This is a genomic window from Prevotella heparinolytica, assembly GCF_002998535.1.
GTDB classification, from domain to species: Bacteria; Bacteroidota; Bacteroidia; order Bacteroidales; family Bacteroidaceae; genus Bacteroides; species Bacteroides heparinolyticus.
The window spans coordinates 1,885,686-2,116,371 of the sequence record NZ_CP027234.1 but is presented as its reverse complement, the minus strand read 5'-3'; the positions used below and the strand labels follow the sequence as shown (position 1 = coordinate 2,116,371).

Here is a 230,686-nt window from a genome sequence, read left to right as displayed (position 1 = left end):
GTAGGTCTTTTCCTGCAAAAGTCCTACAATAGTTCTACAATAATGCACGCATCTCTCCCACTATCTGATATGCCGACCTATCCGATGGAGCATCCGAAAGGAAGTCCGGCGTTTTGCATGATGCTTTGATATTCTTTTCTTTTTACAAATGAATCAAGGCTTCGGCACGGCCGTTTTCTCCGACACCGAGTAAGACACCGTTCCTCGGTGTCGAAGGCATGGTTCCTCGGTGGGGAACGACCCGTTCCTCGGTGCCGAAGAAATACCCCACCCGAAACATCTTCTCGGCGGGGTGCGGTAATCGGTAAGGCTCTTTGATTAAATATTGACATGTGCGGCGTGTGAACAAGCATTCGAGCGCCGTGGGCGAAGTGCCGGAAATAAAAGGGGACGGGCTTCGCAAGTTGGGCATGTGCAGGCAAATCAGCGGGAAGAAGGGGAGTGATGGCGCATCGGCGAGAACAGCCGAAAGCCGGGAAGCCTCTTATTTGAACATCGGCTGTGCAAACCATCGCTTGAACATCCATGTCACCGCTACATAAATTCCGAAAGCGGAGATAAATCCGACGATGGAGTCAATCAGATAATGTGCTTGAATATACACCGTAGCCCCACAGAGTAGCAGGTAGAAAGGCAACAGGCAGGTAAACAGGCGTCTGCTTCCGCGCCAAGCCATAATCATCAGGATGGTAGACATCCCCACATGCGAGCTGGGAAAAGCCGCCGTAGGGCGTTCGCCCACTTGCTGGGACTCCTCGACCAGATTATAGAAGAAGCCGTGCTCATAACCGGGACCCGGAAGAAGTTCCTGATGATGGTGGAAGTAGTTGCCAATAGAGGGGAAGATACCTTGAGCCACATTGCTGTTGCCAATGGCAGGAAAGTAGAACTGCGGGCCGGCAACGGGTACGAATATATAAATAAGGTAATAGATGAAGAAAGCGGTTACCACTACGAACGAAACTTTCTCGAACAAGTCGTACCGGTAGAAGAAATACCACATTATCACCACCAATATCATCGGATAATAGAAAAAGTAGCCCATGTTGAATGGCTCACTTACCCACATTTGCGGCAAATAAGCACTGAACCATACGGCAGGTTGTCCGCCGAACAGCCATTGCTCGGTCGAAGCAAACACATGGTCAAGGTTGGGAAAGATGCGATTGAACTCGAATGTGTCGGGATACCAATAGGATAGCAGTGACATCTGGATGGCTATGCGCACGAAAGCCGAGAATTTGCAAGGCGCCAATCTGTAGAGATACATCAGCAGGAACGTCATGGCTGCAATGACGGTACGGTCGATGAGCATTCTGCCCGGATGATCCATTTCCTGAAAAAGAAACAGTATCAGAATAGAAGTCAACAGGTTGTATACCAGTGTTATCTTCTCGACTGCAAACAACCCTTTACGGGTTTCTACCTTTTTAAATAAGTCTAAAGCCATCCTTTTTCTTTATACCAGGCGATTGTCTCTTTCACTCCCCGTTCCAAGTCATATTCGGGATTATATCCCAGTTCTTCGATGGCGGGAGTGATGTCGCACTGCCAGTTGCGTTGTTTCATTATTCTATACTTGTCCGGATTGAGCGTGCTGGTGGTTTTTCGTCGCTTTGCCCAGAAATCGGCCAGCAAAGATACTAACTTTAACACAATTAACGGACACCTGAAGCGAATAACAAACGGGTTACCCAATTCTTTCCGTATTAAGTCCGAAAAAACGCGGCTTCGGTATACCTTTCCGTCGGTCAGGAAATACCCCCGGCGCACCACCTTCTTTTCTATGCCGAGAAAGACGGCCTGCACAATATCCTTGACATATACGAACGTCAAATCCTGCCGATGGAAACCTACAGAGAAGTCCATGTGCTGTTTGATGGATTTGGCCATGAGGAAGTAATCTTTCTCTCGCGGACCGTAAACGCCCGTAGGACGATAAATGACGTAAGGGAATCCCGGGATGCTCTGCAAATAAAGCTCTGCTTTCAGTTTGCTGAACCCGTAGTCTGTATTGGGGCAAGGAGTGTCGTGCTCTGAAATGGGGTCGTATGTCTGTTCGCGAACAGGGCCGAATACGCTCAGCGTACTGACGAAGATAAACTGTTTGGGTATCATGTTCAGTTCCCTCAACATATCTACGAAATATTTGGTTTGCAGATAGTTTACGTGGTCGAACTCATTATTGTTAGCGCATTTGGTGACACCGGCACAATGAACGATGTAGTCGAACTTGTTGTAAGTTCCTTTATGCCCCGACAGTTGGGCGCGAAGTTCGTTGGGGTGTGCAAAATCCAGTTCGAGGATATGTATCTTGCGGTCGTGCAGATATTCGCGGCTGCTGGATGAGCGTATGCCCGCCCACACACCGAACTTGCGTCTCAACGCTTCTTCCACGATGAAACTGCCGATAAACCCACTTGCTCCGGTTACTAAGATGCTTTCCATACTACTTCTTTGGTTCAACGTGTATATTTATCAATGTACCTTTGTCAAACAGCTCCTTCAGCTTGTTCTCCACTTTAGTTGCTGTTTTATGAGCTTCCTCCAGCGAAATTTGTCCGTCCATGCGCACATGCACTTCAATGGCACAATAGCTGCCGATACGTCGCGTGCGAAGGTGATGAGGCGAGGTCACGCCGGGGAAAGAAAGGATGGTCTCCAATATCTTCTCCTCCACTTCGGAGGGCAATGACTTCTCCAGTAGTTCGTCCACGCAAGGAATGAGTAATCCTACCGCCACTTTCATGATGAAAAAGCTTACAATCACTGCTGCGGCAGGGTCGAGTATCCGCCATTGGTCGCCCAAGAGGATGGCTCCCCCAATACCCAAAGCCGTGCCTATGGACGAAAACGCATCGCTCCGGTGATGCCATGCATTGGCTATGACGGCTTGCGAATTCAGCTTTCGTCCTTTGAATGCGGTATATTGATAAAGTATTTCCTTGAATATGATAGAGGCTATGGCGCCCATCAGCGCTATCCTGCCCGGTTCCTGCAAGATTCCACCTTGAAAGAAACGGTAGATGGACGAGGCTCCGTTCCAAAAAATGCCGAAACCCACGAATACGAGGAAAATACCGATAATGGCTGTTGCCAATGTTTCATACTTGCCATGGCCGTAATCGTGTCCTTCGTCTTCGGGCTTTGCGGATAGGCGTACAAAGAGTATTACGATAATGTCCGTGATAAAATCAGACAGCGAATGGACGGCATCTGCCAGCATGGCAGCACTATGGCCTGCAATGCCGGCAAAGAACTTAAAGACAAGCAGCAGAAAGTTCACGATACTCCCCACTATCGTCACCCGGTAGATTTCTCTTTCGCGCATTGTACTTTCGGTGTCTAAAGTCTGCATTTCCATTTTTCCCATAGGTAAATTATTGCAAAGATAGAATATTATTTATTTAAGAACTTCCGTTCGGGCATTATTTTCAGCATGATACCAAGTTTTTGAAGCATTTTGAACTGTCGAAAACAAAAATTTGTTTACTTTGCAAAAGAACCGGATGCTGAATGTAGGGAACACTTCCCTATTTATACATCCATTAAAAAAATAATTATGGCTAAGCAAAAAGACAAAAAAGCCGGCAAACGAATGAAAAAGAAAGAACTCGCCAAAGTTCTGCTGGACTTCTTTCACTACAAACAAGACGAAGTTTTATCCCTGAAATATATTTTTGACCAACTGCGCCTCACCACACATCCCCTGAAGATGCTGTGCATGGACATCTTGTCCGAACTGGTGATGGACGACTACATCAGCGAAACAGAGAAACATAAATACAAGCTGAACACCCACGGCGTGGAGATGACAGGCGTCTTCCAACGCAAGAGCAACGGTAAGAACTCCTTCTTGCCCGAAGATGGCGGAGACCCGATCTTCATTGCCGAACGAAATTCGGCACATGCCATGAACAACGACAAGGTACGCATAGCTTTCTATGCCAAACGTCGAGGGCGGATAGCCGAAGGAGAAGTGGTGGAGATATTGGAGCGTGCCAACGATACGTTTGTGGGCACACTGGAAGTTGCCAAGTCGTATGCTTTCCTTGTGACGGAAAACCGTACGCTTGCCAACGACATTTTCATTCCCAAAGAGAAACTGAAAGGTGGAAAGACGGGCGACAAAGCCATCGTGAAGGTGGTGGAATGGCCGGACAAGGCTAAGAACCCCATCGGGCAGGTAATTGACATTTTGGGAAAAGCCGGAGACAATACCACCGAGATGCATGCCATTCTGGCGGAATTCGGCTTGCCGTATGTCTACCCTGCTGCTGTAGAGAAAGCCGCCGACAAGATACCCGCCGAAATCTCTGCCGAAGAAATAGCCAAGCGTGAAGATTTCCGCCAAGTGACTACTTTCACCATCGACCCTAAAGATGCCAAAGACTTCGACGATGCCCTTTCCATCCGCCAACTGAAGGAGGGACTTTGGGAAGTAGGCGTACACATCGCCGACGTGACCCACTACGTAAAAGAGGGAGGCATCATCGACAAGGAGGCTGAGAAACGAGCTACCTCCGTCTATCTCGTAGACCGTACCATCCCGATGCTGCCCGAACGGTTGTGCAACTTCATCTGCTCTCTCCGTCCCGACGAAGAGAAACTGGCCTATTCCGTCATCTTCGAAATGACGGAAAAGGGAGAAGTGAAAAACTCGCGAGTGGTACATACCGTCATCAAAAGCGACCGCCGCTTCACCTACGAGGAGGCGCAGGAGATTATCGAAACCGGAAAAGGCGACTTCAAGGAAGAAATCCTCCAATTGGATAAGTTGGCCAAGATTCTGCGCGACAACCGCTTCAAGGCCGGTGCCATCAACTTCGACCGTTATGAGGTGAAGTTCGAGATAGACGAAAAAGGCAAGCCGGTAAGCGTTTACTTCAAGGTGGCTAAAGATGCCAACAAACTGGTGGAGGAATTCATGTTGCTTGCCAATCGCACCGTGGCCGAGAAGATAGGACGCGTGCCCAAAAGCAAAAAGGCAAAAGTGTTCCCCTACCGCATACACGACCTGCCCGATCCCGAAAAACTGGATAATCTGGCTCAGTTCATCGCCCGCTTTGGCTACAAGCTGCGCACGGCAGGCACGAAAACCGACATCTCCAAATCCATCAACCACCTGTTGGACGACATTCAGGGCAAGAAAGAGGAGAACTTGATTGAAACCGTGTCCATTCGTGCCATGCAGAAGGCACGCTACTCCATACACAATGTGGGGCATTACGGTCTGGCATTCGACTATTATACACACTTCACCTCGCCCATCCGCCGCTTCCCCGACATGATGGTGCACCGCTTGCTGACTAAGTACCTCGATATGGGTGGTCGCAGCGTGTCCGAGCAGAAATATGAGGATCTTTGCGAGCACAGCAGCAACATGGAGCAGATAGCTGCCAATGCCGAGCGTGCTTCGGTGAAGTACAAGCAGGTGGAATTCATGTCAGAGCGTCTGGGTCAAGTTTACGATGGTGTCATCTCCGGAGTGACGGAGTGGGGCTTGTACGTGGAACTGAATGAGAATAAGTGCGAAGGGATGATTCCTATCCGCGACCTCGACGACGACTACTACGAGTTCGACGAGAAGAACTACTGCTTGCGCGGACGCCGCAAGAATCGCACGTACAGCTTGGGCGATGCCATCAGCATCAAAGTGGCACGTGCCAATCTGGAAAAGAAACAACTGGATTTTGCACTGATGGAATAAAACGATGAAGACAATCGCTATCACAGACCCCGTACAAATAAAAGAAGTAATAGATAAATGTCCTTATTGCATGGTGGCTATCACCGATGTAGAGGGCAATCCGTATGTGATTCCCATGAACTTCGCCTATCGGAACGGAGTGATATACCTTCATTCCGGCCCTGAAGGGGGCAAAATGGAGATGTTGGCAAAGCGCCCTCAAGTCTGCGTCACCTTCTGCGAGGGGCACGAGCTGGTGTACATGCACCGGCAGGTGGCATGCAGTTACAGCATGAAGTCGCGCAGTGTGATGTGCCGCGGAAAGGTGCGCTTCATAGAAGACATGGGGCAGAAGCGTGAGATTCTGGACTTTTTCATGAGCCGATATACCGACAATCCTTGCACTTATTCCGAACCCGCCGTTCGCCATGTCAAGATATGGGAGGTGGCGGTGGAAGAGATGACGTGCAAAGCCTTCGGATTGCGCGTCAGCGAAACCTGATGTTGCTCCATATCCGAAAGAAATGGGCGGAACTTCTTTGCACATGTTATTGCCATGTTCTACATTATGTAAGTTAAGTGCTTGGTTGGAACTATCTTTTTAGACAAGGTCTGAAGATGTGCCTGTTGTTGAGCGTTGTATGGCCGGCCTTTGCCTTTACGAATGAGACACTCGTTCAAAAAGTCAAACACCTTGATGAATCATGCTTGTAAACGATGAGATACATATATTGAAGCAGTTGCAAACGGGTGACGAACAAGCCTTTAAGTACTTGTTTGATACCTATTTCGTTCCGTTGTGCCGCTTTATGAAGCTGTATCTCAAAGACGAAGCAGAGATAGAAGAGATTGCCATGGATATCTTTATGCACGTTTGGACGAACCGGGAAGAGTTTCAAATCAAGCTTTCCTTCAAAGCCTATCTTTTTCAGGCAGCCCGAAACCGATGCCTGAATGTGCTGCGCGACAGCAAGCGGACCTGTCCCATAGACGGGCTTGGCGAAACGTTGAGCGACAACTGCTTCATTGACGAGAACATAGAGTTGGAAGAGCTGCATCGCCTGATAGAGGAGGCCGTCTGCGCCTTGCCCGACAGATGCAGGGAGGTGTTCCGCCAAAGCCGTCAGGAGAACCTTACGAACAAAGAGATAGCCGAACGAACGCAAACCTCGGTAAAGACCGTGGAAGCGCAGATTACAAAAGCATTGAAATATATCCGCAAGTATCTGGACGGGAAATACTCTTATCTGTTCTGAAACCGCATGCTCAGCACTCCTTTCCTTTTCCCAAAAGCAATCCGTATGTGTGCAGGAAAAGCATCGGTTTGCCCTGCTGTTCCCTTAAAGTTAGACAAAGAAATATAAAAGCCGGGTAGCATCGTTATGCAATGTGATGAAAAAATCTATTTTTGTGATTGAAGATGTCAGAGAGTTACTGCCTATGTACAGAAACCTGTTTAGCCTGCTAACGCTGGGCGTATTGTTGACTGCCTGTAGCCGTACTGCCCCCCACATTGTTGTGGTATGCGAAGAGAACAATGTGGGAAATTGCATTGTGAAGTGGGAAATGTATCCTTTCGCCAAAGGTAAAGTAAAGGTATATGCTTCTACCAATCCCGATCTCATTCCTGAGGAGGTGCCCATTGCCATGGCCGACGTTACCGACCAGAAACTCACCATCATCACCACTGACCCCGTTCGACGTTATTACTACACCCTTGTATTCGACAACCGATACAGGGTGAAAGTCGCCACCCGTAACATCAACATTCCCGGTATACAGAATTTCCGCGACTTGGGAGGTTATCCCTCTTATTCCACCAAAAAGTCCGTGCGTTGGGGCATGCTCTATCGTTCGGCCGAGATAGACAGCTTGGAGGACAGCTCGATTGGCGAACTGAAGAATCTTGGTATAAAGACCATCATCGACCTGCGTTCCCTTATCGAAGTGAACAGTCGAACGGACTTGCGGAAAGACTTTGACGTGGTGCACCTCCCTATTGGTATCGGTGAGATAGAGAATCTCCTGAAAGAGGCGAATGAGCAGAAGATAAAAAGCGATACCGCCTGCCGCATAGCGGAGCGGATGGAACGTGACTTGGTGGGCAAGCTCGACAAGGAATACCGGCAGATTTTCGACATTCTGCTGGATAAAGGAAGTTATCCCGTAGTGATACATTGCTCTTCGGGCAAGGGAAGTACAGGCATTGTCTCTGCACTGCTATTGGCCGCTCTCGGCGTGGACGAAGAGACCATCATGGAGGACTATCGTTTCAGTAACGACTACTTCAACAATCCTCCGGTTTCGGAATATACCTATCGCCTGCCCATGCGTTCGCGAGAAGTCTTTGCAACCCGAAAATACAGTGACGATGGACTCTTGGTTGCCATCAAAAAGGAGGTGGAAAGAAGATACGGAGACGTGGACACTTACCTGCAAAAGGGCATCGGCCTGACCAAAGACGAAATCAAGCGTCTGCGAAGCATGTTGCTGGTGGACGGCGGGCGATGAGAGAAAAGGCGCAAGGAGGTTGCACCGCAATGCCCGCCGGCCAATAAAACGCTCCTTGAAAGAAAGAACTACCGCCTCAGAAGATGGCTTGCAGTCCTAAACGAAGGCGCGTTACGCTGGCATCCAATAAGAAATTCCCATTGTCCATATAAGGAGCCTTTCTTGCATTCTGTTCGCTATATCCGATGAACAGATAACGCCCCACCATTTTTATATGACGGCTCAGCGAAAGGCTTGCGCCTAAAGCAAGACCAATCTCGCTATAACTGGCTTGCCCACCCTCCACTTCTCTTTGGGCAATGTTTGCCTGCGCCTCGGCAAAGAGTTTGCACCGTGCCATAGGCAGGTAATTATAGCGCACAAACGGAGTGTAAACGGTATAGCCGTAACGACGCGTTTCAAAGCCTACCCGCATGCCGGCCAAGAAACGTTTGTTAAACTGATAACCGACGCTTGGAGAGATTACGGCGAACTTCTCATTATAAAGATTGGAATAACCTGCGTCCACTTCCGCGAAAAATCCTTTTTCAACATCTTGCTGCGCGTTTGCGGCACAAGACAGGGCACACATCATAAACAAAGAGATGATTTTAGCTTTCATACAAGATTCATTTTAAGATTGGCCGATACAACAAGATTTAATAGGCAGGCCGCAGATTGATAATATCAGATCTCCCATGAGCAAAGTTCAAATCTCCTTTTTTGATCATCATGTATCCATAAATTATTATCGGAAAAGCAGCCATCATGCTTATTCCATCCCCAATTCATGACTAAGGTAACCGGCGGCGGCTGTTGGATATTATCCGGACACAAAAGTAATATATGTATTTTTTATGCCAAAACGTTTCCGTCTCTTTTTGAATAGTATGGCGGAAGTATATTGGGGGACGCTGTTTATCCTGCTGAGAAAGCGTTCTCTTACAACCGTTTCGCCATTCGGGAAGATGAATCTGTTTCGCATTGATTTTCAGTAGGGTTGAATGCCGATTGACAGATACAACTCTCTGTCCTGTCAGACACAAGTTCTTGTCGCGACAGGCACAAGTGTTTGAGCCGACAGACACAAGCCCCTGTCGGCTCAAAGGCCTGCGTCCTGCAAAAACAATAACTTTTCTTCATAATCGCATAATAATCAGCCGGCAATAATCGAATATCCATTGGAAAGCACTATCTTTGCAGCCGAAATTTAAGATATACGAAAAAATTAATGAAGACATTTGAAGAGCTCGGTGTGTCGGCGGAGATACGCCGTGCCATTGAAGAGATGGGATATGCGTGTCCCATGCCGGTACAAGAGGAAGTGATTCCTTACCTTTTAGGAGAAAACAATGACGTAGTGGCGCTGGCACAAACCGGAACAGGAAAGACTGCCGCATTCGGCCTGCCGCTTATACAGAAGATTGACGTAAACCAACAGATTCCCCAATCCCTCATCCTTTGCCCCACCCGTGAGCTTTGCCTCCAGATAGCGGGCGACCTGAACGATTACTCCAAATACATCGACGGCCTGCGCGTATTGCCTGTATACGGCGGTTCGTCCATCGAGAGCCAGATACGCGCCCTGAAACGGGGAGTACACATCATCGTTGCCACACCGGGACGACTGCTCGACCTGATGGAGCGCAAAACCGTATCCCTCGCCACTATCCGGAACGTAGTGATGGACGAGGCCGACGAGATGCTGAACATGGGTTTCACCGACAGCATCAACGCCATTCTGGCCGACGTGCCCCAAGAGCGCAACACATTGCTGTTCTCTGCCACCATGAGTCCGGAGATAGCACGCATCTCGAAGAACTACCTGCATAACGCCAAGGAAATCACCATCGGACGTAAGAATGAGGGTACGAGCAACGTGAAGCACGTGGTTTTCTGCGTCCATGCCAAAGACAAATACGCCGCACTGAAGCGCATCGTCGATTATTACCCGCAGATATACGGCATCATCTTCTGCCGCACCCGCAAGGAGACGCAGGAGATTGCCGACAAACTGATGCAGGAGGGCTACAATGCCGACTCCCTGCACGGCGAACTGAGCCAGGCGCAGAGAGACGCCGTGATGCAGAAGTTCCGCATCCGCAACCTGCAACTGCTGGTTGCCACCGATGTGGCTGCCCGTGGTCTGGATGTGGACGACCTGACCCATGTCATCAACTATGGGCTGCCGGATGACACCGAGAGCTACACCCACCGCAGCGGTCGCACCGGACGTGCCGGAAAGACAGGAACCTCCATCGCCATCATCAACTTGCGCGAAAAGGGGAAGATGCGCGCCATAGAGCACATCATCGCCAAGAAGTTCGAACAGGGAGAAATGCCCACTGCCGACCAAATATGCGAAAAGCAGTTGCTGAAGGTAATCGACGATTTGGAAAAGGTGAAAGTGAACGAAGAAGAAATAGAGGCTTTCATGCCCGACGTCTATCGCAAGCTGGACTGGCTGAGCAAGGAAGACCTGATAAAGCGGATGGTTTCGCATGAGTTCAACAAGTTTCTCGATTACTATCGCGACCGCGAAGATATCGCAGCGGCCACTGGCAATGAACGGGGTGCGAAAGGCGGAGAACGCGGTGCACGCGGCGAGCGTCGCGGGGGAAATGGCGGCAACCGTCAGCTCGAAGCAGGCTACAAACGCCTGTTTATCAATTTAGGCAAGATGGACAACTTCTTTCCCGGCGAACTCATCGGCCTGCTGAACAAGAATACTCGCGGACGCATCGAGCTGGGTCGCATCGACCTGATGCAGAAGTTTTCTTTCTTCGAGGTAGAAGAAAAAGAGGCCGCCGGCGTGGTGAAAGCCTTGAACCGTGCCAACTGGAACGGACGCAAGGTGTCGGTCGAGATTGCCGGCGAAGAGAACGGCAACGACGCTCCGAGAAGCGGCAGGCACAAAAACGACGGCGAAAACGGAAGCCGTGGCAAGAAAGAGCGAGGCGGGAAAAAGGAATATGCCGACAAGAAGCAGGGGCATAAGGACGGCAGGCAGGGCGATGCCCCGGCAGTCCGCCGCAAAGAGAAGAACGAAAACGCCGCATCCGCCAAGAAGAACAAGCCCAGCCGCGAAGAACGGGGCTACACCAAAGCCCGTGGCAAGAAGGACGACTGGAAGCAGTTCTTCCAAGGCTACGATGACTTCAAAGACCCCGAACCCGATTTCAGCGAGGAGGGATGGGCCAAACGGAGCAAGAAGAAGAAATGAGCTTTGCACAGACATTGTGAAGAGGTTGTGTCAAGAACAAAGGCGTTCTTTGACACAACCTTTTTTTATTGAGCCGTTTTCGTAACCTTAACCTCCTTTCCCACCTCGAAGACGGCTTCCCGGGTAGGGTCGGATACCCGCACGTCGGGTGCATCCGTGCCGTTGCGTTTCAGCATAATCACGCAAGGCTTTTCGGCTTTAATCGCATAATCACCGCAATCCAACTCTCCGGGAGCGAAGAATATGGCCTGTGTGATGCCCGATTTCACGTGGGTCACTGCCTGCAATTCCGCCGTGTGGCTTTCTATCCGTACGGCATTGGTGTCATAAGCCTTCAGCGATGCCGGAGATGCTATGCCCGGCAGCAGTATGTAGGCATACCGGCCCTGCTGCGGATTGCTTCCGTGCGACATCCATAGGTTGAATACGGGCAATGTTTCGGTCTCGCCCGACTGGTTGAAGTTGATTCTCGACCACTTGCCCGATTGGTTGCCGTGCTTCAAATGCACGGTCGTGCTGTCGGGGAAGTAGTAGCCCACCTTGTTGTGCCATATCCATCCTTGATAAGAGGTGTTTACGGGGCTGCCGGCAGCAATTTTGGAGAGTTGCCCGTTGGCGAGGGCATATACATCGCCCACGAGATGACACTGGTTGACGGAAGTGTTCACCTCGTGCCCGGCACCTCCGGTAATGCCGGAACCGAGGCATACAATTTCATTGTCGAACATAAACCATCCTTTGTTGGCCCGTGTGTCGTAATCGTTCATGGCATAGGCCATGACGCCGTACATGCCGTCGGACACGCCACCCACAAAGTCGGCCACCCCCTTCACGCCCCATTCGTTGCGGTTTTCCGTTTCGCCTGTCGGGGCGGTTGTTCCCGGAATCTTGTCCCACTCCCACACGCCGAAGATGTTGAGGTATTCATCTCCCGTTATGCGGATATTGGTGGCTCCTTCGCTGAGGTAAGTGCCCAGAAGGTTTTCACCGTTACCCCTTTCCGAACGGCAGGTGCGGGTGGAAACCGCACGCACCGAGAAGTCGTAACGCTTGCGGTTGTGCAACATGTAGTCCGAAAGCTCATAGAGCTTGTTGCGGTTGTTGCGTCCGTAGGAGGCTTCTTTGGCTGCAAAGCGGCGGGCGGCAGCGTCATACTCTTCCGCATGGGCAGGATCCAGTTGCTTCATCTTCTTGAACAAGTCGGCATAGTCGCCGAAGTCGAGTATGTTCTTTCGGCTTACGCTTCGTCCGCATACGCTGAAATCCATGTAGCGCGAGCGGAACACATTCAGGTAAGTGCCACGCACGAACTCGGAGAAGAGGCGTGTCTGCGTTTCGCTCATCGCATAGCGTGTGCCGGCAAAGAGCGGGGCAACGAGGGCGATGTTGTTGACGAACACCGTGCCGTAGCCCCCGATATAGAGCTGATTGCCATGCTGCTGGTAGGAAAGGTCTTCGCGGATGCCTTCGAAGCGGGTGATGCACACCGGTTGGAAGAACTCGCCTACGTTGGTTCTTACGATGCTGTCGTTCTTCAACACACAGCCGCGAATCATGTGGTGCATGGCGATGTCTTGCTTGTTGGCTCCGGTCCATTTGCGCGGGTCGCTTTTCGCCATCATCTCCATCAGCCCCTGTATGATGGCAGGCGACATCTTTACCGGTGCAGCTTCGTGCAAAGCGAGGATGTCGGCCATCATCTTCGGCACGGAGATGTCGTTATACCACCAGTTATAGGAAGTAGGCTTGTACTCGTCCCACGTCAGCAACGCCCGGTTGATGGCACGGTAGAGCACTTGGTTGCCATACAGGTCGGATTCGGGGCAGGTATATGCCGTGAGCATGCGCCGCACCCGATTCAAGTGTTCCTGCGGCTCCCAATTGGTACGGAAGAAGCACTTATAGTCTATCTGCGGCCACTTGCCGTCGGGCGTCATCAGTTTCATCAGGCTGGTGGCGTTCTTGTTCAAAGTTTCTACCGGAGTGCTTTCGTACAGTCTTTGGCGGACGCGCTGCAACACCAGCTCGTAGTCGTCTTTCGGCTGCGTCGGTTTGTAGGCGGCTTTCTTCCCTTTATCGGGGTCGAAGTGGTTGACGTAGGGATGGTGGGCGAGCTTCACCTTGCCGGTGACGGTCAGTGTGACAGGCTCTTTCAGGTTGGTGAACACTTCGGTGGGGATGCTGATGGCTTCGGCTTTCCGTCCTTCGGGATGGTAGGTGATGCGGATAACGCCTTTCTCGCCGGGCTTGCAGGGCTTGTCTTTCCATTTGGCCGAGGTGCATCCGCAACCCGTTATCACTTGCTTGATGACGAGCGGCTCGCTGCCTGTGTTGACAAAACGGAAGTCGTGGTAAACATCGCCTTCCTGCTCGTCTATCCGGCCGAAATCGTGTTCGGTTTCGGCGAAGGTCATCTCCTGCGCGCGGGCATTCGCCGCAAGGAAGAAGAGAAGGACGGCGGCAGTGGCGACGCTGAAGCTGTTCATAGGGCAAATAAAGGTTCTTTTCATACTGTCTTGGTGTGTTCTTGGTTTTCGGGCGTAAAGTTAGTGGTGCGGGCCGGAACAGACGTATCAAATAGTACGGATTATAAGTAATTTTGTTTCAAACGCCGATTACGGCCAATCGAAAGGGAGTGTTTCTTGATTGACCGGAGTTCGACAACAAGAGGAGAAGTTTGCGAGATGCCTTCCGAAAGTTGCTGACTCACGCATGAAAACATCTGCTTCTAATAGAAGTGTTCTTCATCGCAAGCGCTGCGTTGTATATCTTGCGCCTTGCGATGTGTATCTTAGCGTTTGCGATATACAACGCAGCGCTTGCGATAGAGTTTTCTCCCTAATCTCTTCCTACTTTAGATAAGGGCGGGACGGATTTTATTCGCAGGCGACAGGATTTTCTTGTACGGACGAAGGCCATCCCCCAAGCCTTGTGTCGAATACGGGCTAATCAGATGGACATTGTTTGCCGCATCTTTATATGTTTCCGGTCGGGCGGAGGGGAGGTTGTATCTCCGGCGTTTCATGAATACATGCGGTGAAAACCTTACTTCTCGCATCCTTTGGTGCTGAACGCCACGAGCATCCACACCAGCTTTTCCTGTTCTTTCAGATAGCCGGTCATCAGGTCGGCCGTTACGTCATCGCCGGCTTCGCCTGCCAGTTCAATCAGTTTACGCTCTTCGCCAATCAGATAGCGGTAAGTCTCGAGGATATGGTCTACGGCCTCGCAACTGCAAGAGATGCCCGAAACTTCCTTTATCTTTGCCGTCTTCAGGTATTCGCTGAACTTGTTTTCGGGCGTACTTCCGAGCATCAGCAGGCGCTCGGCTATTTCGTCCACCTTCTCGGCCGTGTCGTCATACATCTCTTCGAATTTCTCGTGCAACACGAAGAAACCATGCCCCTTGATGTTCCAGTGCATGCCGCGCAGATTGGTGTAGTGCACCTGAAAATCTGCCAATAACTGATTCAATGCCGATACCACACCGGCCACTTTCGTCTCATTCAAATGTAAGTAATCCAACGTTTTCATAATTCGTTTATTTTAGAAGTTGATACTATGTTTCGTTTGTTTTTTTGATGCAAAGATAAAGGCCGAACCGATACTTGTCAAACAGATAATTTCTATCTTTGCATAGACCGTTTCTATATAACACACAAAAAAGCCCTGTTCATCATGACTTTACAACAACTGGAATACATCCTTGCCGTCGACCGCTTCCGCCACTTTGCCAAAGCGGCCGAGCATTGCCGCGTCACTCAGCCCACGCTGAGCGCCATGATACAGAAACTGGAAGAAGAATTGGATACCAGAATCTTCGACCGCAGCCGGCAGCCCGTATGTCCCACTCCCGTGGGCATCCACATCATCCGGCAGGCGCAACACATCCTGACGCAGACGGGACGTATCAGGCATATCATAGAAGAAGAGAAACATTCCCTTACGGGCGTTTTCAAGTTGGGCATACTTCCCACCATTGCCCCTTACCTCTTGCCCCGGTTCTTTCCGCAACTGATGAAGAAATACCCCCAACTGGACATAAGGGTGGTAGAGATGCAAACAGACGTCCTCAAGAGGGCGTTGCAAACCGGAGAAATAGATGCGGGCATCGTTGCAAGTCTGGCAGGGATGGAAGAATTCGGGCAGACATCCCTGTTCTATGAAGAGTTTTTTGCATACGTCGCACGCCAAGAACCCTTGTTCGACCGCAAGATTGTTCGCACCTCCGACCTGACCGGCGAACAGCTCTGGCTCCTCGATGAGGGGCACTGCTTCCGCGACCAGCTGGTGCGCTTCTGCCAACTGAAAGCCGCCCGTGCCAGTCAGTTGACTTATCGCTTGGGCAGTATGGAGACTTTCATGCGCATGGTGGAGAACGGCAAGGGGGTGACTTTCATACCTGAGCTGTCGGTGCTGCAATTGAATGAAAGCCAAAAAGAACTGGTACGTCCTTTTGCCATCCCCTGTCCCACGCGGCAGATTGTGATGTTGACCGACCGGAACTTCATTCGACACACGTTGTTGGAAACGCTGGTGCGTGAGATACAGAGTTCCGTCCCTCCCCAAATGCTTGCTCTGAAGGCCACTCAGGTTGCTGTATAGATTCTGTCTATCGACCCATAAATTCTTTCAATCGGTTTTTTTGTTCTTCCGGCGGAAAATGCTATATTTTTGCAAACAGAAACAAAAAACGAGATTATAACATTTACTAAAACAAAAAGAATTATGGAACCGATTATCAACTCTCAACTTCCTGAATTCAAGGTTCAGGCTTTCCAGAACGGAACTTTCAAAACAGTATCAAGCGAAGACGTAAAAGGCAAGTGGGCCATTTTCTTCTTCTATCCGGCAGACTTTACCTTCGTGTGCCCCACCGAATTGGTAGACATCGCCGAGAAATACGAGCAATTCCGGGCAATGGGCGTGGAGGTGTACTCAGTGAGCACAGACTCGCACTTCGTACACAAAGCATGGCACGACGCTTCCGAAAGCATACGCAAAATCAAGTACCCGATGCTGGCAGACCCTACGGGCGTACTGAGCCGTGCATTCGGTGTGATGATTGAAGAAGACGGCATGGCCTATCGCGGCACGTTCCTCGTGAACCCCGAAGGCAAAATCAAGATTGCCGAAATACAAGACAACAGCATCGGACGTAATGCCGACGAGTTGTTGCGTAAGGTAGAAGCCGCGCAATTCGTTGCCACACACGACGGTGAGGTATGCCCCGCCAAGTGGAAGAAAGGCGGCGAAACGCTGAAACCCAGCATCGACCTTGTCGGTAAGATTTAAGCCGCAGATAAAGAATACCGTCGGCTTCATCGGGAAGAGCAGATGGAGGCTCGCCGATGAGGCCGACAACTCTTCTGTACGGCACGTTCCATCGCAAGACGGTACATGCGGTTTCTCCACTTCACTTAACAATTTCCCCCTCGTATAATTATGTTAGATACAACTATTTTAGAGCAAGTGCGGAGCGTATTCCGGCATTTGCAAGCCCGTTACGTCTTTCACGCCAGCCACTCGCCGAAGCACGAGAAGAGCCGGGAGCTAATCGACTTTCTGAATGATGTGGCCGGCTGTTCCGACAAACTTTCCTGCCGATTGACCGAAGTCGACAAGCCCGTGCTTGAGTTTTCTCTTATGAAAGAGGAAGCGGAAACGGGCATCAGGTTTCGCGGCATACCGGGCGGGCATGAATTCACCTCACTCCTGCTGGCTGTGCTGAATGCCGACGGGAAAGGCAAAAATCTGCCGGATGAGACCATCGTCCGCCGCATCAAGGCCTTGAAAGGCCCCATCGACCTGAAAACTTACGTATCGCTGACGTGCACCAACTGTCCCGATGTGGTGCAGGCGCTCAACGTCATTGCTTTGCTGAATCCGGATGTGACGCACGAGATGGTGGACGGAGATGCTTATCAAGAGGAAGTGAATGCATTGAAGATACAGGCCGTGCCATCGGTTTATGCCAATGGAAAGCCGTTGCACGTGGGACGCGGCTCGTTAGGCCAATTGTTGCAAAAGTTGGAAGAAGCCTTCGGAAGCCTGCCGCAAGCCGATGCAATCCCTGTCGAAAGGACATTCGATGTGCTCGTTCTCGGTGGAGGTCCTGCCGGGGCCTCGGCAGCCATCTATTCTGCCCGCAAGGGGCTGCGTGTGGCGGTCGTTGCCGGACGGATAGGCGGACAGGTGAAAGAGACCGTGGGCATCGAAAACCTGATTTCCGTGCCGCAAACCACGGGCGCGCAACTGGCCGATGCACTCAGAAACCACATCGGACACTATCCGATAGAACTGTTTGAAGACCGGCAGATAGAGAAGGCAGAGCTGCAAGGCAAGACGAAGCGCATCTCCGTGACGGGAGGCGAAACATTCATTGCTCCCGCAGTAATCATTGCCACGGGTGCCGGATGGCGCAAGCTGAATGTAGAGGGCGAGGCCGAATACATCGGTCGTGGCGTGGCTTTCTGTCCGCACTGCGACGGCCCGTTCTATCAGGGAAAGCACGTGGCCGTGATTGGCGGAGGCAACTCCGGCATAGAAGCCGCCATCGACTTGGCAGGTATCTGCCGGAAGGTTACCGTATTCGAGTTTGCCGATACGCTGAAGGCCGACCAAGTGCTTCAGGCAAAAGCCCGAAGCCTGCCGAACGTGGAAATCTTCACCTCCTCGCAGACCACGAAAGTGGTGGGTAATGGCGAAAAGGTGACAGCCATCCGCGTTAAAGACCGCCTTACGGGCGAGGAACGCGACTTTCCTCTGGATGGCATCTTCGTGCAGATAGGCCTCTCGGCCAATAGCCTCCCCTTTCGTGATGCGTTGGAGACCACTCCCATCGGAGAAATCAAGATAGACGCCTTTTGCCGTACCTCGCTTCCGGGTGTTTATGCAGCCGGCGATGTGTCGAGTGTGCCCTACAAGCAAATTGTCATTGCCATGGGCGAAGGAGCCAAAGCGGCACTTTCGGCGTTCGACGACCGCATCCGGGGGCTCTGCTGATAAGAGCTTATTCTTTATTTACCGTTACCCGCCAACAATGCTTCCGGCAGTTTCTGCTTGTGTCGTTCGCGGGTTTCAGGTTTTCCTACAAAAGCGGCATTCATGCTTTCTTTTTGGCGGATGATGGATGTAAATTCTATCATAAGCCCAAGGTTACTTGGTGTAAATCTATCTGCAGGATATTATCCAGGACTGGGGGATTTATTATACACTTTACAAGGCCATGTGAAACGTCGCACTGATAAGCATATCCGTTCTCTTTAAGAGTTTTGGTCTCGGTATAGTAATTGGCCTGTGTCGCAGTATAAGCGGCACAGAAAAACTGTAGGAAAGAAAAAATCGTTGTTTCATAATCAGTTTCCCTATACAAGATAAATCCGTGAGGATACTATTCGTTAAAGCTATGTCTCCAATATCTCATCAAATGATTCAATCTTTTTCCGTCTTTGGTGGGGGTAAACCATATTTGTTGCTTTAGCTCCACTTCTATCTTGCGGTAGACAGAGAGTGGAATTGTGGCAAAAGGGCTAACTGTACTCAGATGAAACTCTACTTCAATAACCTTACCTGTTTCCGGACTTATATACATACATATTCCTACACTTCTGTTTTTCATCCTCAACTTTTGATCGGCAGTAAACGCATTGTTTACAATAGAAAGGCTTTTCGGCCTTGTCCAAGTTTCCTCTACCACATCGTCAAAATCAAATCCGAATCCCGGCACTTCTTTAGTATCTTTAAAGATTTGGTCTACATAAGTCAGTTTGTTCTCTTTATTGTAGAGACGTACATCATTGCCCGGTAATACATCGCACTGATAAGTATATCCGTTCTCTTTAAAAGTTTTGGTCTCGGTATAGTAATTGGTCTGTGCCGCTGTATAAACGGCATAGAAGATTAGCAAAAAAGAAATAATCGTTGTTTTCATAATCTGTTTCCTCATACAAGACCAAATCTGTAACGATACTATTCATTAAAACTATGCATCCAAAACCTCATCAAAAAATTCAACTTTTTCCCGTCTTTAGTGGGGGTAAACCATATTTGCTGCTTTAGCTCCACTTCTATCTTACGATAAACGGAAAGTGGGATGGTGGCAAAAGGACTAGCTGTACTAAAATTAAACTCTACTTCAATAACCTTACCTGTTTCCGGACTTATATACATACATATTCCTACACTTCTGTTTTTCATCCTCAACTTTTGATCGGCAGTAAACGCATTGTTTACAATAGAAAGACTTTTCGGCCTTGTCCAAGTTTCCTCTACCACGTCGTCAAAATCAAATCCGAATCCAGGCACTTCTTTAGTATCCTTAAAGATTTGGTCTACATAAGTCAGTTTATTCTCCCTGTTGTAGAGATGTACATCATTACCCGGTAATACATCGCACTGATAAGTATATCCGTTCTCTTTAAAAGTTTTGGTCTCGGTATAGTAATTGGTCTGTGCCGCTGTATAAACGGCATAGAAAATTAGCAAAAAAGAAATAATCGTTGTTTTCATAATCAGCATCCTTTAGATAATGTTCTTAGATTCTTAAAAGTTTCACTTCCCGCTTTATTCTCATTAAAAGAGACTTTGGAGTAATCTTTTATTTTTTGAATGGTGTTTTTCGCTGTATGTACTCGTATAAATAAGGTTTCATCTGTTTCTCCCGGCTGCAAATTTCCTTTTTTATCAATAGATATTCCTAATTGAACAATAGCCCTTCCTACCCTTGTCTTCGTATATTGCTTCTCCCACTTACTTCCCGGATATTCCTTTAACTTCCTCACATATTGATACTGTGCATATCTCGCTTCAATCTCCTTGTTCAGCAGTGAAGCTTTATACGAGTTCTCCGTTTCCTGATAAGATTGAAAGGCATGCATCATTTCGTGAAACAGCTGGTTACTCTCCATATCGGTGGTGAGTTTGATGCCTGCCGTATTTCCATCGAAGTTAAAACTTGAACCTTCTTTGGGGGCGACGAACTGAATACTCAGGGTTTTTCCACCTAATGCCTGCTTTAATCCGTTGTAAAGATTACTACCCACACAGTCTTTTTCTATTTTCTCTATCATCTTTTCCAGAGTTTTCCAGTTTGTTTCGGTCATTCTGCTATTTCTGAAAATGGAAGATGCTTTAGGAGCTGCTGTAGATGCGGAAGAGCTGTTGCTTCCACCGCCTCCCTCATACCCCGTTTCTGCACCGCCTCCCGTATTAATACAAGAGCCCTCACCACCACCACTTTCATCTTCCACCTCGTCTATTATTTCAATCCAGATACGTTTATATTTGCAAGTTATTCCCTTAAAACCTTCTGCCCCATCATATCCTGCGTACGCCGCTTTGCAATCATAATAATGATCTGCCCACACTCGTGTTTCGGCAGGCGGGTCTTTAAAGATTAAGCCCGAAGCATTGTCTGCCCCAAAGACGTCGTAACTCTTAAGATCAAATACTCCGACCTGATCGGTACCGGCCATCCCCTTTGTATCGCGACTGATGGGAGCATAGTGTAAGATGCCATTTTCCAAATAAAAGAACCAGATGGTTTCGATAGATCTGTCGCAACGCTCGTGGAGCAACGGCACGAAATAGCACACTTGATTGTCTTCTTCGAGTACGTCTGCGTAGTCCCATAAAGGCTTGCCATACACTTCACGGAATTTCCCCATAAAGGGAGTTTCCTGTTCTACTGCCCATAAGGCCTTGGCTATCGGCTTTAAACGTTCGTCGGAACATCGGAAAAGTTCCGGTGGTTCAGGCTCTTGGTAACTATACTCCTTGATACAAGCCGTTATTGACAAGGCCAATAGCACATACAATAAAAGTTGTTTTCTCATACTATTAAAGATTAAAGTTTATATTTGTGTGTAGAAACGGTAAATGAATCTATCACTCGTATAGAGTAAGTCTGTTGAATCGACTTTTTTACGCTACCAATTTAATAATCTTTTCTTTAATTCTTTTGTGTTTAGATTTAGAATAAAAAGGATTTCAATTTGGTTTTATTAACAGAAAGGGGTGTTGTTCTCCTAATGTAGGAGAATAACCATATTTATTTTAATCAGTTGCAAGAGAGTTTCGTCAGCGAGTTATCTTCAACTCTTTAATCAGATGTTCTGCTTTGCCCTGCTTCTCTATCATGAAGAGGATGTAGCGCACGTCCACGCCGATGGTTCGCTGTGTCTTGGGCTCGTAAATGAGGTCGCTGCTCATGGCCTCCCAGTTGCCGTCGAAGGCCAGTCCTAAGAGTTCGCCCCGGGCATTGAACATGGGGCTTCCGGAGTTTCCGCCCGTGATGTCGTTGTCCGATATGAAGCACACTTTCATTTCGCCTTTTTCGTCGGCATAACGGCCGAAGTGGGCCGACGAGAGCAGGGAGAGGACTTCGGGCTGCACGGCGAAATCCGGGTCGCCGGCGTGTGCACGTACTTTCTCCTGAATGCCTTTGGCGGTTGTGCAGTAGTCGTATTCCACCCCGTCCGAGGGGGCATAGCCGCGCACGGTGCCGAGGCTGAGGCGCATGGTGGCGTTGGCGTCGGGATAGAAGTTGCGCGCGGCATACATCCGCCGCACGGCGGCATTGAACAGGCGTTCGCTTCGCTCTATTTCAGCGGAGGGTTGCTGCGTCTGCATGTTCATTTCGAAGACTTTCGCGATTAAGTCCATGCTTAGGACAACGGCCGGGTCTTGGAAGAGCATATAGGTGGTGTCGCACTCCACGAAGCGTTTCAGTCCGCGGGGAGTGGTTAGCTGCGAGCGGGCATAAAGCGTGTCGACGTAGGCCTGCTCACTGCCTCCGTATTCGGCGGAAATGGTGCGGTAGACTTCGGGCAGATAGATGGAGTCCACCTGCGAGCGGTATTCTTTCAGCAGGGCCGTAAAGACTTCCTTGTCGATGTTCAAATCCAGACGGGCATACTTTTCGACAATGGCCCTCATGTTTGCCGTTACGTTTTTCTCTTCTCCCTCGAAGTCGAAATTGAGTATGGACAAGGCCAGCTGCATCAGTTCGGGTCCGTTCAGGAAGGTTTCGGAAAAATAGGCCATGGCGCGTATGGTTTCGCGGCGAGCCTTGTAGTTCAGTTCCAAGTCGGAGAGCAGGTGCAGCAGCTTCTCCTTCTCGTGGGGTGTTTGTCGTATCCAGTCGCGCAGCTCTTTTTCCAACATACGTTTTTTGTCCAGCACCCGGAGTTTCTGGATAGCACGGTTCACCCCGATGCTGTTCTTCCAGTAATTGGAACTCTCGTCGTACTTGGCTGCATACTTTATGCGGATGGTGTCGCTGCGGTCCATCTCGCGTTTCCAGATGCCCTGTTTGATGCCGCGGATGTCTATCCGTGCTTGGTTGAGGGTGTTCATCATCTCTTCGATTCCGAACGATGAGAGGTAGCGTTCGGTGCTGCCCGGATAGCCCATCGTCATGCAGAAAGAGCCCTCTCGGTAGCCTTTGAGCGAGATGGGCGCCACGTAGGGGGGATGATAGGGCACATTGTCGGGCGAATAGTCGGCCGGTCGGTTGTCTTTGTCGGCATAGATGCGGAATACGCAGAAGTCGCCCGTGTGCCGGGGCCATACCCAGTTATCCGTATCCCAGCCGAACTTACCGACCGACGAGGGCGGGGCAAATACCAGCCGGACGTCATTATAGTCGCGATAGACCGATAGCCAGAACTCATTGCCGCCATAATAGGCATCTACAACGCCCGTCAAGGTAGAATCTTTGCTGGACACTTCTTCGCCGATGGACAGCATGACGGAGTCTACCGCCACGGTGCGCTCGGTTTCGCTCATTGCCGGATGCACGGCAGCAAGCACCCGCTTCGTCACGTCTTCCTGCCTCAGCAGAAAGCGCACGTAGAGTTCGGGGTTGGGCAACTCTTCGCTGAGGCTACGGGCCACAAAGCCATTCTTCAAGTAATCGTGCTCTACGGACGAGTGCTGCTGCACGCTGCCGAAGCCGCAATGGTGGTTGGTGAACACCAATCCGTCTGCCGACACCACGACTCCCGAGCAGAATCCGCCGAAACTGATTACGGCATCTTTCAATGAAGGGCGTTTGGGGCTATACAACCGGTCGGCTGAGAGTTGCAGGCCAAGTTCCTTCATGGCCCGTCGCGTCTGCTTGTTCAGATGGCCCGGCATCCACATGCCCTCGTCCGCTTGCGCCTTGGGGCAGAGCAGGCAGAACAGGCAACAGGCAAGTATGGTGGCTGTTTTCAGTTTCATCCTCGGTTCAACGTATGCCTTGTTTTCATTCTGCAATCAGCCTCAACCGTTTGGCTTTGGTACGTGCCTTGAGCCATTCGGTGATTTTCTCTTTCTCGCGTGCATCGGGCTTTTTGCCGAATCTCAGCACAGCCAGCGTCACGGTGTCGGTGCGTGCCGAATCTACCACCGCCTCGATGGCATGAGAGATTGAAACGCTTTTCACTGTGGGATAGAGCACTTTCAGTTCGGGTATAATCGTCTGCCCCATCTCGTCGAAAGCTTTATATCGCTCCAGACTATTCTCTAAAGAAACAATGCGCTGCTTCTGCTCTATCAGGCGCTCTTCGCTGTTTTTATAGAAATCTTCCATCACCATGGCACGGATGGAGGAGATATCCACTGCGTCGTTGTTCATGCCCTGAAGTACGGTCAGCGTGGTGTTGCCCAGCTTATAGTCCGCCATCTTGCTGCGGGCAATGGCAATGGAGGCTTCGGGCACTTCTTTCCCAATCAGCACCACGCGTATTTCGCGTCCCTTGCCGCCGTGCTGAATTTTCCTATCCAGCACCTGTGTGTTCTCGAAAGAGAGCTGCTCGTTGATGAAGCGATTGGCTGCCCCCTCGAAGAAGGTCTCCTGAACGATGCCTACCGTCAGATAAACGGCCGGACACATGGTGAGCACGGCAATCAGCACGATGTACTTGCGCACTTTCTTCTCACGGTTCTTGTCGACGAACTCCTTGCGCTGGAAGTGCATCACGCGCACGCCCAAAAAGGTGGCCAGACTGATGAATACCGAATTGATGAAGTAGAGGTAGAATGCTCCAAAGAAATAAATCAGATTTCCCGTGGCCAGTCCGTAACCCGCAGTGCAAAGCGGCGGCATCAAAGCCGTGGCGATGGCCACACCGGGAATTACGTTTCCTTTCTCTTTGGTAGACAGTGCCGTGACGCCTGCCAGACCGCCCAACAAGGCGATGAATACGTCGTAAATAGTGGGCGAAGTGCGGGCCAACAGCTCCGACTGTCCTTCGGCCACGGGACTAATGAGAAAGAAGACCGTAGCGGTGGTGACGCTGAACAGGGTTGTTATCAGGAAACTCTTGAACGAGCGCTTCATCAGTTCGAAATCGTTCAGACCTACCGAGAGCCCCACCCCCATGATAGGCCCCATCAAGGGAGAGATAAGCATGGCACCGATAATCACGGCGGTTGAATTGACATTCAAGCCCAGAGACGCCATGAAGATGGCAAATATCAAAATCCAAAGATTGGCTCCTTTGAATTCCACCCCTTTGCGAATGGACTCCACAGTGGCAAGTTCGTTGTCCTTGTCTTTACGCAAATCAAGATATTCTTTCAAGAATTTCTTTACGGCAAATGTTTTTCTGTCAGTTGGTTTCATAACGTTTTTATAATTTACGATTTACAAATGATTTATCTCTTCACCAAACGGTTTATCAGTGGAATTTGGCTGAGGGGCATGTCGCGTTTGATGATGTAGGCCATAAAGAGCAGCAACAAGACGGTGCGGTAGGTCAGGCGCAGGTAGAGGTTGTCTATCGGGACGTACTCCGCAGCCACATAAAGCACGGCGGCCAACAGCACGTAGCAGCCTATCGACTTCAAATCGTAACGGATGGGATACTTCTTCTGCCCCACAAGGTAAGACAGAAGCATGGCCGTGCCATAGCTGCAGAAACCTGCCCAAGCGCAGGCCATGTAGCTGTAACGGGGTATCAGCAGTACGTTCATCGTTATCAGTATGGCGCAACCTATCAGCGAGAAGTAAGCGCCCCAGCGCGTCTCGTCGATCAGCTTATACCAGAAGGAAAGGTTGAAGTAGATGCCCATGAAGATTTCCGCCGCCATGACGATGGGCACCACGCGGAGTCCCTCCCAATAGTCGCGCCCGATGATGAACTTCAGGATATCCAAATAGAACATCACGGCCAGAAAGGCCAGCAGGGTGAAGATGATGAAGAACTTCATGGCGGCGGCATACATCTCTTTATTCCCCTTCTCGCGGCTCTTGCCGAAGACAAACGGCTCGTAGGCAAAGCGGAAAGCCTGGGTAAACATGGCCATCACCATCGCTATCTTGCTGGCGGCTCCGTAGATGCCGAGCTGCACGACGGCTTCTGCCTTGTCCGGATAGATAAAGGGGAAGATGATTTTATCCGCCACCTGATTCAGTATGCCCGCAATGCCCAGCACCAGCAGGGGGAGGCTGTAGTTCAGCATCCGACGGAGTAACTGCTTGTCGATGACGTAGGTAAACCCGCGCAGTTCGGGTATGAGGCAGAGCATCACCACCGACGTGCATATCAGGTTGAAGAGGAAAGCATAGCCCACGTCAGTGCCTTCCATCCATACGTAGTAGGTAAGGTTCAGCGCTATGTTCAGGAAGATGAACAGGAGTTTGAGCGAAGCAAACTTTATCGGCCGTTTCTTGTAGCGCAGGTAGGCGAAGGGGATGCTCTGGATGGCATCCATGCCCACCACAATCATCATCATGCCCACATACCACGGGTGCTCCTCGTAGCCGAGCAGGGCGGCAATGGGGTTGAGGAACAACAGCCCCAGCACAAGGAACGTAAGCGAGCCGATGCCCACGCTGAGCTGCGTGGTGGAGTAGACTCGTGCGGGGTCGTCCTCTCCTTTGTTGGCGAAGCGGAAGAAGCCCGTCTCCATGCCGCACGTCAGGAGCACCAGCAGCAATGCCACCCAGGCATAAATGTTAGTCACCACACCATATCCTCCCGACTGTGCCGACAGGGCTATGGTATATACGGGAACCAGCAGGTAGTTCAAAAAACGGCCTAAAATGCTGCTTGCCCCATAAATGGCAGTTTCTTTTGCCAAAGACTTCAATCCGTTCACGTCAGTTAATGTTTAGCGTACTTGATGAATAATAAAGCTATCTTCTCCCACCCCTAATCGCTAAACAACGTTGTCTGGCTGTTATAAAGGTTGCGGCCCAAGTGCTTGTAGGCCAGTTCGGTGACTTCGCGTCCGCGTGGAGTGCGCTTCAGAAATCCTTCTTTTATCAAGAACGGCTCGTACACCTCTTCGATGGTTCCCGCATCTTCGCCCAAGGCGGTGGCAATGGTGGTAAGGCCTACCGGCCCGCCTTTGAATTTGTCGATAATGGTGCAGAGTATCTTGTTGTCGATCTCATCCAACCCGTACTTGTCGATGTTCAGCGCTTCCAGCGAGAACTGTGCAATTTCCGTGTCGATGCTGCCCGAACCTTTCACCTGCGCAAAGTCGCGCACACGGCGAAGCAACGCATTGGCGATACGCGGCGTGCCCCGGCTGCGCGAAGCTATCTCCGCCGCCGCCCTTGTGGAGCAGGGCACGTCGAGGATGCCTGCCGAACGGCGGATGATGCCGCCCAGCACGTCGTCGTCATAATACTCCAGATGCAGGTTGATGCCGAAGCGCGCACGCAGGGGAGCCGTGAGCAACCCGCTGCGAGTAGTGGCGCCCACCAGCGTAAAGGGGTTCAAGTCTATCTGTATGCTACGTGCCGACGGGCCTTTGTCTATCATGATGTCGATGCGGTAATCCTCCATGGCAGAGTAGAGATACTCCTCCACCACGGGAGAGAGGCGGTGAATTTCGTCGATGAACAGGACATCGTTCGGTTCTAAAGAAGTCAGTATGCCGGCAAGGTCGCCCGGTTTGTCGAGCACCGGGCCGGAGGTAATCTTAAAGCCCACGCCCAGCTCGTTGGCAATGATGTTGCTCAGTGTGGTCTTTCCCAGTCCGGGAGGGCCGTGCAGCAGCACATGGTCCAGAGCCTCGCCCCTAAGGCGTGCTGCCTTTACAAAGATGCGCAGGTTGTCCACCACCTTATCCTGCCCGCTGAAATCCTCGAAGTTCAGGGGGCGCAGGGCGTTCTCGAAATCGCGCTCCTTTCCCGTCAGTTGCTGGTTGCGTATGTCAAATTCTTCTTGTTCCATCTATATGCTTTTGTTCCTTTTGCCGCCTTGCCCGAAAGCTTTTCTGCTTTTCGGCGCGCAGGCATTCGCTCCGTGCGAGCAAAGATAACCAAAACCGACGAACCTTGCAGTTTTTATATTGAAAAAAAAGAGATACCCACCCCAAGTGCCGCAAGCGAAGATGTCGGCCGATGATTCGACCTTCCTTTCCTCCTTTGTTGTAGCATCCTGTTTATCAAGATATTTATAATTCATTTGTCAGATACTTGTGTTCAAGCTGACAGGCACTTGTGTCTGATGTGATAAACACTTGTGTCTGACACGACAAACGCAAGTGTCTGTCGGAAAGCCTTCAAAAGACGGGAAAAAGCCCTTGCTTCCTTTCGGTCGTTACGGGTGAAGAACCGTTCTACGGCAAGGCGTTTACGCCTTTTTCAGGTACTCGTAGCCGAACCTGCACCGCAAGCACTCTTTCCTGTCGCAATACTCCTTCCGAAGCTGGAGCAAGGCCTGCGAATCGGCTGCGGTGGAAACAGGCAATCCCGCCTCTGCCCACAACCGGATGATGCGGTTATCCTCGGCCGTCAGCGATTCGAGAAAACGGGTGGCGCGGTCGCACAGCGAATCGTCGGCCTTGTGCAGCCCGTAGGCATAAAGAAAGGGGACGACGGTGTTTATCAGAATCAGCTTCAGGGCATTCGCCCCCACGGATTTCGTTCGGCGGGGCGACGGCCTGCCGAAGATGAAATGCTCCTCCCAATAAGCCGATGTGGGGGAGGTGAAAAGCCTCTTCACCTCATCCGCGCTGTCCGCCTCCATGACACGGGAAAAAAGTCCCTGTTCGCGGTGATACAAACCGGCCAACTGCGCCAGCCTGACGTGGGGGAAGTTGCCGGGACGCAGGCGCAGGAAGTGCCATCGGTGGGCATCCATCGGCGCAGGCAGTCCGAACTTGTGTTGCAGATAACGGAACTCATCCCGGAGTTTCAGGTAATACTCATCCGCTTCGGGAGGCACTTCCTCCAACAGGCCGGCCTGCCCGAAGAAAAAAGCCTCTACTTGGAAAAGATTGTCGCGATGCTTGTCCACGGCACGAAACGGAAGGTTGCCTGCCCAACACTCGAAAGCGTCGCCGTTCAGTCCGAAGCCGAAGTTGCGGGCAAGGGTGATGAAAAAGGCGTCTTCCCAATGGCCGGTGTTACGCTCCAACCTTTGGTAGATGGCGTGTGCCTTCTGTTCAAGACGCTCCACTTGCAGGGCCGACAGCCAAGCGTGAACGGTGAGCTTGGGGAGGGCGGGCAGTATGGAATGGCAGGGAGGAAAATACTCGGTGCGGCGCAGCTCCTCGTAGCGCTGCCTGACGATGTCGGGGCAAGGAAGCACAAGCTGCTGAACCGGCTCGCCGTTTGCCCGGCATACCTCGCAGTCGCACTTGCCCACCACGTGCAGGATGACGGTGTCGTAAGCCTTGTCGTGCTGGTGTCCGTGGCGCAGCCAGTCCGAAGCCTGTGTATGCACCTCTACGTTGCCCACCCAAAGCGTACCGTCTATTTTCAGTTTGGCATTGAAGAAGTCAGGGCCTGCATTCGTGTTCGGCAAACCGGCATCTATCACTTCCACCGGCAGTCCGGAGGTGGTCCGAAGCGAAGACAGAGGAAAGATTTTATGCTTCCAGACGTAGTGCAGTAATTGTTCCATTGTTAACAAGACGTTAATGTTGGGCGCAAATGTAAGAAAAAGATTATCTTTGCGACCTATACTTGGCTGATAAACTGAATGAATAATAAAATAAGGAGAATGAAAATCGCACTAATCGGTTACGGAAAAATGGGCAGGGAGATTGAGCGGATTGCCCTCGACCGCGGACACGAAATCGTCTGCATCATCGATGTGGACAATCAGGAAGACTTCGATTCGGCTGCTTTCAAGAGCGCCGATGTCGCCATAGAATTCACCAACCCCATGGTGGCATACACCAACTACATGAAGACCTTCAAGGCGGGCGTAAAGCTCGTTTCGGGCAGCACGGGCTGGATGGCCGAACATGGCGAAGAGGTGAAACGCCTTTGCACCGAGAGCGGCAAAACACTGTTCTGGTCGTCAAACTTCAGCTTGGGGGTGGCCGTCTTCTCGGCCGTGAACAAGTATCTGGCAAAGATCATGAACCGCTTCCCCGCCTACGACGTGACCATGAGCGAGACGCACCACATCCATAAACTGGACGCCCCCAGCGGCACGGCCATCACCCTTGCCGAGGGCATCATCGAGAACCTCGACCGCAAGGACAAATGGGTGAAAGGAACTTTCCGTGCTCCGGACGGAACCGTTTCGGGCACCAGCCAATGTGACGCCCACGAGCTGCCCGTCAGCTCCATCCGCGAGGGCGAAGTGCCGGGCATACACACCATCCGCTACGACTCCGAGGCCGACAGCATCACCATCACCCACGATGCCAAAAACCGCAAAGGCTTTGCGCTGGGCGCCGTACTTGCCGCCGAGTACACGGCGGAACACCACGGCTATCTCGGAATGAGCGACTTGTTCCCTTTCCTGAAAAATCAATAGAATCATCGGACATCATCAATCAAACAACCATATACAATGAGAAAAGCAACACGTGCCCAATGGATTAAATTCGCTATCGCAGCCCTGCTCTATCTGCTCTTCCTCGTCTGGGTAAGAAGCTGGTGGGGACTGATTGTACTGCCTTTCATTTTCGACGTCTATATCAGCAAGAAGATATCGTGGGGATGGTGGAAGAAGGTCAGGAATCCGGCTGTGCGCAGCGTGATGAGCTGGGTAGATGCCATCGTATTTGCCTTGGTGGCCGTCTACTTCGTAAATATTTATGTGTTTCAAAACTACCAGATACCTTCTTCTTCGTTAGAGAAGTCGCTGTTAGTGGGCGATTTCCTCTACGTCAGCAAGATGAGCTATGGGCCGCGCGTGCCCAACACACCGCTCTCCATGCCGTTGGCGCAGCATACGCTGCCCATACTGAACTGCAAGTCGTACATCGAATGGCCGCAATGGAAGTACAAACGCGTGTCGGGATTCGGCCGGGTGCAGCGCAACGACATCGTGGTGTTCAACTTCCCCGCCGGCGACACCGTGGCAACCAACTTCCAGCAGACCGACTTTTACAGCCTTGCCTATGAGGAGGGCAAGCGCATCTATCCCAACAAAGTAAATATGGACAGCCTGACGCAAGACCGCCAACGCACCGTTTACGAGTTGTACTACAACGCCGGACGCAACCTCATCCGTTCCAATCCGCAGATGTACGGCGACATCGTGGTGCGTCCCGTAGACCGCCGCGAGAACTACGTGAAACGTTGCATCGGCTTGCCGGGCGACACGCTGCAAATCAAAGACGGACAAGTGTATATCAACGGGACACCCGCCGTGAATCCGCAGGAGATGCAGTTCAACTACTTTGTGCAGACCACCGGCCCTTACATTCCGGAAGAGATGTTCATCGAACTGGGCATCAGCAAGGACGACCGGATGCTGATGAGCAGCGACCTCAATTGGGAGGAAGGATTGCTCGATATGGGGCTTGACCGCCGCGACGCGCAAGGCCGACTGACGCCGGTCTATCACCTGCCGCTCACCCGGAAGATGTATGACACGCTGTCGGGGAACAAAAAACTGGTCAGCCGCATCGTGAAAGAGCCCGATTTATATTCCGGACAGATGTATCCGTTGAACCTCCACACCGGCTGGACACGCGACGACTACGGTCCGGTATGGATTCCCGCCAATGGAGCCACCGTCCGCCTCACCGACGACAACCTGCCCCTCTACGAGCGCTGCATCACCGCCTACGAAGGCAATCGGCTGGAATTGAAGCCTGACGGTATCTACATCAATGGCCGGAAGACAGACACCTATACCTTTAAGATGGATTACTACTGGATGATGGGCGACAACCGCCACAACTCCGCCGACTCGCGCTACTGGGGCTTCGTGCCCGAAGACCACGTGGTGGGCAAGCCTATCGTGGTTTGGCTCTCGCTCGATAAAGACCGTGGTTGGCTCGACGGCAAGATTCGCTGGAACCGCATATTCAAGTGGGTAGACAACATCAAATAACCGTATCCGAAGTAAGGCCATGAAGAAAGCAGGAAGGGCAGCCTTGACAATCGTCGGAGTGATACTCGCCGTAGTGTTGCTTCGGGGTTGTGTTGCCACGTCCTGCCTCATCCCCTCTTCGGGCATGGAGAACTCGCTCTATCGCGGCGAACGCATCCTCGTGAACAAATGGAGCTATGGTCTGCGCCTGCCTTTCATGGGTTTGTGGGGCTATCATCGTTGGGCAGAAAGACCCGTACAGAAAGAGGATATCGTGGTGTTCAATAATCCGGCCGGCACTTCCACAATGCCCATAGAGCGGCGGCAGGTATTCATCGGCCGTTGCATCGGTATGCCGGGCGACACCTTGCTGATAGATTCGCTCTTCTCCGTGGTTCCTTCCGAGAAGAAAGCCCCTGATCAGAAATTTCTTTATTCCTATCCCAAAGAAAAAGAATATCAGTTAGACTCGCTGCTCCGGTTGCTTTCCATCTCCTCCGACAAACTGATGGGGCAAGATTCGGTGAAAAGCATACGCAGCTTCAGCCGCTACGAATACTACCTGCTGGAGCAGGCCATGAACGGAAAGTGCTGGATAGAACCTATGCTCAGGGAAGATTCCATCGAGGCATTGAAGCCCTTGATTGTCCCCCGCAAGGGGCAGGCCGTGCGTGTCTATCCGTGGAACATGACTTTGCTCTGCAACACCTTGCTCCTGCACGAGAAGAAGCACGCCCGGATAAAGAACGATACCCTCTACGTGGATGGCAAGCCCGCATTGCACTGTTACTTTACCAAAGATTACTACTGGATGAGTGCCAACAACTCCATCAACCTTTCAGATTCCCGCCTTTTCGGCTTTGTTCCCAAAGACCACATCATCGGTAAGGCCGCCTTCGTCTGGTTCTCCAAAGAAGAGGGGACGGGACTTTTCCACGGATACCAGTGGGAGAGGATGTGGAAGAGGGTGAGGTGAGCGGTTAGCGTTGAGTGGTTTTATGGGGTTGTGCCGGGGGCAAAAACAAGCGGGCATGTTTTGTACTGATTGCGGTTTGCACTATCTTTGTGCCCTCAAACTGTTTTGAAACGTCGGAATGAAGAGAATAGCAAAGAGGGAGAAGCGGGTTTTCAACGATTTTACCTTGCCCAACGGACTGCGCATCATTCACGAGCGCACAGCCTCTCAGGTGGCCTACTGCGGGTTTGCCGTAGATGCCGGCACGCGCGACGAGCTTGAACACGAGCAAGGCATGGCGCATTTTGTGGAACATCTCATTTTTAAGGGTACGCGCAAACGCAAAGCGTGGCACATACTGAACCGCATGGAGAATGTGGGCGGCGACCTCAATGCTTATACCAATAAGGAGGAGACAGTGATCTATTCCGCTTTCCTCACCGAGCACTTCAACCGTGCCACCGAGCTGCTCACCGATATCGTGTTTCATTCCACCTTTCCGCAGCGCGAAATAGAGAAAGAGACCGAGGTCATCATCGATGAGATAGAGTCTTACAAAGACAACCCTTCCGAACTTATCTTCGACGATTTCGAGGATATGATATTTCGTGGTCATCCGTTGGGGCGGAATATTCTGGGTACTCCCGAAAGCCTGAAGCAATTCCGTAGTGAAGATGCTGCCGCATTCACTGCGCGGCTCTACTGCCCTGCCAACATGGTTTTCTTTGTGTCGGCCGATGTGGACTTCAAGAAAGTGCTGAGCCGCATGCAATTCTTGACACAGGATATTCCGGCCTTCAAGTTCGAACACCTCCGCACCCCGCCGCCTCTCTACGTACCCGAACGGCTTGTGCTCCGTAAAGACACCCATCAGGCACACGTCATGATTGGTGCTCGTGGCTATGATGCTTATGACGACAAGCGCACGGCGCTCTATCTGCTCAACAATATGCTGGGCGGCCCCGGCATGAACAGCCGGCTGAACGTCTCCCTGCGCGAGCGTAGCGGACTGGTCTATAACGTCGAGTCGAACCTGACTTCGTATACCGATACGGGTGTTTTCTGCATCTACTTCGGGTGCGACCCCCAAGACCTGAACCGTTGCATCCGGCTGGTTCATAAGGAGCTGAAGCGCATGCGCGACACCAAGCTTACCTCTTCTCAGCTTGCCGCCGCCCGCAAACAGTTGATGGGGCAAATCGGCGTAGCCTCGGACAACAACGAGAACAATGCGTTGGGCATGGGAAAAACTTTTCTGCACTACAACAAGTACGAAACGCCCGAAGAGGTGTTCAACCGTATTGAACGGCTCACACCGGAAATCCTGCTGGAAGTGGTCAACGAAATGTTTGCCGAGGAGTATCTCTCCACGCTTATCTATCGTTGAGGCTTTTTTAGCTCTTGTTTATTCTTGTTTGGTTTGCCTTCGGTTTGCTTTTTCTTTGTGTAGGATTCGTGCCGAGCTATTACCGGCTTCATACTTCTTCCGTATGTTCTTCTTATCTATATGCGTGCTTGCTACGGAGCAGGTATGTTTTGTCCTTCCGCAAGCATGTACTTCTTATTCCGTCTTGGTTTCCGCAGGGCGTATGCTGAATTCGCATCCGCAATACTGCTGGTTGTAGAAATCGTATTCTTTCAGCAATTGGTTACGTCGGTCTTGCAGTCCGCCTTTCCGCCAATTCTGTTCCCAGAATACGGTGCCGGGATAGCGGGCGGCGGCTCGGCGTCCTGCCTCGAAGATTTGCTCCAGACTTTTCCACCGGGAGGAGGCAAGGGTGGTGGTAAACACGGAAAAGCCGTGTTCCGAAGCATAGCGTGCCGTCTCCGTCAGCCGCAGGGTGAAGCACTTCAGGCAACGGCCACCACGCTCCGGCTCATTCTCCAGTCCTTGCATGGTGTGCAGCCAGTGCGCATGGTCATAGTCGGCATCGATGAAGTCGAGGTTCAGGGACGTGACGAAACGTATTGCCTCGTTTTTCCTTATCTCATACTCCTCCTGCGGATAGATATTGGGATTGCAGTAGAACACGGTGGGGCGGATGCCGTTCTCCAGCATGCACTCGATGATGGCCGACGAGCAAGGTGCGCAACACGAGTGCAGCAGCATCCGTGTGTCTCCGTTGGGCGTTTCAATGTGTGGCATATCTCTCTTCAAATAAGGCTTCAGCGGTTCGTTATGTATAGAAAACCGGAATCATATACTTATGGTTGTTTTCTTTTGTCATTGGCAAATGTACTGATTTTATTTAGAGAATGTCAAGAACGAGCACACCGAATTTGTCGGAAAACTCTATCTGTTTGATATCTGCCGATGAGACATTCTCTCGATGGATAATCTGTTTCTTCATCATTACGGGCAGATATTGCCTGATATGTTGCAGAAGATTTCTGCGGAGTTGCTCGGTTTTTTGTTGCAATGCTTCGTAGAAATGAATCGGGCGCGGGATGATATAAGTCAGTACTATGACTTCGATAGCATTCAGCTTGGAAGAAGATTTGTCGAAATAAAATAGTGCGGCATCTTCAATGCCATATACGTCGGGAGCGAATTCAATCATGTTCAGATAAATTTCCAATATATCCTGTTTGCCGGTGCCGTAGTGATTTTCCATCAGCAATGTCAATATGGCTTCTTCTGTTTTTCTGGTAAAAGTGCGTTCGCCGTTGAGCAAGGCATTTTTTATGAGTTGCATGCTTATGGTACTTCCTCCTCGTTTCAGTGCTTTCTGATCGATGGCCGATTTGAGTGTCATTCCCGTCAGTGTCGGACTGATTCCTCTGTGTAAATTGAAAGACGGGTCTTCGGTACAGATTACCGTCTGCCGAATTATTTCCGGAATCTCTTCCAACTTTTTATAATTCTTCGCGAGATGATTGCGCTTGCTTAATTCATCGGTTAAGTACATTTTTGAAAGCGCGTAATTTTCCGGATGTATCTTTAATGTGTCATACTGAAAAGTTGAGTTAAATTTGGGATATGGAGATGTATGACCATACTTGTAACAGCAAAGAAACGTTATGAGAGTGTCGGAATATACGGTATTCATGAATCGGGATATGATGTGGCCATCGAACAATTGTTTATACCGGTCTATGGATAGAAGAGATGTTTTTATAAAGAGTTCGCCTTCATCGGCATTTCCTGTATGCTTGAGTGAGAGATGGATTGCCTGATTCAAGGTCACGTCTATCGAGGTGCTCTTTCGCCGCTTCTCATATGATATATTCCCCTTTAAATCGGGAAGGTGGAAATCCTTATTCGATAAATATCCCGGCATGACGGTGATATTCTCACTCGTCATATCTATGGCAATCCTTTTCCGGAATAACTCTTTTATTCTGATCTTGAGCAGTAAGTTCTCTATCAGTATCCTTTCGCCACAAGCATCTATATCCGTATTTTTTAAGGATAAGCCTTTTTTGAAAGAGAAATCTTCGATGTAGATATCTATTCCTCTTCGATGTGCGTATCTCGACAAACGCTCTAAAAGAAAAAATTTCAGTGGGTTCATGGCATCATGTTTTGCGTTTTATAAAGTTGTCCTTTTGATATTCTGCTATGCAGTTCCGTATTGAATCCGCTATTCATTCCTCTTGGATGTGACAGATGAAACAATACATTTCTCGTCCTGTAAATCTTCAATCCATGATTCATGAATCGGATGTACCGGTCATAATCATCATCGCCCCAGCCATAGTAGGCTTCGTTCTCTCCTCCTATCTCGATGAACTTCTGCCTGTTCATCATCACGGCCCCGCCCGTCATGACCCGTTCTGACAGCCTTTCCATTTTCCCGATGTTTTGCATCAGCACTTCCTCATCTTGTTTTTTCAGATACAAGGCGCGAAGGATATTCGAAGTGTCCAGACAGACCCCGTTGTAGGGCAAGGCCATATCCGCGTTTTGCTTTCGCAACTGGTCGAGACATTGGCCTATGGCTTCGCTCCCGGCTATGGTGTCGGCATCCCATATCGCCACGAATGGGGTGTCTGCGTGCGTCATCATCCTGTTGAAATGCCATGTCTTATACAGAATCGGGTCGTCATCTTCTATAAACTCATAATCGATGCAGGTATTCAATGCGGATTGTAATATTCCGTTGCAATAGCAATCCGCTTCTCGCAGACAGATTCGGGTGTTCAGACTTCTTTGCAAGTGTTGGATGACAGCTGTTACATTCTCCAATCTTGCGATAGAATCAGTCCTGATGAGAATCATTATTGTCAGGTCGGTTGCTTCTTTTCTCATGACGGTATGTTGTTTTCTTTTTGTCTTTCCATAAATTCATAGGCCGAGGCCACTCCGCATATCCCGCTGTATAGCCCTAAGTGCGAACGAAGATAGGCTTTGTTCTCTGCCAGTAACTGCCATTCGGGAGAGTTATCTATCAGTGTCATTATCCTCTTTTTGTATTCATCTATTTTATCCGCATATCCGTTGATTTGTCTGAGCAGGAAATAGAGACTGCTTGCTCCATTGTTTATGTAAATGCTTTTGCATCCCATCTCTTTTGTCAGAATATGGTCTACGTCGATGCTGTCGAGTAAGATGGAAGCATGTTTTTTCCATTCCTGCGGGCATGCTCCATGCGAAGCCAATGCATTCATTCCGCATAGCAGATACAATCGGTTGGCTTGTATTCTTGGAATGGTAGAAAGAATGACGGGAGCCAATTCTCCCATCATCCTTTCAATGCGTTGCCTGCAGAGAGTTTGTGAAAATAAATAATCCATAATAAAGAGAGTTTGCGGCAACGCATAATCCAATGAATAGTGTAAAGGCTCGCTGATGCTTTGCGCATCGATGCGTGCATACATGCCATTCATGGTTTGGGTGATAAGACTTTTAAAGAGGTATTCGGCATCGCTGCCTTTCTCTTGCTCTTTCCATCTGGCAGTCAGGTAATACAACAGGTGAATCAGTGCGGTGAGATTATATTCTTTACTGTGTCGTTCGTATGCTAATTGTCTGAATACACTGTTGTCTATCTCTTGCAGCGCAACATTTACATCTCCGTTCAAGTAACCTTCCCGGATGAGGTGGCCGATTGCCATTCCTACCCCGCAAAGACCTCTCTCCATCGAGATATCGCCTTTCATTTCAGGCAGTTCTTTGCATACGGCTTGCAGCCATTCGTGTGCTTTCTCTGTTTCTCCGGTGTGAAAGAGATAGAGGCATATCCCCATCTTGCCGGTGAATAGCCCCGTGGGGATAGCGGTTGTGGGGTCTGATAACGAATTGGTGATGAAATACTTATTCATGAGGTTCTCATAATAAAAGTTTGTTTAATTGATTAGGGGTATTTCGACTCCATTGTTGGAGGTTATTTTGATGATACGTTCTATATAATACAGGAAGAGATCATTTGTGATTCTCCCGGATATATTTTTTTTATTCTTCACTACATCGGATAGGTAGTCGACGTTTTCGTAATAAAAAGCAATAAAATCTTCTTTCTCATGGAGTTTGGTCAAAGCATAATAATACATTTGAATAGCCCTTACATATAACCAGCTTTTTAAAATATCATCATTAGTAAAAGACGCGTTTCGTGAGAATGACAATATGTTTTTTGATAAAGCGATAAGTGAACTACTCTTTTTATAAATAGTTTCTGCTCCATGCATAATTGATCCGTTTCTTTGCCTGTAATAGTAGAAAGGGAAGTCCATAATTTTGATTTTCTCGGCTTGACATACAGTCTGTATAGTCCAAAGTTCGTCTTCATACATTTCCTTTTGGAAGCGGATGTTGTTTCTTTTTAGGAATTCATGCTTATACATATAGCAATAGACCATCGGGATAAAGGAATTGGCATTTGATAAGTTTATATAGCATTCTTTTCCTTGCATCACTTTCCCAAATAACGATGGTGGAGTTTTATATCTTTGTCTTATATCTTTGGAATGGTAATAGAATAGAGCATTTCCCATGACCATATCCAAATCATTGTCTGCTAATTCTTTATACATGATGTCTAAAGAGTTCTCGATAATCCAATCATCGCTGTCTATAAATGTGATGCATTTACCTTTGGCAATGTTTAACCCTAAATTTCTTGCATTTCCCGGGCCACAATTCTTTGTTTGCAACAATACTATTCTTCTATCTTTCAAGGCTAAATCGTTTGCAATTTGATACGAATTATTTTCAGAACCATCGTCAATGACGATAATCTCCACATTCAAGTTTTGGGATGCAATTGAGGAGATACATTCATTTATAAACTTTCCTGTATTATACATTGGTATAATGACTGATATATCTATGTGCATAGCTTTTATGATGTTTGGATTTAGAAACTGTTTTTGAATTTATCCGAGCTATTTCCTAAGGATTATTTTTGCGGATTTTTCTCCTTTCTCATGAGTAGCATAGCGGGCTATGTGACGAATGTGAAAGGAGAAAAAGACTAAAAATAATAACGAAAATAAGATTATCTTTCTTTTATGCCAAAGAAAGAGGTATGGCCTTGGTATGATAAATTTTAACCGTATGTCTGCGATTATGATATGTGCTTAGAATTTTTGAATGAATTTATCCCATAAATCCGGAGAGCCTGCTTGATTATGAGTTTTTTCGTATAGTTTTTTACGTGAAGAATTGATAGCCTGCTTGGAGCGTGCGGTCAGATTGGCGATACTTATTGGAGGGATTTCCATCTTCAGCAGCATGCAGATACGTATCTCATGTGTGCTGATATTCGGGTAGAACTGCTCTAATCGCTCTGTAAAATTGTTATAGGTTCCGTTAATGGATTTAGTCAGTTCTTCCCAATCCTCCGGAGTTATTTTTTTCTTATCAGAGATGTTTTCAGAATGAGGCATTTCTGCCACATGATAGAAGTCTTTATATATTTGTGATGCTTTGAATGTCTGTTCTGAAAGAACCCGTATCTTTTGCTTGGTCTCTATTTGTCTGTTAGTAAGTTCCAATAGCTCTTTTTCTGTCTCTTGCAGCATCTTCTCCATCTCATTCTTTTGGTTTTCGATGTTTCGCTGTTTTTCTTTAATTAATTCTATACGTTTTTCATTGGCTATAATGTACTCTTGGCTATTTTGATATTGTTCTTCAACAATGTCTTCCAGTTTCTCTTTCTGCCGCATGGCAAGTATGGCTTTTTGCTTTCTTTGCAACAAGTAGATGATGCAGGCAGATAAAACGAGAGTTAAAATGCAGATGATTCCTGTCGATAGCAATACAATCCGGTTTTCCTGTTTTTGGATAACATCGCTAAGGTGATAGTTTTCTTTTTCGTGAATCTGATAGTTGTACTGCCAGCTGTTTCTTTCGTTCTCAGTAGTAATTTTTGCTATTAGCAGGCTATCTGCATAAAGCAAAGATTTATGCAGATACTCCAATGCTTCGGCCCGGTTTCCTTGCTTATCGGCTATTTGACTCATCATCTTGTAGCCTTTCTTTTGGTCGTTGTAGTAGGCATCCTTGTTATGATACTGATTACTGATAGAAAGCATTCTTTTGCAATAGTGCTGTGCAGAGTCTAATCGTCCTGTTTCGTAAAACAAGCGAGTACAAGTGGAGAAGTAGGCCGGTAAATAATTTATAGAGATATCATGAACAGCTTGCAGTGCGTCATAGGCTTTCTTATATTCTTCTTCTTGAAAATAACACATTCCCCATTCAATATTAATGCTATTATATAAATCCGTATCGCAGATCTTCTGTGCCATATCACTTGCTTTCTTGTAGTAAAGTGACATGCTGTCTATATTTTCTCCCTGATAACCTCTGGCAATAAGAAGCAATCCGTTGGTCATAAGAGTGCTGTCGGCTGTCAGTTCCGCATACCGGTAAGCTTTTCTGAAAGGTTTAACAGACTCGGCATATGTATCAGGATTAAGTTTATATATCAATCCGATATAGCGATGTATTTTATAGAGAATGCGATAGTTTGTGCTTCCTTTAAATGCATCCAACGCTTTCTGTAGATAGATTTGTGCTCGTGGCGAATCTCCTATGATATAGTAAATCATTCCTGCATAATAATATATTTCCGGCAAACGCTCTTGATCTTTCTTCTTTTCATAATAGTTCAGCAAAGGTTTGATGAGATTGTCAGAAGTAAAAATGGAATGAGTATTCTCTTTCGCCTTTATGGTCAGTATCCTATAGTACATCTGTGTGGATTCGGGTTCATTGCCAATACTTCTTTCTAATTGTGCCAACAAGGATAGGGCACTGTCAGGACGGGTATCCATCAACGAATCCGCCATTTGCATGAGACGCGGACAGGGTTTACTGACGCAAGAGCAAACGGTAGAGAGGAATGCTATCATAAATAGTTGTATAATGACTTTCATAGAAGCATTTCATTAATTATATCTGCAAATGTATAAATTATCAGGTTTATGATTCATGATGATGGATTAAAAAGTCAGAAGTTTTTTGTACAGATATTATATTGAGATAAACAATTGACATAAAGTTTTACACATTTATATCCTCCAAAGATTTCTCCCAATTCATCTTCATCCAGAAGATTCGTATTGTCACTCATTCCTGTTTTGAGTAACAGAATTTCTTCGTCTTTCAGTTTTTCTATTTCCATATTATTCTAACTTTTCTGTTTCTAATTAGCCCTTTGTAATACTTTCTGATTTCCGCTTTTACTCTTGAAGTTTGTCTTTACGGTGTTGAAGGTATAGCGCACTGTCAAACTTACACCACGAGTGTCATATCTGTTACGCCTCCAGTATTCGGTATCGGCATAGTTATTGGTCCATGAGGGGGTTACGCTTCTGGCAAATAAGTCTTCACCTTCAAGGGATATGTATAATTTATTCTTGCAGAAACGCCCTGAAACTCCGACATTGGTATTCAAAGAATACCCGTATTTATGTGTGCCGTTTCTATTCGGAGAGTTATAGTACGTATTGGCAAACGCTTCGAAATGTTTAAAGAAGCGATAACTGACATATCCTCCGATGTTTGTATAAACGTCGCGGAAAAAAGTCTGTTTCTCCAAATAGGGGTAGGTTATGTAACTGCATGTCAGGTATCCATAAGCCGAGATATTGAATTGCCCTGATGAAGTGGAGTATTCCAAGCCGAAATCCCATTCCTGTGCGTGACTGATGTTTTGAGGCTTGTTTACCAACACATTGCTTTTCTCTATATCGTGTGCGTATACCGAAATGGTGGGATTTGTGATGTAATTGTAAGAAGCCTGAAGAGTAAGATCTTTCAGGTTGGCAGTGAGTGCAAGGGTGTTCCTAAACGCCGGCTTTAGCAGCGGATTCCCTGTCCAATAGTGCAAAGAGTCTTCATAATTGACAATGGGTGTCAGATCTTTGAATGACGGTCTGCCGATGCTTCTGCGATAACTGAAACTGTAACTGATATCTTCTTTAGGCTTGTAAGTGATACGGGCATTAGGGAAGAGATTAGAATAGGTTTTTCTTACATCTGTAATTTCCCCGTTTTCTAAAGCCTTTGTATCGGTATAGTCATATTCATAGCGCAAGCCCAAAGACAGACTGAATTTACCCCATGTACGCGTAAATGTTGTATAAGCAGCGAGCCATTGATTCTTTCGGTTCATGTTTTGGGGCATTTCGTTGATGGCTGCTTTCGAATTGTTTTTTGTATAACCGGCTTCTGCTCCTATGCTCTCTCTATCTTTCTTTCCTAATCTGAACGAATAGTCACCGTTGAAAGTATAGATTTTATAGTCGGTAGTTGCATCTGTATAGGTCGAGTACAGTTTGCCCGTATTTAAATTCAGTTCTCGTATGTCGTTATTCTCGTTGTTTTTTCTGAAAGCATAATCAGCAATCAGTGTCAATATGGAATGTTCGTTACGAGTCCATGTATAGTTGGCAGAGGCGCTATGTAATCTTCGCTTGGTATATTGATCTAAGTCTTTTTTCTTTGATGTTATTTTGCCATTGTTGTCAAGAGTTATGTCATGGAAATTATATCCACTCACGTTACTGTAGGTTCCTGAATATTGGACACCTAAAGTCGCTTTGGGAGAAAGGGCAAAATTCAATCCACCAAACAAGGTATAGTTATTTAACGTTCTGCCATAGCCGCCTATTGAACTATTCTTGAAAATATCATTTTCGGCATGCTGAATTGTTGTAAGATATTCATCATACGAAAGGCTTTTGGAATGCTGGCAGTTCAATGAAAAATTGCCGGATACGATTCCGCTTTTTCCCGAAAGTGTGATGCGAGGATTTTCTGCATATCGCCTTCTTAGGGTGAATACATTACTTACTGTCGCTCCTAAATAATCTTTCAATTGTTTTTTCAAGTAAATCTTCACCACGGCATTTGTTCCGTTCTTATAGCGTGCATCGGGCTCTTTGATAATCTCTATTTTATTGACGTCGGTCGATGATAGAGCCTCTAATTCCGATTGGTTTGTTACCCTGCGGTCGTTGACGTAGATCAAAGGGGTTCCTGCACCGGCAACAGATATGTTGCTATGGTTGGTGACAATGATCCCCGGTGTCCATCTTAACATATCGACGAGATTTCCGGCATCTCCGATGTGTGTTCCTTGAATATTTCGGATGGTATAGTTTGACCCATCGTGCTTTATCTCGCTTTTTGGGGCTTTTATCACGACTTCCTGCAGCTGTATGGACGTCTTATACAAAAAGATTCTGCCCAAATCGTTAGATGCAGGTAACAATGTCTTTTGCAGCCGATATGTCTCATAACCATCAGAACTTACGGATAGCACTACTTCTCCAATGGAATCAAGAGGCATCTCGAAGCGGGATTCATAGAAAGAGCCCGTCGTCACTTTAGTGGAATTGACATATTCTATCTTTACTTGATAGATGATGTCTTCGTTGTCGGCGGCAACGATATTTCCTGTAACCTTATTCTGAGCAGTAGCTTGTAAGGTCATACTTAAAAGAGCTATTAAAAAAAAGATTCGCATATTTTCATGTTTTTTGGGTTCTACTTTTTCCGGTGAAGAACAATTTTCCCTAAATTGATATCCGTAGCATATAACATCTCTACTTTTGCACTATAAGACTTGTGCCCCTTTGAGGAAATAATTATTTTTACATTTCCTTTTAATGCAGGTAGTGTAAAGTTCGGTTGTGAGAAAGTGGCTTTCATGCGGACGGTCCTTGTACGTAGCTTCACTATATAATTGATGATACTATCATTACCCTCTGAAATGACTCTTCCGGTGACTATGCCTGAGGCAAAAAGTGAACAAGACATAAAAAGGCAAAAAGGGATTAATAGTTTTTTCTTCATGATTTTCTCTCCTCTTCTTTTAATACATTTTCAAGGATAGTAGCAAATTCTTTTTTTATGGAAGGACATATAGACTCTCTCTTTCCAAAAGCTTTTAGTTCCCTTTCGTTAGGACAGCCTCCTCCGCATATAGGAAGAATGGAACATTTTTGGCATTCAGGGTCTTCAAAGGGTTCGTATTTTAAAGCATATTTTGCGAGTTTTGAGACAGAGATTGAAAAAGAGTTAATATTTCCAATGCTTTTTGCTTTATTCCCAATAAACTCTAAGCATTTATATATGCTTCCATCTGGCCCAATAACGATATGGCTCTGAACTCTTAATGGACATGGTAGACATAATTGGGGAATAGAAAGTTGATTATGTTCAACTTTGGTATAGAAGTTTAAGTATTCTTCTTCTGTGATGCACTTTTCGCACCCTTCAAAGTTTGTTATATTTCTAATATAATTACTACTAATTTTTAAAGTTCCATTGTTAAGATACTCTTGAAATTTTTCATGTAGAAATTCCATGAGTTCTTTACATGAGACGAGATTTTCTTTATCAACATTTATTTTTAGGAAAAGTGTGATAGATGTATTTTTAAGAATTTTTTCTATGTTTGAGAGGATTAAAGTATATGTTCCTTGTTGATTTTTCCTGAAGAAACGTTTTTTATCATGATTCTCCTGTTCCCCATCAAGAGTTATTTGTATTTGTTGAATATTTAGTTGGTTCAATAGTTTTATTTTATCATCTGTAAAAAGTGTTCCATTGGTTATAATGGATGTTGTAAAAGAAACATTATTTGATATCAATAGATCATTTAGCTTTACAATCTTATCATAACATAATAAAGGTTCTCCCCCAAGCCATGTTAGTTCTATTGTTCTCTCTTTTTTCGATATAATGTATTTTGCTATTGCATTAAGCGTTATGTCGTCCATATATTCTTTATGCTTATTACCTTCTTCGAAGCAATAAGGACAACAAAGGTTACAATCTGTTGTTGGGGCTATTGTTATATCTAAACTTTTTTTTGAAAATATTTGATTGTAATAAATGTATTTATAGGAAAGGACTTCATTTTCATTGTCCTCAACTAAAAAACCTTTTTGTATAAGAATGTCTTTCGCATCGTCAATTTTCTTTTTGCTTAGTTTTAGTAATGCTCCACTCAGTGAATTATATAAAATCAGATATTCCCCTTTATCTATGGTAGTATTGAATATAGAATAACGCATAATATATATGATTAGATTATGTTATAGAATCACTAAGAGAGTAAAGAAACTCTCTTAGTGAATAAAAAAGTTTAGGGATACTTAGATAGTAAATCCTTCGCTACATTCCATTTTAAATTTTTTAGGACAGTTAATAGTATATCCTCCAAAAATTTCCCCCAACTCATCTTCATTCAGAAGATTCGCATTGTCACTCATGCCTGTTCTAAGCAATTGGATTTCATCGGTCTGAAGACTTTCTTTTAAATCTTTCATGATTTTCAGATTAAAAAATTAATAAATAAATTAATGTTCTCGTTAGTTTATGTTGACGTCTCGATAAACTCATTTTCCTGTCATCTGCTTCAATGGATTGATAAACTTTGAAATCAATGGATGCATGGCTACAATCACTTCAATGCTGGCAGTCATTTCGGCGATAGGCTTGATGGGCTTGCCGTAATTGGTAGTCGTTCCGCAAACGTCGATGTCTATCGGATATGCGTCGCCTTGCAGATGGGTGCCGATTCCGCAGACAGTTCCGGTTAAATGTCCGAACTCTGTTTCCGGATAGCAGTCCGGTTTTATAATCACTTTTTGTCCTATTTCTATCTTTCCAAACCCTTTGCTTGGTATCAGTGCCGTTACTTTAAACTTGTTATCGGCATAATACATAGTGGCGGTTGCCGGTACCTTGTCTTGATAGGTGATGAAGAAACTTATGACAAGCAGGGCGGCGAATGTCATGAAAATGACGGTATTGCCCCGACGGATAATCCAAGGAGGAATTTTACCTACTATTTCATTGGTTTCGGCACTGTGGTATGTGTTTCTTATTATCGGCATGGTCTTAACCTCCTAATTCAAGCTGATTTTTTATTAATTCAAAGTATGCGCCTTTCCGTGCTATCAGTTCCTCGTGTTTGCCTTGCTCTACAATGTTGCCTTTATCCAACACGACAATATTGTCGGCATTGCGCACCGTGCTCAGCCGATGGGCTACAATAACTACCGTCTTATTGCGGAAGAATGCGTGGAGCTGCTCCATGATGAATCGTTCGTTGTTGGCATCGAGTGAGTTGGTGGCTTCGTCGAAGAAGATGTAACCGGCGTCTTTATAGATGGCGCGGGCTATCAGGATGCGCTGTTTCTGTCCGGTGCTCAAGCCGTGCCCCTCTGCACCGATCTTGGTGTTATATCCCATAGGTAAAGATTCGATGAAAGTATCTATGTTGGCACGTCGGGCTGCACTTTTTATCTGTTTCATGTCAGGATTTTCATCTGATATGCTGATGTTGTTGGCAATGGTGTCGAAGAAGATGAAGCCGTCTTGCATCACTACGCCACAATTTCTTCGCCATTCGCGTATGCTGTGGTTGGCTAATGGCTTTCCGCCTAATGAAATATTGCCTTCGCACGGCTCATAGAATCCGAGGAGCATTTTCAGAAGCGTGGTCTTGCCGCTTCCGCTGGCTCCTACGACGGCCGTCACTTGTTTGGCGGGAATTTGCAGCGTGAGATTATTGATGACTTTTGGTGATCGCGGACCGTCATATTGGTAAGAGACATTGCACAAGTCGATGTCTGCATGGCATGGTATCTCTTGTATTTTAGAGTCAAGCATGTTTTCTTCGTTCTCTTTTTCATGGATTTCACTCATGCGTTCCATACTGATTCGTGCATCCTGCAAGGACTGCATGAAGGTGATGAATTGCTGTAGCGGAGCGTTGAGTTGCCCGATGATGTATTGTAGCGCAACCATTGCTCCCAAGGTCATGTGCCCGTTTATCACGGCTTCGGCGGCAAGAAAAGAAATGACGATGTTTTTTGTCTGGTCGATAAGCGTTCCGCCTATATCTTGCGTTTGCCCGAGGCTGAGACTACGGCTACTGATCCGAAACAGCTTGGCCTGAATGTGTTCCCACTCCCAGCGTTTGCGGCGTTCGCAGTTGTTGAGCTTGATGTCTTGCATCCCGTTGACCAATTGGATGAGGTTGCTTTGATTGTTCGATGCTTCCTGAAACTGCATGTAGTCAAGTTTACGCCGGCGTTTCATGAAAACCAGAATCCAGCATATATAGGCCATGCTGCCAACGACGAACACTGTCAGGATGACAGCATCGAAGGCCGACATGATGATGGCATAAATGAAAAAAGTAACTGCCGCCATCGTGGTGCTGATTAATGAACCGGTAAGAAATGATTGGATGCGGCTGTAGTCGCGGATGCGTTGCAAGATGTCTCCCACGTTCTTGCTGTCGAAGAAAGCGATGGGAAGTTGCATCAGCTTGTTCAAGAAATCGGCAATCAGGGATATGCTTATGCGGGTGGTGATGTGCAGCATCAGCCAACTGCGTATCATATTGTTTGCCATCTGCCCGATTACGAGAAACAACTGGGCGATGAGAATCATTACGATGAAACCGATATTGCCCGTCCCGATGCCCGTGTCTACGACAGATTGCGTGAGAAACGGGAAAATCATGCTGATGATACTTGCCGTGAGCATGGCAAATATCACTTGAATGACAAAACTCTTGTAAGGACGCAGGTAACTGATTAGGTTCTTGAATCGTATCCGTTTTTCCGTATCCCCCTCTTCTTGATAGAATTCCGGTTTGGGGGCAAGCAGCAAGGCTATACCTCGTTTTTTGTTCTCGGAACCTTGTTCGGTTATCTGCAACCATGATTGGAGAAACTGACCGGCTGGATATTCCAATAATCCTTTTGCCGGATCGGAAACAAAGACTTTTTGTTTGCCTTGTTTCTTTTTAATGCGATACACAACGATGAAGTGAGACTGGTTCCAATGCACGATGCACGGCAGCATGGCATCGTTTTGCAGTTGCTCCCAAGTGAGTTTTGTGCCGATGGTTCGGTAGCCGATGGTTTCGGCGGCATCGCTGATTCCTCGCAGCGAAACGCCATTGCGTGTGATGTGGCACAGTTCGCGCATGGTTTGCTGTGAGAAGTAGCGTCCGTAGTACTTCGAAATGATTTGCAGGCAGGCAGCGCCGCAATCCATTCCGTCGAGCTGTATGTAACTGGGGAACTTCATGCAGGCAAAAATAGGAGCGTACCCTTTTTCGGCAAAAGAAAGAAGTACGATATGAGTACGATTCGGGGGGGAGGAGGAGCGGTTACTGTACGATAGCTGTACGATGGAGACTTAGAAATTCTGAATGAAGCGATCCCACAGGTCGGGCGTACCGTCTTGACTATGTGTCTTTTTGTATAGCTTTCTGCGCGAAGACGTGATGGCCTGTTTGGAGTGGGCGGTGATGTCGGCAATGCTTGTGGGCGGGATTGCCATTTTCAGTAAGATGCAGATGCGCATCTCGTGTTCGCTGATGGCGGGGTAGAGGTCTTGCAATCGTGCGGTAAATCCGTTGTAGGTTTTATTGATGGCTTCCGTCAACTCTTCCCAATCTTTGGAGCTGATTTTTTTCTTTCCGGAGATTGTTTCCGAACCGGGCATTCCCGCCACATGATAGAAGTCCTTGTATATCTGTGATTCTTTGAATGTCTGTTCCGAGATGGCCTGTATCTTTTGTTTGGTTTCCGCCCGTCTGTTGGTGAGTTCGAGCAATTCCTGTTCTGCTTTTTGCAGGGTTTTCTGCATTTCGTCTTTTTGAGACTCGGTGTCTTGCAGCTTTCGCTTTATTTCTATGATGCGCTCTTCATTGGCCGAGATGAAGAGTTTGCTGCTTTGGTACTGCTCTGTGGCTATGCTTTTCAGTTTCTCCCTCTGCCGTTCGGCCTGCATTGTTTTTTGCTTCTTCCGCAGCAGGTAGATGATGAGGGCGGACAGGATGAAGAGCGACATAAAACCGATGCTCGCCGAGAGAATGATGATTCGGGCTTCTTGCTGTTTGGTGATGTCCTCCAAACGCCGGTTCTCCTTTTCGCGGAATTGGTAGTTGTATCGGGCGTTCAATTGCCGGAGGTCGTTAACCCTCCTTGCTTCTTGCAGGCTGTCGTCATACATCAGGCAGTGCCTCATGTATTCCAATGCTTTTGCCGGGTTTCCCTGCTTGGCTGTTATTGTGCTCAGCAGGCTGTAGGCCTTTTGGCGGTTGATGTAGTATGCGTCTATGTTGGCATAGGTGTTGCCGGTCGAGAGTACTTTTTCGGCATAGTATCGTGCGGAATCCGGTCTGCCCGTTTCATTAAAGACATTGGCACGGGCGAGATAGTAAACGGACGGAAGCATTAGCGGATTATGCGAGGCTTGTAGGGCGTCGCAGGCTTTTTGATATGCTCGTTCCTGAAAATAGCATTGTCCCAATTCGATATAGACGATGGAACGTAAATTATCATTGTGCATCTGCCGAGCCATGTCGATTGTCTTTTGATAGTAGAACGATAGGCTGTCGATATTTACGTTCTGAAACCCTCTGGCTATATCACGCAGTGCGTTGGCCATGAGGAGGCTGTCGCCGCTTAGCACGGCGTGCCGGCAGGCGTTTTTGAAAGGGGCTATGGATTCGGCGGGCCTTCTTAGGTTGTGGTGGTAGGTCATTGCAAGCTGCCGATGGATTTTATACAGCAGGCGGTGGTCGGCATCTTTTTCGGAAGCTTTCAAGGCTTTTTGCAAGTAGTCCTGCGCTTGAGGCGTATCTCCCAACTCGCGGTAGGTTTTGCCTGCATAGTAGTATACTTCGGGCAGCTGTTTCTTGTCTTTTCGCTTTTCATAGTATTCCAGCAGTGGTTTGACAAGACTGTCCGAGAGGAAGTATTCTTTTCGATCTTCATTTGCTCTGATGGATAATAGCCGATGGTACATGCGAGTGGCTTCGGGCTCTTTCGAGATGCTTTCTTGCAGGACGTCCAACAACGTGGAGGCACTGTCGGGGTATGTGTCGGCTAAAGATTCGGCCGTTTGCATAAGTCGGGGATACGGCTTGCTTTCGCACGAGTGGATTATAATCGGCAATATGGCTGCGAATAACAGTTTTGCGAGCTTCATACAATGATAAGTTAGTCGGCTTGCAAATATAGATAAAAAAGATTGTTTATATCAATCATATCGATGAAAGTTTGTGCTTTTGCCGTATCCTCCCCGGTGTCATTAAGGATTGTGTTACTTTCCTTCGACAGAATGTAGGAGAAAGGGTAAGTGGGTTCTTACACTTTCAGTTTTATTCTGCTTTTCACTAACAGCCCGGTCAGCCATATGATGATGAACGAGAAGAGCAACGATTTGAGCAATCCCGGCACACCGCTTCCCAATACATCGGGATAGCGCAGATGCAATAATTGCCAGAGGGCGTACCATACGTAGGGCAGGATGTAGCAGGTCAAGGTGGCCGTACCTGCGGGTTTAATGATGTCGAACCAATGGGTTTTGCCCTTCACGTCCGTCAGCCAATAGCAGAAGCCGAATAGCGGGAACAGCAGGGCGAGGCAGTAGAACAACCACGTGGGGGTGGCCTGTATCTTGGAGATAATCCAATAGGAATGCGACACGAGGGCAAGGATAAGCATGCCCGCACCGAGGGCGCAAAGCATGCCGATGAATCTGCCCGGACGTTGTGTGTCGGCGTGGCGTTGCATCAGCAGGGAAGTCAGCAAGCCCGACATTCCGAAGGCATGCAGCGTCCAGTCGCCGGGAACGAAGGGGAGCAGGATAATACGGCTGCCGTACTCTTCGGGTATCAGGCCCGAATGGCCGGCTACGGCAAGCAATGTCACCGCGAACCATGCGAGGGCATTCCTTTGGAGGTGCTCGCGGGTGAACAGATAGATGCCCGCACATACGGCATACGTCCACCCGATGAGTCCGAGAATGCCCCACCAACCTGTTTGGAACGGCTTTCCATGGATATCCTTATAGAGCACGAGGAAAGCGAGCAGAAGCACGCCTGCCACTTTCATGGCGGTGAAAAGGATTTTTTTTGTTTTTTCCGCTTTGGGATAAACTCCCCAGACGAGAAAGAAGCCGATGACCATCAGGATGGAGAACCATTGGTGCGAGATGCCTCCTTCGATGCCTCCGCTGTTGAGCGAAAAGAGTCCCATGGTCACTAAAGCCACTGTCCGCCAAAAGATGTGGGCGATGACTTGCAGTGTGGTGTCGCCTTTCCTGTACCGGTTCTGTATGGCGAAAGACACGGACATGCCCATGCAGAAGAGGAAAGCCGGGAAGATGGTGTCCGAGAATCCCAGCATGTCTTCGTCCGCCTCCGCGTGCATCAGCCAGTGAGGCACGTTTTGCAGTCCGGGAATATCGTTCACGAAAAGCATGAGGAGCATGGTGAGTGCACGAAATACGTCAACGGCAGCTATCCGTCGGAGGGTTACGTTTTTCATAAGTGGGCAATTATGCAGGATTATAATACTGTATTTCTTAACTGTCAGTCTAAGACTATACTCTTTGTTACGACATCACTGAAATGTTGTTTTGCCCAGTCGATGAGCCCCATCATTACAGGCATCAGCGAACGCCCCGTATCGGTGAGGGAATATTCAACCTTAGGAGGGACGACGGGATAGACTTCCCTATGGATGAGGTTGCTCTGTTCAAGGCTTTTCAGCGTTGCCGAGAGCATCTTCTGAGAACAGTCGGTCATGTGGTGCCGCAGTTCGTTGAACCGCAGGACACCCCTTTCGCTTTTATAGAGCGAATAAAGGACGAGCAAAGACCACTTGTCGCCGAATTTGCTTATGACTTGCCTGATGGGGCAAGCCAGATACTCTGCTTTTACATCTGCCATCTTGCGTGATTTTTTGACGAAAGTAACTAAAAGAGACTGTAACTCCAAAAATGCAACGACAAAAGCGAGGTGAGAGTGTTAAGCTGAGTTAAAGCCCATCTTATGTATCCTGCATGTTTTCGCAATTCTTACTTTGAGGTAACTATGAAACCAAAGAGTGTCTTCTTGTTACGATGCTTTTTCCAATGTAACTTTGCAACATCAAAAAGAAATCTTAAAAGAAAGGAAATAAGTTATGGCAAATGTAGTTTTAATCGGTGCGACGGGTTTTGTAGGTTCGGCTGTTCTGAATGAGTTGGTGGAACGCGGTCACAAGGTGACGGCTGTGGTTCGTGATATAGATAAGCTTCCCAAGCACGTTTTGGTCGTTGCTGTCAAGGAAGATGTGGGCAATGTAGATGCCATTGCCGAGATTGCAAGGGGAAAGGATGCTGTTATCTCGGCCTACAATCCCGGTTGGATGAACCCTGATATCAAGGCGCTTATCGAGACCAATTATCCGAAGATTCTTCAAGCTGTCAAGAAGAGCGGAGTAGGCCGTCTGCTTATAGTGGGAGGCGCCGGAACTCTCTTCGTAAAACCCGGTTTGCGTGTGGTCGATTCGGGTGCTATCCCCGCAGAGATTATGGACGGTGTCCGTCCGCTCGGTAATTTCTATCTTGACACGCTGATGAACGAAAACGATATCGATTGGGTCTTTTTCTCTCCTGCGGGAACTTTCGACGAGAAAGGCGGGAAGACCGGCAAGTTTCGTTTGGGCAAGGATGATTTGATTGTTGATGAAAACGGCAACAGTCACATCTCCGTTCAAGACTATGCGGTGGCTATGGTAGACGAACTTGAGAAACCCGCTCATCACAAAACACGCTTCACTATCGGATACTGATGTGAACGGGAGTGAAGAGAGCCTTTTACGCCGGCCGCTATCCTCCCCCCCCTTGTTTGATAGTTACAAGCCTCTGTCACGACAAAGGCTTGCAGCTGTCAAACAGGGAGGGGGAGGGCAGGTCGGAGTAAAAGTTCTCTTCTGCCCGGCCGCTGTAAACCGGTGCATTCAAGAAATATCCGTCCGATAGGATGCAGCCCTGATCTTTAGCAAAAGGAACCGCTTGTCCCGAACTCAGGTATTTATTCCTCTTTGCAAGCATAAAAAGTAAACGAAAAGGTGAATTTCTCATCTTTTTGTTTACTTTTGTAGAAGTTGATGTTTAATAACTATTCATGAAAAAGTATTTAGCAGAAATGGTCGGGACAATGGTTCTTTTATGCTTTTGTTTTTTTACACAGATAATGCTGTGGCATCCTGCGTCTGAAAAAACCTTTCGATAGCATATATTCTTTTTCTCGGAAGCCTTAGGTGTACATAATCATTTCACCGCCATCGGCCAATGCGTGTCTTCTTTTCCTGTGACATCTTTTGTCCGTATCAAGTATCCTACTTCCGAATAAAATAGTTGATACTCTGCCTTTCCTTTTTTCAATCTCGATGATAAACCGGAGTGCTTCGAATCAGTCGTCTATGCTGACGAACTTCCCTTTCTTATTGAACTTTAAAGAATAGTCATTACTCAATTCGATTTTCATTCCACTACGTTCACGTTCAATCTTGGTAATGATTTCTCTCGGAAAGTTCGTCTTCACGTATTCTTGTACCGAAGTGGGAATCAATGCGGCAGGTATGGCCGCTTTCTTGCAATCTACTTCCAGCCAATTACCTTGCTTGTCAAAATCGATTTCCGTGAAATCCGCCAGTTGTACTTCGTACTTTTTGTTTTGCAGGATTTCGCTTTCAATCTTGATATAATGAATTTGAGGTTTCGTGAAATGTCGGTTGATAAAGTTGCGTGCAACCAGTGGGAGTTGTTTGGCATCCTGAGTAATGACATCTCCGGCAAAAGAAAACTGAACGGCAAAAATTGCCAGTGCTAAAATAGATAATACTTTCATGATTGTTTTTTTAGTGTTACTCACTAGTGGGCACTTTAAATTAAACATCGTTCTTTGAAATCTTTGATAATCGCATAGTTATGTATCTTTTTGTAGCGTGACGATTTGAATTGAAAAGTTGTTTTAGCTTTGTCCAAAAGCTCAAAACAATGAATCAAGGCAAATATATCTTCGCTCAACTTACAGATTTTCTTCCCCGTCGTGTCTTTGACCGTTTGGTAGAGAAGTATTCCGGGAATAAGAAAATCAGAACATTCACCTGTTGGAATCAGATGCTGTGCATGATCTTCGGACAACTGACCGCCCGAGACAGTATGCGTGACCTTATGCTCAGCCTTGAGGCACACAAGAACAAGTATTATCACTTGGGATTCGGTCCAACAGTTAGCCGTACCAATCTGGGGAAAGCAAACCGGAATAGAGATTATCGTATCTACGAAGAATTTGCTTATACCCTGATTGCGGAAGCCCGTAATAGCTACAACAAAAATGACTTCGAGGTGAAAGTTGACGGTAATGTTTATGCCTTTGATTCCTCCACCATAGACCTTTGTCTGAATGTTTTTTGGTGGGCGGAATTTAAGAAACACAAAGGAGGCATCAAACTTCATACCTTGTATGATGTAAAGACTTCCATACCGACAATCGTACTGGTAACCAATGCTAAAGTACATGACGTAAACATGCTGGATGAGTTGAGTTATGAAAAGGGAAGTTTCTATATCATGGATAAAGGATATGTTGACTTCACCCGTTTGCATAAGCTTCACACCAGTGGTGCTTACTTCGTTACACGTGCAAAAGATAATATGAGATTCCGTAGAATGTATTCCCGTGAAGTCGATAAAACAACCGGAATAAAATGTGATCAGATTGGAATGCTTGAAACGTATAAATCGCTCAAAGCATATCCGGACAAACTCCGGCGGGTTAAATACTACGATGAAGAACTGGACAGAGAATTTGTGTTCATCACCAACAACATGGAACTATCAGCAGAGGAAATTGCTTTGCTATACAAGAACCGTTGGCAGGTGGAACTATTTTTCAAATGGATAAAGCAACACCTGAAAGTAAAATCTTTTTGGGGCACCACGATGAATGCAGTCAAGATACAAGTGTACTGTGCCATCATAACATACTGTCTGGTTGCCATTGTCGCTTACAGATTGAAAGTTAACCGTCCAATCTACGAAATTCTACAAATTTTGAGCTTTTCTCTACTGGATAAAACGTCTGTAAGAGAGATACTTACCGATTGCGATTACAAAAATGTCAAAGAACTAAATTATAAACAATTGAAAATCAGATGGGATTAAGTGCCCAGCAGTGAGTGTTACTAATAAAATTGATTCATATCATTCACACTGCAAATGACGGCAATGAATTAGGAAAGATTTGGGAATAATCTGCGTCAGGAACAATCTTTTGATTATTTAACAAGCCGAAAGCAATGCATACCGTCTTGCCATTCATAAGTGAGCTTTAAGGAAGAGTAAAGGGCGATGGAATGTGCTATGGCAAGTCCCAGGCCTGTGGAGTCTTTCTTTTCGTCTATGCCATGATAGAAGCGGCGGAATAATTTTTCCTTGTCTAGAGGGGACTCGCCCGTGTTTTTTATCGTCAATGAAGACGACGTGGTAAGAATATGCAGTTCTCCCTTTTCTTTGTTGTGAAGTAATGCGTTCTTCACCAGATTGGATACCAGAATCCGGGCTAAAGAGTGGTTGCAACGTATGATGAGTGGCTTATCACTCCGTTCCCTTGTCAAATGTATTTGCTTATATTCGTAAATATCCATCAGGTCTGGTAGTGAATCATCTAGTATCTCATCCAGCGAAACATCTTTCATTTCGGTATATTGTCCGTTCTCGATGCGAGAAAGCAGTAACAAGGATTTATTCAGTTTGACGGCACGGTTCACGGTAGAGCAAAGTTCATCCAGTGTTTTCATTTGTTGCTCTTTTATACCCTCGCTTTCGGCCAGCAATTCTACCTTGCCTCGGATAATGGCAAGTGGTGTTTGTAGTTCGTGCGAAGCGTTTTCTATGAATTGTTTTTGTTCTTCGTAGGCTTTGTAACTGCGCTTGCCCATATCGAAGGCTGCATTACTCAACTGCCGAAACTCCTGTATTTCCGTTGGGTTATCTAAGGGAGGAAGAGCTTTGCCGGGTTGAATTTGGATGAGCCAATCCAGTAATTTGTATAGTGGGGTAAATACTTTCTTTAAGACCAACCGTATACCGATGGAGGTACAAAGCAGAAGTAAAAGGAATAATGCTCCTAAATACCACAGTAGCGCTTCTACCATATCGTCGCGCTCTAAAGTAGAAATCATCAAAGTCAGCTCGTAAAACTGTCCGTCGGGCATGCTGAATGCTATACGCATCACACGGACAGGCTCTTCTTCATCTTCCGACTCGATGTAGACGGTAGAATCATAGAATACTTGTTGGTAGCGTAATCCCTCCTCTTCCGATATAGGCCTGAATTTGTAGAATGACATCACTGTCCCGGAGGTTTCGAGAATGAAAGGATCATGAAGTGCGTTTTTTATTAGTATACTCCCGTAATTCTTTAATGTATCGTCTGTTTCATCCATCACCTCGTCGATAATCGCATAATAAAACAGCACACCCCATACTGCCATCAACAAGAAAAATAGCAGCGAAAGTTTGCGGTAGGTGTGGTGTAGCAGTTTCATTCTTCCGAAAGTTTATATCCAAAGCCATATACGGCTTTTAATTCGACGGTGGCTTCAGCTTGTTTCAACTTCTTGCGTAGATTCTTTACTTGTGAGTAGATGAAATCCAATGAGTCGGTCTGGTCAATGTTGTCTCCCCATACAGATTCTGCAAGGCTCATTTTGCTGATAACCCGGTTGGGGTTGATTACAAAATAATAAAGCAAATCAAACTCTTTACGATTAAGTTGCAAGAGCTGCCCGTTTATATCGGCTTGTCGTTTATCGGGATTAAGCGATAAGTTTCCAATGTTGACAGTCATATCCCCCTTAGCCTGCCGACGGCGTATCAGGGATTTGACCCGGGCATTCAGCTCTGCCAGATGAAAAGGTTTTGTGAGATAATCGTCTGCGCCCAACTCCAGCCCCTCTACCTTGTCATCCAAGGAGTCTTTGGCAGAAATAATTAGTATACTGTCATTGCGGCGAAGCTGCTTTAGTTCGCGCAACAAGTCCAGGCCGCTTCCACCGGGCAACATGATGTCGAGCAGAACGCAGTCATAATCGTAGTCGTTTATTTTGTTCAAAGCAGAGGAATAATCGGCTGCGGTTTCCACTACGAATTTTTCTTTTAAGAGCGAAGAGCGGATTGTTTCTCGCAGATCTTGCTCATCTTCTATAATCAAGATTTTCATGCAGACAAAAGTCGTTTAAGAATCTGGAAACAATCGGGAATAACCATCAGTCTGTTGCGACGGCTTCTGTTTCATAGTTACCACAAGCTATTTTCGGTTTATGGGTTCTGTACGACAATAATCACATGGCGAAGGCATTGAATCCTCCGTCTACCACGGCAACCGTTCCGGTGACGAAGCTCGAAGCATCACTGATAAGGTATTGGATGGTTCCGCACAGCTCTTCGGCACGACCCATGCGTCCGAAAGGAGTTTGCCGGATGACATCCTGTCCGCGTTGCGTGTAACTTCCGTCGGGATTGGTCAGCAGGGCACGGTTCTGTTCGGTCAGGAAGAAGCCTGGTGCAATGGCGTTTATGCGGATTCCCTCGCCGAATTTCTTTGCCACTTCGGTGGCCATGAAAGCGGTGAAGTTGGAAATGCCCGCTTTGGCTGCGGCATATCCGGCTACTCGTGTCATGGGGCGGAAAGCCGCCATGGACGAGAAGTTGACGATGGCGCCCGACTTCTGTTCCACCATCGGCTTCAGGAATACTTGCGTAGGCAATACAGTGCCCGTCAGGTTCAGGTCGAGCACTTTTTGAAACTCTTCCACCTTCAAGTCGAAGAAAGTTCCGTCGGGAGCTATGGTGGCGCCCGGCATGTTGCCGCCGGCAGCGTTCAGCAAGGCGTCTATGCGTCCGTATGCTTTCAGGATATCGGCCAGATTCTGTTCCAGCAATTCACGGTTCATCACGTCGGTAGTCAGGAACATAGCCTCTCCGCCGGCAGCTTTTATCTCATCTACGATGGCATTCCCCGTTTCGGCCTTACGCCCTAAGATTACGACTTTGGCTCCTTCTTCGGCCAAGTGCAGTGCGATGGCATGTCCCAATACTCCCGTTCCTCCGGTGATGACCACCACTTTGTCTTTGATGTTGAATAAGTTCTTCATGATTTTGCTATTAAAAGTAATTTTTGTCTGTTTGCAAAATTAAGTATTAATCACATTGATACACTAAAAAGCCGGTTAAAATACTTGCTCTATCTCGTCTTTGATGCGTAGTTTGTCCTTGTGTACCACACTTGACTTTTCTTGCGAGCTTCTTTTCAGCATCGTTTCTTTGCCCAATACATTTCTTTCTCAGAAGCTTTTCTGTCAGAGGAACACTGGTTCTCTACAGCCTTTTCAAAATTTTGGTCGAAAAGATAAGCCTTTATTTACAACTTTGCTGCAGCACGAGCAGGCTTTCAGGCCCCATGTTGAAGAGTAGGTCGATGATGCTGAGGTTGGGCAAGAAGCCGAGCCGGTCTTGAAAGACCTGATAGTAGGGATGTGGGGAGAACTCCGTGTTTTCTTGTGCGAAGTCTTTCTTAGGGTGGATGCCTTCGCGGAAATCTGCTTCATCAAGGGTAAGTTCTGTCCGATACTCGGCGGTGCGTTGCATGTCGGGCTGCATGTCTATCAATGAACATACAAGGTGGCACAGCTCTTCGTTGAAATCGGCAAGAAATTCATATTTCTTTTCGTAGAAAGGGCGGAAGTCGTCTTTGTAATACTCGAAAAAAGGAGTATGGTTGTAGGCGGATGATATGGCGTTCCAATGCAGATGTCTCCAGTTACCATGATCGGAAATGCGTATGTCGCGCATGATGCATTTAGGACTGTCCGGTTTCACGATGGGGATAGAAAGGGATAGTTCGCCATCCGGTGCCGCAATGGTGCATCGGTTGCGATAGGTCTGCTTCATGTAATGGTCATGCTGTTCTATGAGCACCTTGTCGTATGTTAGCAGTTTGGTGTAATATTCCACTGGGGCCAGATAGGCGGATGAAAGAAGTACCGTTCGCATCTGTTTAATTGCTGTTTCAACAGGGTTTCGGGGTTGCAGATGATACAAATGGCGCAGATTCTTCATTGAAGCGCGACATCTTATCTGTAACGTTGACGCAAAGTTAGGAAAAAAGGAATGTTTCATCGGCACGGCTTCGGCAAAAAAATGTAGTATGTTCTTATTTATACCTCCTCTGGCAACATTATACTTTTGGAAAAGGAAAGTGAGGGGGGATGAAAAGCCTGTTGGTCGTTTTATCTTTCCTCCCGGGTTGTTGTCCTTGAAGTGTGAGCTGATGCCTCCTGAAGTGTGGGCTGACTCCTCCTGAAGTGTGGGAATATCTCCCCTGAAGTGTGGGCATGCGTTTACTAAAGTGTGGCAATAGGCCTGATAAGGTGTGGCAATAAAAACAAAGGAAACTTATTGTCGTTTATGGAAAATTGCAGATATTTGTAGACTATAACCTAACTATTAAACAATTTCAGGTATAATGATTGAATCCATTCAAGAGCTTTTGCAAAAAGAAGCGCAAGCCGTATTGAACATCCCCGTGACAGACGCATACGAACGTGCCGTGGAGCTTATTGTGGAACAAGTGCACCACAAAAAAGGAAAACTGGTGACTTCGGGTATGGGCAAGGCCGGGCAGATAGCCATGAACATAGCCACTACCTTCTGCTCTACCGGCATCCCTTCCGTATTCCTGCATCCCAGCGAAGCACAGCATGGCGACCTCGGAATCTTGCAGGAAAATGATTTGTTGCTGCTTATATCCAACTCGGGCAAGACTCGCGAGATTGTGGAACTGACGCAGCTGGCGCATAATCTGAATCCGGAATTAAAGTTCATAGTAATCACCGGTAATCCCCATAGCCCGCTGGCAGACGAATCTGATGTATGCCTCAGCACGGGAAGCCCCAAAGAGGTATGTGTGCTGGGCATGACTCCCACCACTTCGACTACTGTAATGACCGTTATCGGTGATATTCTGGTGGTGCAGACCATGAAAAAGACAGGATTTACCATTGAAGATTATTCCAAACGCCATCACGGTGGTTACCTTGGAGAAAAGTCAAGATCGTTATGCGTAAAGTAATAGGTATCGGAGAAACCATATTGGACATCATCTTCCGTAACGGACAGCCCACAGCAGCCGTACCCGGTGGTTCGGTATTCAATGGCATTGTTTCGCTGGGGCGTGTAGGGGTTCCCATTTGTTTCATCAGCGAAACCGGAAACGACCATGTGGGTAACATGATTCTTGGGTTTATGCGCGATAACAATATTCCTACGGAGCATGTCAATGTGTTTCCCGACGGAAAATCGCCCGTATCACTTGCTTTCCTGAACGACCGTAGCGATGCGGAATACATCTTCTACAAAGATTATCCTAAACAGCGTCTTGACATTGTCTACCCTGAAATAGAGGAGGACGACATTGTCGTTATCGGTTCGTACTATGCCCTGAATCCGGTGTTGCGCGATAAAGTGGTGGAACTTCTTGACAGGGCACGCAAGAAAAAGGCGATTGTGTACTACGACCCCAATTTCCGTTCTTCGCATAAGGAGGAGGCTATTAAGCTGACTCCCACCATCATTGAGAATCTGGAGTATGCCGATATCGTGCGAGGCTCGCAAGAGGACTTCTTTTATATGTATAACTTGCGTGAAGCCGACAGGATATATAAGGATAAAATCAAATTCTATTGTTCCAATTTTCTTTGTACGGCAGGAGCGGAGCAGATTTCATTGCGCACCGGAAGTATCTCCAAGGAGTATGCCATTCCACCGCTGGAAGCTGTCAGCACCATCGGTGCTGGAGATAACTTTAATGCCGGTATCATCTACGGACTACTGAAGTACGACGTGCGCCACGAAGATTTGAACACCATGAGCGAAGCTACATGGGACAAAGTCATCGGATGCGGCATTGAGTTCTCGGCAGAAGTTTGCAAGAGTTTCTGCAACTCCGTTTCGAAAGAGTTTGCCGAAGCACATAAATAACGTGAGTTCCAACTTTGCGTCGGGTGTTATGAATACGTATAAGTCGTAAGCTATCGAAGTTTGTTGTTAAAATGAGGCGTGTTTCATAGCAAAACTGCGGGCTGATTTTTCGGGATGTCTTATAAAAGAGGCTGTGTCATGATGCCAAAACATAAGAAACTACCCCTGCTACAGCTATCTGTGGCAGGGGTAGTCTTTTCAAAAAGGGCGTTTTGACACCCTCTTTTTACTCAGAATCTTTTTATTTTTCGATTCCCAGCAGTTCCACTTCAAATATCAGAGCAGAGAACGGTTTGATTTGACCACCGGTTTCTCTTGAGCCGTATGCAAGGTTGTAAGGGATATAAAGTTCCCATTTTGAGCCTACCGGCATCATTGTGAGCGCTTCCGTCCATCCTTTGATTACTTGGTTGGCGAGGAAAGTAGCCGGTTCGTTGCGTTTGTAAGAGCTGTCGAACTCTGTGCCGTCAATCAGCGTACCTTTGTAGTTTACTTTCACCTTGCTGGTATCGGCAGGGATGGCGCCGTTACCTTTGTTGATGATTTTGTATTGCAGGCCGCTCGGAGTGGTTACCACACCTTCTTTGCCTTTGTTCTCGGCGAGGAACTTCTCACCGGCAGCTTTGTTCTCGGCATACTTCTCGGCAGTAGCTTTTTCTTTGATGGCTTCCATCTGAGTGTTCATGTACTCTTGTGCCTTTGCCATATCCATGGCGCCGCCCTTGCCTACGACACCTGCGACGAAACCTGCCAGCAGGTTCTCGCGGCTGATGGTTTTCGTGGAGTCACCGCCGAAAATTTGTTGGTTGAAACCTTCCACCCATTGTTTGCTCACCATCTGTCCTACCTGCAGACCGGCCATGTAGGCTGCGTCTTTCTTGGCGATTTTGGTAGCTCCTTCGTTGAAACCTTTCAGGAAGTCTGCCATCTGAGTAGAGTCAATGCCTTGTTGTGCCAGATATTGATCCAGGCCTTCCGTACGTGCCATACCGATGGCATAAGATAATGAGTCAAGATCCGTTTTTAAATTAGCTTTCGGACTTTGTGCTGTGCAAGAAGCCAAACCTGCGGCTACTGCAAGAGCCATGAGAAATGATACTTTTTTCATTTTGCTTTTTAATTTGTTATTTACTTATGATAGAATTTTCAGGAGTTCCACTTCGAATATCAGTGTGCTGTGAGGAGGAATCATCTCGCCCGCTCCTTGTGCGCCATAGGCCAGGTCGCCGGGGATGTAGAGCTTCCATTTGGCGCCTTCGGGCATTAGTTGCAGAGCTTCTACCCAGCCGGGGATGACTTGGTTGACGCCGAATACGGCCGGTTGTCCGCGTTTGATGGAACTGTCGAAGAGGGTTCCGTCAATCAGCGTGCCCTCGTACTGACATTCCACTTTGTCGGTTGCTTTGGCATACCGTCCCACGGTTCCTTCGTTGATTACTTCGTATTGAAGCCCGCTGGGCAATGTGACAACGCCGGGACGTTTCTTGTTCTCTTCCAAGAACTGTTGTCCTTGCTCAATGTTGGCGGCATTCATCTTTTCCTCCATTTCTGCGAAATATTTGTTCACGATGTCGCGGGCTTCTGTATGGCTGATAGCCGTTTGGTTGCCTTCTAATACATCCTTGATTGCTTGTGCAAAGTCATCTACCGCGATGCCTTTGGCACCCATGCTTAAAAGATTCTGGCCTATTCCGAGGCCGATGGCGTAACTGAATTTATCCATAAAAATGATGTTGGAGGGCGGAATGAATGTTTGTTCAATCCTATAACATATTAACGAGGGGCAAAAATACATCTTTTATTTGAAAGACAAGGCTTTTTGCCCGTTTAATTTTTGTTTAGGCTGTTTTTAGAGCCTTGGTCGGGCAATTCAGTGGGGTGGGTGATAAAAATGTAATGATAGCTTACCTGTCGAGCGCTTTCATTGAAAAGGAGTCTAAAGACGAGTATCATGAGGATGTCAGAACTCTCTATTCTGTTTCTAATAGGCAATGTCTTCTTCCGTATTCTTCTCTGTGTATTTGATGTCGAAGCGTCCTTCCGTAATTTTGTTTCCGCTGAACGTGCCGCTGATGACGATTCCGTCCTTGCGTGTTATGAAGGCTTTGCCGTTTCCCAGATTCTCTCCCTCGAAGATGGCGTCTATGTAGGTGCATTCGGCATTTGCTGTCGGGTTGACGAGCTTGAATTCCAACGTCTTGAATCGGTCCACTTGGGTTCTTATCAGGTAGTAACTGGCTTTCTCATCGCTGATAATGGAGGCTTTGGGTAGCCCGAATCGTCCTCCGGTGTATATCCAGCCATCTATCAGGCAGCCCAATGTGTTCTTGCCGGTTTTGGTAGCTTCCGGCATCAGGGTGGGGTCCACAGAAGTATTCTCTTCGCAGGCGCAGCAAAGGAGTAGCATGAACAGGTATAATAGCTTTTTCATCATGATGGTATGTTTTTTTAGAAGTGATAATTCAAACCGAAAGTCAGGGATAACTGGCCGAAGAACCCTTCGCCGGTGTCGGGGTGTTCTACTTTCCAATGTTCGCCGTGGTAGTCGACGGAGTATCTTTCCGAGTGCGACAACACCCAGTTGCAACGGGCCGAAACGCCCCATTGCTTTGTCAGGAAGTACTCTGCGGCAAGGGCAAAGTTGCAGGCCAATTTGTCCATCGACACCTTGCGCGGCTTGTCATAGACCACGCTCTTGTCCGTATAGAACTGATAGCCTGCTCCGGCAGATAGTTGTATCTGATAGCCGGGTTGGAGGAAGAATACACCGACTTGCGGTGCCAGATAATTGAGGTGGATTTTATCCGAGCCATTCGCCTGTTTTTCCTGAAAGAGACTGCCTTGATAGAGGAATCCCGCTCTGATAACGGCTTTTTCTTCGGAGGATGTCTGACCCGTATACCAATAGTGGAGAGCCCAGCTGACTCCTTTTCGCAGGTTGTTGCAGTACTCGTCGGCACTGCCGGTGACTCCCATCAGCCGGCCTGTGTACCAAGCGGGACCTATGTGTGCGGAGAGTGAGGAGCTTCCCGAAGGTTTGCCTTGTGCGGACGAGGAGACGGAAAGGAACAGCAGTATCCCTGTCAGGCAGAGGGTAAGGCGATTTTGTCTTTTCATAAGTCGTTTTGTTTAATGATGGTTGCTTTAATAAATGCAGCTGTTGCGAAATACTGCGTATGATGGAGCAATATTCGGCGGACGATGTCGACATGCGGCATGGATTGCCGTGTTGCATCTGTTGTATCTATAGAAAAAGTTCCGTATACTCAGGGAATAAAAGTGTTTAGTGTATGCAGAAAACTTGTTCTCGGCCGGGATGAATCTCTGTACGCGGCCTGCGGATACAAATCCGCGCACTGCGGATATATGTTCGCGCCTTGCGGATATATATCTGCGCACTGCGGACAAAGATTCGGAAATAAGGATGAAGCACATTCCGTAAGCAGAAACATGTAAATACATCAGTCGCGGAGGCAAGTTTTAGCAGGCACATCGAGAACCGGTCGATTCTTGAGCAGGCTGACAGCTGCTCTTAAGGTTTTATCCTGCGCTCCGGTTAAATATCTTTGTGAAAGTGCCGGCGTATCACTAAAAAGCCTAAATTTGTAAAGGCTTAATAAAGAGAGGAGTAAAACTATGAGAAAAATGGTCGTTTTATCCGGTGCGGGAATGAGCGCCGAAAGTGGTATCAGCACGTTTCGTGATGCGGGCGGACTGTGGGATAAATATCCGGTGGAACAAGTGGCCACGCCCGAAGGATATGCACGTAATCCGGAGTTGGTGATAAGCTTCTACAACGAACGCCGTAAACAACTGCTGGAGGTAGAGCCAAATGCGGGGCACACACTGCTTGCAGAGTTGGAAAAGAGTTTTAATGTGACTGTTGTGACGCAGAATGTCGATAATCTGCACGAGCGTGCAGGCAGCACCCACGTCATTCATCTGCATGGTGAGTTGACAAAAGTCTGTTCCAGCCGTGACCCTTATGATCCTCGGTATGTGAAGACCCTGAAACCCGAAGAGTATGAGGTGAAGCCGGGTGACAAGGCAGGAGACGGTTCGCAGCTTCGTCCGTTCATCGTATGGTTCGGTGAGGCGGTGCCGGAGATAGAAACAGCTATCGGCTATGTGGAGAAAGCCGATGTGTTTGTTATCATCGGAACCTCCATGAATGTGTATCCGGCCGCAGGATTGCTGCATTACGTGCCCCGTGAAGCAGATGTTTACCTGATTGACCCCAAGCCGGTGGACACGCACTCCATGCGGCAGATACACGTCATCCGGAAAGGAGCGTCGGAAGGGGTGAGGGAACTGATTGCCTTGCTGAACGGATAAGGGCAGGGGGGCGGCTTACTTCTTCAATAGAGCACGCAGCACGAACCATGCGTGGCGGGCTGCCGTGCTTATCGGTCCATAGTGTCTCGCCATGATGCGGAAGCGTTCGGCGAGCGATGCTTTGCGGTTTTTCGTTGTCATTCCTTCCTCTAAATAGTCTATGAGGATGAGGCGGGTGTTGTGCAACGTCTTGGCTTTCTTCATTATTCTGATGCACCAGTCGAAGTCGGCCGAGTAGCGATATTGCAGGTCGTATGGCTCGGCCAAAGCAGTTCTGGCGAAGAAAGCCTGATGGCATACCAGCATGCCCTGTTTGAAGCTGCGCCATGTGAGCACCTCCGGAGCAGAGAGGCGGCGCATGCGGACAAAATGCCTTTCCTTGTCCACCAATGCCGTTTCGCCATACAGCACGTCGGGGAGTTCGGCCTTGGTAAGGCTATCTGCCATCTGCTGCAAAGTGCTGTCTTCGTGAAAGCAGTCTCCGGCATTGAGGAAGCACACATAGTCGCCCGTGGCCAGACGCAGGCCTTTGTTCATGGCGTCGTACAATCCCTTGTCCGGTTCGCTCACCACACGGGCGATGCGCCCTTTATACCGTTCTATGATGGCGAGCGTGCCGTCCTTCGAAGCGCCGTCCACGATGATATACTCCACGTGGCGGTAGGTTTGCGCAATGACGCTCTGAATGGTGTCTTCCAGTTCCGCTTCGGCATTGTAGCACACGGTGACGATGCTGAACGTCGGTGTAAGGTGGTTATTGTGCATGGTTTCCGGTGGCTTTATTGTAGAGGTCGATGTATTTCTTGGCGATGATATTCTCGGAATAACTGGACACCGCCTTGCGCGAGGCTTGTTCCGCGAGGCTTGCATGGTCGGGTTCATTCAGCGTCCAGTAAATGCCGTTGGCAAAGTCTTCCGACGATTTGTATTGCGCCACGTATCCGTTGTGCAGATGGTCTATCATCTCCGGAATGCCGCCTACGTTGAAGCCGACACAAGGAATGCCGCATGCCATGGCTTCCATGATGGTATTAGGCAGATTCTCTTCCAAAGAAGGGGTCACGAAGATGTCTACGGCATTGTAGATGTCCACCAGCCGGTGCTCGTTGCTGACAAAATCCAACGGATAGACCTTGAAAGGTAGGAGGTTCTCCAGCTGTTGCGATTGGCTGCCGAAGACAACAACTCCCAGTTCGTCTTTCAGTTCGGGATGCTTTTTCGCCAGCAGCCTGCACGATTCCACCATATAGTCTATGCCCTTCCGTTTGTCCGTTATCTTCACCGAACCGAAGAGCATGAGCTTCATGTCCTGCGGGAGCATGCACTTGGCGCGGGCTTCCTTCTTGTCGCGCGGTTTAAAGAGGTTCACGTTGATGGGGTTGGCGATGCACGTCACGCTCTGTCCGCTCAGCAAGGCGCTTTTCTTGGCCTGCTCTTCCAGCCAGTGGCTGCACGTCACGAAGTGGATGCGACGGTTCTTGTAGAGTTTCATCTTCTTCTTGTAGGTGCGGTATGACAGGTCTCGCTTGCTTCCGCCTCCATAGATGAAAGGACAGTGGTGGCATTCCTGATGATAGTTCGTGCACTCGCGGGCATGATGGCAGATGCCGGTGCAAGGCCACATGTCGTGCATGGTCCAGACCAAAGGTTTGCCCGAAGCCAGTATTTTATCGATATTCTTCAATGAGAGCATCCCTTGGTTGATCCAATGCAGATGAATGATGTCTGCCTGCTGAAATTCGGGCAGCGAGGTGATGTCCGTCCCCGTATTGGCTATATCTATGGCAAAAAGGTTGGCTTTTTTGAAGCGGTTGGCCTTCCAGATGACGATGCGTTCCCAAACAAACTTCCACACAGTGCGCCGGCTATGTCCCAATGACACGACGGAAATCCGGTCGGTCTGCTTGTCACGTACCAGCAGTTTTGCCTTGATGCCATGATTCTTGAGCGACTCCATCAGTCGGCAGGCAGCAATGGCAGCTCCGCCTATGCGTTCGGATGTATTGATAAGTAATACTCTCATGAAGTAGTTTTTTATCTTCTATATGCGTGCAAAAGTAGTGCTTTCTGTTGAGAAAGATCTGTTTTTACCCGTTAAAATAATCTGAGTTAGGGATAAGAAGCAGGTCGGTAACCTCACCCGTAGGCTTGTGTTTTAAAGTTGAATCCTATTGTTTATCAGATGTATATCTCTGTCTTGTCAGACGCTTGTGTCTGACGGCTCAAACACTTGTGTCTGTCACGTCAAACACAAGTGTCTGTCGGCTTGAACACTTGCCTCTGTCACGGCAAAGGCTTGCAGCTGTCAAAACAGGAGGAGGGCGGCCGGCTTGAAAGGCTCTCTTCTGCCTAATCTCGCTGTAAACCGGTGCATTCAAGGAATATCTTGCCGACAGGATGCAGCCTCTCATCTTTAGCAAAAGCAACCGCCTATGCCGAATTCAGGTTAAAATAGGAGGGTAAGGCGAATGTTGCCTTCAGGCTCCGAAATCACCTTTCAGCGTGCGCTTGATTCGTCGCAGTGCCTTTGCCCAAAAACAGTTGGTACGATGGTAATAACGGGCAAAGCTCTGTCGTGCTTCCTCACATTCTTTTATAGGGCTGATTTTTACTACCGGAAGCGGTTCTGCCCGAAGCAACGAACTGTACAACCCGCCGCCGCCGCAGTTGGTGCCGCTGCCGTCGAATCCGTTGTTTTGTACGAGTGACCGGCCGACGTTCAGCGAGAGGATGTCCGCAAGAAACAGACTTGCGTTCCAACGAATGGCCCATGAATTGTTCTTCCCCTCGGTCTGTCGGCGCAGCATGCGGGTAAAGCCATACGTGCCGTCGAAATCGAAAATGCGGGTCAGCTTTCTGTCTTCAAGTTGTTGCAACAAGGCTTTGCCGTCGGGGTTGAAGTACTGCCATGCACGCTTCCACGTGGCCCACCCCCAGCTTCCTGTCCATTTGATGAGGAAAGTAGAGGGAAGAGAAGGGTCTTGCGTGAAATCGCACGCTTGGATATGCCCCACGTGCGGTTCGTCTTCGTAGACATTGAGTGCGTCGTTCATGAAGCGCAGAAAGTAGGGCGACACTATCAGGTCGTCTTCCAGTACGATGACCCGTCCGTAGCGGTTCACCTGTTCGGTGACGCCGGCTATGACGTTGGTTGCCAGTCCTTGATTTTCCGTGCGCTCTATCACTTCGACAGAAAGAAAGCCGGTGAGGGTGTGCAGGTAGCGACGCACCTCTGCTACGGTTTCTTGATCGGTGGAGTTGCGGGCGGCGTCCGAATAGACGAACAGACGGCTTTCGGCCGCTTCCTCATTGGTCAGCAGGCTTTCTATCAACTGCCGGGTATGCGTGGGGCGGTTGTAGGTGAAGAGCAGGATGGGTGCGTATTCTTTCATTGCTTCTGTTTTATGGATAGTCGATGCGGCGGCTTATGATGATTTGAGCAGCGATTTCTTCAAACTCTTTTTCAGGACGGCCGGAATAAGCCTTCCTATTTTCCGCTTGCTTTCCAAAGAGAATTGTCTTTCGATGGCTTTGCTCGCCAATAAATAGCATTTGTGCAGTTTGTTCTTTAGGTTTTCGTCTTTGGGACGGTAATGGGCGAAAGGGGTTTTCTTTAAGGTCTTCCACCATTTTTTCCTTTGAGGATGTACGGAAAGAACAGACCACGGCTTGACGGGGCCGATGAAATGGATGATGGCCGGCGATGCCTTTGCTTCCTTGACCTGCTCCCTGCCCCACACCCGCCTTGCAACGTCTTTTTCGACCGAATAATTCATGTTGTAGCGAGGATGGATATAGAGGGTTCTTCCTTGGCATATATGGTTCAAGGAATCTTGGTCGGGAGCAGCAATGACATTGTAGTGCGCACGTGTAAAGACGGCGACTTTTTCAAGCAGATCGATGGCTCTCAGTTCTTTCAGGTTCAAGAGGGTCACACCGGCATTGAAATACCAGTGTTCATCGTTTATATCCAGCGCCCGAATGAAATCGGGATGATAGATGCAGGCCGTATCTCTGGCCGCCGCAACACAGCAGGAAGAAATATCTGTATGAAACAACTCTGCCAGATTGTCCTGAACGATGGTGTCTCCGTCAATGTACAGAATCTTGTCCAATTGGGGCAGCAGGGTGGGCAGAAAAAGCCGTAGAAGTGTTGCTTTTCCGTGCCTGCTATCGGGAAATCCCTCGATTTGTTCACGCTTCACTTCCAAGGGGATGAACTTCTGCCTGTGCTTTTCGGTATAATCCGCAAGAAAGTTCAGGTCCTTCTCCTGTAGCGTCTTTTCTATGAAAAGCAGGTAGATGCAGACTGTTGCATCGGCATGATGGTCGAATATCGATTGAAGCAGCACCGTGATAGGTACGATATAATTTGAGTCGGCGGCTAAAGCTATGTGGATTTTGGCATCTTCTTTCATTTGTCTATATCTCGGTTTATGGCTTTATACGTTTTCAGAACTGTTTCGGGCGGAGGACCGACGGTTGGTTTCGATGGCTTCTACGAGGGTGTCCGACTCGCCGCTCACCACTTTCCGGCAGAACATCTTACCTGATTGCATCAGCATGGGCAGGTCTTTCAATGTCATGGTCTTTATGAACTCTCTATATACGATATAGTGCAGGGGAGTGAGTTTGGCAAGTCCGAGATACATTCCTTTGTATAACAGCGCATGTGAGGCAAAGGGCGAATTGAACACGATTGTCTGTATGCACAGCTCGCTGGGAATGAAACTTGTTTTGAAGTAGCGAATCATCCTCTTCTCAGCGCAAAGCTTTTCGTACACATAGCGGGCGCAGGGCAGGGTGATGGCCCAATAATCGGAACCGAAAAAGACGTCAGCCTTTTTGCCGCCTATCTTTGTGAAAGGCAGTTTCCTGAAAGGGAGCAGTTTCATCAGGTTGCGCGAAGCTACGATGAATTTGTTCTTCAACCAAAGGCTTGGACACCGCAGATCGCGGAAGAAGTGGTAGTAGACCACCTTGGCTATCTGCTGTCTGTCGGCAGATTCTGTCAGGTTCATTGCCATGATGAACTCCGTATCTTTGTGTGCATCAAAGTAGTTGTGAATCTCTTCGTTAGACCAAAGGGGATAGTCTTGCCCGCTTAGGCAGACGATGCGGCTGTAAGGTATATTGCTATGCAGCACGGCAGCCAGCAGCTCTTTTTGATATTTTACCTGTCCCCAGCCGCCCCAGCTCACCCGATGTCCGGGCACAAAGGTTGCTTTGTCTTTCAGCAGTTCCTTGAAAGGGCGGCTGTCCGCATTCCGGTCGATGTGTATGTAGAAATCGGCATCACCGGCTAACGCATCTACAAGGCGTGCCAGATGCGGCGCATCTTTATAGGCGGATATGATATAGGCAATGCGGCTCATAATTTCTTCTTTTTTAATAAGAACTCAATGCTTTCTCTGAAGATGACGGATTGCAGCTTCCATAAGGCCAGTGCATAAAGACCGGCTACGAACGTCATTTTCGTAATCATACTCAAATAAAGATTCCCGATAGGGCGGGTGATATAGTAGGCGGCTGCGACGAGTGCGGCAGACAGCAGCAGATAAGGAGAAATGTCTTTCAGCATATCACCTAACCTCAAATCTATTTCCCTTTTCACAAACCCGAACCATACGAACAGCCAGCCTATGTTGATTGCCACGAAGATGCGCAGCATCCATCCCAGTCCATAAGGATACATGGCACATACGGCAGCCAGTTGCAGCACGCTCAGGCCGATGGTGCTCCACATGTAGACGGAAGAGTGGCCTCGGCTGATGATAAGGTTGGAGAACAGGTTTATGATGGGGATGAACGCGCCCCAGACGCAGAGAACCTGCATGATGTAGACACTGTCTATCCACTTCTCGGTGATGGCGATGACAATAAGTTCCTTGGCCACGAGGCTTAGCCCGAACATGGTGGGAAAGGAGATGAAAGCCGTGAAGCGAAGCAATTTCCTGAACACGGCCAGCTGACGAGCCTTGTCATCGGACACGCGCGTAAAGACGGGTTGTGCAATGCCGTTTATCATGCCGGTGATCGTGGTATGCCCCATCCCGTTCCATTTGTTGGCTTGGGTAAAGTTGCCCACCTCCCGCTCGGAATAGAACTTACCCAGCAAGACGGAGAAGAGGTTGTTGTTGATTATCGTGAAGATGTTCGTTATGATCATCTTGCTACTGAAACCTATCATTTCTTTGATCGGGTTGAAGTCGAGCTGTGGTTTGGGACGCCAGTGAGAAAAATAGAAATTGAGTATCGTTACCATCGTGACGAAAGAAATGGTCTGCAAGGCAATACCCCAATAGGCAAAGCCGTTGGCTGCCAATATGATTCCGATACTTCCTGACACACATAAGCTGGAAATTGAGATAATGGTGGTTTCCTTTATCTTCAAGTTCCTGAAAAGATAAGCGCGCGGTGCAATGCTTAAGCTGGAAATGACAAAACTCAGGAACAAGAGCCGGGAAAGGGGAATCAGTTCGGGAGTCTTGTAAAAGTCCGCTATCAGCGGAGCAGCGAAGAAAAGCAGGATGTAAAGCGTGATGCTGCACAAAGTACTGAACCAGAATACTGCATTATAGTCTTTGTGCAAAGCATCTTTTCTGTTGGTCAGTGCGGAGATGAAACCGCCTTCTTGCAGGGCAGCGGCAATGGCAGAGAAAACTGTGAGCATGCCTACCATGCCATAATCCGAAACATCAAGCAGGCGAGCAAGCACGATTCCGAAGCCCAGATTCAGCAACTGCTGCATACCGTTGCTGAATCCTCCCCAGAATAGTCCTTTTGCTGTTTTTTCTTTCAGTGATGTTTCGTTCATAATCGTTTTTTCTTACTTCACCTCGCTGCCCGGCTTCACCTCTTTCAGCAACGAAGTCACTGCCAATGTGCCGTCATGGTTCTCGGCAGAGAGGATCATGCCTTCGCTCACCAAGCCGTTCTTGAATTGGCGCGGGGCAAGGTTGGCGATGAACAAGACCTGCTTGCCCACCAGTTCTTCCGGTGCATAGTGCTGTGCAATGCCGCTTACGATGGTGCGGTTTTCCAGTCCGTCGGCAATCTTGAACTTCAGCAGTTTCTTCATCTTGGGCACTACTTCGCACTCCAGCACCGTGCCTACGCGGATGTCCAGCTTCTCAAAGTCTTCGAAAGCGATGGCCGGCTTGATGGGATTGGCCTTGTAGTCCGACTCTTCGTTGGCTTTCTTGGTAGCCAGCAACTTGTCTACCTGTACTTGGATGAGGTCGTCCTCTATCTTCTCGAACAGTAGTTCGGGAGTGCCCAACCGGTGTCCTGCCGGCAGCAGGTCGGTGTGCCCCAGTTCGCTCCAGTCAAAGTTCTCTATGTTCAGCATGCTGCGCAGCTTTTCGCTGCTGAAAGGCAGGAACGGTTCGAAGGCAATGGCGAGGTTGGCCACTAATTGCAGGGAGATATTCAAGATGGTGCCTACACGTTCCATATCTGTTTTGGCAAGTTTCCACGGTTCGGTATCTGCCAGATATTTATTGCCGATGCGGGCAAGGTTCATGGCTTCTTTCTGTGCGTCGCGGAACTTGAATACATCAAGCAGCTGTTCCACTTGGGTCTTTACGTCGGCAAACTCTTTCAGCGTCTCGCGGTCGTAATCGTTCAGTATGCCCGCAGCAGGTACTTTGCCGTCGAAATATTTCTTGGTGAGTTGCAGGGCACGGTTCACGAAGTTGCCATACACGGCCACCAGCTCGTTGTTGTTGCGTGCCTGGAAGTCTTTCCACGTAAAGTCGTTGTCTTTCGTTTCGGGCGCATTGGCAGTGAGCACGTAGCGGAGCACATCCTGCTTGCCGGGGAAGTCGGCCAGATATTCGTGCAACCATACTGCCCAGTTGCGTGAGGTGGAAATCTTATCGCCCTCCAGATTCAGGAACTCGTTGCTCGGCACATTGTCGGGCAAGATGTAGCTCCCTTCGGCTTTCAGCATAGCGGGGAAGACGATGCAGTGGAACACGATGTTGTCTTTGCCGATGAAATGCACCAATCGGGTTTCGTGGTCTTTCCACCATTTCTCCCAAGAGTCGGGCAGCAACTCCTTGGTGTTGCTGATGTAGCCGATGGGGGCATCGAACCATACATACAGAACTTTGCCTTCGGCACCTTCCACGGGCACGGGGATGCCCCAGTCGAGGTCGCGGCTCACGGCACGGGGTTGCAAGCCCATGTCGAGCCAACTCTTGCACTGGCCGTAGACGTTGGGGCGCCATTCTTTATGTTCTTCCAGAATCCATTGGCGCAACCAAGCCTCGTGCTTGTCCAACGGCAGGTACCAATGCTTGGTTTCGCGCATTACGGGCTTGCTGCCGCTGATGGCACTCTTCGGATTGATAAGGTCTGTGGGGCTGAGACTGGTGCCGCATTTTTCGCATTGGTCGCCATAGGCTCCTTCGGAGTGGCAGTGAGGACATTCGCCGGTGATGTAGCGGTCGGCAAGGAACTGCTTGGCTTCCTCGTCGTAATATTGCATGCTGCTTTTCTCGATGAACTCGCCTTTGTCGTACAGTTTACGGAAGAATTCAGAAGCCGTTTCGTGGTGCGTTTTCGAGGTGGTGCGGCTATACACGTCGAACGAAATGCCGAACTCCTCGAACGATTTCTTGATGAGCGCATGGTAGCGGTCTACCACATCTTGCGGGCCGATGCCCTCTTTCTTGGCACGTATGGTGATGGGCACTCCGTGCTCGTCGCTTCCTCCAATGAAGACTACATCTTCTTTCTTCAGTCTCAGGTAGCGAACATAGATGTCGGCAGGTACATATACACCTGCAAGGTGTCCGATATGAACAGGGCCGTTGGCATACGGCAGAGCCGACGTCACGGTGGTACGTTTGAATTTCTTTTCCATATAATAGTCTATCTCTTTTGTTATGAACGCTTTTAGTGGTGCAAAGATAGCTATTTTCTGATAAAGTATGAATGTTCGTGTACAATCGTTTTTAGATTCTTATATATAATGTGTATAGCGAAATTTGTTACGGTTTATCGTAAGGGACTTTATGGGCTGTTGGTTGAAAACTACTCCGGAGTTCAAAAGCAAAGCTTGGGGATGAAAGGAGGAGTCTAAAAGTTGATTATTCTGGACTTTCTTCAGGGGCATCAGCCATTTAAAGTAAAATCGGAAAGTAAAAAATATAGCGAAACAGGACATCTATATGTCGACACGCTCTTTTTATCATTCAGATTGCGGTAAAATGGCCGTATTGGCTCCTATGTGCCTTTTATGGCTTTCTTTACGAGGAATTTAAGGCAGATATGTGTTAAATATACGGAAAAAAAGACGTTGTATTGAATAAACCTCTATATTTGTAGAAAAAATCTAGAGAGTTGTATTATTCGTTCTTTTTTTTAATCTATATCCGAGTATGAAAAAAATGAAATTTGGATTGATTGTGTTGATTGGCACCATGATGGTGGCGGCATGTAGTACAGACAATGATGTCTATAATCCAAAGGCTGATGCCCAGAAAAAAAATCCTTTGAAGCTTACCACGACGGATGACTTTACGTGGGAAAACTTGCAGAAAGTAGGCATTACGGTGAAAGTTGCCGACCAATATAGCGCAACTTATACCTATGGTGTGGAAGTGTTTGACAAGAACCCGATTACGGCCAAAGATGCGACATTGTTGGCACAAGGCACGGCTACGGGCAAGAAAGATTTCTTTGTATCCCTTGAAATAGGTAAAGGGACGAGTACTTTATTCGTAAGACAAACTTCTCCGACAGGTGTTAAATTGGTGAAATCGGCTGTGGTTGAAAGCACAACGGCGATCGTTGACTTCAATGAGAAATATACGGCTTCTGCCACTAAAGTGACACGTGCTAAATCGGACTGGACACTGCCGGCAACTCCTGCCGACAGCAACTTCCCTACCAGCGCACCTGCCGATGCACAGACCCCGAGCGGCAGCACCATTTCTGCCGCAGGAAACTATATTCTGACAAGCAGCGTAAGAAGCGTATCGGGCAGCAATGTCAATCTTTATGTAAATGGTAATGTGACTTTGTCATTCGGCAACGATGCAAACTCTTTCATTACCGGCAGCAACGTGAACATATACATCCTTCCGGGTGCCAAGTTGACCGTGGATGCACGCTATCGCTGGGTTCTTGAAGCAGAAAAGACCACAATATACGTAGGCGAAGGCGGACAACTGGTGAAAACAGGCGAATTCTCCGAAATAGGCCTGAAGAAAAACAGCACCATCTACAACCGCGGTAAGGTAGAACTCCGCCTCATCGAAGCGTCGGACAATGCCATATTATACAATCTGGCAACGGGCGAACTCAAATGCACCGGAAACAACTACGGAAAGTTGACTTTCTTTGGCAACAGCTTCTTCATCAACGATGGTACAGCTACTACCGACGAGTTCAATGAAGTGAGAGACGACCGTGCGGGTAATGTCTACAACTTCGGTACGATGAATGTTACGGGTATCACTCACGTCAGTGCCACCTATCCGGTGTGGGTGAACGAAGGAAAATGGACTACTGAGAACTTTGACTATGCGGAAAAAGCCCAGCCTGTAAATGTTATTAACAAATGCTATCTCACAGTAAAGAATAAGATGGAGGTATATGCCCTATTTACGGTAGATGCACACGGGAGCGTGGTGACCAAAGACCTGCTGATGACCAAGGGCGGTGTAAATTTACGTAGTGGTGCCTTGTTCCGTGTAAACGGTACGGCTGAATATAAACATGACGATGGTGTGTTCACGGGTGTGGGCGAGGAAAAAGCTCTTCTCATCATGAATTGTGCCACGACAAAAGCAAGCGCAGCCGTAGGCTCAAGCCAGTATCCGCATTACAGAGGAAATCTCGTGGTAGCATGCGATAATTATGTCGGTACTATGAATGTGACAACTGCCGGTGGCGCATTGCTGACAAGCGATGTTAACAACACGGGCGTAAACATTCCTGTTACTGAATGTAATCCCGGACATGTGGAAACACCTCCGGCACCGACTCCTGTTGATTATCAATATGCGGTTTCTTTCTCTGGCATCTATGCGATAGAGGACGAATGGCCTGATTTCGGCGACTATGACATGAATGATGCTGTAGTGAAATTGGTTCTCACCGCTTCCGGTAATGGTGCGGCATCGTCAGAAGCTGAAGCAAAAAATATTCCGCTGACAAAGGTAGATGTTACTGCTACATTTATGGCAGTGGGTGCGGAGAGAGATTTGGGCGCTTACGTACAGTTGGATAATGTTGTAAGCAGTGCCGCTACTTTGACGGGTGCTAATGGTATTGGGTTGGAAGGCGGTCAGAGCAAAGTTGTGTTGAAGCTCAACGAAAATATTGCCCGATTGTTGGGTGGTAAGTATGTAAACGTCATCGGAGAACGCTCCACTGCACGTTACAAAACCGTGACCGGCACGCTTTCCATTCCCGCCGGTATTCATGCTGCCGACATCAGTTTTGACAAGGTGAACTTCTTCATCACGGTGGGCGATGCCGGTACAGGTAAACGCAAAGAGGTGCATCTCAAGAATTTTGTTATGACAGATAAAGGAGCCTCCAGCGGCGATAGTTTCGCAGATAAGTATCAGACGGCCGATAATTTCGTATGGGGTATATGTGTTCCGGGTGAAAGCTATGATTGGCCTGACGAACGAGTATCCATCAAGGATGTCAATAACGATTTCGTCAATTGGGTGACATCGGGTGGTACGGCAGGCTTACAATGGTATAAGGCAAATGTCAACGAAAATGTGACAACTCCATAAGTATAGATTATAAAGAGATGTAAAGAGAGTGTGACAAGAGGTGAAGAAGTTCATGTCTTGCCACACTCTCTTTTTGGGTATCTCGTTTGTTTTTACGCATGGAAAATGTATATTTGTGCACGAATCGTGAACTTAATCCAAGCAAACTATGATAACAAACCAATTACTCAACCCCGGCAGCATTGTGGTGGTAGGAGCGTCCAACAACGCGCATAAGCCCGGAGGAGCCATCCTGAGAAACCTGATCAACGGCGGATATGCCGGCGAACTCCGTGCTGTGAACCCCAAAGAAACAGAAGTGCAGGGCGTTGCCGCCTTTGCCGATGTGAAAGATATTCCCGATACCGATTTGGCCATCCTTGCCATTCCAGCCCCGCTCTGTCCCGATGCCGTGGAGGTGCTCGCCGCCGAAAAGCAGGTGCGTGCTTTCATCATCCTGTCGGCAGGCTTCGGCGAAGAAACCCGCGAAGGGGCGTTACTCGAAAACCGCATACTGGATACGGTGAATAAGTACGGCGCATCGCTCATCGGCCCCAACTGCATCGGGTTGATGAACACTTGGCACCACAGCGTCTTCAGCCAGCCCATCCCGCAACTGCATTCGCAGGGAGTGGATCTGATCTCCAGTTCGGGAGCCACGGCGGTATTCATATTGGAGAGCGCGGTCACCAAAGGATTGCAGTTCAATTCCGTATGGTCGGTGGGCAATGCCAAGCAAATCGGCGTGGAAGACGTGCTGCAATACATGGACGAGCATTTCAATCCTGAAACGGACTCCAAGATAAAACTCCTTTATATAGAAAGCATCGGCGACCCTGATCGTATGCTGTTTCATGCCTCCTCGCTCATTCGCAAAGGATGCCGTATTGCGGCCATCAAGGCAGGCAGCAGCGAGAGCGGAAGCAGGGCTGCCAGTTCGCATACGGGTGCCATTGCCAGCAGCGATTCGGCCGTAGAGGCATTGTTCCGCAAGGCGGGGGTGGTGCGTTGCTACTCGCGCGAGGAGCTGACTACGGTGGGCTGTATCTTTACCCTGCCCGAACTGAAAGGGAAGAACTTTGCCATCATCACCCATGCCGGAGGGCCGGGCGTGATGCTGACCGATGCTTTGAGTAAAGGCGGACTGAATGTTCCTAAGTTGCAAGGCCCGGTGGCCGAGGAGTTGAAGAGCAAGCTTTATCCCGGTGCATCCGTAGGCAACCCCATCGACATTCTGGCCACGGGCACTCCGGAGCATCTGCGCTTGTGTCTGGATTATTGCGAGGAGAAGTTCGACGAGATTGATGCCGTGATGGCTATTTTCGGTACGCCGGGATTAGTGACGATGTTCGAGATGTACGATGTGCTGCACGAAAAGATGCAGACCTGCCGTAAACCGATTTTCCCCATCCTGCCTTCCATCAATACGGCGGGAGCCGAGGTGGATGCTTTTCTTGCCAAAGGGCATGTGAACTTTGCCGACGAGGTGACGCTGGGCACGGCACTTTCGCGCATCGTGAATGCTCCCCGTCCTGCCAATAATGAAATAGAATTGTTCGGAGTGGACGTTCCTCGCATACGCCGTATTATCGACTCCATTGCCGAAGACGGTTATATCGCTCCCCATTTGGTGCAGGCGTTGCTCCACTCGGCAGGCATTCCGGTGGTAGAGGAGTTCGTTTCGGACAAGAAAGAAGAAGTGCTTGCTTTTGCCCGTCGCACAGGTTTCCCGGTGGTGGCAAAGGTCGTAGGGCCGGTGCATAAGTCGGACGTGGGAGGCGTGGTGCTGAACATCAAGAGCGAGCAGCATCTGGCGTTGGAGTTCGACCGCATGATGCAGATTCCCGAAGCCCGCTCCGTCATGGCGCAACCCATGCTGAAGGGTACGGAACTGTTCATCGGCGCGAAGTATGAGGAGAAATTCGGCCACGTGGTGCTTTGCGGTTTGGGAGGTATTTTCGTGGAGGTGTTGAAGGATGTCTCTTCCGGTCTGGCACCGTTGTCATACGAAGAGGCCTACTCCATGATCCGTTCACTCCGTGCCTATAAAATCATCAAAGGTACACGCGGACAAAAGGGACTGAACGAGGATAAGTTTGCCGAGATCATCGTACGCCTATCCACTTTGTTGCGCTTTGCCACCGAAATCAAGGAGATGGACATCAATCCGCTGCTTGCCACAGACAAACAGGTGGTGGCGGTGGATGCGCGCATACGGGTAGAGAAAAAGCGGGAGTGACAAAAAATGCAGCCATCATGCAGTATTTGTTACCTTTGTACGTTTCATCGATATAATAGAAAAAAAGAAATTGTCTATGAAAAACAGGAAAAGGCAATGGCTGACTGCTTGTAATCAAGTGTTGTCCGGGGTATTGGCTCTATTGGGCTTCGCATCGTGCGTAGGAGGTGAAACTCCGGATGAGTACGGTACGCCGTATGCAAAGTATGAAATCAAGGGAAAAGTACAGAACGAGGCGAAACAGCCGCTGAAAGGCATGCGCGTGATTGTGAAAGAAAACCCGCCGGCAGCGAGCAGCTACTATTCCGGCCGGAAAGATACGCTTTATACGAAAGATACGGGCGAATACGCCTTCAAAGATGGGTATGCGTGGCCCCGTATGGGCTATCGGATTATCTGCGAAGACCCTGCCGGCGTATATAAAGCCGATTCCGTGGATGTGGAAATGAAGCCGGAGGGGGGCGAAGGCAATTGGTATGAAGGCAGCGACAGTAAGACAGTAGATTTCGAACTGAAGAAAAAAGAAAAATAATCCCGTGACTGCCCTTTCCATCCGTAAACGTCTGGCCCTGGAGGTGGCGCGTAAAATCCGCAACAACAGGAAAGAGATGCATCCGTTGAAGCAACTCTTCTGGGAGTGCACGCAGCGTTGCAACCTTCATTGCAAGCATTGCGGCAGCGATTGCAAGCGTACTTCCGAAGTAAAAGACATGCCTGCCGCAGACTTCCTGCGGGTGATTGATTCCATCACGCCCCACGTCGACCCGAACGAAGTGAATGTCATTATCACCGGTGGAGAACCGCTGATGCGCGACGATTTGGAAGAAGTGGGCCTTGCCCTCTACCGTCGCGGCTATCCGTGGGGACTGGTCACCAACGGCCTTTATCTCACCGCCGGGCGTTTGCAGGGGCTGATAGCGGCCGGACTGCATACCATTACCATCAGTCTGGACGGTTTTGCCGGTGAGCACAACTGGCTGCGAGGGCATCCGGACAGTTATGACAGGGCGATGGATGCCATCAAACGATTGGTGCACGAGCCTGAGCTGACGTGGGATGTGGTGACTTGCGTCAATCGCCGCAACTATCCTTATCTTGAAGAAATCAAGTCATCGCTATATAATATCGGTGTACGCCATTGGCGGCTGTTCACCATCTTTCCCGTAGGCCGTGCGGCACAGCATCCGGAGTTCCAATTGACGGATGAAGAGTTTACGGGGCTCATGGAGTTCATCAAAGGTGTACGTAAGGAGAAGAAGATGCACTTGAGCTATGGCTGCGAAGGGTTTTTGGGTAATTACGAGGGCGATGTGCGGGATAACTTCTATTCCTGCAATGCCGGCATCAGCGTGGGCTCTGTGTTGATAGACGGTTCCATATCGGCCTGCCCCAGCATTCGCAGCAATTTCCATCAGGGCAATATCTATCGGGATGATTTCATGGAGGTGTGGGAAAATCGTTTCCACGCTTTCCGCAACCGCGAGTGGATGAAAAAAGGCGCATGCGCCGATTGCAGTTTCTTTCGCTACTGCGAGGGAAACGGGATGCACTTGCGTGACGAGGCGGGGGAGCTGTTGCTCTGCCATCTCAAGCGATTGTCCTGAAACTGCGCCCGTCTTCGTTTGCCGGGGCTATCCGGAAAGTCCGCAGGTGTGCCCCCCTCCGCTTATGCCATTCAGCCTCTTGCAGCCGGTGAATCGTGCCCCCGCACTTTAGCGGTTCCATGCCCACACTTAGTGAGCCGTAAGCCCGCACTTTATCAGGCATAAGCCCACACTTGGCGGACCGTATGCCCACACTTTAGGAGTCGTATGCCCACACCTTAGGAGTCGTATGCCCGCACTTCGGGGAAGACGAACTGTGGGGGAGACAAAAGCCAACCCACGCGAACTTTCCGGATGGCCTTTCCCGTGTCTACCAGTTGTCCGTGCGGAACGGAATGGTGGGAAGTTCATTCCCGCCAATCATCGTGCCGGGCAGGAAATCGCGGAAACAATAGCGCACGGCAACGGGAACGGCAACTTTCTCCGAAGAGACCACCACCTCGTTGGTTTGCCAATGCAGCCACACTTTGTCTGCCGGATGGAACACACGGTCTTGGCCCGCCACCTCGAAACCGCGAAGGTCGTAGTTGCGGCAGATACCCATCTCGAGATGGTCGAAAGACACCCATGCTTCTTTTCCTTTCGCTTTCCACGACTTGTATTGCGGGCCGAAGCAATGTATCTGTTTCTGTCCGTACGTGAGGTTCAGTGCCAGATAGCTGAGGCGGCGTCCCACTGCCGTCTTGTTGCGGGGATGGATATTATACACTTCATACGGCTCCACAAGGTCGTTGGTAGAAACCATGCCGCTGTTCGGAATCAGGCTTTGGGCTTTGAACTGGGCTTCGCGCAGATAGGCGGCCGCTTGTCCTTGTTCTCCTCCGTAGGCATAAGGGGCAATCTCCACGAAATAGAAAGGAATGTCGCCCAGCCCCCACTCCGTGCGCCAGAGGTTCACCATGTCGGCAAGGCGTCCGGCATAGGTGTCGTGGCGTCCCACGTTCGACTCGCCCTGATACCAGATAATCCCTTTGATGGTATAGTTCTGAAGCGGTTTCAGCATGGCATTGTACATCAACATGGGGCGGTGCATGGGATGCCGTTTCTCAATGGAATCACGATGCAGAGAAACGTCCGGATAAGTCTCCAGCAACTCGCGGTTTATCCATCCCTCCACCGTGGAGCCCCCATAGGAAGAGTTGATGATGCCCACGGGAATGCGGAGCGCACGGCTCAGCGAAGTGGCGAAGTGGTAGGCCGTGGCGCCGAAATCGGGTGCAGTCTCTATTGAGGATACTTTCCAACTGCTGTTGCAGTCGGTCTGCGGTTCGTACGTCTGGTGCTTGGGCACGGTGAACATGCGCACGCCTTTGTTTTCGCCGGCGGCGATGATGTCGTCTACTCCGTTCAGGGTGCAGCAACCGGCAAAGCCTTTCAGGGGCATCTCCATGTTGCTCTGTCCGGAGGCAAGCCATACTTCGCCGATGAGGATGTTTTTCAAAGTGGTTTTCTCTCCGTCGTCGAAACAGATTTCATACGGTGTAAATCCTGCCGCCGGAGTTTTCACGGTGAGCAGCCAACGGCCGTCTTTGTCGGCACGGCACGTCCGTGTCTGTCCGTCCCACGAAGGAGTGACACGTACTTCGGCTTTCGGCGCGGCCGTCCCCCAAAGTTTAACTTCGGCTTGTTGTTGCAGTATCATGTTGTCGCCCATCAAGGCCGGCAGTTTCACTTTTGCGCCTATCGAGGTGGCACAACAAAGCAGGATGAATGCAAGAACTTTACTTTTCATGGTATATCTTCTATTGTTTTTTATTTGCTTTCAATCGTCAGCACACCTTTCGTCAATCCTTTGGCGGTGGCTTCCAGCGTAATCTTTCCCGGCGTTTCGGAGGAAGCAACAATGGCGGTCATCATTCCACTGAAAACCTTCATCTTGGGAAGTTGGAAAGATTCGAGCGAAACGGGGTTGCCGTTGGCTCCTGCACGGTAGCTGCCGGCACCTTTCACCTTGAAACTTATCTCGTTCTCGGCCATCGGGCAGAGATTGCCCTGTTCGTCCACCACACGGACGGTGACAAAAGACAAATCCTTTCCATCGGCTTTAATCTGCGAGCGGTCGGGCGTCAATTTGATGTGATGGGGCTTTCCGGCGGTGTGTATCTCTTTCTCGGCCACAGCTTTGCCGTTTTCATCATAGGCAACCACCTTCACCGTGCCCGGCTCGTACTTCGTGTCCATCCACATCAACCGGTAGCGCTGTTGGCGTTTGAGGTTGGACATGGAAAGAGAATCCGCACTGTTATCAACCGTGACGGACAAGTCTTTCGCGCGCCTGCCCTGACTCTTGCCGTTGATGAAGAGTTCGGCCGACGGGTAGTTGGTATATACGAACACCGGTGTCACTTCGCCTTCGCGTCCTTCCCAATTCCAGTGGGGCAGGATGTGGAGGGTCTCCTCTTTCTTGTTCCAATGGCTGCGATAAAGGTAGTAGCGGTCTTTGGGCAAGCCGGCAAGGTCTACGATGCCGAACAAGGAAGAGTGGCTGGGCCAATCGGTATAATAAGGAGTAGGCTCTCCCAGATAATCGAAACCGGTCCATACAAACTCGCCGATGCAATAAGGCAGGTCTTCGTGCTGTATGAAATCGTCTTCGGGCAGGTTCGACCATGAACAATGCTCCACATCGTAGGAAGAAGCCTGATGGTCGGGGTACTTCTGCATGGAGCGGCGAACCACCGGGAACTTATACACGCCTCGCGAACTGACCGTCGAGGCGGTCTCGCTGCCCAGAATAATCTGTTGCGGCAGCTTCTTGTAGTTCGTCTGATATTTGTGAGGACGGTAGTTGAATCCGGCCACATCCATTACGGCGGCCATATTGTTGTTTACCACGGCATCGGGCGCATCCATGCCTTGCGTCACCGGTCGCGAAGGATCTTCCCGGTGGCAGATGTCCTGCAAGAAACGGGATAATTTCGGTCCCCGGTCGCCGTTCCATTGGTCGGGCACTTCGTTGCCTATGCACCACATCACAATGCTCGGATTGTTGCGATACTGATGCAACAGATTCACCAAATCCTTCTCCGCCCACCGGTCGAATATTTTATGATAACCATTCTGCACCTTTGCCGCCTTCCATTCGTCAAACGACTCGGCCATTATCATCATGCCCATCTCGTCGCAAGCGCGAATCAGTTCCGGCGCGGGCATGTTGTGCGAAGTGCGGATGGCATTGCACCCCATATCCTTCAATATGCGAATCTGGCGGCGGATGCCGGCCTCGTTGGCAACAGCTCCCAAAGGCCCTAAGTCGTGATGGTTGCACACGCCTTTGAACGGGGTGCGCTCTCCATTCAGATAAAAGCCTTTGTCCGGAATGATCTCGATGGAACGGATGCCGAACGGTGTGGTATATTCATCCTTCAGCACACTGCCCTCATAAATCTTTGAAACAGCCGAATAAAGCGTCGGCGAGTCGGGCGACCACAATGCAGGAGCATTCACCACAAACGCTTGCTCGAATACGTTGCCGTCATGCGCTGTTCCTTGTCTCTCACCGGAGGTTACTACTTTCCCGTTCCCGTCTTTCAGCTCGGTGACGATGCGGTAGTCCGAAAAAACCTTGTGTCCGGGAATGTTCAGGCGGGTTTTCAACACAATCTTGGCATATTCTTTCTTCACCACAGGAGTGGTGAGTTGCGTTCCCCACGTCGGGATAAAAGCATCTTCATTGATAACCAAATGGACGTTGCGGTAAAGTCCCGCTCCCGGATACCAGCGCGAAGATTCCGTTTCGTTTTCCAGACGTACAGCCAGCGTGTTTTCTTCGCCGGCTTTCAGATAGGGAGTGGCGTCTATGTGGAAAGAGTTATAGCCGTAGGGCCAATAGCCGGCTTCCTCTCCGTTGATGTATATGCGGGCATGGCTCATGGCGCCGTCAAAGACGAAAGCAGCCTTCCTGCCCGAAGCAAACTGCGGTGCTTTGAACTTCAGGCGATACCATCCCACTCCTACAAAGGGGAGTCCTCCCGTGCGTCCGGCATGTTCCATCGCTTCTTTCTGCCCGTCCTGAGCGATGGCCACGTGTTGCTTATCGTTATTGATGCTGAAAGGACCGTAGATGGCCCAGTCGTGGGGCACAACGACCGACTGCCACTTGGCGTCGTCATATTCTTTGCGGCTGAAGTCCTTGTTGTCTTCACGACTGAACTTCCATCCTTTCTCAAAAGTATGCCGAACACGTACTTGTGCGTGGGCAAACAGCGGGAAAACCATCAGAAAGGCCATGATGATTCCGCTTGCTCTATGCTTCTTCATTCTCTGCAAATTCTTAGTGTCATCTATGTTCTTTTATCGAACGACAACGTGGAGAGACAAGTGCTTAACGCCCGTTTCTCCACGCCGTTCGATACAGGTTTCTTCTATATGCTTATTCGATTATAATCTCATCGACAAACAAGAAAGCGGGTTTTCCCTTGCCACCGTGCCAAGCGGGTATGCTCTTCTCGGAAGAGGCCACCACGTGTACATAGCGGGCTGTCGTGGGATTGAAGGTGGATTTATGTTCGTGAAGTCCGTTGGGGTCGCTTTCTTTCATGGCGGGAAACTCTTCGGCGGACAGTCGGGTGAAGTTGGTTCCGTCGTCCGATACTTCTACGATGAAGCTACGGGCATCGAATATCCAATCGCCTTTTTCCACACATGTGGTGAGAGATACGGTTGAGATTTCCGTAGGCCGTTGCAAGTCGATGACCACGTCCATATCGTTATTGTGGAATGCAATCCATTTGCCGGTTTTGTAGTTGCCGTTACCTCGCAGTCCGTCTACCAAAGTGGTGATGCCGTTGAAGCGATATTGGTCATTTACGGGCTGTTTGGCTACAATGGGCTTGGCTGTAGACTTGCTGAAGGTAAGTTCTTCGGTCAGCATGCGGCTGTTGCCTGTTTCGCGGATGGCAAGCGCCTTGAATACGCAGCTCTGCTTGATTGCAAGTACGGAATCGGCCACGGGCGAGGCTGCCGTAGGTTCTGCTCCGTCCAATGTATAATGTATGGGAGCTTTGTCGATGGTGAGCATGCTCACGTTTATGGCCTCGCCTTCGGAGTCGATGTTGAAATCAGCCTTCACGTCGAAAACATGTGTGGCGTAGTTGTAACCTTCGGCTTTATACATCTTAACGAGTCTTGTCAGGCGGTCGAGGAAGCACTCATAGTTTTTCTTTTCCGGATTTGTCCACTGCACTTCGGCCAAAGCTGCCCAGCGCGGCAAGGCCATGTATTCCAGCTGGGAAAACGTGGGAATGTATTCCGTCCAAAGATTGGCCTGCACGCCGACGATGTGCTTCTGCTCATCGGCGGTCAACGCGGCAGGCATCGGCTCGTAGCCATACACTCGCTCGACGGGGAGGTAGCCGCCGATGGCCAACGGTTCGTTGTCAGTGTCTTTGGTCTGATAATAATCAAAGTAAAGGTAGGTGTTGGGCGTCATGATGACATCGTGCTTCTGACGGGCAGCTTCGATACCTCCTGCTTCACCCCTCCATGACATCACGGTGGCGTTCGGTGCCAATCCGCCTTCCAATATCTCGTCCCAACCGATGATTTGGCGGCCGTGGTCGTTCAGGTATTTCTCGGCATGGTTGATGATGAAGCTCTGTAGATATTCTTCTTTGCTATGCTTGGAGTCACCCTTGAGGCCCAATGCCTTGATGCGTGCCTGGCACTTGGGGCAAGACTGCCATCTCACTTTCGGGCATTCGTCACCGCCTATGTGAATGTATTCCGACGGGAAGATTTCCATTACTTCAGACAGTACATCGTCGATGAACGTCAGCACGCTGTCGTTTCCGGCGCACAGCACATCCTCCGATACGCCCCATTGCGTCCATACTTCATACGGGCCGCCGGTACATCCCAGATGCGGATATGCAGCCAATGCGGCCTGCATGTGTCCGGGAAGGTCTATTTCGGGAATGACGGTGATGTATCTTTCGGCGGCATAGGCAACGATTTCCTTCGCTTCTTCTTGGGTGTAGAAGCCTTCGTAGGGCTTGCCGTCATACTTGCCGGAGTTTCGTCCGATGACGGTTTCCTTACGCTTGGAGCCTATCTCCGTGAGCAGCGGATACTTTTTGATTTCCAGTCGCCAGCCCTGATCTTCGGTGAGATGCCAATGCAGGCGGTTCATGTTGTGGAGAGCCATCATGTCGATAAAGGTCTTCATTTCGTCCACCGTAAAGAAATGGCGGGCTACGTCAATGTGCGCTCCGCGGCAGCCGAAGCGCGGGTAATCGTTGATTTCTACGGCAGACAGTACCGGGACACTGTTCTTTTCCATAGGGATGGCCTTACGCAACGTCTGGATGCCATAAAACACGCCGGCCTCGCTTGCTCCGGTGATGGTCACGCCATCCGGCGTTACCTGCAACTTATAAGCTTCCGGATTTTCGGAGGTCAACCCCGACATGAGCAATATGTTGCCTTTCCCTTCCGTACCGGCTTCAACGGCGTAATCCGTTCCGGTAGCTTTTTTCAGATAATCGGCAAGGTAACCGGCATTGCGGCGCATTGCTTCGTTGTCTTCGGGATAGATGATTTTTACACTGCGGTTAAGTTCAAAACTTCCGTCGGTACTTTGGGTAATCTCTTGTGGCAAAGGGATAATGCGGTAATCGGCTACCGTCTTCTTCGCATTACTACAAGAAGCCAATACTCCGGCCATAGCCAATACTCCTGCCAATTTAAATAATGTTTTCATGGGGTGGTTATTTGGTTAAAAGTTCTACTTACTATACAAATAAGGCCGTTACATCACTAATTTGCGAGTTTTATTATAAGTTTTTTTAAGATTATATAGACTGTACTTCAAAAACAACACGGGAAACAATTTTTTGTTTGTCAATACATTCCTCTTTCGTCTGATTGTATGATGACAAACAACATGTGCAAAAATAAGGCTTTTTTGCTCATGTTGTTCTTTTCATGTGCAAAAAAGGGGTGTTTTTGCACATATTTATATTGTGACCGATTCAATGATTTCTTCCGGCGACAATCCGATATGCTCCTTTTGGTTGGCAAGCAATGCGATGAGTGCATTGTTCAGAAAGTAGTTGCTTTTGCCCCTTTTGGCTTTCTCCAGCAGTCCTTCTTTCACTATCTTGTCCAATATGCGGGAAGCCGTAAAACGGCTTACTTCCATTTCGCGCTCTATAAATTCGATTTTGGTATAGGGATGGCGGAAAAGATTGTTCAGCAACTCGTGCCGATAGCTTTTTCCCAACACGTTTTTCAGTCTCACTTTATAATCTTTCATCAAAATGGAAATCTCATTTACCAACCGGATGGTATCGATGGCGGTTTCTTCCACTCCTTTCAGCATGAACAATATCCACGGTTCCCAATCACCGCTCTCGCGGACGTCTTGTATCTGCTTGTAGTATTCCGCTTTATTGTCAATGATGTATCTGCTCAGGTAGAGAATAGGCAAGTCGAGCAAATCTTTCACCACCAGAAAAAGGATATTGATGATGCGTCCGGTTCTTCCGTTACCATCATAGAAAGGATGGATGCTCTCGAACTGATGGTGAATGATGGCCATTTTGATTAGAGGATCTAAGTTGCTCAAGGAGTCGTCGTTCAAGAATTGCTCCAGATTTCCCATCAGTTGCTCTATGGTCTGTTTGTCTTGGGGCGGCTCGTAGACCACTTCTCCCCGTTGGTTTCGCAGCGATGTGCCCGGCACGGCTCTAAAACCCGCATTGTTCTGTTCCAGCCGTCTCTGTATCTCTTTTATCATGGAGAGGGACAGCAGTTTGTTTTTGCGCACCAGCGAGAAGCCGTACTTCATGGCTTCACAATAATGCAGCACTTCTTTTGTCTGAAGACTTACCATCAGATGCTCTGCATTGGCATCTGCCTGATAAAGTTCGTCGTGTGTAGTCACAATGTTTTCCACTTCCGAACTCTCTTTGGCTTCTTGCAGCACCAAGGTATCTATCAGGATATTCTCGTTGGGGATGGTTAAGGCAAGGCCTTTCAGCTCGGCCAGTTTGCGGTTGGCCCTGTTCAGTTGCTTCAGAATGGCAATCGTATCAAGGTCTTGTTGCAATGGAAGAGACGGAATCTTGTACATGGCTTTATATGTTTATATGAATAAGAACAACATGTGCAAAAATAAGGCTTTTTTGCTCATGTTGTTCTTTTCATGTGCAAAAACACCCGTTTTTTGCACATGTTCTCGAATAGCAACGATATTATAGAATAAAGTGTCTGAAGAAAATCAACTTTAAAGAAAGTGAACTTTTACTCAGAAAGAAGTATTCCATCCACAGAATGTGCTATTCAGTATATGTTTTTATCAGCCCCATGTTTCAGCGGCAATATCCGCATAATATTCTTTTCCATTATATTCATATACCCAACGAATTACCGGTTTATAGATACCTATCTTAATAGATATTGTATAACCTGTATTTTGGGTTGAACTTATTTCCTCTTCATTAATAGTCACATTGGTATTAACATCGCTGTTATCGGATGCTATTAACTGTATTTTCTTTAACTTGATACTAACAGGACTGTTATTCTGTAAATATACAGTGACACTTCCTGTTATAAATCCATTAACGCTCATGATAGCTGACGAACCTGTCCAAACAGAAATGTAATTTGTTATATTCTTAACACTTACCAGACAGTCTGTTTTATGTTTACCGTCTGTTGATGAAACGGTTATTATGGCTTCTCCTTTAGACACTGCGATAACTGTTCCATCTTCATTTACTTTAGCTATGGAGCTATTAGAGCTTTTCCAAGTCACATTTTTGTTGGAAAGCAGATTTGTTAAAAGAAGTTTCTCGTTTCTGTTTTCTAATAATTCCAACGTGTTTTTATTAAGATAAAATAAATTTGTTTGAGTAACAACCACTTCTGCGGATAAGCCTGTTGTTTTATCTGTGAATGCAATTGTTCCCTTTCTACTTGTAATTCCATTTGGCATCTCATTCACTAAAAAAGAATATTTATCATTGTTCAAAGTCCTCGTTCCCGGTTTTTGGCTAATCCATTCTGAATCGATTCCAATTTCATATTTAACATTTGAAGCCACTTCAACTTCAAATACACCACCATCTTTTTCGAATTCGAATATTTTTTTCGGGATGTTGATAGCATTTTTCTGTGCTTGTGTTATTTTCAGTTTTTCTTTTTTATCGCTGTATTTATCATAAAAAACTATTTCAGCTTCTCTGCTATCATAGGAATCATTGGGCGAAATGACGTAATAGAGTGTATGGCTGGATATTCCTCTTGTTTTTACAGAAGTTATCCAATCCACTTGCGGCATTTGTACGTCGTACTCGAAATTGCTGTTCAGTTCAACTGTAATTTGCTCACCTTTATCAGAAATGGCATATTCATTTTTGCTAAGGAGCAAGATAGCACTACCTGCCTGATAGATTTTCAAGGTTTCGGATAGCATACCACTCTTAATGATTATCTCACCTTCTCGTTTTTTATATTCTTCACTCTTGTCAATAGTGAAAGAAACAGACGAGGCAGAGAGGCTACGTGTATTGCCGCTTTTATGAATCCAATCTTTATGCTGATCAGGAATTATTACTTCATAATCTATATTTGCTTTTACTTCTATTTGAATTGTGCCACCTTCTGAACCAATTTCATATTTTGCTGTAGTCAGAGTTAAAGCGTCTTTTTGCTTTTGGGTCACTACAATTTTTTTTGTTAGTTCATTGGCTGTTAATGTCAATGTTACATTTCGGTCATCGTATGTCGTATTGCGTGTTGTTTTTATTTTCACAGTATTCTCCCCTGCTTTCCCCTCGGTTGGAGAGACGGAACACCAACTTGTTTGACCTCCTGATTGGGACATTTCTATCTTCCAGTCTTTATTGCTGGTAAACGTTATCATATTTTCACCTCCATCCGAAGTAAAATCCAGACTTTTGCTAAAATATGTCTTGCTATTACCTGTAGGGGTAATTTCTGCCGGTATTTCTTCCTTAGAACAACTGCCGAGAATATTTACTAAGCAGCACATTATACAAAAATACCTCCATTCACAAACTCTTTTTTTTAGTGTTTTCATTGATAGGAATATTAGTTTCTCCGCGTTCCTCCGAAGATGTAAAAAAACAGACAGCGTGGAACTGCGTGCTATCCATTGTTCTTGAAGGTCCTAGGAAAACCTGAGTAAACAAATGAACAGACAGCAGACCCACGCTGAAACCAGCGTAGGAACCATCTGTGTCATCTTTGTTTACTCTATGAAAATTTCCTAGGTTTTCAAGAACAAGAATGAGGCACAACGCTTCTTACAAAATCATGTTACAAAAAAGTATGAAGCAAAAGACGTTGTCTTGCTTCGGTGACAAAGCTATGAAAAAACTCTGAACTATAAAAGTATTGGCAATACTTTATTCTGATTGCTGAAGTAGGATGTATAGTTTGGTTTTCATTTCGTTGTATCATATTGTTTAAGTTGTCGTTAAATGTATCTTTGTTTCTACTTATCGCTTGTTTATTATCATGATGGAAGTTTGGGGATAAAAGACGCTTAATTTGTATTTTTCCTGCTAATTTCCATCCTTTCAAATACTCGGCCAAGCCTGCTATTTAGAAGTGCTCTTTTCAGTTTTCCCGAAAGATATTGTACCTTTGCGCTTCGTATACATAAGGCCGGACTCTCTTTTTGCGCGTAAAACATTCGGACATATGGGGGAGCCGGAATAAAAACTAATAAAAACAATTAAGGTATGAATTTGAAAGGAATAACAAAGGCTGCTTTTGTGGGGCTGTGTTTCGCCGCATGGATGACGTCGTGTATCAAAGACGAGGCAGCAAATGCTGAAGCGGACATCGTGGCATGCGCCGTGAGTGGAAATCTGCTTATTCGCGAACCGGTGATTACGAATACTGAAGTTAAGTTTTACGTCAACGGATGGGAGGATTTGACAAGCCTTGCGCCAACCTTCACGCTGACCGAAGGAGCTGCGATAGAACCTGCCAGTGGTACGAAGCGGGACTTTACATCGCCGCAGACTTACACCGTCACATCGCAGGACGGACAGTGGAAGAAGACGTATAAGGTGTCGTTCATCTCCGAGAATCTGGCTACGGAGTATCATTTCGAGAACATCAAGTACTACGAATATACGGATATATGGGACCCGACGGCCGAGCCGCAGAAGAAGTTCCATATCTTTTACGACCGGACCATCGAAGGAACTGATATGGAGTGGAGCAGTGGCAATGCAGGTTTCATGATTACCAACAGCACGGCTCCTGCAACGGACTATCCGACCAGTCAGGCAGAGGATGGATACGAGGGTAAGTGCGCCAAACTTGTCACTCGCTCCACCGGCTCGCTGGGAGCAATGATGGGAGCTTCTTTGGCGGCAGGAAACCTCTTCATCGGGGAGTTTAAAATCAACATTGGCAATATGGCCAAATCAACCCGTTTCGGTGTGCCTTTCCGCATGACACCGTTGGGGCTGGACGGCTACTTCAAATACAAAGCCGGTGAGAAATATATCAATAAGAACAGTGAGGAGCAGCCGGACAAGAAGGATGTCTTCGATATCTATGCCGTGATGTATGAAGTGACCAAAGACGTGCCCTATCTTGACGGAACCAACATCAAGACGCACGAGAATATCGTGATGATGGCACAGGTGGAAAACCGTAAGGAGGCGGAGGAGTGGACGCGCTTCTCGGCAGAATTCAAGCCCGTAGGCGGCCGGACGATTGACGCGGAGAAGTTGCGCAACGGCAGCTACAACCTTGCCATCGTGTTCTCTTCGAGCGAGGGAGGGGCTGATTTCAACGGCGCCGTGGGCAGTACGTTGTATGTGGATGAAATAAACTTGTATTATAAATAAAATTATTGCCATGAAGATATATTTCAAAGGAATGGTTGCGATGGCTCTCGGCATGTGGTCGGTGGTGGCTGTGGCACAGCAGGATAGGAACCAAAGTATAAGGGAATCGGAGAAAAAGGGCTGGGAATATGAAGTGAAGGCAGGTGTAAACATCGGTGGGGCATCGCCCATCCCGTTGCCCGAAGAGATTCGCGAGGTGAACAGCTTCAACCCGAAATTCAACGGGGTGGTGGAAGGAACGGTCACGAAGTGGCTGGGTGGCGAGAGGAACTGGGGCGTATCGACGGGCTTGCGCATCGAAGAGAAAGGCATAAAGACGGATGCAAGGGTGAAGAATTACAGCACGGAAATACTGAACGACGGCAACAAGGTGGCCGGACGGTGGACAGGACGGGTGGAGACGAACTATAACAGTACGTTCCTCACCTTGCCGGTGATGGCCAATTATCGGTTCAACGGCAGTTGGAAGGTGCGCGCCGGCATGTATGTGTCCTATCGTATGGATGGCGACTTCTCCGGCTCGGTGAGCGACGGCTATCTGAGGGAAGGTACACCTACGGGCGAGAAGGTGGAGTTTACGGACGGCAAGTCGTCGACCTATGATTTCAGCTCCGACCTCCGCCGTTTCCAGTACGGGGCACAGATAGGCGGCACGTGGCAGGCATTCCGCCATTTCTCGGTCAATGCCGATTTTACTTGGGCTTTCAGTAATGTATTCAAGAAGGATTTCCAGACCGTTACGTTCAACATGTATCCCATCTACCTGAATCTGGGCTTCGGATATAAGTTTTAGTGAATGATTTTTTTCGGATGCGGATGACGCGGATGACGCCGGTTTTGTCTTTTCAGACTCGGTGGCATCGGCGTCATCTTTTTTTGTGTCCCATGCTTCGGCCGCTCCTTTCTCCTCCTCTCAACACATACGATAGTAAGGGCGCGAAGCAGGCTTATTCTATTTTATACGCCACAATCTACAAAGTCGTTCACATACATTTTTTAACCAACTTTTCTTTTTTTGATTTTTCGCTCTAGTACTCCTTAAAGGCTTCACACCAAATATAGCTTCAAAGATATCTGCTTGATTCCGTTTTTTCATACCCTTCTTATCATTGTAGAAATGGGTGTTGTCTATTTCACATTCATCCACAATGACTCCGGATTCAACCGTTAAAAAGAGTTCTTTTTCATATAATGAGGCATATCCTTGATGTACATATTGCATCATTTTACCATACGGGATGCGTATTTCACCGGAATACCAATCTGCAAAAACTTTATTCTGTCCGGGAAATAAATAATCAATTCCGACTGTTCTACCATCAAAAAAAAACTTGCCGCTGTTGGCCTTTAAATCTATAAGATATAATTTATTGTTTTCAATAAGCCACTTTCCCCAATACCCTCTCCAACATGCTGTCGTAGTAGAAGGGAACTCTATCTTATGCTTTGCAAGATAGGGGGATAACGGTTCTGTTGCAAGAGAATACTCTTCATTGTTATAAATTAATCTTTCTCTAACCTGTGCTGTCATATAATACTTTATTTTGAAGGTTCATTTTCTTTTTTATTAGAATACAAGATAATCATAAACAAGATTATTGCTACCAAAACATCTATAATATTCCATATTGTCTTTCCTAAAGATATTTTTATAATAGGTTGAAACAATATTGCCAAAGTACCCCATACTAAAGCCGGATTTTCTTTTTTCTCTAAATAATATTGATATGCCATTGTCCCAAATAAAATGGCGCTGCCATATCGTACTAAAATATAGTACCCATAGGGCATGGGGGCCAAACACAATAATAGAGCAATGGCTAATATAAACTGTAATTTAATCATAGTTTAATCCTCTTGCGTTTATTAAAAATATCCAATACCATGCTATGTCGAAAATAAAACATTCAGGTATCACTGCTAGAATAACCCCGCTGACTTTAGGTATCAGGTCAAGTAGAGGAGATGACATATAGGCAGGCGAGCTTATAGGTGGCTGCGCTTTTAGCATCATGTGACACTCAAATGTCGTGATAAACAAATTGCAAAACTGCAAAATAGACAGTAGGGGATATAGTAATATACTATTAGTTTCTCCGCGTTCCTCCGAAGATGTAAAAAAACAGAAAGCGCGGCACTGCGTGCCATCCATTATTCTTGAAGGTCCTAGGAAAACCCAACTATACAAATGAACAGACAACAGACCCACGCTGAAACCAGCGTAGGAATCGTCTGTGCCACCCTTGTATAGTTTTGAAAATTTCCTAGGTTTTCAAGAACAAGAATGAAGCACAACGCTTCTTACAATATCATTTCACAAAATATTGAAGCTGAAGACGCTTCTTAACTTCGGATACAAAACTATTAAAAAAAGTTTGAATAACAAAAGTTTTTGCTAATCTTTATTTTGACAATTAAGTTTGGCAAAATTGAATAAATCTCTATTTTGAGAAAGAGATTTATTCCCCGAAATCAAGTTCTATCTTTTAAAATTTATCCTCAATACTTGAATTCAATATAACTCAATCAATGCTTTTTTGATTATTAGAAATATAGCGATAAAAGAGTTAAACTTATACTACCCAATTGTAACTTTCAAACGCTTACCGCTATGCTCGTAAGTCCAAGCTAAATTTATTCTATGGCAGATTTCTTTTGCTGAAGGAAAATTTTTTACCTCTTACAAGGGAATTATCCCCACTTCGGCTCGCTATATAGATTCCCCGTGCTGGAACTATAGATGCAGTGCGCTCCGCATATACATCCAGCACGGTGGAGATATATCTCCACCGAAGCCCACCTACAGGTATCTCTCGCAAGGGGTGTCACTTGATAGCAGATTGGTGTTAATTCTTTACAAAGCAGTGCTCTGGTGGAACATGATTCTGAAAAGTCAAGCGTCATAAATGTAACATTTAAGGCTTAAAATGTAACATTTGGTACACATAGCATAGCACAGCATAGCATAGCATAACCCCTCCTCAAGAGTTCCCCCGAAATCGGGGGCACCGAAGGCGCGGCCGTTCTGTCCGCGGAGGAGGGATATGGCTGAAAGATAAATGGCGGCATGCTGTTTCTTTGAAAAGCCTCCGCCACTGCAAAATCAGTCCCTGTTTTTTTTAACCTATCCTAATAATGCGTCTCTTTGTCACTGATTTAGGATGAAATCATTATCTTTGCAGCCGTGTCTGCATCGACAGTTGCACCTGTTGCGACAGATACAAGTGCCGGAGCTGACAGGCACTTGTGTTCAACATGACAGACACAAGCCTTTGACACGACAGACGCAAGTGTCTGACAAACGGAATACAAACAGTTGATTATTAAGAAATAACAAATAACGAATTTCATCCGAATGAAACAGTACAGAACAGTGAACAACCTGATGGGTTGGATTACATTCCTCATTGCGGCAACGGTTTATTGCCTGACCATTGAACCGACTGCCAGTTTTTGGGACTGCCCGGAGTTTATCACTACCGGCTATAAACTGGAAGTGGGACATCCGCCCGGCGCACCGTTCTTCATGCTTGTGGCCAATTTGTTCTCGCAATTTGCCGGCGACGCTTCCACCGTTGCCCGCATGGTGAACTACATGAGTGCCTTGATGAGCGGCGCATGCATCCTGTTCCTCTTCTGGAGCATCACGCACTTGGTGCGCAAATTGGTGGTGACGGACGAGAACAACATCACACGCGGACAGCTTGTCACCATCATGGGTAGCGGACTGGTAGGCGCACTGGCCTATACGTTCAGCGACACCTTCTGGTTCAGTGCCGTGGAGGGCGAAGTGTATGCCTTCTCGTCGCTGTTCACCGCTGTCGTGTTCTGGCTGATACTGAAGTGGGAAGATGTGGCGGACGAGCCTCACAGCGACCGTTGGCTGATTTTGATTGCTTACCTCACGGGGCTTTCTATCGGCGTGCATTTGCTCAACCTGCTCTGTCTGCCTGCCATCGTGCTGGTGTATTACTACAAGAAAACGCCCGATGCCGATGCCAAGGGTTCGTTACTGGCCCTCGCAGCCTCGATGGTGCTGGTGGCTGCCGTGCTCTACGGCATTGTGCCCGGCATCGTGAAGGTGGGCGGATGGTTCGAGCTGCTTTTTGTCAACACGCTGGGCATGCCTTTCAACAGCGGTGTCATCGTGTACATCGTCTTGCTGGCGGCCGCCCTCGTCTGGGGAATATATGAGAGCTACGCCGAGGCGAACAAGACGCGTATGGCGCTTTCGTTCGTCCTCACCATCGGCATGCTGGGCATCCCGTTCTACGGACACGGAGGCAGTGCGGTGGCTATCGGTGTGCTGGTCATCGCCGCCCTTTGGCTTTACCTCAACCCGAAGACGCAGGCACGCATCAACGAGAAATTCCGAGTTTCGGCACGCACGCTCAACACGTCGCTGCTGTGCACCATGCTCATTGTCATCGGCTATTCCTCGTATGCGCTGATTGTGATTCGTTCCACAGCCAATACGCCGATGGACCAGAACTCTCCGGAAGATATCTTCACGCTGGGCGAGTACTTGGGGCGCGAGCAGTACGGCACGCGTCCGCTGTTCTACGGCCCCGCCTTCTCGTCGCAGGTGGCGCTCGACGTGAACTCTAAAGACGGCTATTGCGAGCCGCGCATCCAGACGCAAGGCACGAAGTTCATCCGCAAGGAGAAGGCCACGCCCGACGAGAAAGACGCATATATCGAAATTCCGGGACGCATCGAGTACGAATATGCGCAGAACATGTTCTTCCCCCGTATGTACAGCAGCACACACGCGCAGCAGTACCGTGCATGGCAAGACATCAAGGGATACGACGTGCCCTACGACAAGTGCGGCAACATGGTGATGGTGAACATGCCCACGCAGTGGGAAAACATCAAGTTCTTCTTCTCCTACCAGCTCAACTGGATGTACTGGCGATACTTCATGTGGAACTTTGCCGGCCGACAGAACGACTTGCAGGGTAGCGGCGAGATTGAGCACGGCAACTGGATTACGGGCATCCCCTTCATCGACAACCTGCTGGTGGGCGACCAGAGTCTGCTGCCGCAGGAGTTGCAGCAGAACAAAGGGCGTAACGTCTTCTTCTGTCTGCCTTTGCTGCTGGGCATCATCGGGCTGCTGTGGCAAGCCTATCGGGGAGAGAAAGGCATCCAGCAGTTCTGGGTGGTGTTCTTCCTCTTCTTCATGACCGGCATCGCCATTGTGCTCTACCTGAACCAGACACCAAGCCAGCCGCGCGAACGCGACTACGCCTATGCCGCCTCGTTCTACGCCTTTGCCATCTGGATAGGTATGGGTGTGGCGGGACTTGTGCGCTTGCTGCGCCACTACACCAAGATGAAGGAGCTTCCGGCCGGCATCCTTGCTTCCGCAGTCTGCCTCCTCGTGCCCATACAGATGGCAAGCCAGACGTGGGACGACCACGACCGCAGCGACCGCTACATGGCGCGCGACTTCGGACAGAACTACCTGATGTCTCTTCAAGAGTCGGGCAACCCCGTCATCTATACCAACGGCGACAACGACACCTTCCCCCTGTGGTACAATCAGGAGGTGGAAGGCTTCCGCACCGATGCCCGCACGTGCAACCTCTCTTACTTGCAGACCGACTGGTACATCGACCAGATGAAACGACCGGCCTATAACAGTCCGTCGCTGCCCATCACTTGGGACCGTATGGAGTATGTGGAGGGTACCAACGAGTATATCCCCATCCATCCGGAATACAAGAAAAGCATCAACCAACTCTATGCCGAGGCCGAGAAGCAGGCATTGGGAGGTAACCCGGAAGCCTTGATAAACGTGAAGAAAGAGTTCGGAGAGAATCCTTACGAGCTTAAGAATATCCTGAAGCACTGGATACGCTCGCCCAAAGACAACGAGCTGAAGGTGATTCCGACGGACAGCATCGTCGTCAAGGTGGATAAGGAGGCGGTGCGCCGCAGCGGGATGATGATTCCGGGCGACAGCATCCCTGACTACATGCACATCTCCTTGAAAGGCAAACGCGCCCTCTACAAGAGCGAGCTGATGATGCTCGAGATGCTGAGCGAAGCCAACTGGGAGCGCCCCATCTACATTGCGGTCAGCGTTGGTCAAGAGAACCAGCTGAACATGGGCAACCACTTCATCCAAGAGGGACTTACCTACCGTTTCACACCGTTCGATACGGACAAGACGGGGGTGAAGATAGATTCGGAAAAGATGTACGACAACCTGATGAATAAGTTCAAGTTCGGCGGCATCGACAAGCCGGGCATCTACATCGACGAGAACGCCATGCGCATGTGCTACTCGCACCGACGCATCTTCTCCCAGCTCATCCAGCAGTTGATGCGCGAGGGGAAAAAAGACAAGGCAAAGGCTGCACTGGATTATGTCGAGAAAATGATTCCTGCCTGCAACGTGCCATACGACTGGCAGAACGGCGCCATGCAGATGGCCGAAGCCTATTACCAACTGGGCGAAACCGCCAAGGCGGACGAAATAGCGAAAGCCCTTGCCGACAAGTCGGTGGAATACATGACGTGGTACATGAGTCTGGACGACAACCGCTTCGCCATCTCCGTCCGTGAGTTTGAATACCATTGGGCCGTGCTCGATGCCGAGGTCAAGACCATGAAGCAGTATAACTCCAGATTGGCCGACGTCTATGCCCCCAAAGTCGAAAGGTTGTATAATATGTATGTAGAAAGAATGAAATGAGCGGTTAGCGGTGAGTGATTGGTAACTACTACTAACCGCTAACCGCTAATCACTACTAACTAACCGCTAATCATTAACCGCTATCCCACGTGTTTATAGAGCAACCTCCCGAATTTATCCGCAAGCTATATTCCGGCGCCATCTGGCGGATGGACCCTAACGAAAGAGCCGTTTACCTGACTTTCGATGACGGTCCTATTCCCGGAGTGACTCCTTGGGTACTCGATTTGCTGGATAAGGATGATATCAAAGCCACCTTCTTCATGGTGGGCGACAACATACGGAAGCATCCTGAAGAGTTCCGCATGGTGGTGGAACGCGGACACCGCATCGGCAATCACACGTTCAACCATATTCGGGGATTTGAATACACGGCCGAGAAGTATCTGGGCAACACGGAGCAGGCACGCATCTTTATGGAGATGGGCGGAGACATCAACTGCAACGTGGAGAAAGTGCTCTTCCCGTTGCTGTTTCGCCCCCCTCACGGACATATGTTCGCCGCGCAATACCTGAAGCTGAAACGCTCTTACAAGATAGTGATGTGGGACTTGGTGACCCGCGATTACAGTAAGAAGCTGCGCGGCCCTCAAGTGCTGGCCAACGTGATGAGATATGCCCGAAACGGCTCCATCATCACTTTCCACGATTCATTGAAGTCGTGGTGTAACGGAAACCTGCAATACGCCTTGCCTCGTGCCATCGACTTCTTGAAAGAAGAGGGCTACGAGTTCAAGGCGCTGTAATGCGGAGACTCTTTTATTTCACCTCAACTGTTAGAGGGTTGCGTACTTTCTGCGCAAAGTCCGCCATGTAGCGGTTCCATGCATCGGCAGTCTTGATGTCTGCCCTGCTCCATGCAAAGCCCCAATAATACACATAGTCTGTACCCGGCTCATAGTGGCTGACGGCTAGTACATGCCCGTCGGCGCCATTGCGTCGCTTCTTCTCCTCGGCGGAGAAGAGCACGGTCTTGGCTTCTTTTACAAGAGCGGGGAAAGCGGCTCCCATGAATATCTTGCCGTTATCGGGGCCCGTAGTGGGGTCTACGTAAGTGATGTAACCGTTTGGCGCATCTGCCACCACGGCACCGTCTGGTTCGTGCAGCACAATGCCTGTAACCACCGGCAGAGCCTTTTTCAGGTTGGTGTAAGAGATGACGGTCTTGTTCAAGTGCGAACCGGCATCCAATGTAATCAGACGTGTCTCTATCACCGTGGTGTCGCCTTCGATGTTCAGCGGAGTGAACTCCATCTTCACCGTGAAGCGCAACGGCCCGTTGTCCAGCACCTCATGCGTCTTGTAGCACCACGGATAAACGATGGTGTCGCTCACCATCAACGCCGCCACACCGGCTCCCAGCGTGGGGCCTACCGCATAGCAGTCCATACCGAAGCCGTGGTCGATGTGATAAGAGATGGAACGCCTCAACTCATCGGCGGCCTTGGGGTCGGTTTTCCCCAGTTCGGCGATGTTGGCACGTACCTCTTTATTCACCTCTTTCTCGTATAGACTCTCCAAAATAGGTTCTGTGGTGTTGCGTTTCGTAAACAGGTCGTAACCGAAGCCGCGCTCGCCCCTTGCCTGCAAAGCCGGACCGTATGCGCGGAAAGCCACCAAGTCGTTTTCCCAAGCCATGTCGTCCATGCGCTCCGGGTATTGCCGTCCGCAAGCCCTTACCTGCACATCGGCGGGAACACCAGTACGGATGGTATAGACAGCCGAGGCATTGGCTTTCACCGCAACGGGGAAGATAAGTGTTCCGTCGTAAGTCACTTGATAGGGCACTTGTTCGCCCTCGGCGTTCAACACCACGATTTGTGCCGTATCTGACAAATTCAGCCGGGAAGATATTTCGGCCATAGACACCTCTGCCATCTCGCCGGAACGTTCCATTTCCAGCGGGTTGGTCACCGTGACGGTGACGGTCTTGTTTTCACTGCATGCCGAGCAGCACCAAACTGCCAGACATAATAAAAGAAGTTTCTTCATGGATTGAATTGTTTATCTTAAAAAAGCACGGATGACCCGGAAAAACACGGTCTCTTTATAAATAAAACCCGTGAAGTCCGTGTAATCCGTGCCTGAAAGAATATCAAAGAGGTGTGTGTTTACACACCCCGTTCTTGTTGTTATTTCGGTTGTTTGCCTATATAAGCCAGAATACCGCCGTCCACATAGAGGATATGTCCGTTCACGGCGTTCGACGCTTCCGATGCGAGGAACACGGCAGGACCTGTAAGCTCTTCCGGATCCAACCAACGGCCTGCCGGAGTTTTGGCGCAAATGAAAGAGTCGAATGGATGGCGGCTTCCGTCGGCCTGCTTTTCGCGCAGCGGAGCCGTCTGCGGAGTGGCGATGTAGCCCGGCCCGATGCCGTTGCATTGGATGTTGTATTCGCCATACTCGGAGCAGATGTTGCGGGTGAGCATCTTCAAGCCGCCCTTGGCTGCAGCGTATGCCGACACGGTTTCGCGTCCCAGCTCGGACATCATGGAGCAGATGTTGATGATTTTGCCGTGCCCTTTCTTCATCATAGCCGGCAGTACGGCCTTGGATACGATGAACGGAGCGTTCAGGTCGATGTCGATGACACGACGGAAATCGGCAGCTTCCATCTCGTGCATGGGCACACGGCGGATGATGCCGGCATTGTTCACGAGGATGTCTACCGAGCCTACCTCTTTCTCGATGCGGGCTATCATGGCCTGAACGGCCGGTTCATCGGTCACGTCGCATACGTAGCCGTGTACTTTGATGCCCTTCTCGGCATAAGCGGCCAGACCCTTGTCTACCAAATCCTGATTGATGTCGTTGAAACAGATTGTCGCACCTTGCTTTGCAAAAGCCGAAGCGATGGCAAAACCGATACCGTAAGAAGCACCTGTAACGAGGGCTACTTTACCTTCTAAAGAAAAATTCAAATACGGATTCATAATGTTAAATTATTAAGTTTAAGAATATAAGTTCAAAACGGTTCTGATGCTTTATTTCAGATCTGCAATCAGCGAGAAGTCCTGGTCGGCATAGTCCAGATTCTCTCCTCCCATGCCCCAGATGAAAGTGTAGCTGTGTGTGGCGGCTGCCGAGTGGACAGACCATTCGGGAGAGAGCACCGCCTGCTCGTTTTTCATCCAGATGTGGCGCGTTTCATCTGTTTCGCCCATAAAGTGACAGATGGCATGTTCTTGGGGCAACTCGAAATAGAAATAAGCCTCCATGCGCCGGCTGTGCACGTGCGGCGGCATGGTGTTCCACACGCTACCCGGCGCCAGTTCGGTCATGCCCATTTGCAACTGGCAGGTGGGCAGCACCTGATTGACCAGTATCTTGTTGATGTTTCGGTGGTTAGATCCTTCCAAAGACCCCATCTCGGCAACGATGGCGTCTTTTTTCGTCACTTTCCTGTCCGGATAGTTATAATGTGCTGTCAGGGAGTTGAAATAGAATTTGGCAGGATGTGAGGCGTCGTTGCTCTCGAAACTTACTTCACGGTTGCCCGAACCCAGATAGAGCGCCTCCTTGTAGTCCAGATTGAATACGGCGTCGCCCGCTTTCACCACGCCCGGTCCGCCCACGTTGAAGATTCCCATCTCGCGACGAGTCAGGAAGTAAGGTGCTTTAAGCGGGTCGATGGCTTCCAGATTCAACACCTCGCCCACAGGCATGGCACCTCCCACTATCATACGGTCGTACATGGAATATACCATATTGACTTCGTTCGGAGAAAACACCTTTTCTATAAGGAAATCGCGTCGGATTCTTTTCGTATCATAGCCTTTAACATCATCGGGATGCGCGGCATAGCGGATTTCATAGTTTGTTTTCATGATTCTGCGACATTTTATATGTTATGGATTCGACCATCAATAGTTCTTCGTTTGCGTACACGGTACAAATGTAGCAAAAGAAAACGGAGAAGTACCATAAATTTGTACCAATTATATAGCATTATCGTTCAAAGGGCTATTTCAGAAGAACGAGGACACCTATAAATGGGTATTTGCGGGAGGCTGCACACAAATTCATGTATAGTGCCGGGTAAAACCGGCATCCTTAGAATGCTATTGAATAAAGTTTAATAAACAGGTTCTAAATTACATCCTCCGATTTTCAGCACGATTACATGCTTTATAATTTCATGAAACACCTTAAGCTACGATAATAGCCCCAAGAAGAGGGATGTTGTAACAAAATTTCCAAACCAGGCCGTCTTTCTTAGCCAACCATCAGGATACAATCTCCTACCCCCGCCAGAACCCCTTCTGACAAGGGTATGGATCAGTATAGGACTGATGCCACATCAGTATACGACAGATGGTACATCAGTCGTATACTGATCTACCTTCTGTATAGGAGTGAGAAAAGACAACGCTGTTTTCTTTCTCAAAAGGAAAAGAAAAAGGACTTTTTTTGTAAAGATATTATCCTGTTCCTTTATCAACACATCATCAGGAATCAGGGTCAGTTTGTTCAATTGCTTCATTCTTCGAGATCGGCTGATAATAATTTCATGAAGAGATCGGGTATGCGTTATAATTATTCCGCCGACGGATACTTTTGCTAATTTTCAACTTGAATGATTCATTTTTTCATCAAGAAAAGTTTGCGGGAATATTTATAGTATTTAACTTTGCACCCCCCAAAAAAGCACGTATACTATACTCGTGCTTAAAAACAATAAAAATATTATCAATATGAGATTATTTAATTTAATTGTATTCTTTTGTTTGGCAACACTTTCTCTGCATGCGGAAGACTCCAATAAGAAAGTGAGGACAGATGCCAACATTGTAGGACATATCATCGAATCGGTTACGGGCGAACATGTTCCCGGAGTGAGTATTTTCATTAAAGGAACCACGATCGGGACCGTTTCCGATCATACGGGACACTATCGGTTAATGGATCTTCCGGTGGGAACCAAGACTATTGTGATGAAAGCCGTAGGTTATAAGACACAAGAACGAGATGTGGTTTTGGAGAGAACCGTTACAAAGGAAGTCAACTTTATTCTCGAAGAAGATGTTGCTGTTTTGGATGCCGTGGTCGTTTCGGCCAACCGTACGGAGACAACCCGTCGTCTGGCGCCCACGTTGGTGAACGTCATTGACGGCAAGCTATTCAGCTCTTCCAACGCTAACAACCTCTCGCAGGGACTTGCTTTCCAGCCGGGTGTACGCGTGGAGAACAACTGCCAGAACTGCGGCTTCAATCAGGTGCGCATCAACGGTATGGACGGACGTTACACTCAGATTCTGATAGATTCCCGCCCCATTTTCAGTGCGTTGGCGGGCGTATATGGTCTGGAGCAGATTCCGGTCAACATGATAGACCGTGTAGAAGTGGTGCGTGGAGGAGGTTCCGCCCTCTTCGGTTCTTCGGCCATTGCCGGTGTGCTGAACATCATCACCAAAGAGCCCACGCAGAACTCGTTTAGTCTGAATGAGTCATTGGGCTTCACCGGTATGAAGAGAATGGACAACAACCTTGCATTCAACGGTTCCATCGTGAGCGATGACCAGCGGACGGGCGCCATGTTCTTCGGACAGATGCGTACACGTAATCCGTGGGATAAAGACGGTGACGGCTTCTCTGAAATAGGTAAGATAGATTCCCGTTCGGCCGGTATTCATACATTCCTGCGTACGTCGGACTACAGCCGGTTGACAGCCGAGATACACGGTATTCAAGAGTTCCGTCGCGGTGGCGATCATCTGGATTGGCCGGAGCATGTGGCATCCGTGGCCGAACAGACCGACCACTCGATTTATAGCGGAAACCTGAAATACGACCTCCGTTCGGCCGACTCGAAACATCACTTTCAGGCCTATGTGTCGGGACAGATTGTGAATCGCAAGAGTTACTATGGCGGTATCGGTGCTTTGGATGGACTGGACGATACGGGCAATGAATATGGTAAGTTGGGATATCCCATTCCTAAAGAGTATTACGGTGAGAATGACGGTGTGACGAAAGGTCGTACTTACATGGGCGGTGTGCAATATTCATACGACTTCGACAAATTCCTTTTCATGCCGGCACAGGTATTGTTCGGGGCCGAATACACGCGGGACATGCTGAAAGATAAAATGCCCATTCGTAGCTGGACACCGGCAAAGAACGAAGACGGCACGCTGGTGAAAGACAAGAACGGAAATCTTATTCCTCTCTATCCCGAAACAGATCAACGCATCAACAACTGGAGCCAGTTTGCTCAAGTGGAATGGAAGAATGCGAGATGGAGCCTCTTGTTGGGTGCCCGCTTGGACGAACACTCTGAGGTGGATAATCCTATTGTGAGTCCTCGTGCCACTTTGCGTTTCAACCCTACTAAAGACATCAACCTGCGTGCCACTTATGCCAAAGGTTTCCGTGCCCCGCAAGTTTTCGATGAAGACCTGCACGTGGCTGTAATCGGTGGTGAGGCTAAGAAAATCACCAATATCGACGGACTGAAGCCGGAAGTAAGCCACTCGTTCAGCGTCAGCGCAGACACATATCACAGCTTCGGGGAGTTTCATATCAACCTGCTTGCCGAAGGATTCTATACTCGACTGAAAGACGTTTTCGGTGAAGAGGTGCAGGCCGACCAGCATGACGGCATCAAGCGTTACAACCGTGTCAATGGTGAAGGTGCAAAGATATTCGGTGTGAACCTTGAAACCAGAATGGCCTATCGCCGCGTGCAGTTGCAGGCCGGATTTACGTTGGCTTCAAGCAAATACGACTCTCCTCAAGAGTGGGGCGAGCGTACGACGCTGACGTCGGGAGACCAACCCGAAGTGAACGGCTCGAACTTCCAAAAAGACGCAAAAGGAGAATTCGTGAACGAGGGACAGACCGACAGAGCCATGACCCGCACACCCAATGCTTACGGTTACTTCACCTTTGGGTGGAATCCCGTCAATCCGTTGAACATTGCGCTGACCGGTACTTTCACAGGACAGATGAAAGTGCCTCATGTCATCGAGTGGGGAGCCGGATCTGCCTTGTCGGACATTGCCGCCCTCGATGCCAAGAAACGTACAGCCGTGGCAGATGCTTCGGGCGCTGCTCCTCATTGGGACGAACTGGAGACTACGCCTTCCTTCTTCGATTTGGGCGCAAAGATTTCTTACGATTTCCGGTTGTTCACTGCTACCAAGTTGCAACTGTATGCCGGATTGACGAATATCTTCAACTCTTTCCAGAAAGATTTCGATCGCGGCGCCGGACGCGACAGTGGATATATCTACGGACCTACTCAGCCGCGCTCCATTTATGTAGGGTGCAAATATAGCTTCTGATAGATTGCGAAGCTACGGATGTTTGAACTGAACTGCACACCCCAAAAGTTAGACAAAAACTTTTGGGGTGTGCTTTTATGAAGTACAGTTATGAACAACGACTTGTAATAGATGATATGTCAAGTAAAGCAGGGTGAAGCCATCGCCCATTTATCTAAGGAGTATCATATCAATACCTGAGTACACGGTATAGACGGTTGCTTTTGCTAAAGATGAGGGGCAGCATCCTATCGGGCGGATATTTCCTGAATACATCGGTTTACAGCGATTAGTCAGAAGAGAGCCTTTTACGCCGAGCACCCTCCCCCCCTGTTTTGACAGCCGCAAGCCTTTGTCGTGACAGCCACAAGTGTTTGAGCCGTCAGACACAAGCCTCTGGCAGGATAGGGTTAAATGTTTGATAACCAATAAACTTTGACTTTAAAATACAACTCTCCGGGTGAGGCTATCGACCAACTTCTTATCCCGGACTCAGGTATATCAATGAAACAGAGATATTGGCATGGGTGAGGGAATGTGGGACAAATATGGACGTTCCGGATTGGAATAACAACCACATTGCCGTCCTACGATTAAATTAAAGGAGGAAGTAATACGTATAATTCTGGAAAAGACGTTCCTTTGGCTCATGAAGAGACGAACTAAGGTCCGGTTATCCTCTCGACTTATTATTGGGGTTAAAAAAGATGGCTTGTTCCATGTTCTGCTGCCTTTTAAGCGTCTAAAAACCGCAGGCAAGTATGCTGATGAAAAAAAGGCTGTTAAATTGATTCTTATGAGCATAAAGGTGGACATGGTTATCGTTGTGTGATTGCCGAAATGCACAATCGCTGTTTACGTTAAAGCATAAGACCGTGCAGCAACTTATGGATGAGGCTTAAAAGCGAAATCCGTAAAGTCCGCTACCGCCCATACAAAGGCGAGGTCGGCAGGATAGCGCCAAATATCATCAATCGGGATTTTATTGTGGAAGCTCCAAGCCGCAAATGATGGGCGTCACACAGATAAATATCGGTTCTGTCAAACTCTATTTTTCGCCGGTCTTGGATATGTTCAATGATGAGATAATATCCCAAAATCTCTTAACTTCGAACAGATTTACGATATGCTTGACAAGGCTTTCTCACGGTTTGACTCTCTTGATGGGATTATACAGCATTCTGGTCACGGTTAAAAGGAAAGAGTCCGGTGCAATACCGAACTCTTTCAATAAACGGATGATGTCTAACTCGTTTCACTTTTGGGGTGCACTTCAAAACTCTGGCACAACCTCTTTTTTATTTATAACCTTATCGGTAATGAATTTACTTCGTTTCTTCTGTTACAACTTCTCCGGCTTTCTTATTCTTCATCAGCAGGTAAGCAACGGGAGATGCCACGAATAAAGAAGAGAGTGTGCCGAACACAACACCCAGAATCATGGCGAATGCAAAGCTGCGGATAGAATCACCACCGAGGATGAAGATACACAGCAATACGATCAATGTACTGAATGAAGTGTTGATGGTACGTGCCAACGTGGTGTTCAACGAATCGTTGAAGAGTTGGAACTTGCTGCGTTTCGGATAGAGACCGAAGAACTCGCGTACACGGTCGAAGATTACCACCTTGTCATTGATGGAGTAACCGATAGCTGTCAGGATGGCACCGATGAACGTCTGGTCGATTTCCAGAGAGAACGGCATCCAGCCCCAGCAGATGGAGTAAGCACCCAGAATAACGATAGTGTCGCAAGCTAATGCGGCAACAGAGCCGATACTGTATGCTATGTTGCGGAAACGGATCAGGATATAGATGCCGATGGCAATCAGTGCAAGTACAACCGACCAAATGGCGGATACCTTGATATCGTCTGCTATGCTCGGACCCACTTTCTGCGAACTGATGATACTACCACCGGTGTGGTTCTCACGGTCGATGAATGTTTCCAGCGTGATATTCTGAGTCAATACGGGCTTCAGAGTCTCGTACAGATATGCTTCAATTTCAGAGTCAACGTTGTTGCCTTCTTCCTCGATACGGTAGTTGGTGCTGATGCGCACTGTCTTGCCGTCTGTACCGATGGCGATAACACTTACATTGGCATCACCGAACTTGCTGGAAATCAATTCACGGATTTGTTCGGGTTCTACCTTGTTTTCAAACTGTACCTTGAAGTTACGTCCGCCGGTGAAGTCAATGCTTTGGCTCAATCCGCGAGTCATGAGGAAAGCAAGGCATACCACCACGGCCGTTCCAGTGATCGTCAGCCACAATTTGTTTCTTCCCATGAAGTTGAAACGTACATTCGCCATCAGGTTTTTGGAGATGCTTGAAGAGAATGTCAGGTTCAGCAACTTGTCTTTGCCCATGAAGTGATCATAGAACAGACGAGTCATGAATACTGCTGTGAAGAATGAAATCAAGATACCGATGATCAGTGTGGTGGCAAAACCACGAATAGGACCGGTACCGAAGTTGAACAAGATGATACCCGTGATGATAGATGTCAAGTTCGAGTCGAAGATGGCAGAGAAAGCGTTGGAATAACCGTCGGCCAATGCTTTCTTCACGCCCTTGCCGGAGCGAAGCTCCTCTTTGGTACGCTCGTAGATCAATACGTTGGCATCCACAGCCATACCGAGCGCCAAAACCATACCGGCAATACCGGACATGGTCAATGCGGCTTGGAAAGATGAAAGAATGCCCAGCGTGAAGAACATGTTCAGTACCAATGCTCCGTTGGCAACCATACCCGGAATGAAACCGTACATTGTGCACATGTATATCATCAGCAGGATCAATGCTACTACAAACGACATGATACCGGCGTTGATAGAGGCTTGTCCCAGTGACGGACCTACGATGTCTTCTTGTACGATGTGGGCGGGAGCCGGCATCTTACCTGATTTCAATACGTTGGCCAAGTCTTTTGCCTGTTCGGGAGTGAAGTGACCGGTGATCTGTGAGTTGCCGCCGGTGATTTCATTGTTTACATTGGGTGCGGAATATACATAATCGTCCAATACGATGGCGATGCTCTTTCCAATGTTCTGCTTGGTGAGCTGCGCCCAGCGACGTGCACCGTCCGTATTCATGGACATGCTTACGGCAGGTTTGCCATAGTGGTCGTATTCGTCTTTGGCATTCACCACTACATCACCTTCCAGCGGAGCTTTACCGTTGCGCTCGGTAGAGCGGATGGCATACAACTCGAAGGTCTGTGCTTTCGGGTCATATTCATAAGCCGATACTCCCCATTTCAAACGCAAGTCTTTCGGCATCTCGGCCATCACTTCCGGCATGGAGAGGTATTTGTTTATTTCAGCCGTATCTTTGGCATTGGCATAACCTGCTACGGGACCGTTGTTTGGGTTCACCTGCAAGATGGCCAACAAAGGATGCTCTTTCTTGATTTGTTCCAGGTTAGCGGTCTGTGCTTTGCTTTCGCCTTTCAGGGCTGCGGCAAGGCTATCGGCTGTAGTGGCTTGTGCCATGGCCGGTGCAACGCCTGCACTGTCAGAAGCAGTGCTGTCTGCTTCCGCCTGATCGCCGGTTTCTCTTGCCAAAATAGTGCGTAGTTTGGCATCTGCCGACTGCAAGTAAGGAGCCACGTCTTTGGCTGTGTATGTTTCCCAGAATTCCAGATTGGCAGAACCTTGCAGTAGTTTTCTTACACGTTCAGGTTCTTTGATACCCGGAAGTTCCACCATGATGCGTCCCATCTTGTCTTCCAAGCTTTGGATGTTGGGCTGTACAACGCCGAAACGGTCGATACGGGTACGGAGCACGTTGTATGAATTCTCAACCGCTGCTTTTACTTCTTCGCGCAATACTTTTTCAACTTCAGCATCGGACGACTTCTGGTTTACTTTGTCTTTCAACTGTTGGGTTGCGAACAACTCGGAGAGCTTGCCTGCCGGAGCCAGCTTGTGGTACTCCTTGATGAAGAGTGTGATAACGTCTTCCTGGCTTGTAGTAGCCAGTTTGGTGGCATTGGCCAAAGCTTGATTGAATGCTTCGTCCGTTTTGTTGTCTGCCAATACTTTGATGACGTCAGGCACAGATACTTCGAGGATGACGTTCATACCACCCTTCAGGTCCAAGCCCAAACCGATTTCCATCTCACGACAATCTTTCAGAGTCCAATTGCCAAAATACACTTTCTCATTAGCCAGAGAATCGAGGTAAGCTTGTTCCGCTCTCGCATCGCCTTTTGCGAACTCTTTTGCCTTATTGGTGTAATGGCGAGTTACAAAAGAGAAAGAGAGGTAGAATACGCACACCAGTGTGAGCAATATTGCAAAAACCCTTACAAATCCTTTGTTTTGCATGTTACTTTTAGTTTTTTATTATTGTTTTTAATTTAATTCTGCTGTATACAAGGCTGCAAATATAGTTTTTTTTTCACAATTCTTACTTCATACCGCGATTTTTTAACATCGGGTCTAATTGAGGCTCAGCGCCTCTGAAGTTCTTGTAGAGCACCATCGGGTCTTCACTGTCTCCTTTTTCCAATACATTTTGGCGGAAGAGAGCGGCGGTCTGTTTGTCAAAGATGCCGTGTTCTTTGAATGCTTCGAAAGCATCGTTGTCCAGAACATTTGCCCAAAGATAGCTGTAGTAACCTGCGGCATAACCTCCGATGATGTGGTTGAAGTAGGTGGTACGATAACGCGGTGCGATTTGGGGTATCAGGCCGAGTCGTTCCATTGCTTCTTTCTCATAAGCAACTACGTCGATTCCTTCGGTATTTTTCAGGTTGTGCAGGTTCATGTCGAGAATGGCTGCCGCCAATAGTTCGGTCGTTATGAAGCCTTGGTTGAAAGTCTGCTGGTTGAGGATCTTTCCAATCAGGGTGTCGGGAATTACCTCGCCGGTCTGGTAGTGCTTGGCGTATATTTTCAAAACTTCGGGTTCGGTGGCCCAATGTTCGTTGATTTGGGAAGGAAGTTCCACAAAGTCGCGTGCCACATTGGTGCCGGAGGTTCCTTTGTATTGGCATTGGGTCAGCAATCCGTGCAAGGCATGGCCGAATTCGTGGAACAAGGTTTCCACTTCGTCGATGGTGAGCAGAGAAGGGGTATCGCCTACGGGTTTGGTGAAGCTGCACACATTGCATATCAATGGACGTATGTTTCCTTGTTGTTCGCGATAGTTGTTCATCCAAGCACCGCCTCTCTTTCCGGAGCGCGGAAAGTAGTCTGCATAGAAGATGCCCAATTGTGAGCCGTCCTGGGCTTTTACTTCGAAAACTTCCACGTCAGGATGATAAACCGGAATATTGTCGAGTTTGGTCAGCGTGATGCCATACAGCTTGTTGGCTACATAGAAAGCGCCGTCGCGCACGTTGTCAAGTTTGAAGTAAGGCTTGATTTCGGACTCTTCCAGATTGTATTTCTCTTTGCGCAGTTTTTCGGTGTAGTACCACCAGTCCCATGCTTCCAGTTTTTCGCCTTTGCCCTCTTTGTCCATCAAATTTTGCAGTTCGGATGCTTCAGCTTTTGCTTTGGGCAGTGCGTAACCCCATAAATTGTTGAGGAAATCCATTACTGTGGTGGCGTTCTTTGCCATTTTGTTCTCCAGAACGAAGTTGGAGTAGCAGTCGAAGCCCAGCAGTTGTGCTTTTTCAAGTCTCAGGCTTATGATTTCGCTGATGATTTTCTTATTATCGTTTTTATCATTATTGTTGCCGCGGTTGATATAAGCTTTGTAAATCTTCTCGCGCAACAGGCGGTTGGCGGCGTATTGCAGGAAAGGCAGGCGGCTGGCGTTGTGCAGGGTGAACAACCATTTGCCTTCTTGTCCGGCGGCCTTTGCCTCTTCGGCGGCACTTTGGCAGAACCATTCGGGCAGACCGGCCAGATCTTCTTTCTTGTCGACAAACAATTTAAAGTCGTTATTCTCATTCAGGATATTATTGCTGAAGGTAATGCCGAGCGTGGAAAGCTGTTTGTTGATTTCGCGCAAGCGATTTTGCTTGTCGGCCGGGAGATTGGCTCCGGAACGGACAAAACCTTTGTACGTTTTTTCTAAGAGCCTCTCTTGTTCGCGGCTCAGGCCGAGCGACTCTTTCTGTCGGTAAACTGCATCTATTTTCTTAAAAAGTTCCTGGTTGAGCGAAATGTTATCCTCATGCTCGGCCAGCTCCGGAGCCAGTTTAATAGAGAGGGCCGTCAATTTGTCTGTGGTTTCGGCCTCTGTCAGGTTGTGGAATACACCACCCACACGATCCAGTATTGGTGAACTATTGTCGAGAGCAGCAATGACATTTTCGAAAGAAGGGGTCTCCGTATTGTCAATAATAGCTTGGATGTTGGCATTCTGTTCCTCCATTCCTTTCCGGAATGCGGGTTCATAATGTTCCAACTTGATTTTATCGAAAGGCGGTACGCCATTCGGGGTTTGAAACTCGGAAAGGAACGGATTGCTATCCGTCTTAGTGGCACAGGAGTACATCATACAACTTGTTGCTAAAATTAGAATACTCTTCTTTAACATTGTTTTCTTGGTATTAAATCGTTATTATTCTTTTGTTTTTTACTTTTCTTTGCTGATATAGCACCATATAGGGTAATGGTCGGAGACTTTGATAGAACGGTCTACGGTGCAATTATAAGCTTTCAGGTTCTTGCTTGTCAAGATATTGTCTATCCGGAAATAGAACTTATTTTGATTATAGGATATGCCTAACCCTCGCCCTGATTGGATGAACGCATCATCCAACCCTTGACTGATGACGCGGTGTGTGTAGGAGATGGGAGTATCATTGAAATCGCCGCAGACAATGATGGACGCATGCGGTGAGGAGGCTATTTCCTTTGCAATGGTGTCGGCTTGTGGGGCACGGATGGCGGATGCTTCTGCCAGCTTGCGTATCAATAGGCGTATGCCATGTTTCACTTTTTCCTTCTCGGGTGCCTTGAGCATGTCTTCATAGACGACCTTATCGGCTTGGGTCAGTTTGTTGGACTCCAGATGATTGTTGATAAGGGTAATGGTGTCTTCGCCGATCTTCACTTCGTACAATACCGAACCATTGTATCCGCTGACATAGTCTAATACCCGTGAAGAGAGAATGGGATATTTGGAATAGCAGGCTATTTTATTGGTAAATCCTTTCCCGCTGCCTATCGGGTGAATGGCATGGTATGGATATGCCTTGAGTGCCTTCTCCACATCCTTTTGTGAAAGATGGCGAGCCGATTCCATCGTGGCGTATTCTTGCAGACAAAGTATATCGGCATTGCTCTCTTTCAGGTAAGTCAGTATCGGATTCTTGCCATCTTGTTTGGTGGTACCATCGAATCCCATGATGTTGTAAGACAAAAGTTTTATGCTCCCTTCGGGTAGTTGGTTTGTGTGGAAATTGATGGGCAGGTAGGCGCGTATTTGCGAATAGCACAACAGGAAGCCCAGCAAAGGCAGCAATGCCGACTTGTAATGCTGTATGATCAGCCAGAAGACGAGGAATCCTCCGTTTATCACTACGAAGACGGGGAATATAAGCCCCAGACACGATTCTGCCGGATGAGCCACCGGCTGAATGTGCGGACTGTAGGCGGTAAAGAGCAACAGACCTGTGAATAAGGCATTGACCGCCAGAATCAGAAGGGCTACGAGATTTCCTAAATGCTTCACTTCTTTTTTTCTTGGCTTTAAACTTAGCGTTTACTGGCATCGAACAGACTTTTCTTTTCCTCTGCGGTCAGACTTTCATAGCCCGACTTTTTCAGTTTATCGAGAATGCGGTCCAGTTCATCGGATTGAGCCTTCTTTCGAGCGTTATAATCGTAATCTTTTTCTCTGCCGGTGCCATAATGTACTTTCATCTTCGGTTTTCGAGGCTTAAAGCTGAGTAATGAAAATAGTATGTCCAATGATTTATTTATCCATAGAACGATGTCTATCCCTTTGTTGAGGGAGGCTGCAAACCACAAGCCGGCTAATGCGCCTCCCACATGTGCAATGTGTCCGCCTGCATTGGCGGAAGTGATAAACAATAAATCCATTCCTATGACGATGAGTGCCAGATATTTCAGCCGAACGGTGCCGAACAGTAACAATTGTATCGGATAATTTGGTTCGCGGTATGCAGTGGCGGCCACAATGGCCAATACGGAAGCGGAGGCTCCGAGCATGAAGCTGCCGTTTATCATAGGAGCGAAGTACGGGAATATGTTGTAGGCAGCCATGTATAGCAATCCGCCTCCGATTCCTCCAAGCACATATACTCCGCGTAGGTGCTTGGCCGAGAAAAGATTCTGGAACAGTGCGCCAAACCAATAGAGCCATAGCATGTTGAAAAGGATATGTACCAGGCCGGCGTGCATGAACATGTACGTCAGCAGTGACCAAGGTTGTAGGGCAAAGCGCTGAAACGATGCCGGTAGTTCCAGCCATTGGAATACTCCTGCCAGACTCCGGTTGAAAAGCTGGAGCATTACCTCCGTCAATGTGGTAAGAATAAACACGCCCACATTGATGTATATCAGCCGGATATAAATACTCCCCTTGCGAAAGTTTTCTTTCAGATCAGTTATAATAGTAGCCATTTCCTTTATTCTTATTTCTCCAGTACATAATCAGGATAAAACCGAATATCATGCCGCCCAAATGCGCAAAATGAGCGACATTGTCTCCGGCATTGTTGGCAAATCCGGCATATAACTCAATCAGTGCGTAACCGATGACAAAAAATTTTGCCTTGATAGGAAAAGGGAGTGGGAAGATGAACATTTGCTGGTTGGGGAATAGCATGCCGAATGCCAGCAAAATGGCGTATACCGCCCCCGAGGCACCTACGGTTGTCAGCATGTTGAGGTATTCTTTCATCGGGATGACAGATATCCCGGTGTTTACGCTGTCGTAGGCAGAAAGTACTGTCTCATAATGGATGTATTGCACCAGCTCCTGAATGATTCCTGCCCCTATACCGCATGCCAAATAATAAAACAAGAAGCGTTTCGGCCCCCATACCTGTTCCAGAATCCGCCCGAACATCCATACGGCAAACATATTGAAGAATACGTGCGAGAAACCGGCATGCATGAACATGTAGGTTATCAACTGTGCGGCGTTGAAGTCTTCGGCAAGAAAAAAGTGCAATCCCAAATATCGGGCAAGGTCCACACCGTAGCTTTGGGCTACAATGGTACCCAAAAACATCAGTGCGTTAATAATCAAAAGGTTTTTAGTTATAGTAGGTATTGTATTCATACAGTTTCCATTCCAAAATTTGCGGTAAGGATAAAACAGTCCCGCCTCTTTGCTTTTTCTCGCAAAAATACGAATAATTTCTGTTCTATAGCAGAAAAAGTATATTCTATTCTTTTTTTTCGTCGTTTTCCAATGTTTTTTTAAAGTTTTTGTTTGATATTCAGAAATATTACTCTATTTTTGTGGAACTTTGTGAAAGAAAGCAGAATGATTTTTTTTAAAACATAATTAATTAAATTGAAGTATTATGAATAAGGCGGAACTTATCAGCGCTATGGCAGCGGAGTCTGGTTTGTCAAAAGTAGACTCTAAAAAAGCATTGGATGCATTTGTTGCATCAGTAAGCAAGGCAATGAAAGCCGGTGATAAAGTATCATTGGTTGGTTTTGGAACTTTTTCTGTGGCAGAGAGAGCTGCACGTACCGGTATTAACCCTTCTACGAAGCAAACTATCAAAATCCCTGCAAAGAAAGTTGTAAAGTTCAAAGCGGGTACAGAGTTGACTGCTGAATAAGCGAGAGTTCATCATAAGGTATAATAAAAAGGGCGTTTCCGTGAGGCGGTGCGCCCTTTTTTGTTTGCAAAATTTTATTCTGCTTTTGTTTTGCATTATCTTTGTCTCCCGGAAAATACATTAAAATCATGGATATAGAACAGAAACTGGTAGCGTCCGTCATTGGCGGACTGAAATCGCTGTACGGGCAGGAAGTGCCTGCTGCACAAGTGCAGTTGCAGAAAACCAAGAAAGAATTTGAAGGACATCTCACGCTGGTGGTTTTTCCTTTCCTCCGTATTTCAAAGAAAGGACCGGAGCAAACGGCACAGGAAATTGGAGAGTACTTGCAGGCGAATGAGTCTATGGTGGCCTCGTTCAATGTTATCAAAGGCTTTTTGAACCTGACCGTCGCCTCTTCTGCGTGGATTGAACTTCTGAATGGTATTCAGGCAGACGAACTGTATGGCATTATATCTGCCACCGATGTGTCTCCGCTTGTGATGATTGAATATTCCTCTCCCAATACGAACAAACCTCTTCATCTGGGACATGTCCGCAACAACTTGTTGGGTAATGCTTTGGCCAACATCATGGCTGCAAACGGAAATAAGGTGGTAAAGACCAATATCGTCAACGACCGTGGCATTCATATCTGCAAATCAATGCTGGCGTGGCAGAAGTTTGGCAACGGCGAAACTCCTGAATCGTCCGGCAAGAAGGGCGATCACCTGATCGGTGATTACTATGTGGCCTTTGATAAGCATTACAAGGCCGAGGTGAAAGAACTGATGGCCAAATACCAAGCCGAGGGACTGGACGAAGAAGAAGCCAAGGCAAAGGCCGAATCCGAATCGCCTTTGATGAAAGAAGCGCGGGAGATGTTGGTGAAGTGGGAAGCCAACGACCCCGAAGTCCGCTCTTTGTGGAAAAAGATGAACGACTGGGTGTATGCCGGCTTTGATGAAACATACCGTATGATGGGCGTTACTTTCGATAAGATTTACTATGAGTCCGACACCTATCTTGAAGGAAAGGAAAAAGTGCTTGAGGGTTTGGAGAAAGGATTTTTTTATAGGAAAGAAGACGGCTCCGTATGGGCAGACCTTACCGGCGAAGGTCTGGATCATAAACTGCTTCTCCGTTCCGACGGGACTTCCGTTTATATGACGCAGGACATCGGTACTGCCAAACTGCGCTTTGCCGATTATCCCATCGACAAGATGATTTACGTAGTGGGCAACGAGCAGAACTATCACTTTCAAGTTCTTTCCATTCTGCTCGACAAGCTGGGCTTTGAATGGGGCAAGGGTTTGGTACACTTCTCCTACGGAATGGTAGAACTCCCCGAAGGTAAGATGAAGAGCCGCGAAGGTACGGTGGTGGATGCCGATGACTTGATGGCCGAGATGATAGCGACAGCCAAGGAAACTTCCGGTGAGTTGGGCAAGCTGGATGGCTTGACACAGGAAGAAGCGGATAACATAGCCCGTATTGTCGGCTTGGGAGCCTTGAAGTATTTCATCTTGAAAGTAGATGCCCGCAAGAACATGACGTTCAACCCGAAAGAGTCTATCGACTTCAACGGTAACACCGGGCCATTCATCCAATATACGTACGCGCGTATCCAGTCCGTGCTGCGCAAGGCGAAAGAGGCAAACCTTGTGATACCTTCCCAATTGCCCGAAGGCATCGAGTTGAGCGAAAAAGAAGAGGGTTTGATACAGATGCTGGCCGATTTTGCAACCGTGGTGAAGCAGGCAGGCGAAGATTACAGTCCGTCTGTCATAGCCAATTATGTCTACGACCTTGTAAAAGAATACAACCAGTTCTACCATGACTTCAGCATTCTGCGCGAAGAGAACGAAGCGGTAAAGGTGTTCCGTCTTGCCCTTTCTGCCAATGTGGCTAAAGTGGTGCGCCTGGGCATGGGGCTGCTTGGCATCGAGGTTCCGGATAGAATGTAAGAACGAAACGGCTTGAAGGGCATTGTCACTCCTGCCCTGTTATAGATGGATGACGCTGAATGCGCAGAACTTACATGAAGAAAAGTCTGCGTGTTCAGCGTCATTTGCGTTTGAAAAAGAATCTTCTTGAGATGCGAGTAAACTTATGCCTACATCTTGGCATTCCTATGCCCACACTTTAGCATTCCTATGCCCACACTTTAAGACCCGTAAGCCCACACCTTAAAGACAATATCCCCACACTTTGGGAGAGGTGCGCCCACACTTCGGGAGACATTAGCCCACACCTTGTGGAAAGTATAGCCGGGATGGATGATACCGGCTATTTCTTTTTAGTCGTTTTAGCAGCTTTTGCTGTACTTTTCACTGCTTTAGCCGTTCTTCTGGGCTTGCTCGCTTTTTCGCTTTGCAGCCTTACAAGCTCCAGGCAAGCGTGCAGGTTCAAGTCTTGCGGAACAATGTCCTTAGGGATTTTGTAGTTATTGCCTTTATAAGCAATGTAGGGGCCATAGCGACCGTTCAGGATTTCGAGTTCCGGCTCCTCATCGAATTTCTTGATGTGCCTTTGGGCTTCTTCTTCCTGTTTCTTTTTCAGTAATTCGATGGCTTCTTCCAGCGCGATGGTCATCGGGTCCATAGTCTTGGGCAATGAAGTGTACGTACCGTTGTACTGAATGTACGGGCCGAAACGTCCTGCCCCGATAACTACCTCCTTGCCTTCGTATTCGCCCAATGTGCGTGGAAGTTTGAATAGCTCCAACGCTTCTTCCAGAGTGACGGTTTCGAGAGACATTTCTTTCTTCAGTTGGGCAAAGCGAGGCTTTTCATTGTCTTCCGCAGTGCCTATTTGCACCACCGGACCAAAACGGCCTATCTTTACAGATACTTGTCTGCCGCTGACGGGGTCGTTGCCGAGAATGCGTTCGCCGGCTTTGTGCGCGCTCTTGGCTGCAAGTGTTTTCTCCACGGAGGGATGGAAGTCTTTGTAGAATGTTTTCAGGATGGCGGTCCATTGCTTGTCGCCTTCGGCTATCTCGTCGAACTGTTTCTCTACATTGGCAGTGAAGTTGTAGTCGAGAATGTTGGGGAAGTACTCGATCAGGAAGTCGTTCACCACGATACCAGTATCGGTAGGCATCAGCTTCGATTTTTCCGCTCCGGTGATTTCGGTGCGCTTGGTGTCCGTTACCTGATTGTTTTTCAGGGCAAGTACATTGTAGGCACGTTCTTCACCCGCTTTCTCGCCCTTCACCACATATTCGCGTTGCTGAATGGTGGAGATGGTGGGTGCGTAGGTAGACGGACGGCCGATACCCAGTTCCTCCAGCTTGTGCACAAGGCTGGCCTCGGTGTAGCGGGGCGGATGCTGTGTGAAGCGTTCGATGGCGGTGATATTATCGAATTGCAGTTGCTGTGCTTTCTTCAGGGGAGGGAGCAGGTGGGCTTCATTCTCCTGCGCTTCCGTATCATCGTCATACGATTCTCTGTACACACGGAGGAAACCGTCGAAGGTAATCACTTCTCCCACAGCCGTGAAAGTGTCGGATGTGTTGCTGATGCCGATGGTCACGGTGGTCTTCTCCACTTCGGCATCGGTCATTTGCGAAGCGATGGTGCGCTTCCATATCAGGTCATATAGCTTTCTTTCCTGAGGTGTGCCCTCTATACGGGCGTTCTCCATATAAGTGGGACGGATGGCTTCGTGCGCCTCTTGTGCTCCTTTGGTCTTGTTGGCAAAGTGTCGCGGATGCACGTAGCGTTCGCCCATCAGGTTGGCAATGGTCTCCTTGCAACCGTTCACAGCCAGTCCGGAGAGGTTCACCGAGTCGGTACGCATGTATGTGATGAGTCCCGATTCGTAGAGGCGTTGCGCCACCATCATGGTCTGTGCCACGGTGAAGCCCAGTTTGCGGGCAGCTTCCTGTTGCAAGGTAGAGGTGGTAAATGGGGCGGCAGGCGTCTTCTTCAGCGGACGGGTGGTGATGTCGTTGATGGTGAAGGTGGCCGACTTGCAGCTTTCCAGAAACTCCAGAGCCTCTTCTTTCGTCTTGATGCGACGGGCCAGTTCGGCTTTCATCTCCACTGTCTTTCCGCTATTGTCGGGTACGAGGAAGATGGCGGTCACCCGATAGGCGGCTTCGGTCTGGAAAGTCTGTATCTCGCGTTCGCGCTCCACGATGAGGCGAACAGCAACGGATTGCACACGGCCTGCAGAAAGGGCTGGTTTCACTTTTCGCCACAATATCGGCGAGAGTTCAAAGCCTACGATGCGATCCAAGATGCGCCGTGCTTGTTGGGCGTCTACCAGATTGATGTCGATGTTGCGGGGATTCTCTATGGCTTTCAGGATGGCATCTTTGGTGATTTCATGAAAGACGATGCGCTTAGTCTGTTCCGGCTTGAGTTTCAAAACTTCATACAGATGCCAAGCAATGGCTTCTCCTTCGCGGTCCTCATCGGAAGCCAGCCAGACGGTTTCGGCTTGATCGGCTTCTTCTTTCAGTTGGGCTACTACTTTCTTTTTGTCTGAGGGAATCTCATAGTGCGGCTCAAAGTCTTTTTCGACATTAATGCTGAACGCTTTCTTTTTCAAATCGCGTATATGGCCGTAGCTGGAAAGTACTTTATAATCTTTCCCCAAGAACTTTTCGATTGTTTTCGCTTTTGCCGGAGACTCGACAATTACAAGGTTTTTCTGCATATTTTTCTGTTTTTTTAGTGACTCCCGCACTGAATTTGGGCGCAAAAGTAGGAATTTTTTTTAGAATTGGAAATTTACTCCACCTACAAAATTGACGCCTTGAGCAGGATACATCCAATAATATTGATAATTCTTGTTCAATAAATTATTGGCGCGCGCATATACAGAGATGCCTTTGAAGAGTTCGCAGCAGCCGTTCAGATAGAGGTTGCCGATGGCAGCAACTTTGGAGTCTTCCACCTTTTCGCGCGAGGTGTGCCGATAGCCGATACCTACGAGGGCAGACGATACGGGACGTACGTCCATGCGAAGGTCGGCTTCGAAAGCCGGTTTGAAGGAGAGCACTCTTGCTTGGAGCACTTCTTCTCCGTCGGCGCTCCAATTGCGATAAACGCCCGATGCCGTGAAGTGGATGAGGTCTTTGTAGTTGTAGCCTACTTCTGCTCCGGCATAGATGTTCTTCGTGTAGGTTTGCACCGCACGGAGCAAGAGGGTCGTGTTGTTGAAGTCGGGGAAGAACATGAGGTCATCCTTCAAACTTTGGTAGCCGCCGTAAAGGTGCAGCCAGACTCCGGGAGCGGGGCTTGCCTTGAAACCGAGGGCGGCATTCAGCTGTTCGTAGGTGGCATCGGTCTGTTCCGTTATCAGTCCGTACGGATGGAAGGTTTCCAGACGGCGGAAGTCGTTCTGTATCTTACCGCCTTTGGCCTGTGCGTAGAGGGTATAACTGTCGGAAAAGGTATATTGGGCTGTCACGTCGGGAGCGAAGCGTACTTTCTTGCCAAATCCGAATGCCAAGTCGGTATGTGCGCCGATGCGCACTTTCCAATCCTCGTTCTGAATCTGATAATACGGATTGAAGTTCAGGGTGTGATGGTTTTGGAGCAGGCTGCTGTTATAAAATGTGTTGTCCATGTGGAACGCCACGCCTACAAATTGGTTTTCAGATATGTTGCCAACCGTTTCCGCTTGAGTGCGGATGATGGTTTCGTTGATGCCGTTGCAGCCAAAGTCTTGTTGGCGCTCGTAGAACAGCAGGTTGGTTTCGGCCCGAAACCTGAGTATGAAATCGTCAGTGGTAGACTTCACGCCGAAATGCACATTGCCCGAAGTGAATTTCTGCTTGTTTCTCACGGAGCCGGGCAGGAAGTTGAAATTGCTCAACCCGAATTTTCCGGCAATGTCCATATCGACTTTGTCGAAGGTATGTGTGTAGCCTACCGAGGCGTTTGTGCGGTAGTAGTAAGAACCCCACTTGTCTTCGTTATCCGGCATTTTCAGCTTACCGTTCATGCCATCCATCTTGAACATCAGGTTGAGGCGATCCTTGTCGGACAGAGCGAACAGATAGTTGGCATGTACATCGAGGTTGCCATAGTTGCCATGCCCCAGACGTACATAGCCGGGGTGCGGCTTTGCCTGCGTCTCCTTTCCGCCATACACCTGCATGATGCCTGCGGGAATGTTTCCGGCGGGAGCGAGGGTGGCGTCATACTCCACTTCCTTTTTGCTTGCGGCAGGCTGCTCTACTTGGGGCAGTACGTTTATCTTCGAGGCATCCATGATGTCCGGATTATACTCCTGTTCCACAATGACCGTACGGTTCACGGTAGTGTCTTTGGCCTGCGTTTGTGCCACGGCTGCTGAAGAGGCGATTGTCAGTGCCATCCCGGCGAGGATATATCTTAGCTTTCTCATATTCTTTTCTTTTACGACGATGCGTAAGCGTCTTTTTATTTCAGTTTTTCCAGTCTCTCGTTAATCATTCTCTCAATGTCGTCATCGGCACGATAGTTCTGCTGCAAGCTTAACAGATATTGTCGGGCATCTATCTTTTTGTTCATGGCCACATATACGTCCGAAAGCAAAATGAAGCTGCGTGCCAACCAATAAGCATGAGGAGTGCTCTGGTCGATGAAGTCGAGTATCTCCTTTTCGGCAGCGGCATACTCATGTCCTGTATAGAGTTGCTGCGCCACCAGATATTTGGCTTCCGCACCATAAAGGGTGCGGGTGTCTTTGGCCAGCAACCGGAGGTTGTCCATGGCTTTCTTGTCGGCCTTCTGATTCAGATAGGCTTTGGCTTGGTGGTACAGTGCTTCGTTACGCAGTTCCGGAGTGAGGTTGGCCTCGGCCAGCAGAGCTGTGGCGGCATGAATCACTTCGGCATCGTTGCCGGTCAGTGCTCCGCAGCGCAGTATGCCGATGGTGCCCAGCCGGCGGTGTTCGGCAGTGGAAGCTTTGGCTTGCAGTTTCTTGTAGTCGGCAAGTGCTTCGGCATATTGCCGGCGGTTGAAGAGGACTTCGCCGTGCATCAGTAAAGCTTCTTCGGAATAGGGGTTATCCGGATATTCCAGCAACTTTCCGGCATGCTCCAGCACGGCCTCTTCGTCCTTCTGCTCTTTTCCCGTCAGACAGAGGTAATAATGTGCGTTCAGGCTGAAAGCACCGTTGGGATAGCTTTGCAGATAGCGGATAAAGCTGTTCTTGGCTGCGGAAACTTCGCCCCTCATATATATCTTTTCGGCGGCGATGTAAGTCAGAGAGTCTTGCTCGCCCGGCTCAAAGCGAACCGCTTCGGGCATCTGTGCGGCGAGGGCTGCAAACTCGTCCACACGGTCGGCATCCACATAGATGGATTTCAGGTCGCGCATGGCAAGGCGGGCCTCTTCACTTCCCGGATAGCGGGTGACCACGTGTTTATAGGCTTCGATGGCACGAGTGTAGTCGTCGTTCTGATAGTAGAGCAGGCCGATTTCTGCGGCAGCTTTGCGGCTGACCGGACTTTCGGGATACTTGTCCAGCAGTTCGCGAAAAGCGGAGATGGCCTGACGGTTGTTGCTGCTCTGCACATAAGAGCGTCCTTTCTCGTAGAGGGCATTGACGGCATAGGGAGAGTCGGGATATTTGCTTGCCAGACGTTCCAGCAGGGCTATCTTGCCTGCATAGTCTTTTTGCAGGCCGGTCACTAACGCCATTTGATAGTAGGAATAATCTCCGGCTGGAGTACCCAGACTCTCGGCCTTCGTGTAGCTTTGCTTGGCCTCATCGAAGCGGCGTGCGTACATGCTGCAATCGCCGATGCGGTTGTAGGCATCGGCCAGCACGAGGGGATGCTCCCCCTTATCCAACCGGACAAAATTGCGGAAGTTGTTTTCTGCCGTTGCATACTCTTTACGGTGGAAGGCGATGTAGGCAAGGTTGTAGTAGGCAAGGGCGAACATCTGCGTATTCCTCTGTCGGGTGAGCGATAGATATTCGTTGAAGTTGCGCGAGGCCTCACGCATCTGGTTCAGGCGGTAGTAAGCCTCGCCGAGCCAGTAGGCCGCGTCGGCTTTGGTCTGGACGTTGTATTTCCCCAAAGCCACACTCCGGTCGAAGTAGCCGATAGCCTGTTCGAATTGTGTATTGGCGAAGGACTGCGTGCCGAGTTGGAACAGGATCTTCTGCTTGGCTTCCAGAATGGCTCTGCCGGGTTGCGCAATACGTTCTATGGAGCGGAGGGCGGCATCATAGCTGCGTGTATTCATATAAACCTCCACAAGGTAGCCGCTGACCTTGTCGGCATAGGGTGAGGAGGGGAACTCGTTCAGGAATTTTTCGAAGACGGTTACCGATTCTCCGAAGGCGGAATAGGATGTTTCGTGGATGCACAAGGCGTAATTATAGGCTGCCTGTTCTTTGATTTTGCGGTCGGCGTTGCCGGTGGCAGCTTGTTCAAAAGCCATGCGTGCGTTGGTCTTGTCTGCCAGTTGCAGATAGGCCAATCCCATGTGCAGCCAAGCATTCTGCGAGAGGGCATCTTGTTCGGTTGTCACCCGGCTGAGGACGGCAGGCACCTGTGAATACACGCCGCATTGGTAGCGAGACATCCCCAGCATGTAGAGGGCGTCTCTTCTGGGTGTGGCTTCGCTGCTATGCTCCAAATACGTATCAAGAGATTTCATGGCTTCTTGATATTTGCCGAAGTGGTATTGGGCTGTTCCTAACACACGGTTCATCTCGGCCGTATGCGTATATGATAGTCCGTCGGGGTGAGCGGCCAAAGTGTTCTTTGCCACCGCTTCCGCTTGGTCGTACTGCTTCTTTATCAGATAGATTTCGGCGATGTAGTAGGGGGCGAGGCTTTTGTATTTCTCGTTTTGCTGCAAGGTCAGGAAGCCGTTGAGCGCTTCGTCATGCCTGCCTTGCGTATATCGGATGTAGGATATATAATAGGTGCAGTCATCGGCATACCGCTTGCTTGTGCTGCGCAACGTCTCGAACCATACGGCAGCCTCTTTGACGTTGCCGGTCTTCAAGTAAGAGGAGGCCAGACGGTAGGTCATATCGTCTCGTTCCTCAGACGCCAGCAGGTCAAGTCGGGCGGAGTTGAACATGGCAAGTGCCTCGTCGTATTTCTCTTCAAAGAAGTAGGTCGAAGCAATGAGCGCGTAGATGCGGTTGGCATGGGGCGTGTCGGGATAATCGTCCAGAAAAGCCCGCAGCAGCTCTGTGCTCTTAGGGTCTCTCAGCTCGTAGGCGGCACATACCAGCATGTATTCCGCTTCCTGCCGTTGTCCGGTGTCAGGCAGCGGCTGTCCGTCCGCCCGCATTTGGCGTACATACATCTGTAGCGGATAGACGGCAGCGGCGTAGGCTTTCTGTCGGAACAAAGTGCTGCCTTCCTGATAAAGTCTTTGGGGAGATGTGCTTTTCTCGCCGGTCTGCGCTGTTGCGAGTAAAGGTGCACAGCAAAGTGCCGCGCAAAGTATTCGAGATATTCTATTTTTCATCCTTCGTTTTGGAATAGGTGTTCTACAAACATACGGGTTTTAAACTGTATTTGTTCCATCCGTTTGTTTTTTTTAGGATATTCGGGGTGTCACTGTCAAGAAGTAACAGCCTCTTTTTCGCGAAGATACAGTTGCTTTGCTGGATATATAGATCCACCGAGCTGGAGATATATGTGCACCAAACGGGAAATATAGTCCCATCAAACGGGAACGACAGAAGGGGGGGATTCCTCTCCGTATCACGCCATGAAACGGGCTTATTTTGAAATATATTCGTCGATGAACATCTGCACCCCTTTGCGGATGGAATGCAACCCGAACTTTTCCGGCCGTACGTCTTTCAATGGAAGAAAGAATGCTTCCGCCGCATCGTCCATCGCCTTGAAATGCAGCATGTCGGCCACTTTGCACAGGAAAAACATGTCAAGCGTGTGTACGGAAAAGCCGGAATAGACGTAAATGTTGGGCAGCGAGAAGAGGTATTTCGCATTTGTCACCTCCATGCCCGTCTCTTCTTTTACTTCGCGGCTCACACCTTCCTCACCCGTCTCTGCCATGTCGATGAAGCCGCCGGGCAAATCCAGCGTGCCCTTTGCGGGCTCTTTGGCACGGCGGCATACAAGAAGCTCGTCCCGTTCGTTCAGAATGAAAGCCACCGTGGCTGCCGAGGAGTTGAAGTAGTAGACAAAACCGCAATCGGCACATTGCTTTGACTTGCTGTTATGGGGCTCGAAACGGGCGGAACCGCACTTCGGGCAGTACTTGAATTGAGAGAGAGGATGTTCCATTATGTTCTGGCTTAATCTGATGGGAGGCAAAGATATTGCAAACCGAGGGGATAAAAAAGCGCTTGTTCTTTTTTATTTTTTTTGAGATTCATTTTGCTGTTCGGCCGGATTTTTCTGACTATTTTTGGCATGATATTTTTAAGGAATGGAAAATTTTGCAGCGATTGATTTTGAAACGGCCAACGAACAGCGTTGCAGTGTGTGCAGCGTGGGAGTAGTGGTGGTGCGGGATGGAGAAATAACGGACAGTTATTATAGTCTCATTCGTCCCGAACCGGAATATTATACTTATTGGAACAGCCGCGTGCATGGCCTGACGCAGGTCGATACGGAGCGTGCGCCGGTTTTTCCCTTGGTTTGGCAGGAGATAGCTCCACGCATCGAAGGATTGCCGTTAGTGGCGCACAACAAGGCCTTTGACGAGAGTTGCCTGAAGGCTGTGTTCCGGGTATATGGCATGGATTATCCCGACTATGATTTCCATTGTACCTTGCAGGCGGCACGTCGTGTCATCAAAGATCTGCCTAATTATCAATTGCACACGGTGGCAGCCTGTTGCGGCTATCAGTTGGAACAGCATCATCACGCTTTGGCCGATGCCGAGGCGTGCGCATGGATTGCGAGGAACGTATTCGGTGGCTTGTTTTAAGCTCGCTCCTCCCCCTTCTTTAAAGTTTTTTGTTTGTATATTCGGGATGCTTTGCCAACCGGCTTTTTGCATAAGAACAAGTTGCCATTGGGCGTAATCCATTGCTCAAAGCGTAGTTGTAAGCCACATTTACAAGGGCTGAGGCAATACCTTTCCCTTCCAGTTCTTTAGGTACGATGGTGTGTTTGATGTCCAACGTGCCACTGTGTATTTTGTAACTTACGTGGGCTGTCGCTCCATCTGTCTCGGTAACGAACTGTCTCTGTTCTTGATTATGCAGAATTTCCATTTGATAAAATCTTTTGTTTTTAAAAGCATCAGGTTGCACCGGAACAAGGTTTAAAAAAGAACCGAGTTTTGCTACAACCTCATGAAACAGTTTTTGTCAATCCTCCAAATAGCCGAATTTTCCATGGTTAAACATTACGTAAGAATGTTGTTGTTTAAAACATCCACAGCACAGAAAAAGAACATAATGTGTCATTTAAGCTTGCCGGCATAGTTTCTTCAGAAAGAGAGAAAAAAATGGGTGCAGACGGTTCTTTTCATCCTGTTGCTGTTTTTCGCTTCCGGCGGTAGGATGTGCTAAAATGCGCTTTTATATACATGCGGATAAGGGACGATGTATTGGTAATAATTTGCAACAAAAAAAGATTTCTGTAATCGTCTGATAATCAAGGTGGAGAAATTTTACTAAAAACTCCCCGGATTTTTACTAATTTTTCCCGGAATTTTTAGTAAAAATCCGGCGAGTTTTTAGTAAAAACAGAACGGGTAATTAGTGTAAAAGTTATGTTTTTTCTTTTTTCTATACAAATCCTCTGTTTAGAACTGTCCTTTGCGTTTGTCTTCTGCCAACTTTATTTTCGCTTGTCTTGGATAAACTTCCGAGTCGGGCAAGCGACAAATCACCGATTTGTTTCTACCTTTGCAGGTGGATACAATTAGAATGGAAATATGGAGAACTTGAAAACACTGACAGAATCTGTATGCCGAATAGCACGTGAAGCGGGGCATTTCCTGAAAGAAGAGCGGAAAAGCTTCCGTAGAGAGGCGGTGGTGGAGAAACATGCGCACGACTATGTTTCTTATGTAGATAAAGAGTCGGAAAGGCGGGTTGTGACCGCACTCAGACAGCTTCTTCCCGAAGCGGGATTTATCACGGAAGAAGGCTCGGCCGTTTATCAAGACGAGCCTTATTGTTGGGTGGTAGACCCCTTGGATGGAACCACGAACTACATACACGACAATGCTCCTTATTGTGTCAGCATTGCTTTGCGCGATAAACATTCCCTCCTTTTGGGAGTGGTTTATGAGCCGTGCCGGGACGAGTGCTTCTATGCTTGGAAGGGAGGAGGAGCCTATGTGGATGGGGAGAAAATGTGTGTTTCTGCCGTTCGGAATGCAGAAGAGGCTTTTGTGGTCACGGAACTCCCTTATAATTTTAAGCAATACGCCCGTACGGGTGAGCATTTGATACATGAACTGTATGGAAAGGTAGCGGGTATTCGCATGAACGGTTCGGCTGCTCTTGCCCTTTGCTACGTGGCTGCCGGACGTTTTGACGCTTGGCTGGAGGCATTTATCGGCAAGTGGGATTTCTCGGCGGCGGCCCTCATGGTATTGGAAGCTGGCGGCAAAGTAACCGACTTTTATGGTAATGAGAATTTTATGGACGGGCATCACATCATAGCCACCAACGGACCTCTGCATCCCCTGCTCTTACAGTTGGTAAAAGAAGTTCCACCGCATAATATGTAGGCATGTCCGTTTGCGACATACCGGCCGATTGGATTTCAAGGAAATGGAAAATATGTTTAAAACTTGGCTTGTGTCTTTTGTCCGATTGTTTTTCCCATGCCGGTGCGCGGTATGCGGAAACGCCTTGCAGGAGGGAGAAGAAGGCATCTGTATGAAGTGCAATATGGATATGCCCCGGACGAACTTCCATCTCCACGCCGACAATATCGTGGAACGCATGTTTTGGGGAAAAATTCCTTTGGTACGTGCTTCCTCCTTCTTCTATTACCGCAAAGGCAGTGATTTTCGTAACATCCCGCATCTGCTAAAGTATGGCGGACGGCAGGATTTAGGCAAAACAATGGGACGTTTTATGACGGCAGAGTTGCTGCCTGTCGACTTTTTTCGGGATATAGACGTCATACTTCCTGTGCCTTTGCATCCTCGTAAGCAAAAGTCGCGCGGATATAATCAGAGCGAGTGCATTGCCCGTGGCATATCCGATGTGACAGGCATCTCGGTCGATACCTCTTCCTTATCGCGCAAGAAGCATACCGGAACACAGACACGGAAGTCAGCCTATGAGCGTTGGGTAAATGTGGACGGTATCTTCTGCCTGCATTGTCCGGAGCGTTTCGCCGGAAAGCATGTGTTGATTGTGGACGATGTGCTGACTACCGGCGCCACTATCACGGCTTGTGCCGATGCTTTCAAGGATGTGGAAGGTGTTCGATTCAGCATTTTGACGCTGGCTGTGGCAGATTCGTAAGTGGAATAAAAAAGGCTCGCCGCAATGACGAACCTTACTGCTCTTCCTCTTGGACTTGAACCAAGGACCCTCTGATTAACAGTCAGATGCTCTAACCGACTGAGCTAAGGAAGAATGTGCATTTAAGGAGTTTTTCGCTCTTCCTCTTGGACTTGAACCAAGGACCCTCTGATTAACAGTCAGATGCTCTAACCGACTGAGCTAAGGAAGAATGTTGCATTTCCTTAAATGCGGTGCAAAAGTAATAGGATATTTTGAAATATGCAATATCTTTGCGAAAAAAATATCGCTGATGGACAAAATAATAGGATTAGGCAACGCTCTGGTAGATGTGTTGGTGACCCTTGAGAATGATGAAATATTGACGGAAATGCAACTTCCTAAAGGAAGCATGACTCTTATAGATGAGGCAGGATTGTTGAAAATCAATGAATACTTCAGCCGGATGAAGACACATCTTTCCACCGGAGGTTCTGCCGGCAATGCTATTCGAGGCATGGCGCATCTTGGGGCGGCGACAGGATTTATCGGAAAGGTGGGAAACGACTTTTACGGAGACTTTTTTCGCAATAGCTTGTTGGAGCGTGGCACAGAGGCTAATTTGCTGCTCTCATCCTTTCTCCCTTCAGGTGTAGCCTCTACTTTTGTTTCGCCCGACGGAGAGCGCACCTTCGGTACTTATTTGGGAGCGGCTTCAACTTTGAGAGCGGAAGAACTTACGCTGGACATGTTCAAAGGATATACTTATTTATTTATAGAGGGCTATCTGGTACAGGATCATGACATGATTCTCCGTGCCATCGAATTGGCTAAAGAGGCCGGACTGCAAGTATGTTTGGATATGGCAAGCTATAACATCGTGGAAGACGATCATGTATTTTTCTCTTTGCTTATGAATAAATACGTGGATATCGTGTTTGCGAATGAAGAGGAAGCCAGAGCCTTCACCGGCAAGGAGCCGGAGGAGGCGCTGGACATCATTGCCGGAATGTGCAGCATAGCCATCGTGAAGATGGGAGGACGCGGTTCTTTAATCCGCAAAGGTACGGAAGAGGTGCATGCATCGGCAGAATCCGTCGATAGGGTGGTTGATACCACAGGTGCGGGAGACTATTTTGCTGCGGGCTTCTTGTACGGACTTACGTGCGGTTACTCGCTGGAGAAATGTGCAAAGATTGGCTCCATGCTCTCCAAAAATGTGATACAAGTGCTGGGAACGGAGCTGTCGGCGGCTCAATGGGAAAAGATTAGAGAAGAAATATTAATAATCAACGATTAGAGAATATGAGGAGATTTTTACAAATACGCTGGGTGGCTGCCTTGCTCGTTGTGGCAGGTGTTGTCTGTTTTTTCGGTTTCAGAAGTGGCGACAGCCGTAATTTCAGGATAGCTAAGAACTTGGATGTGTTTAACTCGATTGTGAAAGAACTGGATATGTTCTACGTCGATACCATTAATCCCGATAAGACCATTCGCGAGGGCATTGATGCCATGCTTTATTCCTTAGATCCTTACACAGCCTACTATCCGGAAGACGATCAAAGTGAATTGGAGCAAATGTTGAAGAACTCTTATGGCGGTATCGGTTCCATCATCACATGGAATGCAAAATTGAAATGCTCCATGATTGCCGAGCCGTATGAGAACATGCCGGCAGCCAAGGTGGGGCTGAAGGCCGGAGACGTCTTGATGGAGATTGACGGTAAGGACCTTGCGGGGAAAAACAATCAAGAAGTCAGCGAGATGCTTCGCGGTCAGGTTGGTACGAGCTTCAAACTGAAAGTGCAGCGCCCGGGCACGGAGAAGTTGTTGGAGTTCGATATTGTCCGCCGTTCCATTCAGTTGCCGTTTATCCCTTATTACACGGTATTGGATAACAACATTGGCTACATCAACCTGAGTACTTTCTCAGGAAATCCTTCCAGAGAATTCAAGCAGGCTTTTCTGGATTTGAAGAAAAAAGGCATTACCTCTTTGGTGATTGACTTGCGGAATAACGGAGGCGGATTGCTGGAAGAATCTATCGAGATTGCCAATTTTTTCCTGCCTCGCGGCAAGACACTCGTGACAACAAAAGGTAAAACAAAGCAAGCCGGCAATACTTATAAAACTTTACGTGAACCATTGGACTTGGAAATGCCTTTGGCGGTTCTTGTCAACGGAGGTACGGCTTCTTCTTCAGAGATTCTCGCAGGTTCTTTGCAAGATCTTGACCGTGCCGTTATCATCGGTAATCGTACTTTCGGCAAAGGCTTGGTGCAAACTCCCCGTCCGTTGCCATATGGCGGTACGATAAAACTGACCACTTCCAAATATTACATCCCCAGCGGGCGTTGCGTACAGGCCATAGACTACAAGCACCGGAACGAAGATGGCAGTGTGGGACGTATTCCCGACAGTCTGACAACCGTGTTTCATACGGCTGCCGGACGTGAAGTGCGCGATGGCGGCGGGATTACTCCGGATATTACGGTGAAACAGGAGAAATTGCCTAATATTCTGTTCTACCTTGTCAATGACAACCTGATTTTCAACTATGCTACGGACTATTGTCTGAAGCACCCTGCCATTCCTTCTGCCGAGAAGTTTAAGGTCACGGATGCTGATTATGCGGATTTCAAAGCAATGGTAAAGAAGGCCGATTTCAAATATGACCAGCAGACTGAGAAGATACTGAAGAACTTGAAAGAGATGGCGGAGTTTGAAGGTTATCTGGCCGATGCCTCGGAAGAGTTCAAGGCACTGGAGCGAAAACTGCGCCACAACCTCGACCGTGACCTCGACCATTTCTCCAAGGAGATAAAGGCGATGATTGCCATAGAAATCGTCAAGCGTTATTATTATCAGCGCGGCAGCATCATTGAACAGTTGAAAGACGATGACGATTTGAAGGAAGCGGTGAAGATATTGACTGCCCCGGCAAAGTATAAAGAAATGTTGAGTTTGCCGATAACTTCTGTGGCTAAGTAAAAAAAAGATAGCTTAATATTTTGCGACACGGATTGCACAGATTAGGTTCATGGAAGTCATGTTCATCTGTGCGATCTGTGTCTGAAAGAAAATCATAAGGTGTTTGGATGCGCCTTGCAAAGCCTTATTTATAATCTCCGTTCTTCTTTATCAACTCTATCAGTTTTTCCACAGCCTCTTCTTCGGGAATGTTCTTCTCAATGCATTCTTTCTTTTTATAAAGACTGATTTTGCCTCGTCCGGCACCTACATAGCCGTAGTCGGCATCTGCCATCTCGCCGGGGCCGTTGACAATACATCCCATAATACCTATTTTGAACCCTTTCAGATGGCCGGTGGCGGCTTTGATTCGGGCAATGGTGCTTTCCAAATCATAGAGTGTGCGTCCGCAGCCGGGGCAAGAGATGTATTCGGTCTTGCTGGTGCGTACACGTCCGGCTTGCAGGATGCCGAAAGCGGTGGCATCTACCATTTTATCGCTTATCCTGCCATCGCTTCCTTGATTGAGTAGGAAAATACCGTCGCACAAACCGTCGAAAATGAGTGCTCCCATGTCGGCGGCCGATTTGATTTGAAGATTTTCCACTTCATTTTCTGCATAGTGTTCGAAAAACACGACCGGGTTCTTCAACCCTTCTTGCATCATCTGATGCACCAGTGCACGCTGTTCGCCCAAGCGGTTGGGGTGGTTGCTTTGCGAAATGAGCACGACTTCCGGATGATATTTCAGACAGGCAATGGCCTCGTCATTCAGTCCCATATAGGTAATGAAAAGGAATTTCAAGGAAGCGTTGCAACTGCTCAGGAAAGGAAGCTGGTCTCCTTTGAAGGCAGGCCAAGCGTTACTCTGCTCTATGCCGTTGTTGTGTTGTTCCATCCATACATCGGCGTCTATGATGCATTGCATGCCTGCCGGACATTGAACGGGTATGGCGCGTCCTGTATAGACATAGTCAGGTATGAACTGTGGGTTGAAATCCATGTTGCCATCCAGACGTGCGGTAATGACTACGGGTAAGTTTGTTCCGCCTATGTTGCGCACGGCTGACGTTTCGCGGCGGGTTGGAGACAGATAGTTAAATTGCGGAGTCTCTGTTCCGGGAATATAGGGATGGTCGTGGCGTTGTACGATGTAGTCCACCAATTTTCGTGCAACAGGAATTTCCGCTTCAGGGGCTTCGCTCAGCGAGACCCGAATGGTATCTCCCAATCCGTCCGCCAATAAGGCGCCAATGCCTAAAGCCGACTTGATGCGTCCGTCTTCTCCGTCTCCGGCTTCCGTCACACCGAGATGCAATGGGAAGCGCATGTTTTCCCACTCCATCACGGCGGCCAACAGGCGTACGGTCTTCACCATCACCACCGTGTTGGAGGCTTTGATGGAGATGGCAACGTTCATGAAGTTCTCTTGTACGCAGATGCGCAAGAATTCCATGCACGACTCAACCATGCCTTCCGGCGTATCGCCGTAGCGAGACATGATACGATCGGACAGCGAGCCGTGGTTCACGCCGATGCGGATGGCCGTATGGTTTTCCTTGCAGATGTTGAGGAAAGGCACGAAGCGGTCGTGTATCTTCTTGATCTCTTGCGCATACTCCTCATCGGTGTATTCCAGATGTTTGAAGGTGCGTGCCGCATCCACATAGTTTCCGGGATTGATGCGTACTTTCTCCACATACAATGCCGCCACATCCGCCACTTTCGGGTTGAAGTGGATGTCGGCAACAAGCGGTGTCATATAGCCGTCTTGTCGCAAAGCGGCATTGATGTTCATCAGGTTTTCGGCTTCCTTGATGCCTTGTGCCGTAAGGCGTACGTATTCACCGCCGGCATCAACGATGCGCTTTATTTGTGCCACGCTGGCTTCCGTGTCCTGCGTAGCCGTATTCGTCATACTCTGTATGCGGATGGGGTTGGAGCCGCCCATGGGCGTGGCTCCGATATTTACTTCGGATGTTTCCCGTCGGGAGTAGTTGAACAGATTCACGTTGGTTAGTGTTTAGTGGGTTAGCGATTAGTGGTTAGTGAGTGCTAATCATTAGTCGGCTAACCACTAACCGCTGATTTCAGTTTGTTTTGTATTCGTACTTCACTTCTTTCAGATCCTCGTTTGCCTTGACGATTTTTTTCTTCAGTCCCTCTTTGTAAGAGGCAAAAGTTTCGGCCAGTGAGGTGTCGTTCAATGCCAGCATCTGTACGGCAAGGATGGCGGCATTCATGGCGCCGTTGATGGCAACGGTGGCTACCGGAATGCCCGGAGGCATTTGTATGATGGAATAAAGGGCATCTACGCCATCGAGTACGGAACCTTTTATGGGGACGCCGATAACCGGCAAGGTAGTGTTGGCAGCAATGACACCGGGCAGGGCGGCCGCCATGCCGGCTGCGGCAATTATCACCTTGATACCGCGTTGGCGGGCATTCTTGGCGAATTCCTCCACAGCTTCCGGGGTACGGTGTGCAGACAAAGCATTCATTTCGAACGGGACATGCAGGTCGTTGAGCAACTGTGCGGCCTTTTCCATGACAGGAAGGTCGGAAGTACTGCCCATGATAATGCTGACAATTGGTGACATGTTATTAGGGTTTAGTGGTGAGTGATAAGCGGTGAGCGGGCGAGGGCGGGGATGTTGCCGGGCACTCCTCGCCCACTGCTTAAGTTTATCATTTGTTATTCATATTGATCGTTTAGGTTATCGGCTTTGCTAATCGTTAGTGAGCGGTCGTAAACAACTAATCACTCATCGTTAACAACTAACCGCTAACAACTATCCGTTAATCAACGCTTTGTATGCTTCCGCATCCAGCAGGCTGTCGAAATCTGCGTCGGCATCAGGCTTAATCTTGATGAGCCAGCCTTCTCCGTATGGGTCTTTGTTCACCAATTCGGGCTGGTCGGCAAGGGCTTCGTTCTGTTCCAGCACTTCCCCGCCCACGGGCAAGAACAGGTCGGAGATGGTTTTTACTACTTCGATGGTGCCGAATACTTCATCTGCGGCCAGTGTCTCGCCTTCTGTCGGGATGTCGACAAACACGATGTCGCCCAGTTGCTCCTGTGCATAATCGGTAATACCTACATAAGCCACGTCGCCTTCTTGGCGAATCCATTCATGCTCTTTGGTGTACTTCAAATTAGTCGGAAAGTTCATAATCATTAGTTTTTAAAGGTTGATACTATATCTTAATTTAAAAAAGAAAAATTCGGAATAATATATTGCTCACCGGATGGAGCACCAGCAAGGAACAGACGAGCCCTACGGCAAATCCTCCTATGACTTCGCCCGACGTGTGGTGCTGCAGGATGATGCGCGCCGTGCCCAGTACGCCTGCCACCAGAATAAAAAGACAGAGCCACCATACGGGATTATAGCCGAATAGTACACTGAAGGCCACCAGCCCGCCTACCACCGCTCCGGCACCTGCCATGTGTTCGCTGAGTTTCCATTTCAGGTTGACGACGACACAGATTACCATCGTTATCAGTGCGGCAAGGATGATGCCCGTCATGTACCAAGGGATATTCAGCCGGTGCATCATCAGCAGGCAGAAAATGTAGGAAGTGATGGTCAGGATAAAGGGAACGTACCTTTTCTTTCTGTCCACCAAATCTTCCTGACTGAAACCGTTGATTTTGCGGAAGATGAAAATCGTCAGTGTGGGCATCAGGATGGTGAAGCAGTAGACCACGCCTAATACAATCAGCTTGTATTGCAACGGCATAATGCGCAGGTACGAAAAGATGAACAGTATCAGAAAAGCGGCGAAAGGAATGGAGAACGGCGTGAATATGGCCGAAATGACTTTCGCGGTTCTAATCAGAGTTCTATCTGCTATGATATGTTCTTCCATTTGTTGCGGGTTACAAATATTACTAATTTATCGTCTCAACCTTGCCACCGGTATGTTCATTTGCTGGCGATATTTCGCTACCGTCCGGCGGGCTATCGGATAACCTTTCTCTTTCAATATTCCGGTGAGTTCGTCGTCCGTATAAGGCTTCTTCTTGTCCTCGTTGTCGACGCACTCTTTCAATATCTTGCGAATTTCGCGCACGGACATTTCCTCGCCGTCTTCGGTGGTATAGCCATCGTTGAAGAAGAACTTCAACGGATATATCCCGTAGTTGGTCTGCACGTATTTGCTGTTGCTTACGCGGGAAATGGTCGAGATGTCCAACCCGGTGCGTTCGGCCACATCTTTCAGTATCATGGGGCGGAGCAAGGACTCGTCTCCTTCGAGGAAGAACGGGCGTTGCAGGTCGATGATGGCCTGCATACTGGTCATCAGCGTATTTTGCCGTTGCTTTACGGCATTGATGAAGCCCTGTGCGGCATCCATCTTTTGCTTGAGGAACATCATGGCCTCCTTGGATTCTTTGGATTGGTTCGCCTTGTTCTTGGTGTGTTCTTCCACCATTTCAGTGAAGTCGCGGCTCATACGCAGTTCCGGCACGTTGCGGTTGTTCAGGGTCAGGTTGATGGTGCCGTCGTCATAAGTATCTACAATGAAGTCGGGCACAATCTGCTGCATGTTCTTGCCGATGGCTTCGCCCAAAGAAGCTCCCGGACGAGGGTTCAGTTTGCAGACCTCCTTGATGGCCCGGTCGAAGACAGCTTCTTCCAGATTCAATCTTTGCCGGATTTTGTCCCAATGCTTGCGGGTGAATTCCTCGTAGCATTCGGATACGATGTCCTCTTCAATGCGCAGCAACGGATTCGGAGCGGAGTGTTGCTGTTCTATCTTGCGGCGAATCTGGATGAGAAGGCACTCCTGCAAGTTGCGGGCACCCAGGCCGGCGGGGTCGAAGTCTTGAACAATCTCCAGCACCTCTTCCAATTCCTGCGGAGAAGCGTCGATGCCCGCATAGATGGCCAGTTCGTCGCTGATGCTTTCCAGCGACTTGCGCAACAGGCCGTCGTCGTCGAGCGAACCGATGAGGTATTCGGCCAGTTCGCGTTGCCGTTCGTCAAGGTTTCGTTCGCCCAACTGCTCTTTCAGGGTTTCGTAGAACGAAGTCGTGTCCGAGAAAGGGATTTCTTCGGCCTGTTCACCTTTGCTCCGGTTGTTTTCCTGCAATTTGTAGTCGGGGATATCGTCTTCGGTCAGATAGTCGCTCAGAGAGTCGTAGTCGGTGTCTCCTCCGTCGTCCAAACCGGTTTCCGATTCGGAAACGTCGGGGTACTCATCTCCCGCGGTCTCTTCTTTACCTTCTTCCAATGCCGGATTTTCCAAAAGTTCGGCACGTACGCGGTCTTCCAGCTCCATGGCGGGAAGTTCCAGCAGTTTTACCACCAGAATCTGTTGCGGCGACAGCGTCTGTATCTGCTGTTGCGCTTGCGTCTGTACCTGTCGGGAACCTTGTGCCATGCTTTTTCTGTTTAAGAACTACGAAACAACGTAGTTGGGCAATTTTTACTGCAAAGATAATGTAAACCGCGTGAGAATAAAATGAACGAGGGTATTTTTTTAGTCAACATGCACTTATCTTTCCTATACTTATAAAACATCGTCCTCTTTTGCCTTTACTGATTGTGTCGTTTCTTAATCGCGCGACCATTGCTTTTGTTGGGAGAAGAGTATGAAGTCAACAAACGATTCTGCTGTTGCCTGCCATCTTTTTTAACGGATGCTGACCGGCTCTGCACGCCACCGCAAAGACGCGGAGCATCTGTCTTGTTGAAGCACTCCTTGTGTCTTCGTCCATGATCGTTTCGGCTTAGGTCGGCAGTAGCGAGGATAATGGTGTCAGGAACCTGCTTTCCTGCATGTCGGATGTATGGTATAAACTTCGTGAATTCAAAGAAAAAAATGTATGTGACAAAGAGTAAACTTGTTACCTGCCCGGATAAATCTCTGTTCGCGCCGTGCGAATACAAATCCGCAACCTGCGGACAGATATCCGCGCCGTGCGAACGGATATCCGCACGGTGCGAACAAACTGTTGGGAAGGGCAGACGGAGCGATGCCTCTATGATTTGCAGAGAAAGAAAATTGACAAGATGGCCTGTCATTTCATTGGCGTGGAATGAATTGATAGTTGTCATCACTACTCTGTTCGAGGTTGATTCCGATGATGTGGCTTCTATTGGGTTTTATCTTATATTCAATATCAAATTCATTGTTCTTTTATCAAAGCCTTTCCAAAAGCGAGGTTTTATGATGACAATCAAATGCAATGAAAAGTTCTGTTCCCTTATAAGAAACAAACCGGGCCATGTTGACGGGATATCTTTTATTCTGCCTTTAGTGGAGACAAGCAGTCCGGCGAACGGAATAGCTGCTTGCATCCGTCTTTTTCTTTACATCGTCTTGTTGTTGGGTGGCTAAAAAAGAAAAGAATGGATTCGTGCTTGGCTTTTTGTAACAGTTAGCTTCCGACCTTTTCAAATTTCTGTTTATCTTTGCATAAAGTCAATTTAAAAATAACAGCGTTATGTTTGCTAAAGAAACGTATGTGCAGCGCCGGGCCCTGCTGAAGAAAACTATCGGCTCCGGAGTGTTATTGTTCTTGGGTAATGACGAACAAGGGTTGAACTACGAAGACAACACCTTCCGTTATCGTCAGGATTCCACCTTCCTCTACTTTTTCGGTTTGTCGTTTGCCGGACTATCGGCCGTTATAGACATAGACGAGGATAAGGAAATCATCTTCGGCGATGAACTGAGCATCGACCATGTCGTCTGGATGGGAACCCAGCCCACGCTTCACGAGAAAGCTGCGGCAGTGGGCATCCGGGAAGTACGTCCCTCGGGCGATATTGTGGCCTATCTGCATAAGGTTGTCCGGAAAGGGCAAGCCATAAACTACCTTCCTCCTTATCGTGCCGAACACAAACTGAAGCTGATGGATTGGCTGGGTGTTCCTCCTTCCCGTCAGGAAGGTTCCGTCCCGTTCATCCGTGCGGTGGTGGCGCAACGCAACCATAAGTCAGCCGAAGAGATTGCCGAGATAGAGAAAGCCTGCGATGTGACTGCCGACATGCACATCACGGCCATTCAAACAGTCCGTCCGGGAATGTACGAATACGAGGTGGTGGCCGAGATGAACCGCATAGCCGGGCTGAACAATTGCGAACATTCTTTCGCGACGATTGCCACCATCAACGGGCAGACCTTGCACAACCACTATCACGGCAACAAAGTGAAGCCGGGCGACCTGTTCCTGATTGATGCCGGCGCCGAGTTGCCGTCGGGCTATTGCGGCGACATGTCTTCCACCGTTCCTGCCGACAAGACCTTTACTCCCCGCCAGCGTGCCGTTTACGAAATACAGAATGCCATGCACTTGGCTTCTGTCGACGCGCTCCGTCCAGGCATTCCCTACATGAAGGTATATGAACAATCTGCCCAAGTGATGGTAGAAGGCCTGAAGAGCCTCGGCCTGATGAAAGGCAATGCCGAAGACGCCGTGCGCGAAGGCGCCCATGCTCTGTTCTACCCCCACGGTCTGGGGCACATGATGGGACTGGACGTGCACGATATGGAGAACTTCGGCGAGGTGTGGGTAGGCTACGATGGCCAGCCCAAGAGCACGCAGTTCGGGCGCAAGAGCCAACGGCTCGCCATGCCTCTGCAACCCGGTTTTGTGCTCACCGTGGAGCCGGGCATCTACTTCATCCCCGAACTGATAGACCTTTGGAAAGGGCAAAAGAAGTTCACGGATTTCATCGACTATGATAAAGTGGAGGAATACCGGAACTTCGGCGGCATCCGTAACGAAGAGGACTATCTGATTACCGAAACCGGGGCACGCCGTCTGGGCAAGAAGATTCCGTTGACGCCGGAAGAGGTGGAGACGCTGAGATAAAGGCATATATGTATTTTCTCCCTTGAGGCTGTCCGAAATGAATAGTATGCTTTCAACATAATAAGAGGCATACTGCTTTTCGGAGAGCCTTCTTTGTATCGGGGGCAGCGTTGCTCAAACTTAAAATCTTTTAGTTGCTCATGGTTCGTGATGTACGGAAAGTTATTTATTCTCAAACACCGAATTGTCTTTTGCCCATGCGGCTGTAAAGATGATAGGGGATATAAAATCACTGCCGGTAATCTTCTGGTTAAAATATAGAAGTAGCTCAGTCAGGGCATTACCGCTTTGTACGTTCATTTGGGCATTTCCGCCTACAATCATTACCCGGATATTGGAGTTTGACAATATAGCGTGAGATGTATCGGCTATTTTCTCCGGGTTGTTATAGTTTTGCATCACGTTGTCTATCGCAGCCTTCAATTTGCTCAAAGGTTGTTCCGATTCAATTAAGGCAACGGCTTTCCTGCCGAATGTGACTGAGTTTAAATAAATCAGCTTGTTCGTGTCATACTCCGGTTTCTTTCCTTGCAGAACCGGCGTATCGGGGAGGTCCATATAGATGGAAAGGAGCTTTTGTTCCAAACTGACGACAAGCAGGTTTTGCTTGGAGGCCTTATCGGTAGGGACATCGAAAAGTAATGTCGGATTAATCTTCTGTCCAAACAAAGCATTCAATTCGTTATAGGATTTGATTTCTTTGATTGCATGCGAAAGGCCTACATTTTGCATTGGTATTTTGCCGTTTTCAATGAGGTTTTGCACAACTTTAGTCATCTCAATATAAGAGGGAGTTATTGTCTGTGACTTGATGGAGTGGCTGAAGCTGATGGTTATTGGGGCAAGTACAACGTCAATAAACCGATGAGTGTCCTCGTTTATGCTTTCGGCCTGCATAATGGCTCCGATAAATGTTTTATCGGGATTTTTTGCCATGAAACTGTCAAATCCTTGGGCGTACAGGGATGCGCCTAAAAGGAGGAATAAAAGGTAAAAAACTGTCTTTTTCATTGCTTATATCTCATTAGTGTCCCGTTAAAATGGGACGAGTTAAACAATTAATCAAATAGCCCCGGAATCAGGGGTTCATTTAGATCTTTAACATCATTGAAATTAGTCTTGTGGAACAGGTCACGCAAGTGGGTTTTGTCAGTCAATGATATGCTGAGAATCTGCAAAACTTCATAGGTTGAGCGTTTCAACTTCATATCATGTTGGACAATAGCCACAAGACAGTATGTGATAATAGCCACACTGATTTGTATGCGAACAGCGTTCTCTGTTGTGCCCCAGAATTTCTTTATCTTGAGATGCTGCTTGAGCCATTTGAAGAACAGCTCGATCAACCATCTTTTCTTATAAAGATTGGCGACATCCAGTGCAGAAAGTTGTTTCGCATTCGTCAAAAAAGTGAACTCACGGTCATCTTCTTCATCGTGATATCGGACGAGTCTGAATGACTCAGGATATTTCTTTTCGGAGAGATATCCGGTCAGTTTCACTTCCGCATCTGTCATTATGTGCTTTGGTATTCTTCGCTTCCATTTGACTGTCTTATACTTTAAGTTCGTCTTGGCTCTGACAACAAAGAAAGAGTCTGTAAGATGTATCCTATAGAGTTCTTTAAAGGAGTCATAAGCCCTGTCGAATATATAATAAGCATTTGGCTCATAATGGATTGAAGACATTGCTGTAGAATCGTGCTTTGATGCAGTGGTTACAGTATAGAAGGCAGGAACTTGTGCTTCAATGTCGTATAAGACATGAGCTTTCACTCCTCCTTTCTTGCTTCGGAACTTTGCCCATGGGAATGTTGCAAGACATAACGGAATCGTTGTTGAATCAAACGCATATTTCTTTCCGGAAATGTCAAGGATGTTGGTCGTCCGCTTCTCGCAGGCTTCTTTCATCATATAGAATGCAAATTCTTCAAAAATTCTGTAATCACGGTTCTGGTTGGCTGTCGCAAGAGTTGTCTTGGCTATCGGTTCACGACCTAACCCAAGATGATATTGCTTGGCCCTATGCGCCTCGAAAGAAACGATTAAGTCTCGCAGGCTCTCACGGTTACTCAGTTGTCCAAACATCATCGCGAGCATCTGATTCCGGCAAGTGAAATGTTTCACATATCGGTTGCCATCATACTTGCGAACATAGTTGTTGAACTGAGTCCTGTTCAGAAAAGCGGTTAATTGAGAGAATACGTATTTGTCTTGGAACATAGCAGCCATTTGTATTAGACTGCAAAGTTGCAAAATCAAGTCCGTTTCATTTCAAAAAACGTGTAATTGACTATATTTCAATAATTTCAAAGAACTATTTATCCACTTTTACGGGACAGTAGTGAAATAAAATAGCAAATCAAAACTATGATCCTACTTTTTGGAAAGATAAAGCCATTATCAAGCGTACTCCTTTGGAACAGTCGGCAATCGAGATGTTTGAAAGGAAGAATTTATTCGGAACGTATTCTCTTGATAAATAGTTAATATGTAATTGCAATTTAGAATCAAAGCTTATTAAAAAAGAGGGGGCAGCCCTAATTCATAATATTCAAAAAAAGGTTTATCGGAGAACTATAGTTTATTTATCTCAACAAAAAAACAAGTGGTGGAACATCTTTTTCAGGCCTTTTTTACGAGCAATGCGGACTCGGTCTTATATCGAGGCTACCTAATTTATACTTAAATACCCCTTCGTCAGAAGGTGTTCTGGCGGGGGTGTCGAGATGGGGTGTCCGGCAGTGGTTGTGAACTCTCTTTTTGCTGTGAGAATTTTAAACAATTAGCTTCCGGGGATAAAAGGGAGTGGTTTTTCAGCCCGACGTGAAAGGTCTTATTGGGATATTCTTTAAAAACATATTTTCATGTGGAAATAAAGTCTGTTTGGCTCTGTGTAGTAACCTCTTTGTATCATTAAGTGCCTGTATGTTTCTCTTTTTTTCTATAAGATGGAATTCTCATTTGTCAGATATACGGTTTTTTTATGAATCTTTTGTTCTTTTGATAAAGTTGCGTTATCTTCGCTACGATGATGTGGAAAAACAACCTGAAACGTGCAATTCTATCCTGATATTCCCATAGTAGATAATGATGAAATTCTCTTTGCTAAAGTGGAGCGAGGAGATATGACTGCATTTACAGAAATTTATCATAGATACCATAAGCTACTTTACGTCATGTCGTATCGTTATTTGATGGATACGGAAATGGCGAAAGATGCAGTGCAACATGTTTTTACTCGCTTTTGGGAATATCGCACGGAACTCCGTGTGGGGGTCAGCCTGAAAAACTACTTGGTGACAATGACCAGGAACCATATTTTGAATGTGATTCGTAATGAAAATAATGCCGTTGCCAAAAACTATGGGATGGCACAGGACGCCCCCGAATATGAAGATATTTTAGTGGAAAGCTTGGAGAAAAAAGAGTTGATGTCTTTATTCTACAAAGCTTTGGAAATGCTTCCACCTCAAAAACGTGATATTTGCTTGATGAAAGTGCAGGAAGAATTAAGCAATCAAGAAATAGCCGATCGGTTGCAACTCTCTATCAACACCATTAAAACCCACTATTCGGAAGCTTTGAAGTTACTGCGTATTTATTTGCGTAAAATGCTAATAATTGTTACATATCTCACCTTGTTGAAGAGTTTGAGTGTCTATTTGGTTGTATGGATAATAAAATCATAGGTAAACCTACCGAGAAACAGATACAGGAGGTGTTGGGCGGAACATCTACTCCTGAAGTTGCGCAATTGGTTGCAAAATGGTTTGCGACTGATGAGGGCACTGCCTACCTGTCACGTAGTATGGAACGGGATGCGGAACAAATAAAGGCCGATTACGAAGAACTTTATGTGGATCATGCTATTCCGTCGGAGGAGATGTTTGGCCGTATTCGTCAAAACATCCGGCGGAGACGGATTCGCCGACTCTCTTTCCGTGTAGCGGCTGTGGTTATTCCATTCATTCTGCTGGCAGGGCTGTTTGTTCAAGTAAATATGCGTGTAGACTTGTTCGGCAATTCCGGCTATGAGGAAGTTTATGTGCCAAAGGGCGAACGCTTGCAAATGATGTTTCAGGATGGAACATGCGTATATGTCAATTCGGATACTCGGCTGAAATATCCCAAAAAGTTTGCATTGTTCAGCCGTGAGATTTATTTGGACGGGGAAGCATATTTTGTTGTAGCCAGAAATTCCCACCGCCCTTTTATTGTTAATCTCGAAGGCTCTGCTCTTCATGTTTTGGGCACATCGTTCAATGTGCAGGCTTATCCTGAAAGTGAGAATATTACGGTGTGCCTTGATGAAGGACGTATTAAATTGGCTCTTACTTCGGACAAGGAATATCCGTTGCAACCCGGTGAACGACTGGTTTACAATCGCGCAAGTAAACGCTGCACGGTTTCCCGGAACGTCGATAACATAGCTTCTCTGTGGAAAACGAATGTGATAGCTTTCAAAAACGCCTCGTTGGCCGAAGTTGCCAGCGTGTTGGGGCGTTGGTATGACGTCGATTTTAAGATAGAGGGCAAGAATGCTTGGAATGTATATTTCACCCTTACGTCGGAAAATATACCTCTTGAAAAAATTCTACGGGATTTGGAGAAAATAGCACCGCTTCAATTTACGTATAGTGAAGCAAAGAAAGAGGTGTTGGTTACTTCCAAATAAAAAAACTCAAAAAAAAGTTTCTTTTCCTCTCACCCGTTCTAAGGTTCTGTGTGTCTATTCTGTATAAAGTGATTTTTATACTAAATGTTAATCTAAAAGTAAAAGTTATGAAACACAGAATTTTATTTGTGCTGCTTTTCTGTTTTGCGGTTTGCTCTGCAGTTTCGGCCCAAGAGGTGTCAATGAATTTTCGGCAAGTGAAGTTGGAGAAGGTTTTTGATACTATTACGCAACAAACCGGGCTTACAGTGGCTTATAGCAGGCCTACGGTCAATCCCGAAAAGATTGTTTCCATTCAGGCGGATAAAGAAGAAATTTCCAAATTCCTTCGGCGACTGCTTGCAGATATGGATGTGGATTTTGAGATTGGCGAGACAAAAATTTACCTGAAAGCAAAGGTCGCTTCCGATACAACCAAGCAAAGCGGTAAGACAAAGAATATTTCCGGCACTGTCATTGACCAGAATGGAGAGCCGGTGATTGGTGCCAGCGTAATTGTGAAAGGCACCACCAATGGATTGATTACCGATATGGATGGAAACTATACATTGACCGACGTTCCGGAAGATGCTGTCATTTCCATATCATATATCGGGTATCAGACGGTGGAGCTGAAAGCCGATAACAAAGCTTTGGCAAAGGTTACGTTGAAAGAGGATAGCGAGTTGCTGGAAGAAGTGGTAGTTGTGGGTTATGGAGTACAAAAGAAACGCGATGTAACAACGGCTATTGCCAGTCTTCGTGCAAGCGACATGAAGGGACAGCCGGTAACTTCTATGGCAGAGGCCATGGTAGGCAGGATGCCGGGAGTGCAAGTATCGCAGGCGACGGGTGCTCCGGGGGCTTCTTTGCAGATTAAAGTACGTGGAACGGGAACCATTACGGCAGGAACTTCTCCGTTGTATGTTGTAGACGGTGTGCCGCTTGCCCAAGAGCAACTGAATACGTTTAATCTGAATGACGTGGAATCCATCGAGGTGCTGAAAGACGCTTCTTCAGCCGCAATTTACGGTTCGCGCGGTTCAAACGGTGTGGTATTGATAACTACCAAGAAAGGACAGGAGGGACGTGCCACAGTCTCTTATAACGGATTTTATGGTTGGCAGGCGGTTTCCAAAAAGATAGATATGCTCAATGCTTATGAGTATGCCGACTTGGTGAATGATGCCCGTAATAACACGTATAAGGATAAAATGGAGTCGGTCAATCGAAAACTCATAGCGCAAAATAAGAGTCCTTTGCCTTATAATATATCGGATGATAATGCTACTCGTCTGCAGAACACCAATAATGATTATAATACAATTGTTCCCATGGAGATTTTGCCATATCTGAGAGGAGAGAAGGGGCTGATTGACACAGATTGGCAAGATGAGATTTTCCGTATGGCAGGCATGCAGAGCCACTCTGTTTCCGTTTCCGGAGGCAGTCAGAAGATAAGGTATTATGCATCTGTCGATTATTTATCACAAGAAGGTGTCATTGTCAACAGTGATTTTACCCGTTATAGTTCACGCTTCAACCTCGATGTAACCGAAGGTATTTTTAAGTTCGGATTATCGTTAAGTCCATCTGTGACAATAGAAAATGCTGTCAATTCGGACGGTGCTTATAATTCCAATGGCGGTGGCATCATAGCTTCTGCCTTGCACTGTGCTCCTATATTCCCGGTATATAATCCCGACGGTTCTTTTTCTTTCATCCAAAACGCTTGGAGTTCGAATACGCGAACGATACTCTCGAATGGTACTGTCAAGAAAGGTAATAGTCAGACACAAGTCTGGAATCCCGTAGCATTGGCTATGTTGCAGAAAGATGAAACGAAAGCATCCCGCATCTTTGGCAATGTTTATGGAGAAGTAGCTTTTATGCCGGAGTTGAAATATCGTGCCAATTTCGGTGTGGATATATACAGCAGTTCAAGGGATACTTTTCGTCCGTCCACCATCCCAATTTCTAATACGGAAGGTAATCCGGAGTCGGTTCCCGAAGCAACTGCGCGAACTGGCAAGATGTATAACTGGCTGTTTGAACAAACCATGAACTATAATAAGGAAGTAGGTGGGCACTCGTTTTCTGCATTGGCCGGCTGGACCATGCAATACCAAAGAGATGAAAGCACCTATGCCTTTGCCAATGGATTCATCACGAATACTGTACCGACGTTGAATGCGGGTACTGTTACCCGTGGTAATACGCAGGCTTCTGAGTGGGCTTTACTTTCGGGACTTGCCCGTCTCCAGTATAATTATAAAGGCAAATATATGCTTACCGGGGCTATTCGTGCAGATGGCGCTTCCCGTTTTGGAAAGCACAACCGCTGGGGATGGTTTCCGTCAATATCTGCCGGATGGCGTATGACTGAAGAAAAATTCATGAAGTCTTTGTCTTTCATCGACGATTTGAAGTTGCGTGCCAGCTATGGCCTGACAGGTAATTTCCGTATACCTAACTACGGTGCGCAAGGTGAAGTTGCCTATCTTAGCTATGTGTTGGGTGGAAGCAGTGCGGAGGCTGTCAAGGGAGCAGCGCCCAAGAGTATGCCTAATCCCGAATTGCGTTGGGAAAAGACAGCACAGGTGAATGTGGGGTTCGATGCATCGCTATTTAAGAACCGCTTGACTTTGGGTTTGGATGTATATAACAGTAACACGTATGACTTGCTTTTGAATGTGCCTGTACCAATGATGACGGGTTATAGTACTCGTTTGGAAAATATCGGTAAAGTGAACAATAAGGGAGTGGAGTTTAATATTGCAACCAACCAGAAGACGGGCAACCTCAACTGGAGTCTTTATTTCAATATCTCAAAGAATATCAACGAAGTGAAAGAACTCGGACCGGGCAATGCGGATATTATATCTTCCGGTTCAGTGAGCAATGCCTATTTTATAACTCGCGTGGGTGAAGCAATCGGAAGCTATTATCTTCCTATCGTAGAAGGCGTTTATAAGAATCAGGCTGAGGTGGATGCTGCTTTGCACTATAAGGATTCTCCCACCAATTATGGATTGGCTGACACAAAACCGGGTGATTTTAAATTTAAGGATGTCAATGGAGACAAGATATTGGATATTTCGGATACGGATCGTGCCATTGTGGGTAATTACATGCCCGATTTTACTTATGGTTTCGGTGCTACACTGGCTTGGAAAGGTGTCGACTTCGGTATTGTTTTCCAAGGAGTGCAAGGTAATGAAATTCTAAACCTGTCACGGCGATATTTTTATAACCATGAAGGAAATATGAATAACTACAAAGGGGCTATTAATCGCTGGAAGTCGGAGGATAATCCCGGTAGTGGAATGAATGTACGTGCCAATCGTGTCAGCAAAGGACAGAACGGAATAACCTCTACATGGCATGTGGAAGACGGCTCTTATCTGCGCATCAAGAATATTTCTTTGGGATATACGTTGCCGGGAAGTTGGCTTCGGAAGGTGTATTTGAAGTCTGCCCGTATATATTGTTCCGTCCAAAATCCATTTACCTTTACAAGTTATGAGGGGTATAATCCGGAGGTATCAAATCGCACTGCCGCAACGACCAATGGAGAAGATTACGGTGTATATCCATTGGCAAGAACGACCTCGATAGGCGTTAATCTTACGTTTTAATCTTAAAAAAACAGTGATATGAAAAAAATAATAATATTGGTTTTTACAGCAATAATTCTTTCAAGCTGTAATGATTTTATAGATCTGAAACCCATTGATTTTCCTACGGAAGAGACGTTTTATAAAGATGTAAAAGGGTTGGAAGGAGCCGTTATAGGCCTTTATGATGAGTTGCAGTCCAGTGGTCAGTATGGAGCAACTTTCATGACTTTGATGGAAGTGCGTGGCGACAATGTAAAAGATGATAATTCCGGTGCCAGTGGCGGTATCAGATACCAGATAGAAGTGTTTACTGAGACCCCGGCAAACTCCAATTTGTCAGGCGCTTGGCTTTCGCTCTACAAAACGATTTATCGTTGCAACTTGGTTCTTCAAAATATGGAACAGGTATCAATGTCTGAAGAACAACGAACTCGTATAGTCGGACAAGCCTCGTTTATACGTGCATTGTGTTATTTTAATCTGGTTCGCTTGTGGGGTGAAGTGCCCGTCGTCACTAAGACTCAGACTGTGGCAGAAGCACGTAATAATAAGCGTGCTGCCGTCGGTGAGGTTTATGACCGGATAGTCAAAGACCTGACCGTGGCCCAGAGCTTGCCTGCTGTTTGGGCAGAGGCGGAAAGGGGTCGTGTCACTTCGTATGCTGCTCATGCGTTGCTGGCAAAGGTCCACTTGTATAGAAAAAACTATCAGGGGGTTGTCAATGAGCTTGCCCCGGTAATGGCAGCCATCAAGGCAGAGAAGGATTTGATGTTGGTACCTATGCCGCAAACTTTCCCTAATAATCTGAAAACAAGCAAGGATATCATTTTCGCCGTTCAATATCTTAAGGGTGGAATTGGCGAGTCTGTTCACCAGAATAATCGCTATCGCAACAATGATAATGGCAATGTCATTTCTTTGGAACAGTCGGAATTTGAAAGCAATGCGGACAATCGTAAGGCATTGGTCGCTCCTACCGGGAGTGGAAAGCGTCCGGGCAAATTTGATGCGCCTGCTACAAACAACGAAACCAGTGCCGATTTTCCTGTGTTGCGTTGCGCTGAAGTAATGTTGATGTATGCCGAAGCGGCTAATGAGCTTGCCGCCACTCCTACACAAGAGGCTTTGGATGCCCTGAATGCCGTACGCATAAACGCAGGACTTACCGGTAAGACATTAGACGAATTGTCCACAAAAGAACTCTTCCGACGGGCGGTATATAAGGAGCGTCGTCTGGAACTTGCTTTAGAGTGCGACCGATGGTTTGACATTGTGCGTACAGGTCAAATGTCTTCCATATTTCCCGGAATTGCCAACTATCGCCAACTCTATCCGGTTCCTTTGACTGAAATAGAGAATGTCAATGATAAGACAGGTTGGCAGAACGAGGGATATATTATAGAATAAAAGTTGTTTTGAAATCCGTGAAATTATGAGAAAGATACATTTATTGCTGTTTGCACTTTTTGCTGTATTGCAACTTTCGGCTCAAGACCGCGTTGCGCAGATTCGTGAAAAACTGATGAATCGCGACCAAAGCTCGGTGCTTGTGGTAGCTCATCGTGGCGACTGGCGTAATTTCCCTGAGAACTCAATGGAGGCGATAGACAACGCCATTAAGATGGGTGTGGACATTGTGGAGCTGGATGTAATGGAGACAAAAGACGGTGAACTGATATTGATGCATGATAAGTCATTGGATCGTACCACTACCGGAAAAGGCTTGGTTTCAGAAAACACGCTTGATGAGATACGGAAATTGAAGTTAAAGAATGGCTGTAATATCCGTACCATTCACAAAGTCCCTACTTTGGAGGAGGCTTTGCTTCACGCCAAAGGTAAGATTATGATAAATCTGGATAAAGCAGACGCTTATTTTGACCGGATTTATGAACTGATGCAGAAGACGGCAACCACCAAGCAAATCATAATGAAAGGGCGTAAGACGGTGGAAGAAGTCAAGAAGCAATTCGGCGATTATTTGAACGATGTAATCTATATGCCCATTATAGACCTCGATGCGCCGGGGGCTGAGGAGCAAATAGAAAAGTTCATTAAGGACATGGCTCCTGTTGCTTTCGAGTTGCTGTATGTAAAAGACACCAATCCGCTTCCTAAGAAACTGGCGACAGCTTTGAGCGGCCGTTCTCTTATTTGGTATAATACTTTGTGGGACACGATGGCAGGCGGACATGACGATGACATGTCTTTGCAGAGTCCGGATGTCGGTTATGGATATCTGATTGATACATTGGGATGTCGCATAATACAGACGGACAGACCTGCTTACCTGCTGGAATATCTGAAAGCAAAGAATCTGCACGAATAGGGGGGGCTGAGAACTCATGTGGAAGTTTATTGCCAATTTTTACAAGGTCTCGCAAGCGAGGCCTTGTAATGGAGAGACTTTGCCGGAACAGAAACGTCGCTTGAAACATCTGCAATGGTCCACTTTTCTTGCCGCGACGCTGGGGTATGGCATATATTACGTCTGCCGTCTCAGTTTGAACGTAGTGAAGAAGCCGATAGTGGAGGAGGGTGTTTTTTCTGAAACAGAATTGGGCATCATCGGTTCGGTGTTGTTCTTTACCTATGCTGTTGGCAAGTTCACCAATGGCTTTCTGGCCGATCGTAGCAATATAAACCGCTTCATGAGCACCGGACTGTTGGTGACGGCATTGGTCAACCTTTGCCTCGGCTTTGTCAATTCATTCATCCTGTTTGCTGTCCTTTGGGGAATCAGCGGTTGGTTTCAGTCAATCGGTGCGGCTTCCTGTGTGGTGGGATTGTCACGTTGGTTCACGGATAAGCAGCGCGGCTCTTTCTATGGATTCTGGAGTGCGAGCCATAACATCGGTGAAGCCATGACTTTTATTGTTGTTGCTTCCATTGTCAGTGCTTTCGGTTGGCGGTATGGCTTTCTGGGGGCAGGACTTGTCGGACTGGCCGGTGCCTTGATTGTCTGGCGTTTTTTTCACGATACTCCGCAAAGCAAAGGGCTTCCTGCCGTTAATGAGCCTAAGAAAGAGAAAGAAATGAGTGCATCGCAGAGCGAGGAGTTCAACCGTGCTCAAAAAGAGGTGCTTCGCAATCCTGCCATCTGGATATTGGCCCTCAGCAGTGCTTTCATGTATATCAGCCGTTATGCGGTGAACAGTTGGGGCGTTTTTTATTTGGAGGCGCAGAAAGGCTACTCGACGCTGGATGCCAGCTTCATCATCTCCATCAGTTCGGTTTGCGGCATTGTGGGCACCGTGTTTTCCGGTGTTATCTCTGACAAACTGTTCGGAGGGCGTCGCAATGTTCCTGCCTTGATTTTCGGTTTGCTGAATGTTGCAGCCCTCTGCCTTTTTTTGCTTGTGCCGGGAGTTCATTTTGGGTTGGATGCTGTGGCAATGGTGTTGTTCGGTCTTGGTATCGGTGTGCTGATTTGTTTTCTCGGTGGATTGATGGCCGTTGATATAGCTTCTCGTAATGCTTCGGGGGCTGCATTGGGAGTGGTCGGCATTGCCAGTTATATTGGTGCAGGGCTTCAGGATGTGATGAGTGGTGTGCTAATAGAGGGAAACAAATCCATGATAGACGGAGTGGAAGTTTATGACTTTACTTATATCAATTGGTTTTGGATAGGTTCTGCCTTGTTGTCAGTATTGTTGGCTTTGTTTGTTTGGAATGCTCGGAATAAATCGTAATCCGTTGGCGGAATAATTATAACGCATACCCGATCTCTTCATGAAATTATTATCAGCCAATCTCGAAGAATGAAGCAATTGCACAAACTGATTGACCTGATTGCTGATGATGTGTTGATAAAGGAGTAGGATAATATCTTTACAAAATATGCCTTTATTCTTTCCCTTTTGAAAAAGAAAACGGAGTTGTCTTTTCTCACTCCTATACTGATCTACCCCCCCCCCTGCCAGAAGGTGTTCTGGCAGGGGGGATTGTATTCTGATGGTTGGCTGAGAGAAACGGATTGGTTTGGAAATTTTGTTACAAATATAAGTGCCCGATAAAACCTGAGACAATAGGCAGTATATCGAATAAGGCTCTATGATGTTGATTTTCAATAACCCTGTTACTTATTCTATTTAAACTTTAATATTTATTGAAAAAATAAGCCTCTCAAATATTATTCTATCGACTGTCCGCTAAATTTCGGCCTGCTGAGAATGTAGAGAGCTTACTTGAATGATTATCATGAATTTACTTCGGGATTGAATGGCTTTTACCGAGAGTTTTATCGGAGAAAGATCGTTTATTTATCTCAACAAAAAAACAAGTGGTGGAACATCTTTTTCAGGCCTTTTTTACGAGCAATGCGGACTCGGTCTTATATTGAGGCTACCTAAGTCCTATACTTAGGGTATCTAAGTCGTATACTTAGGGTACCTAAGTCGTATACTTAGATACCCCCTCGTCAGAAGGTGTTCTGGTAGGGGAATTTGTGTGGGCGGTTTTTGGTTAGGATAAAGAGAGGGAGAGGTTTGGAAATTTTCTGACAATAGCCTTGGAATGTTTTAAATGTAACTTGAATTTGATATGAATCATATTCGCTCGGTGCTATCCCGAACTGTCTCTTGAAGGTGGTCGAGGAGTGCGACAGTGTGCTGAATCCCGTCATGTCGGCTATTTCCGAAACGGTATACCTGCCCTCTTTTATCAGCTCGGCAGCGCGGTTCAGCTTGTAGGTCTTGAAGAAGACGCTGGGATTCTCGCCCGTCAGTCCCTTTACCTTGTAGTAGAGCTTGGTGCTCGAGATTCTCAGTAGTTCGGTCATACGTGCCACATCCTGTTCCGGGTTGGACAGCTCGTTCTCCATCAGGTGGTAAAGCTCCATCTTGAACGAGTTGTCTTGGGGGGCTTTGTGTGTTAAACCATGCTATAAAAATGAGGAATCTTCATGACTACTATTGCTGACTTGTCGGCTTATAGGGTTTTCTGACAGCCTCCCTCATACACGAAGTTGAAGCGAATGGGATTGAACAGCGTTGTACGACTAACTAAGTGTGTTTGTTTTGTACCAACTCGCGCAAAAAAACGATTTCGGTTTTAAGATGCAGAATCTCTTCTTTTAAGTCGGCTACATGGTCTCTGACTATTTTTCTATTTTCTTGATAATAATTTTCAGATTCTTGATGCCCAATTATGGTACAGTTTCCATTGTTATTTTGATTGTAAACTCTTGCTTGGGGGTCATTAAGTAACTCTGTTGCCGATTTGTCTAAAATAACGGCAATCTGCATCAATCTTTCAACGGAAAGTTTACTTTGGTTCGTTTCTATTTTTCGGTAGGCTGAGTGAGATATCTGCAATTCATCTGCCATATTTTCAAGAGTAAAACCCTTCTCTTTTCTCGCGCTTTGTATATTGGCAAGTACTGTCTCTATTTTATTATTGGTTGAATCCATAGTAAAATTAATTAAGTAAATTTGTTGTTTTGGTAAAAGTATAAAATACTTTCGTAAAAGTATAAATCTTTTCATATAAGTTTCAAAGAGGTTCCTTTATATGCTTTATTTTTGTTTTCATTAATGAAGTATAAGTTTATTGAGTACACTCAGTGATTTATTCTTTTTAAAAGAATGTGTTTTAAGTATTAACCTTTTTAAGTATTTTGCAATGAAAGCATTAGAGTTAAGTAATTATGGCGTTCAAGAAATGAATGCCACGGATGTTCTCTGTGTAAATGGAGGTATGGATGGAAATGAATTTTGTTTGAGTCCTGAATTACATGAAAAAGTAGTAAAAAAAGCCTTAAAGGGCATCAAGGATGGTTGTGATTATGTGTATGGATTTTTTCGAGGATTTTTAGGGGTTTAACATATTAAAATACAGTTATGATGGAAAATTTGATAGAATTAAGTTATACTGAAATGTTAGATATTTCAGGGGGAAGTGAAAAAACATATAACAAGGGGTATGAACATGGAGCAAAATTCAGAAAAGCTCTTGATAATGTGGGTGTGATTACTTTGCTTGTGTTAATTGTAAGTCGAGGACGAATTAGGGTTTGATGACCTGTTCATAAAAATGGGAGGACATTGTCAAAGAATAGATTTGAATCAAATACTTTTTGTGTATGTCTTTTATGAAACTATTTGTCGTAGAAGAAGAAACAAATTGGGATTTAATCTTAAAATCTTTTGATATGTCCTCTTATTTTCTAAAATCAATTTAAATTATGATTCTTAAATTTTATAGTAGTATAGACAATAATTTATTAACCAAAAAGAAAATAATACTCAAATCTATCTCTTTTTACATTGTTAGTCAAATGGTTGTGATGTTGTCTATCGGGATATTCTATTTCGCTTTAAAGTTTTTGAATATTGATCCCTACTTATTTTATCCTCATTCAATCAAAAATATTGTTCCCGATAAATGGTATCTTATCATTTTTATTGGACCTGTGATTGAAGAAATTGCTTTTAGACTTGGAATTTCATTTAATAAAAAAGATTTGGTAATTTCTTTGCCTGTACTTTGTTTTATATTACTTAGTGCGGCTTTGGGAGGATATTCAAGTCAAGTTGTCTTAAAGTGCATAATAAGTCTGTGTTTATTCATATTTCTTATTGCCTTACCGCAGGATTTCTCAGTAAGATACGCCTCTAAATTTGGCAAACAAACTGTTGTTGGTTTGGTATTCCTTTTCGGATTTCTCCATTTATTCAATTTTGATATTTCTGTTCGTTATCTTCCTGTTTATATATTTCTTTGTTCTCCTCAAATAGTAATGGGGATAACTTTCTCATACCTAAGGCTAAATGCAGGTTTTATATACGCTATCGGTGCTCATATAATAGTAAACTGTATATCTATGTTTTTTCAGATTATTTGATAAATTAGTCAATTGATGTCTAAGCAAATTTTTCCTCCCGAAATCCTCCATAACACCGTAGAAGTCTATCACGTAAAAATTCACACTCGCAGCAAAGCTATTTATTGGCTTATTTTGTGTTTGTTGGGTGTGGCTTTCGCGGTGTTGTTTTTGGTAAAAGTGGATATTACGTCGCAAAGTCGCGGTGTTATCCGTACGCCGTATGAGAACACTGTTATCCAGACTATGGTGTATGGTGAAATTGTTACCTATAATATGGCGGAAAATAAAACGATATCTGTTGGCGATACGTTATTGGTGCTCAATTCTGATAAAATTGCCGAACAAATAATGTCGTTTAAGCAAAAAATCTCTGAGAATCAAGATTTTATTTCCAATTTGCAAGCGGTTATCGACAATCGAGTTCACTCCATTACACTACCTCAATATCGCAACGAATATCGACATGCCAATGCAAAAATCAAGGAATTACAAATAACTGTTGATTATTTAAAAAGAGATCTTGAAGTCAATAAAAAACTGCACGAAAAAAAGATAATATCAAGTTTCGATTACTTGCAAAGCGAAATCAATTATCAAAAAGCCAACGAACAAATAACTGCTGCACGTGATGAATTTCTTACTGCTTGGCAAAACAAGCAAACCAATTTCACACTACAAGTCAACGAGTGGCAATCTACCATTACACAACTCGAAAAAGAGTTGCGACAATATGTAATTATAGCTCCTGTAAACGGAAGATTGTTACAAGTAGCCGGATTCAGACAAGGCAATTTTATTGCTCCTTCACAAACATTGGCGTATATCTCGTCAAACGATTCGCTGCTTACCGAATGTTATGTATCACCTGCCAACATTGCTTATTTATATGTAGGGCAATCGGTTCATTTTCAAATTGATGCATTTAATTACCACCAATGGGGTATGATAGAAGGTTCGGTTAAAGAAATTCTTACCGATGTGGTTATAGTAAATGAAAAACCAATGTTTCGGGTGCGTTGTAGCTTACATGCAAAGAGCTTACGACTTAAAAACGGATGTGAAGGAAGTTTGCAAAAAGGAATGACATGTACGGCACGCTTTATGTTAAATCGCCGTACGTTGTGGCAACTGCTTTTCGATAAATTGGATAATTGGCTGAATCCGAAAATCATAAATAAAAAAGAATAATTTGGTATGGGTATAAAGATTAAGCAACACGATATTACTGATTGCGGTGCAGTATGTTTAGCATCCATTGCTTCTTATTATAAATTACAATTGCCTGTTGCACGCATTCGCCAAATTGCCGGAACTGACACCAAAGGCACTAATGTGCTTGGAATGGTGAAAGCTGCCGAACTGTTGGGATTTTCGGCAAAAGGTGTAAGAGGTAATCGAGAATCGCTGAGCAAAATACCACTTCCCACTATTGCTCACGTGATTATAAAACGAGGTGAAGTACAATTGCACCACTATGTGGTAATCTATCGCTTAAAAAAGAATAAGATAACCTATATGGATCCGGGTGATGGCAAAAAGCACACAGTGTCTGTAGAGGATTTCATGGTGCAATGGTCGGGAGTATTGATACTGTTGCTTCCCAACAACAATTTTACGGCACGCAATGAAAAAGTCTCCAACCTCAAACGTTTTCTGTATTTATTGGCACCGCACAAAACAGTGCTTACACAAAGCCTTATCGGTGCCATTTTATATACCGTTCTCGGACTTTCTACCTCCATTTACATACAAAAAATAACCGATAATGTACTTCCCACTGGTAATACTAATCTGCTTAATCTAATGGGTGTAGGCATGCTAATTATTTGGGTATTTGAATTACTTTTAGGCATCAATCAAACGTTGTTTATGATGAAAACTGGACAACAAATTGATAGTCGTCTCATACTCGGTTATTACAAACACTTGTTGCGTCTTCCACAACGTTTTTTCGATACTATGCGAGTGGGTGAAATCATTTCTCGTATCAACGATGCCGTAAAAATTCGCTCGTTTATTAACGATGTGTCTGTTTCACTTGTGGTAAATGTGTTTATTGTACTGTTTTCGTTTGTGTTGATGTTTGTATATAGTTGGAAACTGGCATTGATTATGTTGGTTGTTATACCGCTTTATATAACGATTTATTTGATAACCAACCGAATGAATAAGAAACAAGAGCGCAAGTTGATGGAGCATTCCGCTGATTTGGAAAGTCAATTGGTGGAGTCTGTCAATTCCGTGCGTACCATTAAGCAGTTTGGAATTGAAGACTTCAGCAATATGAAAACAGAGGTAAGGTTTGTAACTTTACTTAAAACAGTATTTAAGTCGGGTATAAACTCCATTTTTTCGGGATATTCATCCGAAGCCATTAGCCGCTTGTTTACTATTGTTTTACTTTGGGTAGGGTCGTATTTTGTGATAAATAATGAAATTACACCGGGAGAATTACTCTCTTTTTATGCTATTATCGGCTATTTTATGGGCCCTATTGCAAGTTTAATAGGAGCTAATAAATCTATGCAAAACGCTTTAATTGCTGCTGACCGTTTGTTTGAAATTATGGATTTAGAAACCGAGTCTAATGAAAAAAAAATAGAGATAAAAGCAGAAAACGTGGGTGACATTGTATTTCAACATATAGCCTTTTCATACGGTACGCGAAGAGAAGTTTTTTCCGATTTTTCGCTTACTATTCCGCACGGAAAAAGTGTTGCCATCGTCGGAGAAAGTGGTTCGGGAAAAACCACATTGTTTTCACTGTTGCAAAAACTCTACCCACTCAATAGCGGAAAAATAATCATCAATGGATTGGATATTGATTATATTTCGACGGAAAGTATGCGGAATATTGTTGGAAGTGTTCCTCAACAGGTAAATTTATTTTCAGGCAATATCATTGAAAATATTGCTGTAGGCGATTTTCAACCGGATATGCAACGTATTATTAATATTCTGCGAGAATTAGGATTAATGCCTTTTATTGAGAAACTTCCCGAAGGTTTGACTACACAAGTGGGGGAAAACGGTGTTGCTTTGTCCGGAGGGGAGAAACAGCGTATTGCCATTGCACGAGCTTTGTATCGAAATCCGGAAATTATTCTTTTTGACGAAGCTACATCGTCACTTGACTCTCAATCGGAGCAATATGTGAAAAATGTGTTACGACGCCTTAATCAAGAAGGAAAAACAATTATTCTTATTGCGCATAGACTCAGTACGGTAGTGGATTCCGACTTGATAGCAGTACTGGAAAATGGACGACTTATTGAACAAGGGTCACATTCTGATTTGTATAAAGAAGGATCTCGCTATTATGAGATGTGTCAGAAGCAAGTTATTTAGCCAGCCCTTAAAATCCATTCAACAGATATTGTCCCAGAATAAATTCAAAATGGGCTTTTTAAGGTTCGACAAATTGTTTCAAAGATGAGCTTTTAACTTGCAGAGAATATGCTTAGCAATTAGTCCGTTATCATTTGAAAACAATAACGGGCTGATTTTATAGTTTGTAATAGTCAAGACTTGTTCTGACAAATGGTTTACTATTGGGTAAAGCGAAGTCCTCAAAAGATGTGATAGTGATGATTGTAGAGATTGCTCAGATAGCCTATGCTCATTATCAGATACTTACCTTTTTCATTTGTAGAGATTGTCCCCCGAAGCCTCTTTTACTTGTTTCATGCCTTGTTTTCTCTTGTAGAGATGCCGATTTTAAAGTATGCTGATTATTAATTTTTTAACCAAGTCGGTTGTAGATGCCGTTTTCTTGCTTTCTCTTGCATCTCGCCCTAACTTTGCAACATCGAATTTGAGAAATACGAAAGGCTTAATCGTTGAGGCCTCGCGATGAAAACCCTCGCTTCTCTCGGGTGAGATAAGAAAAATAAAACACATTATTAATTATTTAAAACATTATTATTATGGCATTTTTTAAAAGAGTTCAGAAGAAAATAAACAATTTGTGGTATCCTCAATCCGTAACTTGGGGCAAGGCTGTGACTACTCGTGAAGTGGCCGATGAACTTTCAAGCATCTCCACCGTGACTCGCGGTGATACGTATGCAGTGATGGGAAATCTGGGACGAGTGTTGAGTAACTATATGGCACAAGGTCGTACCGTGAAGTTGGACGGTATTGGTACATTCTTTTACACGGCCAAATCTTCGAAAAGAGGTGTAGAGACAGCCAAGGAGGTAAGTGTTTCTCAGATAAAGGGTGTACGTGTACGTTTTATTCCCGAAGTGGAGCGTGGCAGTGGTAATCTGGTTACTACCCGCAGCATGGTAGATACCAAGATTGTGTGGGAAGAATGGGGTAAGGTTGCTACCCCGAGTGGTAAAACTCCAAGTGGTAATACCGCTGGCACAACCCCCTCAGGTAGCGGTGAAACCGGTGGTCAGGGTAGCGGCGAAGGCAATCAAGGCGAAAATCCGCTTGGCTGATTTCCGGCCCGGCAACGGGGCTGAATAGAATGCCGGCAGAAGAGTATGAAGCTCTTTTGCCGGCATTGTTTTTCTATATCTCAGGGCTTTTGAATCGGGAAAAACAGTCATATTATCTATAATTTAATATAAAACTTCCCCGCAAAGCTATATATAGAAAAAAATGTTCCTATTTTTGCAGGTTGTAAATAAACACAGATTTTAAAAAAGATGAGAATAAAGTTTCTATCAGTAATTGTGAGCTTTCTTGTGGTGTCTGTGGCGCTAAGTTCGTGCCTCAAGTCTGAAGACAACTATGAATTAAGCTCTGATGCTACGATACATGCTTTCGGTATTGACACCATACATGGCAAATATTATAAATTCACGATTGACCAGATCAACAGGGTAATCTACAACAGAGATTCATTGCCGGTAGGCTCGGATACCATCATCGACCGGATATTGATTGATACGATGACCGTGACCGGATGGATAACTTCCGGTTCGCCCGACACTTTGTTTGTCAGAAGAGACTCTGTGGACTTGAGGCCGGCCATGAATAACAGTGGCGGCATGAAATTCAAAGTATATGCGGCCGACGGAGTTACGAACCGTGAATATACCCTGAAAATCAATGTTCATTTGCAAGACCCGGACTCTTTGGTATGGACAGATATGCAAACCAAAGGCGGCATATTCTCCGACATGGTGAACGAGGGTGAGCAAAAAGCTGTCGTCTTAGAAGGAAATTTGTTTGTTTACACTTCCGCTACCGGTGCATACAAGACTTCGACCTCCCCTGACAAATATGCCTGGAACAAGCTGCATGTGTCCGGCTTGCCATCGGATGCAAAGTTGACATCCGTTGTTGAATACAACGGCATGCTCTACATGCTGACTGCGAGTAAAAAAGTATATATTTCCGAAGATGGGGCTGCCTGGGCAGAAAACGCTACATTGGGAAACAATGTGATTGTTCTCATCGGCGGCTTCTCCGATCGCTTGTCCGGTATCTTGGAAATAGACGGAAAAAAATATTTTAATATCAGCAAAGACGGGAAGAATTGGGAAGTTGCTGCTGCCGGCACAGCAAGCACGTTGGAAGAAGTACCCCTCGGATTTCCTACTGAAAATATTATTTCAACTTTAACCCAAACCGGTAACGGTGTGGAAAAGGTACTCCTGGCAGGCATGCCGTTGGCAGATAATAAAATGACGACACCTTGGTTTTCATTGGATGGCCGAGGTTGGGCAGCTTTGACCGGCGCTTCCTATAATGCTTATTGTCCCGGAATATCACACCCTGTTATTATGCATTATGGCGATATGTTCTATTGTTTCGGTGGAGAAATGGATGCTATCTATCGCTCCGTCGAAGGACTTGCATGGTATAAGACGAAATCAAAAATCTTGTTACCCCGGGAGTTCAAAGGTAAAGGAGCTTACTCCGTTGTAGTGGAACCGACAAGGGACAAAACGGTGGCATCGGCCGACAAACGAGATTTCATTTGGGTGGTGTTTGGCGGAAACGGTGCTAAGAACGAGGTGTGGCGCGGACGTCTTAACAGATTGGGCTTCGAAATACAATAAAAAAGATGTTATATAAAGAAGAAATCGATTTAAACCGGATACCTCGGCACGTGGCAATCATCATGGACGGCAACGGGCGGTGGGCCAAGCAGCGCGGACACGAACGCAGCTATGGACATCAGGCCGGTGCGGAGACTGTGCATGTCATTGCGGAAACGGCTGCCAGACTGGGAATCGGATACCTTACTTTATATACGTTTTCTACCGAAAACTGGAACCGTCCGTCGGACGAAGTAGCGGCTTTGATGTCGCTCCTATTGGACTCCATTGAGGAAGAGACGTTTATGAAGAATAATATACGTTTTCGGGTGATAGGCGATATTGAGAAACTGCCTGTCAACGTACAACAACGGCTCAATGCTTGTGTGGAGGATACGTCACGTAACACAGGGATGTGTTTGGTGCTGGCGTTGAGCTATTCCTCCCGATGGGAAATAACGGAAGCTGTCCGGCAAATAGCTGTTCTGGCTCAAAGAGGAAAGCTGAAGCCGGAGCAAATAGACAGTGAACTGATATCCGGCCATCTGACCACTAACTTTATGCCCGATCCCGACCTGTTGATACGTACCGGAGGCGAAATACGGCTCAGCAACTACCTGCTTTGGCAGTGTGCATACTCCGAACTATATTTCTGTGAAACCTATTGGCCGGACTTTCGTGAAGAAGAACTTTACAAAGCTATATGCGACTTCCAGAAACGCGAACGCAGGTTCGGAAAAACAAGTGAACAAATCAGTTAATCCAAAACATATTTAATCATAACATAAATGCATTATCGTATTTTCTTCATACTCGTGACGTTTATCTGTCTTTTCGGCGGTGTATTGACAACTGCCGCACAAAACGTAAATAGTACCGATGAAACCGAGAAACCGGTTATACTCTATTCGGGAACGCCCAAGAAATATGAAATAGCAGATATAAAGGTGGAAGGAGCTCCCAATTATGAGGACTATGTAATCATCGGATTGTCCGGATTATCCAAAGGACAGACTATTACCGTTCCGGGCGACGAAATTACGCAGGCTTGTAAACGCTATTGGCGTCATGGATTATTTTCCGATGTGGAAATCACGGCAGATAAGTTGGAAGATAGCCGTATATGGCTGACTATCCACCTGACTATGCGGCCGCGCGTATCCGATATTCGCTATAATGGCGTGAAGAAGTCGGAACGTGAAGACTTGGAGAGCAGAATCGGCATGATAAAAGGCGGACAGATAACGCCGAACTTGGTGGATAGAGCCAAGACTCTGATTAAACGTTACTTTGACGACAAGGGTTTCAAGAATGCCGATGTAATCATTACGCAGAGAGATGATCCGGAGAAGAAAAACGAAGTCATCGTCAATATCGATATCGACAAGAAAGAGAAGGTAAAGGTTCATGAAATCACCATTGTAGGCAACAAGGCCGTCAAGACCAAAAAGCTGAAGCGTGTGATGAAGAAAACCAATGAAAAGAATAAACTGGTCAATATATTCCGCACCAAGAAGTTTATCGAGGATAATTACGAGGCGGACAAGCAACTGATTATCGACAAATACAACGAGTTGGGTTATCGTGATGCTGCCATTGTGAAAGACAGTATCAAAGCCTATGACGATCGTACGGTAGACATTTTCATGCAGATTGATGAAGGGCAGAAGTACTACCTGCGAAATGTGACGTGGGTGGGAAACACCTTATATCCTTCCGAACAGTTGAATTTCCTGCTTCGCATGAAGAAAGGAGATGTATATAACCAGAAGCTGTTGGAAGAGCGTACCACTTCGGACGATGACGCTATCGGCAATCTTTACTATAATAACGGTTATTTGTTCTATAATCTCGAACCGGTAGAAGTGAATGTCGTAGGCGACTCCATTGATTTGGAGATGCGTATTTTCGAAGGGCGTCAGGCCACTATTAATAAGATAAGCATCAAAGGAAACGACCGTCTGTACGAGAACGTTGTCCGTCGCGAATTGCGTACCCGTCCGGGTGAGCTGTTCAGCCGTGAAGACTTGATGCGTTCCATGCGTGAGATTCAGCAGATGGGACACTTCGACCCCGAACAGATCAAGCCGGATATTCAGCCTAAACCGGAAGATGGTACGGTAGATATCGGTTATGACCTTGTGTCTAAAGCCAACGACCAGGTGGAGTTCTCTGCCGGATGGGGACAGACGGGTGTCATCGGTAAGCTGAGTTTGAAGTTCACCAACTTCTCGCTTGCCAACCTGTTGCATCCGGGCGAGAATTACCGTGGTATTCTGCCGCAAGGCGATGGACAGACTTTGACCATCAGTGGCCAGACCAATGCCAAATACTATCAGTCTTACAGCATCTCGTTCTACGATCCTTGGTTTGGCGGCAAGCGTCCCAACGCATTCTCTGTGTCGGCATTCTACTCTCGTCAGACGGATATCAGCAGCCAGTATTACAACTCGGCCTACAGGAACAACTATTACAATAGTTATTATAGCGGCATGTATGGCTATGGTATGTACAATTATGGCAATTACAGTAGCTACGAAAATTACTACGATCCGGACAAATCCATCCAGATGTACGGTCTTGCGGTGATGTTCGGCAAGCGTCTGAAGTGGCCGGACGACTACTTCCAGTTCACAGCCGAGTTGTCTTATCAGCGTTATATCTTGAGCGACTGGCAATACTTCCCCGTTACAAACGGTAAATGCAATAACCTGAGCATCAACCTGACCTTGTCTCGTAGCTCTATAGACAATCCTATTTATCCGCGTCAAGGTTCCGAGTTCTCGCTTTCTGCCCAAATCACACCGCCCTATTCTTTGTTGGACGGTAAGGATTACAGCAAGTACAACACCAGCAGTCAGGAGGATATGAACAACATGCACAGATGGATTGAATATCATAAATGGAAATTCAAATCCAAGATCTATATCCCGTTGATGGACCCGATTTCAGTGAAACGCACTCCGGTAGTGATGGGGCGTGTAGAGTTCGGCTTGCTGGGACATTACAACAAATACAAGAAATCTCCTTTCGAAACATTCGATGTGGGGGGTGACGGTATGACCGGCTATTCCAGCTATGCGACGGAAAATGTTGCCCTGCGCGGATATGAGAACAGCTCTTTGACACCTTATGGTAGCGCAGGTTATGCTTATACCCGTCTTGGCTTGGAATTAAGATATCCCTTGATGCTGGAAACCAGTACAAGTATCTATGCGCTGACGTTTGTCGAAGCCGGTAATGCTTGGCACGACGTGAGCAAGTTCAATCCTTTCGAACTGAAGCGTTCGGCCGGTGTGGGTGTACGTATCTTCCTCCCGATGATTGGTATGATGGGTATTGACTGGGCTTATGGCTTCGATAAGATAAACGGATACTCCAATTATGGCGGCAGTCAGTTCCACTTTATCTTGGGACAGGAATTCTAAGCGATGAACAATTATAAATGACAATTTTTAAAAACGTAATGTTATGAAGAAGAGTTTATTCATCCTTTTGATGCTGTTTGTCGTAGGTGCATCAGCTAATGCGCAGAAGTTCGCTCTGATTGACATGGAATATATTTTGGGAAATATACCGGCTTATGAGCGTGCCAACGAACAACTGGAACAAGTCTCCAAGCAGTGGCAAGGTGAGATAGAAAAGATTGCTGAAGAAGCTAAAGCGATGTACAAGAATTATCAGTCGCAGACAGCCTCTCTCTCTGAGGTGCAGAGGGGCAAGAAGGAAGAAGAAATTGTAGCCAAAGAAAAATCTGCGGCCGACTTGCGTCGTAAATATTTCGGGCCGGAAGGCGAACTGAACAAGAAACGTGAAAGTTTGTTGCAGCCTATTCAGGACAAGATATACAATGCGGTCAAGGAAATTGCAACGCAGAGAGGATATGCCGTAGTGTTGGATCGCGCTTCTGCATCGAGCATTATTTTTGCTTCGCCTAATATCGACATCAGCAATGAAGTACTTGCAAGGTTAGGATATTCGAATTAATTTCATACATTTGCATCCGTTCAATAAATGATTAATCAAATAAACAATAAACATTATGCTTAAAAAAATCGCACTATTCGTTGTCATGTTCATTCTCCCGTTGGGAGCCATGGCGCAAGCAAAATTTGCTCACATGAATTCTCAGGAAGTAATTGCCGTTATGCCCGAATTTACGAAAGCACAGGCTGATTTGGACAACATGTCTAAGAAGTATCAGGAAGAAATGACGCGTACCAATGAGGAATTTCAGAAGAAGTATCAGGAGTTTTTGGCACAAGCCGACTCTCTTCCCAAAAATATAGCCGAAAGACGTCAAAAGGAATTGCAGGATATGGCTCAACGTCAGGAGCAATTCCAGCAGGAAGTTTATCAGTCTATGCAAAAGGCACAGCAAGAGGCTATGGCTCCTATTTATAAGAAACTGGACGAGGCCATTCAGGCAGTGGGCAAAGCAGAAGGCGTGGTTTATATTTTCGACTTGGCCCGTACTCCGATACCGTTCGTAGGAGCGCAAAGTACAGATGTAACCGCTAAAGTAAAGACTCAGCTGGGTATTAAATAATAACGGTGAGAAAAATCTTTTTTTTGATATGCAAGCGCGGATAGTTTTATTCGCGCTTATTTTTTATTATATCCAAATATGCTATCTTTGCGAGAAAGTGAAGAAACGGCATGAAACAGATATTACCTTCCACACCGGGCCCTATCGGTGTATTTGATTCCGGATATGGCGGACTGACCATTTTAAGTAAAATACGAGAGACGCTTCCGCAATATGATTATATTTATTTGGGTGACAACGCACGTGCTCCTTACGGGACTCGTTCGTTTGAGGTTGTCTATGAGTTTACTTTGCAGGCTGTCGTCAAACTCTTCGGGATGGGGTGCCAGCTGGTTATTCTGGCTTGCAACACTGCTTCGGCAAAGGCTTTGCGCAGCATACAGATGAACGACTTGCCCCGTCTTGACCCGACACGACGTGTGTTGGGAGTAATCCGTCCTACGGTAGAGTGTATCGGCAGTATCACTCGTAGCCGTCATGTCGGTGTGCTTGCCACGGCAGGAACTATTAAGTCCGAGTCCTATCCGTTGGAAGTACACAAACTGTTTCCAGACATTAAAGTAAGTGGAGAAGCCTGTCCGCTATGGGTGCCGTTGGTAGAAAACAACGAGGCGCAAGGAGATGGAACGGACTACTTTGTGCGTAAATATATCAATGAACTTCTTGCCAAAGACCGGCTGATAGACACGGTTATTTTAGGATGTACGCATTTTCCCCTTTTATTGCCCAAGATTCAACAATACATGCCGGCGGGCATCACTGCCGTTACTCAAGGAGAACTGGTGGCGGACAGCTTGAAAGATTACCTTTCTCGTCATCCGGAGATAGATAAGAAATGTACCAAAGGCGGAAGGTGTGTCTATCGGACCACAGAATCGGAAGATAAGTTTACGGAATCGGCCTCTGTTTTTCTCAATGAGTCGATTAAGGTGGAAAGGATTGAGTTATAATTTCCTGCTTCTACGCGTTATAACAAAAACATTTGTTATATTTGTGCGACAGAAACCTCTAATTTTATACCGTTATGAAGGAAGAAGATAAAAGTAAGATAGTCGAGGTGTTTGCCGGCTCGCCGTGGGAAGCGGAACTTGTGAAAAGCTTGTTGGAAAATAACAGCATTGAAGCCGCGACAAAAGACGGAATGGTAGTAAACGTTGTATTACCGGACACCGCAGTGGATGTTTCTGTTCTCGTCAACGAAAAAGACTATGAAGCAGCAATGGAGGTGGTTCGCGAATACGAGAAGAAAAGAAATGAGAATTGACTTTAGTAGAATTGCTGTCAAGATAGGCAGCAATGTTTTGGCACGTCGCGACGGTACGCTCGACATTACGCGCATGTCTGCGCTTGTAGACCAGATAGCAGAATTGTATAAAGCGGGTATGGAAATCATCCTTATTTCTTCCGGGGCGGTGGCTTCGGGACGTAGTGAGGTACATCCTAATAGAAAGTTGGACAGCGTAGACCAGCGACAACTTTTCTCTGCCGTGGGGCAGGCCAAGCTCATCAACCGCTATTATGAATTATTCCGTGAACACGGCATCCCTGTAGGGCAGGTTCTCACGATGAAGGAGAGCTTTGCCACCCGCCGTCATTATCTCAACCAGAAGAATTGCATGACCGTGATGCTGGAAAACGGTGTCATTCCCATTGTCAATGAGAACGATACCGTTTCCGTGAGCGAGTTGATGTTTACCGATAACGATGAACTTTCCGGATTGATAGCCTCCATGATGGATGCGCAGGCACTGATTATTCTCAGCAACATCAACGGTATCTACAATGGTTCGCCTGCCGATCCGACATCGCGGGTCATCCGTGAGATAGGGCAAGGAGAAGATTTGTCTTCTTACATCCAGACTACGAAATCCGGCTTCGGACGTGGCGGCATGCTGACGAAAACGAGCATAGCCCGCAAAGTGGCAGACGAGGGTATCACCGTTATCATTGCCAATGGCAAGAGGGATAACATCTTGGTGGACATTATCGGGAATGAGAAATTAAAGACGCGAAATGACGAACCGGAATATACGCGTTTCATCCCTTCGCCGGAGCCGGTTTCCAGCGTCAAGAAATGGATTGCCCACAGCGAAGGCTTTGCCAAAGGAGAGCTGCACATCAATGATTGTGCAACAAAAGTGCTGACTTCCGACAAAGCCGTCAGTATTCTGCCGATAGGAATCGTCTCTGTGCAAGGGGAGTTCGAAAAGGACGACATTGTGCGAATCATCGACTTTGAAGGCAATCCCATAGGTGTGGGAAAAGCTAATTGCAATTCGGCCCAAGCACGTGAGGCTATGGGGAAGCACGGTAAGAAGCCGATTGTACATTACGACTATTTATATTTGGAATAACCAGCTAAAACCACTTACAAATATGGACTTAAACAGAACCTTTGTCGCTGTGCAAGAGGCAGCCTGCAAACTGCCGGGCTTGAGCGATAAGGATATCAATGAAATATTATCGGCCGTTGCAGATGCGGCTGTGGAACAAGCCGGTTTCATACTTGGTGAAAACCGGAAGGACTTGGAGCGCATGAATCCTGCCGACCCTAAATACGATCGTCTGCAACTGACCGAAGAACGTTTGCAGGCTATTGCCTCGGATATTCGGAATGTGGCTTCTCTGCCCTCGCCATTGGGACGGATACTGAAAGAAGATGTTCGTCCTAACGGGCTGAAGATAAAAAGGGTGAGTGTGCCTTTCGGAGTAATCGGCATCATTTACGAAGCCCGTCCCAACGTCAGTTTCGATGTGTTTTCGCTTTGCTTGAAGAGCGGTAATGCCTGTATCCTGAAAGGAGGTAGCGATGCCGATTGTTCCAACCGTGCCATTGTTCGTGTGATACACGAGGTGTTGATGCGTTTTCAGGTAGACAGGCACGTGGTGGAGCTGTTGCCTGCCGACCGTGCAGCAACTGCCGAGCTGTTGCATGCCAATGGTTATGTAGACGTCATTATCCCTCGCGGCAGTAGCGGGCTGATTGATTATGTGCGGCAAAATGCCACCATACCGGTCATCGAAACAGGAGCAGGCGTATGCCATACCTTTTTCGACCGTTACGGCGATGTCCGGAAAGGTGCGCCTGTTATCCGTAATGCCAAAACACGCCGTGTCAGTGTCTGCAATGCGTTGGATTGCCTGATTATTGATGCAAACCGCCTGTCCGACCTTCCTGCACTTTGTGCCTCCTTGAGCGATAGCAATGTTACTCTTTATGCCGACCGGCCTGCATACAAGGCATTGCAGGGCAAATATCCCGCGGAATTGCTGCAACCTGCCGACGAAGATTGTTATGGCAAAGAGTTTCTGGACTATAAAATGGCCGTTAAGACTGCGGACTCCCTGCACGATGCCTTGGCGCATATCCGGAAGTATAGCTCCAAACACAGCGAATGCATCATTACGGAAGACCGCCTGCATGGCGAACGATTCTGTCGCGAAGTAGATGCGGCCTGCGTCTACGTCAATGCACCGACCTCTTTCACAGACGGTGCCCAGTTCGGGTTAGGCGCCGAAATCGGTATCAGTACCCAGAAGCTCCATGCCCGTGGACCGATGGGATTGGAAGAGATGACCACATACAAATGGATTGTCGAAGGAGACGGACAAATCAGAAACTAATAATCATATATAAAAAGAGAGAGATGAGGAACTTTACTTGCGTGCAAGACATCGGTAATCTGAAGTCTGCATTGGACGAAGCATTCGAGATTAAGAAAGACCGTTTCAAATATGTGGAGTTGGGGCGAAACAAAACGCTGATGATGATATTCTTCAATTCCAGCCTGCGCACCCGCCTCAGTACGCAGAAGGCTGCCATGAATCTGGGTATGAACGTCATTGTGTTGGACATCAACCAAGGCGCATGGAAGCTCGAAACCGAACGGGGCGTCATCATGGACGGCGAGAAACCGGAACACTTGCTGGAGGCCATCCCCGTGATGGGCTGTTACTGTGATGTGATAGGCGTGCGCTCCTTTGCCCGCTTCGAGGACAAAGAGGAGGATTACAATGAAATGATATTGAATCAGTTCATACGCCATTCCGGCCGGCCGGTATTCTCCATGGAGGCTGCCACGCGCCACCCTTTGCAGAGCTTTGCCGACCTCATCACCATCGAGGAATATAAAAAGACGGCTCGCCCCAAAGTGGTTATGACTTGGGCACCGCATCCGCGCCCGTTGCCTCAGGCTGTTCCCAACTCTTTTGCCGAGTGGATGAATGCCACGGACTATGATTTTGTCATTACACACCCCGAAGGGTATGAGCTTGATCCGGCGTTTGTGGGCCGTGCCCGCGTGGAATACGACCAAATGAAAGCCTTTGAAGGAGCTGATTTTATCTATGCCAAGAACTGGGCAGCCTATACGGGTGATAACTACGGCCAAATATTGAGCAAAGACCGTGACTGGACAGTGAGCGAACGGCAGATGGCTGTGACCAACAATGCCTACTTCATGCACTGCCTTCCGGTTCGTCGCAATATGATTGTGACGGACGACGTCATCGAGAGCCCGCAATCCATCGTTATTCCCGAAGCGGCCAACCGTGAGATTTCTGCCACGGTGGTGCTGAAAAGACTGATTGAGGGGCTGTGACAACGCAATAAGGGGCTGTGCGGATTCGACAGTAAGAAACGAAGTTTGCGGGATGCCTTCCGAAAGTCGATGGCTCCCGCATGAAAACATTTGCTTCTGACGGAAGTGTTTTCTATCGCAAGGCTTGCGATGTACATCTTGCGCCTTGCGATATACATCTTAGCGCCTGCGATGTATAACGCAAGCCTTGCGATGGAGATTTCTCCCTGATCTCTTCCTGCTTTAGATAGGGCAGTGCCGGATTTCTTTCGCAGGCGACAGGATTTTCTGCCTTTTCGCTTCTACTTCTCCGTCTGCTTTCCCGCTGCCAGCCAACCTATGAAGCCCTCATTCAAATCGTAGACGGTATATCCTTTTTCACTCAATATGGATGCGGCTTTCTTGCTGCGTTTGCCGCTGCGGCAATATAGAGCGACCGGTTTATCCTTTTGCAAAACAGAATCTGTCACTGTCTCGAAATTCTTGTCCAGCACGTTGATGTTGATACTGCCGGGGATATGCTCTTCGGAATATTCGACGACCGTGCGCACGTCCAGCCGTTGCACCTCCGGGTTGGCTATCAATGCGGCAAACTCGTCTACGGAAAGACTTTTGAAACCGTTTCCCTTTTGCTGACAAGAGAAGAGGGTGGAAAAGAACAAGCAAAGGCTTGTAAATAGAAATTTCATTGGTATATTATATGTTAGATGGGATATAATCAAGGTTGTAGGTCTTTAATTCTCCGGAGGTTGTGTTCAGAGTAAAATGTACGGTTACTTGCTTCACGCCTTTTGTTGCGGCATAGCGATGCAGAGGTACGGAGAGATAGGCGCGTTTCGTGAAAGCCTGCACATCGTTCTTTGCATCGTGATAGAGCCTCAAGAAAACATCACATCGACCGGTTTCTGTATCTATGTGTACTTTATCTTCAATAAAGTGGAAAAGGTGGAGAGCCTTCTGCATCTTGACGGTCAATACGATATTGATGTAGCCGAGACCCGACCATATGCTTTGCACATTGGCAGGATCTGTCTTTACTCCCTCCTTGAATCGGTGGGGTGGCACCGGAAGTGGAGATACGGCAGTGATCCAGCTATACAGCTTCACTCCGGCAGTGCCGTCAATGCCTTTCGTTTCGGCATAGCTGCCTACCATACGAACGAGTGAATCGGCAGGGATGGTGGTCTTTGTTGCGTTTTCCACTATCTGATAAGTCTTTCCTTCGTCCGTCACCACGGACTGCAAAGTACCATCGGCTCCCGAAAATCCGGTCAGGAACTCTGATTTTACAGACGGGTAGTAGTGCTCCTCTTCACTGCCGCAAGCCACCGGCAGGCAGGCCAGTACGGATAGGAGCCATACATAATAAAGCTTCTTCATATCACTGCTCTTTTGTTGCCGCCAAATGGTTCTTCAACGGATTGGCATACATCGATAACATCTTTTCGCGCAGGAAGTTCTCGTCTTTGCCCTCTATCTCGATTCGTGCCAACTGTTGCTCCAGATAGGTGAGGAAACGTTGGCGGTCTTCCGGCGTATAGTGCGATGTGAAGTTGTCGTTGCCCTCAAGAAGGTCGTGCGCCACGTAGTTGTTCGGATAAATCTTGTAATTGGAATGGATGCGCTTGTCTATCAATGCCGATATACGACCGAAGAGTTCCGTCTTGGGCAGCGTGCCGTCCATCTTGCACAGCTCGTCGTTGATGCAGGTTCCGGTTTGGAAGTGTACGTGTCCTTTATAGCCGAAGAGACCGGTCTTCATGTTCAGCAGGTCGTCGGCGGTAGACTTCTTGTATTCCGGATTGTCGCGCTTCAGTTGAAATTCCCATGCTTTCAGGTAGTCGCACGGGTCATATTCGTAGGAGAGGGCGGTCGGTGCAATATTCATCTCCATCAATCGGTCGATGACAGAGCCTTCGCCGCTCATGGCGAGCATCTTCAGTACGCTGTCTTGCGTGCGGTCGTCAGAATCCTTGGCCCGTCCTTCGCGCTGGGCAATCCAGATGGACTGTTTCTTCCGGTTGATGGCAAAATGCATGTAGGCCGACAGGCGCATGGACGATTCCAACATCTGGCGCATGGGCAGCCCGCGCTGCACGATGAACGACTTATTGACGCGTACCAGCTTCTTTATCCACGGATAGATGAGCAGATTATCCCCGATGGCTATTTCGGGAGTGTCCAGTCCCCAGTCTATCAGCAAAACGGAGAGGAAGCCGGAGTCGAGTATAATGTCGCGGTGATTGGAGATGTAAGTGAAATTCTTTCCCTCGTCCGGCAATGCGGTGTGGTCGAGCGTCACTCCGTCCGTGGCCTCCTTGATTAATTTCTGTAAAAGGGGATAGCAGAAGGTCTTCTGAAACTCCAGTTTTGTTTTGCAGGCACGCATCTGCCGGGCAAGCAGTTCGAAAGGGACGCCGGGCATAACCGTTGAAACAGCTTCGCGGAATGCCGCATCGGCAATCAGCTCCTCATAAATCTGCGGAAGCTCTTCGTCGTGATAAGGACGGATTTCATCAAATTCTACGTTCGCGTTCATAATAGTCGGGGATTAGTGTTACCGCTAAAATGCATTTTCTATAATATCTGTCATTACATCCTTTATATCCAGTCCGGCGGCACGCACCTGTTGCGGGATGAAGCTGGTGGCTGTCATGCCGGGTGTGGTGTTCACTTCCAGCAGGTTTATCTTCTCGCCGGCCGTGATGATGTAGTCCACGCGGATGATTCCTTGGGCATTCAGTATATCGTATATGGCGGAGGTGAGTTGCTGCACGCGGTCGCGCAATTCGTCCGGGATGCGGGCGGGGGTAATCTCATCGGATTCGCCGTTGTATTTGGCTTCATAATCGAAGTACTCGTTGTGCGACACCACTTCCGTCAGGGGGAATACCACGCTCTTTTCTTTCGTTTTGTAGCAACCGCAGGTCAGCTCCATCCCCTCCATGAAGGCCTCCACCAACACTTCCTGTGCCTCGTCAAAGGCTTTGGCAATGGCCGGCTGTATCTGCTCGCGGGTCTTTACTTTGGTTACGCCGAAACTGCTGCCTCCCAAGCCGGGCTTGATGAAACAAGGCAGGCCTATTTTCCCGATGACGTCTTCGTCGGAAATCGTCTGCCCCTTGCGCAACAGCAATGATTCGGCAATGCGCACCCCAAACGACTTGAGATACTGGTTGCAGGCAAACTTATCGTAAGTGAGGGAGGCCGCCAGCACGCCGCAGCAGGAGTAGGGGATGCGCAGCATGTCGAAATAGCCTTGCAAACGTCCGTCCTCGCCCGGAGTGCCGTGAATGGTGATATAGGCAAAATCGAACACCACCTTCTTGCCGTTCAGCAGGAAACTGAAGTCATTACGGTCTATGGGCGCTGTTGTACCGTCGGGCAGCCGGACATGCCAGTCGCGGCCGTGCATCTGCACGATGTAAAGTATATATTTCTCCTTGTCGATGAAGGAATAAATTCCTTGCGCACTGCGCAGGGACACCTGAAATTCGGAGGTATCACCTCCTCCTACAATAGCAATGGTACGTTTCATTCTAAATCTCTGTTACTGATGTAGCTTCTCCATTTATCTATCAGCCGGGCCATGTCGTCGGGCAGTTCGGAGCTGAAGTTCATCTCTTCTCCGGTGGCGGGATGTACAAAACCTAATGTCATGGCGTGCAACGCCTGCCGCGGACAAGTGTCGAAGCAATTATTTACAAATTGTTTGTATTTGGCAAAATGAGTTCCTCGCAGGATTTCATGACCGCCGTAGCGTTCGTCATTGAAGAGGATGTGGCCGATGTGCTTCATGTGCACACGGATTTGATGGGTGCGCCCCGTTTCAAGGATGCACTCCACCAGAGTGACGTAGCCCAGACGCTCCAATACTCTGTAGTGAGTCACAGCGTGTTTGCCTTGGTCGTCGGGGAGGACGGCCATCTGCATGCGGTCTTTGGGATTTCGTCCTATGTTTCCTTCGATGGTACCTTCGTCTTGTTCCACATTCCCCCATACCAGTGCACGATAGCGACGCTTGGTGGTCTTGTGGAAGAACTGATTGCCGAGGTCGGTCTTCGTGTCCGGCGTCTTGGCTATCACCAGCAGTCCGGAGGTGTCCTTGTCGATGCGGTGCACCAGCCCCACGTGCGGGTCGTTGGCGTCATAATCGGGGGTATCTTTCATGTGCCAGGCAATGGCATTGACAAGGGTGCCGCGATAGTTGCCGTGTCCGGGGTGTACCACCAGTCCGGCGGGCTTGTTCACCACCATGAGGTATTTGTCTTCGTAGACGATGTCGAGGGGGATGTCTTCGGGGATGACTTCGTTTTCGTAGCGCGGGCGGTCCATCACCACGGTGATTACGTCCTGCGGCTTCACTTTGTAGCTGCTCTTCACGGGTCTGCCGTTGGCCATCACGAAACCGGCATCGGCGGCTTTCTGTATGCGGTTGCGCGAGGCATTGGTCAGTCGGTCGAAAAGGTACTTGTCCACACGCATCATTTCTTGTCCCCTATCCACCACTACGCGGAAGTGTTCGTAGAGTTGCGCCTCGTCGCCCACGGGTTCTATATCGTCCAACTCATCATTCTCTATGTCGTCAGGCAGTTCTATCATCTGTGCATTTGCTATATCGACTGTTTGCAATTGGCGCTTCAGGGGTGTCCATCTTCGTCAGAACCAAGATTCATCTGTTGCCGACTTATCGGATGATGTCACAGGCTTGGCGTCGGTTCCGGTCGACTCTGTTTCCAGCGAATCCGTTTCTTGCGGAAGTTCTCCGCCTCCGCCTACCATCAGCGTCAAGGCAGCACCCACAGGAACTTTCTCTCCGGTTGTCAGTTGGCGGTCTTTGTACTTCACGCCATATACCCAATCCTTCTCTCCGGGCACATACTGTATTTCGGCCAGCTTGAAGCCCACAGCCAGCAAGCGTGCCTCCGCCTGTCGCAGCGAGCTGTTGTCCGCCACGTCCGGAACGCTTTGCAGGGGTATGTTCAAGGAGTTGATGGTGAGATAAATGATGCGGCCTTCCTTTACCTTGTGTCCGGCGGCCGGATTGTAGTCGAGGATACACCCGGCAGGCATTGTCTTCACATAGTTGGAATCAGAGACAACACAGTTCAGTCCCCGGTTGCGGAACATCTTTTCCGCTTCTGCCACTCCCATGCCTTTCACATTGGGCACAACCACGGCATCGCCATGATGCGTATATATATCCAGTCCTTTCAGAACTCCGAACAGCACGACAATTATGGCAACAACCATTGCGATGATATTCACCCAAAAGTATTTGTTTTGCCGGAAAGAGAAAAATTCTTTGATAGTCATAAGCTATTGTTGTACATTATCCGGGGCAAAGATACAACTTTAGACACATACTACACGGAGAAACTGTAAGTTTTTGTTTTTTCAGTCGTCTTTCTCCCGCTTCCGAAGCAGGATGAAGAGAAGTGTCTGAGGGCGGGAAAAGGCGTGTTTGTCAAACGCCTGTGTTTGACGTGACAGGCACAAGTGTTCAAGACGACAGGCACAAGTCTTTGTCATGTCAGGCACAAGTGTCTGTCACGACAGAGACCGGTGTCTGGCAAACAAGGTGCAAAGAACTTGTTTCAGCTCTGTTTGAGGGCTGTCCGGCAACGGCAGGAAACAGCCCGTATGCCGTTTGGGATTCCTGACTCGAAGCTTCTCAGCGCTGTTGCCCGATGTGCCGGTGGATGGCTGCGACCGGTTCCTGCTTGCGGCAGGAGCGGGCGGGTTAGGTCAGAACAGCTTCGGACGTTTGTTATTGAAGCGATAGCCGATGCCCAGCATCAGGTAGTTCGGGTCGTGAAATTCGCTGAGGCTGTAGCCTATGTGCAGGTAGGAGTTGCGCCATACGTCTATCTTCAGGGCCAGTATCTGGTAGAAGGTATTCATGTCGCCGCCGCCATGCAGCACATTGGCGCCGAGACCGATGCCCACGGTGAAATAGGGCATCACAAACTCGCCGCGTGCAGACAAACCCAAGGCCAACCGTTTGTCAACCGTCGGAGTGAGAAATTCCTGGGAGTTTTCATTGGCCCGTATGTTGGCACTGCCGTCATATACGCCGTCCAACGATATGCCCGCACGGAACTTGTAGCCGAAGTTGTACATCGGTGCAAGGCCGAAGCCAAACACGGGATAGGTGTCGGGAGCAGGCACTTGTCCGCCGGGGACATTCACGGCTTTCTTCCTCCACGAGCCGAACAGAGTCAGGTCGTAGCTGACATGGCGGGGGAAAGGGGGAACGATTGGACGTTGGCGCAAACCTGCTGTCTCGCAAGGTTTGCGATTGAAGTTGTATATCAGTCCTATCTTGCCGTCTATCGTATTCAATCCCGAATTGGGGTATCGGGTGTTTCCGTTGGAAAAGTGGTTTCCGGCAGCTCCCAGCGTGAAGTCCAACAGGGGAGAGAGCGCCCAGTTCAGATAGAGGTTCACATTGAGGTAGGCGTTGGCGGGAGAACCCATTATCTTATTATAAGGGTTGCTTGTCTCGTCGTAAGGTTTCCAGCCCCACGAAACGCCGAAATTCCACTCGTAGTTGAGCGACAGGCGGCGAGAGAGCCGGGCAATGCTTCCGCCTTGAAACAGGTAGAGGGCAAGCGGATTGCCCAGTTCTTGGCGGTTGCCGAAGTTGAAGCAGCCTAAGCCGATGCCTTGGTAGGCATCGATATAAGCTTTCGAGGCAGTGGTGTGAGGACGAAGCTGAAAGGCATACTTCAGATGACCGGCATAAGCTGTTTCCATTCTCCTCATCAGGCTGTTTTCTCCCTTCAAGAAAGCGTTGGTCGGGAAGATATAGCCTGCCCGGCCTTCCACTTCCAGTCTGTGGATGAATCGTTTTGCAAACGAAGTCGTGTCCGAGGCGTTGTGCGGATAATCATCGGCAGCCTTTGTCTGTGCATATAGCGTGCCGAACCAGAGGAGCGTCGCCCCTATGATAAGGGGCAGCAGCTTCCATGTTCGTTTATCTTTTTCCATATATCGGGCTGTCGTTTTAAGGGAGAGGTTGTTTTTCATCGTTCTTCCTGATTTCCACGCGACGGATTTTGCCGCTGATGGTCTTGGGCAGTTCGTCTACAAACTCGATGACGCGCGGATATTTATACGGAGCAGTCACTCTCTTCACATGGTCTTGCAACTCTTTGACGAGCGCTTCGCTCGCCTGCTTCTTATACTCTTTGGACAATACGACGGTTGCTTTCACCACCTGTCCGCGTATCTCGTCGGGCACTCCGGTGATGGCACATTCCACCACGGCGGGGTGGGTCATCAGTGCACTCTCCACCTCGAACGGACCGATGCGGTAGCCGCTACTCTTGATGACATCGTCGGCACGACCCACGAACCAGTAGTAGCCGTCTTGGTCTCGCCATGCCACGTCGCCCGTGTAGTAGATGCCGTCGTGCCATGCCTCTTCCGTCAGTTCGGGGGCGCGGTAATACTCTTTGAAGAGGCCTATGGGTTTTTCCTTGTCCGTGCGGATGACGATTTGCCCCTGTTCGCCGTCTTCGGCCGGGCGGCCGTCAGGAGTCAACAGGTCGATGTCGTATTGCGGATTGGGCACGCCCATGCTGCCCGGCTTCGGCTCCATCCACGGGAAGGTGCCGAGGGTAAGCGTGGTTTCCGTCTGCCCGAATCCTTCCATCAGGCGTATGCCGGTGACTTGCTTGAACGTTTCGTAGACCGAATAGTTGAGCGCCTCGCCGGCGGTGGTGCAGTATTCCAAGGACGAGAGGTCATATCGGGTGATGTCTTCTTTGATGAGGAAGCGATAGATGGTGGGCGGTGCGCAGAGCGAGGTGATGCGGTAGTCGTGTATCTTGCCCAGTATGTCGGCAGGCGTGAATTTCTCGTGGTCGTAGACAAAAATGTTGGCACCGGCAATCATCTGTCCGTACAGTTTTCCCCAGACGGCTTTTCCCCAGCCGGTATCGGCAATGGTGAGGTGCAGGCTGTCGCGGTGCAGGTTGTGCCAGAATCCGGCGGTGACGATGTGCCCTAACGGATAAGTGAAATCGTGTGCCACCATCTTCGGATTACCCGTTGTCCCGCTGGTGAAGTACATCAGCGAGATATCCTCGTTGCTGTTGGCATGCGCCGGGCGGATGAATGCGGGAGCAGCTTCCACCCCTTTGTGAAAGTCTTCGAAGCCTTCGGGCATGTCCGGCCCGATGCTGACAAGTGTTTTCAGGCTGGGCGATTGCGGCATGGCATCTACAACGTGCTTGATGATGACCTCTTCGCCGGCGCAGACTATCATTTTGATGTCGGCGGCATTACATCGGTAGACGATGTCTTTCTTCGTCAGCAGGTGGGTGGCGGGGATGGTTACCGCACCCAGTTTGTGCAGGGCGATGATGCTGAACCAGAACTCCACGCGCCGTTTCAGTATGAGCATCACCATGTCGCCGTGGCCTATGCCGAGGCTTTGAAAGTAAGCGGCGGTGCGGTCGGTTTCGGCCTTGAGGTCGGCGAAAGTGTATTGGCGGCATTCGCCTTGGTCGTTGGTCCAGAGTAGTGCCTTCTTGTCAGGCTCTTCGGCAGCCCAAGCATCTACTATGTCGTAGCCGAAGTTGAAGTTCTCCGGCACATTTATTTTTAAGTTCTTGATGAAATCTTCTTGCGAAGAAAAAGAGGTTTGCGATAAAAATCTTTCTAACATGTTGCTGATGTGCTAACGTATATTAATGTATGGCAGATGTGCCGGTTACACAAGATTGTATTTCTACATGATGACTGCAAGGAAGCGCACGGTTTTCCCGTCCAGCGCTTTCATGCCGTGGGGCAGCTTGGAGTTGAAGTACAGGCTGTCCCCCTCGTTCAGTATCAGTTCTTTGCCGTCGATGCAGAGCATCATGCGTCCTTCGAGCACAAGGTTGAACTCCTGACCGGGATGGCTGTTGAAGTGCATCGGCACGTCGTCGGGCTTCGGCTCCACAGTGACGATGAACGGGTCGGCATTGCGATTGATGAAGCCGGCGGCCAGCGATTGATACTTATAGGCTTTGGTGCGTTCGATGCTGGTTCCTTTTCCGGCACGTGTCAGGAAGTAGGAGGTCATCTTGGGCTCTTCGCCAAACATCAAGGCGTCCAATGCCACACCGTAGCGGCGGGCAATCTTTTGCAGCATGCTGACGGAGATGTCATGGTCGCCGGTTTCGGCAAGGCTGTATTCTTCGGCGGAGATGTCGCAGTCGCGGGCAATGTCTTCGATGGTCAACTCCAGTACGTCGCGCAGTCCGCGCAGACGTTCGGCTATTTGTTTAATCTGTTCGTCCATTATGTAGATGTATTTTCTTTACTGTATATCGGCAAAGGTAACCATTTTGCCGTTTATATAACCTTTGTGGCGGTAGATTTTATTTCAGTCCCAGCCAGAACCAGAAGGTACTGCCTTTGCCGGGGGCAGATTCTACGCCTATCTTTCCATGCATACAGTCGGCAAGTGTCTTGCAGATGCTCAACCCCAAGCCCGTGCCTTTCACCAAAGAGCCCAACTTCTCGAATCGGTCGAAAATCTTGTCCAACAACTCGTTCGGTATGCCCGTTCCGGTGTCGGTTACTGTAAACTTCACTCCTTCGGCTTCTTCCTGATAGCCGATGGTGATGGTGCCTTCGTCGGTGTATTTGATGGCGTTGTTCACGAAGTTGGTCAATACGGCCGTCAGGCGTTGGCGGTCTTGGTACATCGTGATTTGTTTGCCTCTCGGTGTGTAGACGAGCTTGATGGGCAGTTCTTTAAACTTGGGATGGTAGGAGGCATAGATTTCGTTCATCAGTTCTTCCACATCGAAAGAGGTCTTTACGAACTTGACACTGCCTGATTCCAGATTGCTGAGGTCGAGAATATCATTGATCAGCATGAGTAATTGTTCGTTGTTCGACCGGATTATATTTCCAAACGATTTTTTATCTTCCGGGCTTACCTCTTCCGTGGCCAGTATGTCGCTGAATCCCACAATGGCATTGAGCGGTGTGCGTATCTCATGGCTCATGTTGGCAAGGAAAGCCGTCTTCAGCCGGTCGCTCTCCTCGGCTTTCAGTCGGGCCAGATAGATGTCGGTCACGTCGGTCAGTGTGCCGTAGTAGCCCACTACCTTGTCTTCTATGTTTTTGATGGCTGTGCCTCGGAACTCCATCCATTTCACTTGCCCGGTTGTCGTGTTGAATCGCATGATGAAGGAGTAATCGGTTCCCTGCACCTTGTTTTCGGCTATGATGCGCTCAAATTCGGCTTTGTCGTCTGCGTGTACGTGGTTGTGGATACTGAAGTCCGGGGTGTATTCATTTACTTCCAATAGTCGTTTCAGCTCTTCGGAATACACACATTTGCCTGTGTGATAGTCTATGCTCCATGAGCCTACTCTGCCCACTTTTTGCGAGATGCGGAGCATTTGTTCGGTCTGTGCCTTCTCTGTTTCGTCTATGCGGGCAATGCCGTATTCCTTCAGTTTGCCTTCTTCGTCGAAGAGAGGAATCTGGATGAATTTGTAGTAGTGATAATCCATGCCGTTTTCCCATGCACAGCTGCAATGAAACTGCTGCATCTGTGTGCAAAGGGCTTCGCTGCGTTCAAGGTATTTGCTCACTGTCTCTTTGTCGTCGGGGTGGGTGAATTGCAATAGCTGTTCGGCTGTCATGTCCGGCTCGTATTCATCGAGATAGGGGTCGATGTTGTGGAAGATGCGCGTATATGGATTGTAGCGCCATAGGGTGATGCCGCAGCTTTGGTTTATCAGGTGGGCATGATTGGTATAATTGGCCAATTCCGTATTCCTCTCAGCCTTCCTTGCATGGGCGGTTATATCGCGTTGGGTGCAGAGAATGTAGTCCGTTTTACCCAGATGGTCTGCGTGGCGCATGCAGTGAATGCGGTGGAGGCGAAAACTTCCATCACCGCTTCTTATTCTGAAATCTTTCCGGTTTTTGTGTATCTTGCCCGTTGAAATATCGTTGAACATTTGCACATAGCCGGGGGCATCTTCCGGATGTATAAGCGTGATAGTTGTTTGAAAATCCAATTCGTCGGGGACGAATGTTTTTTCTTTGTAAATGTATAATCGGTTATCAGCCACAGTCAGAATGCGAACCTCGGTTTGTGCCCCTTCAATGATAAATTCGAGCACCTCTTCTTTTATATCCGCAAGATTCAAATCCATTTGAGTTGATATTTAAACTGTTATAAGTTGTGAGGAATATTGTTTTGAACAGGCTTTGTCAGCTACTCTTCTTGATTGCCTTTATCACGGCCGAGGTGAATCCTTCGTGCTCCAGCTCGTTGATGCCCCGTATGGTGATGCCGCCGGGCGTGCACACTTTGTCTATTTCCGCGCCGGGGTGCGTGTCGTTGTTCAGTATCAGCTCTGCCGCGCCTTTCACCGACTGTGCCACCATCTTCATGCCGTCTTTGGGATAGATGCCCAGCTCGATGCCTGCCTGCATGGCTGCCTGAATGTACTTCAGCACGTAGGCGATGCCGCAGGAAGTCATGGCGGTGGCGGCGGCCATCTTCTCTTCGGGCAGCAGCATGGCCAGCCCCATCTCGTTGAAGATGTCCAGCATCAACTGTTCTTGTTCGGCGGAGGCGTTATGGCTGCTGATGAGCGTCATGCTCTGCATCTCGCTGATGGCGGTGTTGGGGATGAGGCGGAACAGTGTCTGCCGGTCGTTCCCGATGTATTCTGCCAGCTGTTCGCACGTGATGCCTGCCGCCACGGATACGAAAAGGGCGTCCGATGCTATTTGCAGTTCCTTTATCACGGGCTCCGCCAGCCACGGCTTCACGGCAAGGATTATCATGTCGGCCTTGTCCGCGGCTTCACGGTTGCCGGTTGTCACGTGCAGGGAAGCGTGCTCCGCCTGCAATTTGTCTAATTTCTCTTGCGAGGGGTCTGCCACGGTGATGTTTCCGGCAGGGACGATGCTGCCCTTTGCCATGCCTCGGGCGATGGCTCCGCCCATGTTTCCGGCTCCGATAATCGCTACTTTCATATTCGTTTCTTTTCTGAGAATCTGTTTAGGCTTTATTGGGGAAACTTATTTAAGGCTCTCAAAACAGACTCTAAGTGCGTTGTTTTGACAGCAAATATAGTGATTTATACATTGCGGAGCAGTGGATGAGAGTGAAAAAAGTAAGCTGTTAAAGGAATAATGCCTATCTTTGTCCTGTCATTGGAATGTTTTTTTGAAATAAAGCACTTATGAATACTGATTTTGATTACAGCCTTGTTCCCGAAAACTATGTTCACTGCTTCAACGCCGACTGCCGGCACGGTGACAACTGCCTGCATCGCCTTGCGGCTCTCCATGCCCCGAAAGAGCCCGTCGTGCTCCGTTGTGTCAACCCCGTGGCCTATCCGAAGCCGGCGGGCATGTGTCCTCATTTGCGCTCGGCGGATAAGGTGCGCTTGGCATGGGGCATTTCCGCTTTGTGCAACGAGGTTCCCTACGGCATTGCCACCGGTTTGTTAAGCAAAATTCGCCAATCTTTCTCCAAACCCACTTACTATCGCATCTTGCATCAGGAACGCCCTCTATACGTTGAAGAGCAGAAGATGATAGCCGACCTCTTTGCCCGCAGCGGTACGGACGGGAAACCCGTATACGACCGTTATACGGAGGAATATGATTGGAAAGATTGAAGTTTCATGCTTTCCACGAGGGCTTGACCAAAAGTTTCACCCCTCTTCGTTACTGTGAGACTATACTTCCCAATACGACTGAAGCCACCTCACTCGTATTGGGAAGTGGCTTCAGTCGTATTGGGAAGTGGCTTCACTATATAAGGGGAAAGATAGGGGGTATGAAATGGGGCGTTTTTTATTCCGAATCGGCATATAAAACCTTATAATGCGGCTTTGTTTTGGTTTGCATTTATGAAGCAACAACAGCCCATCGTTTCCTTTTTTGTTCCATCTCGGAAAATGTGCTGAATTCGATGAAGAAGCATACGCTTTCTATACTGGTCAGATACTGCTTGACGCTCGTAAAAATGCACGTTTGACACAAGAAGAGTTGGCTAAACGTATCGGAACTGACAATCATACATCTCACGAATGGAAAAAGGGATTACGGTTCCGAGTGTGGCGACTTTTTACAGGATGGTAAATGCCTTAGGCTTGAACGTAGAACTTAAACCGGCATTATGAATGAAGCCGAAGAATTCCGTATGCTTCCGTGCCTGAAAGAAGTTATGAAGATACTTTATGCCTGAAAAAAGGAGATGTGTTCAAAACATTCACATCTCCTTCTCTTTGTATGTTGTATTTGTCGCTACTCTCTTTTATTCCAACACTCTCCTGAGACGTTCGAGGAATATATCCGCCTCTTTCAGGCTGAGGCAGAGGGGCGGAAGCAGGCGAATCACGTTCGTGCCGCTGACACCGGTAAACACGTGTTGCTCTTTCAGGAGTCTCAGCCGCAACTCCTTGATGGGAGCTTCGAATTCCAGACCAATCATCAGGCCCAAGCCACGCACGTCCTTGATTTGCGGCATCTTCTTCAGCTCTTGCTGCAAATAAGCGCCTACCTTGGCGGCATTCTCCACAAGGTTTTCCTGCTCCATCACGTCCAATACGGCAAGTGCGGCGCTGCAAGCCAGATGGTTGCCGCCGAAAGTCGTGCCAAGCTGTCCGTGGATAGGAGCGAACATGGGGCTGATGAGTACGCCTGCCATCGGGAAACCGTTGCCGATGCCTTTGGCCACGGTGATGATGTCGGCCTTGATGCCGTGATGTTGGTGGGCGAAGAACTTGCCGCTGCGTCCGTATCCGCTCTGTATCTCATCGAGAATCAGCACCGTGTTGTGCTCGGTGCAAGCCCTGCGCAGGGCACGCATAAACTCGCCGGTGGGCAGTTGTATGCCGCCCACCCCCTGAATGCCTTCGATGATGACGGCACAGACATCGCCTTTCGCCAGTTCCGCCTTCATGGCTTCGATGTCGTTCAAAGGCAGGTAGGTCACGTGTCCGCACTCGTTGATGGGGGCAATGATTTTAGGATTGTCGGTGGCCTCCACCGCCAGCGAGGTGCGCCCGTGGAAAGCCTTCTTGAAGGAAACCACACGCGTCCGTCCGTTGTGGAAAGAAGAAAGCTTCAGGGCATTCTCGTTGGCTTCGGCGCCGCTGTTGATGAGGAATAAGGAATAGTCGTCGTAGCCGCAGACCTTTCCTAACCGTTCGGCCACCTGTTGCTGCAATTTGTTGATGACGGAGTTGGAATAAAATCCCAGTGTCGCCACTTGCCTGCTTATCATCTCTACATAATGCGGGTGGGCGTGGCCGATGGAAATGACAGCGTGGCCGCCATAGAGGTCGAGATATTCCGTTCCGTTCTCGTCCCATACACAGCAACCTTTTCCTTTGACGATATGGATGTCAAAAAGGGGATATACATCGAATAAATTCATAAGCTAAAGAGGTAAGTTACCATCGTTTTATGTGATTAAATACAGTTTTCCTTACCCTCCTTCCCTTTCCTGCGGGAAGAGAGGCTTTTTAAAATGCACTCGGCTTCAGCTTAAGTCCCACCGTCTCTTCCAGATTGAACATCAGGTTCATATTGTGCACAGCCTGTCCGCTGGCACCTTTCAGCAGGTTGTCTATGCAAGAGATGATGAGCAGCTTGTTTCCGTGCTTCTCCAAGTGGATGAGGCACTTGTTGGTGTTCACCACCTGCTTCAGGTCGATGTTCTTCTCCACGATGTGCGTGAAAGAGTCTTTGGCATAATACTCCTCGTACATGCGTACGATTTCTTCCAACGCCACTTTGGTCTTCACTACGATGGTGGCGAAGATGCCGCGAGGGAAGTCGCCGCGATAGGGGATGAAGTCGATTTCCGAGTTGAAACTGTTTTGCAACTGCTTGAGCGACTGCTTGATTTCGGGCATGTGCTGGTGCTCAAAGGCCTTGTAGACACTCAGGTTGTTGTTGCGCCAACTGAAGTGGCTCGTTGCGCCCGGCTTTACGCCTGCCCCCGTGCTTCCGGTGATGGCATTCACCGTAATGTCGTCGTTCAGCATCAGGTGCTTTGCCAGAGGCAGCAGTCCCAACTGGATGCAAGTGGCAAAACAGCCCGGATTGGCAACGTGCTTTGCCGTGCAGGTGGCACGTCGGTTCAATTCAGGCAGACCATAGATGAAGTCGTGTTCGGGCGAAGCGATGCGGTAGTCCATGGAGAGGTCGATAATCTTCAGCTCTTCCGGAAGGTTGTGGCTCTCCAGAAATTTCTTTGTGTCGCCGTGTGCGGTACAAAAGAAGAGCACGTCGATTTCGTCCAGCGGAAGGCGGTCGGTAAACTCCAAATCCGTTTCACCGTACAGGCCTTCGTGCACGTCGGTGATTTTGTTTCCGGCATTGCTCGAACTGTTGATGAAAACGATTTCCGCTTCGGGGTGGTTGATGAGCAGGCGTATCAGTTCGCCTGCCGTGTATCCGGCTCCGCCGATAATTCCTACTTTAATCATGTTGTCAATATCTGTTGTTTTTTCGGTATAAATATAATGCGTTTCGGATAGTCCGCTTCTGAAAATCCACTCACAAGGCAGAAGAACTAAAATTCTTCGTCCTTATGGTTGGCGTAATAAACCCGTAGCGGGGTGGAGGTCACTTTGATAAAGCCTTTGGCATCTTCCGCCGTCCAGCCTTTCTGCATCTCTCCATATTCTCCGAATTTGGTTTTCACGAGGTCGTCCTTGCTTTCCACTCCCACGGTGGAGAAACTCAGCGGACGCAGTTCCAGAATGACCGTGCCGTTCACGTTGCGTTGCGATGACTCCAGCATGGCCTCGATGTCGCGCATCACCGGCTCCAGATACTGGCTTTCGTGCAGGAACATGCCGTACCAGTTGGCCACTTGGTCTTTCCAGTACTGCTGCCATTTGCTCAACGTATATTTTTCGAGGAAGCGGTGAGCGCCGATAATCAGCATTGCTGCGGCGGCCTCAAAGCCAACACGCCCCTTGATGCCTATGATCGTATCGCCCACGTGCATGTCTCGCCCGATGCCGTAAGCGGCGCCTGTCTCTTCTACTTTCCGGATGGCTTTGATGGGGTCGTCGAAGCGCTCGTCGTTCACGGCTTTCAGTTCGCCTTTCTCGAAGGTGAGGCGCAGCTGTTCGCTGCCTTCTTTCCGGCAGTGCTTCAGGTAGGCGCTTTCGGGCAATCCCTTGGCGGAATCCAGAATCTCGCCGCCGCAGATGCTGGTGCCCCACAGACCGACGTTATACGAGTATTTCAGTTTGGCGAAGTCGGCTTCAAAGCCATGCTTGTTCAGGTAATCAATCTCTTCCTGACGGCTCAGGGCCATGTCACGCGTCAGTGTGATAATTTCCACGCCCGGCGCCATAACCAGAAAGGTCATGTCGAAACGAATCTGGTCGTTGCCTGCCCCCGTAGAGCCGTGGGCAATGGCATCTGCTCCTATCTCGTTGGCATAGCGGGCAATGGCAAGTGCCTGGAAGATGCGTTCGGAACTTACGGAGATGGGGTATGTGCCATTGCGCAGCACGTTGCCGAATACCATGTACTTCAGGCTCTTGTCGTAATACTCCCGCGTCACGTCGAGGGTGACGTATGCTTTTGCCCCCAGCTTATAGGCATTCTCTTCGTTGGTCTTCAGTTGTTCGGTACTGAAGCCTCCGGTGTCGGCGCAAGCCGCGTAAACCTCGTACCCTTTCTCTTTGGCAAGATACATCACCGTGAACGAGGTGTCCAGACCGCCGCTGAACGCCACTACTACTTTCTTCTTTTTTGCTTCCATATCTTTGGCGTTTTTTAGATTTTATCGTCTTCGTGTTGCTTCGGGTCGTAAAGCATTGCCGTGCAGATGCAGAATTTACGCTCCTTAGCCATTAATATATCGTGGTTGATGCAACCTTCGCAACCTTTCCAAAAGGCGTCGTCATCCGTCAGCTCGTTGAAGGTGACGGGAACGTAGCCCAGCTCGGTATTCATCTTCATCACGGCCGCCCCGCTGGTGAGGCTGAATACCTTGGCATTGGGCCATCGCAGGCGTGCCAGACGGAAAGAGGCCGTCTTGATGCGTTTGGCCAGTCCTAATCCTCGGTAATCGGGATGCACTATCAAACCCGAGGTTGCCACGTATTGTTTGTTTCCCCAACTTTCTATATAGGTGAAGCCGGCGAACTCCTCGCCACACAAAGCAATGATGGCTTTTCCTTCCCTCATCTTGGTGGCTACGTATTCGTGTGTACGCTCTGCGATGCCTGTTCCGCGCACCTTGGCTGCTTCGCGGATGGTCTCCAGTATCTTGTCCACGTAAATTTCATGTGAGGCATCTGCCACCATTACATCGATTTGTTTCGAATCCATTTCTATTCATTGATTAGAGATGAAGAACAAGAGAACACCTCTTATCCTTTCATTTTGCTTTTTCATTATATATGTTATTGGATGTTCGGAATGATTTGAGACAGAAAGCCGAGCACCTCGTCGTGCGATGCTGCTTTGTGTAGCACCAGCATAATAGTATCGTCTCCGGCAATGGTTCCCAAGATGGCGGGGCATTCGCGGTTGTCGATGTCGTAGGCCATGCTGCTGGCATATCCGGGGCGGGTGCGGATGACGGCGATATTGCCGGAGAACTGAAGCGAGATGAAACCGCTCGTCATAAGCATCTCACTGGTGCTTTGCTCATTGAGGCGTTTATACATGATGTTGTTGGGCAATACATATACATACTTCCCGTTCATGTTTGCTGCTTTTGCAACTTTCAGCTGCTTCAAGTCGCGTGACAAGGTGGCTTGCGTCAACTCAAAACCTTCCTTTTCCAAAGCAGACAACAATTCTTCTTGTGAACTGAGTTCTTTGCTTGAAATAATCATTTTGATGGCCTCTAACCTACTTGCTTTTTTCTTCATGTTTTGTATAATTATTCTGAGAATGCCGCAAAAGTAGCGATTTTTTGAGATATAATATACAAAAACGGCTAAAATTTGTGGTATTTTTATTCTTTATACTTCTTGCGTAGGGATAGGTTTCTTGATGTCGCCCACGTTTGGCCGATTAATCCGGTGCACAACGTTGCCTGTTTTATCCGGTCAGGAAGCTATTGCGGTTTTTTCTATTGGAGGAAGAGGGGGCTAAAGAAAGGAATATAAAAAGAGTGGGAATAGATGGGATGGGGAAGACTGCCCGTCATTAGGCAAAATTCCACAATGACGGGCAGTCTTTTGCTTTAATCGTGACTATTTTATCTTTATTGTCTTATTACGTACTCTTCGAAGAATATTCTGCATATTATACACAACGTCCGGATGTTGTGAAGCCATATTGACACGCTCGTATCGGTCTTTTTTCATATCATAAAGCTGCGGGGTACTTGAATTTCCGGTTTCAATCTTCGGTCCCCACTGTATCATGGCAGGTCCATCGTTCGGTTCGATGTATTTCCACTCTTTGGTGCGAACGGACAATACATGATTGGCGGCAAGCTCCACTATCCAGGGACGGTCGGTGTTGTCTGTTCCCAGCAGGTTGCCGATGCGGTTATGGCTGTCGGATGCGCTGCCTTGGGGAAAAACGGCATTTACCAAAGCGCCTAAAGAGGCCATCCAGTCGATCTGTGACATCAGTACATCCGATTCACTGCTTTCTTTTATTTTTTTAGGCCAATGCACAATGGTGGGAACAGCAGTGCCTCCTTCAAATGCGCTGTACTTATTCCCTCTCCACGGACCGGAAGGTGTATGTCCGTTCAATAACTCTTCCGCTTTATCGTCGTAACCATCGTCTACTACAGGACCGTTATCGCTCGACAGGATGATTAGTGTGTTTTCTGTTAAACCGAGTTTGTCCAGCGTGTTCATTAGTTGCCCCACAGACCAGTCGAACTGAACGATGGCATCTCCACGCAGCCCCATCGGGCTTTTGCCTCGGAATCGCTCGTGCGGAAAGCGGGGGACATGAATGTCATTGGTGGCAAAGTACATGAAGAACGGTTCGTTTTGATGTTTCCTTATGAACTCTATGGCATGGCTCGTGATGGAGTCTGCTATGTTTTCATCTTTCCAAAGAGCTTTGCCGCCACCTTTCATGAAACCGATGCGGCTGATGCCGTTTACAATGGCCATGTCATGTCCGTGGCTCGGTTTCAGATTATAAAGCAACTCCGGATTTCGGGCTCCCGTAGGCTCTCCCGCGAAGTTTTGTGTATAGCTCACCTCAATAGGGGCAGAAGGGTCATGGTTTGCCACTTTCCCGTTTTCTATAAATACGCATGGGACGCGGTCGGCTGTTGCTGCCATGATGTAGTGGTAATCGAATCCCAAATCTCCTAAGGCGGCAGGGAGCGGAGCATTCCAGTCTTGCCGGGCCGTTTTGTCACCCAGTCCTAAGTGCCATTTGCCGATGGCGCAAGTGGTATATCCGGCGTTCTTGAACATATCTGCCATCGTATATTGTTCGGGGCGGATAATCATTCCGGCATTTCCGGCGGCTACGTCCGTGTCGGGACGGCGCCAGGCGTATTCGCCCGTCAATATGGAATAACGTGAAGGGGTGCTGGTGGCAGCTATGGCATGTGCATTGGTGAAGCGAATGCCCCGGCCGGCCAAACGATTGACATTAGGAGTTTGCACATTTTTTGCGCCATAACATTCTAAATCTCCGTAGCCTAAGTCGTCAGCCAGAATAATGATCACATTAGGTCGTTCTCGGTTGGTCACTTTGTTGCTTTTTATGTTTTGGGCTTTTGTTGGCAAAGCAGAACATACTATCGGTGCGAGAAGAGTGAATGCTAAGTGTTGGTTTTTCATAAGCTGTTTTTGTCGGATAGGTTTTTATAATCCTTTTTTCAGGTGCAGAATCACACAGCACTCACTATATTCATTTACAGAATCGTATGAATACCGGGCAATTCTGCTCCTTATTATGTTGCAGGCGTCTTTTTTTTGACGCACCTCCTTGATGATTGGAATTATTCGCGCAAGTTAGGATTTATATTTTGTTCAGACAATGGAACGGGCCATCTGTAATCTTGAGGATTGCGAAAATCCCGCCTTCCTACATACCAACGGAAATGGCCTGTCGGGTCTATAAACTTACTGGAGGACGCATAGGCTTTAGAATTAGGATAAGGAGCACCCCATACCTCGCCGACAAGCACCTCGTGAGCTATATTCCAGCGTAGCAAATCCCAATATCTTATACCTTCGTAGGCCAATTCGATACGACGTTCCCGACGAACCAATTCACGCAATTTATCCGGGTTCGTTTCTGTAATTGGCGGCATCTTTACGTCGGCACGTCCGCGCACAAGATTAATGGTTGCATTCAATAAAGACTGTTCGATGGCCTGTCCGCTTTCGATCATACATTCCAGATAGCTTAGCAATACTTCTGCATATCTGATGACGGGAGTCACGGCACTATAGCTCTTTAAATCGTTGATAGGATTCCCATCGAAATATTTGCGCCACATAAAGCCTGTTCTGGATGCTTCAGAAGAATAATCCAACCGTTCTTTTTTTGACGCTTCATAGTCCGGATGCATGCGATATTCCGTTCCCATGAAAGTTGCTCCGTTGTAATAAATGGTATAGTCCAAGCGTGGGTCACGGTCTTTACCTAAACTTTTGGGGTCGTAGCGCGGGTCGTCATAGCTGAACGGAGTTCCGTCTTTGAACTCATAAGACTCGAATAGCCCCGCCGATGGGTTGGACAAACTCCATCCGCCATCTTTGGCAGACAAAATATGTTGGGGGACGCCGCAACCAAAGTAGTTTTCCAGATAAGAGATATAGAAGATGTTTTCTTGATTGCCTACTCCGGTTTCTGGCATGAAAAGTTCCTTGTAGGTCGGATGGATCGAGTTGTCGCCATAACTGATTATTTCTTTATATGCGGCAGCACCCTCTGCCCAATTTTGCTTGAGCATGCAGGTTCTGCCCAGAAAAGCCAAAGCGGCTTGTTTGCAGGCACGGCCTGTTTGACTGTTGGGAATGTCTTTAAAGCGTGGAAGATTTGCAGCTGCTTCCTTGAATTCGGTCATACACCAAGACAAAATATTGGCCTGTGTTTCTTTCGTAACCGTATTCGCTTCCTCACCGCTCAATGTCCTGGTTACTAATGGTACATCTTTGAAATAGCTTGCCAAATAATGATATTGAGTGGCACGCAGGAAGCGGGCTTCGGCAATCATCCGTGTTTTTCGTTCCGAGTCGGGAGCGGTGGCAATACCTTCGAGGAAGCGATTGCACAAGCCTATGCGCTTGTAGGCCGAGGACCAATAGTTCTTGATAAAAGCGTTATTGTTCAGTAACTTGCCGCTGGATATGCTGAAGAACGGATTGTTCTCGCCGCGACGGTCGTAGGCATTGTCCGTCAAGTGCTCCATAAACAGCAAGCCGTGATATGACCAGAAATCGGAGACATTAAATTCCACTCCGTTTGTAATACTGCCTCTGTATAAGGACGTCAACGCCAATTCGGCATTTTTATCATCATTCCAGAATTTATCTTCCGACAAATCTGTTAAAGGATAGCGCTCCAAATCACATGCCTGAAATGAAAATGAAGCAGAGAAAACTGTAAGAACTATATATATAAATCTTTTCATAAAGCATTAGAATTTTAATATTAATCCCATGGTATAAGTCGACATAGTAGGATAGTATTGCCCGTCGTTGTCCGTATTTTCAGGATCCCATCCTTTACGATAGCTCTTGAAAGTGAAAGGATTGTCCATCGACAGATAGAAACGTATGCCGTTTGTTCTCAGCTTTTTTGCTGTTTGGATGGGCAATGTATAGCCTAACGAAACATTGCGTACTTTTAAGTAGGAAGCATCCAATACCCAAAAGTCCGAAGTCAAAGTATTGTTGCTGCCGGCATTAGACATGACTTCCAATCGGGGATATTCAGGGTAACGGTTGTCTTGCTGCACATTCCAACAATTCTCCATTTGCCATTTCTGGATATTTCCTTCCTGATAGAAAGCGTGGCCTGCATAGACAGACAGCATGCCTTGTACTTTGGCAACTCCTTGAAGCAATACGCTAAGGTCGAAGCCCTTATACTCTCCGCCAAAGTTCAGGCCGAAAGTGTATTTAGGAATACGGGAACCTAAGAATACTTTATCGTCCGGCGTAACCTTACCGTCTCCGGTGGTGTCAACGTAGCGGATGTCTCCGGCTTTAGAGCCTTTGGCTATCGCGCTTTGGTCGTGCCAGTCTTTTACTTCATCATTCGTGAGGAAAACGCCGTCTGTCTTGTAACCATAAAACATCTGCATCGGATAGCCGATGAACAAGTCGTTGCCATTACCTATCATGCCATTGTTCTGGGTAACATTTCCCATTCCCAATGTCAGCACTTTATTCTTGATGATGGAGAAATTGCCGTTGATATGATAACGGAACTTACCAATTGTGTTTTGATGTCCAATTTCAAACTCCCAACCTTTATTCTCCAGCTCACCGGTATTCACTTGAGAAACACTCAAGCCGAAAATGGAAGAGTAGCTTGCGGCTGGTTTGTATAATACATCTGTGGTTTTTCGGTAGAAATACGATGCATTGAATGTCAGTTTGTTGTTGAAGAAAGATGTTTCAATGCCGATGTCGGCCGTGCGGGTACGCTCCCATTTCAGAGTAGGGTCAACGTAAGTGGTGACGGCTGCTCCTTGTGTATAGACACCGCCAAATACATAGTTCTGTGCCTGACTTAATGCGTAGACAGACTGATAGGGATAGTTTCCGATGTTGTTGTTACCCAATACGCCATAAGAGGCTTTCAGCTTCAGGTTGTTGATAAAAGCCAAGTGCTCGTTCTCTTTCCAGAATTGTTCTTCTGAAATGCGCCATCCGGCAGCCACAGAAGGGAAGAAACCGTACTTGCTGTTTGTCGGGAAACGGGAAGAGCCGTCATAGCGCATGGTGGTTTCAAATAAATAACGTTGGTCGTAGTTGTAAGTCAAACGGCCGAATATGGATTGCAAAGCCCAATCATAACCTCCACCCTGATTGGTCTGTCCGTCTGCTCCACCGGCATTTAAGAAAGGCACGTCATCAGAAGGGAAATTGTTACGGGTTCCCGACAAGTTACGCTGTCCCTCGTCTTCCCATGTATATCCCACCAATGCGGCAACGTTGTGCTTGCCTAAGGTCTTTTCATAATCGGCCACGGCCTGAAAGGTCTTATAGACCGTGCGTGCCATCTCATCGTTCAATGTCGAAGGGCCAGTGCTCTTTCCACCGGTGAGAACCATGTCGCAACGATAATGGCGGACATGTCCCAACGTATAGTTATAACCTCCGATTACTTTCAGTCTCAGGCCGCTTATCGGTTGATACGACAGTTCGATGTTGTTTGTAAACTTATCATAATCTTCACTGTATGTCGATGCGCAATTCATCCATGCCACAGGTGTTCCTTGCAGTTTAGGGCCTAAGCCTATTTCGCCATTCTGTAGATAAGTCGGGGTTAAGCCCGGAAAACGGACAGCATTGGATATGATACCTTTAAATCCTCCGTTGTCCAAGATGCCCGGAGTAGACGGCTCGTGACGGTCGGAAGCCATTCCGCTCAAGTGGATTTGCAGTCTTAAGTTCTTTGTCAATTCTGCGCTTAGGTTGACACGCCCGTTATAGCGGTTATAATAGTTGCGAGCCAGCAAACCGTTTTGGCGCAAGTAGCCCAGCGATGCCATGTATTGTACTTTTTCCGTACCGCCGCTGACGCTCAATTCGTGCTTGGTTTGCAGTGCATGCCCTCCCAATAGGTCTTCGAGATACCTTTCGTCTGCATAGTTGTCAGGGTCTGCCCCGTCGCGATATTTTTGAATCATTTCGGGGGTGTACGAATTGGTTTGCGTGGCCATATTATAAAATTCCGCGTATTCATATGAATGGGCCAGTTCGGGCAACTCCGTAGCCTGACTCATACCTACCGAACCATTGTAGGTAATGTGGGCCTTACCTTCCTTTCCTTTCTTGGTTGTGACTAAAATGACGCCGTTTGCAGCGCGTGAACCATAAATGGCAGCAGAAGAGGCATCTTTCAAAACCGAAATGTTGTCAATGTCGGCCGGTGTCAAATCGCTTAAAGAGCCGGGAAGCCCATCCACCAAGATTAAAGGGTTGGGCGTTGCTCCGAATGAGCCGACACCGCGGATGCGGATGGTGCCGGCATCTTGTCCCGGATTACCGTTGGCCTGCGTAATGGTTACGCCCGACATCTGTCCGGTCAGCATATTGGAGACGTCTGCCACGGCACGCGATTCCAGTGCTTTGCTGTCTACCGCTGCAATGGAACCGATTACGTTGACTTTCTTTTGCGAACCATATCCCACAATCACTACTTCGTCCAGCGTTGCCGCATCTTCTTTCAGAACAATGTTAAGAGAGGATTGGTTGCCCACGGCAACGTCCAGCGTATTGTATCCGACATATGATATTTGCAGAACGGCATCGGCCGGAACAGACAAATCGAAATTCCCATCTATGTTTGTGATGGTTCCGATGGTGGCATCTCCTTTCAGAATCACGTTGGCGCCGATGATGGGCTCTCCGGCCGAATCTTTAATGCTGCCTCTGATTTTTCGGTTTTTCTCTTTCTGGGTGATGACGATATAGTTGTCCGTCACTTGATATGAATAATCGGTCCCTTTCAGCAAATCAGATAAGACCTGTAATACGTCTTGCTCTTTTTGATTCAGAACAACCTGCCTGTTGATGTCTAATTGGGAGGTGTTATAAGCAATCTTATACTTCGAAACTGATTCGATTTTTTCAAACGCTTGCTTTAAAGACAGACGTTCTCCATTGAAGGAAACTTTCTGTGCATTGACCGGGAAACTGCCGACTAAGGCCAATGCCATAGTCCATAATACTCTGACTAATTTCTTCTTCATTTTAATTAGATTTAGTAACAAAAAAGGTGTACGTACATTATAAAGACCGCATGAGAAGAAACTACACCTAAGAGTATTTTGTTAATAAACGCTAACGGCTCACTTTACGTATATGTTTTTGTCCGCAATCTCATATTCTATGCCCGGAATCAATATCTTTATGATTTGAAGTACATGCTCTAACGATTCGTCCTTGTTGAAATGAACTCTCAGGCTTTGATTTTGGTAAGCAGACGTGTGTAGTTGGAATTTTACTCCGTAGACACGCTCCAGTGTATGCAATACATCGCTGAACGGTGTGTTGCCGAAGAAGAGTCCACCCGTCTTCCAGTTGGAGTACAATGCGGTGTTGATCTTATGCCGTTGTATCTTTCCGGTGGCGGGTGTATAGATTAATTGGTCGTTAGGCTCTAAAAAATATTCTGCCGGTTGTTCATTCACTTTCACCTGCAATTTTCCGGTCTCTAAAGTGGCCATTACCTGATTGTTGTCAGGGTAGGCAGAAACGTTGAATGTGGTGCCGAGCACCTTCAGGGTCAAATGATTGGTCGTGACGGTGAAAGGATGCTCTTTGTCTTTTGCGACCTCAAAAAATGCTTCTCCCGAGAGATAGACACTCCGGGCTTCAGAAGCGAATGTGGAGGGATAAATCAATAATGTTCCCGCATTGAGGCACACTTTACTTCCGTCGGGCAAAAGCACTTCGTTGCGTGTTCCTATGGCGGCATAATGTTGCACGTAAGTCACTTCGGACAGCTTTTGTGCCACATAGCTTTGGGTAGAGTAATAGTAGTAGGCAGAAAGGCATGCCATGATTAGGGGGATGGTCCAAAAGGCAGCCACCCTGACCGGACTGATCCTTCTCAGAATCTGCTTGCGTTTGGGTGCTGCCACGGATTCTGTTCGCTTTTCATCTTTGATAGAAGACTCTAACTGATGAAAAGCCTTCTCTATTTTCTCTTCGGGGCAGGAGGCATTGTTCAATTTGTTCCAGATACGTGCAACGGCTTCTTCCCTCATTTTATCTTCTGTAGGAGAAACCATGCGTCTATATACCCGGGTTGCCATTTCGTCGGAGACATCATGATGAAAGAAGAAGTCTATTATCTTATGTATGTAGTTATTCATTTTTCGTATTATATATTATAGAAGACATCCGGATGCTGCGTCACACCTAAGCCGACAATATTAAATAAAGTAAAACGGAGAGCGAAAGGGTTTCTCTAAGTTCGTTCAGAGCAATGTTCAGATGATTTTCCACTGTCTTTTTCTGTATTCCCAGCTTTTCTGCTATTTGTTCGTTGGATAGCCCTTTCTTTCTGCTTAATTCATAAATCAGTTTTCTTTTGGGCGGCATTTTGCTCACCACCATATCCATCAGCAGTTGCAGGTCTTTCGCTATCAGCTCGTCATGGGGCGTATATTCGTCGGATGTTTCCGGGATGTTGTTTTCATTCCATGACACATCAGTCTTTTTTGCCGAAATATAATTGTAGACCGTATATTTGGTTAGCGTAAACAGATAAGAGTCAAAATGATGAACCTTGAGAAAAGCCTCTCTCTTTTCCCATAGCTTGATGAATACAATTTGGGTTAAATCCTCCGATTCGTACGCATCCTTTATAAATCCTCGTATAAAAGCATATACTTTAGGATAAAACAGCTTGAATATCCGGTGGAAGGCTTCATGGCTGCCGGAGGCAAATTCCTCTACAACTTCTGGCTCTGGAATCATTGTCGGGATTAATTCAAATGAAACGGGTGTAAAAGTAAAGAATTTATTGTTAAAATCCAATAAAAGAAACTCTTCCTTTATGTACTTTTCTCAATACTGAAGTTACTGAAGTTAGTATAGGATAGATATCAGATGTTAGATATATCTCCACCGTGCAGCATGTATATGCCGAGCGTGCTGCATCTATACTTCCAGCAGAGGGCATCAAGATAGAATGTGTGCAATGTGCTTGTTATGTCAAATATGGATAAGGCCGTTTTGCCGGCTTCCGCTTTATAAAGGTAAGGTATCAAAAAAAAAGAAATGATTATCTTTTGTTTTCAAGTTTCCTTAAAAAGGATAACCGATGGCAAAATGCAATGCCATGCTATCCTTAAAACGGGGGATATTGTAGTAGCCCGACTTTCCGGTGTCATACGGATTGTGCAGTCCGATGCCCAGGTCCAGACGGAAGACCAGAAAATCCATGTCATAGCGCAGGCCGGCGCCTGTTCCCAAAGCTATCTGTTTGGGAAAGTTTTTCCAAGTTAGTTCGCCGTTCGGACGGTTTTCATCCTTGCGTATCAGCCACACGTTGCCGGCATCCAGAAAGATGGCTCCGTGCAAATCGCTGATGATGCGAAAGCGATACTCCAGATTGGCTTCCATGCGGATATCACCTACATGATTGATGTAAGTGTACTTTTGAGTATCTTCGGGCGGATAGCCTCCGGGACCTACGCTGCGCACCGAGAACGCTCTTACGCTGTTGGCACCTCCGATGTAGAATTGTTCCGTGTAGGGAGCAGTCATTGCATTTCCGTAAGAGCGGATTACCCCGGCTGCAATGCGCGAAGCTATCTTGTTATTACGGTCTATTCGATAATGATAGCGAAACTCTGAATTCAGTTTCAGGAATTGGGCGAAAGGCACACCGAAGAGCTCTTTCCCCTCCTTTTTGAAGGATTGTCCGAACAGACGGTAAACTGCTGACGTGAGATTGCCGGCCGACACGATGGACGTCTGCCACCAGATGGGGTTACGCTTTCCGCGCACCGAGGCATTATCGTATGTATAAGTATACTCCATTGCTGGGATGAACTGGTCGCGCAGACTGACGTAGAGTGCCGGATTTTTGGCACGTAGTGCATCGAATTCTGCTGTGGGGTTCTGCAATACATTGAATGTCAGTCTGAAGGGGGTAATACTGTGCTTGGTGGTAGGTTTGGGCTGGAAATCATAAGTGACATTCCCTCCGAAAGCCAGCAGTTTGTAATATTTGGCCCGGTTCATTTGGTTGGCATACAGACGGAAAGTGGTTGTGGCAGGAAAATCATATTCGCGGTCACCCATACGCGGAAAGACCACGCGCGGGAAGATAAGCGAAGAGGAGATACCCATCTCGTAACTGTTCATCAGAGAAGAACGGTCCTTCCCCGTCTGCCACTCATACGAACCATTCAACTTTACATTCCAGCTCTCACCACCGCCGAAAACGTTATTCTTCGTTACCGTAAAAGAGGCACTGGGGCCGGTCTGGCTGTTACTCTTCATCACGACATTAAAGTCCAATTCGGCATCGTATGGCTTGTCGAAAGCGGCAACGATTTTCATATCCAATGTGTCGGAGGCGAATGTCGTGTCGCGTGGTATATATAGCATCTCCGCATAGCGGAATATGCCTACATTTGCAAGACGTTCCTGCACACGGGTCTGCCGATACAAGCTATACATATTTTGCATGGACCGTCGGCGGGCAATGCCTGCACTGTCTTGCAACTGGCGTTTACGGCGATAACCCTGATAGTTCAGCCATCGGTAAAGCATGTTGGGACGCACCCGTAGCTTGTCGTGATAGTGGATAGTCAAATCTTTGTATGTTATGCTGTCATTGGGTTCTTCTCCTTGCTTTCCAAGCAGATGCACCGATGTCTCGCCCACGTAGAAGGGCTTCTCAGCTATCTTGGGCATACCGGGCACCGGTGTCATGCGCATCTGCACATGTCCTCCGGGCACCATTGTCGTATCTGCCTGGAATGTCAGGTAGTCCGGACGGAAGTAATAACAGCCCACATTGCGTAGCAAAGTACTGATGCGGGTGCGCTCTCCGTCCAAATCGACAACATTGAACTGCTCTCCCGGGCTGATCAGCGAATAGCGGCGTCCCATCTCCATGATACGGGTAGAGCGTTGGCTGAATCCCCGATAACACACCGTATCTATAAAATAGGGATTACGCATATCTACCGTATATTGCAGCTTCACTTTCAGTGAATCTTTCGGGTTTACGAAAGTCTTATAACTTACTTTCCCATTGAAATAGCCATAATCGCGCAGCAAGTTGGCGGCAGCTTTCCGGCGAATATCCGGATTGACGGTAGAGAGCAATACCGGAGTGGCGGCAAACTTATCAAAAATCCATTTGCCCGGTCCTTTCTCATACTTCTGAAAGCTGTTGTACACCCATAAGCCCAAGGGAAAAGGGTAGCGTATGCCGAAGATTGAGTTGTTGGGAGCTTTGTAAAGAGCAGCTTCGACTTCCACCATCGCCGTTTCTCCAACCGATGTCTTGCCCGGATTCAGGAATATCGTGGATTTCTGCCCGGTGTACAGCACTTCTCTCTCAGGCAGATGCTTTGTAGTAGAGCAAGCTACGAGGAGCATTATGCTTATTATGTGTATTATCAGTCGTCTCATTCTTTTTCTGTTCTTGTCGTTATAAAGATGCAGGTATTCTTTCCGTGAATTATGAAGGCATCGCATAAGCCGGTAAGGACACTCACTCCGTCAAAGCTTTCTTCCTCCTTCTGAAGATGAAAAGCTCGCCCAAACGCTCCATCTTCTTGCGGAGTACAAGGCCGACGCCCGTTTCGGTTATCTCACCGTCGAGCACACTTTCATAGTTCTTATCATAAAAGATGCGCACATAGCGGGTACCCGACATATCGAGGCGATATTCCAACGAAATATTGTCGATGAACGATTCTCCACTATTCGTCGCATTGGCTCCGGTAGATACCTTGCCACCGATGATGATTTGCACACGGTCGTTGAAGAAACGCTGTGAATAGCGGAAGCTGAAGTCTTTCTGTATATCACCGGTCTCGGCTGACTTGTGGTCTTCCACTCCCACGCTGATATTGGCATTCTTCAGCCCTCCGGCAAGAGAGTTTATCTGGCTTTGAAGCACGCTGTTCAGTGCAGCACCCATCGTCAGGCCTCCTCCTTTGGCACCGCTGTTCAGGTAGATGCCCGTGGCAAGCATGGCAATGGCCTGTTTACTGCGTTCTTCGGCTCCCATGCTTTGCAACTCGTTCTCTACCGTGGCATCTTCGGGTGCGGAAATGTCGAAAACGAGTTCGGGCGAATCCAAACGATTCTTGATGGATATGGATACATCAAAGTTCACCATGCGCGAGGCATTACCGTCCGCACCGTCCGATACGGAAGCACGCACGCGTTCTGTGGCTTTGAGGTTCAAAGTGGGATTCGTGACATTGCCTCTCCAGTCTACGTAACTGCCCGGGATGAACCGGAATGTCTTCAACGGGATGACAGGCAGCGAGTATTTCATCGAACCGCCCGAAAGCGTATAGCGTCCTGTAAGGGTCATGTCTCCCTGCGGGGTGTACTGCAAATTCAGGTCGCCTCCTCCTTCTAATTCAACATACTTGCTGCGGTCAGGACTCAAGTCGGCGCGCAGGCGTACGGCGTCGTCTATGTGGACGGACATCAACATATTCAATCCTCCTAAGGACATGGTCGGAGTGTCTGTCCCCTTCACCGAAGCGGTATCGGCAAAGGAAGTAAAGGTCACCAGTCCGTCAAGACGATCTTCCACCGTAAGCGGAGAATCGGTCAGGACATACGTGACGTTCGTATTGCCAAGCAGATTCATGTTGCCACGCATGGTCAACCCATCGAGCGGCCCTCTTACTGTGGCACGCAGGTCAACGAACACTTTTCCGTAGATTAAACTCTCGCGGGTGCGTCGTGCATCCAGCAGCGTATAGTTCTCAGCCCTTAGGTTGAGGTTGGCAGTAGGGTGTTCCGGGTTTCGGAAATTGATGTTCCCATCGATGGTGAACGGATTCTGGCTCGTTGTGTAAATGGCAAACTTATCAAACGCCAGACGGTTGTCTCTTATCTGCAAGGGACGGTTATCCAACCGATAGCGTGCTCCTGCCTGACGGGCATAAACAGATACGCTGTCCAATAATATGTCACCGTTGACCTTGGGCTTATCAAGCGTTCCGCTGATCTGTAATCCTCCACCCACACCTCCGGTGAATGCCACCATGCGGTCGGGGATAAAAGCATTCGCCATCTTCAACGGGAAATGTTCAAAGTCGGTAGTGATTTCCAATGAGTCCTTACCGCCCTTCCGGGTCAGGACGCCGTCGGCCGTCATTACCTGCCGGTTGTCGCAAGTGAAATAGGTATTCAGGTAATGTTTGTTCTTATCACCGGGCAGCCAAGTGATACCCAGTCCCAAGTCGCCCACAGGTTGCCGTTCGTATGTCAGTTTCTCTATATTGGCTTCGGCAGATATTTGCAGGGAAGTGGCGGTTTGCACATAGCTGACTTCGGTAGAGAATAACCCGGTCAGTCGCGGCATATAAGGAAGCACGTCTGTAAGTTCGTTCAGGCGTAGACGAATCAATTCGAGGTTGATGTTCTGCAACGAAAGGGTGTCGCTCCTGTCGGACTGCATGCGGAAGCATAGGCCGTCGTCACTGTCCATATCTACATTGGCATAGACGCGCATGTTCTTATGCAGGTAAATCCAATTGCTCTCATCCACAAAACGGAACTTGCGGAAAGCGATGATGGGCTCGGCAGGCGTCACACGCAGCAGGAGTCCGTCTCCCTTGCCATGCCCTTCGGTCAACGACCGTGCGTTGAGGCCAAGCAACACACCGGTTTTCCCTTGCTTATCGGTATAATTCATGGTCAGTTCCGCATCTTCATTGCGAATCTCTCCCGTCAGCGTACTGCGAAAGACGAACTGAGGGTTCTTGGGGCCGTTGATGACACCGCCCTGTAACTTCATGCAAGCAGTATCTTGTTTCACGTCGAAGAAAATGGTGTCAAGTTGCAGGGAGTCCACACGCAGTTTATGGATGGCCGTGCGTCCGTTGATGCCGAGTTCGGGAGTGAAATCGAATCCCAAACTCATGTCATCGAACGAGACATCCTGCGTTGCCAAATAATAGCTGACCGGATTCCTGTTTCCTGCAGAGAGCTGCATGTCGGCCGTTGGAAGTACTTGGCGGAGGTCGGCGTGATTCAGCTTCCTTGCTTGTAACTGCTTCATCAGCATTGTAGAGAATTCATCGGACTGTGCCAAGAATTTTTTCAAAGAGCAGTGTGCCTTGAATCGCAAATTCAAGTCGCCGGCATCGAGTTTGAGGTTGACGGAGTCACGTCCGGTTTCTGCTCCCAGCCGGAAAGCGAACGGATACTTCAAGGGGCGGGGGGCAAAGCCCAATTTATGTAGGTCCACGTCCTCCACATCAATCTGTAGTCTACCGTCCGGATACTTCCGGTCGAGGCGCATATTCACATCTCCACGCATCTTCAGCAAAACGTTGTTGCCGGCCAAGTGTACGGTGGCTACGGATGAACGGAGAGATGCACGTAGGTCTACATCGGAGATATTCCAATATCCGTATTGCAGTTTTTCCAGCGAGGCATCCAATTCGGCAACGGCCTTGCGGGATGTGAAGTCTATGCCTTTTCCTTTGGCTGATACATTTGCCGACAAGGTATAGATGGAGTCTTTGGGCAGGAAGTGATGGATTTGTAAAGCATCGGCCACCAAATCGGCATGATAGGCCTCGGTGGAAAGATCATAAGAGACATCAAGGTTAAGAACCCCTTCCTGCTCTTGCAGTTTAAAGGCGGTCGTGCATTGCGAACCGTCCAATGCAAAGCGAGCTGTCAGGTTCATGCTGTCGGGCACCGCAACGGAACCATCGGGAGTATGTCCGGCAAGTCTTGTCAGGAAGTTCAGGTCTTGCGTCTGCATTTCGAGGTCAATGCTTCCGTTGCGCTTCAGGCTGTCTGCCAAATTCCGGAATTCACCGCTTCCGTTCAGGGAAAACGCACCGGGCAGGTCGGCGGTGAGGCGGGATAATCGTAATTGTTTCGGGCTTCCTTCCACACCGGCATGAATCACTAAAGGACGGAAAGGATAGGCTTCTTTGAAGCTTTGGGGCAATCCGCCGGCAAACAGCAGCATGTCCTGCTTGCCGATGCGGGCATGCAGGCGGGCAAATAGGTCTCCGGTAGCGGACAAAGTAAGCGCTTCACGGTGGGCATGCGCAGCAAAGCTCATCTCGCTATGCGACGTGAGCAGCTTCAGTGAAGGGATGCGGATGCGGGTGGAATCGGCAAAGAAATGTCCGGTAAGGGAAGTGATACTCAGTCCGGAACGTTCGTACATGGAGCATTCGCGAATAACGGCATTCATTTCTTTGCTCCCATACAACATTGAGTCGATGGAAAGGCGGATGTCGTGAAGAGCAATGTGCGAAGGGTCGAAACCTTCGGTTGGTTTCACATTCGTACTGTCTGCCGGCATTGCGGTATGGAAAGTTATATGGCCGGTGTCATAGCTCACGGAAGCCCCTGACAACAGGAAACGGCGCCAGCCATAAAAATGCCGTTTCAAATCGGCATCGGCATTGTTCAGCTCGGCATTGGCAATGTGTGTGGTCAGGTACATGGAGTCGAGAGGCATGCGCAAATCGACGGAGACGTTTTTCAGCTTCAGGGCATGAAGGGAAATTCGCCAATTCAAGGCTGTTTCGGCAGTATCTTTCGGGGTTTGGGAGGTATCGGCCAGTATCACTTGCATGTGGGTGTCACTCAGCTGTACGTCACCCAGCACGGCTTCTTCCGTATTCAGGTCTATGCCGTGAGTTGCAAGGAAAAAGTGCCCCAGCGCACCTTTTATCCGGATACCCTCCAGTAAGTTCGAAGAGTTTACTGTTGCTTGTTTCAGGCTGACGCCGTCCACCTTTATCTTTCCTTCCAGCAACGGCCATGCTTGTATGCGCACGTTTAAACTTCCGAGGCTTAGCAACGTATCAGGGTGTTGTACATGGCGGACACTGTCTTCGGGTTGCACCACCAACACACCGTGTACCAGCAAGTTCAAAGGAAAGCGCAGGTCGATTCGTTCCACGGAAATGTCCATACCCGTGGCATGCGATGCGATTGCTGTGGCCTGTTTTCGTATGAAGTTCTGCACGGGAGGCACATAAAGCAATATCATCAGCAATACAAACAGCAGTATAGGAGTAAGCAATAACCAAAGTACCGCCTTCAACCATTTTTTTTTCATCGCGGACATCATTAGGGCGTGATATATCAAGAACCTGCGGATTTTCCTTTTCTGTTTCTATCGGCTTCTTCATTGGTTCTTTTCTTTTTCTTATAAAAGTGTCCGAAGAAACATCTGCAAGATGCCGGCAGGAACTAAAGTTCTGCAAAGTAAATAAAATCTTGCGATATTCGATATAAGCGGTCTTCATATAATGAACCTTAATTTCGCAGTCCTTTTTCTTGTGAGAAAAATGACTGCGGAATTAATGGAAGAGAAAAACATTTACATCTTAGATGTCTCTCCTCTTCACCTCGGCTCGCTATATAGATGCCCTTGGCTGGAAATATATATGCAGCACGCTCGGCATATATTCGCAGCGAGGTGGATATATATATACATCAAAGCCGTCATACAGATATCTCTCGCAAGGGAAGCCTCTCGATAAACACTTAGTACTAATTCTCAACAAAAAACATCGCGATTGAACAAAACACTAAAAAAAGGCTCAATTCCAAAAGTTCCCACGGACTTTTGGAATTGAGCGTAAACTGCTTATCTTTGCGGAATCGAAAAATTGGTGCAGAAAACAGTTTCTCCAGTCACGAATCCACAAAGCCTGCTTTCTTTTTTTGTGACGCATAGCACACTGCCGTGTTTTTCTGGCTTTCGCATGATAAGCGTTTTGAAGAAACGAATCATACCCTTGACTGTTAATGCCGAAAATACTATAAAAAAGATGGAAAATAATGATAGGCGGATTGAAATACAGTTTCAGAGTTTTTTTACTGCATATTTCCCAACTGTAAAAAACTTCGCCCGAATGCTACTCAAGTCCGAGGACGATGCGGAGGATGTGGCACAGGACGTCTTTTGCAAACTTTGGACCAAACCCGAACTGTGGCTGGACAACGACCGTGAACCGGACAGCTACCTCTTTACCATGACCAAGAATATGGTGCTCAACATCTTTAAGCACCGACAGGTAGAACAAGACTACCAAACGGAACAGGCCGAAAAAACATTTCTTTATGAACTGACAGAAAAAGAAGGAATCCTGAATGACGTATATTATAAGGAGATGTTGCTGATTATCCGGCTCACTCTGGAGAAGATGCCCAAACGCAGGAGGGAAATTTTCGAGTTGAGTCGTTTCAGCGGATTAAGTCACAAGGAAATAGCCGGAAAACTCGATATTTCCATACGTTCCGTAGAACATCAAGTTTACTTGGCATTGATCGAATTAAAGAAAGCGCTACTCTTTTTTATCATTTTGGCAAATATTTTTAAGTAGTGTGCCAATCGTAGTTGTATTTAGTATATAAAGCCCCCGGAATTAAAAGAAAGAAAAGATTCATGAAGAACTATATTAAACAACTCATCGACTTGTTCGGGCAGAATGACTATTCGGCCGATACGCAAAAGAAAGTGCAGCAATGGCTGGCCGATGAGGAGCATGCCGATGAGAAAAACGAAGCACTTCGCGGACTCTGGAAACAAGCCGGAGAACAAAAGGTTCCTGGCGGAATGGAGCAATCAATACGCCGGATGCAACAAAACATAGGTGTGATTCCTTCCATCCCTCACAAGAAATATCAGCTGTTGATATGGAGAGCCGCAGCGATTCTTTTATTGGCCGTGTCGTCTGTTTCTGTTTATCTGATATTGGAGAAAAACAGGCCGGAGGTGGATTTGGTCGAATGCTATATACCGACAGCAGAAATTCAAGAACTGACATTGCCCGACGGCACACATGTAATGTTGAACTCAAAAAGTACGCTGTTGTATCCGGAACAGTTTACCGGAGATACCAGAAGCGTGTATTTGATAGGTGAAGCCAATTTTAAAGTGAAACCGGATAAAAAACATCCTTTTATCGTGAAAGCCAATGACTGTCAGGTTACGGCTTTGGGAACAGAGTTCAACGTAAACGCTTATCCCGAAAATAACGAATTGATTGCCACTTTGCTGGAAGGTAGTGTAAAGGTGGAATTCAACAACTTGATATCCAATGTCGTTTTAAAACCCAATGAGCAACTGATATATAACAAACAAACTAAAAGACATGACCTTCGATTGCCGGAAATCGATGATGTGACAGCATGGCAACGCGGAGAGTTGTTTTTCAGCAATATGCCCTTGGAGGATATTTTCACAAGCCTTGAGCGTAAATTCCCTTATGCTTTCGTATATAGCCTTCATAGCATGAACAAGAGCACATATAGCTTCCGCTTCCGAAAGCAAGCGAATCTGGACGAAGTGATGAAGATTATATCACAGGTGGTGGGAGATATAAATTATGTAATCAAAGGAAATAAATGTTACGTAAGGCATAAAAAAATGAATCTGTTGTAAAACCTAATAAAAAAAAAGTACTATGCAAAAAAGTATCCGGAAGGAGTGCCCGTTCCTTCCGGATGTGAAATCAATGTACCTTAATATTAGCGCATATTGACGCTATTCCGAAGATTCTAGAATAATAACCAATTAACTAATACTAAAGATGCTACAAATTTATAAAAAAATAGCAGAACGAATAACCCATAAATGGGTCTTTCTAACTTTTCTTAGTCTATTATTACTGATACCTACACTTGTATCGGCTCAGAATGAAAGAAAAATAACGATCAAACAAGAAAAAATTACTGTCATTCAGGCTCTGAAAGCGGTGGAAAAGCAATCTAAGATGTCCATAAATTATAGTGATTCCGAGCTGATGGGAAAAGATTTTATCGACCTTGACTTGCAAAACGTATCACTGCCGGCCGCTCTTGATGCTATCCTGAAAGATACCGGTTTTATCTATCAAATCCAAGACAATTATATTATCATTACAGGAAAGAAAACAAAAACCGCCACGCAGGCTTCTAAAGACATCAAAGGAAAAGTGGTTGATGAGGACGGGGAACCACTGATCGGAGTAAACATAGCCGTGGATGGCAGTTCTACGGGTACGATTACCGATATTGACGGTAATTTTTCCATAAACGTGCCGACAACATCTAAAATCGTCGTTTCTTATGTAGGTTATGCCACTCAACTCATCCCTGTTTCAAAAACAGATTTCTATCAAGTGATAATGAAACAGGACGCGGAAATGCTGGAAGAAGTCGTGGTGACCGCATTGGGTATCAAGCGCGAACAAAAAGCATTGAGCTATAATGTGCAGCAGGTGAAGAACGATGCTTTCAATACTGTGAAAGATGCCAACTTCATGAGTTCGCTGGCCGGAAAGGTGGCCGGTGTCACCATCAACAGCTCATCGACAGGTGCCGGAGGAGCAGCGCGTGTGGTAATGCGCGGTTCAAAATCCATCACTAAAGACAACAACGCACTGTATGTCATCGATGGTATCCCGATGTTCAACGTCTCTGCCGGAGGTTCAAGCGACGGTCGTTTTGCCGGACAAGGAGGAACAGATGCCATAGCCGACCTGAACCCGGATGACATCGAAAGCATTAACATGCTTACGGGACCTTCGGCCGCGGCCCTCTACGGTAATGATGCCGCTAACGGTGTGGTATTGATCAACACCAAGAAAGGAAGCGCGGAACGCACTTCATTGACCGTTACGAACAACACCACATTCTCCAACGTGTACATGATGCCGGAGATGCAGAATACATACGGTAATCTGGACGGTGCTTTCGAGAGCTGGGGAAACAAGACCGACAAACGATATGACCCGAGAAACTTCTACAACACCGGAACGAATGTCATCAACACCATCTCGTTCTCTACGGGTACAAGTAAGAACCAGACCTATGCCTCGGCTTCTACTACCCATTCCACCGGCATTATCCCCAATAATTCATATAGCCGTTACAATTTCTCGATCCGAAACACCGCTACCTTCCTGAAAGATAAACTGACACTCGATATCGGTGCCGGCTACATCGTTCAGAACGATAAGAACATGACCTCGCAAGGCGAATATTTCAACCCCATTCCGGCTTTGTATCTGTTCCCCCGCAACGGCAACTTTGACGAGATACGGATGTTCGAGCGCTACAACGTGGGACGTGACCTGATGGTACAATACTGGCCCTACGAGGCGCAAGGCATGAGCCTTCAGAATCCCTACTGGATTGCCAAACGCATGAACCGCGAGTCGGAAAAGCACCGTTTCATGGTGAACGGAAGCCTGAGCTACAAGATACTGGACTGGCTGAACGTTTCAGGCCGTGTGAAACTGGATAATTCCAACTTCCGCTTCACGCAAGAACGTCATGCCACCACGCTGGGCACTTTTGCCGGACAGAACGGTTTCTACTCCGACATCGACCGTACAGACCGCAGCATCTATGCCGATGCCATGCTGACCGCAGACAAGCGTTTCGAAGACTTCACGCTGAACGCCAACCTCGGCGCTTCTATCAAAGACCTTGTGCACGAGCTCAAAGGCATGGAAGGCGATTTGGCAGGGCTTGCCAATCTGTTCACCATCCGTAACATCAACTACAACTCTAACTTCAAGCCGAAACAGCAAGGCTATCACGACCAGACACAAAGTATCTTTGCCAACGTGGAACTGGGTTGGAAGAGCCGCCTCTACCTTACATTGACCGGCCGTACCGACTGGGAATCCATGCTTGCCTTTACTGATACCCCTTGCTTCTTCTATCCTTCGGTGGGTGTGTCTGCCGTACTTTCCGAAATGTTCCGCCTGCCGGAATTCATTTCGTATGCCAAAGTGCGCGGTTCTTATAGCCACGTAGGTTCGTCGTTTGCCCGCTATCTTTCCAATCCGGGATTCGCTTTCAACGAACAGTCGCATGGCTGGGCTACTTCTACCACCCGTCCGGCGGCAAACCTGAAGCCGGAAGACACCCGTTCTTGGGAAATCGGTCTGAACATGAAGTTGTGGCGCAACCTGAGCGTGGACTTTACTTACTATCGCTCCAACACTTATCATCAGACATTCTCCATCGATGAGCCTTCTTCCAGTGGTTTCTCCAAAGGAATTGTACAAACCGGTAACATCCAGAACCAGGGAATCGAGCTTGCGCTGGGTTACACATACAAGAAACGCGATTTCGAGTGGAACAGCTCTTATACGCTGACCATGAACCGCTCGAAAGTGAAACGCTTGGCGGGAGGAGCCATCAATCCGGCCACCGGCGAACCCATTGAAATGAAAGAACTGCGCGTGGCCACGCTGGGAGCCGAAGGATATGGTCCTCGTGTGATCTTGCGCGAAGGAGGTTCCATGAGTGACCTCTACGTAGACAAAGAGCTGAAGAAAGACGGCAATGGTCGCATCTGGGTAGACTCACAGTCGGGCAACTTAGGTGTAACTACCTATAAAGAACCTAAGAAAATAGGTAGCATGGCTCCGAAAGCCAACATGGGCTTCCACAACAATTTCTCTTACAAGGGATTCAATCTGGGCGTTATGCTTTCGGCGCGTTTGGGAGGCCTTGTGATATCCAATACACAAGGAGTCCTCGACTATTACGGTGTGTCTCAGGCCACGGCCGATGCACGCGATGCTGGCGGCGTATGGGTCAACAACGGTTATGTAGATGCCAAAAAGTACTATCAGACCGTGGGCGGAGCCAATGGAGGTTTAGGCCAATATTACACGTACAGCGCCACCAACGTCCGCCTGTCCGAACTGAACTTCAGCTATACGTTCCCCCGCAAATGGTTTGGCAACGCGGTAGGCATCACTGCCGGTTTCGTGGCCAAGAACCTGTGGATGATTTATTGCAAGGCTCCGTTCGACCCCGAATTAACTCCTTCCACTACCAGCAATTTCTATCAGGGAGTAGATTATTTCATGACACCAAGTACACGCAATCTTGGCTTCAACCTGAAATTCCAATTTTAAAAACGTCGAATTATTATGAAAAGAAACATTCTACATATAGCATTAACTGCAGCCTTGCTTCCTTTCTTTACGGGATGTACGGATAATTTCGAGAAATATAACACCGAGCCTTATGTTCCCTACACATTGCCCGTACCCGTATTATTCAGCCAACTGATAACCACCGGTATCAACGTGCAGCAGAACGATAACCAGATGATCGATCAGATGGTGGGAGGGCCTTATGGCGGTTATCTCACGATGTCTACTTCATGGGGAGGCTCAAATTTCAATACATATAACCAAACGGACGGATGGAATCAGATTCCTTTCAATACGCCGTTCGAGAAGTTCTATCCCAACTATTATAAGATAGCCGAGGCCACCCAGAAGAAAGGACACTTCTTTGCGATGGCTCAGATTCTGCGGGTCAACACCATGTCGCGCGTGGCGCTTTGCTACGGACCTATCCCTTACAGCAAAGTGTCGAAAGGCGAATCGCAGATTCCCTACGACAGCGAAGCTGATTTGTATAGAAGTATGCTGGGGGACTTAACCTCTGCCATAGCCGTACTGAAAGACTACATCTCCGTAACCTCTTTGCGTCCTTTGAGCGAGAGCGATGTGGTATATAACGGCGATTACTCCAAATGGATTCGCTTTGCCAATTCATTGAAACTCCGTTTGGCCATGCGCATTGTGAATGCCGACCCCGAACTGGCTCGCAAGGCGGCCGAAGAGGCTGTCAGCGATGATGGTGGATTGATTGATGACGCTTCCTGCAACGCAATGGTTCCGGTAGGTGCTGAACCCAACCCTTTCTGGCTGGTTGCCAATAGCTGGGGAGAGATTCGCGCCAATGCCACGCTGACCGCCTACATGAACGGGTATAACGACCCGCGTATGGCGACATACTTCACGGCTGCCACAGTGGAAACGGAAGGAACCGATACCTACGTAGGGCTTCGCTCCGGTGTAAAGGGAATGACTACCGTTATGGGTTCCAAATTTTCCAAGCCCGCTTACGGACAGAAAGACGACATGCCGATGTTCCTCTCTTCCGAAACGGCTTTCCTACGTGCCGAAGGCGCACTGCGCAACTGGAATATGGGAGGCCGGGCAAAGGAACTCTACGAACAGGGCATCGCACTGTCGTTTGCCGAACGGAAAGTGAATGGTGCCGCGGCTTATGTGGCAGACAAGACTTCCACGCCGAAATCATACGTTTCGCCGATAGAAGCGGCAAAGATGAGTTATTCGATTAAAACGAAAATCACCATCGCCTGGGATGAGGAGGCTGCTTTTGAAACCAACCTGGAACGCATCATCACCCAGAAATGGATTGCCAATTTCCCGCTCGGACTGGAAGCGTGGGCAGACTATCGCCGTACGGGTTATCCCGAAATCTTCCCGGTGGTGGACAACCTGAGCAACGGTGTAATCAGCACCGAACGCCAGCAACGTCGCCTGCCTTTCCCACTGAAGGAAAAACAGGGAAACAGCGAGAATGTGAGAGCCGCCGTGAATATGCTTGGAGGTCCGGATACCGGTGCCACGGATTTGTGGTGGGCTAAAAAGAAATAAACATCCAAAACAGAAAAACAGCAAAATCATGAATAAAAAGATACTATATTCAACCCTTTGGGGATTGTTGACCGTCGCTTTCTGGAGTTGCAGCGATTGGACGGAAGTAGAAAGCGAGGATTATTTCGAGTATCCTGCAAAAGATTACTATGCCTCTTTGCGCGATTATAAGAAAACCGATCATCAGGTGGCATTCGGCTGGTTCGGTAACTGGACCGGCCGGGGAGCTTCGATGGTGAACAGCCTGATGGGTCTGCCCGACAGCGTGGACTTCGTTTCTGTCTGGGGCAACTGGCATACGCTGGACGAACATCGCATGGCCGACAAGAAACAGGTGAAGGAGCAGAAAGGCACACGTGCTCTGATTTGCTTCATCATTCAGGACATCGGCGCGCAGATTACACCGGTGGAGTATAAGGATAAGCCCAACGAGTATTGGGGATTCGACCCGGAGAACACGGCGGCGGACAATGCCCGAAATCTGGCGGCTGTCGAGAAATATGCTTTGGCGATTTGCGACACCATTATCAAATATGATTATGATGGTTTCGACATTGATTATGAACCAAACTTCGGGCATCGCGGCAACATGTCGGGCAATGATGCTTACATGTTGCATTTCATCAAGACACTGAGCAAACACATGGGGCCGAAATCGGGCACAAACCGTTTGCTGGTAATTGACGGAGAACCTCAAAGCATCGTGGCCGAAAGCGGCCCGTACTTCGACTACTTCATTGTGCAAGCCTATCAAGCAACCTCGGACTCTAACCTTGACGGACGGCTCTCCTCCACTATCGAAAACTTCCAAGGATTCTTGTCTCCCGAAGAAGTGGCTAAGAAATACATCGTTACCGAGAATTTCGAGTCGTATGCTTCGACGGGCGGAGTGGACTATACGGATCGTTACGGCAACAAAATGCAGTCTTTGGCAGGCATGGCCTGCTGGACACCTTTTGTGAACGGAAAGGCGGTGCGGAAAGGCGGTATAGGAACCTACCACATGGAGTATGACTATCCTACCACTCCGGTGGAGTATAAATACTTGCGCGAAGCCATTCGCATAATGAACCCGGCAGTTAACTAATTTAAAAAAATGAATGTCATGAAACTGAATAAATACCATATCATAGCTTGCGCCGCCTGGCTCTGCGTGGCTGTAAGTTGCGACGATGCAGATTATAGTGTGATAGACAACGCCATCTATCTTCAAGAAGCCTCGAATACGGCTTCTACCTATGGAAAAGTGACCGTGGAAGGTGACGTTACACATACCGATTTGACGGTTCGTGTAGGACAACCGTTGAATGAAGACGTGGCAGGTACGCTGGAGCTGGACGCTTCACTGCTTGAAGCCTACAACCAGGCTTTCTCTACGAGCTACGAAGTACTTCCCTCGGAGTATCTGTCGTATGAAAAGAATTTCAAGATAAGCAAGGGAGAGACGTTGGCGGAGAAAACGGAGTTCTCCATCAAAACTTACTCTACCGACAACGGTGAACTTTACGCCATTCCTGTCCGCTTGAAAGTGAATAGTGGAAACATATCCACCATAGGAGACTCTCAATCGTATATCATCTTGTTAGACAAGGCCCTGAAACAACCGGTACCCGTGATGAATCAAAGCAACAAGGCTTCTACCGCCAAAGACATGAATCTCACTACCGCCGAATGGACCATCGAGACATGGGTATGGATGGACGGATTTGTTATCAATAATCAGGCCATCATCAACTCCGGTAGCGGAAAGGCCGGCCGGGCCAACGAAATCTATATCCGTTTCGGCGATGCCCCCATTCCATATAACTCCTTGCAAATTAAAACAATGGGGTCGCAAGTGAACACTGTCACGCTGTTCGAGAAAGAGAAATGGTATCACTTAGCCATCACCTACGATGCGGGCGGATTAGTGACGATTTATGTGAACGGCGAGAAAGACGTGACGCTCCAAACCAAGGGAGGCGTGGTGAACTTCGACCGCATGGAATTGGTGACGAGCGGCTCTTGGTTCAGGAATACCTGCAAGATGGGACAATTACGCCTTTGGAAGAAAGCCATCACACCTTCTCAAATCAAGTCGAACATGTATCTGGGCATCAACCCCAAGAATCCTGATTTGATGGGCTACTGGCGTCTGGACGAAGGAAAAGGCAATGTGTTTAAAGATGCCACTCCGAACGGATTCGACATGGCTGCCGAAGGTACTCTGAAGTGGGAAACGGATGTGAATTTTAAATGAAAAACGGATTTTAAACATAGAATGCAATGAAAACATACTTAAAAACAGCCCTGCGCACGGTATTAATAGTATCGGGGGCTATCTTTATACAATCTTGCAGTGATGACGACGAGGTAGAAGTTAAGCAACTCTACTACCTCTCGTCAGAGCCTGCGGCCACCTTAAAGCCATCCCAATTCGAACTGTCGCTGCTCGACAACACGCTGGTAGGCGAACGAACCGGATATTATGTGGTGGGAAAATCGACCATGCGTGCCGCCAAAGATGTGAAGCTGCACGTAGTACAAGATAATTCGTTGGCAGAAAGCTACAATGCCAAACATAAGACAAAACATGAAACGGTGCCTGAAGGAGCTTTTTCTTTCTCTACCCGGGAACTTACCATCAAGGCGGGCGACAACTTTTCTTCGGATACGCTTCGGATTTCGGCTTCGGATTTATCAAAGTTGGAAGCGTCCAAGACATATGTGCTTCCCATCGCGCTGAAGAGCAGTGATGGCGGTGCGGTCAGCGCCAACCGGAATACGATCTGTTTCGTGTTCTCCAAAGAGGAAACCCGAATCAGCACCAAGAAACCTGCTTCGTGGATAGAGTTGGAACGCGGTGACTGGACGGTTACTGCCTCGGACGACTACGGCGAATATTATAGCCCGGCAAAAGCCGTCGACGGGGATGGTGCCTCATGTTGGTTCTTGGGAATGGACAGCCCGGGCTGGTGGGCTGCCGAGTGGACAGAGCCCGCCACCGTAGTGGGCATCTCTATTCAAAGGCAGAACGCTTATCACCATAGATATAATCTGGTTAGTTTTTCCGTGGAATATAAGAAAAAAGGAGATGTGGAATGGAGAAGCCTTGAAGGCAATGTCATGCTGAACGAAACTCACCTCTATGCTCCTCAATATACTATGTTTGGTTCAGTGCTTGAAGATATCGTGGCATTTAAACTGAACGTTCTCGAACCGGGGGTAGGCGATTATACCGGCATAGGCGAATTGAATCTGTTTAAGAAAAAATAAGAAGGAGATTTTAGAAGAAAGCTCTATCAAAAAGCCTTTATGGCTTTCTTTTCAGAAGATTATCCTGTTTTCAGAGATACTCTGTTCAAGGTCTGCGGATGTCTGTTCGCAGGCTTGGAACAGAGTTTTTTCATATAGGAAAAAGGTGGGCGTTGCTTTGGAGGGAGATGGTGTTGCTGCCTATGCAAAAGGTTTGGGGCAAGAAACTTATGAAGTACGCGCAATTTCTTCTGCCACAGCCTCTATCAGTGAAAGAGCCTTCTGTATTTTCTTTCCGGCTTCTTTAGAGAACGGCAGGTTACGAGACATTTCCATTTCTTTCAACAAAGGGACAAGCTCCACAGCCCCAATCAGGGTGAATACGGGAATCATCTTATGAGATACCGCTGCAACCTCTTCCATATTCTGCATTTCGGAGGCTTTGCGAAGGCGTTCGGCATTGGTACGAGTCTCGGTAACGAAGCTTGCGATAATGGCTTTTGCAGCCTCCGGGTCATCTTCGGCAAAGGCCGTAAGTGCCGAAAAGTTGTAAGCGGAGGATGAGGCGGAACGATTGTCCGTTTCGTTTGCATTTGCCGGTACGGATACTGCGGATTGTTCTCCACGCAGTTCGCACAAAAGTTCCTGCATGGTGAATGGCTTGTGCAGGCAGCCGGTAAACCCTTGCGATATGAATTCTTCACGCTTCATGTCGCTACGGGCAGTGACTGCAACCATCGGAATGGTTTTAGCTTGTGGAATGTTCGAAGCGCGTAGTAGCCGCAACAAGTCGAAGCCACTGACGGCAGGCATCTGTACATCGGTGAGCAGAAGGTCGAAAGTGTCGGTACGTAAAGCGTCGAATAGTTCATCCGGTTGCAGGCAAGATACGGAACAAATGCCATTACTGTTGAGGATGGCCTCGGTCAGGGTAAGCTGAATGCGGTCGTCGTCGATGAGAAGAAGTTTCTTCAATGGGGGAGGAGATGGAAAGGCGGAAGAATCGGAAGGCTCTTCTATTCCGTGCAAAGGCTCTTCATGTTCTGCGCTTGGTTCTTTGTGTGGACTTACACGATAAATGGGCACACGTACCGTAAAAGTGCTTCCCTTACCCGGAGAGCTCTCCACCTCGATAGTACCTTCGAGCAATTGCACCAGCATGCGAACAATACTGAGTCCCAGACCGAATCCTTCCTTTCCCTGCGCTCCGGGCAGACGGGTAAACTCCCGGAAGATACGTTCACGGTCGGCAGGTTCCATTCCCTTTCCGGTATCGGTGATGGCGACAACGAGTTTTCCGTCTTCGTAGCCGGCGGTCAAGGTGACACTGCCCCGGTCGGTAAACTTCACGGCATTGGAAAGCAGATTATTGATTATCTGACGCAGACGCAAGGGGTCGCAAACGAAAGAACCCTCTAATTCAGGAGCGACGTTGCAACGCAAGGCAAGCCCTTTGGCGGCAGCCAACGGTTCAAAACTGACGCGTACCTCTTCCAGTAGTCGGGAAGGTTGGAAAGTGACACGGCTGACCTCCACTTTATGCAAGTCGAGGCGATGAAAGTCGAGCAAATCCACAATCAACTTCAACAAATGTTCGGACGAGGTTTTCATGTTGTCCAGATAGAAACGCTGACGTTCGTCCACCGTGAGACGGGCAAGCAAGTCGGCATATCCCATGATGGAACCAAGCGGTGCCTTGAAGTCGTGGGTAATGGCAAGCATCAGTTTTTCGCGTGTGGCAAGCAGGTCTTCGGCACGGCGGCGAGCTTCTTCCAGTTCGCGGCGATAGCGGTTGCTGCGGGTCACGTCGCGTCCGATGAGGAAAAGGAAGACAATCGCAAGCAGGACAGCGCCGGCGGCAATACTGGCCAGGGTGCGGACGGACCGATGACGGACGGCCTGCCGGTATTCGGCCTCGGCACGTCCGTGTTGCAAGGTCTCTTGCTCATAGTTTTTCAGCAGGCTGTCAATGCGCTCGGTCAGCATGTGATCCAGTTGTTGCAGGTTGCGCTTGCGTTGCTGCACGAGGTTAGCTACTTGTCTGCGCTGCCGGGCCATGGCACGCAACTTCTTATGCAGGGAGTCTGCCGGATTATAAGAATCTATCAACGTATCGGTGGCAAATTCAAGGGAGGTTCTTACTTGAATGGCAGTATCTTTCTTGGATGGAACGAACACTTCTCCCAAGCGGCGGAAGAAACCTTTTTTTCGAGGACGCACCACTGTTGTGTCACGATGAGTGATGATGCGGTGTTGCACCCGTTGTCGTGTCATTTCCGTATCGTGTCGGGTTATGACATCTTCTATTTCGTCGGCAGAGACTGCGTTTCCGTTTGCTTCGCTCAGTGTGCGCAGCATACTTAGCGTGTTGGCATCCTTCTCGTGTATGAGGGTCAGCACACTGTCGGTCCACTGTACGTCAAGACTATCGGAAAGCACGAGACTTTCCATTTCCCTGTGCACAAAGAAGAGGGAAAAGAATAGCACCGCCAACAGCAAGCTATATCCTATGGCAATCTTGACTTTGGAGACTCCTTTCATAATAGACGCGTTTTCTGCCTGAACCGCAGCCACAACATGACGCCGGCACTGGTCAGTCCGAACGGGAAAGCCATCCACACTCCGACCAACCCCCAGTCGAGCACAAAGCCGCAGAGGTATCCTACGGGCAAAGATATAACAAAATAAGCTATAAAAGCAATGACCATCATGGGTTTTACATCCGAAATGCCACGCAAGGCATTGGCAAAATTAATCTGCAATCCGTCGCCGAACTGATAAATCAGGAACGGGAGGAACAAAGAGGCAACCATGACCGATACTTCGGCATTATCCGTAAACCATCCGCCCAACTGACCGCGCAAAGCAAAAACGATGCTCAGCAACACCACCGCCATACAAAGGGTGAGATGAAACCCGGCATACGTCGCATGCCGCACGTTCGGCGCATCGCCCTGCCCCTTGAAGTTGCTGACACGCACGGCGACGGCAGCCCCCATGCCGTAGTACATCATAAAGGTGAACTGCGAAATCGTCAGCATAATCTGGTGCGAAGCCAGTGCATACGTGCCCAGCCATCCCACCATGATGGTGCTGAGATTGAAAGAGGCCGTCTCCATCCCCATTTGCAGCCCGACGGGCCAACCCAGTGCATTGAGCCGCCGGAACATCGGGACAGACCAGCCCAGACGTACAAAGCCTATTTTATAACGAATGAAACGACGGCTGCGAAACACAATCATTGCAAAGACCACTACCATCACGATGCGTGAGAACAGGGTACTGATGCCTGCCCCCAGCAACCCCATTTCGGCGAATCCCAGTTTGCCGTTGATGAGTATGTAATTCCCTGCGATGTTGAGCGCATTGCCGCCCAGCAGAATCCACATGGCGGTTTTTGTGTCTGTAATGCCGTCGGTGAACTGCTTGAAACCGTAGAACAGCATGACGAATACCAGCGAAGCAAGCTGCGTCAGGTAGTAAGGCTTAATCAACGGCAACAATTCAACGGGTTGCCCCAAACGTTCTATATTGAAATAAAGCACAGTCATGATGCAGGTCAGCAACAGGGCCACCAGTACATTGGCCGTCAAGCTGCACCGCAAAGCCTGCCCCGCCTCGGCAAAGCGGCGGTTTCCATAATAACCGCCCACTACCGGCGTAAGCCCATAGCTGAACCCCATACTGAAAACGATGCAAAGGGCAAACATGTTGTTCACGAAAGAAGCCGCACCCAACTCGGCCGTGCTGTGGTGTCCTATCATCAGTGTATCGGCAAAGCCGAGAACAATGACGCCCAACTGGCCTATCACGATGGGCAGTCCCAACGCAATCAGGGCTTTGTAATGGCACTTATATGTATCAAAAAATCTTCCCATAATGCAAGTTTGTTAAAGTCCGCACCACATCCGCACCATATCCGTGCCGTGTCAGAACCGTGTCAGGGCCGTACTTTCTCCGTATCATGTTCTATCTATAGAAGCGAACTTGATACGAAGATGATACGAACTTGGTACGAAGATGGTACGAACTTGGTACGAAGATGGTACGAACTTGGTACGGAGGAGACAACGTCTTTTTTCTTTAAATCCGTATCATCGATACCGTCTGTATATGAACGATAACTTTTTGCCGGTTCATCATTCCTTTTCCGGCAGGTAAGAGCCGGACGCTTTCTTATAATATAGCACAACGGTATTGGCGTCGCGGAATGTATTCTGCGCCACGGCATGAATATGTTCGGCCGTGACAGAACGATAGTTGCCTACTTCACGGTCTATGTCTTCCGCCTGTCCGGTCAGTTCAAACCAAGCAAGGTTCGTGGCTACATTCAGATAATTGATATTGCCGAATATGTGGGAAGATTCGAACTTGTTCTTTACTTTTTCCAGTTCCTGCTCACCCACAAGTTCCCGTTTCAGTACCTCAAGCTCCTTGCGGACAGCCGCCTCGGCCTGTTCCAGTACGATGCCGGCAGAGGGCTTGCCGCTGATATGCAGCAGTCCCGCATCGCGCGTACCCGAAATATAGGCATCGAGTGCGGAAAACAGCTTTTGTTCCTGCACCAGCTTGCGGTTCAGGCGACTGGAACGCCCGTTGCTGAGTATATCGGACAAAATGTCGAATGCATAGTAATCGGCTCCTTCCCGACCACACATAGGATAGGCCATAAACAACGCGTCGAGAGGAACATTGCGCTCCACCGTCCGGCGACGCTCTTCCGTTTGCGGAGGTTCCTGCGGCAATTGCCTTGCAGGGACATTCCTGCGGGGAATGGGGGCAAACCACTTGTCGGCCAGTCTGAGGGTTTCCTCCCACGAGATGTTTCCGGTGACAGCCAGAACAGCATTGTTGGGGGCATAGAAACGATAGAAGAAAGATTTCACCTCATCCAGCGTGGCGCCGGCTATATGAGACAGTTCCTTGCCGATGGTGGGCCAACGATAGGGATGCACCCGATAGGCCAAAGGGCGAAGCAGATGCCCTACGTCGCCATATGGCTGATTCAGGCAACGCTGTTTGAACTCCTCCATCACCACTCCGCGTTGCACGTCGAGGCTTTGCTCGCTGAATGCCAGTTCGAGCATGCGGTCGGACTCCAACCAGAAGGCTGTCTCTACGTTCGATTTGGGAACGGTCAGGTAGTAGTTGGTTATGTCGTTGTTCGTCCACGCGTTGTTCTCGCCACCGGCCAGTTGCAACGGCGTGTCGTAATCGGGAATATGTACCGAACCGCCGAACATCAGATGCTCGAACAGGTGGGCAAAGCCCGTATGTTCGGGGTGCTCGTCGCGGGCACCTACGTCGTAGACGATGTTCAGCGCAACCATCTGCGTGCCGGCATCTTCGTGGTGCACCAGCCGCAGACCGTTGTCCAATGTTTTTTTATTAATCTTCAAGGAGAGTCACCTTCTTAATCACGACATCCTCTTCGGGGCGGTCGCTACGGTCGGTCTTCACTTTCTGAATCTTGTCCACTACCTCCATGCCCTCCAGCACTTCGCCGAACACGGTGTACTGGCCGTCCAGATGGGGCGTACCGCCCACTGTGGTATAAGCCTTTATCTGTTCGGGCGTGAACTTGAACTCCGGTTCTTTGCCCACTTGTGCCTCGGCCTGTGCAATCAGAGAGTCCTGCAAATTCATCAATCCTTCCTGATTGCCGTCCTTACGCATCTTGTAGATTTCTTTCATGTGCTTTTGCGCCAGTGCATTGAAGGCATTGTTCAGGCGCATCTGGTTCATCTGCTGCTCCATGTTCAGCAAGGCGGAATCGCCATAGACCTTACCGGTGACGATATAGAACTGGCAACCGGAAGATTCTTTCTTCGGGTTCACCTCATCGCCCTGACGTGCAGCCGACAAGGCTCCTTTCTTATGGAAGTAGCGGGGATAGATGAATTCGGCAGGAAGGGTATAGCCCACATCGCCCGAACCCAGCATTTTTCCTTTGGGAGCTTTTTTCGATTCGGGGTCGCCGGCCTGTATCATGAAGTCCTTGATGACACGGTGAAACAGCGTACCTTCGTAAGTGCCTTCCTCGGCCAGCTTGATAAAGTTGTCACGGTGTTTCGGTGTCTCGTTATAGAGTTTCACTATGATGTCTCCCGCACTTGTTTCAATCTTCAACTTCGTTTCCTTTTCCATATTCGGATCTTTCTTTTGTCCCGGCTTGCAGGCTGCCAGCCCGCCTACCAGTATGGTTAATAATACAATAAGATTTCTTTTCATTTTTGCTTTTCATTTAATTTAAGTCTGCAAATATACGACTTTCAGACAAAAGCACTTACCTTTGTAATGCAAAAAGAAACAAAACACAAAGACTATGACGTCTATACTGATTGTAGAAGATGATATAACTTATGGCATGATGCTGAAAACATGGCTCGGGAAGAAAGGCTTCCGGGTGACATCGGTCAGCAGCATTGCCCGCGCACAGAAACACATCGAGACGGAAAGCGCAGATTTGATATTATCGGACTTGCGGCTGCCCGACAAAGACGGCATCGACTTGCTGAAATGGCTGGGCGAGCAAGGTTTGCAAATACCCCTTATCATGATGACCGGATATGCCGACATACAGTCGGCCGTGCAGGCCATGAAGCTGGGCGCCTGCGACTATGTGGCCAAACCGGTGAACCCCGACGAGCTACTGAAGAAAATGAAAGAGGCGTTGACGGCCGACATCGGAACTCCCCCTGCCCGGAAAAACACGGCGGACACACCTGCTCTCTCCGACTTCCTTGAAGGAGAAAGCGATGCCGCCAGACAGCTTTATAATTATGTGAATCTGGTTGCCCCCACCAACATGGCCGTGCTCATCAACGGAGCCAGCGGAACGGGCAAGGAATATGTGGCCCACCGCATCCACCGCCTCAGCAAGCGGGCCGACCGGCCGTTTATTGCCATCGACTGCGGAGCCATTCCCAAAGAACTGGCCGCATCCGAGTTTTTCGGCCACATCAAAGGCGCTTTTACCGGTGCGCTGACCGACAAGACGGGCGCATTTGTAGAGGCCGACGGCGGAACCATCTTTCTGGACGAGATAGGGAACCTGAGCTACGAGGTGCAGATACAATTGCTGCGTGCCTTGCAGGAGCGCAAGATACGCCCCATAGGTTCGACCAAGGAGGCCGGTGTAGACGTACGGCTGATATCGGCCACCAACGAAAATCTGGAGCAGGCCATAGAGAAAGGCACTTTCCGCGAAGACTTGTTTCACCGCATCAACGAGTTCACCCTGCACATGCCGCAACTGAAAGACCGCCGCGAGGACATCCTGCTCTTTGCCAACTTCTTTCTGGATCAGGCCAACCGAGAAATGGGCAAGCAACTGATCGGCTTCGACGAGAAGGCTTGCAGTGCCTTGCTGGAGTATCATTGGCCGGGCAATCTGCGGCAGATGAGGAATACCGTGCGCCGCGCCACGTTGTTGGCCCAAGGCAAATACATCACCATTGATGAGCTGGACGACTTGAAAGAACCTGCTCCCGCACCTGCCGGCATGTCTCTACGCAACGAGGAGACGGAAAAACAGCAAATCATGGAAGCCTTGCGGCAGACGGGAAACAACAAGAGCCGTGCCGCCCAACTGCTGGGTATCGACCGCAAGACGCTTTACAACAAACTGAAGCTTTACGGCCTTTCCGACTAAAAGTGTGGAATTATTCCACACTTCCGTTCCACACATTCCACACTTTTCCACACTTCGCTGCACGGCGGCAGTTTGTTCACTTTATTAGTTTTCAGACGATTACTGTTTGCGGCTCTTTTCTGGCACGCCATTTGGCCTATATTAGGCATAAACATTGTGTGCTTCAACAGAAAGTACCTAAACTTAACGACTATTATACATTAACTAAAAGCAAATTGAAACTGGGTAGGAAAAAAGTGAAACTTCGACAAACAACTGAAGTGGCTGAACAATAGTAAGCACACTACAAAAAAACGCCCCTTTCTTGTCTATTCTGTAGGGGTGTTTTTTTTGTTTCCCATCGCAACCTGCTTTCTCCTCTCATTGTATTTCTTCTTCTTATCCTCGTCATTTCGGATAGCTCCCGATTATGGGATGAATCTCTTGTATTGTCAAGCGCAATCTATGTTCGGAAAGGATATTACAGCGCTTGGGCTGCAAGATATATGGAATGCCGACAGGGATGATGTTTCATCACTTTCTCGATCTGTTCTGCTGCACACTCGTTGCAGTTTCGCTGCAAGTCTGTTGCAGTGATTCTGCAAGCCTTTTGCAGTGGTGGTGCAAGCCTATTTGCAGTGGCTCTGCAAAGCAGTTGCAGCATCTTGCAGACTTTTCTCTTCGGGCGGCAACACATAAGGTGCAGATACCGGACTGTCGTTCGGTGCAAGGAAACTCTGTCCTGAGTGAGAAGCCTCTTTTTTTCTTCCGTCGGGTATATAGCCACAAATAGGTATCACCTTCCCCGGTCCTTGGTTGAAAGCCTACCTCTTGTGGACAAGAAATACCTATTTTTAGTGATTGTGTCTTTTTTGTCATCACCGTATCTTTGCAAATCCTAAACTGTATATAAGTGTATAATGCCAAAAAAGTCGTTCCTCATAAGTCATTTACTATTCATCTGCCTCCTCTGTTCGGCACAATCACCCCATAGTTTCAGCGGTCGCGTCTTCGATGCTCAAAGCAAGGATGTATTGCCTTTTGCTACGATACGGCTGAAGTCCGATGCAGGAAAGTTCTACGGAACCACCAGCGATGCGGACGGGAAGTTTAGCATCCGTGGGCTGGGAGCGGGAGATTATCTGCTCGTCATTTCTTATATAGGATACGAAACACAGGAAAAACGCATCCGAATAGATGGGGACGTCAATCGGGACTTCCGCCTATTGCCCTCGTCTACCACACTGAACGAGGTTGTAGTCACCGCCTCCGAATCGAAAGGCATCACCAGCGCCTCGAAGATAGACCGCACGGCAATGGAGCACCTGCAACCTTCCAGCTTCACCGACCTGCTGGCGTTGCTGCCGGGCGGAAGCACAAGCACGCCGAACATGGGCAGGGCCAACACCATCCGCTTGCGCGAAGTGGGGATAAGCGGTTCGGACTACAACACCGGGGCTTTGGGTACACAATTCGTGATAGACGGCATACCCGTCAGCACCACCTCCAACATGCAGCGCGTCGCATCGGACATTACCACCGCTTTCGACGGATACAATGCCGTGAACACCGGAGTGGATATGCGTAACATCCCCACCGACAATATAGAAAGTGTGGAAATCGTCCGTGGCATTCCCTCCGTGCAATACAACAACCTGACAAACGGAGTGGTCATCATCAAACGCAAGCAGAAAGCCACCCCGCTGGAGGTGCGCTTCAAGGCCGACCAAAGCAGCAAACTCTTTTCGGCCAACAAAGGCATGGAATGGAAAAACAAGGACATGGGGCTTTCGGCCGATATAGACTTTCTGAATGCGCAGAACGACCCGCGTGACCGTTACGACTTGTATAAGCGAATCACTACCTCCGCACGCTTCCATAAGAAATGGACATTGCACGACGGGAATGCCTTGAGGTGGGAAACCGGCGTAAGCTATTCCGGAAACATCGACCATGTGAAGAACGACCCCGACATAGAGAGGCTGAAAGAAGAGAGCTACCGTTCCGGCTTCCATAGCGGGAAATGGCACAGCCTTCTGGAATGGATGGCCTCCAAAGGGAAAGCCTTCCGTAAATTGGAGTTGGACCTCTCTGCCGGCATGTCGTGGGACGAAATAAAGCGCGCCCGATTCATCCAGCTGGACCGTGATTGGGCAGTGCCCACCCACATGAAAGCGGGTGAACATGATGCGGAAATACTGCCCTACAAATACACTGCTTATACCATAGTGGACGGCAAGCCGCTGAACTTATACGCCAAGTTGGCTGCGGAGTTCGGGATGCAGACTGGTTTGGCGGGTCACAAGCTGTTGGTCGGAAGCACCTTCAGGTACGACAAGAACTTCGGAGGCGGACAAATCTACGACCCGGCACGTCCGCTCGACCCCGGAAGCAGCTTCCTGCGTCCGCGCAAATACAGCGACATTCCTGCCTCCGAGCTGTGGCATGTGTACGTAGAGGACAATGTCAACATCCCCATAGGAAACCATTCATTGGAAGTGCAAGCCGGGATAAACGGCAACATGATGCTGAATCTCGACAAGCAGTACGCCTTAGGCGGAAAGATGTTCCTCGATCCGCGTATCAACGTGCAATGGCGATTTCCGAGCATCAGCCTCGGATGTAAAAGGCTGGTAATAAGACTGGGCGGAGGAATGGGACGGCTGCTGTTGATGCCTACCCTCTCGCAACTCCATCCGAACAATATCTACATGGATTTTACCCAGTTGAACTATTGGCATGCCAACCCCGCATACAAGCGCATCAACTTGCGTACTTACATCGTGAACCCTACAAACTACGGCCTGAAGCCTGCCCGCAACTTCAAGCAGGAGGTGCGTTTGAGTCTGGAATACGGTAAGAACATGCTTTCCGTCACTTACTTCCACGAGCGGATGAGTTCCGGTTTCCGGCATATCCCGACCTATTCTCCATACGAATACAAGGTATACGATTCCAGCAAGATAGATGGTTCTACTCTGACCGGCCCGCCGGCTCTGGAAAGCATGCCTTATGCGATGAGAACCATCTTAAGAGGCTACTCCTATACCGGAAACGGCAGCCGTACACAGAAAGAGGGAGTGGAATTTCAACTCTCCACCGAACGTTTCAAAGCACTCAACACCCGTTTCACCGTGAACGGGGCGTGGCTGTACACCATCTACGAAAACAGCCAGCCCATAGCTAAAAGCGTTTCCGCGGTAGTAAATGGCATAGCTTTGAGCGACAAGTACGTAGGCATCTACGAAACAGATGATAGTTTCCATCTTGGGCAGTTCAACACCAATTTCACCGTAGATACCTATCTGAAAGAATTGGGTCTGACCCTTTCTGCCACTTCGGAGTGCATGTGGTTCCAAAGCAGACAGAGTCCCAGAGCAAGCGGTACCCCCATTGCCTACATGGATGCCTCCACAGGGAAAATATTACCTTACACCGAAGAAGACAAAAAGGATACTTACAAGCAGCATTTGGTTATCTCTCGTACCTCGGCCCTGCTTGAGAAGATGACTACGCCTTTCTATATGTACGTCAACTTCAAGGCCACGAAAGAATTTGGCAAGAATATGTCTATCGCACTCTTTGCCAACCGTATTCTGGACTATGTGCCCGATTACACACGAAACGGATATCTCATACGAAGAACTGCAGCCAGTCCCTATTTCGGGATGGAGCTGAAACTTAAACTATAATAATTCCATCAAACAGAAAATTAAAAGAAGATGAAAATGAAAAGAGTATTTTATGCAGTCTGCATGACAATGATTGCAGGTTTAGCGTTCACTGCTTGCAGCAATGACGATGACAACAGTGTAAAGATGGCCAATGTGACCATGCAGTTCAACGCGCCTGCCGAGTTGCAGAATCAGAGTCCTGTTATCGGCATTCAGGAATTGGTATTGAAGAACATCAATACAGGAGAGAAGACCACCGTCGTGAAACCCGCTACTCGTGCCAATGTTCTTTCTCCTTCTACTGTAAGCATCGCCGTGAGCGTGCCCGAAGGACTCTACACCATCAGCATGGAAGGTTCTCTAACCTACCGGTTGAATGGAGAGACCATTCATTCCAAGATACGGGCCTATAAAGAATCGGTAACTCTGACCGAAGCCTCTTCCGCTACCCCGCTCAATCTTACGGGCTATGTATATAATGACAGCAAAGAGGGAGGAAGCTTCGTCATTGCCGAAATCTTCTTCACCGGAACAGAGACTCCGGAGAATAAGCAATACAACGGAGACAAATACTTCCGTATTTACAATAACTCGGGTGAGACGCTTTGCGCAGACGGACTCACCATTGCCGAGTCTGCATTCCTCACAGTAAGCAAGCACACCTATTCTCCGGACATTATGAACGAAGCCTTCACTACCAATGCTATTTACCGCATCCCGCTGGGAGGTAAAATCATGGTTGCCCCGGGAAAGTCTCTGTTGCTGTGTGACATCGGTAAGAACCACACGACTGTCAACTCCAACTCTTTCGACCTGACGAAAGCCGACTTCGAGTGGTATGACGAAAGTTCCAACCCGAAATTCACCGACACCGACACGCCCGTACCCAACATGGAGAAGATTTATTGTTATACGGCCACCATCTGGGGACCTCACAACCGCGGCTTCAAAGCCTTCGTACTGGCACGTCTGGGCGACGACGAGAACAATCAGCTCTCTGCCGAACAGTATCTGAAAGACTATGTTTACGAATATAAGTACAACATGATTATCAACGGAAACGTGTACGAAATGGGACCTTCCAAAGGCTACAAGATTCCTAACAAATGGGTGTTGGATGCCGTCAACCTCTGTGTAGAGAGCGAATACGAATGGAACGTGACGTCGCCTGCTTTGGACAGAGGCTGGACGTACTGCGGAAAAGTAAACAGCGACAAGACCCGCTACGGAAAGAGCGTTCGCCGCAAGGTTCTTTCAGGTATCACCCTGCAAGATACCAACGACTCGTCTGTGGACTTCCTGCCCGAGCAGAAGGCGGATCCTTATTTCAAGTTCCACGAATAAATTATTCTCCGAAGGCAAAATGAAGAAAGGGCTCATATCTTCACTTCTATTCCTATCGGTGGCCGTATCCTCCTCTTGGGCTCAAGGGGAGGACACGGTTTTCATACAGAAAAGGGCATTTATGCACTCCGCGGCCAAACGGGAGTTCCTTACACGTCCTTTCCTTAATCCGGCCTTAAACTATTATCGCCAATCCTATTCGCTCTCCACCCTCGGGGCAACGGGCGAATGGAGCAGACAAAGCCGGGCGACAACTGCAGAACTGGGAGACGGATGGAAAGGATTCCTCTTTGCGGGAGACTCGTATGTATGTACGTCCGAGAAATCGCGTATATGGGGAGATGCCTACTACCGCAACGGCATCCGCCGGAATGTGCAGTGGAACGAAAGTTCGGACTATGAACTGCTCTACCCGTACATTGCCGCCGACACCATAGGCGGAGATATGAAGTCGGAAACCTACTTCTTCAGAGGCGGATATGCCGCAGCAACCGGACGATGGACGTTCGGAGGGGAATTCTCCTACCGGGCCGTGCAAGAGTTTCGCGATATAGACCCCCGCCCCAACAATAAGGTGGCCGACCTGCAAGCCAAAGCCGGCGCGGCTTACGGCATCATGGCTTCGTATGCGGTGGCCCTATCCGTCGAAGCGCGCAAATACAAGCAGAACGGTTCTCTGGCCTACTACAACGAACTGGGGGTGTCGAAGACGTTCCACCTTACGGGATTGGGGAACAGCTACACCCGCTTCGACGGCACCCGCACGAACGTTCGTTATCAAGGACACAGCTACGGCGCCGGAGTCGACTTGCTGCCCGTACAGGCCGACGGCAGGTGGAGCGGCAGCTTCCACTATCGTTATTCTTTCTACGAGAAGATGCTGCCCGAGTCCAACGACCTCACGCTAAACGAGCTGAAAGAAAACAACCTGCAAGGCGAGGTTACCCGGACTTTCTTACGGCATGCCCGCCGGTTCTTCGGCCTTAAGGCATCGGTAGCCTACAACGAGCGGAAAGGGACGGAAAACCTCTACGGAGATGCAATGAACCATATCTATCCACAGATTTCAGCCGCAGAGCAGTTCGGCAGCAAGGTGCTGCACGCAACGGTAAGCGGCAGTTATGAGCAGGAACAGACGGAGAAGTGGCGATGGAGCCTGCAACCCGCCATCGGGTATCTGCAACAGAAAGATACCTACAAGACACCTGCCAAGAGTATGAAGTACAGTCTGTGGAGTGCTTCGCTGGGCCTTGCTTCTACCCATAAATGGAACAAAAGCCTGCTGTACGCACGCCTTTACGGCATCTGCCAAGGAAAGATAGACGCCGCACTGAACATCGACGGACAAACGGCGCACCCGTATGCCCTGACCATCTTGCAACAGAACCTCGAGATGATGAGCGGCAGTCGTACGATATACGGCATCTCTCTGCGATGGTCTCGATACATCGGAAAGAATTTAGGCTACGCGGAAGTCGGGTGGCAACATGCGCTGTACGCCAACCACGAGAAGAACCGTTCGTTCCAAGCTGGCATCGGGGTGTACCTGTAGGCCTGTTCAATCATCTGCAAACAACATTTTTATACTAACTAATAACAAGAGAACAATGAAAACCAAGAACATTCTCATCGCAGCCATTGCTGCAACAGCACTCACATTCACCGCATGCGGCAACAAACAAGCCAAGAACGCGGACAGTTCTACAACCGCCGAACAGACTTCAGGCGTGCTCGAAATAGACAGCCTGCTGGCCGATGCCGAAGCATTGGCCAATCAGGAAGTGACCGTCGAAGGCGTATGCACGCATGCCTGCAAGCACGGTGCCACCAAGATTTTCCTGATGGGCAGCGACGACACGCAGACCATTCGTGTGGAAGCAGGCGAACTGGGTTCGTTCGACACGAAATGCGTCAACAGCATCGTGCGTGTGAAAGGTACGCTCATGGAACAGCGTGTGGACGAAGCCTACCTGCAAAAATGGGAATCTCAACTGAAAGAAGCTTCTGCCCAAAAGCACGGCGAAGAGGGTGAAGGCGGATGCAGCACCGAGAAGAAAGCACGCAACGAAACGGCCAACACGCCCGAAGCACGCATCGCCGACTTCCGTGCCAAGATAGCCGACCGTCAGGCAAAAGAGGGGAAAGCCTATCTGTCTTTCTACTACATACAGGCCACCGGCTATGAGATTCAGTAAGCCGCCGATGAAAGAAAACAGGCCGATAGCAAAGGACGAGAGGCAGCGCGACACACAAGGCAAGGCCGGCACGCTTCTGCGCAAGTGGTGCCGCCTTGTGCACCGCGACGTGTCGTTCTTCTTCTCGGGGATGATACTGATATACGCCATTTCGGGCATTGCGATGAACCACCGCAGCAGCTTCAATCCTCACTACTCGATAGAACGACAGGAGTACAAGCTGACCGAGGCGCTTCCCCCGCAAGCGGATATCCGCAAGGAGGATGTGCTGAAGTTGCTGGAACCCATCGACGAAGCAGGCAACTACACCAAGCATTACTTCCCCAAAGAGGGCGAGATGAAGGTGTTTCTGAAAGGAGGTTCCAACGTGATGATAGACCTTGCCGACCGCCACGTGGTGTATGAGAAACTGACACGCCGTCCGTTGCTGAGCGCCCTGACCAAGCTGCACTACAACCCCGGAAGCTGGTGGACACACTTCTCCGACTTGTTTGCGGGAGGACTTATCCTCATCACGCTGACAGGCCTCATCA

Annotated in this window: 174 protein-coding genes, 2 tRNA genes and 2 pseudogenes (1 of these 178 running past the window's edge); 71 read left to right on the top strand and 107 right to left on the bottom strand. The window is 48.0% G+C overall.

What is annotated here, in order from left to right; genetic code table 11:
- Positions 1–484: 484 nt before the first annotated feature.
- From C3V43_RS08670 to C3V43_RS08660, 3 genes are read right to left on the bottom strand one after another with little or no spacing between them, the layout of a single operon-like run.
- The gene (locus tag C3V43_RS08670) at positions 485–1,450 is read right to left on the bottom strand and encodes a phosphatase PAP2 family protein (RefSeq protein WP_106069469.1); all 966 of its coding nucleotides are present in this window, start codon (positions 1,448–1,450) and stop codon (positions 485–487) included.
- A complete protein-coding gene (locus tag C3V43_RS08665) occupies positions 1,441–2,448 on the bottom strand; it encodes an NAD-dependent epimerase/dehydratase family protein (protein ID WP_106069468.1) in 1,008 nt (335 codons plus the stop codon). The genes C3V43_RS08670 and C3V43_RS08665 overlap by 10 nt, the downstream gene beginning before the upstream one ends.
- 1 nt (position 2,449) lies before the next feature.
- Positions 2,450–3,364, bottom strand: a complete 915-nt coding sequence (locus tag C3V43_RS08660) for a cation diffusion facilitator family transporter (RefSeq protein ID WP_106070525.1) — start codon at positions 3,362–3,364, stop codon at positions 2,450–2,452.
- Between the two features lie 198 nt (positions 3,365–3,562).
- Here C3V43_RS08660 and rnr point away from each other — a divergent pair, with 198 nt between their 5' ends.
- The 4 genes from rnr to C3V43_RS08640 all read left to right on the top strand — a co-directional run bounded on the left by rnr (position 3,563) and on the right by C3V43_RS08640 (position 8,200).
- The gene (gene rnr / locus C3V43_RS08655; RefSeq protein ID WP_106069467.1) at positions 3,563–5,710 is read left to right on the top strand and encodes a ribonuclease R; all 2,148 of its coding nucleotides are present in this window, start codon (positions 3,563–3,565) and stop codon (positions 5,708–5,710) included.
- Between the two features lie 4 nt (positions 5,711–5,714).
- Positions 5,715–6,191, top strand: coding sequence for a pyridoxamine 5'-phosphate oxidase family protein (locus C3V43_RS08650; protein ID WP_106069466.1), 477 nt, complete (start codon positions 5,715–5,717; stop codon positions 6,189–6,191).
- 202 nt (positions 6,192–6,393) lie between these two features.
- Entirely contained in the window at positions 6,394–6,945 is a 552-nt protein-coding gene (locus C3V43_RS08645; RefSeq protein ID WP_106069465.1) for an RNA polymerase sigma-70 factor, read from the top strand.
- 184 nt (positions 6,946–7,129) lie between these two features.
- Complete coding sequence (locus C3V43_RS08640) at positions 7,130–8,200, top strand: tyrosine-protein phosphatase (protein WP_106069464.1); 1,071 nt, start codon at positions 7,130–7,132, stop codon at positions 8,198–8,200.
- A gap of 76 nt (positions 8,201–8,276) precedes the next feature.
- On the opposite strand, the gene C3V43_RS08635 is transcribed toward C3V43_RS08640, so the two are convergent.
- On the bottom strand, positions 8,277–8,801 hold the full coding sequence (locus tag C3V43_RS08635; protein WP_106069463.1) for a hypothetical protein: 525 nt from the start codon (positions 8,799–8,801) through the stop codon (positions 8,277–8,279).
- Between the two features lie 609 nt (positions 8,802–9,410).
- Here C3V43_RS08635 and C3V43_RS08630 point away from each other — a divergent pair.
- On the top strand, positions 9,411–11,402 hold the full coding sequence (locus C3V43_RS08630) for a DEAD/DEAH box helicase (protein ID WP_106069462.1): 1,992 nt from the start codon (positions 9,411–9,413) through the stop codon (positions 11,400–11,402).
- A 65-nt stretch (positions 11,403–11,467) separates the two neighbouring features.
- On the opposite strand, the gene C3V43_RS08625 is transcribed toward C3V43_RS08630, so the two are convergent.
- Together C3V43_RS08625 and C3V43_RS08620 are read right to left on the bottom strand one after the other, a co-directional pair.
- The gene (locus C3V43_RS08625; protein WP_235655828.1) at positions 11,468–13,912 is read right to left on the bottom strand and encodes a polysaccharide lyase family 8 super-sandwich domain-containing protein; all 2,445 of its coding nucleotides are present in this window, start codon (positions 13,910–13,912) and stop codon (positions 11,468–11,470) included.
- A gap of 535 nt (positions 13,913–14,447) precedes the next feature.
- The gene (locus C3V43_RS08620; protein WP_106069460.1) at positions 14,448–14,936 is read right to left on the bottom strand and encodes a Dps family protein; all 489 of its coding nucleotides are present in this window, start codon (positions 14,934–14,936) and stop codon (positions 14,448–14,450) included.
- A gap of 144 nt (positions 14,937–15,080) precedes the next feature.
- Here C3V43_RS08620 and C3V43_RS08615 point away from each other — a divergent pair, with 144 nt between their 5' ends.
- From C3V43_RS08615 to ahpF, 3 genes are all read left to right on the top strand, one after another.
- On the top strand, positions 15,081–16,007 hold the full coding sequence (locus tag C3V43_RS08615) for a hydrogen peroxide-inducible genes activator (protein ID WP_106069459.1): 927 nt from the start codon (positions 15,081–15,083) through the stop codon (positions 16,005–16,007).
- 123 nt (positions 16,008–16,130) lie between these two features.
- Positions 16,131–16,697 (top strand): alkyl hydroperoxide reductase subunit C, encoded by a 567-nt coding sequence (gene ahpC / locus C3V43_RS08610; RefSeq protein WP_106069458.1) that lies wholly within the window; start codon positions 16,131–16,133, stop codon positions 16,695–16,697.
- Positions 16,698–16,847: 150 nt separating this feature from the next.
- Positions 16,848–18,407: an alkyl hydroperoxide reductase subunit F gene (gene ahpF / locus C3V43_RS08605; protein WP_106069457.1), complete on the top strand. Its 1,560-nt coding sequence runs from the start codon at positions 16,848–16,850 to the stop codon at positions 18,405–18,407.
- Positions 18,408–18,421: 14 nt separating this feature from the next.
- On the opposite strand, the gene C3V43_RS15050 is transcribed toward ahpF, so the two are convergent.
- The 9 genes from C3V43_RS15050 to C3V43_RS08555 all read right to left on the bottom strand — a co-directional run bounded on the left by C3V43_RS15050 (position 18,422) and on the right by C3V43_RS08555 (position 29,254).
- Complete coding sequence (locus tag C3V43_RS15050) at positions 18,422–18,550, bottom strand: hypothetical protein (protein WP_262494710.1); 129 nt, start codon at positions 18,548–18,550, stop codon at positions 18,422–18,424.
- Between the two features lie 245 nt (positions 18,551–18,795).
- Complete coding sequence (locus tag C3V43_RS08595) at positions 18,796–19,335, bottom strand: DUF5043 domain-containing protein (RefSeq protein ID WP_106069455.1); 540 nt, start codon at positions 19,333–19,335, stop codon at positions 18,796–18,798.
- A gap of 38 nt (positions 19,336–19,373) precedes the next feature.
- Positions 19,374–19,913, bottom strand: coding sequence for a DUF5043 domain-containing protein (locus tag C3V43_RS08590; protein ID WP_106070524.1), 540 nt, complete (start codon positions 19,911–19,913; stop codon positions 19,374–19,376).
- Between the two features lie 2 nt (positions 19,914–19,915).
- A complete protein-coding gene (locus tag C3V43_RS08585; RefSeq protein WP_106069454.1) occupies positions 19,916–21,238 on the bottom strand; it encodes a hypothetical protein in 1,323 nt (440 codons plus the stop codon).
- A 244-nt stretch (positions 21,239–21,482) separates the two neighbouring features.
- Positions 21,483–23,627, bottom strand: coding sequence for a S46 family peptidase (locus C3V43_RS08580; RefSeq protein ID WP_106069453.1), 2,145 nt, complete (start codon positions 23,625–23,627; stop codon positions 21,483–21,485).
- Positions 23,628–23,652: 25 nt separating this feature from the next.
- A complete protein-coding gene (locus C3V43_RS08575; protein WP_106041346.1) occupies positions 23,653–25,014 on the bottom strand; it encodes a TIGR00341 family protein in 1,362 nt (453 codons plus the stop codon).
- 32 nt (positions 25,015–25,046) lie between these two features.
- Positions 25,047–26,492, bottom strand: coding sequence for a lipopolysaccharide biosynthesis protein (locus tag C3V43_RS08570; protein ID WP_106069452.1), 1,446 nt, complete (start codon positions 26,490–26,492; stop codon positions 25,047–25,049).
- A gap of 53 nt (positions 26,493–26,545) precedes the next feature.
- Positions 26,546–27,577: a Holliday junction branch migration DNA helicase RuvB gene (gene ruvB / locus C3V43_RS08565; RefSeq protein ID WP_106069451.1), complete on the bottom strand. Its 1,032-nt coding sequence runs from the start codon at positions 27,575–27,577 to the stop codon at positions 26,546–26,548.
- Between the two features lie 402 nt (positions 27,578–27,979).
- Positions 27,980–29,254, bottom strand: coding sequence for a DUF2851 family protein (locus C3V43_RS08555; RefSeq protein WP_106069449.1), 1,275 nt, complete (start codon positions 29,252–29,254; stop codon positions 27,980–27,982).
- A gap of 99 nt (positions 29,255–29,353) precedes the next feature.
- Here C3V43_RS08555 and dapB point away from each other — a divergent pair, with 99 nt between their 5' ends.
- The 4 genes from dapB (at position 29,354) to C3V43_RS08535 (ending at position 33,972) form a co-directional block, all read left to right on the top strand.
- The gene (gene dapB / locus C3V43_RS08550; RefSeq protein ID WP_106070523.1) at positions 29,354–30,121 is read left to right on the top strand and encodes a 4-hydroxy-tetrahydrodipicolinate reductase; all 768 of its coding nucleotides are present in this window, start codon (positions 29,354–29,356) and stop codon (positions 30,119–30,121) included.
- A 36-nt stretch (positions 30,122–30,157) separates the two neighbouring features.
- Positions 30,158–31,651, top strand: coding sequence for a S26 family signal peptidase (locus C3V43_RS08545; RefSeq protein WP_106069448.1), 1,494 nt, complete (start codon positions 30,158–30,160; stop codon positions 31,649–31,651).
- A gap of 19 nt (positions 31,652–31,670) precedes the next feature.
- Complete coding sequence (gene lepB, locus C3V43_RS08540; protein WP_106069447.1) at positions 31,671–32,606, top strand: signal peptidase I; 936 nt, start codon at positions 31,671–31,673, stop codon at positions 32,604–32,606.
- A 118-nt stretch (positions 32,607–32,724) separates the two neighbouring features.
- The gene (locus C3V43_RS08535; protein WP_106069446.1) at positions 32,725–33,972 is read left to right on the top strand and encodes a M16 family metallopeptidase; all 1,248 of its coding nucleotides are present in this window, start codon (positions 32,725–32,727) and stop codon (positions 33,970–33,972) included.
- A 174-nt stretch (positions 33,973–34,146) separates the two neighbouring features.
- On the opposite strand, the gene C3V43_RS08530 is transcribed toward C3V43_RS08535, so the two are convergent.
- The 15 genes from C3V43_RS08530 to C3V43_RS08465 all read right to left on the bottom strand — a co-directional run bounded on the left by C3V43_RS08530 (position 34,147) and on the right by C3V43_RS08465 (position 51,757).
- The gene (locus C3V43_RS08530; RefSeq protein WP_106069445.1) at positions 34,147–34,731 is read right to left on the bottom strand and encodes an epoxyqueuosine reductase QueH; all 585 of its coding nucleotides are present in this window, start codon (positions 34,729–34,731) and stop codon (positions 34,147–34,149) included.
- 103 nt (positions 34,732–34,834) lie between these two features.
- Positions 34,835–36,100: a biosynthetic peptidoglycan transglycosylase gene (locus tag C3V43_RS08525; RefSeq protein ID WP_106069444.1), complete on the bottom strand. Its 1,266-nt coding sequence runs from the start codon at positions 36,098–36,100 to the stop codon at positions 34,835–34,837.
- On the bottom strand, positions 36,097–36,837 hold the full coding sequence (locus tag C3V43_RS08520) for a galactosyltransferase-related protein (RefSeq protein ID WP_106069443.1): 741 nt from the start codon (positions 36,835–36,837) through the stop codon (positions 36,097–36,099). Before C3V43_RS08520 ends, C3V43_RS08525 begins: the two co-directional genes overlap by 4 nt.
- Positions 36,834–37,850: a hypothetical protein gene (locus tag C3V43_RS08515; RefSeq protein WP_106069442.1), complete on the bottom strand. Its 1,017-nt coding sequence runs from the start codon at positions 37,848–37,850 to the stop codon at positions 36,834–36,836. Before C3V43_RS08515 ends, C3V43_RS08520 begins: the two co-directional genes overlap by 4 nt.
- Positions 37,851–37,874: 24 nt before the next feature.
- Positions 37,875–38,864, bottom strand: coding sequence for a glycosyltransferase family 2 protein (locus tag C3V43_RS08510; protein ID WP_106069441.1), 990 nt, complete (start codon positions 38,862–38,864; stop codon positions 37,875–37,877).
- A 243-nt stretch (positions 38,865–39,107) separates the two neighbouring features.
- Positions 39,108–40,910: a hypothetical protein gene (locus C3V43_RS08505; RefSeq protein WP_129588743.1), complete on the bottom strand. Its 1,803-nt coding sequence runs from the start codon at positions 40,908–40,910 to the stop codon at positions 39,108–39,110.
- 74 nt (positions 40,911–40,984) lie between these two features.
- The gene (locus tag C3V43_RS14800; protein WP_164996233.1) at positions 40,985–41,158 is read right to left on the bottom strand and encodes a hypothetical protein; all 174 of its coding nucleotides are present in this window, start codon (positions 41,156–41,158) and stop codon (positions 40,985–40,987) included.
- A gap of 21 nt (positions 41,159–41,179) precedes the next feature.
- Entirely contained in the window at positions 41,180–43,474 is a 2,295-nt protein-coding gene (locus C3V43_RS08500; protein WP_164996232.1) for an outer membrane beta-barrel family protein, read from the bottom strand.
- A 358-nt stretch (positions 43,475–43,832) separates the two neighbouring features.
- The gene (locus tag C3V43_RS08490; protein ID WP_106069437.1) at positions 43,833–45,062 is read right to left on the bottom strand and encodes a radical SAM/SPASM domain-containing protein; all 1,230 of its coding nucleotides are present in this window, start codon (positions 45,060–45,062) and stop codon (positions 43,833–43,835) included.
- Positions 45,063–45,143: 81 nt separating this feature from the next.
- A complete protein-coding gene (locus C3V43_RS14795) occupies positions 45,144–45,317 on the bottom strand; it encodes a hypothetical protein (RefSeq protein WP_164996231.1) in 174 nt (57 codons plus the stop codon).
- A gap of 69 nt (positions 45,318–45,386) precedes the next feature.
- Entirely contained in the window at positions 45,387–45,887 is a 501-nt protein-coding gene (locus C3V43_RS08485; RefSeq protein ID WP_106069436.1) for an HlyD family secretion protein, read from the bottom strand.
- Between the two features lie 4 nt (positions 45,888–45,891).
- Positions 45,892–48,099, bottom strand: coding sequence for a peptidase domain-containing ABC transporter (locus C3V43_RS08480; protein WP_106069435.1), 2,208 nt, complete (start codon positions 48,097–48,099; stop codon positions 45,892–45,894).
- A 111-nt stretch (positions 48,100–48,210) separates the two neighbouring features.
- Positions 48,211–50,010 carry a tetratricopeptide repeat protein gene (locus C3V43_RS08475; protein WP_106069434.1) on the bottom strand — a complete coding sequence of 600 codons (1,800 nt, stop codon included), beginning with the start codon at positions 50,008–50,010 and terminating at the stop codon, positions 48,211–48,213.
- Positions 50,011–50,168: 158 nt separating this feature from the next.
- Positions 50,169–51,353, bottom strand: coding sequence for a DUF5009 domain-containing protein (locus C3V43_RS08470; protein WP_106069433.1), 1,185 nt, complete (start codon positions 51,351–51,353; stop codon positions 50,169–50,171).
- A gap of 44 nt (positions 51,354–51,397) precedes the next feature.
- Positions 51,398–51,757 carry a winged helix-turn-helix transcriptional regulator gene (locus tag C3V43_RS08465; RefSeq protein ID WP_106069432.1) on the bottom strand — a complete coding sequence of 120 codons (360 nt, stop codon included), beginning with the start codon at positions 51,755–51,757 and terminating at the stop codon, positions 51,398–51,400.
- Positions 51,758–51,992: 235 nt separating this feature from the next.
- Between C3V43_RS08465 and C3V43_RS08460 the strand changes: the two genes are divergently transcribed.
- Positions 51,993–52,643 (top strand): NAD(P)-dependent oxidoreductase, encoded by a 651-nt coding sequence (locus C3V43_RS08460; protein WP_106069431.1) that lies wholly within the window; start codon positions 51,993–51,995, stop codon positions 52,641–52,643.
- A 76-nt stretch (positions 52,644–52,719) separates the two neighbouring features.
- Here C3V43_RS08460 and C3V43_RS08455 read toward each other — a convergent pair whose 3' ends face one another.
- The gene (locus C3V43_RS08455; RefSeq protein WP_129588742.1) at positions 52,720–52,935 is read right to left on the bottom strand and encodes a hypothetical protein; all 216 of its coding nucleotides are present in this window, start codon (positions 52,933–52,935) and stop codon (positions 52,720–52,722) included.
- A 331-nt stretch (positions 52,936–53,266) separates the two neighbouring features.
- Entirely contained in the window at positions 53,267–53,707 is a 441-nt protein-coding gene (locus C3V43_RS08450; RefSeq protein ID WP_106070522.1) for a PepSY-like domain-containing protein, read from the bottom strand.
- A 146-nt stretch (positions 53,708–53,853) separates the two neighbouring features.
- Here C3V43_RS08450 and C3V43_RS08445 point away from each other — a divergent pair, with 146 nt between their 5' ends.
- The gene (locus tag C3V43_RS08445) at positions 53,854–55,023 is read left to right on the top strand and encodes an IS4 family transposase (protein WP_106068085.1); all 1,170 of its coding nucleotides are present in this window, start codon (positions 53,854–53,856) and stop codon (positions 55,021–55,023) included.
- 113 nt (positions 55,024–55,136) lie between these two features.
- Here the strand turns inward: C3V43_RS08445 and C3V43_RS08440 are convergent, their stop codons facing one another.
- The 4 genes from C3V43_RS08440 to C3V43_RS08425 all read right to left on the bottom strand — a co-directional run bounded on the left by C3V43_RS08440 (position 55,137) and on the right by C3V43_RS08425 (position 58,914).
- A complete protein-coding gene (locus tag C3V43_RS08440; protein WP_106069429.1) occupies positions 55,137–56,408 on the bottom strand; it encodes a sensor histidine kinase in 1,272 nt (423 codons plus the stop codon).
- Complete coding sequence (locus C3V43_RS08435) at positions 56,405–57,082, bottom strand: response regulator transcription factor (protein WP_106069428.1); 678 nt, start codon at positions 57,080–57,082, stop codon at positions 56,405–56,407. Before C3V43_RS08435 ends, C3V43_RS08440 begins: the two co-directional genes overlap by 4 nt.
- A gap of 121 nt (positions 57,083–57,203) precedes the next feature.
- Positions 57,204–58,016, bottom strand: coding sequence for an SDR family oxidoreductase (locus C3V43_RS08430; protein WP_106069427.1), 813 nt, complete (start codon positions 58,014–58,016; stop codon positions 57,204–57,206).
- Between the two features lie 262 nt (positions 58,017–58,278).
- Positions 58,279–58,914, bottom strand: a complete 636-nt coding sequence (locus C3V43_RS08425; protein ID WP_106070521.1) for a WbqC family protein — start codon at positions 58,912–58,914, stop codon at positions 58,279–58,281.
- A gap of 472 nt (positions 58,915–59,386) precedes the next feature.
- On the opposite strand from C3V43_RS08425, the gene C3V43_RS08420 reads away from it, so the two are divergent.
- The gene (locus C3V43_RS08420; RefSeq protein ID WP_106069426.1) at positions 59,387–59,992 is read left to right on the top strand and encodes an SIS domain-containing protein; all 606 of its coding nucleotides are present in this window, start codon (positions 59,387–59,389) and stop codon (positions 59,990–59,992) included.
- Positions 59,980–60,900, top strand: coding sequence for a carbohydrate kinase family protein (locus C3V43_RS08415; protein WP_106069425.1), 921 nt, complete (start codon positions 59,980–59,982; stop codon positions 60,898–60,900). Before C3V43_RS08420 ends, C3V43_RS08415 begins: the two co-directional genes overlap by 13 nt.
- 241 nt (positions 60,901–61,141) lie before the next feature.
- On the opposite strand, the gene C3V43_RS08410 is transcribed toward C3V43_RS08415, so the two are convergent.
- From C3V43_RS08410 to C3V43_RS08395, 4 genes are all read right to left on the bottom strand, one after another.
- The gene (locus C3V43_RS08410; RefSeq protein ID WP_106069424.1) at positions 61,142–62,008 is read right to left on the bottom strand and encodes a BamJ family beta-barrel-assembly machinery protein; all 867 of its coding nucleotides are present in this window, start codon (positions 62,006–62,008) and stop codon (positions 61,142–61,144) included.
- Between the two features lie 24 nt (positions 62,009–62,032).
- Positions 62,033–62,623 carry a BamJ family beta-barrel-assembly machinery protein gene (locus C3V43_RS08405; RefSeq protein WP_106069423.1) on the bottom strand — a complete coding sequence of 197 codons (591 nt, stop codon included), beginning with the start codon at positions 62,621–62,623 and terminating at the stop codon, positions 62,033–62,035.
- A 258-nt stretch (positions 62,624–62,881) separates the two neighbouring features.
- Entirely contained in the window at positions 62,882–63,331 is a 450-nt protein-coding gene (locus C3V43_RS08400; protein ID WP_106070520.1) for a Riean_0653 family protein, read from the bottom strand.
- Positions 63,332–63,348: 17 nt separating this feature from the next.
- Complete coding sequence (locus C3V43_RS08395) at positions 63,349–64,017, bottom strand: outer membrane beta-barrel protein (protein ID WP_106069422.1); 669 nt, start codon at positions 64,015–64,017, stop codon at positions 63,349–63,351.
- Between the two features lie 519 nt (positions 64,018–64,536).
- Between C3V43_RS08395 and C3V43_RS08390 the strand changes: the two genes are divergently transcribed.
- On the top strand, positions 64,537–65,235 hold the full coding sequence (locus C3V43_RS08390) for an SIR2 family NAD-dependent protein deacylase (protein ID WP_106069421.1): 699 nt from the start codon (positions 64,537–64,539) through the stop codon (positions 65,233–65,235).
- Between the two features lie 15 nt (positions 65,236–65,250).
- Here C3V43_RS08390 and C3V43_RS08385 read toward each other — a convergent pair whose 3' ends face one another.
- The 7 genes from C3V43_RS08385 to metG all read right to left on the bottom strand — a co-directional run bounded on the left by C3V43_RS08385 (position 65,251) and on the right by metG (position 74,107).
- On the bottom strand, positions 65,251–66,000 hold the full coding sequence (locus C3V43_RS08385) for a glycosyltransferase family 2 protein (RefSeq protein ID WP_106069420.1): 750 nt from the start codon (positions 65,998–66,000) through the stop codon (positions 65,251–65,253).
- Positions 65,990–67,258 (bottom strand): glycosyltransferase family 4 protein, encoded by a 1,269-nt coding sequence (locus C3V43_RS08380; RefSeq protein WP_106069419.1) that lies wholly within the window; start codon positions 67,256–67,258, stop codon positions 65,990–65,992. Before C3V43_RS08380 ends, C3V43_RS08385 begins: the two co-directional genes overlap by 11 nt.
- A gap of 454 nt (positions 67,259–67,712) precedes the next feature.
- Positions 67,713–68,627, bottom strand: coding sequence for a glycosyltransferase (locus C3V43_RS08375; RefSeq protein ID WP_106069418.1), 915 nt, complete (start codon positions 68,625–68,627; stop codon positions 67,713–67,715).
- Positions 68,628–68,660: 33 nt separating this feature from the next.
- Positions 68,661–69,653 carry a glycosyltransferase family 8 protein gene (locus C3V43_RS08370; RefSeq protein WP_106069417.1) on the bottom strand — a complete coding sequence of 331 codons (993 nt, stop codon included), beginning with the start codon at positions 69,651–69,653 and terminating at the stop codon, positions 68,661–68,663.
- A 24-nt stretch (positions 69,654–69,677) separates the two neighbouring features.
- Positions 69,678–70,610: a beta-1,6-N-acetylglucosaminyltransferase gene (locus tag C3V43_RS08365; RefSeq protein ID WP_106069416.1), complete on the bottom strand. Its 933-nt coding sequence runs from the start codon at positions 70,608–70,610 to the stop codon at positions 69,678–69,680.
- Positions 70,607–72,052 carry an O-glycosylation flippase gene (locus C3V43_RS08360; protein WP_106069415.1) on the bottom strand — a complete coding sequence of 482 codons (1,446 nt, stop codon included), beginning with the start codon at positions 72,050–72,052 and terminating at the stop codon, positions 70,607–70,609. The genes C3V43_RS08365 and C3V43_RS08360 overlap by 4 nt, the downstream gene beginning before the upstream one ends.
- Before the next feature lie 12 nt (positions 72,053–72,064).
- Positions 72,065–74,107, bottom strand: a complete 2,043-nt coding sequence (gene metG, locus C3V43_RS08355; protein WP_106069414.1) for a methionine--tRNA ligase — start codon at positions 74,105–74,107, stop codon at positions 72,065–72,067.
- Between the two features lie 517 nt (positions 74,108–74,624).
- Here metG and C3V43_RS08350 point away from each other — a divergent pair.
- The 4 genes from C3V43_RS08350 (at position 74,625) to C3V43_RS08335 (ending at position 80,822) form a co-directional block, all read left to right on the top strand.
- Positions 74,625–77,000: an LruC domain-containing protein gene (locus C3V43_RS08350; RefSeq protein ID WP_106069413.1), complete on the top strand. Its 2,376-nt coding sequence runs from the start codon at positions 74,625–74,627 to the stop codon at positions 76,998–77,000.
- A 148-nt stretch (positions 77,001–77,148) separates the two neighbouring features.
- Positions 77,149–79,218: an acetate--CoA ligase family protein gene (locus C3V43_RS08345; protein ID WP_106069412.1), complete on the top strand. Its 2,070-nt coding sequence runs from the start codon at positions 77,149–77,151 to the stop codon at positions 79,216–79,218.
- A gap of 76 nt (positions 79,219–79,294) precedes the next feature.
- Positions 79,295–79,750 carry a radical SAM-associated putative lipoprotein gene (locus C3V43_RS08340; protein ID WP_106070519.1) on the top strand — a complete coding sequence of 152 codons (456 nt, stop codon included), beginning with the start codon at positions 79,295–79,297 and terminating at the stop codon, positions 79,748–79,750.
- 4 nt (positions 79,751–79,754) lie between these two features.
- Entirely contained in the window at positions 79,755–80,822 is a 1,068-nt protein-coding gene (locus C3V43_RS08335) for a TIGR04133 family radical SAM/SPASM protein (protein WP_106069411.1), read from the top strand.
- Positions 80,823–81,132: 310 nt separating this feature from the next.
- On the opposite strand, the gene C3V43_RS08330 is transcribed toward C3V43_RS08335, so the two are convergent.
- The 5 genes from C3V43_RS08330 to C3V43_RS08310 all read right to left on the bottom strand — a co-directional run bounded on the left by C3V43_RS08330 (position 81,133) and on the right by C3V43_RS08310 (position 90,870).
- Positions 81,133–82,554, bottom strand: a complete 1,422-nt coding sequence (locus C3V43_RS08330) for a sialate O-acetylesterase (protein ID WP_106069410.1) — start codon at positions 82,552–82,554, stop codon at positions 81,133–81,135.
- A 20-nt stretch (positions 82,555–82,574) separates the two neighbouring features.
- Entirely contained in the window at positions 82,575–85,052 is a 2,478-nt protein-coding gene (galB, locus tag C3V43_RS08325) for a beta-galactosidase GalB (RefSeq protein ID WP_394336170.1), read from the bottom strand.
- A gap of 142 nt (positions 85,053–85,194) precedes the next feature.
- Complete coding sequence (locus C3V43_RS08320) at positions 85,195–87,522, bottom strand: glycoside hydrolase family 20 protein (RefSeq protein WP_106069408.1); 2,328 nt, start codon at positions 87,520–87,522, stop codon at positions 85,195–85,197.
- 255 nt (positions 87,523–87,777) lie between these two features.
- On the bottom strand, positions 87,778–88,896 hold the full coding sequence (locus C3V43_RS08315; RefSeq protein ID WP_106069407.1) for a Fic family protein: 1,119 nt from the start codon (positions 88,894–88,896) through the stop codon (positions 87,778–87,780).
- 225 nt (positions 88,897–89,121) lie between these two features.
- The gene (locus C3V43_RS08310; RefSeq protein ID WP_106069406.1) at positions 89,122–90,870 is read right to left on the bottom strand and encodes a BACON domain-containing protein; all 1,749 of its coding nucleotides are present in this window, start codon (positions 90,868–90,870) and stop codon (positions 89,122–89,124) included.
- Positions 90,871–91,537: 667 nt separating this feature from the next.
- Here C3V43_RS08310 and C3V43_RS08305 point away from each other — a divergent pair.
- Entirely contained in the window at positions 91,538–92,662 is a 1,125-nt protein-coding gene (locus C3V43_RS08305; RefSeq protein WP_174704385.1) for a PCMD domain-containing protein, read from the top strand.
- Positions 92,663–92,672: 10 nt separating this feature from the next.
- The gene (locus C3V43_RS08300) at positions 92,673–93,455 is read left to right on the top strand and encodes a porin family protein (RefSeq protein ID WP_106069404.1); all 783 of its coding nucleotides are present in this window, start codon (positions 92,673–92,675) and stop codon (positions 93,453–93,455) included.
- A gap of 159 nt (positions 93,456–93,614) precedes the next feature.
- Here C3V43_RS08300 and C3V43_RS08295 read toward each other — a convergent pair whose 3' ends face one another.
- On the bottom strand, positions 93,615–94,193 hold the full coding sequence (locus C3V43_RS08295) for a hypothetical protein (protein WP_106069403.1): 579 nt from the start codon (positions 94,191–94,193) through the stop codon (positions 93,615–93,617).
- Positions 94,194–94,201: 8 nt separating this feature from the next.
- Entirely contained in the window at positions 94,202–94,507 is a 306-nt protein-coding gene (locus C3V43_RS08290) for a DUF6804 family protein (protein WP_106069402.1), read from the bottom strand.
- Between the two features lie 1,510 nt (positions 94,508–96,017).
- Here C3V43_RS08290 and C3V43_RS08285 point away from each other — a divergent pair.
- Together C3V43_RS08285 and C3V43_RS08280 are read left to right on the top strand one after the other, a co-directional pair.
- Positions 96,018–99,368: a glycosyltransferase family 117 protein gene (locus C3V43_RS08285; protein ID WP_106069401.1), complete on the top strand. Its 3,351-nt coding sequence runs from the start codon at positions 96,018–96,020 to the stop codon at positions 99,366–99,368.
- Between the two features lie 89 nt (positions 99,369–99,457).
- Complete coding sequence (locus tag C3V43_RS08280; RefSeq protein WP_106069400.1) at positions 99,458–100,114, top strand: polysaccharide deacetylase family protein; 657 nt, start codon at positions 99,458–99,460, stop codon at positions 100,112–100,114.
- A gap of 13 nt (positions 100,115–100,127) precedes the next feature.
- On the opposite strand, the gene C3V43_RS08275 is transcribed toward C3V43_RS08280, so the two are convergent.
- From C3V43_RS08275 to kduI, 3 genes are all read right to left on the bottom strand, one after another.
- The gene (locus C3V43_RS08275; protein ID WP_106069399.1) at positions 100,128–101,360 is read right to left on the bottom strand and encodes a BT3233 family polysaccharide utilization protein; all 1,233 of its coding nucleotides are present in this window, start codon (positions 101,358–101,360) and stop codon (positions 100,128–100,130) included.
- A 140-nt stretch (positions 101,361–101,500) separates the two neighbouring features.
- Positions 101,501–102,304, bottom strand: a complete 804-nt coding sequence (locus C3V43_RS08270) for a gluconate 5-dehydrogenase (protein WP_106069398.1) — start codon at positions 102,302–102,304, stop codon at positions 101,501–101,503.
- A gap of 51 nt (positions 102,305–102,355) precedes the next feature.
- Entirely contained in the window at positions 102,356–103,198 is an 843-nt protein-coding gene (kduI, locus tag C3V43_RS08265; protein WP_106069397.1) for a 5-dehydro-4-deoxy-D-glucuronate isomerase, read from the bottom strand.
- Positions 103,199–104,065: 867 nt separating this feature from the next.
- Here kduI and C3V43_RS08255 point away from each other — a divergent pair.
- Positions 104,066–106,657, top strand: coding sequence for a TonB-dependent receptor (locus C3V43_RS08255; RefSeq protein WP_106070518.1), 2,592 nt, complete (start codon positions 104,066–104,068; stop codon positions 106,655–106,657).
- 1,304 nt (positions 106,658–107,961) lie between these two features.
- On the opposite strand, the gene secDF is transcribed toward C3V43_RS08255, so the two are convergent.
- From secDF to C3V43_RS08225, 5 genes are all read right to left on the bottom strand, one after another.
- Positions 107,962–110,970, bottom strand: coding sequence for a protein translocase subunit SecDF (gene secDF / locus C3V43_RS08245; protein ID WP_106069394.1), 3,009 nt, complete (start codon positions 110,968–110,970; stop codon positions 107,962–107,964).
- An 82-nt stretch (positions 110,971–111,052) separates the two neighbouring features.
- Entirely contained in the window at positions 111,053–113,137 is a 2,085-nt protein-coding gene (locus C3V43_RS08240) for a M3 family metallopeptidase (protein WP_106069393.1), read from the bottom strand.
- A 39-nt stretch (positions 113,138–113,176) separates the two neighbouring features.
- Positions 113,177–114,277, bottom strand: coding sequence for an endonuclease/exonuclease/phosphatase family protein (locus tag C3V43_RS08235; protein ID WP_106069392.1), 1,101 nt, complete (start codon positions 114,275–114,277; stop codon positions 113,177–113,179).
- 23 nt (positions 114,278–114,300) lie between these two features.
- Entirely contained in the window at positions 114,301–115,191 is an 891-nt protein-coding gene (locus tag C3V43_RS08230; RefSeq protein ID WP_106069391.1) for a rhomboid family intramembrane serine protease, read from the bottom strand.
- Positions 115,172–115,855: a rhomboid family intramembrane serine protease gene (locus C3V43_RS08225; RefSeq protein WP_164996230.1), complete on the bottom strand. Its 684-nt coding sequence runs from the start codon at positions 115,853–115,855 to the stop codon at positions 115,172–115,174. The genes C3V43_RS08230 and C3V43_RS08225 overlap by 20 nt, the downstream gene beginning before the upstream one ends.
- A 247-nt stretch (positions 115,856–116,102) precedes the next feature.
- Here C3V43_RS08225 and C3V43_RS08220 point away from each other — a divergent pair, with 247 nt between their 5' ends.
- Together C3V43_RS08220 and argS are read left to right on the top strand one after the other, a co-directional pair.
- The gene (locus tag C3V43_RS08220) at positions 116,103–116,369 is read left to right on the top strand and encodes an HU family DNA-binding protein (RefSeq protein WP_106069390.1); all 267 of its coding nucleotides are present in this window, start codon (positions 116,103–116,105) and stop codon (positions 116,367–116,369) included.
- Positions 116,370–116,497: 128 nt separating this feature from the next.
- Positions 116,498–118,315 carry an arginine--tRNA ligase gene (gene argS, locus C3V43_RS08215; RefSeq protein WP_106069389.1) on the top strand — a complete coding sequence of 606 codons (1,818 nt, stop codon included), beginning with the start codon at positions 116,498–116,500 and terminating at the stop codon, positions 118,313–118,315.
- 322 nt (positions 118,316–118,637) lie between these two features.
- Here argS and topA read toward each other — a convergent pair whose 3' ends face one another.
- The 4 genes from topA to C3V43_RS08195 all read right to left on the bottom strand — a co-directional run bounded on the left by topA (position 118,638) and on the right by C3V43_RS08195 (position 126,579).
- Positions 118,638–121,016, bottom strand: a complete 2,379-nt coding sequence (gene topA / locus C3V43_RS08210; RefSeq protein WP_106070516.1) for a type I DNA topoisomerase — start codon at positions 121,014–121,016, stop codon at positions 118,638–118,640.
- A 60-nt stretch (positions 121,017–121,076) separates the two neighbouring features.
- Positions 121,077–122,714, bottom strand: a complete 1,638-nt coding sequence (locus C3V43_RS08205) for a TonB-dependent receptor (RefSeq protein WP_106069388.1) — start codon at positions 122,712–122,714, stop codon at positions 121,077–121,079.
- A 35-nt stretch (positions 122,715–122,749) separates the two neighbouring features.
- Entirely contained in the window at positions 122,750–125,791 is a 3,042-nt protein-coding gene (locus C3V43_RS08200) for a tetratricopeptide repeat protein (RefSeq protein ID WP_106069387.1), read from the bottom strand.
- A gap of 257 nt (positions 125,792–126,048) precedes the next feature.
- Positions 126,049–126,579 carry an NUDIX hydrolase gene (locus C3V43_RS08195; protein ID WP_106069386.1) on the bottom strand — a complete coding sequence of 177 codons (531 nt, stop codon included), beginning with the start codon at positions 126,577–126,579 and terminating at the stop codon, positions 126,049–126,051.
- Between the two features lie 145 nt (positions 126,580–126,724).
- Here C3V43_RS08195 and C3V43_RS08190 point away from each other — a divergent pair, with 145 nt between their 5' ends.
- Positions 126,725–127,228 carry a 3'-5' exonuclease gene (locus C3V43_RS08190; protein ID WP_106069385.1) on the top strand — a complete coding sequence of 168 codons (504 nt, stop codon included), beginning with the start codon at positions 126,725–126,727 and terminating at the stop codon, positions 127,226–127,228.
- A gap of 19 nt (positions 127,229–127,247) precedes the next feature.
- Here C3V43_RS08190 and C3V43_RS08185 read toward each other — a convergent pair whose 3' ends face one another.
- Positions 127,248–127,517, bottom strand: a complete 270-nt coding sequence (locus C3V43_RS08185) for a GNAT family N-acetyltransferase (RefSeq protein ID WP_106069384.1) — start codon at positions 127,515–127,517, stop codon at positions 127,248–127,250.
- 668 nt (positions 127,518–128,185) lie between these two features.
- On the opposite strand from C3V43_RS08185, the gene C3V43_RS08180 reads away from it, so the two are divergent.
- Positions 128,186–128,989 (top strand): inositol monophosphatase family protein, encoded by an 804-nt coding sequence (locus tag C3V43_RS08180; protein WP_106069383.1) that lies wholly within the window; start codon positions 128,186–128,188, stop codon positions 128,987–128,989.
- Positions 128,990–129,032: 43 nt separating this feature from the next.
- Entirely contained in the window at positions 129,033–129,737 is a 705-nt protein-coding gene (locus C3V43_RS08175; RefSeq protein ID WP_106069382.1) for a ComF family protein, read from the top strand.
- Positions 129,738–129,777: 40 nt separating this feature from the next.
- On the opposite strand, the gene C3V43_RS08170 is transcribed toward C3V43_RS08175, so the two are convergent.
- Both C3V43_RS08170 and C3V43_RS08165 read right to left on the bottom strand, forming a co-directional pair.
- Positions 129,778–129,851, bottom strand: a tRNA-Asn gene (locus tag C3V43_RS08170).
- A 23-nt stretch (positions 129,852–129,874) separates the two neighbouring features.
- Positions 129,875–129,948 (bottom strand) — tRNA-Asn (locus tag C3V43_RS08165).
- 81 nt (positions 129,949–130,029) lie between these two features.
- On the opposite strand from C3V43_RS08165, the gene C3V43_RS08160 reads away from it, so the two are divergent.
- Positions 130,030–131,016 (top strand): adenosine kinase, encoded by a 987-nt coding sequence (locus C3V43_RS08160; protein WP_106069381.1) that lies wholly within the window; start codon positions 130,030–130,032, stop codon positions 131,014–131,016.
- Between the two features lie 5 nt (positions 131,017–131,021).
- Positions 131,022–132,707: a S41 family peptidase gene (locus C3V43_RS08155; protein WP_106069380.1), complete on the top strand. Its 1,686-nt coding sequence runs from the start codon at positions 131,022–131,024 to the stop codon at positions 132,705–132,707.
- 124 nt (positions 132,708–132,831) lie between these two features.
- Here C3V43_RS08155 and C3V43_RS08150 read toward each other — a convergent pair whose 3' ends face one another.
- The 6 genes from C3V43_RS08150 to C3V43_RS14690 all read right to left on the bottom strand — a co-directional run bounded on the left by C3V43_RS08150 (position 132,832) and on the right by C3V43_RS14690 (position 138,754).
- Positions 132,832–134,637, bottom strand: a complete 1,806-nt coding sequence (locus C3V43_RS08150) for a 4-hydroxy-3-methylbut-2-en-1-yl diphosphate synthase (protein WP_235655903.1) — start codon at positions 134,635–134,637, stop codon at positions 132,832–132,834.
- 139 nt (positions 134,638–134,776) lie between these two features.
- Positions 134,777–135,286 carry a 5-(carboxyamino)imidazole ribonucleotide mutase gene (gene purE, locus C3V43_RS08145; RefSeq protein WP_106069378.1) on the bottom strand — a complete coding sequence of 170 codons (510 nt, stop codon included), beginning with the start codon at positions 135,284–135,286 and terminating at the stop codon, positions 134,777–134,779.
- Between the two features lie 192 nt (positions 135,287–135,478).
- A complete protein-coding gene (gene gcvH, locus C3V43_RS08140; RefSeq protein WP_106070515.1) occupies positions 135,479–135,859 on the bottom strand; it encodes a glycine cleavage system protein GcvH in 381 nt (126 codons plus the stop codon).
- A gap of 37 nt (positions 135,860–135,896) precedes the next feature.
- The gene (locus tag C3V43_RS08135; RefSeq protein WP_164996229.1) at positions 135,897–136,559 is read right to left on the bottom strand and encodes a hypothetical protein; all 663 of its coding nucleotides are present in this window, start codon (positions 136,557–136,559) and stop codon (positions 135,897–135,899) included.
- A gap of 27 nt (positions 136,560–136,586) precedes the next feature.
- Entirely contained in the window at positions 136,587–138,077 is a 1,491-nt protein-coding gene (gene rpoN / locus C3V43_RS08130; protein ID WP_106069376.1) for an RNA polymerase factor sigma-54, read from the bottom strand.
- A gap of 155 nt (positions 138,078–138,232) precedes the next feature.
- Positions 138,233–138,754 (bottom strand): hypothetical protein, encoded by a 522-nt coding sequence (locus C3V43_RS14690; protein WP_129588741.1) that lies wholly within the window; start codon positions 138,752–138,754, stop codon positions 138,233–138,235.
- Between the two features lie 389 nt (positions 138,755–139,143).
- Between C3V43_RS14690 and C3V43_RS08120 the strand changes: the two genes are divergently transcribed.
- A complete protein-coding gene (locus C3V43_RS08120; protein WP_106069374.1) occupies positions 139,144–140,517 on the top strand; it encodes an aminopeptidase P family protein in 1,374 nt (457 codons plus the stop codon).
- A gap of 162 nt (positions 140,518–140,679) precedes the next feature.
- Here the strand turns inward: C3V43_RS08120 and C3V43_RS08115 are convergent, their stop codons facing one another.
- Both C3V43_RS08115 and C3V43_RS08110 read right to left on the bottom strand, forming a co-directional pair.
- On the bottom strand, positions 140,680–141,528 hold the full coding sequence (locus C3V43_RS08115; RefSeq protein ID WP_106069373.1) for a thiol-activated cytolysin family protein: 849 nt from the start codon (positions 141,526–141,528) through the stop codon (positions 140,680–140,682).
- 47 nt (positions 141,529–141,575) lie between these two features.
- On the bottom strand, positions 141,576–142,739 hold the full coding sequence (locus C3V43_RS08110) for an IS4 family transposase (protein ID WP_106070514.1): 1,164 nt from the start codon (positions 142,737–142,739) through the stop codon (positions 141,576–141,578).
- Between the two features lie 905 nt (positions 142,740–143,644).
- Here C3V43_RS08110 and C3V43_RS08105 point away from each other — a divergent pair.
- The 6 genes from C3V43_RS08105 (at position 143,645) to C3V43_RS08080 (ending at position 152,485) form a co-directional block, all read left to right on the top strand.
- The gene (locus tag C3V43_RS08105) at positions 143,645–144,208 is read left to right on the top strand and encodes an RNA polymerase sigma-70 factor (RefSeq protein WP_106069372.1); all 564 of its coding nucleotides are present in this window, start codon (positions 143,645–143,647) and stop codon (positions 144,206–144,208) included.
- A complete protein-coding gene (locus C3V43_RS08100; RefSeq protein ID WP_106069371.1) occupies positions 144,190–145,194 on the top strand; it encodes a FecR family protein in 1,005 nt (334 codons plus the stop codon). Before C3V43_RS08105 ends, C3V43_RS08100 begins: the two co-directional genes overlap by 19 nt.
- A 107-nt stretch (positions 145,195–145,301) precedes the next feature.
- On the top strand, positions 145,302–148,811 hold the full coding sequence (locus C3V43_RS08095; RefSeq protein ID WP_106069370.1) for a TonB-dependent receptor: 3,510 nt from the start codon (positions 145,302–145,304) through the stop codon (positions 148,809–148,811).
- Positions 148,812–148,829: 18 nt separating this feature from the next.
- Complete coding sequence (locus C3V43_RS08090) at positions 148,830–150,200, top strand: RagB/SusD family nutrient uptake outer membrane protein (protein ID WP_106069369.1); 1,371 nt, start codon at positions 148,830–148,832, stop codon at positions 150,198–150,200.
- A 25-nt stretch (positions 150,201–150,225) separates the two neighbouring features.
- Positions 150,226–151,122, top strand: a complete 897-nt coding sequence (locus tag C3V43_RS08085) for a glycerophosphodiester phosphodiesterase family protein (protein ID WP_106069368.1) — start codon at positions 150,226–150,228, stop codon at positions 151,120–151,122.
- 16 nt (positions 151,123–151,138) lie between these two features.
- A complete protein-coding gene (locus C3V43_RS08080) occupies positions 151,139–152,485 on the top strand; it encodes an MFS transporter (RefSeq protein WP_106069367.1) in 1,347 nt (448 codons plus the stop codon).
- A gap of 857 nt (positions 152,486–153,342) precedes the next feature.
- On the opposite strand, the pseudogene C3V43_RS08075 reads toward C3V43_RS08080, so the two are convergent.
- Together C3V43_RS08075 and C3V43_RS08070 are read right to left on the bottom strand one after the other, a co-directional pair.
- A pseudogene (locus tag C3V43_RS08075) lies at positions 153,343–153,657 on the bottom strand (helix-turn-helix domain-containing protein); the annotation flags it as partial.
- Between the two features lie 139 nt (positions 153,658–153,796).
- Positions 153,797–154,279 (bottom strand): helix-turn-helix domain-containing protein, encoded by a 483-nt coding sequence (locus C3V43_RS08070; protein ID WP_217349949.1) that lies wholly within the window; start codon positions 154,277–154,279, stop codon positions 153,797–153,799.
- Positions 154,280–154,415: 136 nt separating this feature from the next.
- Between C3V43_RS08070 and C3V43_RS08065 the strand changes: the two genes are divergently transcribed.
- The 16 genes from C3V43_RS08065 (at position 154,416) to C3V43_RS07990 (ending at position 170,768) form a co-directional block, all read left to right on the top strand.
- Positions 154,416–154,616 carry a hypothetical protein gene (locus C3V43_RS08065; RefSeq protein ID WP_129588740.1) on the top strand — a complete coding sequence of 67 codons (201 nt, stop codon included), beginning with the start codon at positions 154,416–154,418 and terminating at the stop codon, positions 154,614–154,616.
- A gap of 17 nt (positions 154,617–154,633) precedes the next feature.
- The gene (locus C3V43_RS14790; protein WP_164996228.1) at positions 154,634–154,810 is read left to right on the top strand and encodes a hypothetical protein; all 177 of its coding nucleotides are present in this window, start codon (positions 154,634–154,636) and stop codon (positions 154,808–154,810) included.
- Positions 154,811–154,977: 167 nt separating this feature from the next.
- A complete protein-coding gene (locus tag C3V43_RS08060) occupies positions 154,978–155,637 on the top strand; it encodes a CPBP family glutamic-type intramembrane protease (RefSeq protein WP_106069365.1) in 660 nt (219 codons plus the stop codon).
- Between the two features lie 15 nt (positions 155,638–155,652).
- On the top strand, positions 155,653–156,807 hold the full coding sequence (locus C3V43_RS08055) for an HlyD family secretion protein (RefSeq protein ID WP_106069364.1): 1,155 nt from the start codon (positions 155,653–155,655) through the stop codon (positions 156,805–156,807).
- A gap of 6 nt (positions 156,808–156,813) precedes the next feature.
- Positions 156,814–158,967 carry a peptidase domain-containing ABC transporter gene (locus C3V43_RS08050; RefSeq protein ID WP_106069363.1) on the top strand — a complete coding sequence of 718 codons (2,154 nt, stop codon included), beginning with the start codon at positions 156,814–156,816 and terminating at the stop codon, positions 158,965–158,967.
- A 578-nt stretch (positions 158,968–159,545) separates the two neighbouring features.
- Complete coding sequence (locus C3V43_RS08040; protein WP_106069361.1) at positions 159,546–160,067, top strand: HU family DNA-binding protein; 522 nt, start codon at positions 159,546–159,548, stop codon at positions 160,065–160,067.
- 210 nt (positions 160,068–160,277) lie between these two features.
- Positions 160,278–161,639: a BamI family beta-barrel-assembly machinery protein gene (locus C3V43_RS08035; protein WP_106069360.1), complete on the top strand. Its 1,362-nt coding sequence runs from the start codon at positions 160,278–160,280 to the stop codon at positions 161,637–161,639.
- Between the two features lie 5 nt (positions 161,640–161,644).
- Positions 161,645–162,379, top strand: coding sequence for an isoprenyl transferase (locus tag C3V43_RS08030; RefSeq protein WP_106069359.1), 735 nt, complete (start codon positions 161,645–161,647; stop codon positions 162,377–162,379).
- A 27-nt stretch (positions 162,380–162,406) separates the two neighbouring features.
- A complete protein-coding gene (gene bamA, locus C3V43_RS08025) occupies positions 162,407–165,046 on the top strand; it encodes an outer membrane protein assembly factor BamA (protein ID WP_106069358.1) in 2,640 nt (879 codons plus the stop codon).
- 43 nt (positions 165,047–165,089) lie between these two features.
- Positions 165,090–165,605: an OmpH/Skp family outer membrane protein gene (locus C3V43_RS08020; protein WP_106069357.1), complete on the top strand. Its 516-nt coding sequence runs from the start codon at positions 165,090–165,092 to the stop codon at positions 165,603–165,605.
- A 55-nt stretch (positions 165,606–165,660) separates the two neighbouring features.
- A complete protein-coding gene (locus C3V43_RS08015; RefSeq protein ID WP_106069356.1) occupies positions 165,661–166,167 on the top strand; it encodes an OmpH/Skp family outer membrane protein in 507 nt (168 codons plus the stop codon).
- A 110-nt stretch (positions 166,168–166,277) separates the two neighbouring features.
- Entirely contained in the window at positions 166,278–167,117 is an 840-nt protein-coding gene (murI, locus tag C3V43_RS08010) for a glutamate racemase (RefSeq protein ID WP_106069355.1), read from the top strand.
- A gap of 74 nt (positions 167,118–167,191) precedes the next feature.
- Positions 167,192–167,431, top strand: coding sequence for a DUF2007-related protein (locus tag C3V43_RS08005; RefSeq protein WP_106069354.1), 240 nt, complete (start codon positions 167,192–167,194; stop codon positions 167,429–167,431).
- A complete protein-coding gene (gene proB, locus C3V43_RS08000) occupies positions 167,421–168,521 on the top strand; it encodes a glutamate 5-kinase (RefSeq protein WP_106069353.1) in 1,101 nt (366 codons plus the stop codon). Before C3V43_RS08005 ends, proB begins: the two co-directional genes overlap by 11 nt.
- Before the next feature lie 22 nt (positions 168,522–168,543).
- The gene (locus C3V43_RS07995; RefSeq protein ID WP_106069352.1) at positions 168,544–169,791 is read left to right on the top strand and encodes a glutamate-5-semialdehyde dehydrogenase; all 1,248 of its coding nucleotides are present in this window, start codon (positions 168,544–168,546) and stop codon (positions 169,789–169,791) included.
- A 23-nt stretch (positions 169,792–169,814) separates the two neighbouring features.
- Positions 169,815–170,768 carry an N-acetylornithine carbamoyltransferase gene (locus C3V43_RS07990; protein ID WP_106069351.1) on the top strand — a complete coding sequence of 318 codons (954 nt, stop codon included), beginning with the start codon at positions 169,815–169,817 and terminating at the stop codon, positions 170,766–170,768.
- A gap of 281 nt (positions 170,769–171,049) precedes the next feature.
- Here C3V43_RS07990 and C3V43_RS07985 read toward each other — a convergent pair whose 3' ends face one another.
- The 11 genes from C3V43_RS07985 to proC form a co-directional block, all read right to left on the bottom strand.
- Positions 171,050–171,436 carry a rhodanese-like domain-containing protein gene (locus C3V43_RS07985; protein ID WP_106069350.1) on the bottom strand — a complete coding sequence of 129 codons (387 nt, stop codon included), beginning with the start codon at positions 171,434–171,436 and terminating at the stop codon, positions 171,050–171,052.
- A 7-nt stretch (positions 171,437–171,443) separates the two neighbouring features.
- Positions 171,444–172,127, bottom strand: a complete 684-nt coding sequence (locus tag C3V43_RS07980) for a NigD1/NigD2 family lipoprotein (RefSeq protein ID WP_106069349.1) — start codon at positions 172,125–172,127, stop codon at positions 171,444–171,446.
- Between the two features lies 1 nt (position 172,128).
- Positions 172,129–173,286: an acyltransferase gene (locus C3V43_RS07975; protein ID WP_106069348.1), complete on the bottom strand. Its 1,158-nt coding sequence runs from the start codon at positions 173,284–173,286 to the stop codon at positions 172,129–172,131.
- 24 nt (positions 173,287–173,310) lie between these two features.
- Entirely contained in the window at positions 173,311–174,285 is a 975-nt protein-coding gene (locus C3V43_RS07970) for a D-alanine--D-alanine ligase (protein ID WP_106069347.1), read from the bottom strand.
- Positions 174,282–175,349 carry an RluA family pseudouridine synthase gene (locus C3V43_RS07965; RefSeq protein ID WP_106069346.1) on the bottom strand — a complete coding sequence of 356 codons (1,068 nt, stop codon included), beginning with the start codon at positions 175,347–175,349 and terminating at the stop codon, positions 174,282–174,284. Before C3V43_RS07965 ends, C3V43_RS07970 begins: the two co-directional genes overlap by 4 nt.
- Positions 175,350–175,406: 57 nt before the next feature.
- Positions 175,407–176,063 (bottom strand): PASTA domain-containing protein, encoded by a 657-nt coding sequence (locus tag C3V43_RS07960; protein ID WP_106069345.1) that lies wholly within the window; start codon positions 176,061–176,063, stop codon positions 175,407–175,409.
- Between the two features lie 432 nt (positions 176,064–176,495).
- Positions 176,496–177,740 (bottom strand): acyloxyacyl hydrolase, encoded by a 1,245-nt coding sequence (locus tag C3V43_RS07955; RefSeq protein ID WP_106069344.1) that lies wholly within the window; start codon positions 177,738–177,740, stop codon positions 176,496–176,498.
- Between the two features lie 16 nt (positions 177,741–177,756).
- Positions 177,757–179,424: an AMP-binding protein gene (locus tag C3V43_RS07950; RefSeq protein ID WP_106069343.1), complete on the bottom strand. Its 1,668-nt coding sequence runs from the start codon at positions 179,422–179,424 to the stop codon at positions 177,757–177,759.
- Positions 179,425–179,487: 63 nt separating this feature from the next.
- Positions 179,488–180,042 (bottom strand): helix-turn-helix domain-containing protein, encoded by a 555-nt coding sequence (locus C3V43_RS07945; protein ID WP_106069342.1) that lies wholly within the window; start codon positions 180,040–180,042, stop codon positions 179,488–179,490.
- A 79-nt stretch (positions 180,043–180,121) separates the two neighbouring features.
- Complete coding sequence (locus C3V43_RS07940; protein ID WP_106069341.1) at positions 180,122–181,921, bottom strand: sensor histidine kinase; 1,800 nt, start codon at positions 181,919–181,921, stop codon at positions 180,122–180,124.
- Between the two features lie 58 nt (positions 181,922–181,979).
- Positions 181,980–182,753 (bottom strand): pyrroline-5-carboxylate reductase, encoded by a 774-nt coding sequence (proC, locus tag C3V43_RS07935; RefSeq protein WP_106069340.1) that lies wholly within the window; start codon positions 182,751–182,753, stop codon positions 181,980–181,982.
- Between the two features lie 209 nt (positions 182,754–182,962).
- On the opposite strand from proC, the gene C3V43_RS07930 reads away from it, so the two are divergent.
- The gene (locus C3V43_RS07930) at positions 182,963–183,403 is read left to right on the top strand and encodes a DUF6078 family protein (protein WP_106069339.1); all 441 of its coding nucleotides are present in this window, start codon (positions 182,963–182,965) and stop codon (positions 183,401–183,403) included.
- Between the two features lie 286 nt (positions 183,404–183,689).
- Positions 183,690–183,910: pseudogene (locus tag C3V43_RS14785) on the top strand (helix-turn-helix domain-containing protein); the annotation flags it as partial.
- A 134-nt stretch (positions 183,911–184,044) separates the two neighbouring features.
- Here the strand turns inward: C3V43_RS14785 and C3V43_RS07920 are convergent.
- The 12 genes from C3V43_RS07920 to C3V43_RS07865 form a co-directional block, all read right to left on the bottom strand.
- Positions 184,045–185,169, bottom strand: coding sequence for an aspartate aminotransferase family protein (locus C3V43_RS07920; RefSeq protein ID WP_106069338.1), 1,125 nt, complete (start codon positions 185,167–185,169; stop codon positions 184,045–184,047).
- Positions 185,170–185,257: 88 nt separating this feature from the next.
- Entirely contained in the window at positions 185,258–186,226 is a 969-nt protein-coding gene (argC, locus tag C3V43_RS07915; RefSeq protein WP_106069337.1) for an N-acetyl-gamma-glutamyl-phosphate reductase, read from the bottom strand.
- A gap of 86 nt (positions 186,227–186,312) precedes the next feature.
- Positions 186,313–187,521: an argininosuccinate synthase gene (locus C3V43_RS07910; RefSeq protein WP_106069336.1), complete on the bottom strand. Its 1,209-nt coding sequence runs from the start codon at positions 187,519–187,521 to the stop codon at positions 186,313–186,315.
- A gap of 14 nt (positions 187,522–187,535) precedes the next feature.
- A complete protein-coding gene (locus C3V43_RS07905; RefSeq protein ID WP_106069335.1) occupies positions 187,536–188,093 on the bottom strand; it encodes a GNAT family N-acetyltransferase in 558 nt (185 codons plus the stop codon).
- A 74-nt stretch (positions 188,094–188,167) separates the two neighbouring features.
- Positions 188,168–188,641: an arginine repressor gene (gene argR / locus C3V43_RS07900; RefSeq protein ID WP_106069334.1), complete on the bottom strand. Its 474-nt coding sequence runs from the start codon at positions 188,639–188,641 to the stop codon at positions 188,168–188,170.
- A gap of 327 nt (positions 188,642–188,968) precedes the next feature.
- Positions 188,969–190,537 carry a sulfatase family protein gene (locus C3V43_RS07895; protein ID WP_106069333.1) on the bottom strand — a complete coding sequence of 523 codons (1,569 nt, stop codon included), beginning with the start codon at positions 190,535–190,537 and terminating at the stop codon, positions 188,969–188,971.
- Between the two features lie 161 nt (positions 190,538–190,698).
- Complete coding sequence (locus tag C3V43_RS07890; protein WP_106069332.1) at positions 190,699–192,339, bottom strand: RagB/SusD family nutrient uptake outer membrane protein; 1,641 nt, start codon at positions 192,337–192,339, stop codon at positions 190,699–190,701.
- Between the two features lie 6 nt (positions 192,340–192,345).
- Positions 192,346–195,633, bottom strand: a complete 3,288-nt coding sequence (locus C3V43_RS07885; RefSeq protein WP_106069331.1) for a TonB-dependent receptor — start codon at positions 195,631–195,633, stop codon at positions 192,346–192,348.
- 99 nt (positions 195,634–195,732) lie between these two features.
- On the bottom strand, positions 195,733–196,761 hold the full coding sequence (locus tag C3V43_RS07880; protein ID WP_106069330.1) for a FecR family protein: 1,029 nt from the start codon (positions 196,759–196,761) through the stop codon (positions 195,733–195,735).
- Positions 196,762–196,807: 46 nt separating this feature from the next.
- A complete protein-coding gene (locus C3V43_RS07875; RefSeq protein WP_106069329.1) occupies positions 196,808–197,368 on the bottom strand; it encodes an RNA polymerase sigma-70 factor in 561 nt (186 codons plus the stop codon).
- A 330-nt stretch (positions 197,369–197,698) separates the two neighbouring features.
- Entirely contained in the window at positions 197,699–200,044 is a 2,346-nt protein-coding gene (gene tamL, locus C3V43_RS07870) for a translocation and assembly module lipoprotein TamL (protein ID WP_106069328.1), read from the bottom strand.
- A gap of 82 nt (positions 200,045–200,126) precedes the next feature.
- The gene (locus C3V43_RS07865) at positions 200,127–204,698 is read right to left on the bottom strand and encodes a translocation/assembly module TamB domain-containing protein (RefSeq protein WP_106069327.1); all 4,572 of its coding nucleotides are present in this window, start codon (positions 204,696–204,698) and stop codon (positions 200,127–200,129) included.
- Between the two features lie 718 nt (positions 204,699–205,416).
- Here C3V43_RS07865 and C3V43_RS07855 point away from each other — a divergent pair.
- The 7 genes from C3V43_RS07855 (at position 205,417) to C3V43_RS07825 (ending at position 215,328) form a co-directional block, all read left to right on the top strand.
- Positions 205,417–205,971, top strand: a complete 555-nt coding sequence (locus C3V43_RS07855) for an RNA polymerase sigma-70 factor (protein WP_106070511.1) — start codon at positions 205,417–205,419, stop codon at positions 205,969–205,971.
- Between the two features lie 62 nt (positions 205,972–206,033).
- Positions 206,034–207,032: a FecR family protein gene (locus C3V43_RS07850; RefSeq protein WP_106070512.1), complete on the top strand. Its 999-nt coding sequence runs from the start codon at positions 206,034–206,036 to the stop codon at positions 207,030–207,032.
- Positions 207,033–207,180: 148 nt separating this feature from the next.
- Positions 207,181–210,510 carry a SusC/RagA family TonB-linked outer membrane protein gene (locus C3V43_RS07845; protein ID WP_106069325.1) on the top strand — a complete coding sequence of 1,110 codons (3,330 nt, stop codon included), beginning with the start codon at positions 207,181–207,183 and terminating at the stop codon, positions 210,508–210,510.
- Between the two features lie 15 nt (positions 210,511–210,525).
- Complete coding sequence (locus C3V43_RS07840) at positions 210,526–212,073, top strand: SusD/RagB family nutrient-binding outer membrane lipoprotein (RefSeq protein WP_106069324.1); 1,548 nt, start codon at positions 210,526–210,528, stop codon at positions 212,071–212,073.
- A gap of 28 nt (positions 212,074–212,101) precedes the next feature.
- Positions 212,102–213,160 carry a glycoside hydrolase family 18 gene (locus C3V43_RS07835; RefSeq protein ID WP_106069323.1) on the top strand — a complete coding sequence of 353 codons (1,059 nt, stop codon included), beginning with the start codon at positions 212,102–212,104 and terminating at the stop codon, positions 213,158–213,160.
- An 18-nt stretch (positions 213,161–213,178) separates the two neighbouring features.
- Complete coding sequence (locus C3V43_RS07830; RefSeq protein ID WP_106070510.1) at positions 213,179–214,312, top strand: DUF1735 and LamG domain-containing protein; 1,134 nt, start codon at positions 213,179–213,181, stop codon at positions 214,310–214,312.
- A 26-nt stretch (positions 214,313–214,338) separates the two neighbouring features.
- The gene (locus tag C3V43_RS07825) at positions 214,339–215,328 is read left to right on the top strand and encodes a BT_3987 domain-containing protein (protein WP_106069322.1); all 990 of its coding nucleotides are present in this window, start codon (positions 214,339–214,341) and stop codon (positions 215,326–215,328) included.
- 207 nt (positions 215,329–215,535) lie between these two features.
- Here C3V43_RS07825 and C3V43_RS07820 read toward each other — a convergent pair whose 3' ends face one another.
- The 4 genes from C3V43_RS07820 to C3V43_RS07805 form a co-directional block, all read right to left on the bottom strand.
- Positions 215,536–217,848: a hybrid sensor histidine kinase/response regulator gene (locus C3V43_RS07820; RefSeq protein ID WP_106069321.1), complete on the bottom strand. Its 2,313-nt coding sequence runs from the start codon at positions 217,846–217,848 to the stop codon at positions 215,536–215,538.
- The gene (locus C3V43_RS07815) at positions 217,845–219,185 is read right to left on the bottom strand and encodes an MATE family efflux transporter (RefSeq protein WP_106069320.1); all 1,341 of its coding nucleotides are present in this window, start codon (positions 219,183–219,185) and stop codon (positions 217,845–217,847) included. Before C3V43_RS07815 ends, C3V43_RS07820 begins: the two co-directional genes overlap by 4 nt.
- Before the next feature lie 261 nt (positions 219,186–219,446).
- On the bottom strand, positions 219,447–220,706 hold the full coding sequence (locus tag C3V43_RS07810; protein ID WP_106069319.1) for a M16 family metallopeptidase: 1,260 nt from the start codon (positions 220,704–220,706) through the stop codon (positions 219,447–219,449).
- Positions 220,696–221,538, bottom strand: a complete 843-nt coding sequence (locus tag C3V43_RS07805) for a peptidylprolyl isomerase (protein WP_106069318.1) — start codon at positions 221,536–221,538, stop codon at positions 220,696–220,698. The genes C3V43_RS07810 and C3V43_RS07805 overlap by 11 nt, the downstream gene beginning before the upstream one ends.
- Before the next feature lie 94 nt (positions 221,539–221,632).
- Between C3V43_RS07805 and C3V43_RS07800 the strand changes: the two genes are divergently transcribed.
- The gene (locus C3V43_RS07800) at positions 221,633–222,961 is read left to right on the top strand and encodes a sigma-54-dependent transcriptional regulator (RefSeq protein ID WP_106069317.1); all 1,329 of its coding nucleotides are present in this window, start codon (positions 221,633–221,635) and stop codon (positions 222,959–222,961) included.
- 608 nt (positions 222,962–223,569) lie between these two features.
- Here the strand turns inward: C3V43_RS07800 and C3V43_RS14780 are convergent.
- Positions 223,570–223,740 carry a hypothetical protein gene (locus C3V43_RS14780; protein WP_164996227.1) on the bottom strand — a complete coding sequence of 57 codons (171 nt, stop codon included), beginning with the start codon at positions 223,738–223,740 and terminating at the stop codon, positions 223,570–223,572.
- Positions 223,741–223,860: 120 nt separating this feature from the next.
- Here C3V43_RS14780 and C3V43_RS07795 point away from each other — a divergent pair, with 120 nt between their 5' ends.
- The 5 genes from C3V43_RS07795 to C3V43_RS07775 form a co-directional block, all read left to right on the top strand.
- A complete protein-coding gene (locus C3V43_RS07795) occupies positions 223,861–226,632 on the top strand; it encodes a TonB-dependent receptor (RefSeq protein ID WP_106069316.1) in 2,772 nt (923 codons plus the stop codon).
- Between the two features lie 36 nt (positions 226,633–226,668).
- On the top strand, positions 226,669–227,958 hold the full coding sequence (locus tag C3V43_RS07790; protein WP_234878272.1) for a DUF4876 domain-containing protein: 1,290 nt from the start codon (positions 226,669–226,671) through the stop codon (positions 227,956–227,958).
- Positions 227,959–228,079: 121 nt separating this feature from the next.
- The gene (locus C3V43_RS07785) at positions 228,080–229,510 is read left to right on the top strand and encodes a DUF6850 family outer membrane beta-barrel protein (protein ID WP_235655826.1); all 1,431 of its coding nucleotides are present in this window, start codon (positions 228,080–228,082) and stop codon (positions 229,508–229,510) included.
- A gap of 55 nt (positions 229,511–229,565) precedes the next feature.
- Positions 229,566–230,153 carry a hypothetical protein gene (locus tag C3V43_RS07780; protein WP_106069313.1) on the top strand — a complete coding sequence of 196 codons (588 nt, stop codon included), beginning with the start codon at positions 229,566–229,568 and terminating at the stop codon, positions 230,151–230,153.
- A gap of 7 nt (positions 230,154–230,160) precedes the next feature.
- Positions 230,161–230,686: the 5' portion of a PepSY-associated TM helix domain-containing protein gene (locus tag C3V43_RS07775; protein WP_106070509.1), read on the top strand. The gene runs 89 nt beyond the window's last position; only the first 526 of its 615 coding nucleotides appear in the window; its start codon is at positions 230,161–230,163; the stop codon falls past the right edge of the window.

What these genes read in the sequence shown, in the direction of transcription:
- C3V43_RS08670 (WP_106069469.1), bottom strand. Translation starts at nt 1,450, where the DNA reads ATGGCTTTAGACTTATTTAAAAAGGTAGAAACCCGTAAAGGGTTGTTT.
- C3V43_RS08665 (WP_106069468.1), bottom strand. Translation starts at nt 2,448, where the DNA reads ATGGAAAGCATCTTAGTAACCGGAGCAAGTGGGTTTATCGGCAGTTTC.
- C3V43_RS08660 (WP_106070525.1), bottom strand. Translation starts at nt 3,364, where the DNA reads ATGGAAATGCAGACTTTAGACACCGAAAGTACAATGCGCGAAAGAGAA.
- rnr (WP_106069467.1), top strand. Translation starts at nt 3,563, where the DNA reads ATGGCTAAGCAAAAAGACAAAAAAGCCGGCAAACGAATGAAAAAGAAA.
- C3V43_RS08650 (WP_106069466.1), top strand. Translation starts at nt 5,715, where the DNA reads ATGAAGACAATCGCTATCACAGACCCCGTACAAATAAAAGAAGTAATA.
- C3V43_RS08645 (WP_106069465.1), top strand. Translation starts at nt 6,394, where the DNA reads ATGCTTGTAAACGATGAGATACATATATTGAAGCAGTTGCAAACGGGT.
- C3V43_RS08640 (WP_106069464.1), top strand. Translation starts at nt 7,130, where the DNA reads ATGTACAGAAACCTGTTTAGCCTGCTAACGCTGGGCGTATTGTTGACT.
- C3V43_RS08635 (WP_106069463.1), bottom strand. Translation starts at nt 8,801, where the DNA reads ATGAAAGCTAAAATCATCTCTTTGTTTATGATGTGTGCCCTGTCTTGT.
- C3V43_RS08630 (WP_106069462.1), top strand. Translation starts at nt 9,411, where the DNA reads ATGAAGACATTTGAAGAGCTCGGTGTGTCGGCGGAGATACGCCGTGCC.
- C3V43_RS08625 (WP_235655828.1), bottom strand. Translation starts at nt 13,912, where the DNA reads ATGAAAAGAACCTTTATTTGCCCTATGAACAGCTTCAGCGTCGCCACT.
- C3V43_RS08620 (WP_106069460.1), bottom strand. Translation starts at nt 14,936, where the DNA reads ATGAAAACGTTGGATTACTTACATTTGAATGAGACGAAAGTGGCCGGT.
- C3V43_RS08615 (WP_106069459.1), top strand. Translation starts at nt 15,081, where the DNA reads ATGACTTTACAACAACTGGAATACATCCTTGCCGTCGACCGCTTCCGC.
- ahpC (WP_106069458.1), top strand. Translation starts at nt 16,131, where the DNA reads ATGGAACCGATTATCAACTCTCAACTTCCTGAATTCAAGGTTCAGGCT.
- ahpF (WP_106069457.1), top strand. Translation starts at nt 16,848, where the DNA reads ATGTTAGATACAACTATTTTAGAGCAAGTGCGGAGCGTATTCCGGCAT.
- C3V43_RS15050 (WP_262494710.1), bottom strand. Translation starts at nt 18,550, where the DNA reads ATGATAGAATTTACATCCATCATCCGCCAAAAAGAAAGCATGAATGCC.
- C3V43_RS08595 (WP_106069455.1), bottom strand. Translation starts at nt 19,335, where the DNA reads ATGAAAACAACGATTATTTCTTTTTTGCTAATCTTCTATGCCGTTTAT.
- C3V43_RS08590 (WP_106070524.1), bottom strand. Translation starts at nt 19,913, where the DNA reads ATGAAAACAACGATTATTTCTTTTTTGCTAATTTTCTATGCCGTTTAT.
- C3V43_RS08585 (WP_106069454.1), bottom strand. Translation starts at nt 21,238, where the DNA reads ATGAGAAAACAACTTTTATTGTATGTGCTATTGGCCTTGTCAATAACG.
- C3V43_RS08580 (WP_106069453.1), bottom strand. Translation starts at nt 23,627, where the DNA reads ATGAAACTGAAAACAGCCACCATACTTGCCTGTTGCCTGTTCTGCCTG.
- C3V43_RS08575 (WP_106041346.1), bottom strand. Translation starts at nt 25,014, where the DNA reads ATGAAACCAACTGACAGAAAAACATTTGCCGTAAAGAAATTCTTGAAA.
- ruvB (WP_106069451.1), bottom strand. Translation starts at nt 27,577, where the DNA reads ATGGAACAAGAAGAATTTGACATACGCAACCAGCAACTGACGGGAAAG.
- C3V43_RS08555 (WP_106069449.1), bottom strand. Translation starts at nt 29,254, where the DNA reads ATGGAACAATTACTGCACTACGTCTGGAAGCATAAAATCTTTCCTCTG.
- dapB (WP_106070523.1), top strand. Translation starts at nt 29,354, where the DNA reads ATGAAAATCGCACTAATCGGTTACGGAAAAATGGGCAGGGAGATTGAG.
- C3V43_RS08545 (WP_106069448.1), top strand. Translation starts at nt 30,158, where the DNA reads ATGAGAAAAGCAACACGTGCCCAATGGATTAAATTCGCTATCGCAGCC.
- lepB (WP_106069447.1), top strand. Translation starts at nt 31,671, where the DNA reads ATGAAGAAAGCAGGAAGGGCAGCCTTGACAATCGTCGGAGTGATACTC.
- C3V43_RS08535 (WP_106069446.1), top strand. Translation starts at nt 32,725, where the DNA reads ATGAAGAGAATAGCAAAGAGGGAGAAGCGGGTTTTCAACGATTTTACC.
- C3V43_RS08530 (WP_106069445.1), bottom strand. Translation starts at nt 34,731, where the DNA reads ATGCCACACATTGAAACGCCCAACGGAGACACACGGATGCTGCTGCAC.
- C3V43_RS08525 (WP_106069444.1), bottom strand. Translation starts at nt 36,100, where the DNA reads ATGAACCCACTGAAATTTTTTCTTTTAGAGCGTTTGTCGAGATACGCA.
- C3V43_RS08520 (WP_106069443.1), bottom strand. Translation starts at nt 36,837, where the DNA reads ATGAGAAAAGAAGCAACCGACCTGACAATAATGATTCTCATCAGGACT.
- C3V43_RS08515 (WP_106069442.1), bottom strand. Translation starts at nt 37,850, where the DNA reads ATGAATAAGTATTTCATCACCAATTCGTTATCAGACCCCACAACCGCT.
- C3V43_RS08510 (WP_106069441.1), bottom strand. Translation starts at nt 38,864, where the DNA reads ATGCACATAGATATATCAGTCATTATACCAATGTATAATACAGGAAAG.
- C3V43_RS08505 (WP_129588743.1), bottom strand. Translation starts at nt 40,910, where the DNA reads ATGAAAGTCATTATACAACTATTTATGATAGCATTCCTCTCTACCGTT.
- C3V43_RS14800 (WP_164996233.1), bottom strand. Translation starts at nt 41,158, where the DNA reads ATGGAAATAGAAAAACTGAAAGACGAAGAAATTCTGTTACTCAAAACA.
- C3V43_RS08500 (WP_164996232.1), bottom strand. Translation starts at nt 43,474, where the DNA reads ATGACCTTACAAGCTACTGCTCAGAATAAGGTTACAGGAAATATCGTT.
- C3V43_RS08490 (WP_106069437.1), bottom strand. Translation starts at nt 45,062, where the DNA reads ATGCGTTATTCTATATTCAATACTACCATAGATAAAGGGGAATATCTG.
- C3V43_RS14795 (WP_164996231.1), bottom strand. Translation starts at nt 45,317, where the DNA reads ATGAAAGATTTAAAAGAAAGTCTTCAGACCGATGAAATCCAATTGCTT.
- C3V43_RS08485 (WP_106069436.1), bottom strand. Translation starts at nt 45,887, where the DNA reads ATGCCGATAATAAGAAACACATACCACAGTGCCGAAACCAATGAAATA.
- C3V43_RS08480 (WP_106069435.1), bottom strand. Translation starts at nt 48,099, where the DNA reads ATGAAGTTCCCCAGTTACATACAGCTCGACGGAATGGATTGCGGCGCT.
- C3V43_RS08475 (WP_106069434.1), bottom strand. Translation starts at nt 50,010, where the DNA reads ATGAAGCTCGCAAAACTGTTATTCGCAGCCATATTGCCGATTATAATC.
- C3V43_RS08470 (WP_106069433.1), bottom strand. Translation starts at nt 51,353, where the DNA reads ATGAAAAACGTAACCCTCCGACGGATAGCTGCCGTTGACGTATTTCGT.
- C3V43_RS08465 (WP_106069432.1), bottom strand. Translation starts at nt 51,757, where the DNA reads ATGGCAGATGTAAAAGCAGAGTATCTGGCTTGCCCCATCAGGCAAGTC.
- C3V43_RS08460 (WP_106069431.1), top strand. Translation starts at nt 51,993, where the DNA reads ATGGCAAATGTAGTTTTAATCGGTGCGACGGGTTTTGTAGGTTCGGCT.
- C3V43_RS08455 (WP_129588742.1), bottom strand. Translation starts at nt 52,935, where the DNA reads ATGAGAAATTCACCTTTTCGTTTACTTTTTATGCTTGCAAAGAGGAAT.
- C3V43_RS08445 (WP_106068085.1), top strand. Translation starts at nt 53,854, where the DNA reads ATGAATCAAGGCAAATATATCTTCGCTCAACTTACAGATTTTCTTCCC.
- C3V43_RS08440 (WP_106069429.1), bottom strand. Translation starts at nt 56,408, where the DNA reads ATGAAACTGCTACACCACACCTACCGCAAACTTTCGCTGCTATTTTTC.
- C3V43_RS08435 (WP_106069428.1), bottom strand. Translation starts at nt 57,082, where the DNA reads ATGAAAATCTTGATTATAGAAGATGAGCAAGATCTGCGAGAAACAATC.
- C3V43_RS08430 (WP_106069427.1), bottom strand. Translation starts at nt 58,016, where the DNA reads ATGAAGAACTTATTCAACATCAAAGACAAAGTGGTGGTCATCACCGGA.
- C3V43_RS08425 (WP_106070521.1), bottom strand. Translation starts at nt 58,914, where the DNA reads ATGCGAACGGTACTTCTTTCATCCGCCTATCTGGCCCCAGTGGAATAT.
- C3V43_RS08420 (WP_106069426.1), top strand. Translation starts at nt 59,387, where the DNA reads ATGATTGAATCCATTCAAGAGCTTTTGCAAAAAGAAGCGCAAGCCGTA.
- C3V43_RS08415 (WP_106069425.1), top strand. Translation starts at nt 59,980, where the DNA reads ATGCGTAAAGTAATAGGTATCGGAGAAACCATATTGGACATCATCTTC.
- C3V43_RS08410 (WP_106069424.1), bottom strand. Translation starts at nt 62,008, where the DNA reads ATGAAAAAAGTATCATTTCTCATGGCTCTTGCAGTAGCCGCAGGTTTG.
- C3V43_RS08405 (WP_106069423.1), bottom strand. Translation starts at nt 62,623, where the DNA reads ATGGATAAATTCAGTTACGCCATCGGCCTCGGAATAGGCCAGAATCTT.
- C3V43_RS08400 (WP_106070520.1), bottom strand. Translation starts at nt 63,331, where the DNA reads ATGAAAAAGCTATTATACCTGTTCATGCTACTCCTTTGCTGCGCCTGC.
- C3V43_RS08395 (WP_106069422.1), bottom strand. Translation starts at nt 64,017, where the DNA reads ATGAAAAGACAAAATCGCCTTACCCTCTGCCTGACAGGGATACTGCTG.
- C3V43_RS08390 (WP_106069421.1), top strand. Translation starts at nt 64,537, where the DNA reads ATGAGAAAAATGGTCGTTTTATCCGGTGCGGGAATGAGCGCCGAAAGT.
- C3V43_RS08385 (WP_106069420.1), bottom strand. Translation starts at nt 66,000, where the DNA reads ATGCACAATAACCACCTTACACCGACGTTCAGCATCGTCACCGTGTGC.
- C3V43_RS08380 (WP_106069419.1), bottom strand. Translation starts at nt 67,258, where the DNA reads ATGAGAGTATTACTTATCAATACATCCGAACGCATAGGCGGAGCTGCC.
- C3V43_RS08375 (WP_106069418.1), bottom strand. Translation starts at nt 68,627, where the DNA reads ATGAAAGAATACGCACCCATCCTGCTCTTCACCTACAACCGCCCCACG.
- C3V43_RS08370 (WP_106069417.1), bottom strand. Translation starts at nt 69,653, where the DNA reads ATGAAAGAAGATGCCAAAATCCACATAGCTTTAGCCGCCGACTCAAAT.
- C3V43_RS08365 (WP_106069416.1), bottom strand. Translation starts at nt 70,610, where the DNA reads ATGAGCCGCATTGCCTATATCATATCCGCCTATAAAGATGCGCCGCAT.
- C3V43_RS08360 (WP_106069415.1), bottom strand. Translation starts at nt 72,052, where the DNA reads ATGAACGAAACATCACTGAAAGAAAAAACAGCAAAAGGACTATTCTGG.
- metG (WP_106069414.1), bottom strand. Translation starts at nt 74,107, where the DNA reads ATGGAAAAGAAATTCAAACGTACCACCGTGACGTCGGCTCTGCCGTAT.
- C3V43_RS08350 (WP_106069413.1), top strand. Translation starts at nt 74,625, where the DNA reads ATGAAAAAAATGAAATTTGGATTGATTGTGTTGATTGGCACCATGATG.
- C3V43_RS08345 (WP_106069412.1), top strand. Translation starts at nt 77,149, where the DNA reads ATGATAACAAACCAATTACTCAACCCCGGCAGCATTGTGGTGGTAGGA.
- C3V43_RS08340 (WP_106070519.1), top strand. Translation starts at nt 79,295, where the DNA reads ATGAAAAACAGGAAAAGGCAATGGCTGACTGCTTGTAATCAAGTGTTG.
- C3V43_RS08330 (WP_106069410.1), bottom strand. Translation starts at nt 82,554, where the DNA reads ATGAAAAGTAAAGTTCTTGCATTCATCCTGCTTTGTTGTGCCACCTCG.
- galB (WP_394336170.1), bottom strand. Translation starts at nt 85,052, where the DNA reads ATGGCCTTTCTGATGGTTTTCCCGCTGTTTGCCCACGCACAAGTACGT.
- C3V43_RS08320 (WP_106069408.1), bottom strand. Translation starts at nt 87,522, where the DNA reads ATGAAAACATTATTTAAATTGGCAGGAGTATTGGCTATGGCCGGAGTA.
- C3V43_RS08315 (WP_106069407.1), bottom strand. Translation starts at nt 88,896, where the DNA reads ATGTACAAGATTCCGTCTCTTCCATTGCAACAAGACCTTGATACGATT.
- C3V43_RS08310 (WP_106069406.1), bottom strand. Translation starts at nt 90,870, where the DNA reads ATGAAAACACTAAAAAAAAGAGTTTGTGAATGGAGGTATTTTTGTATA.
- C3V43_RS08305 (WP_174704385.1), top strand. Translation starts at nt 91,538, where the DNA reads ATGAATTTGAAAGGAATAACAAAGGCTGCTTTTGTGGGGCTGTGTTTC.
- C3V43_RS08300 (WP_106069404.1), top strand. Translation starts at nt 92,673, where the DNA reads ATGAAGATATATTTCAAAGGAATGGTTGCGATGGCTCTCGGCATGTGG.
- C3V43_RS08295 (WP_106069403.1), bottom strand. Translation starts at nt 94,193, where the DNA reads ATGACAGCACAGGTTAGAGAAAGATTAATTTATAACAATGAAGAGTAT.
- C3V43_RS08290 (WP_106069402.1), bottom strand. Translation starts at nt 94,507, where the DNA reads ATGATTAAATTACAGTTTATATTAGCCATTGCTCTATTATTGTGTTTG.
- C3V43_RS08285 (WP_106069401.1), top strand. Translation starts at nt 96,018, where the DNA reads ATGAAACAGTACAGAACAGTGAACAACCTGATGGGTTGGATTACATTC.
- C3V43_RS08275 (WP_106069399.1), bottom strand. Translation starts at nt 101,360, where the DNA reads ATGAAGAAACTTCTTTTATTATGTCTGGCAGTTTGGTGCTGCTCGGCA.
- C3V43_RS08270 (WP_106069398.1), bottom strand. Translation starts at nt 102,304, where the DNA reads ATGAATCCGTATTTGAATTTTTCTTTAGAAGGTAAAGTAGCCCTCGTT.
- kduI (WP_106069397.1), bottom strand. Translation starts at nt 103,198, where the DNA reads ATGAAAACAAACTATGAAATCCGCTATGCCGCGCATCCCGATGATGTT.
- C3V43_RS08255 (WP_106070518.1), top strand. Translation starts at nt 104,066, where the DNA reads ATGAGATTATTTAATTTAATTGTATTCTTTTGTTTGGCAACACTTTCT.
- secDF (WP_106069394.1), bottom strand. Translation starts at nt 110,970, where the DNA reads ATGCAAAACAAAGGATTTGTAAGGGTTTTTGCAATATTGCTCACACTG.
- C3V43_RS08240 (WP_106069393.1), bottom strand. Translation starts at nt 113,137, where the DNA reads ATGTTAAAGAAGAGTATTCTAATTTTAGCAACAAGTTGTATGATGTAC.
- C3V43_RS08230 (WP_106069391.1), bottom strand. Translation starts at nt 115,191, where the DNA reads ATGGCTACTATTATAACTGATCTGAAAGAAAACTTTCGCAAGGGGAGT.
- C3V43_RS08225 (WP_164996230.1), bottom strand. Translation starts at nt 115,855, where the DNA reads ATGAATACAATACCTACTATAACTAAAAACCTTTTGATTATTAACGCA.
- C3V43_RS08220 (WP_106069390.1), top strand. Translation starts at nt 116,103, where the DNA reads ATGAATAAGGCGGAACTTATCAGCGCTATGGCAGCGGAGTCTGGTTTG.
- argS (WP_106069389.1), top strand. Translation starts at nt 116,498, where the DNA reads ATGGATATAGAACAGAAACTGGTAGCGTCCGTCATTGGCGGACTGAAA.
- topA (WP_106070516.1), bottom strand. Translation starts at nt 121,016, where the DNA reads ATGCAGAAAAACCTTGTAATTGTCGAGTCTCCGGCAAAAGCGAAAACA.
- C3V43_RS08205 (WP_106069388.1), bottom strand. Translation starts at nt 122,714, where the DNA reads ATGAGAAAGCTAAGATATATCCTCGCCGGGATGGCACTGACAATCGCC.
- C3V43_RS08200 (WP_106069387.1), bottom strand. Translation starts at nt 125,791, where the DNA reads ATGAAAAATAGAATATCTCGAATACTTTGCGCGGCACTTTGCTGTGCA.
- C3V43_RS08195 (WP_106069386.1), bottom strand. Translation starts at nt 126,579, where the DNA reads ATGGAACATCCTCTCTCTCAATTCAAGTACTGCCCGAAGTGCGGTTCC.
- C3V43_RS08190 (WP_106069385.1), top strand. Translation starts at nt 126,725, where the DNA reads ATGGAAAATTTTGCAGCGATTGATTTTGAAACGGCCAACGAACAGCGT.
- C3V43_RS08185 (WP_106069384.1), bottom strand. Translation starts at nt 127,517, where the DNA reads ATGGAAATTCTGCATAATCAAGAACAGAGACAGTTCGTTACCGAGACA.
- C3V43_RS08180 (WP_106069383.1), top strand. Translation starts at nt 128,186, where the DNA reads ATGGAGAACTTGAAAACACTGACAGAATCTGTATGCCGAATAGCACGT.
- C3V43_RS08175 (WP_106069382.1), top strand. Translation starts at nt 129,033, where the DNA reads ATGGAAAATATGTTTAAAACTTGGCTTGTGTCTTTTGTCCGATTGTTT.
- C3V43_RS08160 (WP_106069381.1), top strand. Translation starts at nt 130,030, where the DNA reads ATGGACAAAATAATAGGATTAGGCAACGCTCTGGTAGATGTGTTGGTG.
- C3V43_RS08155 (WP_106069380.1), top strand. Translation starts at nt 131,022, where the DNA reads ATGAGGAGATTTTTACAAATACGCTGGGTGGCTGCCTTGCTCGTTGTG.
- C3V43_RS08150 (WP_235655903.1), bottom strand. Translation starts at nt 134,637, where the DNA reads ATGGGCGGCTCCAACCCCATCCGCATACAGAGTATGACGAATACGGCT.
- purE (WP_106069378.1), bottom strand. Translation starts at nt 135,286, where the DNA reads ATGTCACCAATTGTCAGCATTATCATGGGCAGTACTTCCGACCTTCCT.
- gcvH (WP_106070515.1), bottom strand. Translation starts at nt 135,859, where the DNA reads ATGAACTTTCCGACTAATTTGAAGTACACCAAAGAGCATGAATGGATT.
- C3V43_RS08135 (WP_164996229.1), bottom strand. Translation starts at nt 136,559, where the DNA reads ATGGAAGAACATATCATAGCAGATAGAACTCTGATTAGAACCGCGAAA.
- rpoN (WP_106069376.1), bottom strand. Translation starts at nt 138,077, where the DNA reads ATGGCACAAGGTTCCCGACAGGTACAGACGCAAGCGCAACAGCAGATA.
- C3V43_RS14690 (WP_129588741.1), bottom strand. Translation starts at nt 138,754, where the DNA reads ATGACAACTATCAATTCATTCCACGCCAATGAAATGACAGGCCATCTT.
- C3V43_RS08120 (WP_106069374.1), top strand. Translation starts at nt 139,144, where the DNA reads ATGTTTGCTAAAGAAACGTATGTGCAGCGCCGGGCCCTGCTGAAGAAA.
- C3V43_RS08115 (WP_106069373.1), bottom strand. Translation starts at nt 141,528, where the DNA reads ATGAAAAAGACAGTTTTTTACCTTTTATTCCTCCTTTTAGGCGCATCC.
- C3V43_RS08110 (WP_106070514.1), bottom strand. Translation starts at nt 142,739, where the DNA reads ATGTTCCAAGACAAATACGTATTCTCTCAATTAACCGCTTTTCTGAAC.
- C3V43_RS08105 (WP_106069372.1), top strand. Translation starts at nt 143,645, where the DNA reads ATGACTGCATTTACAGAAATTTATCATAGATACCATAAGCTACTTTAC.
- C3V43_RS08100 (WP_106069371.1), top strand. Translation starts at nt 144,190, where the DNA reads ATGGATAATAAAATCATAGGTAAACCTACCGAGAAACAGATACAGGAG.
- C3V43_RS08095 (WP_106069370.1), top strand. Translation starts at nt 145,302, where the DNA reads ATGAAACACAGAATTTTATTTGTGCTGCTTTTCTGTTTTGCGGTTTGC.
- C3V43_RS08090 (WP_106069369.1), top strand. Translation starts at nt 148,830, where the DNA reads ATGAAAAAAATAATAATATTGGTTTTTACAGCAATAATTCTTTCAAGC.
- C3V43_RS08085 (WP_106069368.1), top strand. Translation starts at nt 150,226, where the DNA reads ATGAGAAAGATACATTTATTGCTGTTTGCACTTTTTGCTGTATTGCAA.
- C3V43_RS08080 (WP_106069367.1), top strand. Translation starts at nt 151,139, where the DNA reads ATGTGGAAGTTTATTGCCAATTTTTACAAGGTCTCGCAAGCGAGGCCT.
- C3V43_RS08070 (WP_217349949.1), bottom strand. Translation starts at nt 154,279, where the DNA reads ATGAAAAGATTTATACTTTTACGAAAGTATTTTATACTTTTACCAAAA.
- C3V43_RS08065 (WP_129588740.1), top strand. Translation starts at nt 154,416, where the DNA reads ATGAAAGCATTAGAGTTAAGTAATTATGGCGTTCAAGAAATGAATGCC.
- C3V43_RS14790 (WP_164996228.1), top strand. Translation starts at nt 154,634, where the DNA reads ATGATGGAAAATTTGATAGAATTAAGTTATACTGAAATGTTAGATATT.
- C3V43_RS08060 (WP_106069365.1), top strand. Translation starts at nt 154,978, where the DNA reads ATGATTCTTAAATTTTATAGTAGTATAGACAATAATTTATTAACCAAA.
- C3V43_RS08055 (WP_106069364.1), top strand. Translation starts at nt 155,653, where the DNA reads ATGTCTAAGCAAATTTTTCCTCCCGAAATCCTCCATAACACCGTAGAA.
- C3V43_RS08050 (WP_106069363.1), top strand. Translation starts at nt 156,814, where the DNA reads ATGGGTATAAAGATTAAGCAACACGATATTACTGATTGCGGTGCAGTA.
- C3V43_RS08040 (WP_106069361.1), top strand. Translation starts at nt 159,546, where the DNA reads ATGGCATTTTTTAAAAGAGTTCAGAAGAAAATAAACAATTTGTGGTAT.
- C3V43_RS08035 (WP_106069360.1), top strand. Translation starts at nt 160,278, where the DNA reads ATGAGAATAAAGTTTCTATCAGTAATTGTGAGCTTTCTTGTGGTGTCT.
- C3V43_RS08030 (WP_106069359.1), top strand. Translation starts at nt 161,645, where the DNA reads ATGTTATATAAAGAAGAAATCGATTTAAACCGGATACCTCGGCACGTG.
- bamA (WP_106069358.1), top strand. Translation starts at nt 162,407, where the DNA reads ATGCATTATCGTATTTTCTTCATACTCGTGACGTTTATCTGTCTTTTC.
- C3V43_RS08020 (WP_106069357.1), top strand. Translation starts at nt 165,090, where the DNA reads ATGAAGAAGAGTTTATTCATCCTTTTGATGCTGTTTGTCGTAGGTGCA.
- C3V43_RS08015 (WP_106069356.1), top strand. Translation starts at nt 165,661, where the DNA reads ATGCTTAAAAAAATCGCACTATTCGTTGTCATGTTCATTCTCCCGTTG.
- murI (WP_106069355.1), top strand. Translation starts at nt 166,278, where the DNA reads ATGAAACAGATATTACCTTCCACACCGGGCCCTATCGGTGTATTTGAT.
- C3V43_RS08005 (WP_106069354.1), top strand. Translation starts at nt 167,192, where the DNA reads ATGAAGGAAGAAGATAAAAGTAAGATAGTCGAGGTGTTTGCCGGCTCG.
- proB (WP_106069353.1), top strand. Translation starts at nt 167,421, where the DNA reads ATGAGAATTGACTTTAGTAGAATTGCTGTCAAGATAGGCAGCAATGTT.
- C3V43_RS07995 (WP_106069352.1), top strand. Translation starts at nt 168,544, where the DNA reads ATGGACTTAAACAGAACCTTTGTCGCTGTGCAAGAGGCAGCCTGCAAA.
- C3V43_RS07990 (WP_106069351.1), top strand. Translation starts at nt 169,815, where the DNA reads ATGAGGAACTTTACTTGCGTGCAAGACATCGGTAATCTGAAGTCTGCA.
- C3V43_RS07985 (WP_106069350.1), bottom strand. Translation starts at nt 171,436, where the DNA reads ATGAAATTTCTATTTACAAGCCTTTGCTTGTTCTTTTCCACCCTCTTC.
- C3V43_RS07980 (WP_106069349.1), bottom strand. Translation starts at nt 172,127, where the DNA reads ATGAAGAAGCTTTATTATGTATGGCTCCTATCCGTACTGGCCTGCCTG.
- C3V43_RS07975 (WP_106069348.1), bottom strand. Translation starts at nt 173,286, where the DNA reads ATGAACGCGAACGTAGAATTTGATGAAATCCGTCCTTATCACGACGAA.
- C3V43_RS07970 (WP_106069347.1), bottom strand. Translation starts at nt 174,285, where the DNA reads ATGAAACGTACCATTGCTATTGTAGGAGGAGGTGATACCTCCGAATTT.
- C3V43_RS07965 (WP_106069346.1), bottom strand. Translation starts at nt 175,349, where the DNA reads ATGATAGAACTGCCTGACGACATAGAGAATGATGAGTTGGACGATATA.
- C3V43_RS07960 (WP_106069345.1), bottom strand. Translation starts at nt 176,063, where the DNA reads ATGACTATCAAAGAATTTTTCTCTTTCCGGCAAAACAAATACTTTTGG.
- C3V43_RS07955 (WP_106069344.1), bottom strand. Translation starts at nt 177,740, where the DNA reads ATGGAAAAAGATAAACGAACATGGAAGCTGCTGCCCCTTATCATAGGG.
- C3V43_RS07950 (WP_106069343.1), bottom strand. Translation starts at nt 179,424, where the DNA reads ATGTTAGAAAGATTTTTATCGCAAACCTCTTTTTCTTCGCAAGAAGAT.
- C3V43_RS07945 (WP_106069342.1), bottom strand. Translation starts at nt 180,042, where the DNA reads ATGGACGAACAGATTAAACAAATAGCCGAACGTCTGCGCGGACTGCGC.
- C3V43_RS07940 (WP_106069341.1), bottom strand. Translation starts at nt 181,921, where the DNA reads ATGGATTTGAATCTTGCGGATATAAAAGAAGAGGTGCTCGAATTTATC.
- proC (WP_106069340.1), bottom strand. Translation starts at nt 182,753, where the DNA reads ATGAAAGTAGCGATTATCGGAGCCGGAAACATGGGCGGAGCCATCGCC.
- C3V43_RS07930 (WP_106069339.1), top strand. Translation starts at nt 182,963, where the DNA reads ATGAATACTGATTTTGATTACAGCCTTGTTCCCGAAAACTATGTTCAC.
- C3V43_RS07920 (WP_106069338.1), bottom strand. Translation starts at nt 185,169, where the DNA reads ATGAATTTATTCGATGTATATCCCCTTTTTGACATCCATATCGTCAAA.
- argC (WP_106069337.1), bottom strand. Translation starts at nt 186,226, where the DNA reads ATGATTAAAGTAGGAATTATCGGCGGAGCCGGATACACGGCAGGCGAA.
- C3V43_RS07910 (WP_106069336.1), bottom strand. Translation starts at nt 187,521, where the DNA reads ATGGAAGCAAAAAAGAAGAAAGTAGTAGTGGCGTTCAGCGGCGGTCTG.
- C3V43_RS07905 (WP_106069335.1), bottom strand. Translation starts at nt 188,093, where the DNA reads ATGGATTCGAAACAAATCGATGTAATGGTGGCAGATGCCTCACATGAA.
- argR (WP_106069334.1), bottom strand. Translation starts at nt 188,641, where the DNA reads ATGAAGAAAAAAGCAAGTAGGTTAGAGGCCATCAAAATGATTATTTCA.
- C3V43_RS07895 (WP_106069333.1), bottom strand. Translation starts at nt 190,537, where the DNA reads ATGAAAAACCAACACTTAGCATTCACTCTTCTCGCACCGATAGTATGT.
- C3V43_RS07890 (WP_106069332.1), bottom strand. Translation starts at nt 192,339, where the DNA reads ATGAAAAGATTTATATATATAGTTCTTACAGTTTTCTCTGCTTCATTT.
- C3V43_RS07885 (WP_106069331.1), bottom strand. Translation starts at nt 195,633, where the DNA reads ATGAAGAAGAAATTAGTCAGAGTATTATGGACTATGGCATTGGCCTTA.
- C3V43_RS07880 (WP_106069330.1), bottom strand. Translation starts at nt 196,761, where the DNA reads ATGAATAACTACATACATAAGATAATAGACTTCTTCTTTCATCATGAT.
- C3V43_RS07875 (WP_106069329.1), bottom strand. Translation starts at nt 197,368, where the DNA reads ATGATTCCAGAGCCAGAAGTTGTAGAGGAATTTGCCTCCGGCAGCCAT.
- tamL (WP_106069328.1), bottom strand. Translation starts at nt 200,044, where the DNA reads ATGAGACGACTGATAATACACATAATAAGCATAATGCTCCTCGTAGCT.
- C3V43_RS07865 (WP_106069327.1), bottom strand. Translation starts at nt 204,698, where the DNA reads ATGAAAAAAAAATGGTTGAAGGCGGTACTTTGGTTATTGCTTACTCCT.
- C3V43_RS07855 (WP_106070511.1), top strand. Translation starts at nt 205,417, where the DNA reads ATGGAAAATAATGATAGGCGGATTGAAATACAGTTTCAGAGTTTTTTT.
- C3V43_RS07850 (WP_106070512.1), top strand. Translation starts at nt 206,034, where the DNA reads ATGAAGAACTATATTAAACAACTCATCGACTTGTTCGGGCAGAATGAC.
- C3V43_RS07845 (WP_106069325.1), top strand. Translation starts at nt 207,181, where the DNA reads ATGCTACAAATTTATAAAAAAATAGCAGAACGAATAACCCATAAATGG.
- C3V43_RS07840 (WP_106069324.1), top strand. Translation starts at nt 210,526, where the DNA reads ATGAAAAGAAACATTCTACATATAGCATTAACTGCAGCCTTGCTTCCT.
- C3V43_RS07835 (WP_106069323.1), top strand. Translation starts at nt 212,102, where the DNA reads ATGAATAAAAAGATACTATATTCAACCCTTTGGGGATTGTTGACCGTC.
- C3V43_RS07830 (WP_106070510.1), top strand. Translation starts at nt 213,179, where the DNA reads ATGAAACTGAATAAATACCATATCATAGCTTGCGCCGCCTGGCTCTGC.
- C3V43_RS07825 (WP_106069322.1), top strand. Translation starts at nt 214,339, where the DNA reads ATGAAAACATACTTAAAAACAGCCCTGCGCACGGTATTAATAGTATCG.
- C3V43_RS07820 (WP_106069321.1), bottom strand. Translation starts at nt 217,848, where the DNA reads ATGAAAGGAGTCTCCAAAGTCAAGATTGCCATAGGATATAGCTTGCTG.
- C3V43_RS07815 (WP_106069320.1), bottom strand. Translation starts at nt 219,185, where the DNA reads ATGGGAAGATTTTTTGATACATATAAGTGCCATTACAAAGCCCTGATT.
- C3V43_RS07805 (WP_106069318.1), bottom strand. Translation starts at nt 221,538, where the DNA reads ATGAAAAGAAATCTTATTGTATTATTAACCATACTGGTAGGCGGGCTG.
- C3V43_RS07800 (WP_106069317.1), top strand. Translation starts at nt 221,633, where the DNA reads ATGACGTCTATACTGATTGTAGAAGATGATATAACTTATGGCATGATG.
- C3V43_RS07795 (WP_106069316.1), top strand. Translation starts at nt 223,861, where the DNA reads ATGCCAAAAAAGTCGTTCCTCATAAGTCATTTACTATTCATCTGCCTC.
- C3V43_RS07790 (WP_234878272.1), top strand. Translation starts at nt 226,669, where the DNA reads ATGAAAAGAGTATTTTATGCAGTCTGCATGACAATGATTGCAGGTTTA.
- C3V43_RS07785 (WP_235655826.1), top strand. Translation starts at nt 228,080, where the DNA reads ATGCACTCCGCGGCCAAACGGGAGTTCCTTACACGTCCTTTCCTTAAT.
- C3V43_RS07780 (WP_106069313.1), top strand. Translation starts at nt 229,566, where the DNA reads ATGAAAACCAAGAACATTCTCATCGCAGCCATTGCTGCAACAGCACTC.